Source organism: Streptomyces spinosus (assembly GCF_020400655.1).
Taxonomy (GTDB): Bacteria; Actinomycetota; Actinomycetes; order Streptomycetales; family Streptomycetaceae; genus Streptomyces; species Streptomyces argyrophylli.
Map to the genome: position 1 here is coordinate 1 of NZ_JAINRC010000003.1, position 228563 is coordinate 228563.

Below are 228563 nucleotides of genomic sequence, written 5' to 3' on the forward strand. Positions count from 1 at the left end.
GCGCTTTCCAGGTTCCCGCTCTCGCGTTTCCCTTTCCGGCGGTTCCGACTTTATCAGAAGTTTTCGGCCGGTCGAACCAGCCACTCATTTCTGAGTAATCGGGGGGTTTGCTTCTCGGAATGTCGCTCAGGACTCCCGAGGAAGCTCATAGATTCTATCGGCCGCCGGGGAGCTTGTCCAGCTCCGGGCAACTGTTTGAATCTACCTCCCCACTCCCTCCGTGTCAACGGCTCTTGCGGGGCGAAGAGGAGATTAGCAGCTCACAGGGGTCGAGCGCACATCCGCCGGCCGTCAGGCGGCCGTGGGGACCGAGGCGCTGCGGTCCATCGCTTCGAGATCACCGGTCTCACCCGCGCGCGCGGCGCGCCCGCCCAGCACGTAGACGTACGCCAAGAACGCCAGCTCGGCCGCGACCCCGATGCCGATGCGGCCCCAGGTCGGCAGGCCGGAAGGGGTGACGAAGCCTTCGATGGCCCCGGAGACGAACAGGACCAGGGCGAGGCCGATCGCCATGCCGACGGCGGCCCGTCCCTCCTCCGCGAGCGCGGCGCGCCGGGTGCGCGGGCCGGGGTCGACGACGGTCCAGCCGAGACGCAGGCCCGTGCCGGCGGCGACGAACACCGCGGTCAGTTCGAGCAGGCCGTGCGGGAGGACCAGGCCGAGGAAGGTGTCGAGGCGGCCGGCCGAGGACATGAGGCCGAAGCCGACCCCCAGGTTGAGCATGTTCTGGAAGAGGATCCACAGGACGGGCAGTCCCAGGAAGACGCCCAGGACCAGGCACATCGCCGCCGCCTGGGCGTTGTTCGTCCACACCTGGGCCGCGAAGGCGGCTGCCGGGTGGCTGGAGTAGTAGGTCTCGTACTCACCGCCGGGCCGGGTCAGCTCGCGCAGCTGGCCGGGGGCCGCGATGGACGACTGCACCTCGGGGTGGGTGCCGATCCACCAGCCCAGGAGAACCGCGACGGCGGTGGAGACCAGCGCTGTGGGCACCCACCAGTGCCGGGTGCGGTAGACGGCGGCCGGGAAGCCCCGGCCGAGGAAGCGCGTGACGTCACGCCATGAGGCGCGTCTGGTGCCGGCGACGGTGCCGCGGGCCCGTGCCACGAGCCGGCTGAGCCGTCCGGTCAGCTGCGGGTCCGGAGCACTGGACTGGATGAGGGACAGGTGGGTGGCGGTGCGCTGGTAGAGGACGACGAGTTCGTCTGCTTCCGCGCCGGTGAGCCGGCGCCGGCGGCCGAGCAGTGCGTCGAGCCGGTCCCATTCGGCTCGGTGTACGGAGACGAAGACGTCCAGGTCCATCGGGTCTGCGTGCTCCTCGGCTGATCGTCCACGGCTCGTCGTGGGTGCTCGTGCGTACGCGCGGGTGCTCGTACTTGCTGTCAGCTTGTCGTACTGCGGCGCGATGTGCCCTCAGCTTGGCAGACTTGCGGTGCTGGGGGCGGACCGGGGAAGGGCGGCGGGCATGAGTGAGCTGGTGACGGGCGAGGCGGTAGCGCTCGAACTGCGGCCCGCGAAGCTGCCGAGCAGGGCGCTGGCCGTGTTGCTGGACCTGGTCCTGGCGGTGGTCGCGTACGTCGTCGTGATGATGGTGCTGGCCGTGTCGACGGCTTCGCTGGACGAGGCCGCGCAGCTGGCGCTGTCGATCGCGACGTTCTTGCTGGTGCTGGTCGGCGGGCCGATAGCCGTCGAGACGCTCAGTCACGGGCGTTCGCTGGGGAAGCTGGCGTTCGGACTCCGGGTGGTGCGGGACGACGGTGGGCCGATCCGCTTCCGGCACGCGCTGGTGCGGGGCGCGATCGGGGTGGTGGAGATCCTGATGACCTTCGGCGTGGTGGCCTGTATCGCCTCGCTGGTCTCGGCGCGGGGGCGGCGGCTCGGGGACGTCTTCGCGGGCACCCTGGTCGTGCGGGAACGGATACCCGCCGCTCGGACCGGCTTTGTGCCGCCTCCGCCGCCGTGGCTCGCGGGGCGGTTCGCCGGGCTGGACCTGTCGGCGGTCCCGGACGGACTGTGGCTCGCCGTCCGGCAGTACCTGACCCGGATGCAGCAGCTCGATCCGCGGGTCTCGGCGGGCATGGCGCAGCGGCTCGCGGCCGACCTCGCGGAGCGGACCGGGACGCCGGTGCCGGGGGATCTGCCTCCCGCCGCCTTCCTGGCGGCCGTGGTGCACGAGCGGCAGTCCCGTGAGGCCCGGCAGGCGTTCGGCGGGGGCGGCGGCGTGCCGTCCGACGGCTTCGCTCCGCCGATGGCAGCACCCTCGGCGCAGCCGGTCGCGGCGCCCGCAGCCCAGCCGGTGACGGCGCCCGCTGCACCGTCGATGGCACACGGAAGCACACCTCAGCCGCCGCAGGCCCCGCTCGCCCCCGCGTCGGCGCCGCCGCGGGAGGAGTCGCCGGCCGCCGACCGGCCGGTCACGGGGTTCGCGCCACCGGCGTGACGCGGAGTGTGGTCCCGTCCTGCTCGCGGCCTCCGGACCGCCGGACGTACCGGGTTCAGTCGAATCGCGACGGCGGTGACTCCAGGTCTTCCAGTTCGATCCCGGGCGCGGCGAGGACGACGTCGCCGGCGATGTGGACGGTGTGCTGTTCACCGGTGTCCAGGGCCGTGACCTGGTACTCGTCCACGGTCAGGGGCCCGTTGTCGGTGGCGTGTGCTTCGCTGTTCACCAGAGCCCAGGACTGGTCCACGGTACGGGGGGCGAGGACGGGGTCGGTGAAGGCCACGAGGCGTACGCGGGTCGCGGCGGACGAGGGGGTGAGGCGCAGCAGCCGGGCGGTGGCGACGAGGAACGCGGGGGACGTGCCGGTGAAGGCGTGGGCGCGCACATTGCCTTCGGTGGCCTCGGTGCCGTTGGGGTCGGTGCGGACCCAGGTGACGCCGTCGAGGGCGGCGCCGCGCACCTGCCAGTCACCCGCGTGGAGTTCGAGGCGGAGGGGACGGCCGAGGTCGTCCAGGGCGAGGTCGACCGAGCCGCGGTGGTCGCCTGCGGGACCGGTCAGCCGGGAGACGTAGCGCCAGCCGGACGGGCCGGGGGCGCACTGGAAGTGTTCGTCCGCGAGGGGGGTGTGATCGTGCGGATCGTGGAGCGAATAACGGCCGCGGGGCATGGGGGTCCTGGGTCTTGACGGGCTGATCCGGCCGGCAGGCGTGGTCCGGGGGCGATGCGGCGAGGGGCGCCGGGACGTCCCGGCTCCCGGGAACCCGGTGCGCCCTCGGGCGCCAAAGGGACAGGCCCCCGGCACGGGGGTGCGGGGGCCTGCCTCGGTGGACCTGCTGCCGGGGAGGGTGCGTCGGTGCACCGGCGCACTCCCCCGGCGGGCCGGGCTACGGGATCGGTGGATCAGTAGCGGTAGTGGTCCGGCTTGTACGGGCCGTCGACCTCCACGCCGATGTACGCGGCCTGCTCCGGGCGCAGCTGGGTGAGCTTGACGCCGAGCGCGTCCAGGTGGAGGCGGGCGACCTTCTCGTCGAGGTGCTTGGGCAGCACGTAGACGCCGATCGGGTACGCGTCGGGCTTCGTGAACAGCTCGATCTGGGCCAGGGTCTGGTCCGCGAAGGAGTTGGACATCACGAACGACGGGTGGCCGGTGGCGTTGCCGAGGTTCAGCAGGCGGCCCTCGGACAGCACGATGATCTTCTTGCCGTCCGGGAAGGTCCAGGTGTGGACCTGCGGCTTGACCTCGTCCTTGACGATGCCGGGGACCTTGGCGAGGCCGGCCATGTCGATCTCGTTGTCGAAGTGACCGATGTTGCCGACGATGGCCTGGTGCTTCATCTTGGCCATGTCCGAGGCCATGATGATGTCCTTGTTGCCGGTCGTGGTGATGAAGATGTCGGCCTTGTCGACGACCTCGTCGAGGGTCGTGACCTGGTAGCCGTCCATCGCGGCCTGCAGGGCGCAGATCGGGTCGATCTCGGTGACGATCACGCGGGCGCCCTGGCCGCGCAGGGACTCGGCGCAGCCCTTGCCCACGTCGCCGTAGCCGCAGACGACGGCGGTCTTGCCGCCGATCAGGACGTCGGTGGCGCGGTTGATGCCGTCGATCAGGGAGTGGCGGCAGCCGTACTTGTTGTCGAACTTCGACTTGGTGACGGCGTCGTTGACGTTGATCGCCGGGAAGAGGAGGACGCCGTCGCGCTGCATCTCGTACAGGCGGTGGACACCGGTGGTGGTCTCCTCCGTGACGCCGCGGATCTCCGAGGCCAGCTGCGTCCACTTCTGGGGGTTCTCGCCCAGGGTGCGGTGCAGCAGCTGAAGGATGACGCGGTGCTCGTCGGACTCGGCGGTGTCGAGGGCGGGGACCTCACCGGCCTTCTCGTACTCGACGCCCTTGTGGACGAGCAGGGTGGCGTCGCCGCCGTCGTCCAGGATCATGTTGGGGCCGCCGGTGGGGCTGTCCGGCCAGGTCAGCGCCTGCTCGGTGCACCACCAGTACTCCTGAAGGGTCTCGCCCTTCCAGGCGAAGACCGGGACGCCCTGCGGGTTGTCCGGCGTGCCGTTCGGGCCGACGGCGATGGCGGCGGCGGCGTGGTCCTGGGTGGAGAAGATGTTGCAGGAGGCCCAGCGGACCTGGGCGCCGAGGGCGACCAGGGTCTCGATGAGCACGGCGGTCTGCACGGTCATGTGCAGCGAGCCGGTGACGCGGGCGCCGGCGAGCGGCTGGGCCTCGGCGTACTCCTTGCGGATCGCCATCAGGCCGGGCATCTCGTGCTCGGCGAGGGTGATCTCCTTGCGGCCGAACTCGGCCAGCGAGAGGTCGGCGACCTTGAAGTCCTGTCGGTTCTCGACAGTCGTCATTACGAGCTGCTCCTCGGGGTTGGGTCGAGGTGGGTACGGCTGGTCTGCGCGGCGGCGGACACAGGGGTGCCCGAGAAGAGGACACAGGCATGCCCGCGTACGCGCAGCGCAGTCCGTCGGAGGCCCTCTCTCCCTCGGTCGGTCCGCGTGGACCGCCCGACCGCCATCAGCAGCGACGTCTGGCTCCGTCCCAAGCTACACCGGTCGGCCCGGTCGGCCCCAGTCCGCCTGAGCATTCGACGGGTCGTGTGCGTGGCGTTCCCGTCGGCCGGTGCCGGTGGCGCAGGGGGTGCGCCGGGCGGTCGCGGTGGGCCTGGGACACGGGATGTTCAGGGACGACCGCTATTCTCCGCGCCGCGGACGGGCCGCGCGGAGAGGATCGGACATGGCGGGCAGAGGGCGGGGACTGGGGATCGCGGCGCTGGTGGTGGGGCTGCTGGGTGTGGTGCTGGCCGGGGGTGCCTTCGTCTACGGGCGCGGCGCGTACGGCACGGGCACGCAGCCCAGCCAGAGCATGGAGCCGACGTACCAGCGGGGCGACCGGATCATCTGGGAGCGGGTGGACGGGAGCGAGGTGCGGCGCGGTGACGTCGTGGTGTTCTCGATGCCGGGGCGCTACCGGGCCGAGGGCGTTTTCATGCAGCGGGTGATCGGGGTGGGCGGGGACCGTGTGGCGTGCTGCACGGCCGTGGGCTCCGAGGAACGGGTCACCGTGAACGGCAAGCCCGTGAAGGAGCCGTACGTCTACGAGGGTGACGCCGACGGGCTGCACAGGCCGTACGACGTGAAGGTGCCGCGGGGCCGGCTGTTCCTGATGGGTGACCACCGGTCCGACTCGGTGGACTCCCGCTTCTTCGCCGCCGATCACGGCGGGACCGTTCCGGTGGACGCCGTGCGCGGGCGGGTGACGGACGACCGTACGGGCCCGGTCCTGCTGGGGACGGCCCTGCTGGTCGGCGGTCTGCTGGTCCTCACCGGTGCCGGGCTGGGCGTCGCCGCCCTGGTGGTGCGGCGGCGTAAGGCGCCGACGGTGCCGCCGGCGCCCTGGCCCATGCGGCCGGTTCAGGGCTGAGCGCTTGCCGCGCTGCTCCTCAGTGGCCCGCGGGGTGCGGGGTCGGGCCGCCCGGGGTCGCCTGCGGGTCGGGGCCCTTGGCGGCCTCGGCCTCGCTGTAGATGTCCGGTTCCAGGTAGATGACGCGGGCTATGGGGACGGCGGCGCGGATGCGGGCCTCGGCGGCGTTGATGGCGTTCGCGACCTCGGTGGCCGTGTCGTCGTGCCGCACGGCGATCTTGGCGGCGATCAGCAGCTCCTCCGGGCCGAGGTGGAGGGTGCGCATGTGGATGATGCGGGGGACCGTGTCGCCGTCGACGATCGCGGCCTCGATCTTCTTGATGTCGTCGGCCCCGGCGGCCTCGCCGAGCAGCAGCGACTTGGTCTCGGCGGCAAGGACGAGGGCGATCAGGACGAGCAGGACACCGATGCAGAGGGTGCCGATGCCGTCCCAGACGCCGTCGCCGGTGAGCAGGGAGAGGCCGACGCCGCCGAGGGCGAGGACCAGGCCGATGAGTGCGCCGAAGTCCTCCAGCAGGACGACGGGCAGCTCGGGGGCCTTGGCGCGGCGGATGAACTCCTTCCAGGAGAGCGTGCCGCGCAGGCCGTTGGACTCCTTGATGGCGGTGCGGAAGGAGAAGCCCTCGGCGATGATCGCGAAGAGGAGCACGCCGACCGGCCAGTACCAGTGCTCCAGGTCGTGCGGGTGGCGGACCTTCTCGTAGCCCTCGTAGACGGCGAACATGCCGCCGATGGAGAAGAGGACGATCGAGACGAGGAAGGCGTAGATGAACCGCTCGCGGCCGTAGCCGAAGGGGTGCTGCGGGCTCGCCTGGCGCTGCGCCTTCTTCCCGCCGACGAGCAGCAGGAACTGGTTGCCGGAGTCGGCGAGCGAGTGGACGCCCTCGGCGAGCATCGAGGAGGAGCCGCTGAACGCGAACGCCACGAACTTCGATGCCGCGATGGCGAGATTGGCGCCGAGTGCCGCCACGATCGCCCTGGTACCGCCTGACGCGCTCATGTGGTCGCGTTGTCCCTTCGCCTCTGTCGTCCTGGTGCGTTCCGTCCGTCCGGACGAGTGCCCGGCTTTGCCCGGCCTTTGCCGGCGGATCATTCTTGCAGCCCGGCCGGGCACTGGTGCGACAGGTATCCACAACTGCGGTCATATGATCCACAGGCTGTCCACAGCCTTGGTCACACGATCACGGTGGCGCGGAAGACCGTGCCCGCGCCCGAGATCTCCGCCCGCTCGCCTGCCGGGACGAAGACCGACCGGCCGGGACCCAGCTCGTGCTCGCCCGCCCGGACGGTACCGGCCGTGCAGAGCAGGATCTGCGGGGTGTCCCGGGTGAGGTCGTGGGCGGCGCCGCCCTCGGGCAGGACGTACCGGGAGAGCCGGAACTCGTCGATCGGGGTCTCGTAGACCTCCTCGCCCTCCGAGGACGCCTCCGGGCGCAGCACGCCGGGGTCGCTCGGCTCGAAGCGGACGATCCGCAGGAGTTCGGGGACGTCGACGTGCTTGGGGGTCAGACCGCAGCGCAGGACGTTGTCGGAGTTGGCCATGATCTCGACACCGAGGCCGTTGAGGTAGGCGTGCGGGATGCCGGCGCCGAGGAACAGGGCCTCGCCGGGCTGGAGCCGGACGTGGTTGAGCAGCATGGCCGCGATGACGCCGGGGTCGCCCGGGTAGTGGTGGGCGATGTCGGCGTAGGGGGCGTAGGCGCCGCCGAGGCGGGTGCAGGCGGCGGTGGCCTCGGCGACCGTGTGGGCCATCTCCTCCGGGTCGGCGCCGAGGATCGCGGTGAGGACCTCGCGCAGGGCCGCTTCCGCGGGGTGGGCGTGCAGCAGGTCGACGTACGGCTTGAGGGAGTCGACGCCGAGCCCGTCGAGCAGCTCGGCGGCCCGGACCGGGTCGCGGAAGCCGCACAGGCCGTCGAACTCGGTGAGGGCGCAGATCAGTTCGGGCTTGTGGTTGGCGTCCTTGTAGTTGCGGTACGGGGCGTCGACCGGGACGCCGCGCCGCTCCTCGTCGGCGTATCCCTCCTTGGCCTGCTTCAGGTCGGGGTGCACCTGGAGGGACAGGGGCGCGCCGGCGGCGAGGATCTTGAGCAGGAACGGCAGGTGGGGGCCGAACTTCGCGACCGCGCGGGCGCCGAGTTCCCGCTCCGGGTCGGTGTCGATGACCTCGACCAGGGTGCCGCGCGCGGTGCGCGACGGGGCGCCCGGGTGCGCGCCCATCCACATCTCCGCCTGGGGCTCTCCGGTCGGCTCGACGCCGAGGAGGTGCGGTATGGCGGTGGGAGAACCCCAGGCGTAGGGGCGGATGGTGTTGTCGAGGCGGTCCATGTGTCTTCTCTGTCTCCGTACGTACGCGCTCGGCGGCGCCGACGGCCGTGCCGGTCGTGGCGCCGGGGTGGGCTCGGATCGTCCGGCCCGGAGCAGGATCAGGCGCCGGAAGCGAGCGCCAGGTAAACGGCGGCGAAATCCGTGACGGCGATCAGTTCCGCGAGGGTCTCCAGTTCCCCGCCCTCCTCGGGTTCGAGTTCACTGATCGCCGTGTCGTGGCCGAGGGCGACGTCACGGGCCGCGGGGGCGGCGGTGAGACCGCCGATCGGGCGGTCGCGGAGCAGCACCACGCGCGCGTGCAGCGCGGGGGGCTCCTCGACGCGGTCGCGGAAGAAGTCGTCCGGGTCGGCGCTGGCGGCGAGCGGGCCGGCCAGCAGGGCGCCGTGCGCGGCGAGCGCCTCGGGAAGTTCGGCGACCAGGGCGGGGCGGCCGGCGAGTTCGGCGAGCGCGGCGGCGAAGCGGCGGCCCGCCGGCCCGGCCGAGGTCCCTTCCGTCCACACCAGGGGCAGGGCGTCGGCGAGTTCGGCGGCGAGGGTCTTCGCCGGGTTGCTGTAGGTCGCGATGGCGGGGCCGCAGCGCTCAGCGATCTGGTCGAGGCGGTCGGCGACCTTTTCCAGGGCGTCCGGCGGTGCGGCGATCAGGCCGATCCGGTCGAGGAGCGCGAGCAGCGGGGTCAGCAGCGCCCAGAAGACGCCCGGGGAGGACGCGGCGAGCGGTTCCTCCTGGTCGTACGGCGCCGTCGCCATCGGTACGAACAGGCCGTGCGCGCCGGCGACCGCTTCGGCGAGCGGGGTGCCGGGCGGGGCCACGGCGACGACCGAGCAGCCGCGGCGGTAGGCCTGGTCGGCGAGGAGGGACAGGCTCGGTTCGGTGCCGTCCGGGGTGGCGATCAGCAGCAGGTCCACGGAGCCGGCCCAGCCGGGCAGTTCCCAGCGCAGGGCGCCCGCGGCCGGGGCGACGCCGGTGGGGGCGAGGCGGACGACGGGGCTGCCGGGGCCGGCCAGGCTGCCGAGGAGGTCGGCGGTGTGGGTGGCGGCGGCGCCGGGGCCCGCGATGAGGACCGCGCGGGGGCGGCCGTCGGGCTTGAGTTCGCCGACGCCGGCCTCGGTGGCGTGCCGGGCGGCGGTGCGGACGCGGGCGCCGGCCTCCGCCGCGCCGCGGAGCAGGCCCCGGTGGTCGGCCTCGGCGAGGCCCTCCGGGGTGTCGAGCAGCGATTCGTCCAGCATGGGCGGCAGCCTCCGATCGCCGGGATCCTGGGGTGCTACGAGGTGACGGGTCCCGTCACTCGGGGCGGCGGGCCTCGTCGACCAGCAGGACCGGGATGCCGTCGCGGACCGGGTACGCGAGGCCGCAGTCCTGGCCCGTGCAGATCAGCTCGGTGTCCTGCTCCTTCAGGGGGGCATGGCAGGCCGGGCAGGCGAGGATCTCCAGGAGGCCGGCTTCGAGCGGCATGGGCTGTCCCTTCAGAGGGCGTGTGGGTGTCTGTGCATATGCCTGGTCAGCGTACCGCTCATGGGCAGACCGCTCAGCCCCTGATGATCGCCAGTGCCTCGTCGCGGATCTTCGTCATGGTGGCCTCGTCCTTCGCCTCCGCGTTCAGGCGCAGGAGCGGCTCGGTGTTGGACGGGCGGACGTTGAACCACCAGTCGGCCGCGGCCACCGTGAGGCCGTCGAGGTCGTCGAGGGTGACGCCGGGGCGGCCCTCGTACGCGGTGCGGACGGCGGCGAGGCGGGCGGACTGGTCGGCGACCGTGGAGTTGATCTCGCCGGAGCCGGTGTATCGGTCGTACTGGGCGACCAGGGCGGACAGCGGGCCCTCCTGGCCGCCGAGGGCGGCGAGGACGTGCAGGGCGGCCAGCATGCCCGTGTCCGCGTTCCAGAAGTCCTTGAAGTAGTAGTGGGCGGAGTGCTCGCCACCGAAGATCGCGCCGCTGCGGGCCATCTCCGCCTTGATGAAGGAGTGGCCGACGCGGGTGCGCACGGGGGTGCCGCCGTTCTCCTTCACCACCTCCGGGACCGTGCGGGACGTGATCAGGTTGTGGATGACCGTGCCCTTGCCGCCGTTGCGGGCCAGTTCACGGGCGGCGACCAGCGCGGTGACCGCGGACGGGGAGACCGGGTCGCCGTGCTCGTCGACGACGAAGCAGCGGTCGGCGTCGCCGTCGAAGGCGATGCCGAGGTCGGCGCCCTCCACCGGGACCCGCTTCTGCAGGTCCACGAGGTTGGCCGGGTCGAGCGGGTTGGCCTCGTGGTTGGGGAAGGTGCCGTCCAGTTCGAAGTACATCGGGACGAGGGTCAGGGGCAGGCCGGCGAAGACCGACGGGACCGTGTGGCCGCCCATGCCGTTGCCGGCGTCGACCACGACCTTCAGGGGGCGGATGGCGGTGAGGTCGACCAGGGAGCGCAGGTGCGCCGCGTAGTCCTCCAACGTCTCGCGCGCGGAGAGGGTTCCCGGCCGGTCCACGGGGTCCGGGGCGCCCTCCGCCAGCCAGCGCTCGACGAGTTCGCGGATCTGCGCGAGGCCCGTGTCCTGGCCGACGGGGGCGGCGCCCGCGCGGCACAGCTTGATGCCGTTGTACTGGGCCGGGTTGTGGGAGGCCGTGAACATCGCTCCCGGCAGGTCCAGCGCGCCGGAGGCGTAGTACAGCTGGTCCGTTGAGCACAGGCCGATCTCGGTGACGTCCGCACCGCGGTCCGCCGCGCCGCGCGCGAAAGCGCGGGAGAGGCCGGGGGACGAGGGCCGCATGTCGTGGCCGACGACGAGGGCCGTGGCCGCCGTCACCTCGGCGAAGGCGGCGCCGAAGAGTGCGGCCAGTGCCTCGTCCCACTGGTCCGGGACCACTCCGCGCACGTCGTACGCCTTCACGATCTGCGACAGATCAGCAGTCACGGCCAACCCTCCTGAAGTCCTATGGGTGCCCACAAACTACCCGCCGGGGGCGGGGGCGCCCGCGCGGACACCGGCCGGACGCCCGGTGGACCCCCTTGCGTAACGCCCGGAGGACCGGGCCGTCACGCGGGGCGGGGGTGGCGTGGGGTGGCGTTCGGCCGTGGCGCACGGCGGGACCCCGGGCGTGGTCCGGAACGGTCCGATCGCCTCGCCCTCGTGCGGACTCGTCGGCTGTCGCGCTCAGTTGTCCGGGGAGCGCAGGACCCTCAGGTGGCCGCGGCGGGCGACCTCCATGGGGTCGGCGGCACGCGATCCGCCGCCGCCCGCCTCGGCCGCGCGTTCCTGCGGGCGGGCCGCCTCGCGGACGGCGTTGGCAAGGGCTTCCAGATCGTCCCCGCTGGGCCGCGCGGGCGCGGAGCCGTCGAGGAGCCGCACGACCTCCCAGCCGCGCGGGGCGGTGAGGCGCTCGGAGTGCTCGGCGCACAGGTCGTAGCAGTGGGGTTCGGCGTAGGTGGCGAGCGGGCCGAGGACCGCGGTCGAGTCGGCGTAGACGTACGTCAGCGTCGCGACGGCGGGTCGGCCGCAGGCGGTGCGCGAACAGCGACGTACAGGGCTCACGACGTTGGACGGTACCGCACTCTTGAGCGGGCCGCGACGACTCTCCACCAGGTCACTCCCCCGTGTCGTGTTGTGAAACGCCCCACACACCCCTTTGAGCGGACTTCGTTGACCTGCATGGACGCATGCCGGGCGGGTGTCGGACGGGATCGCGTCCGGTCAGGAGCCGGTACAAATCCCGTCAATTGCCTTGAGTTCGGCGGTCTCGGAGAGTTACGGAAACGAGCCAGACCTTGGCTGAAATGGTCATCCTGTGACACGCGCGGGCAAGGGCCGGTTGCCGCGCGGAGCCGGACGCGCGGAGGGCGCGGGGACTACCCTTCACCAGTGATGGACAACCGTGTACCGCCCCGTACCGCCGGCCCCGGGCCCCGTCGCCGTGATCGCCACGGGCGGGGCATGCGAGGGCCGATCGCACCGCCGCAGGTGCCGCTGGCGGCCAGCCGCGCCGAGGTGTTCGCGGACCTGGTGCAGGACTCCGTGGAGCGTCTCGAGCGGCGGTGGCCGCAACTGGCCGACATCGACTTCCTGGTGCTGGAGGTGCCGCGGCTGGAGGGGGGCGGGGACCAGCCGGCATGGACGGACGACGCCGTTCCGCTCGGCGGGGTCATCCCTTCGCGGGACGGGCGGCGGGCTCGGGTGGTCGTGTACCGGCGCCCGGTGGAGATCCGGACCAAGGGGCGGGACGAGCGGGCCGCGCTGGTGCACGAGGTGGTCGTGGAGCAGGTGGCCGAGCTGCTGGGGCTGACGCCGGAGACCGTGGACCCCCGGTACGGGGAGGACTAGGGGGCCTTCCCCGGTGCCGGGTGCCGGTGCCGGGCGGGGCGGGTTCGCGCGAAGGCGATCGGCCGCCCCGGCCCCTCACTTCTGCAGGATCGACAGGTCCTGCTCCGTTGCCGGTACCGACACCGTTCCGCGGTCGTCCGGGAGGGTCTGGACGGTGAAGGCGGGGACGCCCCCCTCGGTGGCCGCGAGGGTGCGGGAGGCGTAGACGGGGGCGCCGGAGACGGGTTCGACCGTGAGGGCGTACGTGCCCTTCAGGCCCGCCGGGACCGGGACGTCGACGTTCTGCGTGGTGCCGGACTTCAGCGTGTACGTCTTGCTCACCGGGGTCCCGCCCTCGCTGCCCGCCGACGCCGTCACCTTGACCGTGGCCGTGCCGGTGGGGGCCGTCAGGGCGAGCGTCGTGCCCTTCGCGCTGTTGTCGGCCGAGGTCGCGCGCGCGCCGACGGCGGCCGTGGCCGGGATGAACGCCGTCTCCTTGTTGCCGCCCTTGCCGCGCACCACCTGGAGCGCGGCGACGACCGGGACGCTCTGGTCGGTGGGGGTGAGGAACAGCGAGCCGGCCTCGCCGCGCGTGACGTCGCCGAGATCGACCGCCGTGGTCATCCCGGACTTGACGTGCAGGGTCTCGTGGCCGGCCGGGGTGATCAGGCCGCTGGGCGTGGCCAGACGGATCTTCAGGTCGGCGTCGTCGTCGCCGGGCGTGAAGGCGATCAGGCGGACGGCGGTGGCGTCCTTCGGGATGCCGGGCAGGACCTGGCTGCCGGCCGGGTCGCCGGCGGCGGCCAGCCAGTCGCCGCCCGCCTTGTCGTCCAGCGCCTGCACGGTCGCCCCGACCCGGCCGCTGCGCACGCTGACGTGCACGGTCAGGTCGGTCTGCCGCTCGTCGGTGAGCGTGGAGAGCAGGATCGGCTCGCTCGCGTGCGGCTTGACGGTGAGGTTCTCGCCCAGCGGGGACTTGACCTGGCCGTCCTTGCCGTACAGCTCGATGTCGACCACGGCGGCCGAGTCGTCGGGGTTGGTCAGGTGGACGTAGTCGGTGCGGCCGGTGGCCGTACTGGCGCCCGGGAACCAGAACTCGGTGTCCGCGCCGGTGCAGTTGACGCCCAGCAGGCCCCTGCCGGTGCCCGCGGCGACCTCGGTGGTCTCCTGGACGGTCCAGCCGGACGCGAACCCGCCGTCCGCGGTGCCGACGAACGCGGGCGTCTCGGCTCCGGAGGTCTCGCCGGTGGCCGGCGTGCCCGGCGCCTTCGGGGTGAGCACCGGCTCGTCGGCCTTCTTCCCGCCGCCCTTGCCCTTCCCGCCGCCGTCCGTGCCGTCGGCCGACTGCTCGACGGCCGCCTGGAGCCGGGCCTTGCCGCCGCTCCCGGCGCCCTTGGTGACCGGCGTGAACGAGGTGTACGCCGTGTCGGCGATGTCCGACATGCTCGGCGCCGGGCACAGCAGGCTGGTGCGCTCGACGGGCAGCCGGGCCGCCGCCCGGGGCTCGGCGGCGCCGGAGGCCGACGGCGGGTCGAACGCGGCGAAGGCGGTGACGGCGGCCAGCGCGGCCGTGCCGGCGATCAGGGACAGGGTGGTGCGGTTCACTGCTGGCTCCCGTCGGGGCGCTGGCTGCCGGTGCCGTGGGGGTGCTGGGCCGGGTCGTAACCCTGCCGGTCGGGGTCGTAGCCCTGCCGGCCGGCGTCGTAGCCCTGCTGGTCGGGGTCGTAACCCTGCCGGTCGGGGTCGTAACCCTGCCGGCCGTCGTACGCCGGGTCGTAGCCCTGCTGGTAGGCCGCCGGGTCGTACGGCATCTGGTCGGCGGTGCCGCTGTAGGCGTACGGGTCGTACGGGGGCGTCTGGTAGGGGTCGTGCTGGTACTGCTGCTGGTCGTAGCCGGTCGCGGTCCGGTACGGGTCCGCGCCGTACTCGGTGTACCCGGCGTTCTCGGCGTTGCCGTAGGCGGCCGGGTCCCCTTCCCAGTCCTGGCCCGGCCCGGCCGCGGGTACCCCCGTGTCGTACGCCTGCTGGTGCGGTACGGCGGCCGGGGGCTGCTCGGGCCAGGCGGGCGTGCCGGGCTGCTCCTCGGCTGCGGTCTCCTCCGCCTGGGCGCGCAGACGGCGGGCGCGACGGCCCTCACCGGCGGTGGCCTGGACGGGCAGGGGCTGCTCCTCGGGCAGGTCGTCGTCGACGTCGCGGCGGCGGCCGGGCAGGGCGAGGACGACGAGGACGACGGCGAGCGCGCCCTGTGCCCAGAGCCAGGCCGTGTGGCCGATCGGGGTGTCGTAGGTGACGTCCAGCCTGCCGCCGCCGGAGGGGAGCCGGAAACCCTGGGCCCAGCCGTCGACCGTGATCCGGGTGAGCGGCTTGCCGTCGAGGGTGGCCGTCCAGCCGTCGTCGGCGCTGTCGGCCAGGCGCAGGACGCGGCTGTCGGAGCCGGCGGGGATCGTCGTGTGGATCTCCACCGGTCCCGCGCTGACCGGCTGGGCCTTGCCCGAGCCGGAGGCGGGCACGATGGCCGCGCGGCCGACCTCCTGGTCGACGCGCCACAGGGCGCTGCCGTTCTGCTGGCTGAGCCGGGCCAGGCCGGGGGTGGCGTCGAGGACGCGGGTGATGTCGCGGGGGGCGCCCTTGTGGACGAGGACGTAGCGCACGGCGAAGCCGCCGAGTTCGTCGGCCTGGTCGGCGCCGGAGCCGGCGACGAGGTTGGCGACGGTCTTGTCCAGGCGGGCGTTGTCGCCGTCGGCGGCGGTGAGTTCGGCGTCGCCCATGCGGGCGCCGGAACCGCGGACCAGGGTGTAGCGCACGCGCGCGGTGGAGTCGCTGTCGAGGATCAGGGTGCGGGCCTGGTCGCCGCCGCTGGAGTCCTCGGCGACGAACGCCGGCACCTGGGCCGCGTCGCGGCGTTCCAGCGGGCCGTCGGCGCCGCGGATCATCCAGCCGGCGGCGACGAGCAGCGGGCCGGCGGCCGAGGCGAACGCGATCAGGGCGGCGACGGGCTGGCGCCAGCCGAAGCTCTGCTCGGCCACGCGCGCGCGTGCGCCGTCGGCACCGAGGGCGGCGGCGGCCAGCAGGGCGATGCCGTAGACGAGGGTGGCCGGTCCCGCCCAGGCGGACTTGTTGGACAGGACGGCGAAGACGAGGCCGGTCAGGGCGACGGCCCAGGCCGTGCGGATGCCGAGCTGCCGCTCGGAGCGCAGCAGGGCGGCGAGCGCGGCGAGCACGATGCCGATGAGCATCAGGCCGTGCACGGTGCCGGGGCCGCCGGGCGCGGCGCCGAGCAGGTCGAGCGCGGAGGCGGCCGAGGGGCCGTACTCCAGGCCGGCCTCCTGGAAGAAGCCGGTCGGCAGGAGGGTCAGCGACCAGGGGGCGAGCAGCAGCAGCGGGGTGCCGAGCTGGGCGAGGAAGCGCGGGCCGTGGGCGACGAGGTCACGGCGGCGCAGCACCAGCACGCCGAGGCCGAGCAGCAGGGCGATGGGCCAGACGATCGGGGTGAAGGCGGTGGTGACGGTCAGCAGCAGCGCGTACGCCCAGGTGGCGCGCCAGCTGCCGCGCGCGCCGGTGCGGCCGGCCAGGCCGCTGGCGGCGGTGCCCGCGCGGGCCATGAGCGGCAGCAGCACGGCGAGGACGGCGGTGCCGATGCGGCCGCCGGCCAGGGCGCCGGTGGTGGCGGGCAGGAAGGCGTAGGCGATGGCCGCCCAGGCGCGCAGCAGCCGGGAGGTGACCAGGGGGCGGGAGGCGAAGTAGGCGGTGATGCCGGCGAGCGGCACCGAGCAGACGAGCAGGACGGTGACGGTGAGTCCGGTGGAGCCGAACAGGATCGAGGCGAAGGTGGCGACGATCGCCAGATACGGGGGCGCGGACGGGCTGCCGCCGGCGCCGACCGGGTGCCAGGCGTCCAGGTAGCGGGACCACAGGTCGCCGGCGCCGGCCGGGACGGGCAGCAGGGCGCCGCCGGCGAGTGCGCCGCCGGCGAGCAGGGCGCGGCAGGCGGCGAGGGAGATGAGCAGCAGCGCGAGGAAGAGCACCGGGCCGGGTCTGCGGGCGATCCGCTTGAGCCGGGCGAACTGCTCGACCTCCAGGAACTCGGCGTCGTCGCCGCCGGGTCCGGACTCCACGGCGCCGCCGTGCCGGCCGGCCGAGGCGGTGTCGCCGTCGGTGCCGCTGGAGAAGTTGCCCGCGATCTGTTCCACGGTGGCCCGGACGGTGGCGCCGGGCGGCGGGAACAGCGGGCGCAGCTCGTCCTTGTCGATCCGGGCGGGGCCGCGGGCGCGCCGGGCGGCGATGATCCGCTCGGGGCGCAGCAGGGTGCTCAGCAGGCCGCGGATCTCGTCGACGGCCTGGCCGGGGACCTTGCCGACGAGGTAGGCGAGGGTGCGCAGGACGGTGCCGAGGACGAGCCGGAGCAGGACCCAGGGCAGCGCGGCCGTACGGGTGTTGACGAGCAGGGTGTAGACGGCGCCCGCCTTGTCGACCTTGTGCGGGGAGGCGGTGGTACGGCCGGCGCAGTCGACCGTGCGGCGCTCGCGGGAGGCGGCCTCGGCGTGGCGGACGACGGCGTCGGGGGCGACCAGGACGCGGTGGCCGGCCGTGTGGGCGCGCCAGCACAGGTCGACGTCGTCGCGCATGAGGGGCAGCCGGCGGTCGAAGCCGCCGAGCTGTTCGAAGACGTCGCGGCGGATGAGCATGCCGGCGGTGGAGACGGACAGCACCGCGCGGACGTGGTCGTGCTGGCCCTGGTCCTGCTCGCGGCGGTCCAGACCGGTCCAGCGGCGGCCGGAGTTGGCGATGGAGACGCCGACCTCCAGCAGCTGGCGGCGGTCGTACCAACCGCGCAGCTTGGGACCGACGACCGCGACGTCGTCGCGGCCGAGGTCGAGTTCGTTGTCGACGACCCTCAGCAGCTGGGCGAGGGCGTCGGGTTCGGGGGCGCAGTCGTCGTGCAGCAGCCACAGCCACTGGACGGGCTCGCCGTGCGGCAGGTCGGGCAGGTCGTAGGCGTCGTCGCGCCAGGTGCGCGTGACGGGGTCCCAGCCGCTGGGGCGCTTGAGGTACGGCAGGTCCTCCGGGGTGAGGAGGGGCGCGGTGCGGCTCGCCTCCTCCACGGCCTGGCCGAAGCCCGTACGGCGGGCCAGGTGCAGCACGTTGGCGTCGCCGAGGGCGTCGGTGAGCAGCCGGGCGGAGTCGTCCGCGCTGCCGGTGTCGGCGGCGACCGCGTACTGGACGGGGCGCTCCTGGCCGAGCAGTCCGGCGAGCGCGTCGGGCAGCCAGCGGGCGCCGTCGTGCGAGACGAGGACCGCGGTCACCACATGGCGCGGGAACTCGGGCGGGCGGGCTGGGTCGAACGCTGCTGTGGCGGTGCCGCTCTGGGCCGCCGTATGGCTGTGCACGGACACTGAGGTACGGGCCCCGGTTCGGTGGACTGCGGTGGACGCCTGTGCCTCCCCGTGCGTCGAGCGGATCGAGTGCGTCGAGGGGACAGCGGGGCGTCTCGGACGAGCGACCACACTATCGGCTGGGCATGACGACGGCCCGCCGCCTGTGGACAACCCACTGGCGACGGGCCGTTCGCGAGGTCGGCGGCCGGCCGTGCGGTCACACGGCGGCCTTCTTCAGCCGGCGGCGTTCGCGCTCGGACAGGCCGCCCCAGATGCCGAAGCGCTCGTCGTTGGCGAGGGCGTACTCGAGGCACTCGGAGCGGACCTCGCAGGCGAGGCAGACCTTCTTGGCCTCTCTGGTGGAGCCGCCCTTCTCGGGGAAGAAGGACTCGGGGTCGGTCTGGGCGCACAGCGCGCGCTCCTGCCAGCCGAGTTCCTCGTCCGCGTCGTCGACCAGCAGTTGCTGCACCAGCTCGGTCATGTGCGCCCCTCGTCTGTCTTTCGCGTCCCCGTGCGTAGCCGTTACCGATTTCGGCTGAACGACACGAGTGAAATTACAAGTGTGCTGCTCCGGGCGAGTCAAGCCGAGATCTGCTATTGGGTCCGTTATTCACTCTGCGGAACCAAGGCCGTGCGGAAAGTGTTCAAATCGGCATAAACCTTGACACACAGCAGGACCCCACGGGGCGGTCGCGACCCCGTACAGATCTCTGTACGAAGAAGGACGCCTCCGTGTTCGATCCCGTTCCGCATGGCTCGAGCGCTCGGATGTGCCCCATGTGTCCCGACCTCCCGGTGAGCAAACCTTTCACCTTTCAGATGAACCGGATGAGGTGAAACATGTCCCACATACCGGGCGTCGAGTTGACAGTGCGGGTGTGAACCGATGTCCTAGTGGGCATGCTCGCGAACTTGGCACCCACCTCGACCCGCACCGCCGGGTCCCTCGGTGCCGCCCGCGCGCGTTGTAGCTGTTGTTGCTGTTCCAGCTGTTGAGCCAAGCCGCTCCGGCTGCCCCCGGGCCCATCCCGGCCCGGTCGCGTCCCCGCGCCGCGTGATCCCTCATCCAGGGCACCCGCCCGCCCGTGACCCGGGCGGACCGTACGCGTCACCCAGCACCACGCCCGGCTCCCGCCCCCCACTCTTCACCGAGGACCACCGACCCCGATGAACAGCGACAACGACCTCCAGATCGCCGGCGACATCCTCGAAGTCCCGCACCTGCTCCAGCCGCCGCGCGAGCACCCGGCCACCGTCGCCGAGTTCGCGGGCCTGGCCCGCTCCATCGCCGCCGACCGCGCCCAGTGGGCGCACCTCGTCCGCTACGACGCCACCACCCGCTGGTACCACCGGCTGCGCACCGGCCCCGGTTACGAGGTCTGGCTGCTGTCCTGGGTCCCCGGACAGGGCAGCGGGCGGCACGGCCACGGGCGCTCGTCCGGTGTCCTCACCGTCCTGGAGGGCACCCTCACCGAGCGCACCGAACGCGGCACGCGCGCGCTCGCGGCGGGCGCGCAGCGGGTGTTCGCGCCGGGGTACGTCCACGAGGTCGTCAACGACGCGCTGGAACCGGCGGTCAGCCTGCACGTGTACTACCCCGGCCTGACCGAGATGCCCATGCACGCCTCCCCCCACTGCGAGGCGCACGGCGAGGCGCGTCCGGTGACTGCCTGACGCTTTGTCCGACCGGCCTGCGAGACTTGTCCGCATGCGCATTGTGGTTCTGGCAGGCGGCATCGGCGGTGCCCGTTTCCTGCGCGGTCTGAAGCGGGCCGTGCCGGACGCGGACGTCACGGTCATCGGCAACACCGGCGACGACATCCACCTCTTCGGTCTCAAGGTCTGCCCGGACCTGGACACGGTGATGTACACGCTGGGCGGCGGCATCAACGAGGAGCAGGGCTGGGGGCGGACGGACGAGACCTTCCACCTCAAGGAGGAGCTGGCGGCCTACGGCGTCGGCCCGGAATGGTTCGGGCTCGGCGACCGGGACTTCGCCACGCACATCGTGCGGACGCAGATGCTGAGCGCCGGCTATCCGCTGAGCGCGGTCACCGAGGCGCTGTGCGACCGCTGGAAGCCGGGCGTCCGGCTGATCCCGATGACCGACGACCGCGTCGAGACGCACGTGGCCGTCGAGCTGGACGGGGAGCGCAAGGCGATCCACTTCCAGGAGTACTGGGTCAGGCTGCGGGCCTCCGTCCCGGCCGAGGCGGTCGTCCCGGTCGGCGCCGAGCAGTCCAAGCCGGCCCCGGGTGTGCTGGAGGCCATCGCCGGGGCGGACGTGATCCTCTTCCCGCCGTCCAACCCGGTCGTGTCCATCGGCACGATCCTCGCCGTGCCCGGCATCCGCGAGGCCATCGCCGAGGCGGGCGTGCCCGTGGTCGGCCTGTCCCCGATCGTCGGGGACGCGCCCGTGCGCGGCATGGCCGACAAGGTGCTGGCCGCCGTCGGCGTGGAGTCCACGGCCGCCGCGGTCGCCGAGCACTACGGCTCCGGGCTGCTGGACGGCTGGCTGGTCGACACCGTCGACGCGGGCGCGGTCGAGCGGGTCGAGGCGGACGGCATCCGCTGCCGGGCCGTACCGCTGATGATGACCGACCTGGACGCGACCGCGCGGATGGCACGGGAGGCGCTGGCGCTGGCCGAGGAGGTGCGGGGGGCATGAGCGACACGGCGTCCGCCGGGGCCGGGAGCCCCGGGTACCGCGTCTGGGCCCTGTCCGGCATCCCCGAGGTGCAGCCGGGTGACGACCTCGCCAAGCTGATCGCCGCGACCGAGCCGGGGCTGGCCGACGGGGACGTGCTGATCGTCACCTCGAAGATCGTCTCCAAGGCCGAGGGCCGGATCGTGCGGGCGGCCGACCGGGAGGCCGCGATCGACGCCGAGACGGTCCGGGTCGTGGCCCGGCGCGGCCCGCTGCGCATCGTGGAGAACCGGCAGGGCCTGGTCATGGCCGCCGCCGGGGTCGACGCCTCGAACACCCCCGCCGGGACCGTGCTCCTGCTGCCCGAGGACCCGGACGCGTCCGCGCGCGCGATCCGGGCGGGCCTGCGCGCCGCCCTCGGGGTCGACGTCGGCGTCGTCGTCAGTGACACGTTCGGGCGACCTTGGCGCGCGGGGCTCACCGACGTCGCGATCGGCGCCGCCGGGGTGCGCGTGCTGGACGACCTGCGTGGGGGCGCGGACGCGCACGGCAACCCGCTGAGCGCGACCGTCGTCGCCACGGCGGACGAGCTGGCCGCCGCCGGTGACCTGGTCAAGGGCAAGGCGGCGGGCCTGCCGGTGGCCGTGGTGCGCGGGCTGCCGCATGCCGTGGCCGACGAGCACGGGGACGGGGCCAGGGCGCTGGTGCGCGGCGCGCGGGACGACATGTTCCGGCTCGGCACCTCCGAGGCCGTGCGGGAGGCCGTGACCCAGCGCCGTACCGTGCGGGCGTTCACCGACGAGCCGGTGGACCCCGGCGCGGTCCGGCGCGCGGTGGCCGCCGCCGTCACCGCGCCCGCCCCGCACCACACCACGCCGTGGCGGTTCGTGCTGCTGGAGTCGGAGGAGTCGCGGGTACGGCTGCTCGACGCGATGCGGGACGCCTGGATCGAGGACCTGCGCCGGGACGGCAAGGGCGAGGAGTCCATCGCGAAGCGGATCCGGCGCGGTGACGTGCTGCGCAACGCGCCGTACCTGGTCGTGCCGTGCCTCGTCATGGACGGCTCCCACGCCTACGGAGACGCCCGGCGGGACGCTGCCGAGCGGGAGATGTTCGTCGTCGCGATGGGCGCGGGCGTGCAGAACCTGCTGGTCGCGCTGGCCGGGGAGCGGCTGGGCTCGGCGTGGGTGTCGTCCACGATGTTCTGCCGGGACGTGGTGCGCGAGGTGCTCGGGCTGCCGGCGGACTGGGACCCGATGGGCGCGGTGGCGGTCGGCCACCCGGCGCAGGAGCCGAGACCGCGGCCGGCGCGGGAGCCGGGGGCGTTCGTGGCGGTGCGGTGAGTCCGGCGCGCAGACCGGTCCGCCCCGGTCCGCCCCGAGGCGGCCCCGTGGGCGCGCCGACCGCCTAGTCTCGTAGACGGCACCGCACCCCTTTGGACACAGAGGACCCCTTCGTGGCAGGACGTTTCCCCCAGCGGCCCACGCGTACGACCGTGCGCGGCGGGCACGTCGCCGTACCGGCGGGGGCCGCTGCCGGGATACCGCGGCAGGGTGCGGTGCCCGCGCGGGTACGGCGGTGGGTGCCGGACGGGCCGCTGGACCTCGGGCTGACCCTCGGGCCGCTGCGGCGCGGCCCCGCCGACCCGACCTTCCGGGCCACGGCCGACGGGTCCGTGTGGCGGGCCTGCCGTACGCCCGCCGGGCCGGGGACGCTGCGGGTGCGGGCGTACGGCGGTGAGGTGTTCGGTGAGGCGTGGGGGCCGGGTGCCGGGTGGCTGCTGGAGCAGTTGCCGGAGCTGCTCGGTGCCGGTGACGATCCCGGCGCGTTCGTGCCGCGGCACCGGGTGGTCGCGCTGGCGCGGCACCGGCGGCCGGGGCTGCGGCTGACCCGGACCGGTCTGGTGCTGGAGTCGCTGATCCCGTCCGTGCTGGAGCAGAAGGTCACCACCGACGAGGCGTACCGGGCGTGGCGGCTGCTCGTCCGCTGGTTCGGGGAGCCGGCGCCGGGTCCCGCGGGCGTCGGTGAACGGCCGATGTGGGTGATGCCGGCCCCGCGGACCTGGGCGCTGATCCCCTCCTGGGAGTGGCACCGGGCCGGGGTCGACGACAAGCGGGCGTCCACGATCCTGCGGGCCGTACGGGTCGCCGCGCGGCTGGAGCAGGCCGTGGGGATGCCGGCGGCCGAGGCCCGGGCGCGGCTGGAGGTCGTGCCGGGGGTGGGGCCGTGGACGTCGGCGGAAGTGGTGCAGCGCAGTCATGGGGCGGCGGACGCGGTGACCGTCGGGGACCTGCACCTGCCCGGGATCGTCGGGTGGGCGCTGGACGGGAACCGGGACGCCGACGACGCGGAGATGCTGCGCTTGCTCGAGCCGTACGCCGGGCAGCGGCACCGGGCGGCTCGGTTGATCCTGCTGAGCGGGCGTGTGCCGGCGCGGCGGAAGCCGAAGATGCCCCGGGTGGACATCGGGTTGCTGTGACCCGCGGTGCGTCGGGCCGGCGCCGGGCCGGGCGGCGGTTTCGCTTGCGCTTGCCTGTGCCGGGGGCTGCTGCCGGGCCTGGGGTCAGCTCACGGCGCCGGCCGGATGCCCGGAGCTGCCGCCGGCCGGGGGGTGTCGCTCACCGGCGCCGGCCGGGTGCCCGGAGCTGCCGCCGGCCAGGGGTCCGCTCACCGGCACTGGCCGGGTGCCGCTGCGCCCACCCGTGCCGCCCCAGCGGCACGACTGCCCGCAGCTGCGCGGGTGCGAGCGGCACTGTGGGGCCGACGGTGCCGCCGTTCCCGAGGGGCGCGGGGAACTGCGCGGGTGACCCACTACGGACCGCGGACGGCATCCGGTGGCGCGCCGGCTCCGGTCCCCTCTACTGGTCGGAAGAGAAACGCACCGCTCCCGCCGGGATACGGGCATCGCACCAGACCCGCGCGCCGTCCCGGAGTTCGTTGTCCGCGCCCACGACCGCGCCGTCGCCGATGACCGTCCCGGTGAGGACGGAGCGTTCGCCGACGCGGGCGCGGGTGCCGATGAGGGAGTCGGTGATGACGGCGCCGGGTTCGATGACGGCGCCCGGCAGGATCGTGGAGCCGAAGATCCGCGCGCCCTGCGCCACGAACGCGCCCTCGCCCACCACGGTGCCGCCGGCCAGCTTGGCGTCGGGCGCCACCGTGGCCGTCGGCAGTACGAGCCGGTCGCCGCAGCGGCCGGGGACCGCCGGGGACGGGGCCCGGCCCAGGACCAGGTCGGCCGAGCCGCGGACGAACGCGGCGGGGGTGCCGAGGTCCAGCCAGTACGTGGAGTCGACCATGCCCTGCAGATGCGCGCCGGCCGCCAGGAGGCCGGGGAAGGTCTCGCGTTCCACGGACACCGGCCGGCCCGCCGGGATGGTGTCGATGACCGAGCGGCGGAAGACGTACGCCCCCGCGTTGATCTGGTCGGTGACGATCTCCTCCGGCGTCTGCGGCTTCTCCAGGAAGGCCAGGACGCGGCCGGTCCCGTCGGTCGGCACGAGGCCGTAGGCGCGCGGGTCCGTCACCTGCGTCAGATGGAGCGAGACGTCGGCGCCCGTCGACTCGTGGGTGTCCACGAGGGCCCCGATGTCCAGCCCGGTCAGGATGTCCCCGTTGAAGATCAGCACCGGGTCGTCGGGACCGGAGTGCAGACGGGCGGCGACGTTGCGGATGGCTCCGCCCGTGCCGAGCGGCTCCTCCTCGGTCACGTACTCGATGTGCAGGCCCAGCGCGGAGCCGTCGCCGAAGTACGGCTCGAAGACCTCTGCCAGATAGCTGGTGGCGAGGACGATGTGCTCGACGCCCGCCGCCCGGGCGCGCGCCAGCTGGTGGGTGAGGAACGGCACCCCCGCGGCCGGGACCATCGGCTTCGGTGTGTACACCGTGAGCGGCCGCAGCCGGGTGCCTTTGCCGCCGACCAGGAGGATCGCTTCTGTCACCTGTCGTCTCTGCTTCCTGCCGGGACCGGCCGAACTACTCGTCACACTCGTTTCGGCCGGTCAGTGTATGCAGACCGTGCGACGACGCCCTCGATGGCCGCGCGGTGTCCCGCGAGATCGGCGTGCGGTTTCCCCCGGCCGCCCCCGCTCCGGCCGCTGCGGCCTCAGCGCCCCTGGTACCTCGCCGCGCTGGAGCGGGCCGTGCCGAGCTCGGCGTAGAGCCGCTTGCCGGGGCACTCCGTGGCGAACCCGTCGCGATGGCCGGAGATCACGTTCAGTCGTACGTTCTTCCCCTTGGGGTAGAGATTGCCACCGCCCGACGTGAGATATGTCCTCGCGTTCGGATCGACCCCGTAGAGCCCGAGCTTCCACGCGGTGAGCCGGGCGATGGCCGTCACCGCGGCGCTCGACGGCTTGGTCGCGCCGTAGCTGCCGATCACGGCGATGCCCGTGGTGCCGGTGTTGAAACCGAGGGTGTGCGCGCCGAGCACCGCCTTGGCGGCGCCCCCGGCCCGGCCCTCGTAGAGGGTTCCGCACTTGTCGACGAGGAAGTTGTAGCCGATGTCCCGCCAGCCCATGCTCTTGACGTGGTAGCGGTAGATACCGCGGATGACGGAGGGGGCCTGGGCGCAGGTGTACGCGTTGCCCGTGGCGGTGTGGTGGACGAAGGCCGCCTTGATCTTGTTGGTGTAGACGAACCCGCGCTCGCGCAGCGACTCGTCCGCGCCCCAGCCCCGGCGCGTGACGATCCGCGGGCGTGGCCCGATGTACGGCTTCCCCCGCACCGGCCCCTGGAGGCGGGTCAGCTCCTGCTCGGTGGCCGGCCGGTCCAGTTCCGGGATCGCGGTGGCGCCGAACGCGGTGATGTCCGCGTTGGCGGCCGACGCGGCCAGCGCGGCCTCCGTGTCCAGGGCGGTGCGGGGCGGGTCGTCGTCGCGCGGGGTCCGGGGCGGTCCTTCTCCGGTCCCCCCGCCGTCCCCCGCGGCCGGCCCGGTTCCCGGGTCCACCAGTTCCAGCCGCAGCCCCGGCGGCAGCGACGCGCCCGGCCTGCCGGCCCGCGTCCCGGAGGGGAGCCCGGTGCCGTCCCCGCCGCCCGGCCCCGCCGCCCGCACCCGCACCTCCACACCGTCGCAGTCCCCCACCCACAGCGGCGCCGTCGCCCCGCGCACCCGCCGGGAGGAGCCCTCCGCCGTACCGGGGTCGGCCCGGTGGTCGGCGTTGTGCGTCTCGACGTCCTGCCAGCCGGACCACCGCCCCGTCACGGTGGACCGGGTGCGTACCCGCACCCGTCCCCGCAGCTCGGTGTCCGGGTCGTCCCAGACCACGCCGAGCAGCGAGAACCGTTCGAGGCCGGCCCGGTACAGCCCCTGCTCCGGGGCCGCGCCGGCGACCCGCTCGCGGGAGAGCGGGAGAAGCGGCAGCGACCGCGTGCTGCCCGGGACCGCGGTCCGGTCCCGGTCGGTCGCGGGGGTCGCCGTGGCCGCGGCGGAAGCGGTCGCGGCGGTCGCGGGCGGGGCGGGAGCGAGCACCAGGGCCGTGACGAAGGCGAGGCCGAGCGAACGGACGGCGAGCGGGGAGGCGGCAGAGGAGGAGGTGAGGAATCCACGCATGGTCATGATCGTGGACATAGTCGTACATATCTGTCCATCCGTGAACTGACGGCCCGTCGGGAGGCGTTCCGCCGAACCGGTGGCCCCGCCGCCCGCCGCGCACCCCCGCCCGCGCGTACCCTGTCCCGGGTGAACGCCACCGATCGCACCCCTGCCGACCTGCTGACTTCCGCCCTCGCCGCGGATCCCGGCCGCCCGCTGGTGACCTTCTACGACGACGCCACGGGCGAGCGCGTCGAACTGTCCGTGGCCACCTTCGCCAACTGGGTGGCCAAGACCGCCAACCTCCTCCAGGGCGACCTCGCCGCCGGGCCCGGTGACCGGGTCGCGCTGCTGCTGCCCGCGCACTGGCAGACGGCGGTGTGGCTGCTGGCCTGCTCGTCGGTGGGCGCGGTCGCGGACGTCGCCGGGGACCCGGCGGCGGCCGACGTCGTCGTGAGCGGACCGGACTCGCTCGAGGCGGCGCGCGCCTGCACCGGCGAGCGAGTGGCGCTGGCGCTGCGGCCGTTGGGCGGACGCTTCCCGCAGACTCCGCCCGGGTTCATCGACTACGCCGTGGAAGTCCCGGGCCAGGGCGACCGGTTCGCCCCGTTCGCTCCGGTGGATCCGGAGGGGCCTGCGCTCATCGTCGCCGGGCGCGAGTCCAGCGGGGCGGAGGTCGTCGAGCGGGCCGCTTCCGAAGCGGAGGCGCTCGGGCTCACGGGCCCCGGGTCCCGGTTGCTGTCGGGGCTGCCGTACGACACCTGGGAGGGGCTGGCCGCGGGGCTGTTCTCGCCGCTGGCCGTCGGGGGGTCGGTGGTGCTGTGCCGGAACCTGGACCGGCTGGACGAGGAGGCGCTCGCCAAGCGGGTGGAGAGCGAGAGGGTGACCGCGGTAAGGCGCTAGACGTCACCCGAGTGGAGTAGCAAAGGGCGCCTCCGTCTCCCCCTCCCCGCCATCGTCGTAAGTGCAGGACGCGACGCTCGTACGCCATGAGGGGATGGCCCTACCGTGACCGACACCGCAGGCAAGCCCGTCGGTCCCGGGGCGGGGGCCTCCGCGACCGGGGACGGGCTGGTACGGCGCCGGCGGCGGTGGGGGCGGAACTCCGCGCTGGGGGCGGCCGTACTCCTCGTCGTGGCCGCCGGTGCCGGCTGGGCCGTCTACGCCAGGCTCAGCGCCAACATCACCGCCGACGAGGCCGCCGCGGCCGAACTGGCCCGGTACGAGCGGGAGCGCCCCACCGCGCTGGTGCGGGACGCGCAGAACATCCTGCTGATCGGGTCCGACACCCGGGCCGGGGACGGCAACGGCAAGTACGGGAAGGACGCCGGAACCGAGCGGTCGGACACCACGATCCTGCTGCACCTGGCCGCCGACCGGCACAGCGCCACCGCCGTCTCACTGCCCCGGGACCTGATGGTGGACATCCCTGCGTGCGGCCAGGAGGACGGAAGGCGCAGCGACCCGGTGTTCGCGATGTTCAACCACGCTTTCCAGGTGGGCGGTTCGGCGTGCACCATCCGGACCGTCGAGAAGCTGACCGGCATCCGGATCGACCACCACATGGTCCTGGACTTCGCCGGGTTCAAGGAGATGGTGGACGCCGTCGACGGCGTGGAGGTGTGCCTGAAGGAGCCCGTGGACGACAAGGCGGCGAAGCTGAAGCTGCCCGCGGGGAAGGTCAGGCTGGACGGGGAGCAGGCGCTCGGGTTCGTGCGCGCCCGCAAGTCGCTGGGGAACGGCAGCGACACCGAGCGCATGGAGCGGCAGCAGCGGTTCCTCGGCTCGCTCGTCAACAAGGTGCGCAGCAGTGACGTCCTGCTGAACCCGGTGAAGCTGTATCCGGTGCTGGACGCGGCGACCTCCTCGCTGACCACCGATCCGGAACTGGCGAGTCTGCGCGGTTTGTACCAGTTGGTCCGCGGGTTGCGTGACATCCCCGTCGCACGTGTCCAGTTCCTGACGGTGCCGAGGGAGTCGTACGTCTACGACGCCAACCGCGATCAGCTCGTGGAGCCGGAGGCCGAGGCGCTGTTCGCCCGGCTGCGGGCCGACCAGCCGGTGGTGGTGACGCAGGAGAACGCACAGGGAATTCCTGACCAGGACACGGGGTCGGGCGCGGCGGACGGCCCTTCGCCCGCCCCGACGTTCCGCGGGAGGACCGCCGCCGAACAGACCTGTGAGTGAGCCGCGCACCGGGGTGGTGAACCGTCGTTCGGAAAATCCGTTCAGAAAATGAGGGGGATTGCCCGGTTGTAGGCATGTCGAATTTGTCACCAGCGTCGCTCGACACTGAACTGGGCGGATAGTGTGAGCGATCCGGTGCACCTGGCCGCGAGGTCCGACGGGCTTAGTCGGGGTCATGCACTGTTTCACCGAGACCCGAGCGCCTTGCAGGGGGAAGGCGCCGCGTGGCCCCGACGGAGGATTCGGACAACCGTGGACGCGCAAGGCCGTGGGCGGGCGGAGAACATCGACCCCGCAGACCAGTGGGTACTCAATCCGAACACCGGCGAATACGAACTGCGACTGAGTCCTTCCGCAGCGCAGTCACCGGTTCCCGGACCGCGCAGACCGTCTCCCCCGGACGACGGTGACGCGCAGGGTGGCCGTGCGCGGCAGACGCCCGGCGAGACTCCGCAGACGCCCCGGACCCGCGGCACCAACGTGCCGGCCCCGCGCTCGGCCCGGCGCCGGGGCGCCGAGCCGGAGGCACCGCAGGGCAGGCGCGCCTCCCGGCGGCCGGTGAAGAAGAAGTCGACGGCGAAGAAGGTGCTGCTGTGGACCGGCGGGTCCATGGCCTTCGTGCTGGTCGCCGTGTCGGCCGCCGGCTACCTCTACATCAAGCACCTGAACGACAACATCACGTCCGTGTCCGACGACGGCGCCAGCACCGGCGGCTTCCGCAAGGACGAGGCGATCAACATCCTGCTGATCGGCACGGACAAGCGCACGGGCGCGGGCAACGAGGGCTACGGCGACTCGGGCAGCGTCGGGCACGCCGACACCACGATCCTGCTGCACGTCTCCAAGGACCGCTCCAACGCCACCGCGCTGAGCATCCCGCGCGACCTGATCGTGAACGTCCCGGACTGCCCGACCGAGCAGGAGGACGGCACCCAGAAGGTCATCCCGGGCTCGCAAGGCGTCCGCTTCAACACGAGCCTCGGCCAGGACGACCGTACGCCCAGCTGCACCATGCGCACGGTGACCGAGCTGACCGGGATCAAGCCGGACGACTTCATGGTCGCCGACTTCAACGCGGTCAAGACGCTGACCGAGGCGGTCGACGGTGTCGACGTCTGTCTGGCCAAGGACATCGACGACCCCAAGTCGCACCTGAAGCTGTCCAAGGGCACGCACAAGATCTCCGGCGAGCAGGCACTGGCGTTCGTGCGCACCCGGCACTCCGTCGGCTTCGGCGGCGACCTGAGCCGGATCGGGCTCCAGCAGCAGTTCCTGGGCGCGCTGATGCGCAAGCTGAAGGGCAACGACACGCTCACCAGCCCGACGAAGATGGTGAAGCTGGCGGAGGCGGGCACCAAGGCCCTCACCGTCGACGACAAGCTCAAGAGCATCGGCAAGCTCAAGGACCTGGGTCTGGAGCTGGGCAAGCTCAACCCAAAGAACCTGGCCTTCACCACGGTGCCCGTGGTGGACAACCCGGCGGAGAAGGTCCACGCCACGGTCGTGCTCAACGACGCGAAGGCCCCGGCGGTCTTCGACGCCATCCGGAACGACGTCTCCTTCACCGACGTGAAGAAGCAGGAGAAGGCGGCGAAGGACGCGCAGGCCGCCCGGCTCAAGGGCACCAAGGCGCCCGCCTCCGAGGTGCGGGTGCGCATCCTCAACGGCGGGGCGCAGGCCGGCAGCGCCCAGGCGGTGCTCAACTGGCTGCAGAACGACGAGGGCGTGACCAAGTCGGAGAACGCGGGCAACGCGCCTGACCAGTTGGCCAAAACCACGCTGGAGTACGCGCCCGACCAGGCGGCCCAGGCCCGCCGGCTGGCCGCGATCATGGGCCTGTCCGGTGCCGCGCTGAAGCCGGGCGAGAGCGTGACCAACTCCCAGGGGCTGCCGGCGATGACGCTGACCCTGGGCAAGGACTTCAAGGGGGCGGGGGTCTCCCTCACGGCGCCGACGAAGGCTCCGGACGTCGACAAGTCGACGGCAGACAAGGTGAAGTGCGCCGCGTAGGTAACCCTATGGGCCCGTCAAGCGTCTAACCGGACGCGGGACGGGCCCGTTGCTTGGCGCAAGGGTGGGGAGGGCAGGGAGTTTGGCGCAGAGCGAGGTGCGCGGGGAGGCTCCGGCGGTCGAGGACACGAAGTCGCTCGCGCCGAAGAACTCGGACACGCCGGCGCGTTCACGCCGGCACGGCGGCGGGCGCGGCGGCGGGCGGCGGGCGGGCGGGCCGAAGACCGCGCGGCGGCGCAGACGGCGCGTGCTGCGCTGGTCGGCCACCGTGCTGGCGGTGGTGATACTCGGCACGGCCGGTGCCGGATACCTCTACTACCAGCATCTCAACAGCAACATCCAGAAGGGCAAACGGGCCAACGGCGACGACTCCAAGGCCCACCGGACCCGCCCGAACGCGGCCGGCCAGACCCCGCTGAACATCCTGCTGATCGGCTCCGACAGCCGGAACTCCAAGGAGAACCTGAAGCTCGGCGGCAGCAAGGACCACGTCGGCGACCCGCCGCTCGGTGACGTACAGATGCTCATCCACCTCTCGGCGGACCGCAAGAGCGCCGCCATGGTGAGCATCCCGCGGGACACCCGGGTGGACATCCCCGAGTGCACGGACCCCAAGACCGACCACGTCTACCCGGCGACGAACGACATCATCAACGTCAGCCTGGCCCGCGGCGGGGCCGGCTGCACCCTGCTCACCTGGGAGAACCTCACCGGGGTCTACATCGACCACTGGATGACGATCGACTTCGCGGGCGTGGTGCGGATGGCGGACGCCATCGGGGGCGTCGAGGTGTGCGTGAAGCAGAACGTCTGGGACCACTCGACGCCCAGTCAGCGCGGCGGCTCCGGCCTGAAGCTGACCAAGGGCTCGCACAAGGTGAAGGGCGAGAAGGCGCTCCAGTGGCTGCGCACCCGGCACGCCTGGGGCAGCGACCTGATGCGGGCCCGCGCCCAGCACATGTACCTGAACTCGATGGTCCGCACGCTGAAGCAGCAGAACGTGTTCACCGACACCGGCCGGCTGATGGACCTGGCCGACGCGGCCACCAAGTCCCTCAAGGTCTCGGAGGAGATCGGCACCGTCAAGAAGCTGTACGACCTGGGCATGGAGATGAAGTCGGTCCCGACCGACCGCGTCACCAGCCTGACGATGCCCAACATCCCCGACCCACACGACCCGGACAACCACGTCGTACCCGACGCCGACAAGGCCGCCCAGGTGTGGCGGATGCTCCAGGACGACGTGCCGCTCGACAAGAACGGCGGGGAGTCCGGGCCGAAGAAGAACGCGGGTGAGGACGAGCCGGCCAGGAAGCCCTCGCTCGACCCGGGCCGGCTCGGGGTGCTGGTGCAGAACGCCACCCGTACCGGCACCGAGGCCCCGGTGCGGCAGCGCGCGTCGGCGATCGGCCAGGTGCTCGTGCAGAAGGGGTACACGCGGGCGCAGGCCGACACCTCGGGGAGCCTGGCCGAGGACAAGACGGTCGTGCGGTACCCGAGCGCGGACCTGGAGGGTGACGCCCAGGCAGTGGCCAAGGCGCTGGGCATCCCGATGAGCGCGGTCAAGAAGTCGACCGACGTGTCGGGGGTCACCGTCGTCGTCGGCGCGGACTGGCGCTCGGGCAGCGGCTACCCCAAGCAGTCCGCGCCGAAGGCGGGCGACCTGCCCGAGGGCACGGACGCCGTCAACGCCTCGGACAAGGGGGACTGCATGGACGTGTACGGCCCCTATCAGTGGTAGTCACGCCCGGGCACACGAAGGGCCCCTCCCCGCGCGGGGAGGGGCCCTTCGTGTGTGCGTCAGACGGTGGCGTCCACGACGGCGGGCCGCCGGGAGGCGATGACCCTCTTCGCCAGGGACTTCGGGCTGGTCAGGAAGCCCCAGCCCCACGACATGTGCATGGTGGCGAGGGCCACGGGGATCTGCAGCCGGGCCTTCAGGGGCAGCCCGCCGCCGGCCGGGAGGGAGCCCGCGACGATCGCGGCCAGGTAGCCGCCGGGGACGACGAAGCCCCACGGGGTCAGCGCGGCGCCGACGACCAGGCCGGCGGCTATCGCGCACACCGCCGTGGGCGGCGCCAGGTAGCGCAGGTTGATCGAGCCGGAGTGGTAGCGGGCGACGACGTGCCGCCAGCGGCCGTAGTCCTTGTACTGCTTGGCCAGCGCCCGCACCGACGGCCGCGGCCGGTACGACACCCTCAGCTCGGGCGAGAACCAGATGAGCCCGCCGGCCTCACGGATGCGGAAGTTCAGCTCCCAGTCCTGGGCGCGGATGAACTCCTCGTTGTAGCCGCCCTGCTGCTCCAGTGCCTCGCGGCGGAAGACGCCGAGGTAGACCGTCTCGGCGGGGCCGGCCTGGCCGCCGGTGTGGAACGCCGCGTTGCCGACGCCGATCTTCGAGGTCATCGCGGCGGCCACCGCGTGCTCCCAGTCGGTCTCGCCCTCGGCGTGCATGATGCCGCCGACGTTCTGCGCGCCGGTCTCCTCCAGGAGCCGCACGGCGGTCGCGATGTAGTTCGGCGAGAGCATGCCGTGGCCGTCGACGCGGACCACGATCGGGTGCCGGGAGGCCTTGATCGCCGCGTTCAGCGCCGCGGGCGTGCGGCCGGTGGGGTTCGGGACGGTGTGCACGCGCGGGTCTTCGGCGACCAGCTCGGCGGCGATCTCGTCCGTGCGGTCCGTGGACGGACCGAGGGCGATCACGACCTCCATCTCGCCGGCGTACTCCTGCGCGAGGATCGCTTGGACGGCCCCGCGCAGATGCCGCTCCTCGTTGAGGACGGGCATGATCACGGACACTGCGGGGAGCCGCACGTCGGGCTTGGCGTTCATAGGGGCCTCACGTTACCGCGAACGGGGGATACGGGTGCGCGCCGCCGGTCCTGCGGCGCGGGCTGGAGATCGTATCGGCCTACTGTGCTCACGGATCCCACGTACGGCCTCGTCCGGAGGTGTCCCCCTTGCCCAGCCCGCCCCGGTCCCCCTCCTCCACCCCCAGAAGCGTGGGAGGGGCTCCCAGCCCGCAGCGCCGCCCGCGGCCACCCCGCCGGGTGCCGCGCCCGCCCGAGCGGCGGGTACGGCCGGTCCGGCCGCCGCGGCGGCCCCGCTGGGCGATGCGGGCGGTCACCACGCTGTCGGTCGTGGTGCTCGCCTCCGCCGGGATCGGGCACGCGGTGGTCGCCAGCCTGGACGCGGGCATCGCCCGGGTCGACGCCTTCAAGGACATGAAGAACCGGCCCCGGGCCGGGCACGGCATGAACGTCCTGCTGGTCGGCACCGACGGCCGCGACAAGCTCAGCGAGGCGGACCGGCGGGCCTACCGGCTGGGCGGCGCCCCCTGCCACTGCACCGACACCATGATGATCGTGCACATCGCGGAGGACCGGGAGCGGGCCACCGTGGTGAGCCTGCCGCGCGACTCCTACGCCGAGACGCCCGCGCACGTCGACCAGAACACCGGGCAGCGGCACGGCCCGCACCCGGTCAGGCTCAACGCGGCCTACGCCGAGGGCGGCCCCCAGCTGACCATCCGCACGGTCGAGAGCATGACCCATGTGAAGATCGACCACTATCTGGAGGTCGACTTCACCAGCTTCATGAAGACCGTGGACGTGCTCGGCGGAGTCAAGGTGTGCACGCCGACACCGCTGAAGGACCGGTACACCGGACTCGACCTCGCGCCCGGCACCTACACCCTGCGGGGCGGGCAGGCGCTGCAGTACGTACGGGCCCGGCACGTGGACGGGGCCAGCGACCTGGGCCGGATGAAGCGGCAGCAGCGGTTCCTGGCCGCCCTGCTGGACAAGGCGACCTCCTCCGGGGTGCTGCTGAACCCGATGCGGTTCCGGGACGTGACCCGGGCGGTGCTCGGCTCGGTCCGCGCCGACGCGGGCTTCGGCACCGACGAACTGCTCGACCTGGGCCGCGCGATGCGGAACTTCTCGCCGTCCTCGTCGGAGTTCACCACCGTCCCGATCGGCCGGATGGACTACCCGGTCAAGGGCATCGGTTCGACCCTGAAGTGGGACCCGGCCAGGGCGGAGCAGCTGTTCGGGGCGCTGCGCGACGACAAGCCGCTCGCCGGGGAGCAGCCGCGCCGTGACCCGGCGCGCGCTCCGGTGCCGGTGGAGGTGTCCCCGGACACGATCCGGGTCCAGGTGGCGAACGGCAGCGGCACGGCGGGGCTGGCCAAGCGGGTCGACGCGGAGCTCGCGGCGACCGGCTTCGCCACCACCCACCGGCCGGTGACCGCGCCCGCCCGGGTGGCGCGCACGCTCGTCTTCTACGACCCCCGCTGGGACCGCTCCGCCCGTTCCCTGGCCGCGGCGCTGCCGGGCAGCGAGCTGCGGGCCGTGCCGGGCCAGGGACCGCTGCTGAAGGTGACGGCCGGGTCGGAGTTCACGCACGTGCGGAAGGTGCGGTTCGACGACCCGGCACAGCCGGAGCAGGGTGTCGTGCGGGGCAACGAGGTGACGTGCTGAGGCCGGCTCCCGCGTCCTGACCCGGTCCGCCCCCGGACCAGTCCCCCGGACCGGTTCGCGGATCAGTCCTCGAAGCCCTCCGCGGCGCGCTTCTCGCGCAGCTCCCTGATCGCCCGGCGGCGGGCCAGGCGGTGGGTGCGGCGGATCTGGGCCTCCTGGCAGCGGCGGCGGTCGCGGTCGGTCTCCGGTATCACCGGCGGCACCCGGCGCGGCTTGCCGTCGGCGTCGACGGCCGTGAAGACCAGGTAGGCGGAGCCCACCTGGGTGGCCGGGTCCGACTCGTTCCAGCGCTCGGCGAGGACCCGGACGCCGATCTCCATCGAGGTCCGGCCGGTCCAGTTCACCTGCGCCTTGACGTGGACCAGGTCGCCGACGCGGACCGGCTCGAGGAACACCATCTCGTCCATGGAGGCGGTGACGGCGGGGCCGCCGGAGTGCCGGCCGGCCACGGCGCCCGCCGCGTCGTCGACGAGCTTCATGATCACGCCACCGTGCACGGTCCCCAGCAGGTTGGTGTCGTTGTGGGTCATGATGTGGCTGAGGGTGGTGCGCGAGGCGGACGTGGGCTTGCCCGGGATATCCGGTTCCATCGCCGGATCCGTGTCCGTGGCCTGGTCTGTCATGCCCCCTACCTTATGCCGAAGCCTCATTCGCGGACTTTGTGTCGGGTTCGCAACAGCGGGGCCCTGATTTCCCCACATCCCTTGTCGAGCACATGGCCGGGCCCTGCACACTGGGGCGCATGAATGACTGGCCCGAGGGATGGTCCGACGACAACCGCGGCCCGCGCTACGGACGCGGCAGTGCCGGCGCACAGCCGGAGGGGGCCCGCGTGATGCGTCAGGTGCGGCGCGGCCCGGCGGTACCGCCCGGACCGCGCTCGGCGTACGGCGACCCGGGCCCGGCGGCGCCGCCGCACGGGGCCGGTGTGCCGCGACAGCCGTCGTACGTCGACGGCCAGGGGCACGAGGAGGGCGCCGGCTACGGCGACTACGACAGCGGCTACAACACCGGCCAGGTCTACGGCGGCTCCGGCGGCCGGGGCCCGGGCGGCACTGCGGGGGCGCCCACCCGGGCACCGCGCCCCGCGCCGAACTGGCGGCGCCGCATCAAGTGGACGGCGATCACCCTGGCGACCGTGCTGGTCGTCACCTCGATCGCGACCTACTTCTGGGCCGACTCCAAGCTGCGCCGCGAGGTCGACCTGTCGAAGGTCATCGACCGGCCCGACGGCGGCGACGGCACGAACTACCTGATCGTCGGCTCGGACAGCCGTGAGGGCATGTCCAAGGAGGACGAGAAGAAGCTGCACACGGGCGGCGCCGAGGGCAAGCGCACGGACTCGATGATGATCCTGCATGTCGGCGGCAACGGCGACACGCTGATCTCGCTGCCCCGTGACTCGGACGTGGTGGTCCCGTCGTACCAGGGCTCGACGTCCGGGAAGACCTACCCGGCGCAGGGACGGCACACGAAGCTGAACGCCACCTACGCCGAGGACGGGCCGACGCTGCTGGTCCGCACGATCGAGGCCAACACCGGTCTGCGCATCGACCACTACGTCGAGATCGGCTTCCAGGGCTTCGCCGGCATCGTGGACGCGGTGGGCGGCGTCGACATCACCATCGACAAGGGCTTCAAGGACAAGTGGTCGGGCGCCGACTTCAAGGCCGGCAAGCAGACCCTGAACGGCCAGCAGGCGCTCGCCTTCGTCCGTACCCGGCACGCGTTCGCCGCGTCCGACCTCCAGCGCACCAAGAACCAGCAGAAGTTCCTGGCCGCCCTGGCCCACCAGGTGGCGACCCCCTCGACGATCCTCAACCCGTTCAAGTTCTACCCGACCATGGGCGCGGGCCTGGACTCCCTGATCGTGGACAAGGACATGTCGCTGTGGGACCTGGGCTCGATGTTCTGGGCGATGAAGGGCGTCAGCGGCGGTGACGGCACCTCGATGAACATGCCGATCTCCGGCTCCGTGGGCGGCAACCTCGTCTGGGACAAGGCGAAGGTGAAGACCCTGGTCGACGAGCTGAACAACGGCGAGAAGGTCACCGTCTCGGGCAACTGAGGCCGTCACGCACCGGTTCGAGGGCACCCCGCGGGGTGCCCTCGGCCGTGCCGGGGTGGGCTCACATGCTGGCGCCCGCCATCGCCCGGCAGGTCTCCGCGCAGCGGCGACACGCCTCGGCGCAGCGCATCATCGTCTGGTCGTCCGGCATGGACATACACGCCTCGGCGCACATGTCACAGGCCCGCGCGCAGACGGCGCACATCTCGCCGGCCATGGGCGAGCGCCGCATCATCATGTCGGCGCACATGCGGGTCGTCTCGGAGCAGTCCATGAGCGCGCGCATGATCTGCATCTGCGCCTGGCCGCCCTGCTGCATGCAGGAGCTCATGGCCTCCTCGCACATGTTGTGGCAGTTCATGCAGGCGTCGATGCAGTCCTGCATCTGCTGCGTGAGGGCAGGCATTATTCCGGACTGGGACTGGGTCATGGCTCCTCCACGGAGGCAGGTGGGACCCGGGAGGGGTCCCGTGTGCTTCCGTACTACGCCGGGGAGCGGTGTCCCGCATGTCGGATCACGGCAGGTTGCGGGCCATGACGATGCGCTGGACCTGGTTCGTGCCCTCGTAAATCTGCGTGATCTTGGCGTCCCGCATCATGCGCTCCACCGGGTAATCACGGGTGTAGCCGTAGCCGCCGAGGAGCTGGACGGCGTCGGTGGTGACCTCCATGGCGACGTCGGAGGCGAAGCACTTGGCGGCGGCACCCAGGTAGGTGAGGTCGGCGTCGCCGCGCTCGGAGGCGGCGGCGGCCTGGTAGGTGAGCGCGCGTGCCGCCGAGATCTTCATGGACATGTCGGCGAGCATGAACTGGATGCCCTGGAAGTCGGCGATCGGCTTGCCGAACTGCTTGCGCTCCTGGACGTACCCCTTGGCGTAGTCGAGGGCGCCCTGAGCGCAGCCGAGGGCCTGGGCGGCGATGGTGATGCGGGTGTGGTCCAGGGTCTTCATGGCCGTCATGAAGCCGGTGCCCTCCTCGCCGATCATGCGGTCGGCGGGGATGCGGACGTTGTCGAAGTAGACCTCGCGGGTCGGGGAGCCCTTGATGCCGAGCTTCTTCTCCGGGGCGCCGAAGGAGACGCCCTCGTCCGACTTCTCCACGACGAAGGCGGAGATGCCCTTCGAGCGCTTCGAGGGGTCCGTCACGGCCATCACCGTGTAGTACTCGGAGACGCCCGCGTTGGTGATCCAGCGCTTCACGCCGTTGAGCACCCAGTGGTCGCCGTCGCGGACCGCCTTGGTCTTCATGCCGGCCGCGTCCGAGCCGGCCTCCGGCTCGGACAGGCAGTACGAGAACATGGCGTCGCCCTTGGCGAGCGGCGTCAGGTACTTCTTCTTCAGCTCCTCGCCGCCGGAGAGGATCACCGGGAGCGAGCCCAGCTTGTTCACGGCGGGGATGAGAGAGGAGGAGACGCAGGCGCGGGCCACTTCCTCGATCACGATGACCGTGGCGAGCGCGTCGGCGCCGGCGCCGCCGAACTCCTCGGGGACGTGCACGGCGTGCAGGTCGTTGGCCACCAGGGCGTCGAGGGCCTCCTGCGGGAAGCGGGCCTCCTCGTCCACCGCCGCGGCGTACGGCGCGATCTTCGCCTCGACCAGGGAACGGACGGCGTCCCGGAGCATGTCGTGCTCCTCGGACGGGCGGTACAGGTCGAAGTCAGCCGATCCGGCCACGGTCTCTCACGCTCCAAAGACGCAGTGATACTGACGCTAATTACCGTTAAGTAACTGAATTTTAGAGCCACCGTGTGACCCCGCCTACGTGAGCTTGGTGACAGCGGGGAAATTGCCCGCGGGGCGGCCCGACTATGCTCAGGCACCGCATGACCGAGCAGGACCGACGGACCGGAGCTGGAGCGCACCCCATGAGCCTGAAGATCACCGTGATCGGCACCGGCTACCTCGGCGCCACGCACGCCGCGGCCATGGCCGAACTGGGCTTCGAGGTGCTGGGCCTGGACGTCGTACCCGAGAAGATCGCCATGCTGGAGCGCGGCGAGACCCCGATGTACGAGCCGGGGCTCGAGGAGCTGCTGCGCCGCCACGTGGCCGGGATCGAGGGGTCCACCGGGCGGCTGCGGTTCACCACGGACTGGGCCGAGGTCGGCGCCTTCGGCGATGTGCACTTCGTGTGCGTGAACACCCCGCAGAAGCACGGCGAGTACGCCTGCGACATGAGCTACGTCGACTCCGCCGTGGCCTCCCTCGCCCCGCACCTGCGCGGCCCGGCCCTCGTCGTCGGCAAGTCGACCGTGCCGGTGGGCTCCGCCGACCGGCTGGCCGCCTACCTGGCCGAGCACGCCCCGGCGGGCGGCGACGCCGAGCTGGCCTGGAACCCGGAGTTCCTGCGCGAGGGCTTCGCCGTCCAGGACACCCTGCACCCGGACCGGATCGTCGTCGGCGTGCGCAGCGAGCGCGCGGAGAAGCTGCTGCGCGAGGTGTACGCCGGCCCGGTCGGCGAGGGCACCCCGTTCGTGGTCACCGACTTCCCGACCGCCGAACTGGTCAAGACGGCCGCGAACTCCTTCCTCGCGACCAAGATCTCGTTCATCAACGCGATGGCGGAGGTGTGCGAGGCCGCCGGCGGTGACGTGGCGAAGCTCGCGGAGGCCATCGGCCACGACGACCGGATCGGCCGCAAGTTCCTGCGCGCCGGCATCGGCTTCGGCGGTGGCTGCCTGCCCAAGGACATCCGGGCGTTCATGGCCCGGGCGGGTGAGCTGGGCGCCGACCAGGCGCTGACGTTCCTGCGCGAGATCGACTCCATCAACATGCGCCGGCGCGGCCAGATGGTGGAGATGACCCGGGAGGCGCTGGGCGGCGGGTCCTTCCTCGGCAAGCGGGTCGCGGTGCTCGGCGCCACCTTCAAGCCGGACTCGGACGACGTCCGCGACTCGCCCGCGCTGAACGTGGCCGGCCAGATCCACCTCCAGGGCGGCCAGGTGACCGTGTACGACCCGAAGGGCATGGAGAACGCCCGCAAGGTCTTCCCGACCCTGGGCTACGCCGGTTCCGCGCTGGAGGCCGCCCGGGGTGCCGACGTCGTCCTGCACCTGACCGAGTGGCGGGAGTTCCGCGAGCTGGACCCGGTGGCGCTCGGCGAGGCGGCGGCGGCCCGGGTGATCCTCGACGGCCGCAACACCCTCGACCCCGAGCTGTGGCGCCGGGCCGGCTGGACGTACCGCGCGATGGGCCGCCCCAAGGCGTAGGCGCCCTCCGGGCACAGGGCCCGCGCCGGGACCCGGGTGGCGACGCCGGTTCGGCCGAGGCTCAGTCGGCCGAACCGGCGTCTGTCCGCATTCTGCACCAAACCGTCGCCGTTCACGCGCCCTTCGCCCGGTACCGGCGCATCTTCGCGCGCGCCCCGCACACCCGCATCGAGCACCAGCGCCCGCGCCCGGCCGGGCTGCGGTCGTAGTACGCCCAGTGGCAGGTGTCGGCCTCGCACGCCTTGAGCCGGGCCCAGGTGCCCGCGACGAGCGCCTCGGCGACGGCGGCGGCGACCCGGGACAGCAGCGGCCCGGCGTCGGCCGGGGCGAGGCGGGCCGAGCCGTCGTGGTCGTCGACGGTGACATGCAGCGGGGCCCGGGCCAGCAGGGTGCCCAGCGGGGTCACCAGGCGGTGGGGCGGGTGCCCGGCGTGCGCGAGCAGCGCGGCCCGCAGCGACTCGCGCAGCTCCCGGGCCCCGGCCAGCCCGTCCTCCGTGATCCCGAGGCGGGCGCGGCCCTCCGGCGTGTCCAGCGCGTCCGTGCCCGCCTCGATGTCCAGGGTGTTCACCAGGGACTCGACCAGGGCCAGGCCGCCGGGGGCCGCCGATCTCTCGCTCATGCTTGTGACGTTACCCCCTATGGGGGAGCATGCAGTAACCGTTACTGGTTACCCGTCCTTACAGGTAACGCCCCGAGGAGGTAGTCATGGCTCTCGCCAAGCTCGACATCGTCGTCCTGGACTGTCCCGACCCGCACGCGCTGGCCGGTTTCTACGCCGGTGTGCTGGGCGGCACGGTGGAGGAGGACCCCGAGGACAGCGCGTGGGTGGACCTGAAGGTGCCCGGCGGGACGGCCCTGGCCTTCCAGCGGGCGCCGGGGTTCGTGCCGCCGGAGTGGCCCGCCGCGGACCGGTCGCAGCAGTTCCACCTGGACCTGGTGGTGGAGGACCTGGACGCGGCGGAGAAGGGCGTGCTGGAGCTGGGCGCCAAGCCGCTGGACACGGCGGACCGCGAGCGGACCTTCCGTGTCTACGCCGACCCCGCGGGGCACCCGTTCTGTCTCTGCGCCTGCTGACCCGTCCCGGAGGAGGATTCCATGGCGTCCGTGGCCCGTTTCCGCAACGTCGTTCTCGACTGCCCCGATCCGCACGCGCTGGCCGCCTTCTACGCGGCGGTCGCCGGAGGGACCCCACGGCCCGAGGACGACGACTGGGTCGTGCTCCAGGTGCCGGACGGGCCCCGCATCGCCTTCCAGCGGGCCGAGGGACACACCCCGCCGGAGTGGCCGCGCGCGGACCGCAACGGCCAGCAGCTCCACCTCGACTTCGACGCGGGGCCGACCTGGGCGGACCTCGACGCGGCGCACGAGCGGGTGCTGGCGCTCGGCGCCCGCCCGCTGGACCTGGAGGACCGCGAGACGAAGGACTACCAGGTGTACGCCGACCCGGCCGGGCATCCGTTCTGCCTGTGCCGGATCGACGAAGGGTCGTGACGTCCCGGGAAGGCCCGGCTCGGTGATCCGGGCCTTCGCCGGGCGCGCGTACCCCGGTCAGTTCCCGTCGCGCGTGCCGTCCAGCGACTCGATCGTGGCGAGGGACGGCGCGCGGGTGGCCTGGAGGTCCCGGGCGACGTCCTCCGCCGCGCCGAGCACGCGTACCGCGTTCTGCCAGGTCAGCTTGGCCAGGTCGGCCTTGGACCAGCCGCGGTCCAGCAGTTCGGCGAGCAGGTTCGGGTAGCCGGAGACGTCGTTCAGGCCGTCCGGGGTGAACGCGGTGCCGTCGTAGTCGCCGCCGATGCCCAGGTGGTCGATGCCGGCGACCTCGCGCATGTGGTCCAGGTGGTCGGCGACCGTGGACACCGTGGCGACCGGGCGCGGGTTGCGCTCCTCGAAGGCCCGGTGGATCTTCATCGCCTCGGGGCTGGTGTCCAGGTGGTGCAGACCGTGGGCGCGCAGGTTCTCGTCGGCGGCGGCCGTCCAGTCGACGGCGGCCTGGAGCACGAACTTGGGCACGAACGTCACCATCGCCACGCCGCCGTTGGCGGGCAGGCGTTCCAGGACGTCGTCGGGGATGTTGCGGGGGTGGTCGCACACCGCGCGCGAGGAGGAGTGGGAGAAGATCACCGGCGCGGACGTGGCGTCCAGCGCGTCCCGCATCGTCGTCGCCGCCACATGGGACAGGTCGACGAGCATGCCGAGGCGGTTCATCTCCGCCACGACCTCGCGGCCGAAGGCCGACAGCCCGCCCACCCGCGGCTCGTCGGTCGCGGAGTCGGCCCAGTCCACGTTGTCGTTGTGGGTGAGCGTCATGTAGCGCACGCCGAGCGCGTACAGACCGCGCAGGGTGCCCATCGAGTTGGCGATGGAGTGGCCGCCCTCGGCGCCCATGAGCGAGGCGATACGGCCCTGCCCGCGCGCCTCCTCCATGTCGGCGGCGGTCAGCGCGGGCGCCAGCTCGGCCGGGTAGCGGGCCAGCAGCTGCCGGACGCAGTCGATCTGCTCCAGCGTCGCCGCGACCGGGTCCGGCTGCTCGCACGGCACGTACACCGACCAGTACTGGGCGCCGACCCCGCCGGCGCGCAGCCGCGGCAGGTCGGTGTGCAGCCGCTCGCGCCGGTCACCGGCGATGTCCAGGGCGTCCAGGTCGTAGCCGGTCTGCTCGCGCAGCGCCCAGGGCAGGTCGTTGTGCCCGTCGACCACGGGGAACTCGCGCAGCAGCGCGTGTGCTTCGTCCAGGGCGGCCACGGCGGTCACTTCCCGAAGCCGAAGCCGCTGCCCGCGCCCTCGACCTTGGAGCGCAGCCGCTTGCCCTTCTCGGTGGCCTGGTCGTTGAGGTCCTGCTGGAAGTCGCGCATCCGGTGCAGCAGCTCCTCGTCGTGCGCGGCGAGGATGCGGGCGGCGAGGAGACCGGCGTTGCGGGCACCGGCGACGGAGACCGTGGCGACGGGGACACCGGCCGGCATCTGCACGATGGAGAGCAGGGAGTCCATGCCGTCCAGGTTCTTCAGCGGCACGGGCACGCCGATGACCGGCAGCGGGGTCACGGAGGCGAGCATGCCGGGCAGGTGGGCGGCGCCGCCCGCACCCGCGATGATCACCTTCAGGCCGCGGTCGGCGGCCTGCTCGCCGTACGTGATCATCTCGCGGGGCATGCGGTGCGCGGAGACGACGTCGACCTCGTAGGGGATCTCGAACTCGTCCAGGGCCTTGGCGGCGGCTTCCATGACGGGCCAGTCGGAGTCCGACCCCATGACGATGCCAACAACGGGGCTCATTCGGTGATGGTGCCTCTCAGGTAGCCGGCTGCGTGACGGGCGCGCTCCAGCACGTCGTCCAGGTCGTCGCCGTAGGTGTTGACGTGCCCGACCTTGCGGCCCGGCTTCACGTCCTTGCCGTACATGTGGATCTTGAGCTTGGGGTCGCGGGCCATGCAGTGCAAGTACGCGGAGTACATGTCCGGGAAGTCGCCGCCCAGGACGTTGACCATCACGGTCCACTCGGCGCGCGGGCGCGGGTCGCCCAGGGGCAGGTCGAGGACCGCGCGGACGTGGTTGGCGAACTGCGAGGTGATCGCGCCGTCCATGCTCCAGTGGCCGGAGTTGTGCGGGCGCATGGCCAGTTCGTTGACGAGGATGCGGCCGTCGCGGGTCTGGAACAGCTCGACGGCGAGGTGCCCGACGACGCCGAGTTCCTTGGCGATGGTCAGCGCCAGCCGCTCGGCGTGCAGCGCCAGGTCCTCGTCCAGGTCGGGCGCGGGGGCTATGACCGTGTCGCAGACGCCGTTGACCTGCTGCGACTCCACCACCGGGTAGGCGACGGCCTGGCCGTGCGGGGAGCGTACGACGTTGGCGGCCAGCTCGCGGACGTAGTCGACCTTCTCCTCGGCGAGGACGGGCACGCCGGCGCGGAACGGCTCGGCCGCCTGCTCGGCGTCGTCCACGACCCACACGCCCTTGCCGTCGTAGCCGCCGCGGACCGTCTTGAGGACGACCGGGAAGCCGTCGCCCTCCTCGGCGAACCGGACCACGTCCTCGGGGTCGCTCACGATCCGGTGCCGGGGGCACGGGATGCCGATCGCGTCGAGCTTCGCACGCATCACCCCCTTGTCCTGGGCGTGCACCAGTGCGTCGGGCCCGGGGCGCACGGGAATGCCGTCCGCCTCCAGGGCACGCAGGTGCTCGGTGGGCACGTGCTCGTGGTCGAAGGTGATCACGTCACAGCCGCGCGCGAACTCGCGGAGCGTGTCGAGGTCGCGATAGTCGCCGATGACGACATCGTTCACGACCTGCGCCGCGGAATCCTGAGGAGTGTCACTGAGGAGCTTGAACCTGATGCCCAGCGGGATGCCCGCCTCGTGCGTCATACGCGCGAGCTGACCCCCGCCGACCATGCCGACTACCGGGAACGTCACACCCCTAGCGTATCGGCCACGCGGCGGCTGCCGGATCGCCGCCCTCTCACGGACTCTTACCCGGGGCTTCCCCGCCTCTTGTCGACCTGTTTCCACAGCGTGGCCCGGTCCACGGGCAGCGGCGGGTCCGCCCGGCTAGCATGGCGGGGTTGAGGAAACCTACCGACGGGAGCTGCACAGCCATGGAACCTCGTTCCTCGGGGCTGCAACGGCTCGTCCGAGAGGTGGCCAAGTTCGGTGCCGTGGGCGGTGCCGGCGTCCTCGTCAATCTCGGCGTGTTCAACCTGGTCCGGCACGTCTCGGACCTGCCGGTGGTGCGGGCCAGCATCATCGCGACCGTCGTGGCCATCGTCTTCAACTACGTCGGCTTCCGTTACTGGACGTACCGGGACCGCGACAAGAGCGGGCGCACCAAGGAACTGACGCTGTTCCTGCTGTTCAGCGCGATCGGCCTGGTGATCGAGAACGGCGTGCTGTACCTGGCGACCTACGGCTTCGGCTGGGACAGCCCGCTGCAGAGCAACGTCTTCAAGTTCGTCGGCATCGGCGTCGCGACCCTCTTCCGGTTCTGGTCGTACCGCAGCTGGGTGTTCCGGGCGCTGCCCGCCCGGGAGACCGTGGCGAGCGCGGAACCGGTCCTGGGGCGGGAACCGGCGAAGCGGGCGCCCAAGCAGCGCGTGCCGTAGCCGCGCGGGCCGGCCGGGCGCAGTGCCTAGCGGACCGTCGGCTGGTCGTCGTCCAGGGCGCGCGCCGGGGGCGTGCGCGAGAGGAACAGGCCGAAGACCGGGGGCTGCGCCTGGAGCAGCTCGAGGCGTCCGCCGTCGGCCTCCGCGAGGTCACGGGCGACGGCGAGGCCGATCCCCGTGGAGTTCCGCCCGCTGATCGTGCGCTCGAAGATCCGCGCGCCGAGGTCGGCCGGCACGCCCGGCCCCTCGTCGGTGACCTCGATCACGGCCTGGTTGCCGGTGACCCGGGTGCGCAGGGCGACGGTGCCGCCGCCGTGCATCAGCGAGTTCTCGATCAGCGCGGCCAGCACCTGCGCGACCGCGCCCGGGGTGCCGACCGCCTGGAGGTGCCGCTTGCCGGAGCTGACGATGGCCCGGCCGACGCCGCGGTAGGCAGGCCGCCACTCGGCGAGCTGCTGCTGGATGACCTCGTCCAGGTCGAAGGTGACGGCGGAGCCGGTCCGCGGGTCCCGCGAGTTCGTCAGCAGCCGCTGCACGACGTCCGTGAGCCGCTCGACCTGCGTCAGCGCGATGGTCGCCTCCTCCTTCACCGTGTCCGGGTCGTCGGTGAGGGTGATCTCCTCCAGGCGCATGGACAGCGCGGTCAGCGGTGTACGGAGCTGGTGGGAGGCGTCGGCCGCGAGGCGCCGCTCGGCCGTCAGCATGCGCCCGATGCGCTCGGCGGAGGCGTCCAGCACATCGGCGACCCGGTCCAGCTCGGGGACGCCGTACCGCTTGTGCCGGGGGCGCGGGTCGCCGGAGCCGAGGCGTTCGGCGGTCTCGGCGAGGTCGGTCAGCGGGGAGGCGAGCCGGTTGGCCTGCCGTACGGCCAGCAGCACCGCCGCCACCACGGCGAGCAACGCGACCAGCCCGATGATCAGCAGGGTCCGGCCGACCTCGCGGGTCACCGCGGAGCGCGGCTCCTGCACGGTGACCGTCTCGCCCTCCTCGCCACGCTGGGTGGAGTGGATGGTGTCGCCCTCGGGCCTGTCGCCGATCTCGATGGGCGGCTTGCCGGGCATCCGGATGACCGCGTACTGGTCCTTGCTGACCGGGTTGCGCAGTACGTCCGCGTTGACGTTCTCCGCGGCGAGGATGCGGCTGTCCACGATGCTGGCCAGCCGCACCGCCTCGGACTCCACCCGTTCCTGGGCGCTGTTGCTGATCGTCCGTGTCTCGACGATCACCAGGGACACGCCGAAGACCGCGATCACCACGAGGACGACGGCGAGGGTGGACTGGATGAGACGTCGGCGCATGCTCCGTTACCTGGGGTGATCGCTGGGGCCCGGACTCAGCTCTTCTCGAACCGGAAGCCCACGCCACGCACCGTCGCGATGTACCGGGGGTTCGCCGCGTCGTCGCCCAGCTTCTTGCGCAGCCAGGAGATGTGCATGTCCAGGGTCTTGGTGGACGACCACCACGTGGTGTCCCAGACCTCGCGCATCAGCTGGTCCCGGGTCACCACCCGGCCCGCGTCCCGCACCAGCACCCGCAGCAGGTCGAACTCCTTGGCGGTCAGCTGGAGTTCCTCGTCGCCCATCCAGGCCCGGTGCGACTCGACGTCGATGCGCACCCCGTGCGTGGCCGGCGGCTGCTGCGGTTCGGCGGCGCCGCGCCGGAGCAGGGCCCGCACCCGGGCGAGCAGTTCGGCGAGCCGGAACGGCTTGGTGACGTAGTCGTCGGCGCCCGCGTCCAGACCGACGACGGTGTCCACCTCGTCGGCCCGCGCGGTCAGGATGAGGATCGGCACGGTGTGACCGTCGGAACGCAGCCGGCGGGCGACCTCCAGGCCGTCCATGCCGGGCAGGCCCAGGTCCAGCACGACCAGGTCCACGCCGCCCTGCATTCCGGCGTCGAGCGCGGCGGGTCCGTCCTCGCGCACCTCGACCTCGTAACCTTCCCGGCGCAGGGCGCGGGCCAGCGGCTCCGAGATGGACGCGTCGTCCTCGGCGAGCAGTACACGGGTCATGAGGTGATGGTAGACCGCCCGCGTGCGGTGCCGGGGTGTGATCGGCAGCCGGGCTTCTTACCTTCGCATGCTGCTGGTACGAACCATTGACCTGGGGATGCGATCGTAGGAGAGACCTTCGAATCAGGTTCCGTGGTTCCCGCGACACCTGTGATCCATATCTCAAGTCCTTCCATATCCGGCAGTGTCCTGCCGTATGGTGACCTGAACGCCTGTAGTACACCGGGGACCTTTGGCGCGGCATGTGACGCCGAGGGTCTTCTTTGTGTGCGGGCTGGCCGGTGCCAGCCTTGAAAGGAATGACCTCTGGCCGGGCTCCGGACGCAGCGACGCGTCGGGGGCGTGGATCCCGGTGGTCGCCGTCCGCCGCTCCGCGATCCGGGGCGGACTCCCCCTGGGCGTGGGGGTGGGCGCCCGACCCCGCCGGTGCCGGCCGACACCCCCACGGGCGGGCAACTCCCCACCTCTCGGCTCCGCCCGAGCCGGGGGGACCCCCACCGCGCGCCCCGACCAGCAAGGAACGACCATGGCGTCCAGCCTGACGAAGGACTCGGTCCGACCGGGCACCCCCGGTTCCGAGAAGACCTTCTTCGGCCACCCCCGCGGACTGGCCACTCTCTTCATGACCGAGATGTGGGAGCGCTTCTCCTACTACGGCATGAGGGCCCTTCTCCCGCTGTACCTGGTGGCCCCGGGTGGCCTGCACCTGAGCGCGGGCACGGCGACGGCCATCTACTCCGTGTACCTGTCGCTCGTGTACCTGCTCGCCCTGCCCGGCGGCTGGTTCGCCGACCGCGTCCTCGGCCCCCGCAAGACGGTCGCCGTCGCGGGCCTGGTCATCATGCTCGGTCACCTGTGCCTGGCGCTGCCCGCCGCCGCGAGCTTCTTCGTCGGCCTGGTCCTCGTCGCCATCGGCTCCGGCCTGCTGAAGGCCAACATCTCCACGATGGTCGGTCACCTCTACGACGGCCCGCAGGACCCGCGTCGGGACGGCGGCTTCACGCTCTTCTACATCGGCATCAACCTCGGCGCCTTCGTCGCCCCGCTGGTCATCGGCACCGTCGGCGAGAACGTCAACTGGCACCTGGGCTTCGCGCTGGCCGCGCTCGGCATGGCGCTGGGTCTCGCCCAGTACCTGCTCGGCGGCCGCCACCTGAACGCCAAGAGCAGCGAGGTCCCGACCCCGCTGACGCCCGCCGAGAAGGCGTCCACCCTGCGCAAGGGCCTGATCTGGCTGGCCATCGCCGCGGTCTTCTACGGCGTCGTCGGCGGCACCGGCCACTTCACCCTGAACTGGGCGCTGATCCCGCTCACCCTCATCGGCCTGATCGTGCCGATCCTGGTCATCTCCCGCATCCTGCGCGACAAGGACCTGGAGCCGGCCGAGCGTTCCAAGGTGTCCGCGTACATCTGGTTCTTCGTGGCCGCCGCCGTCTTCTGGATGATCTACGACCAGGGCGGCTCCACCCTCTCGCTGTTCGCCGAGAAGAGCGCCGACAACACCATCTTCGGCTGGGAGTTCCCGGTCTCCTGGTACCAGTCGGTCAACCCGGTCATGATCATGGCCCTCGCGCCGGTCTTCGCCTGGCTGTGGCTGTGGCTGAACAAGCGCGGCAAGGAGCCGAGCACGATCGTGAAGTTCTCCTCCGGCCTGGTGCTGGTCGGCGCGTCCTTCTTCGTCTTCCTCGCCCCGCTGTCGATCGCCGAGGGCGGTCACAAGGCCGCGGCGCTGTGGCTGGTCGCGATCTACTTCGCGCAGACCGTCGGTGAGCTGACGCTGTCGCCGGTGGGCCTGTCGGTGACGACGAAGATGGCGCCGAAGAAGTACGCCTCGCAGATGATGGGCGTCTGGTTCCTCGCGGTGACCGCGGGCGACTCCGTCACCGCCCTGCTGTCGAACCCGGCCGTCGGTGGCGTCAACCTCGACAAGATGGGCTTCGTCGCCCTGGAGGCCGTGCTCGCCGTGCTCGCGGGCGTCGCGGTGTGGATGTACCGCGGCAAGGTGAAGAAGATGATGGGCGACGTGCACTAGTCCACGGAAGCCTTGGCCGGGAGGGCCGCCACACCTGGGTGTGGCGGCCCTCCTCGTGTGCGGGGCCGCTGAATGCCCCGCGCCCCTCGGCGGGCTGTCGCGTCCCGCGCCCTGGGAGCACCGTGAAAACCGCGGCCCAGCGGGATCGCCGTGCCCGCGACCACGGCAAGGCTCTCAGGGCGCCGTGGGGGTCCAGGGTGGGGGAAGACGGCGGTCCTCACCGGGCCGCACGTCGTGGGCGCACCGATCGCCTCGACGGCGAGGAGGCCCGGGGACGGCGCGCCCAGGCGCCGGCGGCGGGCTCGCGGGTGCGGCGGTGGCCGACGAGGTGCCACCGGTGACGGGCTCGCGGGTGCGGCGGTGGCCAACGAGGTGCCACCGGTGACGGGCTCGCGGGTGCGGCGGTGGCCAACGAGGTGCCACCGGTGACGGGCTCGCGGGTGCCGGTGGGGTCGGGGGTCTCGTCCTTCGGGATGGCGGCGGAGCCGTCCGTCACCGCGACTCCTCGAACCCTACGGCGAGGGCGCGGCTCGCGGGCGAGGTGGCGCTCTTGTCGCCGACCCGCGTCTGACGGCGGTAGCCGACGAGGTGCCGCCGGCGGTAGCCGACGCCGAGGACGTCGGTGTGGGCCGCCGGCGCGGCCGTGAGCACGGCCGAGCCGGCCGGGGAAGACGCGTCACACGCCGGAGTCGTGGTGATCCGGCGTGCGCCGGGCGGTGCCGGAGGGAGGCGGGGACCCGGGTGGCCTCCGCCGTCGCTCAGGCGGGAGCGCCCAGCTCCGCCCAGACCGTCTTGCCCGGCGTGCCGGGAGCGCGGACCACGCCCCAGTCCAGGCACAGCCGCTGCACGATGAACATGCCGTGCCCGCCGGGCCGGCCGGCGCGGTGCGGGGTGCGCGGGGCCGGCTCGCCGGGGCCCCGGTCGGAGACCTCCAGCCGGATCACCTTGTTGTCGCAGGAGAGGAGCAGTTCGTCGGGGCCCTCGGCGTGCAGGCAGGCGTTGGTCACCAGCTCGGAGACCACGAGCAGCACGTCCTCGGCGGCGGCCCGCTGCTCGGCGCCGGCGGCGGGCAGCCAGCCCCACGCGTACAGCGCCTGGCGGGTGAAGTCGCGGGCGAGCGGGACGGCCCCGCTCTCGCCTTCCAGGCGCAGCCTGCGGACCTGCCGGCCCCGGGTTGGCTGAGTGCCGTCGGCCGGGCCCGGCGGCCCGGACGGCACGGACGGCGCGGCTGCCCCCGTGGCCGCGCCGACGGTCGACGCAGCCCCCTCGGACGCCCCGGAAGCGCCGCTGGGCTCCGGGCCGCGGTCGCCCGGCGAGTAAGGCCGGGTGGTGCTCATCAGCGCTTCACCTCACCGATTCACCAGTTCACGATTCAATAGTCCGGTCAATAGTCCGGCCGGTGGTCTCCGGCCGTTCAGTCCTGTCGGAGGCCTGGCCTCCGTCGGCACCCTGGGCGCCGTCCGGCCGGGAGGCGGTCCGCACGCCGTTCGTACGCCGTCCGCACGCCGCCCGGTGGTCGCCCGCACGCCGCCCGGACGGGAATCCACACCCGCCCGTCCGCCGGACGCACGCCCCGTCCGGGGCGTCCGCCCGCCTCCGGGAATCCGGTGACCGACGACCGGCCACCGGCGCCGGTGGCCGGCACCCGGCGGAACGCCTCCCGCTTTCTTCTGCCCACTCCTGCCCGACCGATCCGGCGGAACACCCCCCGTTTCGGGCAGGATGTGTGTAACTCCCACGGGAAGCCGCGACGGACCGGACCGGACACCGGGGCGCCGGCTCAGTCGGCACCGTCGGCCAGGGCCGCCTCCAGGGAGTCGTGGACGGTGAAGACCGCCTCGGCCCCGGTGATCTCGAACACGCGGGCGACCACCGGCAGCATCCCTGCCAGATGGACCCCGCCCCCGGCGGCCTCCGCCTTGAGGCGGGCGCCGAGCAGGACGTTCAGTCCTGTGGAGTCGCAGAACTCCAGGCGTGAACAGTCCACGACAAGCCGCGTGAAGCCCTTGTCCAAGAGGTCGTCGAGGGGCTCACGCAAAAGATCGGCGGTGTGGTGGTCGAGCTCACCCGCCGGTGTCACAACGGCGCTGGAGCCCTCTTCCCGCACCTCCACCAGAAGCCGGCCCGACTGTGCGCTGCCGACCGTCCCGTGGTCCATGCCGTCTCTCTCCCGAGGTCGTGGCTGCTGATGCCCTCGAACATTACGCCTTCCATGCGCACTCCGACACCCGAACATCCGCACAGAAACGGACATATAGCCACAGAATGCACTTGCGACTCGCTCGGTGCAGCGGGTAGGGCTAGTAAGGACCCACCTACCTACACGCCGGCTTCGGAGGCGCCGCACACCGCAGTGCACGTACTGGCTTCGGCAGCCATATGCCGAGAACGATGGAGGACACCCATGTCACCCCGGCTCGACGCATCGCCTACCCCGACCGCGACGTCGACACCCCCACCGGAACAACTGGATCATCCCATCGACCCCCTCGATCCCTTCGAGGGACTCCCGGAGATCCCCCCATACGACGAGATCGCCCCGGTCGACGCGCGGGCCCTGTCCAAGACCCTCTTCGAGCGCCTGGAGTCGCTTCAGGAGGGGACGCACGAGCACGCGTACGTCCGCAACACCCTCGTCGAGCTCAACCTCGCGCTCGTCAAGTTCGCCGCCTCCCGCTTCCGCTCCCGCAGCGAACCGATGGAGGACATCATCCAGGTCGGCACCATCGGCCTGATCAAGGCGATCGACCGTTTCGAACTCTCCCGCGGCGTCGAGTTCCCCACCTTCGCGATGCCGACCATCATCGGCGAGATCAAGCGGTTCTTCCGTGACACCTCGTGGTCCGTGCGCGTCCCGCGCCGGCTCCAGGAGCTGCGGCTCGACCTGGCCAAGGCCGGCGACGAGCTGGCGCAGCAGCTGGACCGCGCCCCCACGGTCGCGGAACTGGCCGAGCGGCTCGGCATCTCCAGGGACGAGGTCGTCGAGGGCATGGCCGCCTCGAACGCCTACACCGCCTCGTCGCTGGACGCCCAGCCTGAGGAGGACGAGTCCGAGGGCGCGCTCGCGGACCGCATCGGGTACGAGGACCACGGCCTCGAAGGCATCGAGTACATCGAGTCGCTCAAGCCCCTGATCGCCGAACTCGCGCCCCGGGACCGGAAGATCCTCTCCCTGCGGTTCGTGGCGAACATGACCCAGTCGGAGATCGGCGAGGAACTCGGCATCTCCCAGATGCACGTGTCCCGGCTGCTGTCGCGCACGCTGGTACGGCTGCGCAAGGGGCTGACGCTGGAGGAGTGACCCTCCGCCCGCGACTTCCCCGCACTGCGGTGAGCGGCCCGGCCGGAACGCCGGGCCGCTCCGCCGTCCCCGTCGCGCACTCCACCGCTGTGCCGGGTGCCCGGCGGCCCAACCGTTATGCGGTTCCGCACAGAAACCTCTTTCCGCGACCGCCACCGTCCACCACTATGGGTCCCCAAACTGGCTGGTATGTCAGCGGCCTTCTCGGGACGGAGGGTGTTGCATGGCTGAGGGGGGCCACGCCACGGCGGGGGACCACGACCACGCGCCGGACGCGCGGCTGACCGAACTGCTGCGCTCCCCCACGCCCACGGCCTACCCGGCGTTGCAGGAGCTGCGCCGCCGGCACCACCCGGCGGTCCTCGCCTACGCCCGGCTGTGCGCGGCGAGCGAGTCCGCGGCCCGCCGGCTGGCGGCGGAGACGTTCACCACGGCGGCCCGCGAGACGGCCCGGGGTGTCGAACCGCCCGTCCCCCTGCGCCACCGGCTGCTGCTGCTCACCGTGCGGCTGGCGGCCGACTGGGCGCGCGACGAACGCTCCGCCGGTGTCGACCCGGCTCTGCTGCTGGTGCTGACCACGGCCGGCCAACCCGAGGGCCCGACCCCGCCCCTGCTCCCGGCCTTCCGGTCACTGCCGTCCCGCGCCCAGGGACTGCTCTGGTACGGCGTCCTCGAAGCGGAACCCGAGGAGCGCACCGCCGCCTTCCTCGGCCTCGGCCGGACGGACGTCTCCCACGACACCCCGCGGGCCCTCGCCGCCCTGGCCCAGGCCTGTCTGCGGCACCGGCTGGCCGCCTCCGACGACCCGCGCTGCGCGGACTTCCGGCGGCTGATCGAGGAGGCGGCACGGCCGGACGCCCCGCGCCGCAGCGCCGACCTGGACACCCACATGGCGCGCTGCCCGCACTGTACGGCCGCGTTCGAGGAACTGCGGGCCGTGCGGGACGCGCCCCGGCAGACCCTGGCCGAGGGTCTGCTGCCGTGGCGCGGAACGGCGTACCTGCGCGGGGACGAGCACCCCGCACCCGCCGCCGTGCCCACGGCCGCCGGCACGGCGGGCCGGCCGCCCCGGAGCCGCGTCCTGCTGGGCTCGGCGGCCCTGGGCGTGGCGTTGACCCCGCTGCTGGTCTTCCTGTTCGTCCCCGCGCACACCCCCGACCGCCGCCCGTCGGCGACGACCCCCGCCCCCTCCTCGGTGACGGTGACGGCGACGGTCTCGCTCCCCCCGTCGCACCCCGCTTCCCCGTCCCCGTCCCCCACGTCCGCGCCCGCGTCCTCCTCCCCGGCGTCGCACCGCCCGACGTCGGCGCCGCCCCGCCGCGAGACCCCGAGCCCGACGCCCCCGCCCGCCCCGCCGGGCGCCTTCTCCGCCCAGGTGGTCAACCTCGTCACGGGCCGTTGCCTGGACATCCGTGACGGCGACCTGGCGAAGGGCACCGACGTCGTCACGGCCCCCTGCGGCTCCTCGGCGACCCAGCGCTGGAGCGTCGACGCCTCCCTGGGCGTGCTCCGCTCGGCGGCCGACGACGACTTCTGCCTGGACAGCCGGGGCTCGGTCGACCGGGGCGTGGGCATCTGGGAGTGCGACTCGGTCCACGGCCGCAACGGCGAGAACCTCCGCTTCACCGTCGACCCCGACGGCACGATCCGCCCGGCCATCGCCCTCGAGACGGCGGTGACCCCGGCCGACGACGACGGCGTGACCCTGCGCCCCCTGTCCGGCAGCCGCGGACAGCGGTGGCGGGCGGGGGCGCGATGAGTGTGGCGGAGTCGGGCGGCAGAGCCTTGCTGGGCCTGCGCCACTCACCGGCTCCGGCTGGCGATCAGCGCGGTGCGGGTCCATGCGATGAGCTGCCGCACGATCGCCGTGGCACGAGCGCTGTGCGCCGGCAGGAACGGGAGTACGACCAGCGCCGGCGTACAGGCGAGGGTGGCGACGAGCAGCGGAACGATCGCGCAGAGGACGACGAGGACACGCTGCATCCAGCGGCTGCCCGCGACGACGGCGGTCCAGGATGGTGTCATGGTTCGACGGCTCCAATCCGTGGGAGGGACTCTCCGGGACACCACCGTGCAGAAGCGTGCACCCGTTGCGGCAGACGCACGGGTTGCCGATGCCAGGTCAACACGAGGGGGATCTCAGTGACGGAGTCGCTGCCTGCGACCAGGGGTTCGGGGAGCCTGGAGCGGGGCGAGGTCCCCGAGGTCTCCGCACTCGGCAACGAGTTGACGACGCTCTTCAACACGCTCGGGATGTCCCAGAGCGCGTACGCGGTCCGCGTCTCGCTCGACAAGTCGGTGGTGTCACGATCGCTCCGCGGCCGACGAGTGGCCACGCAGGACTTCATCGACCGGCTGGTCCGCGAGGTCGAATCATTGCGGGGCACCCCTGTTCAGCCCGAGGTCCGCTCGAATCTGCGCGCACTGCGCCTTGCGGCCCTGCGCGTGTGCGACCCGGCGGTGTACGAACTGGAGTCGCTGCGGGCCGAGATGGAGAAGACGCGACGCGAGGCCGAGCTCCTGACCAGACACCAAGAGGCGCTGCACGACCTGCTGGAGAAGAAGGAGCAGCAGATCGCACGGCTGCACGCCGAATTGAAGCAGGTGCGCCAGGACTGGTTCGCCGGCCGGCCCAGCGCCGCCGGCGCGGATGTGGAGGCGGCGCCTGCCGAGCCCGTCGCGGACAACGAAGGCCTGGTTCACGAGGTGGCCCGGCTCCGGGCCGAACTGGCAGAGGTGATCACCGCCCGCGCCGACGCCGAACGCCGATGCGCCGCCCTGGAGACCCAGGTCAGGGATATGGAGGAGGAACTGGCCGCGCGCTCCGGGGAGGGCGGCGGTGTCGCGCTCCCCTTGGAGGTCCTGCAGGACCAACTGACGGCGCACTGGGAAACGGGCCGTACCAGGGAAGCGGCCCGTGACCTCACCGAGGCAGCCCTGACCCGGCCCGTGGACGAGCTCTCCGACCTGGTCGCCTGGCTGGACCACCGGGGCGACCGACTGCACGGCGACCACGTCGTGCGTGAGGTGGCCCGCGTCCGCAGCGTCGAGGACGTGGCCGCTTTCGGCAAGCGCACACTGGACCGGCAGTGGACACCGTCCTTCGCCCACCATGCCGCCAAGAGGGCCGGGCTCCTCGCCGCCGAGGCGTGTCTGGTCATGACGCCGCAGGACATCGCGGTACTCCACACCCTGTGGCCGGACCAGTGGGATCCGGGAACGGACCAGATCCTGAAGCTGCGTCCGACAGGGCCGCACAGTGTCCTCGCCGCTCTGCTGGCGTCCCCGCGCGGCCTGGACGACATGGCTCAGGTCATGGCGCGCATCCCGGCCGATGAGAAGGCCGCGGTCAGGAACCTTCGCCCAGCGGCGTTCGGCAATTCCGGCGAACACACGCTGACGCTCCTGCTTGTGGCGCCGCAGTCCGAGTGGCGTGAGCTGCATTCCCTGCTCATCACCGATTTCGCGAGAAGGCTCGACACGGATCACGTGTGGCTGGCCGTGCACGACGCCCGGCTGGGACGGATGTCCGGCGAGCACTGGCGGTCCCTGACCCGCACCCTCCTGGACAGCATGACCCTGGAGCAGTTCTCGCGTGTCTTCACCGGTGTCTGCAAGGCGCACCAGGACTTCCTCACGCCCCAGGGCCTGGGCCGCACTCCCCTGTACGTGATGCTTCGGGAGATCAGCGACCGCGGGCTGCTCCCCGACTTCGCCAAGACAGCCGGGAGCAGGCCTGCCCTCCTGCCCGAGCGACGGAAGGAACGCGCGCTGGCGCGCAGTGCGTTGATCGCCTGGCGCACGGTCCAGGACTGACGGCGCTCACACCACCCGCACCCCGCGCCGCCACACGCCGCTGACCAGCGGTACGCCCGGGCGGTAGGCCAGGTGTACGTGGCTGGGGGCGTCCAGGAGGGTCAGGTCGGCGTAGGCGCCGGGGGTGAGCCGGCCGATGTCCGTGCGGCGCAGGGCCGCCGCGCCGCCCGCCGTGGCCGACCAGACCGCCTCGTCGGGGGTCATCCGCATGTCGCGGACGGCCAGGGCGATGCAGAAGGGGAGGGAGGAGGTGAAGGACGAGCCGGGGTTGCAGTCGGTGGAGAGGGCGACCGTCACGCCCGCGTCGAGCAGACGGCGGGCGTCCGGCCACTCGGCCCGGGTGGAGAACTCGGCGCCGGGGAGCAGCGTGGCGACCGTCGAGCTGTTGGCCAGGGCGTCGACGTCCGCGTCCGTGAGGTGGGTGCAGTGGTCGGCGCTGGCCGCGTCCAGTTCCACGGCGAGCTGGACGCCGGGGCCGTGGGAGAGCTGGTTGGCGTGGATGCGCGGGTGCAGTCCCCTGGCCTTGCCGGCCGTGAGGATCGCGCGGGCCTGGTCGCCGTCGAAGGCGCCCTTCTCGCAGAAGACGTCGATCCAGCGGGCGTGCGGCGCGCACGCGTCCAGCATCTCGCCGGTGACCAGGGCGACGTAGGCCGCCGGGTCGTCGGCGTAGTCCGGGGAGACGATGTGCGCGCCGAGGTACGTCACCTCGTCGGTGTGCCGTGCCGCGAGGCGCAGGGCGCGGGACTCGTCCTCGACGGTGAGGCCGTAGCCCGACTTGGTCTCGAAGGTGGTGGTGCCCTGGCGGAGGGCCTCTCCGAGATAACGGGTGAGGTTCGCCTCCAGTTCCGCGTCGCTCGCGGCCCGGGTGGCCGCGACCGTGGTCCGGATGCCGCCTGCCGTGTAGGAGCGGCCGGACATGCGGGCGTTGAACTCCTGCGTCCGGTCGCCCGCGAAGACCAGGTGGGAGTGGGAGTCCACGAAGCCCGGCAGCACCGCCCGGCCGCCCGCGTCGAGCCGGTTGTCAGTGGCGGGTGCTTTGCTGGATTCACCGGTCCACGCGATGCGGTCGCCGTCGATGACGACGGCCGCGTCCTGGACCAGACCGAGGGGGGACCCCCGTCCGAGGGAGGGGTCGTTGGTGACCAGCGTGGCGATGTTGGTGATGACGGTGCTGCTGCTCATGGTGTCGTCCTCGTGGGGGTCGGCGTGGCTCAGCCGCGCAGGGCTTCGACGGCGGCGGCCAGCGCCTGCGGCACATGGGGTACGAGCGTGTGCACGCCGTCGCGTACGACGTGCCGGCCGCCCACGACCGTGTGCCGTACGTCCGCCGCGCCCGCCGCGAATACGGCCGTCTCGGCGCCCAGTCTGGGCAGCGTCCCGGCCGTCCTGACCGAGTCCAGCGCGATCGTCGTCAGGTCGGCGAGCGCGCCCGGCTCGATGGTGCCGGCGTCGTCCCAGCCGAGGGCGGCGTGGCCGTCGGCGGTGGCGGCCCGCAGCAGGGCGGCGGCCGTCCAGTGGCCCCGGGTGCGGCTGCGCAGCCGCTCGTCGAGCTCCATGGCGCGTGCCTCTTCGAGCAGGTCGATGACGGCGTGGCTGTCGGAGCCGAGGGAGAGCGGGGAGCCGGCCCGCTGGAGGGCGACGGCCGGGCCGATGCCGTCGGCCAGGTCCCGCTCGGTCGTCGGGCACATGCAGGTGCCGGTGCCCGAGTCGCCGAGCAGGGCGATGTCCTCGTCGGTGACGTGGGTGTTGTGCACTCCGGTGGTGCGCGGCCCGAGGACGCCGTGGTCGGCGAGGAGCCGGGTGGGCGTGCGGCCGTGGGCGGCGAGGCAGGCGTCGTTCTCGGCGGTCTGCTCCGACAGGTGCACGTGCAGCGGGGCCCGCCGCTCCCCGGCCCAGCGTGCCACGGTCGCCAGCTGCCCGGCGGGCACGGCCCGTACGGAGTGGATCGCCGCCCCGATCCGCGCGTGGTCCCGTTCCTTGAGAACTGAACAGCGTTCGGCCCAGGCCTCCGCGCTGCCGTCGGAGAAGCGCAGCTGGTGGGCGGTGGGCGGCTCGCCGAAGCCGGAGGAGAGGTAGCAGGTGTCGAGGAGGGTGATGCGGACGCCGGCCTCGGCGGCGGCGGCGATCAGCGCCTCCCCCATGGCGTTGGGGTCGGCGTAGGCGGTGCCGCCGGGGGCGTGGTGCACGTAGTGGAACTCGCCGACGCAGGTGATGCCGGCGAGGGCCATCTCGGCGTACACGGCGCGGGCCAGGGCGTGGTAGGTCTCCGGGGTCAGCCGGTCGGCGACGGAGTACATCACCTCGCGCCAGGTCCAGAAGGTCCCGGAGCCGACCTGGACGGTGCCGCGCAGCGCCCGGTGGAAGGCGTGGCTGTGGGCGTTGGCGAGGCCGGGCAGGGTGAGCCCGCGCAGCACCTCGGCGCCGGGCGGCGGAGTGGGCGTCCCGGTGCGGACGGCACCGATCCGGCCGTCCGTCACCTCCACCGTGACTCCCGGCTCGACGTAGGTGCCGAGCCAGGCGTGCTCCAGCCAGTAGGTCCCCTTGGTCACCTGCGGACCAGTCCTTCCAGTACGTCGGCGAGTGCGCGCACCCCGGCCACGCAGTCGTCCTCGGCGGCGGACTCGGCCGGGGAGTGCGAGACACCGGTGGGGTTGCGCACGAACAGCATGGCGGTCGGGACGCTCCCGGAGAGGATTCCGGCGTCGTGTCCCGCACCGGTCCCGAGCACGGGCACCTTCAGGCCGGTGTCCTTGCCCAGGATGCGGCCGAGTTCGTCTCGCAGGGCGTGGTCGAACTCCACGACCGGGGTGAAGGACTCCCGGACGACGTCGAGGTCGATGCCGTGGGCGTCGGCGTACTCCCGGGCCGCCTTCTCGATGCCGCCCACCACCGTGTCCAGGGTGTCCTGGTCGGCGGCGCGGGAGTCGAGCCAGCCGCGCACGAGGGACGGGATCGCGTTCACCCCGTTGGGCTCGACGGCGATCTTCCCGAAGGTGGCGACGGCACCGGCGAGTTCGGCCTCGCGGCGGGCGGCGAGCACGGTCTCGGCGTACGACAGCATGGGGTCGCGGCGGTCCACGAGCCGGGTGGTGCCGGCGTGGTTGGCCTCGCCCCGGAAGTCGAACCGCCACCGCCCGTGCGGCCAGATGGCACTGGCGATGCCGACCCGGTCGCCGGACAGGTCCAGCGCGCGGCCCTGTTCGACGTGCAGTTCCACGAAGGCGCCGATCCGGGCCAGCCGCCCGGGGTCGGGCCCGATGGCGTCCGGGTCGTACCCGGCCGCCTCCATGGCCCGGGGCAGGCTGACCCCGTCCCCGTCGGTGAGCCGGTGGGCCTGCTCCACGGTGAGCTGCCCGGCGGTGAGGCGGGAGCCGACGCAGGCGAGCCCGAACCGAGCGCCCTCCTCGTCCCCGAAGTTGACGACGGCGAGCGGTCTGGCGAACTCCACGCCCCTGCCGCGCAGTTCGTCCAGGGCGGCGAAGGAGGACACGACCCCGAGGGGGCCGTCGAAGGCCCCGCCGTCCGGCACGGAGTCCAGGTGCGACCCGGTGACGACGGCGTCACCGGCGGCCGGGTCCCCCAGCCAGGCCCACTGGTTCCCGTTCCGGTCGACCTCGTAGGCGAGCCCGCGGTCCTCGGCCTGCTGCCGGAACCAGGCCCGGCACTCGGCGTCCGCCCCGGTCCAGGCGTAGCGCCGGTAACCGCCGGAGCCGGGGTGCCGGCCGACGGGGAGCAGCTCGCGCCACATCTCCTGGAAGGAGGTCCCGGGCCGGGGGCCGCCGTCGTGCCGGGCGGGAGGGTCGCCGTGCCCGGCCTCGCCGGCCGTCACGCCTCGTCACCCTCACGCATGGGCACCCGGACCCCCCGCTCGGCCGCGACCGACTCCGCGCTGTCGTACCCGGCGTCCACGTGCCGGATGACGCCCATCCCGGGGTCGTTGGTGAGGACGCGCCGGATCTTCTCGCCGCCGAGCTTCGTGCCGTCGGCCACGGTGACCTGACCGGCGTGGATGGACCGCCCCATGCCCACGCCGCCACCGTGGTGGATGGACACCCAGGAGGCGCCCGAGGCCACGTTGACCATCGCGTTCAGCAGCGGCCAGTCGGCGATCGCGTCGGACCCGTCGAGCATGGCCTCGGTCTCCCGGTACGGCGAGGCGACGGAGCCGCAGTCGAGGTGGTCGCGGCCGATGGCCAGCGGCGCGGCCAGCTCACCGCTCGCGACCATGTCGTTGAACCGCTCGCCGGCCTTGTCGCGCTCGCCGTAGCCGAGCCAGCAGATGCGGGCGGGCAGGCCCTGGAAGTGGACGCGCTCGCCGGCCATCTTGATCCAGCGGGCGAGGGACTCGTTCTCGGGGAAGAGCTCCAGGATCGCCTTGTCGGTCTTGGCGATGTCGGCCGGGTCGCCGGACAGGGCCGCCCAGCGGAAGGGGCCCTTGCCCTCGCAGAACAGGGGGCGGATGTAGGCGGGGACGAAGCCGGGGAAGGCGAACGCCCGGTCGTAGCCCGCGAGCTGTGCCTCGCCGCGGATGGAGTTGCCGTAGTCGAAGACCTCGGCACCGGCGTCCATGAAGCCGACCATGGCCTCCACGTGCCGCGCCATGGACTCACGGGCGCGGGTGGTGAAGCCGGCCGGGTCCTTGGCCGCCTCGTCGGCCATGTCCTCGAAGGCCACGCCCACCGGGAGGTACGACAGCGGGTCGTGGGCGGAGGTCTGGTCGGTGACGATGTCGACGGGGGCGTTCATCGCGAGGAGCTGCGGGACCAGTTCGGCCGCGTTGCCGAGGACGCCGATGGACAGCGGACGACGGGCGTCGCGCGCCTCGGTGGCCAGCTGGAGCGCGTGGTCGAGGGAGTCGGCCCTGACGTCCAGGTAGCGGTGCTCGATGCGGCGCTCGATGGCGCGCGGGTCGCAGTCGATGCAGATCGCGACGCCGTCGTTCATGGTGACGGCGAGCGGCTGGGCGCCGCCCATGCCGCCGAGGCCGGCGGTCAGGGTGATGGTGCCGGCCAGGGTGCCGCCGAACTTCTTGGCGGCGACGGCGGCGAAGGTCTCGTAGGTGCCCTGGAGGATGCCCTGGGTGCCGATGTAGATCCAGGAGCCGGCGGTCATCTGGCCGTACATGGTCAGGCCGAGGGCCTCCAGGCGGCGGAACTCCTCCCAGTTGGCCCAGTCGCCGACCAGGTTGGAGTTGGCGATGAGGACGCGCGGGGCCCACTCGTGGGTCTGCATCACGCCGACCGGCCGGCCGGACTGCACCAGCATGGTCTCGTCCTGCTTGAGGGTCCTCAGGGTGCGGACCATGGCGTCGAAGGAGCGCCAGTCACGGGCGGCCTTGCCGGTGCCGCCGTAGACGACGAGCTTGTCGGGGTGCTCGGCGACCTCGGGGTCGAGGTTGTTCTGCAGCATGCGCAGGGCGGCTTCCTGCTGCCATCCCAGGGCGCTCAGTTCCGTGCCGCGCGGTGCTCGTACGGGGCGGGGTCCCGACATCGTCTGCCTCCTCCTGTGCCTACGTCTATTCACATCCTGTAGGCCTGAATAGAGCTAGTCAATACATCGGGACGGCCCCGTCCGCGCGCGGCGGGTGTTTGGCTGGAAGCACCGGTAGCCGGGAACAGGACGGAGAAGCCGTGGCGGAGATCGAGACGGTCGGGGACGTCGGGAGCGAGGCGCGGGGGCGGGCGGTCCGCCGGGACCGGGCCGTGCGGGCCGCCGTCGAGCGGGGACTGCTGGGGCCGGACGCGGCCGTGGTGGGCCTGCTGGACGTCCTCGGCATCCGGGAGTCGGCGGCGGCGCTGCGGGCGGCGTTCGACGCGGTCGTGCCGCCCGGCACACCCGTGCTGCACGCCTTCGCGGTGAAGGCGACCCCGCTGGTGCCGGTGGTGCGGCTGCTGCACGAGGCGGGCATCGGCGCGGAGGTGGCGAGCCCCGGCGAGCTGGCGCTGGCCCGCGCCGCCGGGGTGCCGCCCGACCGGACGGTGCTGGACTCGCCGGCCAAGACCCCGGCCGAGCTGCGCGAGGCGCTGGCCCTGGGCATCGCGGTGAACGCGGACAACGCGCAGGAGCTGGACCGGCTCGACGCCCTCGTGCGCGCCGCTCCCACCCGGTCCCCGCTCGGGCTCCGGGTCAACCCGCAGATCGGCGGCGGCACCATCGGGTCGACGTCCACGGCGACGCGGACCTCGAAGTTCGGGGTGGCGCTCAGGGACGAGGGGGCGCGCAACTGGGTCGTCCGGGCGTACGCGGAGCGGCCGTGGCTGACCCGGCTGCACGCGCACACCGGCTCGCAGGGCATCCCGCTGCCGCTGCTGGCACGGGGCGCGGCGGAGGTGTACGCGCTCGCGGAGGAGATCAACGCGGTCGCCGGACGGCGGCAGGTCGGCACGATCGACATCGGCGGCGGCCTGCCGGTGAACCTCGCGTCGGAGGAGACGGCGCCGTCGTACGCCGACTACGCGCGGCTGCTGGCCGAGCGGGTGCCGGGGCTGTTCGACGGGCGGTACGGGCTGGTGACCGAGTTCGGGCGGTCGCTGCTGGCCAAGTACGGGACGGTGGTCGCCCGGGTGGAGTACGCCAAGACCGCGGGCGGACGGCGGATCGCGGTGACGCACGCGGGCGTGCAAGTGGCGACGAGGACGGTGTACGTGCCGGAAGCGTGGCCGCTGCGGATCGCCGCGTACGACGCCGGGGGACGGCCGAAGACGGGGCCGGAGGTGGTGCAGGACGTGGCCGGGCCGGCCTGCTTCTCGGGCGACCTGCTCGCCGAGGGGCGCGCGCTGCCGCCGCTGGAGCAGGGCGACTACGCGGCGGCGCTGGACACGGGCGCGTACTACTTCGCCCACCACTACGCGTACAACTCCCTCGCCCGGCCCGGCGTCTACGGCTACGCGCCGGACGGCGAGGGGGGCGTCTGCTTCGCTACGGTACGGGAACCGCAGACCGTCGCGGAGGTGGTGGCGGAGTCGGGAGGGGCGCACGCGTCCGCGCTGACCGGCCTCCCGGGCGCCACCGGCGCACGTCCCTCGCCCGGGTGATCAACTCCGGCGCGGCGCAGGGCAGTTGACCCACACTAGTACGCCCGAGGCATGTTCCAACGGAAAATGCCAAAGGCCTCACCTCTCGCACACACGTTGCGTAGTGTCGGCGTCACTCAACCGGAGTCCCAGGCGGGAGGGGAGCCACGGTGCCCGGAATCGACGAGTGCTTGCTGGAAGCGATGCGGTTGCCCGGTGCCCGGGGAGCCGCGCTGGTGGACTGGACGAGCGGACTGGCCCTCGGCACGGTCGGGGAGGCGCCCGGCGGCGACCACGAGACGACCGCCGCCGAGGCCGCCGAACTCGCCCGGATGGCCGCCGAGCACGGCACCTTCGCGGCGGGCGGCGACGACCTGCCACCCGTGGAGGACGTGATCATCAGCAACGGGGACAGCTACCACCTGCTGCGCTTCGTGGACACATCCTTCGACAGCAGCGTGTTCCTGCACCTGTGGCTCGGCCGCGAGGAGGGCAACCTCGCGCTCGCCCGGATCCGGCTCGGTGAGATGGCCGCCCGGCTGGTGCTGGGATGACCGTGGTCAGCACCCCGCAGCCGGCCCTCCCGGTCCGGGACAAGGGGGCCGGGCGCGCCCTGTCCCCCATGCTCACCCGGCTCGCCGAGGAGCGGGCCACCGGCGTCCTGGTCCGCGAGCACGGCGTCCTGCACCTCGCCGAGGGCCGGGTGGTGCACGCCGAGAGCCCTCTCGCCCCCGGTCTCGACGTGCTCCTCACGGCCCACGGCACCCTCGCGGCCGCCGCCTGGCAGCAGGCGGCGGCACGGACCGCGGGCCCCCTGCACGCGGCCGAACTCCTGCTGCGCTCGGGCGTGCTGCCCACCGGCGCGCTGGAGCTGTGCCACCTGGACGCGGTGTACGACGCCGGGTACTTCGCACTGGCGCCCAGCAGCACGCCGGGACGGTTCCGGTACGACTCCGCGCCCCGGCTCGGCCCGCTGCCCTCGGTGCCGGTGGTCGCGCTGGAACGCGAGACGCTGCGCCGCCGGCTGCTGCTGCACCGGCTGTGGCCCGACCCGGCCGCCGACACCGCCCCGCTGATCCGCGCGGACCCGGCCACCGGCCGCACCCCGGCGGACCCGGCCGGTCCGGCGGGGCCCGTCACGCCGGGCCGCCGGGCCGCCCGAGTCGCCCCCGCCACGCCGGTGACACCCCGGCAGCGGGCCGTGCTGGACCGCGTGGACGGGATGCGCACGGCCGCCGACATCGCCCGGAACCTGGGCCGGCAGGCGTTCCACACGCTGGTCGACGTGCGCCGGCTGACGGCCGCCGGGCAGATCGCACCCGCGCCCGCGGCCCCCGCCCCGCCACCACCGCCGCCCTACCAGGTCACCACCGACCCCGACATCGCGCTGCTGAAGAGGCTCAGGGATGCGCTGGAGGCGCTTTGAACGGCAACGCCCCGCCGAGAGGAGAGACCTGATGGTGGCCGAAGAGGACCTGCGGACCGTCCTGGAGGAGCTGCTGCGGCTGCGCACCCGGGTACCGCAGCTCACCGGCGCCCTCGCGGCCGGCGTCGACGGCCTCGTCGTCGCCCACGACACCCCCGGGGTCGACCCGGAGGGCCTGGCCGCGCTCACCGCCGCCGCGCTCGGCGTCGCCGTGCGGGTCGCCGACGCCACCGGGCACGGCGGCTTCCGGGAGCTGCTGGTGCGCGGCGAGCGCGGCTACATCGCCACCTACGCGGCCGGCCGCACCGCCGTCCTGACCCTGCTCGCGCAGGACCGGGTCAACGTCGGCCGGCTGCACCTGGAGGGGCGCCGGGCCGGCGCCCGCATCGGGGAGCTGCTGGACGCCGCCGAGGCCGTACGCCCGCTCCCGAGGACCACCCCCGCACGGACCCGCACTCCCCGCGCGCCCCGCACCACGGCCGCCGAGGCGCGCACCGCAACCGACAGCTGAGAGGACCACCATGGCCAACACCGAGACCGCACTGAAGGAAGCCCTCACCTCCATAGAGGGGGCGACCGGTGTCGCGCTCGTCGACTACACCAGCGGGATGGCGCTGGGCACGATGGGCGGCAGCAAGAGCTTCGACCTGAACGTGGCCGCCGCCGGCAACACCGACGTCATCCGCGCCAAGATGCGCACGATGGAGATGCTCGGCCTCAAGGCCGGCATCGAGGACATCCTGATCACCCTGACCGACCAGTACCACCTGATCCGCCTGCTCAGCAGCCGCGGCGGCAACGGGCTGTTCCTGTACCTGGTCCTCGACTCCAGCCGGGCCAACCTGGCGATGGCCCGGCACCAGCTGAAACGGATCGAGGCGGAGCTGGAGGTCTGACGACCTCTCAGACCAGTGCGGCGGTACGGCGGCGGGCCCCGCCCGGGGCCGCGTCGCCGGCCGCGACGCCCGTACCGCGCAGGCCCTTGACGGCCTTGCCCGCGGGGCGCCCGCCGCGCCGGTCGAGCCAGTCGACGCGCACCCACAGCAGCGTCTCCCGGGTCCGCTCCAGCCGGCCGAGCCACGCGGCCTTCAGCCGCAGCCCGGCGCCGAGCCCGGCCAGCAGCATGCCGCCGGCCGCGGGCACGGCGAAGGCGGAACCGAGCGCTACCGCCCAGCCCAGCAGCAGCCACCAGCGGTGGCCCCGGCGCCAGACGCGCACGGTCACCGCCCGGTCCTGCAGCACGTCGTACTTGCCCGCGCGGGCCGTCCCGCGGGCGAGGGCGGCGTACCGGCCCCGCCGGACGAGCGCCACGACGGCCGCGCCGATCAGGAACAGCGCCGCCCCGGCCAGCACGCCGATGCGCCGCCCGGTCACTCCCTCCGGCACGACCCCGATCCCCGCGGCGACCACTCCGAGCCACCACAGCGGTGCGGCCCCGGCCCGTACGACGACGGCCACCCGAGCCAGTCCCTGTCCTCCGCGCGCCACGTCAGCCTCCCGTGTCACGTGTCCACAGCGCATGTGTCCCGTCGGAAGCTAATAGCAGAACCTGAGACGAATCTGAGAGTGGCGGGACCCGGTCATTCCACGAACAGGCCGTGGGCCGCCGCCTTCGCGTCGAACTCCTCCAGGCGGGCCTGCGCGTCCGGCAGGTCGTCGCAGAGCGCCTCCAGCAGCACCCGGCCGAGCAGCATCGGCGCGCAGGCGGTGTCGAAGGCGAGCCCGGTGCCGACGGCGGCGGGCAGCAGCAGGTCGGAGTGCTTGGCGACCGGCGCGAACGCGGAGTCGGCGACGGTGACCACGGTCAGGCCGGCTTCCTTGGCGTAGGCGAGGGTGTCCACGACCTCGCGCGGGTGCCGGGGCAGCGCGAAGCACAGCAGGGCGGTGGCGCCCGCGCGGACGGCGGCGTCGATACGGTCGTGGATCATCGTGCCGCCCTCGTGGAGCAGCCGGACGTCCGGGTGCACCTTGGCCGCGAAGTAGGCGAAGCCGTACGCCTGGGAGGCGGCCGCGCGCAGCCCGAGCACCGGCAGCGGACGGGAGGCGGCGAGGATCCGGCCGGCGCGCTGCACCGGGCGGGGGTCGGCGAGCAGCTCGGCGAGGTGCCTCAGGTTCTCGATCTCGGCCTCGACGGCCTGCTGGTACTCGTTGTAGGCGGAGACCTCGGCGGCCGGTTCGGCCGGGACGACCTCGCGCAGGTGCTTGCGCAGGGCGGGGTAGCCGTCGAAACCGAGGGCGACCGCGAACCGGGTCACCGACGGCTGGCTGACCCCGGCCAGTTCGGCCAGTTCCACGCTGGACAGGAAGGGCACGTCGGCGGCCCGCCGCACCATGCTGTGCGCGATGCGGCGCTGGGTCGGCGTGAGCCGGTGGCCCTCGAAGAGCGCCTGCAATCGGTTGGCAGGGCTGTCGGTCCCGCTCATCACGTACTCCCCCTCCGGATTCCTCGACGCCCCGGGAGAGTACAGCGCCGAGGCGTCGGCGAACACGGGTCTGCTATTCAGTCACTGTGTCACTGCATACTGTTATACAGCCCCATGTCCGGCGCCGCCGTACGCGCCGGTCGCGCGCCGGTCGCGCGCCGGGACTCGGTGGGCGCGGTGGCCTCGGTGGGCAGCCCGAACCTGGACCGGGGGCTAACCCCAGTGCCGTCCGGCCCGCCGATCCCTACGCTGACCGGCATGAGCACACTCGATCCCGGGGACGCCGGGCTCCGGGCGGACCCGAACCTCCGGAAGGACCTGGACGCGACCGTCCGCGCCCGCAGGGAACTGGGCGACGACTACGACTCCGCGTTGGTGGAGTCCTTCCTGGAGAAGGTGGAGCAGCGGATCGACGACGTGGTGGACCGCCGGGTGCGACGGCAGCTGGCCGAGCGGCAGATGGCCACGGCCCGCGAGACCCGGCGGCCGAAACCGGCCGACTCCTGGGGCGAGCGTTACGGCTTCGCCCTGATCACGCTGGTCCTCGCGATCCCGCTGTCCGCCATCGCGGGTGCGCTCGCCGGCCTGTCCGGGATGGTGGTCACCTGGCTCGGCATCGTCGGCGTCAACGCGGTCCAGGCCGTACGCCTCAACCCGGACCTGCTCCCCGGCCGGCCCGGCCCGCCCGAGGCGTGACACTGACCCGACACGGGGCGACGGCCCTGCGGGGGCGGGTGACCGACAGAGGGCAGGTGAACGGCGCACGGCGAGTGCCCAGCACCGGCCGACCGCCCGCCGGCGGACCAGTGAGTAGGCCGGTGAGCGGCGCGGGGGCGACACCCGGCACCGGCCGTCCGCCCCGCGGCGGGGTTACGCCTGGCGGGTCGGCAGGACCATGATCTGGCGGAGGTTGACGTGCCGGGGGCGGCTGGTGGCGTAGGCGACGACGTCGGCCACCTCCGCCGCGGTCAGTCCCCCGATCGCCCCGAACAACTCGTCCAGCTGCCCCGACAGCTCCGCGCTGGCGACGTGCGACGCCAGCTCGGTCTCCGTCAGTCCCGGCTCGATGTTGGTGACGCGGACGTCGCGCGGGCCCAGTTCGCCGCGCAGGCTCTGCGACAGGTAGGTGACGGCCGCCTTGGTCGCCCCGTACACCGCGTAGTTCGGGAAGGTCACGTGCGCGCCGATGGAGGAGATGTTCACCAGGTCGGCGGTGCGCCCCTCGGCCGCGGCGGCCAGCAGGTCGGCGGTGAAGGCGCGGATGATCCGCAGCACACCGGTGACGTTAGTGTCCAGCATCCGCTGCCACTCGTCCAGCCGGCCCTCCTCGACGGGGTTCGGCAGCATGACACCGGCGTTGTTGACGACGAGGTCGACGGCGCCGAACGCCTCGTGGACCCGGTCCCGGGCGGCGGCCACGGACGCGTCGTCGGTGACGTCGGCGGCGACCGCGAGGGCCTGGCCGCCCTGCGCCCGGATCTTCTCCACCAGCGCGTCCAGCCGGTCCGCGCGCCGGGCGAGCAGCGCCACCCCGGCCCCCTCGGCGGCCAGGTGCAGGGCGACGGCCTCGCCGATGCCGCTGGCGGCTCCGGTGACCACGGCGGTGCGGCCGGACAGGTTCTCGTACGACATGGGTGCTCCCTCGTGGATCGCCGGCCGGGGCTGCTCCCCGGCGGCAGGCACCACTGTCGTCGCGTCCGGCGGTCCTACCCAGGGATGCGCTTTTCCTGGGTATGCCAGTACCAGGAACGAAGACCGCCTCTCCCCTACGATCGGGTCATGGACGGGGACTGGACCGAAGCAGAGGTGGGCGACTTCCTGCGCTCGCGCCGCGCCCGCATCAGGCCGGAGGACGTCGGGCTGCCCGCGCACGGGCGGCGCCGGGTGCCGGGCCTGCGCCGCGAGGAGGTGGCCCAGCTCGCGGGTGTGAGCGTCGACTACTACGTCCGGCTGGAGCAGGGCCGGGGCACCAGCGTCAGCGACGCCGTGCTGGACGCGGTCGCGCGGGTGCTGCGCCTGGACGAGACGGAGCACGCGTACCTGCGCACGGTGGCGCGTCCTCACCGGCAGCGGCGGAAGCCGGCCGGTGCGTCCCGCGTGCGGCCCGGCCTGCGGATCCTCCTCGACGGCATGGATCGCAGCCCGGCGTTCGTGCTGGGCCGCCGCATGGACGTGCTCGCCTGGAACGCGCTCGGCGACGCGGTGGGCGGCTTCGGCCGTCTGGCACCGGCCGAACGGAACATCCCCCGGCTGGTCTTCCTCGACCCGGCCTCCCGCGAGCTGTACCCGGAATGGGCGGCGGTGGCCGCGCAGACGGTGGCCCAGTTGCGGCTGCTGGCCGGCCGGTACGCCGACGACCCCGGACTGTGCGCGCTGGTCGGCGAACTGACCCTGAAGAGCGAGGACTTCCGCCGGCTGTGGACGGACCACGAGGTCCGCGAGTGCGCGTTCGGCGTGAAGAAGGTGCGGCATCCGGTCGCGGGTCTGCTGACCCTGCCGTACGAGACGCTGACGGTGCCGGCGGACCCGGAGCAGACGATCGTGGTGTACACGCCGGAGCCGGGCTCGGAGACGGCGGAGCGGCTGGCCATGCTGGGGAGCTGGAACGCGGCGCCGGCCACGGCCGGCGAGTGAGGAACCACGACGGCGGGCGGTCCCGTCCGCGGGAACGGCGCCGGTCGAGGCGCGGGAAAAGGGTGCGCGGGGACCGCCGCACCCCCGTTTCCGGGGGGCGGGACGACGGCGGTCCCCGCGAGGGACGCGGGCCGGGTCAGGGCCGGGCCTACGCGTCCGTGGCGTCCATGGAGGTCCGGGAGCCGCTCCGGAGGTCCTTGGCGCCGTTCGGCGTCGGCCTGGGCGGGGAGCCGCTCCCACCCCTGCCGACACCCCCTACTCTTCCGGACCCGTGTTAAGCGGGTGCTGCGCGCACATGACGCCCTCGTACCACTTCCGCGAACCCGGGCCCCCGCCGAAGCGGGCTACCTGGTGCCGCCCTTGGCCAGGAAGGCCAGCAGGTCCTGCCGGCTGACGACGCCGGTCGGCTTGCCCTCGACCAGCACGATCGCGGCGTCCGCCGAGCCCAGCACCTGCATCAGGTCGCCGACCGGCTCGCCGGAGCCGACCTGCGGCAGCGGGGCGCACATGTGCTTCTCCAGCGGGTCCTCCAGCGAGGCCCGCTTGCTGAACAGGGCGTCGAGCAGCTCCCGTTCCACGACGGAGCCGACGACCTCGGCGGCCATCACGTCCGGGTGGCCGGCGCCCGGCTTGACGACGGGCATCTGCGACACGCCGTACTCGCGCAGCACCTCGATGGCCTGGCCGACGGTCTCCTCCGGGTGCATGTGCACCAGGGACGGGATGGAGCCGCCCGCCTTGTCGCTCAGGACGTCACCGACACGGGCGCTCGGGCCCTCGTCCTCCAGGAAGCCGTAGTCGGCCATCCACTCGTCGTTGAAGATCTTGCTGAGGTAGCCGCGGCCGCTGTCGGGCAGCAGCACGACCACGACGTCGTCCGGGCCGAGCCGCTCGGCGACCTTCAGCGCGGCCACGACGGCCATGCCGCAGGAGCCGCCCACCAGCAGGCCCTCCTCCTTGGCCAGCCGGCGGGTCATCTGGAAGGAGTCCTTGTCGGAGACGGCGACGATCTCGTCCGCGACGCTGCGGTCGTAGGCGGTCGGCCAGAAGTCCTCACCGACGCCCTCGACCAGGTACGGCCGCCCGGAGCCGCCCGAGTACACGGAGCCCTCGGGGTCGGCGCCGATGACCTTGACCGCGCCCTGGCTGGCCTCCTTCAGGTAGCGGCCGGTGCCGGAGATGGTGCCGCCGGTGCCGACGCCCGCCACGAAGTGGGTGATCCTCCCCTCGGTCTGCTCCCACAGCTCGGGACCGGTCGAGTGATAGTGCGAGAGCGGGTTGTTGGGGTTGGAGTACTGGTCGGGCTTCCAGGCGCCGGGCGTCTCGCGCACCAGCCGGTCGGAGACGTTGTAGTACGAGTCCGGGTGCTCCGGAGCCACGGCGGTCGGGCACACGACCACCTCGGCGCCGTACGCGCGCAGCACGTTGATCTTGTCGGTGCTCACCTTGTCCGGGCACACGAAGATGCACTTGTAGCCCTTCTGCTGGGCCACGATGGCGAGTCCCACGCCGGTGTTGCCACTGGTCGGCTCGACGATCGTGCCGCCCGGCTTCAGCTCCCCGCTCTCCTCCGCGGCCTCGATCATGCGCAGGGCGATGCGGTCCTTCACGGAACCGCCCGGGTTGAAGTACTCCACCTTGGCCAGGACGGTCGCCTGGATGCCCTTGGTCACGTTGTTGAGCCGCACCAGCGGGGTGTCGCCGACGAGGCTGATCATCGAGTCGTGGTATCGCACCGTTGTCTCCGGTCGCTGCAAAAGAACTGTTCGTAGTGGTGCCGCCAGCCTAAGGCCAGCGGTGCGGCGGGCGCGGTCGTTCACTCCCCGTCGAGATTGGCGCACGGTCCGTACGGGGCAAGGAGTGGGTACGGCTACGAGGAGGTGGCGGCGACGCATGACGAGGATGTCGAGGGCACGGGTGGCCCGGCGTATCGCGGCCGGGGCGGCGTACGGCGGGGGCGGGGCCGGGCTGATCGGCGCGGCCGTCGTCGGTCTGGTGCTGGCGGAGGTGCGGCTGGCGCGGCGCCATGTGGGCAACGGCGGGGCGGGGCGGGTGCCGGTGGCCGACGGCGTCTACGGTCACGCCTACGACACCCCCGGCGAACCACCGCTGCGGCTGACCATGCTGGGCGACTCGACGGCGGCGGGGCAGGGCGTGCACCGGGCGGGCCAGACCCCGGGGGCGCTGCTGGCGTCCGGGCTGGCGGCGGTGGCGGAGCGCCCGGTGGAGCTGCGGACCGTGGCGGTGCCGGGTGCCCGGTCCGACGACCTGGACCGCCAGGTCGCGCTGGTGCTGTCCGCGCCCTGTCCCGTCCCGGACATCTGCGTGATCATGGTCGGCGCGAACGACGTGACCCACCGGATGCACCCGACCCGCTCGGTACGGCACCTGTCGACGGCGGTACGACGGCTGCGCACGGCCGGCGCCGAGGTGGTGGTCGGCACCTGCCCCGACCTGGGCACGATCGAGCCGGTGCAGCAGCCGCTGCGCTGGCTGGCCCGGCGGGCGTCCCGGCAGCTGGCGGCGGCCCAGACGATCGGCGTGGTGGAGCAGGGCGGGCGCACGGTCTCGCTGGGCGATCTGCTCGGGCCCGAGTTCGAGGCGAACCCGCGGGAGCTGTTCGGGCCGGACAACTACCACCCGTCGGCCGAGGGCTACGCGACCGCGGCCATGGCCGTCCTGCCCACGGTGTGCGCGGCGCTGGGCCTGTGGCCGGAGGAGGAGCGGCCGGACGTGTCGCGCCGCGAGGGTTTCCTGCCGGTGGCCCGCGCGGCGGCCGAGGCCGCGTCGGAGGCCGGCACCGAGGTGACGGCGGCCATGCCGACGGGACCGCGGGGACCGTGGGCGTTGCTCAAGCGCAGGCGCCGGCGGCGGGTACCCGAGGCGGAGCCGGCGAGCCGGCCCCTCTGACCGCCGGCGTCCGGGCCCGGCCAGAGAGCAAAGCAAGCGCTTAGACAATTGCGGTCAGTGTCACACCGCGACACCGGTGACCTGGCCCGTACGTACGGGTAACTTCCCACCTGCCCTGCCCGAAAAAATCCGCCACTGGAGCCGTGATGCCCGAAGCCGTGATCGTCTCGACCGCCCGCTCCCCCATCGGCCGCGCGAACAAGGGCTCCCTGAAGGACCTGCGCCCCGACGACCTCACCGCCACGATCATCCAGGCGGCGCTCGCCAAGGTCCCCGAGCTGGACCCCGAGGACATCGACGACCTGATGCTCGGCTGCGGCCTCCCCGGCGGCGAGCAGGGCCACAACCTCGGCCGGATCGTCGCCGTGCAGATGGGCATGGACCACCTGCCGGGCTGCACGGTCACCCGCTACTGCTCCTCCTCCCTGCAGACCTCCCGCATGGCGCTGCACGCCATCAAGGCCGGCGAGGGCGACGTCTTCATCTCGGCCGGTGTCGAGACGGTCTCGCGCTACCGCAAGGGCAGCTCCGACGGCCTGCCGGACACGCACAACCCGCTGTTCGCCGAGGCCGAGGCCCGCACCGAGTCCGTCGCCCAGCAGGAGGGCACGACCTGGCACGACCCGCGCGAGGACGGCCTGCTGCCCGACCCCTACATCGCGATGGGCCAGACCGCCGAGAACCTGGCCCGCTGGAAGGGCGTCACCCGCCAGGAGATGGACGAGTTCGGCGTCCGCTCGCAGAACCTCGCCGAGGAGGCCATCAAGAACGGCTTCTGGGAGCGCGAGATCACCCCGGTGACCCTCCCCGACGGCACGGTGGTCAGCAAGGACGACGGCCCGCGCGCCGGCGTCACCCTGGAGGCCGTCCAGGGCCTGAAGCCGGTCTTCCGCCCGGACGGACTCGTCACGGCCGGCAACTGCTGCCCGCTGAACGACGGCGCCGCCGCGCTCGTCATCATGTCCGACACCAAGGCCCGCGAGCTGGGCCTGACCCCGCTCGCCCGGATCGTGTCCACCGGTGTCTCCGGCCTCTCCCCGGAGATCATGGGCCTCGGCCCGGTGGAGGCGAGCAAGCAGGCCCTGCGGCGCGCCGGCCTGACCATCGACGACATCGACCTGGTCGAGATCAACGAGGCCTTCGCCGCCCAGGTCATCCCGTCGTACCGGGACCTCGGCATCGACATCGACAAGCTGAACGTCAACGGCGGTGCCATCGCCGTGGGCCACCCGTTCGGCATGACCGGCGCCCGCATCACCGGCACGCTCATCAACTCGCTGCAGTGGCACGACAAGCAGTTCGGCCTGGAGACGATGTGCGTCGGCGGCGGCCAGGGCATGGCGATGGTCATCGAGCGCCTGAGCTGACACACCGTCCGTGGCGGGCCGCGCACGTCACGTCACACAGGGGCCCGGAACCCGGGAAACACCACGGTTCCGGGCCTTTCCGTGATCCAATCTCCCCCAGGATGTGACCTATGTCGCCCACCCGGCACATCACTGCTGGTCAGCGCGGGCCGGCGTGACGCACGACACAGCCACGAATGCAAAGTCCTGTCCGTTTCGTGACGTTACGCACTGACAGCTGGTTAGTCCGCCCTTCAAGCTGATGTAGGAAGTCGGGGGTCGACTTTGAACCGGGAGTATGTCAGTGAGCGCCATGCCGATCGCCCTGCTGCTCACCACGGCAGCCACCGGCGCCGTGGGTGTCGCCGTCCTGCGCACCGTGCTGAAGCTGCGCCGCCAGCTCACCGATCTGGCGGCACAGCTCGCCGACGGCCAGGCGGCCACGACACGCGCCCTCCTGCCGAACGCCCGTACCGCCGCCGACGCCGACCGGATACGGGCGGCCGTGGCCGAGGCGCTGGCCGAGGAGCGGGAGCGCGAGCTGGCCGAGGCGCGCGCCTTCTGGGCGGCGCAGGAGGCCCGTGACGCCTCCGAGTCGCCCTCGCTGTACGGCCTGCCCGACGCCGACGTGTTCCTGCCCCGCCAGGCGGACTTCGCGGGCCTGGAGCCGCTGGAGCCGGTGGCCGAGCCGGGCGCCGACGCCGACGAGTTCGCCGGGGACTCCCCGGAGCTGGCCGCGGCCCGCCGCCGGCACCCCTCGCACCCGGACTTCGTCCCCGTGCAGTCGCCGGCCCTCAACGACCACGAGCGCACCGTCACCACGCTGGAGGAGCTGGCGGCCGAACGCGTCGAACTCTCCGACGTCCGCCCCGGCCCGCTCGGCACGCTCGACGTCTACGTCTTCGCCGACGGCACCACCCTGTGCATGACCCCGGGCCACCGGGAGACGGCGGAACGCCTGGCGAGGGCCCTGGAGTCCGGCGAGGCCCCGTACCTCCTGGGCGGCTCGGGCATCTCCGGCGCGTACGCGCTGACGTTCGCGTGCGGCGAGGAGACGGTGTACATCCTGGCCGACAGGGTCATCGCCTCCCTCTGACGGGCGACGCCGGACCCCGCGTCAGACGCTCCGCCCGCTCCCGCGTCAGACCCCCGCCCGCTGCCGCGCCTCCTCCACCAGCCGCACGGCCTCGGCGACCTCGTCCTCGGTGCGCACCACGACCGCGAGGTCGTGCGCGGCCACCAGGATCTGGTCCGCCGCGGCGAACATCCCCGCGTCCGGCATCTCCCGGGGCTCGCCTCCCGGCTCCTCCACCAGCTGGGCCCGCCGGGAGAGCTCGCGGGCCAGGGCCAACGCCTCCGCCGCGGCGCTGCGTTGGAGCCGGCTCTGCGGTGCCGCCCGCAACCGGTCGGCGAAGTGATCCACTGCTTGGGTCAAGGGCGTCGTATCAACCACCCGCCGAGCGTAACGCCCCGCACTGTTGCCAATACGCGAACGCTCAGGCACGGTGACCTGAAGGACCGGCTTACATCCCCTTTGTGTTCGGAGGCGCCGATGTCCCACGTCTTCTCCGAGGAGACCCACCGCAACCTGCTCGCCCGCATCCCGCACTGCACCGGTCGCGAAGTCTCCGACTGGCTGCGCACCGTCGAAGAAGGCCCGGCACTCTTCCGCTTCGAGGAGAAGGTCAGCTGGCTCCGGCACGAGTACGACCTCGCGTACGGCCACGCGAAGGCGATCGTGCACGAGTACGACCTGAGGAGGGCGGCGCGCAAGCTGCTCTGAACGGCACAGGGCCCCGGGCGGATCGCCCGGGGCCCTGCCGATGAGCCGTGCCGGCGTCAGTCGTTGCTGCTGAAGATCGCCACCAGTCGCAGCATCTCCACGTAGATCCACACCAGGGTCAGGGTGAGGCCGAACGCGGCGAGCCAGGCTTCGTTGCGCGGGGCGCCGTAGGCGATGCCGTCCTCGATCTGCTTGAAGTCGAGGGTCAGGAAGAACGCGCCGAGCACGATCGCGATGATCCCGACGAGCGCGCCGAGCGGGCCGAAGCTGCGCAGTCCGCCGTCATCGGCGACCCCGAAGGCGACGAGGAGCAGGTTGACCGCCATGACCACCAGGAACGCCATCGCGATGGCGAGGCCGACGCGGGCGTACCGCGCGGTGACGCGGATCCAGCCGGCCTTGTAGATCAGCAGGGTCGCGCCCGAGACGGCCATGGTGCCGAGCACGGCCTGGAAGGGCGCGCCGCTCCAGCGGCTGTTGTACATCTCGCTGATGACGCCGAGGAAGACGCCCTCGAAGGCGGCGTACCCGAGGATCAGCGCGGGTGACGGGGTGCGCTTGAAGCTCTGCACCATCGCCAGGACGAAGGCGATCAGCGCGGAGCCGACGGCCAGGCCGTAGCTGGTGCCCGAGACGGGCAGCAGGGCCCAGGCGAGGGCGGCACCGACGGCGACCGTGCCGAGCGTGACGGCCGAGCGGACGACGACGTCGTCCATGGTCATCCGGTCGGTGGTGGCCGGGGCCTGGGGCGGGGCGCCGACGCCCTGCTGTGCGTAGGGGTTCTGCGCGTACGGGTTCTGCGCGTACGGGTTGCCCTGGGCGTACCCGGCCTGCGGTGCGGTGTTGAAGCCGGCGTAGCCGTTGTCGCGGCTGAACCCCCGTCGCGAGAAGACCGGGTTGCTGCTCCTCATTTCACTCCTCCATGGCTGCCGAGCGCAGCCTTGGCTCAAGAGTAATGGATTGGCAAAGGATCGACCATGATACTTGAGGAGGATCTTTCCCCTGCTGTGCTGCGCAACACGCTACGCGGGCGACTGATTCCCGGCCATGGACGGACGGCTAACCGAGCGGAAACCCTGTGTACGCCTCGGCCAGGTCGGTCCCGGCCGCCCGGGAGGAGGCGATCCGCTCCAGCCGGGCCAGCTGGAGGCGGGCGTCGAAGCCGGTGGCGTCCGGGGCGCGGTGCAGCAGGGTCGTCATGTCGTAGGAGAACCGCTCGGCCTGCCAGATCCGGCGCAGACAGGTCGCGGAGTAGGCGTCGAGGAGCTCGGGGGAGCCGGTCCGCCGCTCGTGGGCGAGGGCCCGGGCGAGGGTGACGACGTCGCCGACGGCGAGGTTCAGCCCCTTGGCGCCGGTCGGCGGCACGATGTGGGCGGCGTCGCCGGCGAGGAAGAGCCGCCCGTGCCGCATCGGCTCGTGCACGAAGGAGCGCATGGGGGTGACCGACTTCTGGGTGACGGGCCCGCGCTCGAGCCGCCAGCCGTCGTCCGTCTCGAGCCGCCGCTCCAGTTCGTCCCAGACCGCCTCGTCGCTCCACGCCCCGGCCTCCGTGCCCGCGGGGACCTGGAGGTAGAGCCGGGAGACGGCCGGCGACCGCATGGACAGCAGGGCGAAACCGCGCTCGTGACGGGCGTAGACGAGTTCGTCGTGCGAGGGCGCGACGTCGGCGAGGATGCCGAGCCAGGCGTAGGGGTACGACCGCTCGAACACCCGGGAGACCCCGGCCGGGAAGGCGCTGCGGGCCACGCCCCGGAAACCGTCGCAGCCGACGACGTAGTCGCACTCCAGCACGTCCTCGCGCCCCTGGTGCCGGAAGGCGACCCGCGGCCGGTCGCTCTGCGCGCCCTCCACGGCCAGCGCCTCGGCCTCGAACAGCAGCGGCCCGCCCTCCTCCAGCCGGAGCGCGATGAGGTCCTTGCAGACCTCGGTCTGGGCGTAGACGGTCACGGACCGCCCGCCGGTGAGCGCGGGGAAGTCGACGCGGTGCCGGCGCCTGTCGAACCGCAGCTCGATCCCGTCGTGCCGCAGGCCCTCCCGGTCCATCCGGTCCCCGGCCCCGGCGGCGCGCAGCACGTCGACCGTCCCCTGCTCCAGGATCCCGGCCCGCTGCCGCTGTTCGACGTAGTCCCGGTCCCGCCCCTCCAGGACGACGGACTCGATCCCGGCACGGTGCAACAGCCGCGCGAGCAGCAGCCCGGCGGGCCCGGCCCCGATGATCCCGACGGTGGTGCGCATCGGTCGTCTCCCTGGTCTCCCGCCGCCCATCGGGCGTTCGCCTGGTGAAATTTCTTTCACTACATCCGGGCGTGAGTCTCCGGCCGCACGGGTCCCGATGTCAACGGTCGTGCGGCGGTCGAGTGGTGAGAGGACGGTTCCGAAGGGGAAACCGACGGCGGAAGGTGCCCGGAGCCGGACTTGAACCGGCACGCCCGCGAAGGGGCAGCGAGGTTTAAGCTCGCCGTGTCTGCATTCCACCATCCGGGCAGGCCATGGGCTCCGCTTGCGAGGTTCGAGCCTATCGGGAGCCATCCCCCGAACAGTGGGCGGGTGGACCGATGTTGTCTTATTTTATTGAGGTCTGAGGGTGCATCAGCCCGCGGAACGCGCCATCCGCACTTGCCAGTAGCGTGTCGTGACGGCTGTACACGCGTACGCGAAATGACGGAATTTCACCGTCCGAACGAGGGTGTTCCACCTGTTCTCGACACGGCTCCCGACAACGCCCCCGACACGGACGGCGTCAGGGTCCCCTGTCCTCCCCAGGTATGACGGCGGGCCGCCGCGTGCGACCCCAGTCGCCCTCCGGAACCGGAACAGCGACTGACTACACGCGCGTTTCGCACCGAGACGATGGAGCGGTCCCCAGGAACACACGTCGTCCCGACAGGAGCGCCCTCCCGTGACCACCACACCCACCGCCGGCCGGACCACCGCCGTGGCCGCACGCGCCACGGAGCTGTCGAAGATCTACGGGCAGGGTGAGACCCGGGTGGTCGCCCTGGACCGGGTCTCCGTCGACTTCCGGGCCGCCGAGTTCACCGCGATCATGGGGCCGTCGGGCTCCGGCAAGTCCACGCTGATGCACTGTGTGGCCGGGCTGGACACCTTCTCCTCCGGGTCCGTCCGGATCGGGGACACCGAGCTGGGGTCCCTGAAGGACAAGCAGCTCACCAGGTTGCGCCGGGACAAGATCGGCTTCATCTTCCAGGCGTTCAACCTGCTGCCGACGCTGACCGCCCTGGAGAACATCACCCTCCCGATGGACATCGCCGGGCGGAAGCCGGACAAGGCGTGGCTGGACCGGGTCATCGAGATGGTCGGGCTGTCCGGGCGGCTCGCCCACCGGCCCTCCCAGCTGTCCGGCGGCCAGCAGCAGCGCGTCGCCGTCGCCCGTGCCCTCGCCTCCCGGCCCGAGATCATCTTCGGGGACGAGCCGACCGGGAACCTGGACTCGCGCTCCGGCGCCGAGGTCCTCGGTTTCCTGCGCAACTCCGTGCGCGAACTGGGCCAGACCGTCGTCATGGTCACCCACGACCCGGTGGCCGCCGCCTACGCCGACCGCGTGATCTTCCTGGCCGACGGCCGGATCGTCGACGAGATGCACGACCCCACGGCCGACTCCGTCCTCGACCTGATGAAGCAGTTCGACGCGAAGGGCCGTACCAGCTGATGTTCCGCACCGCCCTGCGCAACGTCCTCGCACACAAGGCCCGGCTCCTGATGACCGTGCTCGCCGTCATGCTCGGCGTGGCCTTCGTCTCCGGGACGCTGGTCTTCACCAACACCATCTCCGACGCCTACCAGAAGAGCTCCGCCAAGGGCTTCGACCAGGTCGACGTCGCCGTACGGCCCGAGTACCAGGACTCCGAGGGCGACCGGGTCGGCAGGATGCCCGAGCTGAACCGGGCCCTGCTCGACAAGGCCGCCGCGGTCCCGGGGGCCGCCTCCGCCACCGGTGTCGTCACCGGCTTCACCGCCGTCGCCGACAAGCACGGCAAGCTCGTCGGCGGCGACTGGCAGTCCGCGGGCGGCAACTACTGGGGCCCCGAGGACCCCCGTTATCCGCTGGTCATCGGCCATGCCCCGCGCGGCAGGGACGAGGTGCTGATCGACTCGGCGACCGCGAAGCGGGCCGGCTACCGGGTCGGCGACACCGTGCGGCTCTCCGTCGACGGCCCGGTGCTCACGCCCACCGTCAGCGGCATCTTCACCACCGACGACGGCAACGTCGCCGCGGGCGGCAGCCTCACCCTGTTCGACACGGCGACCGCGCAGAGCCTGTTCGGCAAGAAGGGCACGTACGACGAGATCGACGTGCGGGCCGCGCCCGGCACCAGCCAGGCGGAGCTCAAGGCCCGGCTCGACAGGGCCCTGCCCGCGAAGCTGGTGCGGACCACCACCGGCCGGCAGCTCGCCGACGACCAGGCGGAGGCCATCTCCTCCTCCATGAGCAGCCTGAAGCAGGGCCTGCTGGTGTTCGCCGGCATCGCGCTGTTCGTCGGCACGTTCATCATCGCCAACACCTTCACCATGCTGGTCGCCCAGCGCACCCGGGAGCTCGCCCTGCTGCGGGCGGTCGGCGCCTCCCGCCGCCAGGTCACCCGCTCGGTCCTCATCGAGGCGTTCGCCGTCGGCGCGGTCGCCGGTGTGACCGGTCTGGCCGCCGGTGTCGGCATCGGCGCGGGCCTGCGCTCCCTGCTCGGCTCCTTCGGCGCGAGCATGCCCGACGGTCCGCTGGTGATCAGCCCCGGCACGGTGGGCACCGCCCTCGCCGTCGGCGTCCTCATCACCATGCTGGCCGCGTGGCTGCCCGGCCGCCGGGCCGCGAAGATCCCGCCGGTGGCGGCGATGAGCAGCGTGCACGCCAAGGCCACCGCCAGGTCGCTGGTGCTGCGCAACACGCTGGGCTCGCTGTTCGCGGCGGCCGGCATCGCGGTGGTCCTCGCCGGCACGAGGATGAACGCGGACACCGGCCAGGGCGCGATGGGCATCGGCGCGGTCCTGCTCATCATCGGCGTGTTCATCCTGACGCCGCTCCTGTCCCGCCCGCTGATCGCCGCCGCCGCGCCGGTGCTGCGCGTCTTCGGGGTGTCGGGCAAGCTGGCCCGGCAGAACTCGGTGCGCAACCCGCGCCGTACCGCGGCCACCGCCTCCGCGCTGATGATCGGCCTGACGCTGATCACCGGCATGACGGTGATGGCGGGCAGCCTCCAGACGTCCATCGACAAGATGGCCTCCTCCGCGATCCGCGCCGACTACGTCGTCTCGATGGCCAACCGCGGTCCGCTCTCCCCCGGGGTGGAGAAGAAGCTCGCCTCCGCCGACGGGGTCACCGAGAGCAGCCCGCTGCGCAACGGCGAGTCCCGCATCGACGGCGAGACCGAGTTCCTGACCGGCGTCAACGGCGCGTCGATCGGCAAGCTGACGGACCTGAAGGTGACCGACGGCTCGTTCGCCGTGGGCGGCACGCGGGTCGTCGTGGACGAGGACCGCGCCAAGCACTTCGGCTGGAAGGCCGGTTCCCGCTTCACCGCGCACTTCGAGGACGGCAAGGCCCGGCGGCTGACGGTCGCGGGGGTCTACGAGGGCAACGACATGCTCAACGGGATCATCCTCGACAACACGGTCCTCACCCCCCATCTGTCCGACCCGGCCGACATGCAGGTCATGGTGAAGACGGCGGACGGGGCGTCCGACGCGGCCAAGGACGGGCTGGAGAAGGCCCTCGGCTCCAACCCGGCGATCAAGGTCCAGGACAAGCAGGACATCTCCGACGAGATCGCGCAGATGTTCACGCTGATGCTGAACATGGTCTACGGCCTGCTCGGCATGGCGGTGATCGTCGCGGTGCTCGGCGTCGTCAACACGCTGGCCATGTCCGTCTTCGAGCGGGCCCAGGAGATCGGGATGCTCCGCGCGATCGGCCTGGACCGCAGGGCGGTCAAGCGGATGGTCCGCCTGGAATCCCTGGTGATCTCCCTGTTCGGCGGGGTGCTGGGCATCGGTCTGGGCGTGTTCTTCGGCTGGGCGGCGGGTGAGCTGCTGGGCACGAAGATGCCGACGTACGAACTGGTGCTGCCGTGGGGCCGGATGGCGGTGTTCCTGCTGCTGGCGGGCGTGGTCGGCGTCCTGGCCGCGCTGTGGCCGGCCCGGCGCGCGGCCCGGCTGAACATGCTGACCGCCATCAAGGCCGAGTAGGCGGTCGTACGACGGCACAAGGGGGCCCCGCGGGACGGGGCCCCCTTGTGCCGCACCGCTGCCGGGGGTGTCGCCGTACCCCTGTCAGCCGTGCCAGGTGCGGGCCCGCAGGGGCAGTCCGGAGGCGCCGGACTCGGGAGTGCGGATCGCGAGGACCTGGTTGACGCCGATGCGGTTGCGTTCGAAGGCGAGCGCGGAGGCGGCCATGTACAGCTGCCAGACGCGGGCGCGGCCGGCGCCGGTGAGGCGGACGGCCCGGTCCCAGTCGGCCTCCAGGTTGGCGACCCACCGGCGCAGGGTGCGGGCGTAGTGCTCGCGGATGGACTCCACGTCCCGGACCTCGAACCCGGCCCGCTCCAGCTGGGTCACGGTGGTGCCGACGGGGGCCAGTTCGCCGTCGGGGAAGACGTAGGCGTCGATGAACTCGTCCACCTCGTACGCCGACTCGTCCCGCTGCGGGCGGCGGGCGATCTGGTGGTTGAGCAGCCGGCCGCCGGGCTTGAGCAGGGCGTACAGCTGGCGGGCGTACTCCAGGTACTTCTCGGCGCCGACGTGCTCGGCCATGCCGATGGAGGAGATCGCGTCGAAGGGGCCGTCCACGACGTCCCGGTAGTCCTGGACCCTGATCTCCACCCGGTCGGTCAGCCCCTCGTCGGCGACGCGCTTGCGGGCGTACGCCGCCTGCTCCTGGGAGAGCGTGACGCCGACGACGCTCACACCGTGCTCGCGGGCCGCGTGGATGGCCATGGAGCCCCAGCCGCAGCCGACGTCCAGCAGCCGCTGACCCTCCTTCAGGCCGAGCTTGGCGCAGACCAGTTCGAGCTTGTCGCGCTGGGCGGACTCCAGGGTTCCGGCATCTTCCCAGTAGGCGCAGGAGTACACCATGGAGGGGCCGAGGACGATCTCGTAGAAGTCGTTGCCGACGTCGTAGTGGTGGCTGATGGCCCGCTTGTCGGTGCGGCGGGTGTGCAGGTTCCGGCGGGGCCGGCGGACCTCCTCGCGCGGCGGCGCGGGCGGGATCGGCGGGCCCGCCAGTTTCAGCAGCTCCCGGACGGCGGCGCGGACGTCGGGGTCGCGCAGCGCCTGGACGAGGCCGCGGGCGTCCTCCCCGCGCTCCCAGACGAGGCCCGCCATGGCGTCGAGCACGGTGTACAGGTCGCCCTCGATCTCCAGGTCGCCGGAGACCCAGGCGCGGGCGAGCCCCAGCTCGCCCGGTTTGAACAGCATGCGGCGCAGGGCGCGGCGGTTGCGCACGACGAGTGCCGGCGCGTCGGGCGGACCCGCCTGCGACCCGTCCCAGGCCCTCAGGCGTACCGGGAGCGGGGCTCCCAGCATCTGCTCGGCAAGACTTCTCAGCCGCGACGCGGCGTCGGCCATGACGCACACCTCCAAGACGACGATCCCGGATGCCGGATACCACGTAAACACCGCAAGGGCCTCGGCGCAGTCCCGCAAAGGAGTTACGACTGGGCAAAACGGTTGTAGAAACCATGCAGATGGGTGCCCGGAAACGCCGGAAGACCTCCCGCACCACGGATGGCAGGAGGTCTTCCGGATCGGTCACCGACAGGAGGACCTGTCGGTGACCGGACTGTCTTTCGGTGACCCGAGGGCCGTTCGTGACCCGGGGATCTGTCGTTGACCGGAGGTCAGGAGGCCTTGGCCTTCTCCTCGGTCTTGCTCGCGGCGGCGACCGGCGCCGGCTTGGCGGCCTCGTAGAACTCCTCGCGCGGGTTCTCCATGGCGCCGAGGGAGACGACCTCGCGCTTGAGGAACATGCCGAGCGTCCAGTCGGCGAAGACGCGGATCTTGCGGTTCCAGGTCGGCATCGCAAGACCGTGGTAGCCACGGTGCATGTACCAGGCGAGGCGGCCCTTGACCTTGATCTTCATCTTGCCCATGACGATCATGGCCACGCCCTTGTGCAGGCCGAGACCGGCGACCGCGCCCTTGTTGGCGTGCTCGTACTCCTTCTGCGGGAAGCCCCGCATGCCGGAGACCACGTTGTCGCCGAGGACCTTGGCCTGACGCAGCGCGTGCTGGGCGTTCGGCGGGCACCAGGCGTTCTCCACGCCGGCCTTGCGGGCGGCGATGTCCGGCACCTGGGCGTTGTCGCCGGCGGCCCAGATGTAGTCCGTGCCCTTGACCTGGAGGGTGGGCTCGCAGTCGACGTGACCGCGCGGGCCGAGCGGCAGACCGAAGCGGGACAGGGCCGGGTTGGGCTTGACGCCGGCCGTCCACACGATGGTGTTGGAGTCGACCTCCAGGCCGTTCTTCAGCACCACGTGGCCGTCGACGCAGGAGTCCATGGAGGTGGAGAGGTAGATCTCCACGCCCCGGCTCTCCAGGTGCTCCTTGCCGTACTGGCCGAGCTTGGGGCCGACCTCGGGAAGGATCTTGTCGGCGGCGTCGACGAGGATGAAGCGCATGTCCTCGCGGGACACGTTCTTGTAGTACTTGGCCGCGTCCCGGGCCATGTCCTCGACCTCGCCGATGGTCTCCGCTCCCGCGAAGCCACCGCCGATGAAGACGAAGGTGAGCGCCTTGCGGCGGATCTCCTCGTCGGTCGTGGAGTCGGCCTTGTCCAGCTGCTCCAGGACGTGGTTGCGCAGGCCGATGGACTCCTCGATGCCCTTCATGCCGATGCCCTGCTCGGCGAGGCCGGGGATCGGGAAGGTGCGGGAGACCGCGCCCATGGCAATGACCAGGTAGTCGAAGGGCAGCTCGTACGCCTCGCCCACCAGCGGGGCGATCGTGGCGACCTTGCGGTCCTGGTCGATGGTGGTGACCCGACCGGTGAGGACCTCCGCCTTCGGCAGCACGCGTCGCAGCGGGACGACGACGTGGCGAGGGGAGATGCTGCCGGCGGCGGCTTCGGGGAGGAAGGGCTGGTAGGTCATGTACGACCGGGGGTCGACGACCGTGACGGTCGCCTCGCCGTAGCGCATCTTCTTGAGGATGCGCCGAGCTGCGTACAGGCCTACGTACCCACCGCCTACTACGAGGATCCTGGGACGCTCCGTGGTGCTCATGGCATCGAGTATCCACCCGCCCCAGGGGGGTCGCTCGTGCGCCCCTTCACAAGGTCTGACGGGGCCTGTGTTAAACTCCGCGGCTCGCGTGACGCGGACCACGGGGCCGCAGGGGAACCGCAGGGCGCTTCGCCCCGTTGTCAAGGCCGCGTGAGCTGCCTCTCCGGCGCGGCGAGGTGGCCGTGAGGGCACCGTGACACCCCCGGAACACCCCCTTCCGAGCCCCTCTCGCACCCGCCATCTGAACATGTTCAAACAGCCCCCGGACCCCCGAAAGGGCCAATGGGCCCCTCTTCAGGGCCCAACGGGAGGGAATTCCTTGTGAAGAACTTCACGAAGCTTTCCGCCGGGGTACGACCAGGGGCCCCTCAAGGGGGCCCCGGGCACCGCTCAAACGTTATCCAACCTGCTCAGCAGGTGGCTACCGCCCGGTAACAAAAGAGAGCCACGCCACGCGTCACGACCAGGCGATGCCGTCGAGGATCGCCCGCAAACGCGGCTCCCCGAGCGGCCACGTGTACACGGAAATGCGTACACTCATCTCATGACTGAGAACTCCGTGAACGTACGGGAAGCCCGCGCACACCTCGCCGATCACATCAACCGGGCCGAGGAAGGCATTCCGACCGTCATCACGCGCAACGGCGCTGCGGTGGCGGCCGTGGTGCCGATCGCGGACTTCGAGGCGCTGGAGGAAGCGGCCGACGTGATGTTGGCGCGCGAAGCCGAGGCAGTCCTGGCCGAGGGCGGCAAGACCGTGACGATGGCAGAACTCCTGGCGGACCTGTTCACCGAGCAGGGCGGCGAGGCGGCGTGAAGTACGCCTTCCGGTTCACCACGGCGGCACAGCGGCAGCTCCGGGCCATCAGCCGGCCCGACGCCATGCGCATCCTGACCGCGCTGACCGCACTCGGCGAAGACCCGTACCGCGAGGACGCCGACGTCAAGAAGCTCACCGGGCCGTCCGGGCTCTACCGGCTCCGGGTCGGCAGCTACCGGGTCGCCTACCAGCTCAACGATGGTGAACTCGTCATCCTCGTCGTCAAGGTGGGCGACCGGCGAAACGTCTGCCGCAACCGCAACTTGTAGGCGATCAGGTCAAGGACCAGGCGATGCCGTCGAGGATGTCGTGTTCGCTCACCACGACCTCCTCGGCGCCCGTCCGCTCCATGAGCGCGAGCAGGACGAGGGCGCCCGCGCCGATGACGTCGACCCGGCCCGGGTGCAGGGACGGGATCGCGGCGCGCTCGGCGTGCGTGGAGCGCAGCAGCCGTTCGGTGATCTCGCGCACCCGGTCCCGGGAGACCCGGGAGTGGTGGATGCGCGTGGAGTCGTACGCGGGCAGCTCCTGGGCGATGGCGGACACCGTGGTGACGGACCCGGCCAGGCCCACCAGGGTGTGCGCGTCGCGCAGCGGGACCGACTGCTCGGCGAGGTCCAGCGCGGCCTCGATGTCGGCCCGCATGGCGGCGATCTCCTCCTCGGTGGGCGGGTCGCTCACCTCGCCGCCGTGCACCAGGTGCCGCTCCGTCATGCGCACGCAGCCGACGTCCACCGACCGGGCGGCGCGCACGTGGTCGTCGCCGACGACGAACTCGGTGGAACCGCCGCCGATGTCCACGACCAGGTAGGGCCGGATGAGGTCGCCGCGGCCGGTGAGCTCCTTCGTGGCACCCGTGAAGGAGAACTCGGCCTCCTGGTCACCGGTGATGACCTCCGGCTCGACCCCGAGGATGTCCAGCACACCGCGCACGAACTCCTCGCGGTTCTCGGCATCGCGGGAGGCGGAGGTGGCGACGAAGCGCAGGCGCTCGGCACCGTGCTCCTTGATGACCTCCGCGTACTCGCGGCAGGCGGCGAAGGTGCGCTCCAGCGCCTCGGGCGCGAGCCGGCCGGTGCGGTCGACCCCCTGGCCGAGCCGCACGATCGTCATCCGGCGGTCCAGGTCGGTCAGTTCGCCCGTCGCCGGGTCGGCGTCCGCGACCAGCAGACGGATGGAGTTGGTACCGCAGTCGATGGCGGCCACGCGGGTCACTTCTCGTCCCCCTCGCTGTCGTCGCGCTCGTCCGTCCCGGCGCTGCCGGGCGTCACGCACGCGCCCTTGCGCCACCACTCCGGCAGCATCGCCAGGGCCTCGTCGCCGAGCGGGTTCACACCGGGGCCGGCGGCCAGCGAGTGGGCGACGAGGACGTGCAGGCACTTCACCCGGTCCGGCATGCCGCCCGCGCTCGGGAAGCCCTGGAGGACCTCGATCTCGTCCCGGCGGCGGACGTAGTCCTCGTGCGCGGCCCGGTACGCGGCGGCCAGCTCGGGGTCACGGCCCAGCCGCTCGGTCATCTCCTTCATCACGCCGTTCGCCTCCAGCGTGCCGATGGCGGAGGACGCCTTCGGGCACGTCAGGTAGTACAGCGTCGGGAAGGGCGTGCCGTCGGGCAGGCGCGGTGCCGTCTCCACGACGTCCGGCTGACCGCACGGGCAGCGGTGCGCGATGGCCCTGAGGCCGCGCGGCGGGCGGCCCAGCTGCTGCTTGAAGGCCTCTACGTCCGCGTCGGTGGGCTCGGTGCGCGGAGTGGGCGGCGGAGGGGTTTCCATGACTGCTTTCAGGGTGGGTTCGTGTCGGTTGCCGGACCGGACGGGCCGGTCACTGGTCGGAGGCGTCGGCCTTGTCGACGCCTTCCCAGACGTTGGTGTACCAGGGCCGGCGGGCGGCCCCGAGGTCCGCGCGGGACTGCCTGGCGGCGCCCGGGTCGACGACCACGTACCCGGTCTCGCCGGGCATCACGTAGTGCAGCCGGCGGCGGATCTGCTGCTCGGCGTAGGCGTCGTCCTGCCAGCGCGCCTTCAGGTCGCGCAGCTGCTCGACGCGTTCACGGGCCTGCTCCCGCTGCCGCTCGAGGTCGGCGATCTGCTCGCGCTGGGAGACATACTGCCGCATCGGGTAGGCGAGGGCGACGATCATCGTGCACAGCACGAGCGCCAGCAGGGCCGCGCGGCCGGTGAGCCGGGAGCGGCGGGCCTGCCGCTTGGTCTGGGAACGGTAGACCCGGGCCGCGGTCTGCTCGCCGAGCAGCCGCAGCCTGGTCGCGGTGGAGAAACGGTCCCGGTCCCTCACGGCCATCTGGCTCTCCGCCTCCCCTTCCACACGCGCGTACGTCCCCGGACACGGTACGGGACCGGGCACGGGGACGTACGTACGACTGGCTAAGCCTTACGCCAGGATGGGTCAGCCCTTGGAGATCCCGCCGCGGAAACGCGGGAACGCGCTGCGGCCCGCGTACACCGCCGCGTCGTCGAGGATCTCCTCGATGCGCAGCAGCTGGTTGTACTTGGCGACGCGCTCGGAGCGGGCCGGGGCACCGGTCTTGATCTGGCCGCAGTTGGTGGCGACGGCCAGGTCGGCGATGGTGACGTCCTCGGTCTCGCCGGAGCGGTGCGACATCATGCACTTGAAGCCGTTGCGCTGGGCCAGCTCGACGGCGTCCAGGGTCTCGGTCAGCGAGCCGATCTGGTTGACCTTGACCAGCAGGGCGTTGGCGGCGCCCTCCTCGATGCCGCGGGCGAGGCGCTCGGGGTTGGTGACGAACAGGTCGTCGCCGACCAGCTGGACCTTGTCGCCGAGCTTGTCGGTGATGACCTTCCAGCCGGCCCAGTCGTCCTCGAACAGCGGGTCCTCGATGGAGACGAGCGGGTAGGCCGCCACGAGCTCCTCGTAGTACTCCGTCATCTCGGCGGCGGAGCGCTCCTTGCCCTCGAAGAGGTACTTGCCGTCCTTGTAGAACTCGGAGGCGGCCACGTCGAGCGCGAGGGTGATCTGCTGGCCGGCGATGTAGCCGGCCTCCTTGATGGCCTCCAGGATGAGGTCGAGGGCCTCACGGTTGGAGCCGAGGTTCGGGGCGAAGCCGCCCTCGTCGCCGAGGCCGGTGGACAGGCCCTTGCTCTTCAGGACCTTCTTCAGGGTGTGGTAGACCTCGGTGCCCCAGCGCAGGGCCTCGGAGAAGGACTCCGCGCCGATCGGGGCGATCATGAACTCCTGGATGTCCACGTTGGAGTCGGCGTGCGAGCCGCCGTTCAGGATGTTCATCATCGGCACCGGCAGCAGGTGCGCGTTCGGGCCGCCCAGGTAGCGGAAGAGGGGGAGGTCGCTGGCCTCGGAGGCGGCGTGCGCGACGGCGAGCGAGACGCCGAGGATGGCGTTGGCGCCGAGGGAGCCCTTGTTGTCGGTGGCGTCCAGGTCGAACATGGCCTGGTCGATCAGGCGCTGCTCGGTGGCGTCGTAGCCGACCAGCTCCGGACCGATCTGCTCGATCACGGCGAGGACGGCCTTCTCGACGCCCTTGCCCTGGTAGCGGTTCGGGTCGCCGTCGCGGAGCTCGATGGCCTCGAAGGCGCCGGTCGAGGCGCCGGACGGGACGGCGGCACGACCCGTGCTGCCGTCGTCGAGGCCGACCTCGACCTCGACCGTGGGGTTGCCTCGGGAGTCCAGGATTTCCCGGGCTACGACGACGTCGATGGACGGCACGAGCATCTCCTTCTTGGATGTGACGCTGGAAGTGCGGGGCGGTGTGCCTTACGGCTGTGCCTTGCGACTAGAGCCTAACCGTCCCAGGGGCGTCGGCCGGCGACCGACCGCCCCGTGGACAAGCCGACGGTACCTTTTGTTTCTAGCCGAAACAAAGGGTTCCGGTGCCGCGGACGCAAAAAGCCCCGCCCCGGTGCGTACGGGGGAACACGCACCGGGGCGGGGAGCCCGTGGGGACGGGGGTACGGCCCACCAGGGGCCTTCGGCGCGGCCCGCGCGAAGGCGCGGGCCCCGGGCCGGGGACGGGGTCTTACTTCAGGTGCAGCTGCTGACCCGGGTAGATCAGGTTGGCGTCCTCGACGATGTCCTTGTTCAGCTCGAACAGCTTCTGCCAGCCGCCCCGCACGTGCTGCTTGGCGGCGATGGAGCTGAGGGTGTCACCGGTGACGACCTTGTACTCGCCGTCGCCCTTCTTGACCTTCTTGCCGGTCGGGGTGGTGACGGTCTTGCTCTGGCCCTTGCTCGCGCTCGCGGCCGGACGCTCGGCGGAGCGGGAGGCGGCCTGCTCGCCGGTGGAGCGGGTGGAGGTGGAGCCGCCCGAGCCGGTCGAGGTGCTCGAACCGGTGGAGGTGTTCGAACCGGTGGAGGTGCTCGGGGTGGAGGTGCTCGGGGCGGAGCCGTTGTACGGGGTGCCGGACAGGCCCGTGCCGCAGACCGGCCAGGCGCCCTTGCCCTGAGCGGCGAGGACCTTCTCGGCGACGGCGATCTGCTGCGCCTTGCTCGCCTTGTCGGCGGTGCCGGCGTACTGCGTGCCGCCGTACGCGGCCCAGGTGGAGGCGGAGAACTGCAGACCGCCGTAGTAGCCGTTGCCGGTGTTGATGGACCAGTTGCCGCCGGACTCGCACTGGGCGACCGCGTCCCACTGGGAGGCGGTGGCGGCGGAGGCGTTGCCGGCCGCCATCAGCGGAGCGGCGACGGCGGCACCGGTGACACCGGCGAGCGCGACGGCGCGGACGGCCTTGGACGGACGACGGTGCTTGCCCTTGCTGGAAAACAGCATGGATCGATCCCCTCACCGACGCCTGCGAGGTGAGCTGTCGGGTTCGGGCCGGTTGAGTTGCCCGGCCGCGCTCCGCTCACGCGGAGGCGGCTTCACCCCGAGCCGGTTCCGGCATCAACTGCCGGGCCCGGCACCTACCTTGGGTCCCCCGCTCCTGCCTACGGCGCTTGACGCGACGACTGTTCCCGGGCGACCGCTGGCAGGATTCGGCGTTGCGGCTGCCGGGGCTCGTGGTGACGAGCGATCACGACCGTAGACACGCGATCCGCGGAATTTCAAAGACGATCAGGGCTTCTGAGACTCATCCCACACTTTCGCCAAATCGGACATTAGGGCGCTAAGCGGGACGTCAACTCCCCCTACTTCCCGCCCGATTCGCCCCCGACTTCCAGGGTCTGACCGGCACTGATGTGATTCGGGTCGGACCCGATGGCCTTCTTGTTGCCGTCGTACAGCGCGTGCCATCCGCCGTCGACGTCAAGGGAGTCGGCGATGGAGGCGAGGGTGTCACCCTGACGGACGGTGTACGTGTCCGCCCCGCGGGAGGCGTGCCGACCGGCGGATGCGGCGTTCTGACCGTTTGTCACGCTTTCGTCCGCGCCGCTCTCGTCCGCGCTCGCACCCCGGTGGCGTCCGCCGCCGAGGGACCCGGTGTCTACCAGGCTCCAGGAACCGGCCGCCTGCTGCGGGTCGTTCGCCACGCCGGCGTCCGGGGTGACGGTAGGCGTGCTGCCGGTTCCCTGCGGGCTTCCGGTGTCCGGCGCGGTGGACTTGTCGGACTTGGGAGTGTTGGTCCCCGGCGAACCGGTGGCCGCATCGGCACCCTTGTCCGGCTTGACGCTCGGCGTGGTGGCGGTCTCCTCCGAGGAGGAACCGGCCCCGGAGCCGGAGTTGGCGCCGGAGTCCGCGTCGGCGGAGGGTGACGAATCCGGCAGACCGGACGAGTCTGAGCTGTCGGAGCTGTCGGAGGAACCGGATGTACCCGAGTTGCCCGCCGATCCGGACGTTTTACCCGAACCGCCCGCTTTACCCGAACCGCCCGAGCCGCCGACGCCCGTGTCGACGTGCGTCGAACCCGCGTCCTCGGTGAGACCGGACAGCAGGGCGCAGGTGGCCCAGGGCGTGGTGCCCTTGTCGGCGAGGATCTTCTCGGCGACGGCGATCTGCTGGTTGCGGCTCGCCTGGTCGGGGCTGGCCGCGTACTGGCCGCCGCCGTAGGCGTTCCAGTCGTCCTGCGAGATCTGCAGGCCGCCGTAGTACCCGTTGCCGGTGTCCGCGCTCCAGGAGCCGCCGCTCTCGCACTCGGCCACCTTGTCCCACGTGGTGCCGTCGGCCGCGTTGGCACTCGCCGCGCCGAGCAGCGGGATGGCGATGGCGGAGCCGGTCACTCCGGCCGCGACGAGGAGAGCCGGGGCCTGGCGGGGGCGACGGTGTCGGCCGTTCCCGGAGAGCATGCAGAAGCCTTTCGAGCGACAGCAGGACCGGCGCGGCGGAAGGAGCCGGTCGCCGCGCTGATGGGTGAACGTATCGGCAGACGATCACTTGTCACAAGTTCATGCCGCACAGATCACGTGAAGATCACATAGTTGAACGTCTGTCATGTTGCCTTGAAGAGGCTGTGCGCAGTCCTGCCGGACCGGGTCGGACGGCGCGCCCAGAAGGCGCGGAGCGCTTGAAAGGCGCGGAGCGCTCAGGAGGCGGGCGTGAACTCCACCGGCAGGGTGCGCAGGCCGCGCATGATGAGCCCGCCGCGCCAGCGCAGCTCGGCCGGGTCCGCGGCCAGCCGCAGGTCGGGCAGGCGGGTGAGCAGGGTGGCGAGCGCGGTCTGGCCCTCCAGGCGGGCGAGCGGCGCACCGAGGCAGTAGTGGATGCCGTGGCCGTACCCGAGGTGCTGGTTGTCGCGGCGGGCGAGGTCCAGCACGTCCGGGTCGGCGAACCGCTCCGGGTCCCGGTCGGCGGCGGCGAGGACCACGAGCACCGGGTCGCCCGGCGCGATCCGCTGTCCGCCGATGGTGAGCGGCTCGGTGGCGAAGCGCCAGGTGGCCAGCTCCACCGGGCCGTCGTAGCGCAGCAGCTCCTCCACGCCGGTCGCCAGCAGGTCCGTCTCTCCGCGCGCCAGGGACTCCTGCAGCCATCGGCGCTGCCCGGGGTGGGTGAGCAGGGCGTAGGTGCCGTTGCCGATGAGGTTGACCGTCGTCTCGAAGCCGGCGAACAGGAGGATGAAGGCCATGGCGGCGGCCTCGTTCTCGGTGAGGTGCTCGCCGTGGTCGGAGGCGCGGATGAGGCCCGAGATCAGGTCCTCGCCGGGCTGGGGCTCGGCGGGCAGCGCCTCGCGCTTCTTGTGGATGAGCTCGGCGAGGTAGCCGCGCATCTTCTTCACCGACCGGGCGACGCCTCCCCGGGGGCCTCCGCCGTGCCGGATCATCATGCCCGCCCAGTCCCGGAAGTCGTCCTGGTCCTCACGCGGGACGCCGAGCAGGTCGCAGATGGCGTAGATGGGCAGCGGGAAGGCGAACTCGTGGATGAGGTCGGCGGAGCCGCTCCGCGCGAACCGGTCGATGAGGTGGTCGGTCAGCTCCTGCACCCGGGGCGCGAACTCGGCGACCCGGCGGGGCGTGAAGGCCTTGCTGACCAGCCGGCGCAGCCGGGTGTGGTCCGGCGGGTCGATGTTCAGCAGATGCGTCATCAGCTCGGCCTTGCGCTCGCCGGGGATACCGGTCTTGCCCTTGGCGTGCGCGGGCTCGTCGTGATGCGCCGGGTTCTTGCTGAGCCGCTGGTCGGCCAGGGCCTGCCGGGCATCGGCGTACCGGGTGACCAGCCAGGCCTCGACCCCGCTCGGCAACCGCGTCCGGTGCACGGGTGCGTGCTCGCGCAGCCAGGCGTAGGCGGGATAGGGGTCGGTGGCGAACTCCCAGCTGAACAGGGCGGGGGCCGGCCCGCCCGGGTGGGAGGACGGCTCGGCGGGTCGGGAGGACGGCTCGGCGGGACAGGGCTGGTCGGTCACCCCTCGACCGTATCCGGCTCGCTGGGGGTGTCGGACGGGGTGGGGGCCTGGTGGGTCGGGGCGGGCTGGGGGCCGGAGTGCCGGCTGTACCGGACGGGCGGGCCCCGGGGACAGCACGGCGCCGGTGCTGGGCGGGCAGGCCGGCCTCCGGGACAGCGCGGCGCCGGTGCCAGGCCGGCAGGCGCTCGGCAGCCCATGACCAGCCCCGGCACACCGGCCGCCGCCCCCGGAGCCGTGCTGTCCCGGGTGCCGGGCAGGCCGGTCTCCGGGACAGCGCGGCGCCGCCGTTAGGCCGGCAGGCCCTCGGCGGCTCGTATCGCGTCCCGGTAGGCCCGGGCCGCCGCGCGCAGTGCCGCCTCCGGGTCGGTGCCCGCCGCCTCGGCGCGGGCGGCCAGCGCCAGCAGCTCGTAGCCGATGCCGTCCCCCTGCGGCAGCGGGACGTCGAGGCCGGCCGTGCGGGTGCGGGAGGCGAGCTTGGCGGCGAGGGCCAGGCCGGGCTGGCCGAGCGGGACGCCGTCCGTGACCGACTCGCGCCGCTTCTCCTCGGCCTTGGTGCGCAGCCAGTGCTCCTTGACGTCCTCCGGGGTCTCGGCCTGCTCGTCGCCGAAGACGTGCGGGTGCCGGTGGACGAGCTTGGCGACGATGCCGCCGGCCACGTCGTCGACGGAGAACGGCGCGTCCGGGTCCTCCTCGGCGATGCGGGAGTGGAAGACGACCTGGAGGAGGACGTCGCCCAGCTCCTCGCGCAGTTCCGCGCGGTCGCCGGCCTCGATCGCCTCGACCAGTTCGTAGGCCTCCTCGATGCCGTACTTCGCCAGGCCCTCGTGGGTCTGCCGGGAGGACCACGGGCACTCGGCGCGGATGCGGTCCATGACCTGCACGAGGTCCAGCAGGCGGGCGCCCGGCAGGTCGTAGGAGGCGGGGAGCAGCTCCAGCTCCGGCATGGCGATCCGGCCGGAGCTCGCCAGCCGGGCGAGGCCGTCGGTGAGGGCGGGCTCTCCCTCCCCCGTGGCCACGACCACCACCGTCCGGCCGCCGGCACACGCGTCGACCAGCTCCTGGGCGGTGGGGGACGCCTCCGCCACGGTTATCCCGGCCTCGCGCAGGTACGGCAGCTGCGGATGGGCGCCGTCCGCGCACAGCACGGCGTCGGCGGTCCGCAGGGCCTGCCAGGCGGGCCAGGACAGCAGACCGGGGGCGACGCGGTGGCTGGTGGTGAGCAGGACGATGCGGCCGGGGGCGGCTCCCCCACGGGCCTCGGGGCTGGTTTCGTTCACGATCCGAACGTAACCCACCGGGCGAGGGAGCGGATCGGGTTGTCCACAGGCCCCCCGCGATCATGTGACCGTATGACCGGACGCGTCGCCGCGCCGGTCGGCGGCCCGCCTACGCCGTCACCGGCTCCCCGCCCGCCGTCGTGACCTCCCGTACCCACGGCGTCCCGGCGTCCACGCGGCTGCTCTTCTGCACGTCCCAGGAGCCGTAGCGCGGGTTGAGGTCGACGTGGAGCTCCTCCGACGCCTTGGACAGGGCCTTCCAGAAGGCGGGCTGACTGGTGTCGGTGCCGAGCCGCGCGGCCAGCTTCTGCGCCTCCAGCTGCAGGCGCAGGTTGTCGTCGAGGCGGGCCGGGGCGATGCCGTACTTCTGCAACCAGGCCGTCTCCAGGCCCTTGCCGCCGCCGGCCTGTCGCTCCAGATCACCGCGCATCTGCTGGATCTCCTTGCGGGTGACGCCGATGCCCGCGTCCCGCGCGGCGCGGTGCAGCACCCGGTCGAGCACCATGTTGTGCAGGGTGTCGCGGGTCAGGCTGCTGGTGGAGGAGACGACCTGCTGGTACTGCGCCTCGTCCGGCACCGCGGCGCGCTGCGCCCGGCGGACCTCGTTGACCCGGCCCTCCAGCTGGGCGACGGTGATCCGCTGCCCGCCGACTACGGCCGCGGCACCCGGGTGCGCGTCGCTTCCGCAGGCGGTCAGCAGGGGTGCCGCGGCGGCGGTCACGGCGGTGAGGACGAGCGCGGTGCGGCGGCGGTGCAAGGGGACCTCCCAGGGAGATTGTGCGGCGGTGCACAAAGTCTTGCGGTGATCGATGGTAGGCAGTGGGCAGGCTGCGGCCAACCCATTCGACCAACGATTCACGCGCGCTTCGGGCACCGCCGCGCCGCTCCCCGAGGGGCCGTCAGGCCGGCCGGGTCAGCCGACGATGGCCACGGGCGCGTCCCAGGCGTCCCGGTCGACGGTCAGCGTGACCCCGCCGTGCGCCTCCTTGCTGTTCACCATGTACTGGTGGCCGCGGCTGTGGCTCGTGTACTGGGTCGCGCCCCACGGCCAGTCCGCGGTGGTCGTGTTCTGCTTGTCCCACAGCGCGTACCAGAGGTTGCCCGGCAGGTCCGTCCTGTCCTTGGCGGTGGCGACGGCCTTGGCGCTGGAGCTGGTGAAGCCGTAGTAGCCGCCGCGGTAGGTCTTGGACCGCAGCGTCTTCATGAACGAGCGGACGTACGTGAGCACGGCGTCGTTGCACGTCTTGTTCTGGACGTCGTACGGCTCCATGTCGAGGTACACGGGGCTGCCCGCCTTCATGCCGAGCGCCGACGCCTTGGCGACCGCGTCCTTGGCGTCGGTCACGCCGAGGGACGCCGCGGTCGCGGCGGACAGCTTCTCGGGGCTGGAGCCGGTCTGGCAGGGCGGCTGGGCGCCGACGTAGATCGGGATGAGCTTCCAGCCGAGGGAGTTGACCGACTTCACCCAGGAGGCGGTGAGGTTGGGCTGGGCGCAGCCGCGGTTCTTGCCGCCCACGTAGACGGCGGCGGCGCCGTAGAAGCCGGTGTGCCAGGCCTTCATGGCCGACAGCGAGGGGGCGGTGCAGGTGTCGAACGCCCGGCCCGTGAAGGTCTTCTGGGCCGGCCAGGTGGTGGCGGCCATGGAGGTCTGGGCGGCGATCCCGGCCCCCGTGACGACGGCCGCGCCGGCCACCGCCCAGGTGAGGTACCTGCGCTTCTTCGACTGCCGATGACCGGCCATGAACCCCACCCCTGCTCGTCGCACGGCGCGTCGACGCGCGTGCGTGCCTGGCGAAAACGAAGCGAAACGTATCGGGCGCCGGCTCTGACGCCGGGAAACGCAAGCCCTTCGTGTGCCCAAGATCTTCTCAGAACACGGCGACGTCTCCGCGCGGCTACCCGCGTACCTGCCCCAGCCACTGCAGGGTCCGCCGGATCTCGGCGGCCAGCGGATGGCCGGGGCCGTGCAGCCGCTCGACGTCCAGGACGAGCCGCGCGAGGGTGTCGTGGGCGGCCGGCCGGTCGCCGAGGGCGAGCAGCAGATGGCCGATGCGGCGGCGCACCTCGTGGGCGAGCTGCGGGTCACCGGAGACGTACTGGTTCTCGTAGTACGGCAGCAGCGCGCGGTACTCGGCGAGCGCCGCCGCCGGTTCGCCCAGTTGCTCCAGGCACTGCGCGGCCTCGTAGCGGTAGCGCAGCGACTGCGGGTCGGCCTGGCCGGCCTCGGCGGCGCGTTCGTCGGCGAGCCGGCGCAGTTCGGGCAGCGCGCGCCGGTACTGGCCGTCGTCCATGAGCGTGGCCGCGTACTGCTTGCGCAGGGTGCGCACGACCGGTGAGTGCTCGCCGTGCTGCTCGGCGGCGGCCGGCAGGATCGCGCCCAGGATGTCGACGGCCTGTGTGATGCGGCCCTCGCCCAGCAGCCGCTTGACATCGTCCACGGCGGCGGCGACATCGGGCTTCTCGGCCACCGGCGGCGCCGGTGCGAGGGGCGCGGGCTGGGGCGCGGGGGTCCGTGCGCGGTCCGGCCAGGGGGCGTGCGGGCGCAGGAACGGGCGCGTGGGGTCCAGGGGCGCTCCGGTGGGCGTCCCGCGCGCGGGCAGGAGCAGCGCCAGGGCCTCGTACACCTCCTGCGCGGACGCCGGCCGGTGCTGCGGGTCCTTGGCGAGCAGCCGCAGCACCAGCCTCTCGAGCGCCTCGGGGACCTCGGGGCGGATCCGGCGCACGGGCAGCGGCGGCTCGTACAGGTGCCGGTGCAGCACGCCCAGGGCGGTGGAGCCCGCGAACGGCACCTCGCCGCTGAGCAGTTCGTGCATCAGCACGCCGAGCGCGTACAGGTCGGTGTACGGGCCGACCGCGCCGCCCATCGCCTGCTCGGGCGCCATGTAGGCGGGCGAGCCGATCGGGGAGCCGGTGTGCGTCAGGCGCGTGGTGTCGGTGTCCATCACCGAGGCGACGCCCAGGTCGAGGACGGTGACCGTGCCGTCCTGCTTCACCATCACGTTGCGCGGCTTGAGGTCGCGGTGCACGATCGGCACGGCGTGCACGGCGCTCAGCACGGCGCACAGCTGCGCGGCCACCGCGACCGTCCACTGCCACGGGTACGGGTCGTGCTCGGCGAGGTGGTCGGAGAGGTCGGCGCCGTCGACGTACTGCATGACGAGGAACAGCTCATCGCCCTCGCTGCCCGCGTCGTGCACCGTCACCAGGCCGGGGTGGTCCACCTGCGCGGTCACCCGGCACTCGCGCACGAAGCGGCGGCGCAGCTCGTCCGCCTCCTGGCCCGCCACCTTGTCCGGGCGCAGCAGCTTCACCGCCACACGCCGGTCGAGCCGGCGGTCGTACGCCGTCCAGACCTGGCCCATGCCGCCCTGCCCTATGAGCGTGGACAGTTCGTACCGGCCGGCGACCATGCGTCCCGTCGTCACGGTCACCGTCCGCCCTCGCCGTGGCCCTCGTGTCCGTCGTGCCGGCGCAGGTAGTCGCTGAGTTCGTCCAGCTCGGCGCGTACCTGGTCGATGCGGGCGGGCGCGGGGCGCCGGGGCGGCGCGGGGGCCGGGGGCACGGCCCCGGTGTGCGGCGGCCCGGGTGCCGGGGTGTGCGGCTGGGGCACCGGCGTGTGGTGCGCGGGCGGTACGGGGTGCTGCGGGGCCGGCACGGGCGCGGTGTACGGCGGCGCCGCGTGCCCGAAGCCGTAGGGTCCGGGCGCGGGCGGGGCGTGGGTGGTGGCGTGCGCAGGGGGGAACCCGGCGAACCGCTGCCGCTGGTGCAGCCGGATGTCCACGACCAGGTAGTACGCGGCGGACGCCACGCCGAGGAGGATGAGCAGGCCCAGGGCGACGTCGCTGCGCCAGTCCTGCTCCGGCAGTTCACCGACCACCACGAACCCGGTGATGGCCAGCGGCAGGCTCAGCCAGGCCGACAGCCAGTCGTACCAGCGGCCCCGCACGAAGGCCAGCCGGAACAACGGCAGGCACGACAGCAGTCCGCAGGTGAGGGCCCCGGCCGCCGCGAACATCACGCGCAGGGATATGACCTGTCCCGCGCTGCGGGGAGGCGGCACCGCGCCGTGGCCGTACATGACTGCTCCTGGACCGAGTGGGACCGATGGGACGGACACCGACGGGGACGGTGTCCCGGTCGGAGTCCGAGCGTATAGGCCGACACGGACAACGGGTCCCGGGTTGTACCGAACCGTTGTCGCACTGATCACTTCACGTGGTCCGGTCGCTCCACGGGGTTCGGCCGGGCCGCGTTCCGTGACCGGGTTCAGCCGGGCGCGACCGTGCCGTCCGTCAGGCCGTCGTACATCCCGCGCACCAGCTGTTCCCCGAGCCGGCTCGCCTGCCTGAGCGCCCGCTCGAACTCGTCCAGCGCGCGGAACCGGTCGCCGTAGCGCCGCTGTTCCTCCAGCGGGAGCCGGGGCAGCTGGAGCCGGCGCACGTCCAGCCGGGTCGCCGTGGAGGCGTAGCTGCTGGCCTGCCGGTTGTTGGCCGTGCCCCGCAGGAACCCGGCGAGGAACCACGGGTCGAGGGCCGACCGGTCCGGGCGCAGCAGCACGAGGTTGCGCCCCAGGACCGCGCCCCCGGTCGCCTCGTCGACCACGCGCGCCACCGATCCGCCGCCGACCACCGGTACGACGACGTCCCCCGGCTCGGTCAGTACGGCCTCCTCCTCGCTCTCCGGGAGCGTCCCCGAAGGCGCCGTCCCGGCGAGCACGTCATGGTCGGTGAGCACCGGCACGCGCGCGTGGCCGCCGTTCCCGCCGGTGCGCAGCACCAGCGCGCCCCCGCGCGCGAGTTCACCGACCGTGGTCAGCGGCCAGCGGGCGGCCGGCGCCGGGTCGGCCGGGGGCGGGGTGAGGTCGGTGGTCAGGCGCAGGGTGGCGCCCAGGCGCTCCCGCACCCGGGTGAGCTGCTCCGCGCCGTCGGCCACCGCGGCCGGCGGCAGATGGCGGGCGGGGGCCAGGTCCACGTCGTCGTCCAGGAGGTCGATGACCGGCACCGAACGGGCGAGCCCCGGCCGCTCCGCGAGCCGCCCCGCGCGCGTGAAGGCACCCCAGGCGTCCGTCACGGCCTCCCGCACCGCTTCCCAGTCCGGACCGCCCCGCCCCTCCCCGGCGAACCTCCCGGTGTCCACGAGCAGCACCTCCGGCGTCGCCGGCGCCCGGTCGGGCCGGCGCAGCACCCACAGGTGCAGCGGGATGTTGTACGGCGGTGCCGCCCCGACCGGCAGCGCGACCACGGCCCGCAGCGCGCCCCGGCGCAGCAGATCGGCGCGGATCCGGCGCCCGGAACGGCGGGACGCGGCGGCCGGCGGCATGAGCAGCACGGCGGTGCCGCCGTCGGTCAGCCGGGCCAGCGCGTGCTGCACCCAGGCCAGTTCGGACTCGGTGCGGGCCGGGAAGCCGTACTCCCAGCGGGGGTCGTAGGCGAGTTCGTCGTGGCCCCAGTTGCGCTCGTTGAACGGCGGATGGCACAGGACGACGTCGGCGCGCAGTCCGGGGTGCGCGTCGGCGCGCAGGGTGTCACCGGCGGCGGCGCGCACGGTGGCCCGGCTGTGCAGCGCGAGCCGCAGCGCGCTGATCGCGGCCAGTTCCGGGGCGCTGTCCTGGGCGTACAGCTCCTGGCCGGGCCGGCCGGCCACGGCGCGCAGCAGGGCGCCGGTGCCGCAGGCCGGGTCGAGGACGGTGCGGGCCGGGCCGGCGAGGTCGGCCATGAGACCGGCGAGTTCGGCCGGGGTGAGCGTGTACTGCCGGGGGTTGGCGTCCAGGTGCCGGCCCAGCAGGAACTCGAACGCCTGCCGGGCCCCCATCTCGGCGGCTAGTTCGGCGGCACCCCGCAGGAGGGGGGCGGAGAGGAGGAGTTGGGGGCCGGTGGGGGTGCGGAGGGCCGAGGCGGCTGGAGCCGCCGGGGCCGTTGAGGCGGTGGGGGTTTCTGTGGCTGCTGGGGCGGCTGGGGCGGCTGGGGCGGCTGGGGCGGTGTGAACGGCCCGCGCGGGGCGCGTGACGGACTGGGCGTCCACGGGCTGAGGCGTCTGTGAAGCGTTCACAGGAGATGGCGTCGGCGAGGCGTTCACGGCCGGGGGCCGGAGACCCGAGTTCACACGGTCGGCCTCGGCGCCGGCGTTCACGCCGTCGGCGTCACCGCCCGTGTTCACACCGTCGGCGTCACGACTGGCGTTCACACCCAGGGCGCCGCCACCGGCGTTCACGCCCCCGGCACCGCCCGCACCTGCCCCGGCTCCTGCCCCAGCCGCGCCCCGTGCCGGGCGTCCCACCGGTCCCACAGGTCCCCCGAGACGCGGGATCAGCACCTGGTCCAGCGCCCCGGACAGGATCGCGGCCAGCCGTGCGTCGGAACCCGCGCTCGCGTCGAGCCAGACGGTGGGCCGCTCGTGGATCAGCAGCAGCACACACCCGGTCCGCACCAGGGCCGGCAGCGGTCCTTCCGGGTGCCCGGCGAGTTGCTGCCATACGCGTTCGCGCAACGGCACCTCGGCGAGTTTCCCCTGCTTGCGCAGCCACGCCTCGACCTCGGCGAGCGCGAAGGACGGGCTGGTCTCGGTGCCGCCCACCGGTTTCGGGAAGTCGGCGTGCCGACGGCGCCAGTTGCTGACGGCGGCGCGGCCCACCCCGGCCAGCCGCGCGATACCAGCGGCGGTCACCTCTGTCGCGTTGTCCTGCACCGGCCCCGCTCCCCTCGTCCCGTGTGAGCACCGAGCATACCGACGTACACAAGGGATACCGGTTCACGACGTGTACTCCAATTGACCTGTGAACCGTGTTGACTCGGTTCACAGGCTCTGGTCTTATTGACCCAGCGAACGAGCGACCACCGGAGGGGGAGGTCGCAACGTCTGGGGAGGGGTTCGCCATGGGGATGAAGGCCAAGGTCGCGCTCGGTGCCGTCGTGGGGATCGTCGTCATCGGTGCCGTGTCCGCCAACGCCGGCAGCGACGGCAAGGACGGTGGTTCCGGCGGCGGGCACAAGGGGTCCTCGGCGTCGGCCGAGCACAGGTCCGGTGCCGGGAAGGGCTCTGGGGGAGCCGGCAAGTCCGGCGCGAAGCCCGAGAAGAAGAAGGCCGCCTTCGGGGGCGACGGCGAGTACCGGGTCGGCACCGACGTGAAGCCGGGGACGTACCGCACGACCGGCAACGACGACGGCATGTGCTACTGGGAGCGTGCCAAGGACGCCTCCGGCGAACTGGACTCCCTGCTCGCCAACGACAACGTCAGCGGGACCAGTTACGTGACCGTCAAGGCCACCGACAAGCTGTTCAAGTCCAGCGGCTGCGAGGACTGGGAGGCCGTGGACCCTAGGGCGAAGGGCACGCCCGCCTCCTCGATGGACGGCGACGGGGGCATGTTCAAGGTCGGTACGGACATCGCGCCGGGCACCTACCGGTCCACCGGCAACGGCGACGACTCCTGCTACTGGGAGCGTACGAAGGACGCCGACCACGGGCTGGACTCGATCATCGCGAACAACAACGTCACCGGTACGGCCGTCGTCACCATCAGCCCGTCGGACGCCTACTTCAAGACGAACGACTGCGGCACCTGGAAGAAGGCCTGACCCGTCCGCCCACCCGCGTCTCACCACCCCCCACTTCTCACCATCCGCTTCTCACCACCCGCTACTCACCACCTACTTCTCTCAGCGAGGAAACCGTCATGCGTCGTACCGCACTCGCCGCCCTCTGTCTCGCCGCCGCGGCCACGGCGGGACTCACCACCGGCTGCCAGCCGGGGCAGGACTCGGCGGACAGCAAGCCGAAGGGCCCGTTCGCCGGGCTGAGCGGCGGTCAGATCGCCGACCGCGCGCTGAAGGCCACCACGGGCGCCTCGTCCGTGCGGCTGAAGGGCCGGGTCAGCGACGACGAGAGCAAGGGCGTCATCGACATCGACATGGCGATCGACCACGAGGGCCGGTGCGCCGGCACGATGCGCATGAGCGGGCAGGGCAAGGCCGACCTGATCAAGACGGGCAGCACCGTCTACATGAAGTACGACGAGGCGTTCCTGCGCGCCCAGAGCGAGGGCGAGTCCAAGGAGGACACGCAGGCGGCCGTGGACATGCTGGCCGGGAAGTGGACCAAGATGGCCGTGAAGGGCCAGGACGCCAAGGACATCGCGAGCTTCTGCGACCTGGACTCGGTCCTCGGCGACATCAGCGGCGGCGGCACGGCGGGCACCACCCGCGGGAAGACGACGCAGGTCGACGGCACGCCCGCGATCACCCTGCACGAGAAGGACGGCAAGGAGCGCTACACGGCGTACGTGGCGACCGAGGGCAAGCCGTACCTGCTGCGGGTCGACAGCGTGTCCGGCGGGAAGGAGCCCGAGCACCTGTCGTTCGCCGACTACGGCAAGCCGGTGCCCGCGCGGAAGCCCACCGGCGAGATCGTCGACCTGGACGCGCTGTAGGAGCCGACGCGCCGGAACGGCCGGGGCCGGTGGCCGGTGCCGGTGGGCGGGGCCCGGAGGGGGGTCACAGCGGGTGGCGCATCCACACGTTGGGCTCGGTGTAGACGGCGTACCCGTGTTCCGGTTCGCAGCGGACCGGGACCAGTGCGCCGGGCACCTCGACGTCGCCCGCCGTGTCGAAGGGCAGCCCGGTCCAGCGGCGCCACTCCTCCAGCGAGCCGGTCACGGTCATGGAGGCCGGGGCGATGGAGTCGATGGTGGCGCCGGCCCGGGCGTGCACGCGCAGCCAGGGGTCCGCGGGCAGCCCGTCGGGGCGGACCCGGTGGGCGTACTCGGCGATCGGGGTGCGCGGTTCGCGGTGCTTGGCGTTGGGGCGGACGGGGGCGACGACCTCACGGAAGCCGCGGACGCGGGCGTTGTCGCGCATCGCCGAGAGCATGACGGACGACAGGCCCCGGCCCTGGGCGTGCGGGGCGATGGTGACCGCGATGGCGCTGACGGTGTCCGGGCGGGTGCCGTGGCGCAGGTCGGCGAAGGCCCACACCAGGACCTGGTCCCAGCCCCGGGCCGGCAGGGTGTGCCGGCCGTCCAGGCCGAGGGCGAAGGGCACGCTGTAGGCGTGGGCGACGACCTGGCCGTCCGCGTCCTCGGCGAACAGGGTGTACTCCGGCAGTTCGGTGGGGATGCGGCCGTAGTGGGCGTTGCCCACCAGGTCGTGGGTGACGAACTCCGGCCAGGTGTCGGCCATGCCGAGCACCGCCCCGAGCCGGTCGGGCCGCTCGGCGAGGCTGCTCACCTTGATGTCCATGACGGTCACGGTAGGCGGTGCCTGCCCGCGCGGGACAGCGAATTGCCCGGCGGCGGGACGGCGGTGGGGCAGGTGCCCGCGCGGGTCAGCGGGCCCGGAAGCGCTCGGGTGCCTTGGTGGGGTTGCCGCCGGTGGGGAGCTTCTGGCCGGGGCAGCCGGCCAGGACCTTCCTCATCGCGCTCCGCTCGGCGGCGGTGACCCACAGGCCGTACTTCTTCTTGACCGCGACCTGGGCGGCGACATAGGCGCACCGGTAGGACTTGTGCGGCGGCAGCCAGGTGGCCGCGTCGCCGTCGCCCTTGCCGCGGTTGGTGCTCGCGTCGACCGCGATGAGGTTCAGGGGGTCGTTGGCCAGCGCTATGCGCTTGCTCGGGTCCCAGTACTTGGCGCCCTTCTGCCAGGCGTCGGAGAGGGCGACGACGTGGTCGATGTCGACCTGGCTGCGACCGCGCCGGTAGGTGACGTCCTTGCCCGAGTAGGGGTCGGGGTCCAGCAGCCCGTAGGAGACCCTGCAACTGCCGCCGGTGAACCGCACCTTCTTCAGGTCGCGTTTGAGGATGTCGTCGCGGGTGTCGCAGGAGTTGGAGTCGGTGTCCGCCCAGGCGGTGCCGAACCGCTCCCTGGAGTAACCGGTCTTCGGCGCACGCCCCTTGACGGTCAGCGAGTCGACGGCGGCCAGGGCCGCGCCCCCGGTTCCGCCTTTCGCGGGCCCGGAGGCCCCCTCGGTCTGCTCGGCCCTGCAGCCGGTCACGGCGACCAGCACCGCCACGGCGATGGCCGCTCCGCCCCTCGGACGCGTCACGGTGCGTCTCCCTCCCTCACCCTGGCCCGCGCCGCGGGCGCGGGCGGATCGTTCCGCTCATCACCGTAACTTCCCGCTGCCGCCCGTCAGATGCCGGCGCAGGAGGGCTCGTCGGGAAGCACACCGGGTGCGAGGGGGAGAAGCTGACGGGCCGTTGCCGTCCGCGCGCTCCCGGCCGGGCTCGACCTCGTCACCGGCGTCAGGGTCCGACGGCCCTCGCGTGCCCGGGCGGAGCCCAGAGAGGAGCCACGAGAACAGCCGGCCCCGGAGCCCCCGTACCGTCGTCGTGACCGGCACCGGTGCCGGCCGCCACCGCGCGCGTTCGCCGAGGAGGGCGCCCGGGACCGTCGTACGGGCCGCGCCGGAGCGGTACGGCCGGATCGACGCGCTCGTCGGCGACGCGGCCGTCGTCACCGCGGACTTGGCGCGCGGCTACGCGCCGACCCGGACGTCCGTACCGGTGGCGTACGCGCGGCAGCCGTCGGCGGCACGCACGGACGTGATCAGGCCCTGCCGCTCACAGTGGCGCAGGGCGCGCGGTGCCCTCCCGGTGGCCTCCGCCGGCTCACCGATCCGCACGCGCGCCCCGTCCCCCGTACTCCCGCCGTCATCCCAGGACGGAGGTGAGGAACTCGCCGACCCAGGCCAGCAGTTCGCGGCCGACCAGCGGCTTGCCGCCCACCTTCGCGGTCTTCGGGCGCGGGACCAGCACCTGGTGGGCGGTGGACTTGATGACCGTGCCCGGGTAGAGCCGCTTGAGCCGCAGCTCCTGCGACTCGCGCAGTTCCACCGGCGCGAAGCGGATGTTGGTGCCCTGGAGGACGACCTCGCCGACGCCGCACGCGCGCGCGAGCATGCGCAGCCCGGCGACCAGCAGCAGGTTCTCCACCGGCTCGGGCAGCTTGCCGTAGCGGTCGGTGAGTTCCTCGCGGACGGCCTTGATGTCCTGCTCGGAGTTGGCCGAGGCGATCGAACGGTACGCCTGGAGGCGCAGCCGCTCGCCGGGCGCGTAGTCGTGCGGGACGTGCGCGTCGACCGGCAGCTCGATCTTGACCTCGAGCGGGGCCTCCTCCTCGATCCCGCCCGTCTCCAGCTGGCGCCGGTAGTCCGCGACGGCCTCGCCGACCATGCGGACGTACAGGTCGAAGCCGACGCCCGCGATGTGCCCGGACTGCTCGCCGCCGAGCAGGTTGCCGGCGCCTCGGATCTCCAGGTCCTTCATCGCGACGTACATGCCGGCGCCCATCTCGGTGTGCTGGGCGATGGTGGCCAGGCGCTCGTGCGCGGTCTCCGTCAGCGGCTTCTCCGGCGGGTACAGGAAGTACGCGTAGCCGCGCTCGCGGCCCCGGCCGACGCGGCCGCGCAGCTGGTGCAGCTGGGACAGGCCGAAGGTGTCGCCGCGCTCCACGATCAGCGTGTTGGCGTTGGAGATGTCGATGCCGGACTCGACGATCGTGGTCGAGACGAGGACGTCGAACTTCTTCTCCCAGAAGTCGACGACCACCTGCTCCAGCGCGGACTCCGACATCTGGCCGTGGGCGGTCGCGATGCGGGCCTCGGGGACGATGTCGCGGAGTCTGGCGGCGGCGCGGTCGATGGACTCGACGCGGTTGTGGATGTAGAAGACCTGGCCCTCGCGCAGCAGTTCGCGGCGGATGGCGGCGCCGATCTGCTTCTCCTCGTAGGGCCCGACGAAAGTGAGCACCGGGTGGCGCTCCTCCGGGGGCGTGGTGATCGTGGACATCTCGCGGATGCCGGTGACCGCCATCTCCAGGGTGCGCGGGATCGGGGTGGCGGACATGGTCAGCACGTCGACGTTGGCGCGGAGCTTCTTCAGCTGCTCCTTGTGCTCGACGCCGAAGCGCTGCTCCTCGTCGACGATGACCAGGCCCAGGTCCTTGAACTTGGTCTCCGAGGAGAACAGGCGGTGGGTGCCGATGACGACGTCCACGGAGCCGTCCTTCAGCCCTTCCAGGACGGCCTTGGCCTCGGTGTCGGTCTGGAAGCGGGACAGCGCCCGCACGTTGACCGGGAACTGTCCGTACCGCTCGGAGAACGTGCCGAAGTGCTGCTGCACCAGCAGGGTCGTGGGGACGAGGACGGCGACCTGCTTGCCGTCCTGTACGGCCTTGAAGGCGGCCCGGACCGCGATCTCGGTCTTGCCGTAGCCGACGTCGCCGCAGACCAGACGGTCCATGGGGACCGACTTCTCCATGTCCTCCTTGACCTCGGCGATGGTGGTGAGCTGGTCCGGGGTCTCCGCGTACGGGAAGGCGTCCTCCAGCTCGCGCTGCCAGGGGGTGTCGGCGCCGAAGGCGTGGCCGGGGGCGGCCATGCGGGCGCTGTAGAGCTTGATCAGGTCGGCGGCGATCTCCTTGACGGCCTTCTTCGCGCGCGCCTTGGTCTTCGTCCAGTCGGCGCCGCCGAGGCGGTGCAGGGTGGGTGCCTCGCCGCCGACGTACTTGGTGATCTGCTCCAGCTGGTCGGTCGGGATGTACAGCCGGTCGCCGGGCTGGCCGCGCTTGGCGGGCGCGTACTCCACGACCAGGTACTCGCGGGTGGCGCCCTGGACGGTGCGCTGCACCATCTCGATGTAGCGGCCCACGCCGTGCTGCTCGTGGACGATGTAGTCGCCCGGCTCCAGGGTGAGCGGGTCGATGGTCTTGCGGCGGCGGGCCGGCATCCGGGCGCCGTCGCGGGTGGCGGTGCGCTGCCCGGACAGGTCGGTCTCGGTGAGCACGGCGAGTTCGAGCCCCGGGTCCACGAAGCCGTACTCGATCGAGCCGCAGGAGACGTGCACCACGGAGGGGCTGAGCTCGCCGAGGTCGTTGTCGAGGCGGGCGGCGATGCCCTCGCCGCCGAGCACCTCCACCGTGCGGGCGGCCGGGCCGTGGCCCTCGGTGACGAACACCGCGCGCCAGCCGTCGGCGAGCCAGCCCTTGGTGTCGGCGAGGGCCCGCGCGGTGTCGCCGCGGTAGGTCTCGGGGGCGTGCATGCCGAGCTTGAGGGTGTCCGCGTCCAGTTCCTCGTCGGCGGCGAACGGGGACACCGACCACCACATCATGTCCAGCTCGCGCGCGCGGTCGCGGACGTCGGCGATGGACCACAGGGAGGCCGCGCCGACGTCGATCGGGGCCTCGCCGCCGCCGGCGGTGGCCGCCCAGGACGCCTGGAGGAACTCCTGGCTGGTGGCGACGAGGTCGGCGGCGCGGGTGCGGACCCGCTCCGGGTCGCAGACGACGGCCATGGCGCCCTCGGGCAGGACGTCGAGCAGCAGCTCCATGTCGTCCACGAGGACCGGGGCCAGGGACTCCATGCCCTCGACCGCGATGCCCTCGGCGATCTTGTTCAGGAGTTCGCCGAGTTCCGGGTGCTCCTCGGCGAGGGCACGCGCGCGTGCGCGGACGTCGTCGGTGAGCAGCAGCTCGCGGCAGGGGGGCGCCCACAGGCCGTGCTCGGCGACTTCCAGGGAGCGCTGGTCGGCGACCTTGAAGTAGCGGATCTCCTCGATGTCGTCGCCCCAGAACTCGATGCGCAGGGGGTGTTCCTCGGTGGGCGGGAAGACGTCCAGGATGCCGCCGCGCACGGCGAACTCGCCGCGCTTCTCGACCAGCTCCACGCGCGCGTAGGCGGCGGCCGCGAGGGCTTCGACGACGTCGTTCAGGTCGGCGCTCTGGCCGGTCCGCAGCGCCACCGGTTCCAGGTCGCCGAGGCCCTTGACCTGCGGCTGGAGCACGGAGCGCACGGGGGCCACGACGACGGAGACCGGGCCGGTCTCGGGGTCGTCGGGGCGGGGGTGGGCGAGGCGGCGCAGGACGGCGAGGCGGCGGCCGACGGTGTCGCTGCGCGGGCTGAGCCGCTCGTGCGGGAGGGTCTCCCAGGAGGGGTACTCCACGACGCCCTGTTCGGGCAGCAGGGAGCGCAGGGCGGCGGCGAGGTCCTCGGCCTCCCGGCCGGTCGCGGTGACCGCCAGCACCGGGCGGCCGGCCTCGCGGGCCAGGGCGGCGATGGCGAAGGGCCGGGCGGCCGGGGGGCCGACCAGGTCGACGTGCGGGCGGTTGCCGTCCGCCGCCGCCCTGATCGCTTCCGCGAGGGCGGGGTCCTTGACTACGGCGTCGAGCAGACCGTGCAGGCTCATGGAGGGGCTTTCCGTCCAGGGGGTCGGCAACACGAAGGGCCCGACTCGTGCGACGGGCCGGGGCTGTCCAGCGTACGACGGTGTGGGCGAGGGTGCGGGGGGCTGTGGACAACGGCGGGCGTGCGGACAGCGCGGAAACCCGGTGCCGGGAAGTCCCCCAGGACTCCCCGGCACCGGGTCCGCCCGCCGCAACCCCCGTGTGCGGTGGCCGTCGGCCCAGCCCGTCCGGCTGGTGCGCTACTCGGTCGCGATGGCGTTCAGGACGTTCATGCGGCCCGCGCGGAACGCCGGGATCAGCGCGGCGAACAGGCCCACGAAGGCCGAGCCGACGAAGACGCCGGTGATCGTCGGCCAGGGGATCTCCAGGACGTTCAGGCCCTCCAGGGCGAGGAGCTTCTGGGCGGTCGCGCCCCAGCCCATGCCGAGCCCGAGGCCGAGCAGGGCGCCGAAGACGGCGATCACCACGGACTCCAGGCGGATCATGCGGCGCAGCTGGCGGCGGGAGAGACCGATGGCCCGCATGAGGCCGATCTCCCGGGTCCGCTCGACCACCGACAGGGCCAGGGTGTTCACCACACCGAGGACCGCGACGATGATCGCGAGGGCCAGCAGGCCGTAGATCATGTTCAGCAGCTGGCCGATCTGGTCCTTCAGCGCCTTCTTGTAGTCGGTCTGGTCGCGCACGGTCAGCGCCGGGTCGTCGCGCAGTGCCGACTTCAGCGCCTTGTAGGCGGCGGCTTCCTGCCCGTCCTTGGCGGTGGCGAACATCAGCTGGTCGAGGGGCATGCGGTCGGCCGGGACGTACCTGGCGGCGGTGGCGATGGAGACGTACATCGCGCCCTTGTCGACGACGACCTCGTCGCTGGTGATCGCGCGGACCGTCAGCTTCGCCGTGCGGCCGCCCTCGAAGTGGACGGCGACCGTGGAGCCGAGCTTGATGCCGTGGTCCTTGGCGAAGCCCTCGAAGACGGACATCGAGTCGGGCTTGTAGGCGTCGGCGAGGTCGCCGGCGACGGTCTTGGTGCGCAGGTCCTGCACGTAGGTCGCGTCGGCCGCGTTGATGGTCTCCTTCTTGGCGACCCGGCCGTCCGGCGTGGTCAGGGACGCGTCCAGGAGCTTGTACTCGGTGACCCGCTCCAGGCCGGGCGTGTCCTTGATCTTCTGCACCATCTGGGGCTTGATCAGGTTGTACTCCTGCTCGCCCTGGATGATGAAGTCGGTGCCCACGGTCTTGTCCAGCTGGTCGGTGGCCGAGGCCACCATGGAGGAGCCGACCACCGACAGGCAGGCGACCAGGGCGAGGCCGATCATCAGGGCGGCGCCGGTGGCGCCGGTGCGGCGCGGGTTGCGCAGCGCGTTGCGTTCGGCCATGCGGCCCACGGGTCCGAAGACCCGCAGGATGACGGCGCCGAGGACGCGGACCAGTCCGGCGGCGAGCAGCGGGCCGATGACGACGAAGCCGATGAGCGTGGCCACCACGCCCAGACCCAGCCAGCCCGAGCCGGTCTTGGCCTGGTCGGCGGTGGCGGCGGTGTACAGGCACCAGCCGCCGGCGCCGGTCAGGAGCAGACCGGTCACGGCCCGGACGGCACCGGCCCTGGCGTCGGCCGGGGCGCCCGCGTCGCGCAGGGCGGCCATCGGGGAGACCTTGCCGGCGCGCCGGGCGGGCAGGTAGGCGGCGAGGACGGTGACGACCACGCCGAGGAGCAGGCCGATCGCGGGGGTGGTCCAGGCGACGGTGAGGTCGTCGGTGGACAGTTTCATGCCGATCCGGCCCATGAGTTCCATCAGGCCGATCGCGATGCCGACGCCCGCGCCGACGCCGAGCACCGAGCCGAGGACGCCGAGCAGCAGCGCTTCGAGCAGCACGGAGCGGTTGACCTGCTTGCGGGAGGAGCCGATGGCGCGCAGCAGGCCGATCTCGCGGGTGCGCTGGGCGACCAGCATGGAGAAGGTGTTGATGATCAGGAAGATGCCGACGAGGAAGGCGATCCCGGCGAAGCCGAGCATCGCGTACTTCATGACGTTCAGGAAGCTCTGGACGTCCTTCTGGTTGGCGTCGGCGACCTCCTTGGCGGTCTGCACCTTGTAGCCGTGCCCGAGGACGGCGGTGACGTTCTTCTTCAGCTGCGCGTCGGTGACGCCCTTGGCGGCCATGACGTTGACGTCGGTGTAGACGCCGGTGCGGCCGAGGAGGGCCTGCTGGGCGGTCTTCGTGTCCAGGTAGAAGATCGCCGCGCCGGGGTTGGTGACCTTGAAGGCGGCGATGCCGGACACGCGCGCGTGGTGCGTGCCGACGGCCGTGATCACGCCGATCTCGTCGCCGAGCTTGAGGTGGTGCTTGCCGGCGGTGTCGGCGTCGACCATCACCTGGTCCGGGCCCTTGGGCGCGGCACCGGAGGTGATCTCCATGGTGCGGGCGTCGTTGCCGTTCCAGCTGCCGACGATGGTGGGCGCGCCGCTGGTGGGCGACAGCTTGTCCTTGTCGGCGTCGATGACGGTGACCGCGGTGGAGAACACCGTGCCCTCGGCGGACCGGACGCCCCGGGCCCCGCGGACCTCGCCGACCACGGAGGCGGGCAGCACGGGCGGCTTGCCGGTGCGGGAGGTGGTCTCCCCGGTGTCGGAGGAGCCCTCGGCGCTGACCTGGACGTCGGAGGACGTGGCCTGGAAGAGCTTGTCGAAGGTGGTGTTCATGGTGTCGGTGAACACGAGCGTGCCGCACACGAACGCCACCGACAGCAGGACCGCGATCGCCGACAGCGCCATGCGGCCCTTGTGCGCGAGGAAGTTGCGCATCGAGGTCTTCAGCACGGTCATGACGTGCGCCCCCGGGCGTCGAAGTCCTTCATGCGGTCCAGGACCTGTTCGGCCGTCGGCTGGTACATCTCGTCGACGATCCGGCCGTCGGCGAGGTAGAGCACGCGGTCGGCGTAGGAGGCGGCCACGGGGTCGTGGGTGACCATGACGATGGTCTGGCCGAGTTCGTCCACCGAGCGGCGCAGGAAGCCCAGGACTTCGGCTCCCGCGCGCGAGTCGAGGTTCCCGGTCGGCTCGTCCCCGAAGATGATCTCCGGGCGGGCGGCGAGCGCGCGGGCCACGGCGACGCGCTGCTGCTGGCCGCCGGAGAGCTGGGTGGGCCGGTGCTTGAGGCGCCCGGCGAGCCCGACGGTCTCCACCACGCGGTCCAGCCAGGCCCGGTCGGGCTTGCGGCCGGCGATGTCCATGGGCAGCGTGATGTTCTCGATCGCGTTCAGCGTCGGCAGCAGGTTGAACGCCTGGAAGATGAAGCCGATCCGGTCCCGGCGCAGCTGGGTAAGCTTCTTGTCCTTCAGGCCGGTGATCTCGGTCTCGTCGAGGTGGATCTGACCGCTCGTCACGGTGTCCAGGCCGGCCAGGCAGTGCATCAGGGTGGACTTGCCGGACCCGGAGGGGCCCATGATCGCGGTGAACTGACCGCGGGCGATGTCCACGTCGACGTGGTCCAGGGCGACGACACGGGTCTCGCCCGACCCGTACGCCTTCACGACCTGCCGCGCCCGCGCGGCAACGGCCGTACGCCCTCCAGTGCCCCCGTGCCTGGGAATGGTCACAGCCGATGTCACGGTATGTCTCCTATGTCGGTTGACAGGTCGTGGTCGATGCCCCGGTGTTCCGGGCGTCGTCCTGGATTGACGTCGATGAGTCTCGCGGTCGGCGCGGGTGTCGCGCGCTGGTGCGGGGCCCCGTCTTTCCCGGGGGTAATCCCCACCCCCGCGGGTGCGGTCCGCCGCCCCCCAGCGGCGTAAAGCCAGGTTAAGGAACACCCCCGGCCGGTCTCGTCCTCCGCCGGGACGAACCCTCCCCGAGCCGTAGTACGGAGGAACCCCTAGGGGTCCTCCACCGCCGGGTGGAGCCGTTCTCGGGGTCGCCTCCACCCTTCGGTGCGCACCGCCTCCACCCTTCCGCCGCGTCAGGGTCGAGCGCCGCCCGCCATGGGAGGCTGTCGTCCCGGTGGTATGTGCAGGGGACACGGGGCAGCGTCCGACAGGACACACGGGAGGGGTGTGCGGTGGGAAGTACGACACCGGCGATACGCGGCGGAGCCGGCCGGCGCCAGGACACGCGGCGGCGCGGCGCGGTGGTCGCCGCGCTCATGCTGGCGATGGCACTGGCCGCGCTCGACTCCACCGTCGTCTCCACGGCCGTACCGCAGATCGTCGGCGACCTCGGCGGGTTCTCCGTCTTCTCGTGGCTGTTCTCCGGCTATCTGCTGGCCGTCACCGTGACGCTGCCCGTGTACGGCAAGCTGTCCGACACCTTCGGCCGCAAGCCGGTGCTGGTGGTGGGCGCGGCCGTGTTCCTGCTCGGCTCGCTGCTGTGCGCGGCGGCCTGGAACATGGGGGCGCTGATCGCGTTCCGGATCGTGCAGGGCCTGGGCGGCGGGGCGTTGCAGGGCACGGTGCAGACGCTGGCCGCCGACCTGTACCCGCTGGCGGAGCGCCCGAAGATCCAGTCCAGGCTCTCCACGGTGTGGGCGGTCTCCGCGGTCGCCGGCCCCGGGCTCGGCGGGGTGCTCGCCGCCTACGCCGACTGGCGCTGGATCTTCCTGGTGAACCTGCCGATCGGCGCCGCCGCCCTGTGGCTGATCGTCCGTCACCTGCACGAGCCGGAGCGGGCGGAGGCGCGCCCCGCGCGCGTGGACTGGGCCGGGGCGCTCGCGGTGTTCGCGTGCGGCGGGGTGCTGCTGACCGCGCTGGTGCAGGGCGGGGTGGCGTGGCCGTGGCTGTCGGCGCCGTCGCTGGCCCTTGCCGGCACGGGCCTCGCGCTGGTCGCCGTGGTGGTGTGGGTGGAGCGGCGGGCCGCTGCGCCCATCATCCCGGGCTGGGTGTGGCGGCGCCGGACGATCGCGGCCGTCAACCTGGCGCTGGGCGCGCTGGGGCTGCTGATGGTGGCGCCGAGCGTGTTCCTGCCGACGTACGCGCAGTCGGTGCTCGGGCTCGCGCCGGTGGCCGCCGGGTTCGTGCTGTCGGTGTGGACGCTGAGCTGGCCGGTGTCGGCGGCGCTCAGCCAGCACGTGTACCGGCGGATCGGCTTCCGGGACACCGCGCTGCTTGGCATCGGCCTGGCGGCGCTGATCCTGTTCGCGTTCCCGTTCCTGCCCTATCCGGGGTCGTGGTGGCAGCCGGCGCTGCTGATGCTGCTGCTGGGCGGAGCGCTGGGGCTCTTCCAGCTGCCGCTGATCGTCGGGGTGCAGTCGACCGTGGGCTGGTCGGAGCGGGGCACCACGACGGCGTCGGTGCTGTTCTGCCGGCAGACCGGCCAGACCCTGGGCGCGTCCCTGTTCGGCGCCGTCGCCAACGGCGTGCTGGCCGCGCGGCTCGGCGGAGCCGGCGACCTGGACTCCGTCACGCGCGCGCTGGACGACGGTACGGCTGCCGAGGCGACCCGGCGGGCCATCGCCGGCGCGGTCCACGCGGTCTACCTCGGCGCGGCGGTCGCGGCGGCCCTCGCCTTCGTGGTGCTGCTGGTGGTGGCGCCCCGCCGGTTCCCCGTGCTCGAGGACTGAACCCGGGCGGGTCAACGCGGGTAGAACCCCAGATGGCACCCGTTGTCCCGGGGAAAGCGCATACCGACCGGCCAGTTTGGTGAAAACGCCGCGCGGCCCGCGACGCGCGAGTAGCGTGCGTGGCTCAGCTCCCCCACCTCCCTGCGGTCCGCCGCCACGGACCCGAGCCACGCAAGGAGCCCCGGGATGTCCCACGACCCGCCGCACCCCTCGTACTCACCGCGTCCGCCCGAGCCGTCGTACCCGGCGCCGCCGACCTACCCCTGGCAGCCGCCCGCGCCGCCCGAACCGGCGCGTCCGGTCCGCCGGGCGCCGCGCGCGCCCCTCGGCCGCCACAGCGACCTGCGCCTGCTGCGCAGCGCCTACCGCTGGCAGCGGCGCACCGCCACGCTCACCGCGCTGGGCTACTTCACGCTGTTCCTGGTCCTGTCCGCGTACGCGCCCGGCGTCATGACCCGCACGGTCGCCGACGGCATCCCCGCCGGGCTGGTGCTCGCCCTGCTGCAACTCCCCGTCACCTGGCTGGCGATCGCCCTGTACGAGCACACCGCGCGCCGGTACGTCGACCCGCTCGCCGACCGCATCCGCAGGCACGCCGAACTCGACGCGCGGCGCGGAGCGGCCCGGTGACGGCCGCCGCCGGTGCGGCGTCCACCGGCTTCAGCGACTCCGCGCAGACCATGTCGCTGGTGGCCTTCTCCACCGCCGCCACCGTGACCCTGCTGCTGTGCGTGATGACCGGCCCCGACCGCGACGACCTGGACGAGTTCTACACCGGTTACGGCTCCCTGTCCCCGCTGCGCAACGGCCTCGCCATCGCCGGCGACTACATCTCCGCCGCCACCGTCCTCGGCACCGGCGGGGTGATCGCCCTGTGCGGCTACGACGGAGTCGTCCTCGCCCTCAGCACGGCCCTGTCGCTGATGCTGCTGATGTTCCTGCTGGCCGAACCCCTGCGCAACGCGGGCCGGTTCACCATGGGCGACGCCCTCGCCCGCCGGCTGCCGGGGCGCTGCGTACGGATCACGGCCTGCGCGGTGACCATCGCCGCGCTGCTGCCGCTGATGCTCGTCCAACTGGCCGGAACCGGACAGCTGATGGCCTTCATCCTCGGCTTCACCAACGAGTCCCTGAAGACCGGATGCGTCGTCGGCCTCGGCCTGCTCATGATCGCCTACGCGGCGATCGGCGGCATGAAGGGCACCGCGCTCATCCAGATCCTGAAGATCGTGCTGCTGGTCGGCTCGGGCGCCGTACTCGCCCTCCTGGTCCTGCGCCGCTTCGACTGGGACCCGGGCGCCCTGTTCACCGCCGCCGCACGGCAGAGCGGCGCCGGGCCGGACTTCCTGCGCTCCGGGCTGGAGTTCGGCACCAGCCCCAGGGGCCGCGTCGACATGATCGCCTCACAGCTGACCGTCGTCCTCGGCGGCGCCTGCCTGCCGCACATCACCATGCGCATGTACACCGCCTCCAGCGCCCGCCAGGTGCGCCGCTCGATGTCCTGGGCGGTCAGCCTGGTCGCCCTGTTCGTCGTCGTCATCACGGTGGTCGGGTTCGGCGCCACGGCCCTGCTCGGGCGTGAGGCGATCGCCACGGCCGACCCGCAGGGCAACACGGCGTACCTGATGGGCTCGCGCGCGGTGTTCGGCGCCGACGTGTCGACGGCGGAGAGCCTGCTGTTCACCCTGGTCACCACCGCGCTCTTCCTGACCCTGCTCGCCTCCGTGGCCGGGATGATCCTCGCCTGCGCCAACTCCCTCGCGCACGACGTGTTCGCCGCCCGGGTGCAGGAGATGCCGGCCCGCCGCGAGATGACCCTGGCCCGCGTCTCGGCGCTCGCCACGGGGGTGCCGACGATCCTGCTCGCCACCCTGGTGCAGCACCACAGCCTGCAACCCCTGGTCACGCTCTCCTTCTGCCTGGGCGCCTCCGCCCTCGCCCCCGCCCTGGTCTACGGCCTCTTCTGGCGCCGCTACACCCGCGGCGGGCTGCTGGGCACGCTGATCGGGGGCTCGCTGACCGTGCTGCTGCTCATGCCGGGCACCAACCTCGTCTCCGGATCGCCCGTCTCGGCCTTCCCCGGCGCCGACTTCAACTGGTTCCCGTTCACCACCACCGGCATCGTCTCCATCCCGGCCGGCTTCTTCTTCGGCTGGCTCGGCACGGTGCTGTCGGGCCGCGCGAAGGCGGAGCTGCAACGGCACCAGTACGAGGCGGTGGAGGGCTGGATCCTGGCGGGCGCGGTACGCAAGGGAAGGTGACGACGGCGGCCGGCGCCCTCGCGCGCGCCGGCCCGCGGCTACTCCAGGACCACCCTGCCGGTCAGCGAGACCAGGGTCTCGCGCACGGAGTCCATGTGCGCCTGCATCTCGTCCCACAGCTCGCCGTGCTCGCGCAGTACCCGTTCCGTCTCCCCGGCGATGCGCTCCTCCTGAGCGCGCGCCTCGGCGATGATCTGCGCCGCGCGCGCGCTCGCCTCCTCCGGGGAACGGCGCTCGTACTCCTCGGCCTCCGCGAGGGCACGCTCGGCCTCGGCCAGCTCGGCCTCGGCCCGGCTCGTCCGTTCGGCGTACCCGGCGTCCAGCTCCGCCATCCGGTCGGCCTCCTCCCGCTCGGCCCGGGCCCAGCGCGCGGCGAGCTTCTGGGACTGCTCGGCGAGCATGCCGTCGGTGCGCCGGCGCGCCTCGCGCAACTCCGCGAGCGCCTCCATGCGCCCCGACTTCACCGCGCGCCGGGCACCCACGCGCATGCCCTCGGCCTCGGCCTCCACGGCGAGGAGCCACTGACGGGCGCGTTCGTCGGCCTCCGCGCGGACCGCGTCCGCCGCCTCCCGCGCCTCCCGCAGGACGCGCTCGGCGTCCGCCTCGGCCCGCGCGACCTCCTCCGCGGCCTCGCGCCGGGTGCGTTCCAGCAGGTCCGCCGCCTCGTCGAGCACGCACTGGTAGAGCTTGCGGGCACCCTCGCCGAGCGACTCGTACGTCTGCGGCGGGAGCTCGGCGACGGTCTCGCGCAGCAGCGCGGCCTCCGCCCCCATGTCCTTGGCGAGCACGGTCAGCCGGGCGGCGCGCTCCCAGGCGGCGTCCCGGTCCTCGGACAGCGCTTCCAGGAACGCCTCGACCTGGTCGGGACGGTAACCACGCCCCCGGACGGTCGCGAAGCCGTGCGGTGGCATCGATGCGCTGCTCACCCTGGGGACCCCTCTCCACCGGACCTGCACGACAGGATGATTTCGTGCATATCTTTATGGATGGGAAGTAACGGTTCATAACGCGACACTCCGCACAACCGTCTCGCCACCGCCCCGAACGGCCCCCTCACGGACACGCGTCGGCGCCCGCACCGACAACGCGTCGGGCCCCGCACGCGCGCGTGCGGGGCCCGAATCACACCCGGCGACCGGGCCACGGCCGGGCTACAACAGCCCGTCCCACATCTGCTCCAGCAGCACCGACCACCAGCTCTCCGGCGAACCGAGCGCCGCCGGGTCGAGCGCCGCCAGCTGCGCCTGGAAGTCCACGGTCCAGCGGCCCGCCTGCTCCTGGTTCAGCCCGTACCTGAGGCGCCACATCCGGCCCAGCAGCGCAAGGCACCGGGTGAACTCCGGCAGCCCGGTGTTCACGAACTGCGGCGGCACCGGCGCACCGCCCGGCCCCGCCTCCACCGGCACGGCCACGATGTTCGCCGTCCCGTACTGCACACAGACCGCCTTGCCGAAGTCCGTGCCCATCACGAGGTACGACCCCGCGTCCGCCGCCGGCCGCACCCCGCGCTCCGCCGCCAGCTCCGCCAGCGTCGGCACCGGCCGGCCCGGCTGCGCCTGCGCCCAGAAGAACGGGCCCATGTCCAGCGGCAGCCCCGCCACGACCAGGGTGTGCGCCACGATCGGCGGCACACCCTGCCGGGACACCGCCTGCTGCTCGAACCGGAAGACGCCCGGGCCGAACGCCCCGGCCAGCTCCTGCGCGATCCCCTCCGGGGGCACCGGCGGCGCGGCCTGCACCGGCGGCAGCGGCGCCCGCACCGGCGCGGGCCGCGCGGGACCGTCCGCCACCTGGTGCAACTCGCCCTGGTGCGCCAGCAACTGCCGCATGCCCTGCTGCCGGCTCGCGTGGTCCGTGCCGTACGGCGCGATGCTCGCGATCCTCGCCTGCGGCCACTGCTCCCGGATCATCCGCGCGCAGTACGCCCCCGGCAGCTCGCACGACTCCAGCTCCGTGTGCAGCTCCAGCACCTGGTCCGGCGGCACGTTCATGGCCCGCAGCTCGTGGAAGATCTGCCACTCCGGGTGCGGCGTCCCCGGCGCCGAACGCCGGATCAACTGCTGCTCGGACCCGTCCTGCGCGCGGTAGCGCAGCACGGCCTGATAACCGGGACCGACCGTCGGCTGCCCCTGCTGCGGATACCCGTACGCCGGCGCCTGCCCGGGCAGGGGACCACCCGGCGGCGGCACGGCACCCGCGGGCATGGGTGGCTGCCCGACGGGAGCGGTGGGAGGCATACCGGGGGCGCCCGGGGCGCCGCCGGGGGGCGGGGGCGGCGGCTGGGCGCCGGGGGGCATGGCGGAGGCGCCCGGCGCCGGAGGGACACCCGTGGCGCCGGGCGGCGTGGGCATACCCGGGGCGCCCGGCGTGCCGGGGACGCCGGGTACGGGCGGCGGGGGCACACCCGGCCCGGCCACCGGCGGAGCGGCCAGGACCGTCTCCGCGTGGTGCACGGCACCGTGAGCGGAGGGGGTTGCGGGGGCGCCCGGCGGCTGCGGGAAGCCGGGGGCCCCCGGACGGCCCGGGGCGGCCTGGGGCTGAGGGGCGCCGGGTGCGCCGGGCGCTCCCGGCACGTTCGGCGCGCCGCCCGGGGCGTCGTGCGTGCCGGGGGCACCCGGAGCCGCAGGGGTGCCGGGCGAACCCGGCCCGCCCTGCCCACCCGGCGCACCGGAAGGCTGCGGCGCCCCCGGGGCCGGAGACGAACCCGGACCGCCCGCAGCCACAGGTCCGCCGGGCGGGTTCGGCATGCCGGGGGCACCCGGCGCACCCGGAGACCGCGGTGCCGGTCCGTTCAGTCGGCTCGGGTCGGCCAGGACCGTGGCCGCATGGTGCGCATCGCCCGGCGGCCGCGTCCCGCCCGCGTTGCCCTCTCCGTCCCGCGCCTCGGGGCCCTCCGGCCCGACCGCCGACACGAGCCGCGTCGGCACGTACCCGCCCGCCGGCGGGGGCGGCGTCGCCGCGCCCCCCGGACGCGCGCCCGGCGTACCCGGGGCGCCCGGCGGCGGAGGCGGCGCGCCCACCCCACCACGCCCCTTCTTCGGCGGCGCCGCCTTGCTCGTCGCGGCGTCCGCGATCTCCCCCGCGTTCGGCGCGAGCCGCCGCTCGGGCCCACCCGGGGCCGCCGGAGGCTGCGGCGCGTGCGGCGCACCGCCCGGCGCCGGCGGATAGCCGTACCCCGCAGCGCCGGACGTCTGCGGGTAGCCGTACACCGGGGCACCCGGCGGACCGGCCGGCGCGGGGGGCGGCGGCAGAGTGCCCTGCGCCGGCGAATAGGGCGGTACGCCCGCCGGGGGCGTGCCCTGCGCCGGCGGAACGTGCGGATGACCGTACGCCGGCGTGCCCGGCGGCGGGGCCACGCTTCCCTCGCCGACGCCCGGCGCACCCGGCGGGACATCGGCCCCCGGCGCGCCACCCTGCGCACCCGGCAGGTCGAGCGCCGGCGCGACCGCCGTCGCGGGCAGCCGGCTGCCACCCGACATCAGCGCGGTCGGCGCGTCCGGCGCCACCGCCGGCGGACGCGGCGCCTCGTCCGCGTCGCCCAGCGGCGGCGCGAACACCGTCGCGGGCAGCGGCACCGAACGGTCGTCCTCACCGGGCCCGGCGTTCGTGTCGGTACCGGCCCACGGCGTGGCCCCCACGGGCACGTCCGCTCCCCTGGCCACCCCGGCCTGCGTCACGGCCGGTCCGGTCACACCGGACGAAGCCACCGCACCCGGCGCCGTACCACCGGCCGTACCCCCGTCAGGAGCCGGAGCGGCAGCCGGAGCCGGCCCGCGGCCGGCGGACCCCTGCCCGGCCTGACCCGGCGCGTCCGCCCCCTCCGCGCGCCGCTCCCCCAGCCCCAGCTTGTCCGCCGCCTCCTGCAACCACTCCGGAGGCGTCAGCAGGAACGACGTCTGGTTCAGGTCCAGCCGCGCGGGCGCGGGCGCCGGCACCGCGTCCCCCGGCTCCTCCGCACGGCCGTACTCCTCCTCGTACCGGCGGATCACCTCACCCACCGGCAGCGCGGGCCACAGCGTCGCCTCCCCGCTGTCCCGGGCGATGACCAGCCGCTGGCCACCCGCGTCCGAACGCGGACCCTCCGCCCGGTCCTCGCCCCACACCACGAACCCCAGCTCGAACTCCCGCACCCGCACCTCACGGTGCTGGTACGCGGGCACGTCGCCGTTGATCCACTCCTCGGCGCGCTCCTGCGCCTGCGCGTACGTCACCATCGCTCGCCGCTCACTCCCCCACCGGGCCGGACGACGCCGAGCCGGAAGCCACCGGCACGACACGGGCGAAACCGCCGTCCACCATCAGACGGGCCACCGTCTCCAACTCCGGCGGACTGCCCGCCAGGCGGGACAGGAACGCGTCGAAGTCGTCACCGCACGACAGCAGCAGCCGCTCCACCCGCTCCTCCGGCGACCACGACGGATCCACGTCCCGCACGTCGTCGTACGCGCAGAACCACACCGAACCGACCCGCTCGCCCTTCACCTTCACCGCGAGCAGCCCGCCCTGCACGAAGGTCACCCCGAGGTAGTCCTTCGTCAGATGGTCACGCAGACACTTGTTCACGTACACCAGGTCATTGACCGCGGCCTCGTCCCGCACCGTGAAGAACGGCTGGTCCAGCAGCAGCCCCAGCCCGGCGTCCAGCGCCGTGCCGACCGGCGCGCAACCACCCGCCGCCTTCAGGAACGAGCGGTACGCGCCCGGCAGCCGGTAGCCGAGGTCCTCCTCGACGCCCTGCACCTGCGCCTCCGTCACCGCCACCCCCGACTTCGGCAGCCCGAAGTGCGCCGGCCGCGACTCCTGCAACGGCCGCGTACCGCGCTTGCCGTGGTCCACCGGCGCCGTCGCCACCCCACCGTGGTGCCGCAACAGCGCCTTCACCTCGACCGGCACCAACTCCAGCCGCCGCGTACCCGCCACGTGATGCCACGTCCAGCCGTGCGGCGTCGCCACATCCGGCACCATGTCCCACAACTCGTGCCCCGCCGCCGCCAGCGCCGCGTTCGCCGACACGTAGTCCGTCAGCCGCAACTCGTCGACCCCGAACCCCACCGGCGGCTCGGCGATCTCCACCGCCACGCGCGCGTACGGCGAGAAATCCGGGTAACCCCGCTCGTCGACCCGTACCCCTCTCGGGTGACGCGCCGCACGGACCGGATCCGGAAAGTGCACGACCTGCCCGGCGTAGGCCGCGTTCGGCGGCGCGGCTTGTCCACCGGCCTGGCCGCTGGGCGGCACACCCAGCCCGAGCCGACCTGTCGTCATGGCGGTTGCCCCCTGCGGCGTTCTCTCTGGCCTGAACGGCGGTGTCGATCGCGGATGGCGACAGCCTATGCGGTACGCCAACCCCGGTCACCGGCCCACCGCGACCCCGCCCCGGCCCCCGCCCGCCCCACCGGCACACCCGCCCCGCCGCCTTCGTGACCACCCGTCACCCCACCGTCACAGCCCGCCCGGACACGGGCGTGTCGCACCGCCCCAGCTTCCACACCAGCCACGGCATTTGGCACCCTGTGTCCTTCGGGGGGACGCCCGGGGAGGGAAGAACGATCATGAACGCTCTACAGACCGGAGGTACCGACGTGCGGGCCGGCGACCCTCGCATCGACTGGAGCGGCACCGACACACCCCCCGCCCCCACCCTCCACCACCGCCGCGACGGCATCCTCCCCACCGTCGCCGCCGCCCTCTCCGTCCGCGGCGCCACCCTCACCGGCACCGCCGCCCGCAGCGACCAGCCCCCGGCCCTGCACCCCCTCGTCCAGGACTTCCTCGACACCCTCACCAGCGACCAACGCGACCGCTTCACCGGCCGCTGCGCCGAAACCATCCTCATCTCACGGCACATCGCCGCCGCCGACGCCACCCGCAGCAAACGCGCCGCCCGCAGACCCATGACCAACGGCGAAGCCCGCAAAGCCCTCAAACACGCCAAACTCACCGCCCGCCGCATACGCGAGGACGGCGACCCCCTCCACGGCAGCTTCGCCGCCCCCTGCCGCGCCTGCACCGCCCTCAGCGCCCACTTCGGCGTCCGCATCGTCGACCCCACCGCCACCGCCGACTGACCCCCGGCGACCACCAGCACCACCGGAACCACCAGCACGCACGACGATCGAAGGGCAGATGCACCCCGACCGCACCTCGACCACGCGCTTCCCCGTACCCGTCGACGCCGCCCTGCGCGCCGCCGGCTGGCAACCCGGACGCTGGGACATAAAGCAGGCCGAGTTCTGGGCCGACGCCCTGCGCGAACACACCTCACCCGCCGGACACCGGCACACCGTGTTCCCCGCCGCCGTCGAAGCCTGGGCCGAATTCGGCGGCCTGAGCATCACACCCACCGGCCCCGGCCGCCAGATCGCCCCCGCCGGCCTCCGCGTCGACCCCCTCCACGGCCTCCACCACGCCCGCACCCTCGGCGACCTCGGCCGCGCCCTCGGCACCGAACTCAGCCCCCTCGGCGAGGAGACCGACAACGCCGCCCTCCTCGCCATCGACGCCGAAGGCCGCGTCTACACCATCGACCACACCGGCGACTGGTACCTCGGCCCGGACATCGACCACGCCCTCGCCACCCTCATCACCGGCATCCAACCGGTCCGCCTCACAGCCGGCTGACCCCCGGCACCCACGCGCCACCCCGCCGGCACCGGCCCCGGCGACCCGCCACCTCGCCGGCTACGCCGGGATCACCGCCGACACCCGGAAACCCCCCGCGTCCGTCGGACCCGACACGAACACCCCGCCCAGCGCCACGACCCGCTCCCGCATCCCCACCAGGCCGTTCCCACCCGACGGCAACCCCGCCGCCGACGCCGACGCCGGCTCCGGCGGCGGCTCGTTCTCCACCTGCATCGCGATCTCCGACACCCGGTGCGCCAACCGCACGTGCGTCTTCGCACCCGCCGCGTGCTTGTGGACGTTCGTCAACGCCTCCTGCACCACCCGGTACGCCGTCTGCTCGACCTCCGCCGCATACGGCCGCACCTCCCCCTCGACCGACAGATCCACCACCATCCCCGCGGCGGCCGACTGACCGATCAACTCATCAAGCTCCGACAGAGACGGCCCCTCCGCCGCCCCCTCCACCTCGGCCACCCGGGACGCCGCCGCCGCGGCCGCCTCCCCCACCACCGCCAACGGCGCCGACGCCGCACGCCGGCCCGCGCCCTCCCCCGCCCGCAACACCCCCAGCATCTCCCGCAGCTCGGTCAACGCCTGCCGCCCCATGTCCCCCACCAGCGCCGCGTTGCGCACCGCCTTCTCCGGGTCCTTCCGGGCCACCGCCTGCAACGCCGCCGCATGCACCACCATCAGACTCACCCGGTGCGCGACCACGTCATGCATCTCCCGGGCGATCCGCGTCCGCTCCTCGTTACGCGCCCACTCGGCCCGCTCCTCCGCCCGCTCCGCGAGCAACTGCAGCTCCCGCTCCAGACTGTCCGCCCGCTCCCGCAGACTCTCCATCAACCGCCGCCGCGCCCCCACGTACAGCCCCAGCAGCACCGGCGGAGCCGTCAGCCCCAACGCCGTCGTCACCGCCGCGAACGGCACGAACCAGTCACCCAGCGTCAGGTCCCCGCGCGACATGTCCTGCCGCACCCGCACGAACGTCACCACCGCCGTCCCCAGCAGCGACATCCCCGACAACACCCCGATGACCCGCCGCGGCAGCTCACACGCGGCCAGCGTGTACAGACCGACCACGCCCATCAGGAAACCCATCTGCGCCGGCGTGATCGCTATCGCCACCAGCACCACCGCGATCGGCCACTTACGGCGCACCAACAGCACCGAACCGGCGACCAGACCGAACACGATCCCCACGGACGCCGGGATCCCCGCGTCCCGCGCGAACGGAATCCCCTCCGCCGCGCACTCCAGGGCGGACACCAGCGCGAGGCCCCCGTCGAACACCGCGCTGCGCCGCCTCACCCACCACCAAGGGCCGGTCAACGCCCTCGCGTGGTCTTCCCCCGTCGTGGTCATGGCTCCAGCCTACGGGCGACGGCCACGGCATTTCCGGTGACTTTCGCCTACCGCCACACGCCACCCTCCGTGACCGAACGACCTCGAAACCACCCCCTATCCCTCGAACTGGTGAACCTCCGCCGTTCGACCCCGGAACCCGGCATTCCGTCCGGACGGTATGCGTATGGCACATTCACCGGGCACATACGCCGACTTCGAGACCCTGCGAGAGCAGGCGATCACCCTCCGTCGCGCCGGCCGCAGCCTCCGCCAGATCCGGGACGAGCTGAAGATCTACAACAACGACATCCTCAACCAACTGGTGAAGGGCGAACCACCGCCGGAGTGGACGAGGCGCCCGAGGGCGAAGGACGACCTTCGCGAGAGGGCGCGGGAGCTACGGCTCCAGGGCTGGACGTACGACCGGATCGAGGCGGAACTGGGCTGCTCACGAAGCTCCGTGTCGCTGTGGGTGCGGGATCTGCCGCGGCCGGAGCGCCGACGAACCCCCGAGGAGGCGGCCGCCATCGCCCGTAAGGGCTGGGAGGAGAAGCTGCGCATCCGGGACGAGGAGCGGCGGCGGACGAAGGAAGAGGCCAAGCGGTCGATCGGCGAGCTGTCGACGCGCGAGCTGTTCCTGGTGGGCGTGGGCCTCTACTGGGCCGAAGGCGGCAAGGACAAGCCGTACGACCGCCGGGAGAACGTCACCTTCGTGAACAGCGACCCCGGAATGATCGAGGTCTTCCTGGCGTGGCTCGACCTGCTCCAAGTGGAGCGGGATCGCCTGCGGTTCACCGTGATGATCCACGAGAACGCCGATGTGGGCGGAGCCGAGCGCTACTGGGCCGACCTGGTCGGCGCAGACCACTCCATGTTCAACAAGACGGCGATCAAAAAGCACAACCCGAAAACGGTGCGCAAGAACACCGGCGCCGACTACCGCGGCTGCCTCGTGGTCAAAGTCCTGAAAGGCGCCGACTTGTACCGTCGCATCGAGGGCTACTGGTACGGCATAGTGGAGGCCGTGCGCGAAGCCGATCAACCAAATCGGACATAGCGCACGAACTATCCCGGATCGTCTAAAGGCAGGACAAACGGTTTTGGTCCGTTGAATGAGGGTTCGAATCCTTCTCCGGGAGCTCACAGCACACAAGACCCAGGTTCGGGCCCTGACACCACCGTCAGGGCCCGCACTCATGTCCCCCTCAACCCACCCCGGTATCCTGCGGCTGTCACCCCCACCCACCCACAGCCGAAGGGCAACCCCGTGAGCGCCATCCGCCCGGCCGCCGTCGTCGTTCTCGCAGCGGGTGAGGGCACCCGTATGAGGTCGGCCACACCCAAGGTCCTGCACGACATCTGCGGCCGTTCCCTGGTCGGACACGTGCTGGCCGCCGCCCGTGAGCTGGACCCGCAGCACCTCGTCGTCGTCGTGGGCCACGCCCGTGAGCAGGTCGGCGCGCACCTCGCCGAGATCGACCCGGCCACCAGGACCGCCGTGCAGGCGGAGCAGAACGGGACCGGGCACGCCGTGCGGATGGGTCTGGAGGAGCTGGGCGGGTCCGTCGACGGGACCGTCGTGGTCGTGTGCGGGGACACCCCGCTGCTCACCGCGGACACGCTCCGGCGGCTCACCGAGACGCACCACGCGGACGGCAACGCCGTGACCGTGCTGACGGCCGAGGTGCCGGACGCGACCGGGTACGGCCGGATCGTGCGGGACGGGGCGACGGGTGCCGTCACGGCGATCGTGGAGCACAAGGACGCGTCCGAGGCGCAGCGGGCGATCCGGGAGATCAACAGCGGTGTGTTCGCGTTCGACGGGCAGCTGCTGGCGGACGCGCTGAAGAAGGTGCGGACGGACAACAGTCAGGGTGAGGAGTACCTCACGGACGTGCTGGGGATCCTGCGGGAGGCCGGGCACCGGGTGGGGGCGTCGGTGGCGGCAGACCACCGTGAGATCGCCGGGATCAACAACCGGGTGCAGCTCGCTCAGGCGCGGCGGATCCTGAACGACCGTCTGCTGGAGCGGGCGATGCTGGAGGGGGTCACGATCGTCGATCCGGCGACGACGTGGGTCGATGTGACGGTGGCCTTCGAGCGGGACGCGGTGGTGCATCCGGGGACGCAGCTGACGGGGTCGACGCGGCTGGGTGAGGGTGCCGAGGTGGGGCCGAACAGCCGGCTGAAGGACACCGAGGTGGGTCCGGGGGCGCGGGTGGACAACACGGTGTCGGACGGGGCGGTCGTGGGTGCGGGGGCGTCCGTGGGGCCGTACGCGTATCTGCGGCCGGGGACCCGGCTGGGCGCGAAGGGCAAGATCGGGACGTACGTCGAGACGAAGAACGCGTCGATCGGGGAGGGCACGAAGGTGCCGCACCTGTCGTACGTGGGGGACGCGCGGATCGGTGACTACACGAACATCGGCGCGGCGAGCGTGTTCGTGAACTATGACGGTCAGGACAAGCATCACACCACGGTGGGGTCGCACTGCCGGACGGGTGCGGACAACATGTTTGTGGCTCCTGTCACGGTCGGGGACGGTGCCTACACCGCGGCCGGGTCGGTGATCACGAAGGATGTGCCGCCCGGTTCGCTGGCCGTGGCCCGTGGTCAGCAGCGGAATATCGAGGGTTGGGTGGCCCGGAAGCGTCCGGGGAGCGCGGCGGCGAAGGCGGCCGAGGCGTCGTCCGGGCAGGGTGGGAACGAGGACTGACCGGAAACGCGTGCGCCAATCACGGCGTACCGTGATAAGTGCACATCCGCACGTGTGCATCCTGCACCCTTACCAGCTGATACGGCCTCTCACGCCCAGCCGAGAGGTCGCCGAGCAGCCGGCTGGCTGAGACAACCTCTGAGGAGACTGTGCTGTGACCGGGATCAAGACGACCGGCGAGAAGAAGATGATGTTCTTCTCCGGCCGCGCCCACCCCGAGCTTGCCGAGGAGGTCGCCCAGCAGCTGGGTGTCGGGGTCGTCCCGACGAAGGCCTTCGACTTCGCGAATGGCGAGATCTATGTCCGTTACCAGGAGTCGGCTCGTGGTGCGGACTGTTTCCTGATCCAGAGCCACACGGCTCCGATCAACAAGTGGATCATGGAGCAGCTCATCATGATCGACGCGCTGAAGCGTGCTTCGGCGCGGTCGATCACCGTGATCGTGCCGTTCTACGGTTACGCGCGGCAGGACAAGAAGCACCGGGGTCGTGAACCGATCTCGGCGCGTCTGATCGCGGATCTGATGAAGACGGCGGGTGCGGACCGCATCCTGACCGTGGATCTGCACACGGATCAGATCCAGGGTTTCTTCGACGGTCCGGTGGACCACTTGTTCGCGCTGCCGCTGCTGGCGGACTACGTGGGTGCGAAGGTGGACCGGGAGAAGCTGACGGTGGTGTCGCCGGACGCGGGCCGGGTGCGGGTGGCGGACCGGTGGTGTGACCGGCTCGGTGCGCCGCTGGCGATCGTGCACAAGCGGCGTGACAAGGACGTGGCGAACCAGGTGACCGTCCACGAGGTCGTGGGTGAGGTCAAGGGTCGTGTGTGCGTCCTGGTGGATGACATGATCGACACGGGTGGCACGATCTGCGCGGCCGCCGACGCGTTGTTCGCGCACGGTGCGGAGGATGTCATCGTGACGGCGACGCACGGTGTGCTGTCGGGTCCGGCGGCCGATCGGCTGAAGAACTCGCAGGTGAGTGAGTTCGTGTTCACGAACACGCTGCCGACGCCGGGTGAGCTGGCGGCGGATCTGGACAAGATCACGGTGCTGTCGATCGCGCCGACGATCGCGAGCGCGGTGCGTGAGGTGTTCGAGGACGGCTCGGTGACCAGCCTCTTCGACGAGCAGTGAGGTTTCTGCACTCACGTCCGCGTCTCCTTGCGCGCTCCCTCGGGCGCCCGTAGGTGATCGTTTTGGGTACGGCCTCCCCCTCCGAGTAGACTGCTGCAGTTGCTCGGCGAGGGAGGCCGTACTCGTGTACGGCGGTCCGTTATCGACGCGCTCTTCGTAGCAGGCCGTTCGTGGCCGGGTGACCACGTCCGTTCCGAGTTCCTACGAGGAGTGATCCATATGTCCGAGGTCAAGCTCAGCGCCGAGACCCGCACCGAGTTCGGCAAGGGTGCGGCCCGTCGCATCCGCCGTGACAACAAGGTGCCGGTCGTTCTGTACGGGCACGGCTCCGAGCCGCTGCACCTGACCCTGCCGGGCCACGACCTGCTGCTGGCGCTGCGTACGCCGAACGTCCTGATCTCCCTGGACATCGACGGCAAGGCCAACGAGCTGGCGATCCCGAAGGCCGTGCAGCGCGACCCGCTGAAGGGCTTCCTGGAGCACGTCGACCTGCTGCTGGTCAAGCGCGGCGAGAAGGTCACGGTCGAGATCCCGGTGCACGTCGAGGGCGAGCTGGCCCCGGGCGGCAACCTGCTGGAGCACGTCCTGGACGCGCTGCCGGTCGAGGCCGAGGCCACGCACATCCCGGAGCAGGTCACCGTCTCCGTCGAGGGTCTGGCGGCCGGTGCCTCCATCCACGCCAAGGACATCGCGCTGCCGAACGGCGTGTCCCTGTCCGTGGACGAGGACGCCGTGGTGATCCAGGTCCTGCAGGCCCAGGCCGAGGAGACCGAGGGCGAGGGCGCCGAGGGCGAGGAGGCGGCCGAGGCCTGATCCTCGCCGCCGTCATCATCGGTCCGGCCGCCGCCTCCCTCGCCGGGGGCGGCGGCCGGCGCGTATCAAGGAGACATGGACGTGACCACCGCCGCCAGTGATCCCTGGCTGATCGTCGGGCTCGGCAATCCCGGGCCGGAGTACGCCATGAACCGGCACAACGTCGGTTTCATGGTGGCCGACCTGCTCGCGGAGCGGATCGGGGGGAAGTTCAAGCGGGCGGGCAAGGCACAGGCACAGGTGCTGGAGGGGCGGATCGGTCCGGCGGGGCCGGGGAGCCGTCGGGTGGTGCTGGCGAAGCCGATGTCGTACATGAACCTGTCCGGTGGTCCGGTGAACGCGCTGCGGGACTTCTACAAGGTTCCGGTGGGGAACATCGTCGCGGTCCATGACGAGCTGGACATCGACTACGCGACGCTGCGGCTGAAGCTGGGCGGCGGTGACAACGGGCACAACGGTCTGAAGTCGATGACGAAGGCGATGGGGCCGGACTACCACCGGGTGCGGTGCGGGATCGGCCGGCCGCCGGGGCGGATGCAGGTGGCGGACTTCGTGCTGAAGGACTTCTCGTCGGCGGAGCGCAAGGAGCTGGACTGGTTCGTGGACCGTGCGGCGGACGCGGTGGAGTGTCTGGTGACGGAGGGGCTGGAGCGGGCGCAGAGCGCGTACAACTCCTGACTTGTCCGGGCTTGGCCCTCCGGGGAGTTGACCGGCCGTAGGGATATGGCCAATGATCCCGGCCATGCCTGCCTCAGCCAGTACCGCTCGCCAGGCGTCCGGGTCCGCGTTGCGGTTCGGGCGGGTGGCGGCGATGGGTGCGCTCGCCGCGCTGATCGTGTTCGCCGGGGTGCGGGGGTCCTGGGGGACCGCCCAGCACGTGATGCTGGCGAAGGGGCGTGAGTCCGGCACGGTGACGGTGGCGCGGTGTGCCGACGACATCTGTACGGGGCCGTTCACGCCCACGTCGGCGGGGGCGCGGCCACGCGCGCGCGTGGAGATCGAGAAGTCGGTGACGGTGCGCACGGGGGCGACGTACGCCGTGGTGCTGAAGCCCGGTACCGCGCAGGCGGTGCGGTCGGGTCCGGCGGGCATCCTGTACGCGTGGCTGCCGTTGGGCGGGGCGCTGCTGCTGGCCTCGGTGGTGGTGGCGGGCGGGATGCGGCTGGCCCGGATGGCGTGGGTGCTGGGGTTGTCCGGTGTGGTGCTGCTGACGGCCGCGTTCGTGGCGTTGCAGTGAGAGTGCGCGGGAAAAGGGGGTGCCCCCGGGGTCGTACGACCTCGGGGGCACCCTTTTTTTTCCGGCGGGTCAGCCGGTGTTGCGCAGGCCCGCCGCCACGCCGTTGACGGTCAGGAGCAGGGCGCGGGAGAGCAGCGGGTCGGGGTCGGTGCCGGCCGCGACGGCGTCGCGCTGCCGCTTGAGCAGGGCGACCTGGAGGTAGGAGATGGGGTCCAGGTAGGCGTCGCGGATGGCGAAGGTCTGCTTGAGGACCGGCTGGGCGTCCAGGAGTTCCTGCTCGCCGGTGATCCGCAGGACCTCGCGGACGGTCAGCTCGTGTTCGGCCTTGATGGTGTCGAAGACGTGCTTGAGCTCGTCGGGGACGAGGGTGTCGACGTAGTGCTGGGCGATCCGCAGGTCCGTCTTGGCGAGGGTCATCTCGACGTTGGAGATGAAGTTGCGGAAGAAGTGCCACTGTTCGTGCATCTCGCCGAGCACGCTGTCCAGACCGGTTTCCCGCAGCGCCTTGAGGCCGGAGCCGACGCCGAACCAGCCGGGCACGATCTGCCGGGACTGGGTCCAGCCGAACACCCACGGGATGGCGCGCAGGCCGTCGAGCGAGACGCCCGAGCCGGGGCGGCGGGAGGGCCGCGAGCCCAGGTGCAGCTCGGCGAGCTGGTCGACGGGCGTGGAGGCGAGGAAGTACGTCGGCAGGTCGGGGTCCTCGACCAGGCGGCGGTAGGCGGCGTGGGCGGCGTCGGAGACGACGTCCATGGCCGCGTCCCAGCGGGCGAGGGCCTCGTCGGACTGGCGGGGTGCGGTGTGCAGGGCGGAGGCCTGGAGGGTGGCCGCGACGGTCAGTTCCAGGTTCTCCCGGGCGAGGGAGGGGATGAGGTACTTGTCGGAGATGACCTCGCCCTGTTCGGTCACCTTGATCTCGCCCTCCAGGGTGCCCCAGGGCTGGGCGAGGATGGCGTCGTGGGAGGGGCCGCCGCCGCGGCCGACGGTGCCGCCGCGGCCGTGGAAGAGGCGCAGGCGTACGCCGTAGCGGTGGGCGACGTCGCGCAGCCGGCGCTGGGCGCGGTGGATCTCCCACTGGCTGGTGGTGATGCCGCCGAACTTGGAGGAGTCGGAGTAGCCGAGCATGACCTCCTGGACGTCGCCGCGCAGCGCGACCAGGCGCCGGTAGGACGGGTCGGAGAGCATGTCCTCCAGGATGGTGTCGGCGGCCTTCAGCTCGTCGGTGGTCTCCAGGAGGGGCACGATGCCGATCTTCGCCCAGCCGGCGTGCAGGTCGAGCAGGCCGGCCTCGCGGGCGAGGACGGCGGCGGCGAAGACGTCGTCGGCGCCCTGGCACATGGAGATGATGTAGGACTCGACGACCTCGGGGCCGAAGACCTCCAGGGCGCGCTTGACGGTCTGGAAGACGCCGAGGGTCTTCTGCCCGGCGGCGTCGACGGGGGCCGGGGTGGGGGCGAGCGGCCTTCTGGAGCGCAGTTCCTTGGCGAGGAGCTTGGCCCGGTACTCGCGGGGCATGTCGGCGTAGCACCAGGACTCCTCGCCGAGCCGGTCGAAGAGCTGGCCGAGGGCGTGGTGGTGGGCGTCGGCGTGTTCGCGGACGTCCATGGTGGCGAGCTGGAGGCCGAAGGCGGCGAGGGTGCGGATGGTGCGGGCGAGGCGGCCGTCGGCGAACAGGCCGCCGCGGTGCTCGCGCAGGGAGACCTGGATGACGCGCAGGTCCTTCAGCAGCTCGGCGGTGCCGAGGTAGTCGCGGCCTTCCTCGTGCGGGGTGCCCTTGGCGAGGCGCTGCTTGGTGTTCTCCAGCTTCTGCCGGATGCAGGTGGCCTTGAGCCGGTAGGGCTCCTCGGCGTTGAGGCGCTTGTAGCGGGGGCTGATCTCGGGGAGCAGGTCCAGGTCGGTCTTGAGGGAGTCGAGGAGTTCCTCGGTGGCGCCGGTGTAGCGGATGGAGTTGGAGAGCAGTCCGCGCAGCTCGTCGATCGTGTCCAGGGCGTCGTTGATGCCGTGTTCGTGCTGGAGGATGAGGACGTCCCAGGTGACCTGGGGGGTGACGTTGGGGTTGCCGTCGCGGTCGCCGCCGATCCAGGTGCCGAAGGTGAGGGGGCGGGTGTCGTCGGGGAGCTTGACTCCGACGCGCTCCAGTTCGGCGGTCAGGTCCTCCAGGACGTCTCCGACGGCGTCGGCGTGCAGCTCGTCCAGGTAGTAGATGGCGTTGCGGGCCTCGTCGGCGGGTTCGGGGCGTACGACGCGCAGCTCGTCGGTCTGCCAGACGAGGTCGATGTTCTCGGCGAGGCGGACGTCGTGGCGGCGGCGGTCGGATTCGAGGACCGGGGTGTCCAGGAGCGCGGCGATGCGCCGGAGCTTGTTGAGGACGGAGCGGCGCGCGGCCTCGGTGGGGTGGGCGGTGAAGACCGGGCGGACGTTGAGGTTCTGGACGGTCTGCCGCAGGTGCTCGGGGTCGGCGTCCTTGAGCCGGTCGGCCGTGCGGGCGAGCAGACCGCCCTCGGCGGCGCGCCGGGCGCGCAGTTCACGGCCGCGGTGCACCTGTTCGGTGATGTTGGCGAGGTGGAAGTAGGTGGAGAAGGCGCGGACCAGCTTGGCCGCGGTCTCCAGTTCGGTGCCGCGCAGCAGCTCGGCGGCGGCGTCACCGTCTTCGCGGGTGAGGCGGCGGACCTTCTCGACCAGTTCCAGGAGTTCGGGGCCTTCCTGCCGGACGAGGGTCTCTCCCAGGAGATCACCCAGCCGGCGGATGTCGGCGCGCAGCTCGCTGCTGGTCGTGGTGGTCTGGTCGTCGGCACTGCTCACAGGTGCGGCTCCTTGCAGTGTTGAAGCTCGTCTGGGAGGGAACCCGGCCGGCTGCCACACACGGCGGGTGCCGCATACGGGCCGGAGGGTCCGGGAAGGAAACTTCAGCGGACCGCGCTGTCCGACCGAGTCCAAGGATAGGTGGCCATGTGGACGCGCAGGGTCTGGGGCTCTTGCCGCCGCGCGACACGCTGCCATACTTACGACGCCGTAGGTTACGGAACCGTAGGGAAGCACCGCAGGGTCCCGCACGGTCCCGGGTACCCGGCATCTGCCTCGACCATCGACCCCACAGGGGACGCGCATGACCTCAAGTTCCGATGTGATCGAAGAAGCCCGTAAGGCCACCGACACACCCCCTCCCTCCGCCACGCTGGGCGGCGAGCAGAAGCGTTCGATCGAGCAGATCACGCTGCTCCTGTTCATCACCGTGCCGTTCCTGGCGCTGGTGGCGGCCGTGCCGCTGGCCTGGGGCTGGGGGGTGAGCTGGCTCGACATGGGCCTGCTGGTCTTCTTCTACTTCCTGGGGTGCCACGGCATCACGATCGGTTTCCACCGGTACTTCACCCACGGTTCGTTCAAGGCGAAGCGGCCGCTGCGGATCGCGCTCGCGATCATGGGTTCGCTGGCGGTCGAGGGGCCGCTGGTGCGCTGGGTGGCCGATCACCGCAAGCATCACAAGTTCTCCGACGCGGAGGGCGATCCGCACTCTCCGTGGCGGTTCGGCGAGACGGTGCCGGCGCTGATGAAGGGCCTGTGGTGGGCGCACATCGGCTGGATGTTCGACGAGGAGCAGACCCCGCAGGACAAGTACGCGCCGGATCTGATCAAGGACCCGGCGATCCGGGCGGTCTCCCGGCTGTTCGTCCTGTGGACGGCCGTGTCGCTGCTGCTGCCGCCGCTGATCGGCGGTCTGGTGACGATGTCCTGGTGGGGCGCGTTCACCGCGTTCTTCTGGGGTTCACTCGTCCGGGTGGCGCTGCTGCACCACGTGACCTGGTCGATCAATTCCATCTGCCACGCGGTCGGCAAGCGGCCGTTCCGGTCGCGGGACCGTTCGGGCAACGTGTGGTGGCTGGCGGTGCTGTCCTGCGGCGAGTCCTGGCACAACCTGCACCACGCCGACCCGACGTCGGCGCGGCACGGCGTGATGCGCGGGCAGATCGACTCCTCGGCCCGGTTCATCCGGTTCTTCGAGCTGCTCGGCTGGGCGTACGACGTGCGCTGGCCGTCACGCTCGCGTATCGATTCGCGCCGTAACACCGGGGAAGGCGGCTCCCGGCGCGGGAGGGAGACGGCCGAGGCGGCATGATTGACGCCGTGGCGACCGACTCCAGCAGTACCTCAGGCACCGACAAGCAGCGGCGGACCCGCCGGACGCGTATGACCGGTGCCGAGCGCCGCCAGCAGTTGCTGGAGATCGGTCGCACCCTCTTCGCCGCCAAGGGTTTCGAGGGCACGTCGGTGGAGGAGATCGCGGCGAAGGCCGGGGTGTCCAAGCCGGTGGTGTACGAGCACTTCGGCGGCAAGGAGGGGCTGTACGCGGTGGTCGTGGACCGCGAGATGCGGCGCCTGCTGGACATGGTCACCAGTTCGCTGACGGCCGGCCACCCGCGTGAGCTGTGCGAGCAGGCGGCGTTCGCGCTCCTGGACTACATCGAGGAGTACACGGACGGTTTCCGCATCCTGGTCCGCGACTCCCCGATCCCCCAGTCGACGGGTTCCTTCGCGTCCCTGATCTCGGACATCGCCACCCAGGTGGAGGACATCCTGGGCCGGGAGTTCAAATCGCGCGGCTTCGACCCCAAGCTCGCCCCGCTGTACGCCCAGGCGCTGGTCGGCATGGTCGCGCTGACCGGCCAGTGGTGGCTGGACGTGCGCCGTCCGAAGAAGGCCGAGGTGGCGGCCCATCTGGTGAATCTGGCGTGGCACGGCCTGGACGGGCTGGAGCAGAAGCCGCGGCTGATCGGTCACCGCAAGAGCTGAGCACCCTTTCTCCTTGGCCGCGCTCAGCCCTCCTTCACGGCCACGGCGAACAGCCGGCGGAAGGGCAGCACCGTGCCGTACGGCGCGCTCGGGTAGGCCTCCCGCAGCAGGTCCCGGTACTCGGCGACGAACGCGTCGCGCGCCTCGGGGTCGTCGGCGAGGGCGGTCAGCGCGGGCCGCAGGCCGGTGCCCTTCACCCAGTCCAGGACCGGGTCGTCGCCCTTGAGGACGTGGAGGTACGTCGTCTGCCAGACGTCGGCCGCGCAGCCCAGGCGGGTGAGGCGGTCCAGGTAGGTGCCGGGGGTGTGCACGGAGCCGGTGCGGCGCAGGACGCCGGCGAGGCGGTCGTGCCAGCGGGGCGTGCCGGCGAGGTCGCGCATGAGGGCGTGCAGCGGGGCGTCGATGTTGTCCGGGACCTGGAAGGCGAGGCTGCCGCCGGGGCGCAGTGCGGCGATCCAGTCGGGGAAGCGGTCGGCGTGGCCCGGCACCCACTGGAGGGTGGCGTTGGAGACGATCAGGTCGTAGGGCTCCGCGGGCGTCCAGGTCCGCACGTCGGCGTGGGCGAAGTCGAGCCGGCCGCCCCCGGGCGTGGGCCCCTCGTGGTCGACGTGGGCCTTGTCGAGCATCTCCGGCGAGTTGTCGTAGCCGGTGATGCGGGCGGTGGGCCAGCGGTCGGCGAGCAGGGCGGTGACGTTGCCGGGGCCGCAGCCGAGGTCGGCGATGCGGGGTGCGTCGCCGGGCAGGTCCGGGACGCGGGCGAGGAGGTCGGCGAAGGGCCGGGCCCGGTGCCCGGCGTGGCGGAGGTACTGGGCGGGGTCCCAGCTCGGCGTCGTCATGGCACCACTTTCCCCGCCAGCTTCTCTCGATGTCAAGAGACTCGACATCAAGAGACTTCACATCGACACAACCACTACACTGATCTCCATGGAGGACGAGGTCGATCGGCTGGTCGCAGCGTGGCGCCGGGAGCGCCCGGACCTCGACGTGGAGCCGCTGGAAGTGCTCAGCCGGGTGAGCCGACTCGCCCGGCACCTCGACCGCGCCCGCCGGCTCGCCTTCGCCGAGCACCAGCTGGAGCCGTGGGAGTTCGACGTGCTGACCGCGCTGCGGCGCGCGGGCACGCCGTACCAGCTCTCGCCCGGCCAACTGCTCACCCAGACCCTGGTCACCTCGGGCACGATGACCAACCGCATCGACCGGCTGGCGAAGAAGGGCCTGGTCGAGCGGCTGCCCGACCCCAGTGACCGGCGAGGTGTGCTGGTCCGGCTGACCGACGAGGGCCGCGACCGCGCGGACCAGGCGCTGGCGGGCCTGCTGGAGCAGGAGCGGGCGATCCTCGCCGAGCTGTCCCGCGCCCAGCGCGCCGAACTGGCCGGCCTGCTACGCCAGCTGACCGCTCCGTTCGACAACATCCCCGGTTAGGTCCGCCGGGCCCACCCCGGCCCGCCGGGCCAGCGCGACGGCGGCCAGCGTGGAGTGGACGCCCAGCTTTCCGAGGACGTTCTGCATGTGGGTGCGGACGGTGTGCGGGGAGAGGAACAGCCGCTCGGCGACGGCCTTGCGGCCGAGACCCGCGACCATACAGCGCAGCACCTCCCGCTCGCGCGGGGTGAGGGACTCCACCAGCCGCTCGCTCTCGGTGCGGTGCTTGCGCGCCGCCGTCAGCTCCTTCAGCACACCGGTGAGCAGCGCGGGCGGCAGATGCGTCTCGTCGCGCAGCACACCCCGGATCACCGTCAGCAGCCGGGACAGCGAGCAGTCCTTGGCGACCCAGCCGGACGCCCCGGCCTGGAGGGCGAGGGCGGCGCGGCGCGGGTCGTCCTTCTCGGCGAGGACGACGATCCGTACGGCGGGGTGGGCGGCCCGGACCCCGGTGACGAGCGAGATCCCGTCGACCAGGCCCTCCTCGTCGCCCTCCTGCACCGGTACGGCCGGGCGGGCGCCGGGCAGCCGGCCGCCCAGGTCGGCGTCGACCAGCAGGACGTCGTAGCGCCGGCCCTCGCCGGCCGCGCGCTCCAGGCAGCGCAGCGCGGCCGGGCCGCTGCCGGCGGCGAAGACGTCGACGTCGGGCTCGGCGGCCAGGGCGGCGGCGAGCGACTCGGCGAAGATGCGGTGGTCGTCCACGACCAGCACTCGGATGCGAACCACGTAACCCCCTTCCCCAGGCTCCGTGTGGAGCAGGGGATACCCAAGGTCCGGAAAGCTCCGGAATTGGTTGGCCCGGACAGCCCGGAAAGGATCCGGAGAACGACGACCGGCGCGGGTACGACACCCGTGGACGGGGACGCGCGCCGCACGGCCGCCGCCGTTGCGGACACTGCTACCCCCACCGCGGGCGCCGTACCCGCCTGTCTCGCCCCCTGAGCGGCACCGGCCCCCACCGATGCTGCTCCACAGATTACGGATGGCCGCACGCAGCGGAAGCCGAATCGCAGAACTGACCGTCCGGCGCGTTTATGGTGTGCCGCATGTTTCGTATTGAGGCGGGAGTCGACAAAGAGCGACGTGATCTGCTCCGCGCACGGCTGCGGGAGACCAACACGGCGGCGTCCCCGGTCCTGGCCGCGCTGCGCGGCACGCCCGGCGAACGCGAGACGCCCCTCCACCTGTGGGCACTGGACACCGCGGGCGGCCTGGCGGGCGGCCTGGTCGGCCACACCTGGACGACCTGGCTGCACGTCACCTACCTCTGGGTGGACGCCGCACACCGCGGCGCGGGTCTCGGCACCCGCCTGCTGGCGGAGGCGGAACGCATCGCCGCGACCGACCGCGGCTGCACGGCGTCCCGCCTGGAGACCTGGGACTTCCAGGCCCCGGACTTCTACCGGAAGCAGGGCTACGAGGTGGTGTGCGTGATCCCCGACTACCCGCCGGGGATCACGGAGTACACACTGACGAAGCGACTGGGCTGACGGGGGCTCACTCCACCGCTGCGGGCGGGGGCGGAGGCGGAGGCGGATAGGGCGGTCGGGACGGAACCCGGGGGCCGGGCGGGCCTGACGGCGCCGGCGGAGGCGGCTGAGGTTCCATCGAGCGCCGGGGGCGGGGTGCCGCGGACCGGGGAGTCAGGGGCGGAGCCGGGGCCGGCGGGGGCGGGGCGGCAGTTCCTCGCCCCCGCGCACCGGGCCGCCCGCTCGCAGCCGCTCGACGGTCCGCTGGGCCCGGCGGCGGGCCCGGGGGTCGTCGTCGCGCCGGAAGAGCAGCCGCACGCTGAGCGGGGTGCGATACCCGAACGCGAGACCGGCGCCGCGCGACTGCTCCGTGGCGATCAGCCGGTAGCCGAGCGCGTGCGCGATCTCCTCGGCCCGAGCCTCCACGGCCACCGGGCCCCGGATCTCGACCTGCCCCCGGCCGTCGAAGCGTGAGCGGATCTCGTCGTCCTCCATCAGCGGTCCCCGTAGGGCGGCTGCCATGTACGGCCTCCCCCGTCTCGTGCACCGCCGGGCACGGCGGTGACAGGCATGCACCTTACTGGTCATGCCGAATCCGAGGCGGAGGAGGGCACTTCGCCTTCGGGAGGACGGGGCCGGCGATGACGCCGGCCCCGTACCCGGTGACCGCGTACGGGGCCGGTCGGTAAGACGGGCGTCAGCTCAGCCGGCGGGCGCCCGCCGAGGGGACCGCTTCGAAGACGCGGGGAGCCTTGAAGTCCGCTGCGGCGAAGGCCTCTTCGACCGCCTTGGTCAGGGTGTCGACGTCGGCCGCCTCCGCCAGGACGATCGCCGAGCCGCCGAAGCCGCCGCCGGTCATGCGGGCGCCCAGGGCGCCGGCGGCGAGGGCCGTGTCGACGACCAGGTCCAGCTCCGGGCAGGAGATGCGGAAGTCGTCGCGCAGGGAGGCGTGGCCCTCGGTGAGGACCGGGCCGATGGCGCGGGTGTCGCCGGCGTGCAGCAGGGAGACGGTGCGTTCGACCCGCTCGTCCTCCGTGACGACGTGACGGACCAGGCGGACGATCTCCTCCTCGTCGCCGAGGCGGGCGAGGGCGGCGTCCAGGCCGTCGTAGGGGATGTCCCGCAGGGCGTCGACGCCGAGCAGGGCCGCGCCCTTCTCGCAGCCGGCCCGGCGCTTGCCGTACTCGCCACCGCTGTGGGCGTGCTTGACCTGGGTGTCGACCACCAGCAGGCGCAGGCCCCCGGCCACGAGGTCGAAGGGGATCTGCTGCTGGGACAGGTCACGGGTGTCCAGGAACAGCGCGTGGCCCTGCTCGCAGCAGGCCGACGCCGTCTGGTCCATGATCCCGGTCGGCGCGCCGACGTAGACGTTCTCGGCGCGCTGGCACAGGCGGGCCAGCCGCCAGCGCTGCAGGCCCAGGTCGTACAGGTCGTTCAGCGCGAGGGCGATCACGACCTCCAGCGCGGCCGACGAGGACAGGCCCGCGCCCGTCGGGACCGTGGAGGACAGGTGGATGTCGGCGCCGGTCACCTCGTGACCGGCCTCGCGCAGCGCCCACACCACACCCGCCGGGTACGCCGTCCACGCCTGGTCGGTCCCCGGGGCGAGGTCGTCCAGCCGCAGTTCCACGACCCCGCCCTCGACGTCCTGCGAGTGCAGGCGCAGGACGCCGTCGTCGCGGCGGGAGACCGCGGCGACCGCCTGGTGCGGCAGCGCGAACGGCATGACGAAGCCGTCGTTGTAGTCGGTGTGCTCACCGATCAGGTTGACCCGGCCGGGCGCCGCCCACACGCCCTCCGGTCCGGCCCCGTACAGCTCGGCGAAGCGCTCCGCGACCTGCTCTGCACCCACTAGTGCTCCTTCGAGATGCTCTGCGCGAACTCCCACGCGTCCGCGACGATGCCCGCGAGGTCCGCGCGGGTCGGGTTCCAGCCCAGTTTCTCGCGGGCGGTTTCCGCGGAGGCGACCAGGACGGCCGGGTCGCCGCCCCGGCGCGGGGCCACCACCTCGGGGATCGGGTGGCCGGTGACCTCGCGGACGGTCTCGATGACCTGGCGGACGGAGAAGCCGTTGCCGTTGCCGAGGTTGCAGATCAGGTGCTCGCCCGGGGTGGCGGCGCGGACGGCCAGCAGGTGGGCCTCGGCCAGGTCGGCGACGTGGATGTAGTCGCGGACGCAGGTGCCGTCGGGGGTCGGGTAGTCGTCGCCGTAGACCGAGATCGCGTCGCGGCGGCCCTGGGCGACCTGGAGGACCAGCGGGATCAGGTGCGACTCGGGGTCGTGCCGCTCGCCGTACGCGCCGTACGCGCCCGCCACGTTGAAGTAGCGCAGGGAGACCGCCGCCAGGCCGTGCGCGTGCGCCTCGCCGGTGATCATGTGGTCGACGGCGAGCTTGGAGGCGCCGTAGGGGCTGGTGGGCCGCGTCGGCGCGGTCTCCGGGATCGGGGTCTGCTCCGGCTCGCCGTAGGTGGCGGCGGTGGAGGAGAAGACCAGCTTGCGGACGCCGGCCTCGCGCATCGCGGCGAGCAGGGCCATGCTGCCGCCGACGTTGTTGTCCCAGTACTTCTCCGGCTTCACCACCGACTCGCCGACCTGCGAGAACGCGGCGAAGTGCAGCACGCCGTCGAAGGACGGGTCGAGCCACTTGGCGGCGTCGCGGATGTCGCCCTCGACGAAGGCCGCGCCGGCCGGGACGCCCGCGCGGAAGCCGGTGGAGAGGTTGTCGACGACGGTGACCTCGTGGCCGGCCTCCAGCAGGTGCTGGGCCACGACACTGCCGACGTATCCCGCGCCACCCGTCACCAGGTACTTCATGAACTCGCTACCTCTCGCAGTCGCTCGGCCGCGCGCTCCGGCGGCACGTCGTTGATGAACACACTCATGCCGGACTCGGAACCCGCGAGGAACTTCAGCTTGCCGGAAGTACGGCGGATGGTGAAAAGCTCGAGGTGGAGCGCGAAGTCGTCGCGCGTGACACCGTCGAACTCCTCCAGCGCGCCGAACGGGGCCTGGTGCCAGGCCGAGATGTACGGCGTCGGAGGCTCACCCTCGCCGAAGATCCGGTCGAAGCGCCTCAAGAGTTCCAGATAGACCTGGGGGAACTCTGTGCGGGCGGCCTCGTCCAGTGCGAGCAGGTCGGGCACGCGGCGCCTGGGGTACAGGTGGACCTCGTACGGCCAGTGCGCCGCGTACGGCACGAAGGCCGCCCAGTGTTCACCCTCGAGGACGACCCGTTCGCCGGCGAGTTCCCGTTCCAGGACCGCGTCGAAGAGGTTCTCGCCGCCGGTGGCCTCCTTGTGGGCGGCGAGAGAGCGGAGCATCAGCGCGGTGCGCGGGGTGGTGAAGGGGTAGGCGTAGATCTGCCCGTGGGGGTGCCCGAGGGTCACGCCGATCTCGGCACCGCGGTTCTCGAAGCAGAACACCTGCTCGACGGAGGGCAGATGCGACAGCTCCGACGTGCGGTCCGTCCACGCGTCCAGCACCAGCCGTGCCTGCTCGACGCCGAGGTCCGCGAAGGAGGCGTCGTGGTCGGAGGTGAAGCAGACGACCTCGCAGCGGCCGGAGTCGCCGGCGAGGGAGGGGAACCGGTTCTCGAAGACGACGACGTCGTAGGAGGAGTCCGGGATCTCGCTGAGCCGGTCGCCGCGGGTGGGGCACAGCGGGCACTCGTCGGCGGGCGGGTGGTAGGTGCGGCCCTGGCGGTGCGAGGCCACGGCGACCGAGTCGCCGAGCAGCGGGTCGCGGCGGATCTCGGACGTGGTGACCGTACGGTCCAGCGGGCGCCGGTCGACCGCGTCACGCACGGTGTCGTCCCGCAGGTCGTAGTAGATCAGCTCACGACCGTCGGCCAGCCGGGTCGAGGTCTTCTTCACGCCGGACTCCTTGTTCGGGCCCTACGGGTGTGTCCGCACCCAATCACTCAACACAAACAAACATAACAGACCACAACTCCACAACACCTCGGTCGATCACAATCAAACAAAGAACACCAGTCGAAGTGTTCAAATATCGAACACGGCGGCGTAGGTTCCGCTCTGGATCAGTTCGCGCAACGAAGCGAGTTCTCATGCAAACCCCCACATACGCCCCCACCTACCTGGCGGCGGAGCTACGGCTCCCCACCAACTGGCTGGACTACACGATCCTGGCGATCTACTTCGTCGTCGTCCTGGGCATCGGCTTCGCGGCCCGCCGCTCGGTCAAGACGAGCCTCGACTTCTTCCTCTCCGGACGCTCGCTGCCCGCCTGGATCACCGGCCTCGCCTTCATCTCGGCGAACCTGGCGGCCACCGAGATCCTCGGCATGGCCGCCAACAGCGCCCAGTACGGCGCCTACACCGTCCACTGGTACTGGATCGGCGCCATCCCCGCCATGGTCTTCCTCGGCCTGGTGATGATGCCCTTCTACTACGGCAGCAAGGTCCGCTCGGTCCCCGAGTTCCTGCTGCTGCGCTTCGACCGGGGCGCCCACCTGCTCGCGTCGATCCTGTTCGCGTTCGCCGCCATCCTGATCGCGGGCGTCAACCTCTACGCCCTCTCGATCGTCGTCGAGGCCCTGCTCGGCTGGCCGCAGTGGGTCGCCATCGTCGTCGCCGGCGCGTTCGTCCTCGCGTACATCACCCTGGGCGGCCTGTCCTCGGCGATCTACAACGAGGTCCTCCAGTTCTTCGTGATCCTGGCCGCGCTCATCCCGATCACGATCCTCGGCCTGAAGAAGGTCGGCGGCTGGGGCGGCCTGACCGACAAGCTGACCGCGACCCACGGAGCCGACTTCACCACCGCGTGGGGCGGCACCGGCATCGGGCACGCCAACCCGCTCGGCGCGAACTGGCTGACCATCGTCCTCGGCCTCGGTTTCGTGCTCTCCTTCGGCTACTGGACCACCAACTTCGCCGAGGTGCAGCGCGCCCTGTCGGCGAAGAACCTCTCGGCGGGTCAGCGCACGCCGCTCATCGCGGCCTACCCCAAGATCTTCATCGTCTTCCTGGTGATGATCCCGGGCCTGGTCGCCGCCGCGATCGTGCCGAAGTTCGGCACCGCCGGCTCCGGCTACCAGTACAACGACGCGATCCCCTTCCTGATGCAGGAACTGCTGCCCAACGGTGTCCTCGGCATCGCCGTCACCGGTCTGCTGGCGGCCTTCATGGCGGGCATGGCGGCCAACGTGTCGTCCTTCAACACGGTGTTCACCAACGACATCTGGGCGAAGTACGTGGTGCGGGGGCGCGAGGACGGCTACTACGTCCGCTTCGGCCGGCTGATCACCGCGATCGGCGTCTGCGCCTCCGTCGGCACGGCGTTCCTGGCGTCCTCGTTCTCGAACATCATGAGCTACCTGCAGACGCTGTTCTCCTTCTTCAACGTGCCGATGTTCGTCGTCTTCATCGTCGGCATGTTCTGGAAGCGGGCGTCCGCGAAGTCCGGGTTCTGGGGCCTGCTCGCCGGCACCGTCACCGCGATGGTCAACTACTTCGTCCTCTACAAGAAGGACATCATCTCCCTCCCGACCGACCAGGGCGCCAACTTCGTCTCCGCCATCGCGGGCTTCGTCGCCGGCGCCGTGGTGATGGTCGCGGTGTCCCTGTTCACCAGGCCGAAGCCGGTAGAGGAGTTGCAGGGCCTGGTCTACGGCACCCGCCCCCAGACTCCGTCCGGGGGCACCCCCACCCCCGGCATGTCCGAAGCGCCCGCCGAGGGCGACGACGCGTGGTACCGCAAGCCGGCCCTGCTGGGCTGGGGCGCGGTCGCGCTGGCCGCCGTCTGCTACATCCCGTTCTCGTTCTGACGCGGGAGGATCGAGGAACCATGACCGAGCACCCTGACCACCCCGAGCAGGCTCGTCGCCCGCTGCACTACACCGATCGGGACGTCCAGCGGGAGGTCTCCGAGCTGGAGACCAAGTCGGCGACCGCAGCGCGCATCTTCGACCTGCGGCGCATCATCGGCGGACTCTTCGTGGTCTACGGCGTCATCGTCACGATCACCGGGATCACCGACTCGCAGGCCGCGATCGACAAGGCCGAGGGCGTGAACATCAATCTGTGGACCGGGATCGGCATGCTGCTCCTGGGCGTCTTCTTCCTGGCCTGGCTGAAGCTGCGGCCCACTCCCCCGCCGCTTCCTCCGGAGGGTCTGCCGGAAGAGAAGGAGTAGGTCCGGGGCCGACAGGCCGTGTCCCGACTGCGGGCGCGCGGGGGCTGGTCGCGCAGTTCCCCGCGCCCCTTCCCCGCGCCCCTTCGGGCCGCTGCCCCCAGCGCTGGGCGCCTAGTCGGCGGACGCGTCCCGCAGGGGGCCCGCGCGGTCCAGCAGGCCCGTCCGGGCCGCCAGGGCCGCTGCCTCCAGGCGGGAGCCCACGCCCAGTTTCATCAGCACCCGCTGGACGTGCGTACGCGCCGTGCTCGGTGCGATGCCCATGCCCGCCGCGATCCGCCGCGTGTCCTCCCCGTCGGCCACCCGCACCAGCACCTCCACCTCCCGCGGCGTCAGCATCTCCAGCAACCGCTGGGCCTCGTCATCGGGCTGCGCGGCCGGGTTCAGCAGCTCGCCGAAGGCCCCCTGGAGCAGTTGCGGAGCCACCGCCGCCTCCCCGGCCCGGGCCTTCATGATGGCCCGCTCGACGCCCTCGATCCGCTCGTCGTGCCGCACGTACCCCGACGCTCCCGCGGCGAAGGCCGCCGCGATGCCGCGCGGTGACGGCACCGGGCCCAGCACCAGCACCGCCACCTGCGGACGCTCCCGCTTGATCTTGACCACCGGGTCGAAGATCCCCGGCTCGGCCGGTGCCGCCGTGCCCAGCAGGCACACCTCGGGCGCCCGCGCGATCACGAGGTCCGCCGCGCCCGCGGCCGGCGCCGCCGCGGCGAGCACCCGGTGCCCGCGCAGCTTCAGCGCGGACGCCAGCGCCTCCGCGAGCAGCCGATGGTCGTCCACGACCATGAGCCGCACTCCCATAGAGCAACCCCCCAGTCCCCCCGGCACCCCCGCCCTTCATGCCCCCGGAAGCTACACGCTTGTTCGACGTCGCGCTGCCCCTCTTCATGAGAAGTGCCCCGGATCGATGAAATCCGGGGCACTTCTCGGCAAGTCACTCATTCGGGTGAGGCCGGCGGATCAGCCGTCCGTGCCGAACGCCATCACGAGGTACTCCTTGCTGTACGACGACATGTCCCGCTCCTTGGCGAACACGGCGGACATGTACAGCCGACCCTTGCCGAAGCGGAGCTCGGCGTACTCCGGCAGCAGGTTGACCTCGGAGTCCCGCACGCTCTTGGTGGACGGGTTCTCCAGCAGCCTGGTCATCTTGAACGAGCCGCCGTCGATGCTGACGACCTGGCCGCCCTTGTTGTACGGCGGCGCGTTGTAGGCGATCAGGTTGCCGCCGTCCATGCGCAGCGGGGAGAGCGTGTAACCGTCGCCGGCCTCGGCGCGCTGGCCGGTCGGCTTGCCGGTCCTGAGGTCGAAGGCGACGATCTCGTTGGTCCGGGTGTACTCGCCCTTGCCGTCGTGCGCCTCGGTCATCAGGTACAGCCTGCCGTTGCCCGCCACGATCTGCCGGCAGTCCTCGACGCGGGTGGTGCCGTCGCAGCGGCCCCCGTAGGTGTCGCCGGGCGCCGGGATGCGGGCGAGCAGCTTGCCGGTCCTGTCGTCGATGGAGAAGTAGTCCGAGACACCGCTGCCGTCGCCCGCGCTCTGCCCGACGTCGGCCGCGACCACCAGCGGGTCCGTGGACACCACGGAGGCGTACGCGACACCGTCCGGCATCCTGTACTCGGAGATCACCTTGCCGCTGACCGGGTCGATGGTCTGGATGCTGAGCTGCGGGTCGTCGTACGCGCCGCACTTGCGCACCGCGACCAGCCGGGTGCCGCCGCCGTACCCCTCGTCGTGGCAGGTGTCGTCGGGCTTCGGCTGCCACAGCGATTTGCCGGACTCGATGTCGAACGCGGCGCCGCCGTCGGTGCCGCCGACCGCGACGGTGTGCTGAGCGACCGTCACATTGGCGAAGGTGACCGGGTAGTCACCGGACTTGACCGACTTCGTCCACAGCTTCTTCCCCGCGGTGAGGTCGATCGCGGCGACCTGGCTGCACCCCGCGGAGGAGCCCTTCTCCGGCATCTTCGGCTGGAAGGCGATCGCCGTCCGGCCTTCCTCGTCGACGTGCTTGCTGGCCGCGCAGACCGGGCCGGGCAGCTTGACCGTCCACAGCTCGGTGCCCTTCACCGGGTCGTAGCCGGTGATCTTCGCGATGCCGCTCTTGGCGTACACCGTGTCCGTCAGCCACGAGCCCGCGGTGCTGACCGTGTCGTCCGCCTTGGGCAGCGGCACCCCGAAGAGCAGCCGGGCGGACGGGTCGGCGGGCACCTTCTCCTTGCCGCCACCGCCGCCGGTGCCCCCGGAGCCCTTGTCGTCCGGGCCGCCGGTGCCGCCGCCGGAGGACGCGGTGCCGTGCTTGCCGTCGTGCCCGGAGGATGTGGCGTACCAGATGCCGCCGCCGATGATCAGCGCGATGGCGACGACCGCCGCGACGACGATGAACAGCACGGCGTTGTTCCGCCCGCCGCCCGCTTCCGGCCGGGGCGCCATCGGCACGGTCGGCGGCTGCCCCTGGCCGGGATAGCCGTAACCCGGCTGCACGCCCTGCGCGGGCTGCATGGGCTGCGTGGGCTGGGCGTACGGGTTGTGCGGCTGGGCTCCGTAGCCGGGGAACTGCGGCGCGGTGGGGGCCGGGGGCTGCTGCGCGTAGGGGTTCTGCTGCGCACCGGGGTAGCCGTAACCGGGCTGCGGCGGCTGCGGGGGCGGGGCCTGCGGATACCCGTACCCCGGCTGCGGCTGCTGCGGGGGCTGGGGAGGCTGGGCCGGCGGCTGCGGGGGCTGGGCCGGCGGCTGGTTCGGGGGCGGCTGGTTCGGGGGCGGCTGGGGCGGCTGGGTCATGGCGCGGGTACCTCGGTGACGCTCGGAAGGCCGTACGGCGGGCGGGACTCGGGAAGGACGGGCCGCGGCCGGCGCGGGGGCCGGCCGGGACGACGCGCCGGGCTCAGTTGCCGAAGGCCATCATGAGCTTCTCCTTCGAGTCGTCGTCGCCGGACAGCCGGCCCGAGGAGATGAAGAACCGCCCGTCGACCCAGTCGACGACGCCGTCGTAGAACGTGTCCTCGGCGTCGGCGGCGCCCTGCGGGTTCCGCAGGAGCCCGGTCGTCCTGTGGGAGGAGCCGGTGACCGGCACCGACACCACCTGGCCGCCCGCGTCGTACGACGGCCGCACATAGGCGATGAGCTTGCCGCCCTCGACCTTCACCGGTGCCATCGGCCGGTCCACCGGGGACTTCACCCGCCACTTCGCCTTGCCGTCGGAGAGGCTGATCGCGACGATCTCGTTGGCGCTGACGGTGGAGTCGGTGGGCAGGTAGAGCATGCCGGCGTCGACCGCGACGCCCTGGCAGCCCTGCAACTCGCGTTCGAGGACGGCCCAGCCGCAGCGGGGGGCGAACTTCTCGTTCACCTTCACCTCGGAACGGAACTTGCCGTCCGCGGTCAACGTGGAGATGTTCCAGGCCTTCTTGTCCCGGTTGGTCAGGTAGACCACGAGCGGGTCGACCGAGTAGGTGCGGGTCACCTCCCAGCCCTTCTTGAGCGACTGGGTCCAGCGCACCTTGCCCGTGGCCGGGTCGAGCTCCTGGATCTCCTCGTGCTCCCTGGCGGTGCCGGCGCCGCAGGAGGCCACCTGGACCAGCCGGTTGGTGCCGCCCGCGAAGGCGGCCGGGAAGCAGGCCGCGCCGTACTTCTTCTTGTCGTACAGCTTCTTGCCGCTGTCGATGTCGTACGCGGTGCCCGACTGCGAACGGCCCACCATCAGCGTCTTGCCGCTGACCGTCAGTTCGACGCTGAGCGCGCTGTCGAACAGCCCGCCGTCGGCGACCTCGGTGCTCCACCCCTTGGCGCCGGTGCGCAGGTCGAGCTGCTGGAGCTGGTTGCACTTGGCGCGGTCGCCGCCGCCGTTCATGTACGCCACGACGATCTTGTCGTCGGCCGACTTCTGCGGGGTGACCGCGCAGATCTTCTGCGGGAGGGCGAGCGGCCCCCAGGCGGTGCCGCCGTCGCCGGTGCGGAACGCGAAGACCTGCTTGTAGGCCGCCTTCACCGCCGTGTCGCCGGTGATCCACATGCCGGGCGCGTCGGCGCCGGAGGCCGGGGCGTCGGGCGCCGGCTTGTACCAGAGCACCTTCGCCTCGCCGGGCCGGCGGCCCTCGTTGAGGTTCTCCGGGTCCGCGCCGCCGGACGTGGTCGGCGAGGCGGTGGCGGAGTCCTTGGGGTCGTCGCTCTGCCGGGCGACCGGCTTCTTCTTGCCGCCGCCGTCGCCGTCGCCGGTGACCGCGAACACCGTGCCGCCGATGACGAGCAGCGCGGCGACCGCGGACCCGGTGATCAGCGCGGTCTTCTTCCGGGAGGCCCGCTTGCCGCCGAAGGGCCCGCCGGGCGCGGCGCCGGGCATGCCCGGGTACGGCGGCTGGGGCGGGTGGCCGTAGCCGGGCTGCGGGGCGCCGTACGGGCCGGGCTGCTGCGGGTAGTTGTAGGGACCGGGGGCGGCGCCGTACGGGCCCGGCTGCGGGGGCTGCTGCGGATAGCCGTAGCCCGGCGGAGGCTGCGGGGGTTGCTGCGGAGGACCGGCGGGCGGCTGCGGCGCGCCGAAACCGCCCTGCGCCGGCGGCGTCTGGGGAGCGGGCCCGAAGCCACCCTGCGCCGGCGGCGTCTGGGGAGCGGGCCCGAAGCCACCCTGCGCCGGCGGCGTCTGGGGAGCGGCCCCGAAGCCACCCTGTGCCGGCGGCGTCTGCGGGGGCGGGCCGAAGCCGCCGGTCTGCGCAGGCCGGTCCCCCGGCGGCTGGTCCTGCGGCGGCCGGTCGCCCGGCGGCTGGTCCTGCGGCGGCCGGTCGCCCGGCGGCTGGTCCTGCGGCGGGCCGAACGCGCCGTGCGGCGGCTGGTCGGGCGGCTGAGTCATCAGCGCTCTTCCCCCTCGTTCACTGATTTTTAGCCACGCCCTGAGGTTCGTGACGGACTCAAGGTCGTTCTCAGACTGTTCTCAGACGGCTCTTTCTATCACCAGGTACAGACAGCACACGGGGCCGTGTCCTCCCCTGTTCCCAAGGGACGACCGGCCCGTGATGCCGTCGTTACGCGCCTTCACGCCCCCTTCACGCGGCGCACGCGCCCCCTGCGTGAGCAGGGGTCGGGGATCAGGCGTCCTCCGCCAGTTCCAGCCAGCGCAGCTCCAGTTCCTCGCGTTCCCCGGCGAGGTCCCGCAACTGGGCGTCGAGTTCGGCGACCTTCGCGAAGTCGGTGGCGTTGTCGGCGATCTGGGTGTGCAGCCTGGACTCCTTCTCGGAGATCCGGTCCAACTGGCGTTCGATCTTCTGGAGTTCCTTCTTCGCGGCGCGCTGGTCGGCCGCGCTCCTCTCCTGCGTGACCGGCTTGGGCGCCGCGGCGGCGGTCTGCGCGGCGACCGCCTCCTCCATCCGCTGCCGCCGCTCCAGGTACTCGTCGATGCCGCGCGGCAGCATCCGCAGCGTGCCGTCGCCGAGCAGGGCGAACACCCGGTCCGTCGTCCGCTCCACGAAGAACCGGTCGTGGGAGATGACGATCATCGAGCCGGGCCAGCCGTCGAGGACGTCCTCCAGCTGGGTGAGCGTCTCGATGTCGAGGTCGTTGGTGGGCTCGTCCAGGAAGAGCACGTTGGGCTCGTCCATGAGCAGCCGCAGCAGTTGCAGGCGCCGCCGCTCGCCGCCGGAGAGGTCCCCGACCGGCGTCCACTGCTTCTCCTTGCCGAACCCGAACGTCTCGCACAGCTGCCCGGCCGTCATCTCGCGGCCCTTGCCGAGGTCGACGCGCTCCCGGACCCGCTGCACGGCCTCCAGCACCCGCCACGTCGGGTCCAGTTCGGCGACCTCCTGGGAGAGGTAGGCGAGCTTGACGGTCTTCCCGACGGCGATGCGGCCGCCGGCGGGCTGCTCCTCGCCCTCGGTCCGCGCGGCCTCGGCCATGGCGCGCAGCAGCGAGGTCTTGCCGGCGCCGTTGACCCCGACGAGGCCGATCCGGTCGCCCGGGCCGAGCTGCCAGGTGACGTGCTTGAGCAGCACCTTCGGCCCGGCCTGCACGGTGACGTCCTCCAGGTCGAAGACGGTCCTGCCGAGCCGGGAGGAGGCGAACTTCATCAGCTCGCTGCTGTCCCGGGGCGGCGGCACGTCCGCGATCAGCTCGTTGGCGGCCTCCACGCGGAAGCGCGGCTTGGAGGTGCGGGCGGGTGCGCCCCGCCGCAGCCACGCCAGCTCCTTGCGGATCAGGTTCTGCCGCTTGGCCTCCTCGGTCGCGGCGATCCGCTCGCGCTCGGCACGGGCGAAGACGTAGTCGGAGTAGCCGCCCTCGTACTCGTACACGTCACCGCGCTGCACGTCCCACATGCGCGTGCACACCTGGTCGAGGAACCACCGGTCGTGCGTCACGCACACCAGCGCCGAGCGCCGGTTCTGCAGGTGCCGGGCGAGCCAGGCGATGCCCTCGACGTCGAGGTGGTTGGTGGGCTCGTCCAGGACGAGCAGGTCCTGCTCCTCGATGAGCAGCTTGGCCAGCGCGATCCGGCGCCGCTCGCCACCGGACAGCGGGCCGATGACGGTGTCCAGCCCCTTCGGGAAGCCCGGCAGGTCCAGCCCGCCGAACAGCCCGGTCAGGACGTCCCTGACCTTGGCGTTGCCGGCCCACTCGTGGTCGGCCATGTCGCCGATGACCTCGTGACGCACGGTGGCCGCGGGGTCGAGGGAGTCGTGCTGGGTGAGCACGCCGATCCGCAGTCCGCCGGAGTGCGTGACCCGCCCGGTGTCGGCCTCCTCCAGCTTGGCGAGCATCCGGATGAGGGTGGTCTTGCCGTCGCCGTTGCGTCCGACGACCCCGATCCGGTCCCCTTCCTGCACACCGAGCGAGACACCGTCCAGCAGGGCACGGGTGCCGTACACCTTGCTGACGTTCTCGACATTGACCAGGTTGACGGCCATTTCACTCCTGTGCGCGGGGCTGTGACGGTGTGCGGCTCCGCCGCGTGGGTCAGCCTTCTAGCGTAGGGCCTGCGGGGGTGAGGGCGGGGCGCGAGGGGGTTGTCACTCTTTGTGATGACGTGATCGGTGCAGGGTCGCTACGGTGGGAAGGCAGGCCGCAGGATCCCGTCCATGGGAGGAACCATGACCGCCGAGCCCGCAGAGCACCGCCGTCAGTGGCCGGTGCCACCCCTGGACGGCTACACCGTGGACGACCTGTTCACGCTGCCGGATCTCCCGCCGCACACCGAGCTGATCGACGGGAGCCTGGTGTTCGTGAGCCCCCAGCGCTACTTCCACTTCGCCGCGATCCACCTGCTGGCGAATGGGCTGCGCAGCACCGTGCCGTCCGACTTGAAGGTCGTGTGCGAGATGACGGTGGTATTGGACCGGCGTAACGGTCCGGAGCCGGACATCTCCGTGGTCCGCGCCGAGGCCGTCACCGGCCCGCGCCAGACCCGGTTCGAAGCGGCCGACGTCCTGCTCGCCGTCGAGGTGATCTCACCGGACTCCGAGGCCCGCGACCGCGACACCAAACCGCACAAGTACGCCGCAGCCGGCATTCCCCATTTCTGGCTGGTCGACATGGCGGGCCAGGATGACCACCCTGTCGTCCAGGTGTACGAACGCGGCGAGGCCACCGGTACCTACGCGTTGACAGGCATTTACCACGACCACGTCAAGGTGAGCGTCCCCTACGACATTCTCATCGACCTGACCACCTTCAACGAGTACTGAACCTGCTCAGAGCACCGTCGCCCCCGCCACCGGCCCCGCCGCCACCCGCACCGACCTGCACGTGCCCGACGCCCGCAGGGCCTCGGCCACCTTCTCCGCCGACCCGGCGTCCGGCGCGAGGAAAGCAGTCGTAGGCCCGGAACCGGAGACCAGCGCGGCCAGCGCACCCGCCCCGCGCCCCGCCGCCAGCGTGTCGGCCAGCTCGGGGAAGAGGGACAGCGCGGCCGGCTGGAGATCGTTGGAGACGGACGCGGCCAGCGCCTCGGCGTCCCCCTTCGCCAGCGCCGCCACCAGCTCCGCCGAGGCCACCGGCTCCGGGATCTCCCGCCCCTCGGCCAGCCGGTCGAACTCACGGAACACCGCCGGCGTCGACAGGCCCCGCTCCGCCATCGCGAAGACCCAGTGGAAGGTGCCGCCCGCCTCCAGGGCGGTCAGCCGCTCACCCCGCCCCACCCCGAGCGCCACGCCGCCGACCAGGCTGAACGGCACGTCACTGCCCAGCTCGGCGCAGATCGCGAGCAGCTCGGCGCGCGAGGCACCCGTGCCCCACAGCCGGTCGCAGGCGAGCAGCGCGCCCGCGCCGTCCGCGCTGCCACCCGCCATGCCACCGGCGACCGGGATGTCCTTGGCGATGTGGACGTGGACGTTCGGTTCGATCCCCCGGCGCGCGGCGAGCGCGATCGCGGCGCGCGCGGCGAGGTTGGTGCGGTCCAGCGGGACCTGGGCGGCGTCCGGACCCTCGCAGGTGATCCGGAGCTCGTCCGCGGGGGTCACGGTGACCTCGTCGTACAGCCCGACGGCGAGGAAGACGTTGGCGAGGTCGTGGAAGCCGTCGGGACGGGCGGCGCCGACCGCGAGCTGGACGTTGACCTTGGCCGGGACCCGGACCGTGACGCTCACGCGCCCGCCTCCTTGTGTTCGGCGATCCGCGCGAACTCCTCCACCGTCAGCGACTCGCCGCGCGCCTGCGGCGAGACCCCGGCCGCGACCAGGGCCGCCTCGGCCGCCGCCGCGGACCCGGCCCAGCCGGCGAGCGCGGCCCGCAGGGTCTTGCGGCGCTGGGCGAAGGCCGCGTCGACGACGGCGAAGACCTCGGCCTTGGAGGCGGTGGTCTTGATCGGCTCGGGCCGCCGCACCAGGGACACCAGCCCGCTGTCGACGTTCGGCGCGGGCCAGAAGACGTTGCGCCCGATGGCCCCGGCCCGCTTGACGTCGGCGTACCAGTTGGCCTTCACGGACGGCACGCCGTACACCTTGTTGCCGGGTGCGGCGGCGAGCCGGTCGGCGACCTCGGACTGCACCATCACCAGCGTCCGCTCGATGCTCGGGAAGGTGTCGAGCATGTGCAGCAGCACGGGGACGGCGACGTTGTAGGGCAGGTTCGCCACCAGGGCCGTCGGCGCCGGGCCGGGCAGCTCGGTGACGTGCATGGCGTCGGAGTGGACCAGCGCGAAGCGGTCGGCGCGGTCCGGCATGCGCGCGGCGATGGTGGCGGGGAGCGCGGCGGCGAGGACGTCGTCGATCTCCACGGCGGTGACGCGGTCGGCGGTCTCCAGCAGCGCGAGGGTGAGCGAGCCGAGTCCCGGGCCGACCTCGACGACCACGTCGTCGGGGCGCACCTCGGCGGTACGGACGATACGGCGGACCGTGTTGGCGTCGATCACGAAGTTCTGGCCGCGCTGCTTGGTGGGACGGACACCGAGCGCCGCCGCGAGTTCGCGGATGTCGGCGGGACCGAGGAGGGAGTCGGGGGTGGGGCTGCTCACGGGACAAGGGTACGGGGCCGTACCGGGCCGGGTTGCCAGGTGCCGGACCTATCCCCGCAGCCTCACCCCGCAGTGCGGCCACGGGCTCGCCCCCCGCCGGATGTACAGCTTCTTCGCCCGGTACGTCTGCTCCTCCACCGAGGCGTCCTGGGGACGGCCCTTGCCGCCGAGGCCCTGCCAGGTGCGGGTGTCGAACTGGTACAGCCCGCCGTACGTCCCGGAGGGGTCGACCGCGTCGGGCCTGCCGCCGGACTCGCAGGCGGCGAGCGCCCGCCAGTTCAGGCGGTCGGCGTCGCCCACGGACGGCGGCCGGGGTTTGGTGCCCACCTTGATCACCTGCGTGCGCGGCGCGCGCACCACCTCCGACCTCTCGGGCCGCGGTTTCTGCCGTACGCCGTTGACGGTGCGCACGTGATAGGTCGTGCGGCGCAGTCCGGGCTGCCCGGGCCGCGCGACGACCTCGGTGCCCAGGAAGACCGTGGGGTCCGCGGTCCGCTCGACGGCGAACGGGATCTGCTCCTCGTGGATCTCCCGGGTGCTGCTCACCCGCAGCACGGTCACCGTCTGCCCGTCGCGCGGGAAGCTGTCCGGCGGGACGGAGGTGGTGTCCTGGCCGCGCAGCGTGATCCCGGCCTCCTCGACCGCTTCGCGGACGGTGGCCGCGTTGGTGCGGACGGTGCGGGTCCGGCCGTCCGCGAGGACCGTGACCGCGCGTTCGGTGCGCACGTCGAGCGCGAGCCCCGCGCGCCCGATGGGCCGTGAGCGCGAAGTCGACAGGTACGCGCCCTCGGCGCGCACCCCCAGCTCGTCCAGCGCGCCCTCCACCGTGCGCGCCGTCGTCCACACCTCGCGCCGGCGGCCGTCCAGGGTGAGCCGCACCGGGCGCCCGTACCGCACCGCGACCGCGTCGCCGCTGGCGAGCGCCGTGCCGGGGGCGGGCGCGATCATGTCGTGCGTCCCCACGCGTACGCCCTCCTCGGTGAGCAGTTCGCTCACGTCGTCGGCGAACGTGTGCAGGCTGCGCTGTCTGCCGTCGACGCTCAGCTCGACCGCCTTGTCGTTGGCGACGAAGGCGGTGGTGCCGCCGGCCAGGAAGGCCACGACCAGCGCCTGCGGCAGCAGGCGGCGCACGGTGGAGTCCGGGCGGTCGCCGTACCGGGTCCGGCGCCGGCGCGGGACCCGCCCGCCGGTCTCCTCGGCCTCCTCGGACACCCCGGCCGCGGGGGCGGGCGTCTGCCGGGGCAGCGGCGGTGCCGGCTCGGTGACGAAGTACGCCTCGGCCTCGTAGGCGGGCCGGTAGGTGTCCTCATGGATGCCGTACGGCAGCGTCTCCGCGGTATGGACGGAGGCGTCAGGGCCGTAGGGGTCGTACGTCTCGTACGGCGACGTGCTCACGCCGACACGCTCCAGGGGCCAGGGGGTCCGGATCGGGCCCCCAGAACCTAGCGGAGCGTCGGTCACTCTCCAAAGCGACGCGACTACGGACAGTCGCGACTCGAACGGGTGGTCCGTGCCCCGGACGGGCGGCCGGCCCGGACGGCCGGCCCCGGAACGGACGCTCAGTAGCCGAAGGCGCGGGCCGTGTTCGCGGCGAGGGCCGTCGCGAGCGCGTCCTCGTCGACCCCGCGCACGGCGGCCATCGCGCGGACCGTGACCGGAACGAGATACGGCGCGTTGGGCCGTCCGCGGTACGGCGCCGGGGTGAGGAAGGGCGCGTCGGTCTCCACGAGGACCAGCTCCGCCGGGGCGACGGCGAGGGCGTCGCGCAGATTCTGGGCGTTCTTGAAGGTGACGTTGCCGGCGAAGGACATGAAGTAGCCCTCGCGGGCGCAGATCCGGGCCATCTCGGCGTCGCCGGAGTAGCAGTGGAAGACGGTGCGCTCGGGTGCGCCCTCCTCCTTCAGGATCCTGAGGACGTCGGCGTGGGCGTCGCGGTCGTGGATGACGAGCGCCTTGCCGTGCCGCTTGGCGATCTCGATGTGGGCGCGGAAGGAGCGCTCCTGGGCGGCCTTGCCCTCGGGGCCGGTGCGGAAGTGGTCCAGGCCGGTCTCGCCGACGCCCTTCACCTGCGGCAGCCCGGCCAGCCGGTCGATCTCGGCGAGGGCCTCGTCCAGCGCCGCGTCGCCGCCGGGCTCCCGGGCGCCCTGCCGCGACCACCCGTCCGGATCGCCGTGGACGATGCGCGGGGCCTCGTTGGGGTGGAGGGCGACGGTGGCGTGGACGTTCTCGTACGCCGCCGCCGTCTCGGCGGCCCACTGTGAGCCCTTGAGGTCGCAGCCGACCTGGACGACCGTCGTGACGCCCACCGAGGCGGCTTTCGCGAGGCCCTCCTCGACCGTGCCGGACTGCATGTCGAGGTGGGTGTGGGAGTCCGCGACGGGCACCGCCAAGGGCTGGGGCAGCGGCGGTGCCGCGTTCTTGTCGGCGTCCTTGGGGCTGTGACCGGCGTTCGAAGGCATGTTCCGATCCTACGGAAAGGGGCATGCCGCCGAACGGCCGGCGATCCGCTCAGCCCGCCTTGCGCTGGAACGGGTGCAGCAGGTCGGACAGGTGCCAGTGGTGCGGCGTGCCGGCCGGGACGGCCGGTGCGGCCGGCCCGGACACCTGCGGCGACTCGACCGGGCCCGCCTGCGGCACCCGGTGGTGCTGCCGCCCGGCCGTGCCGCGCACCGCGGAGACCTGGCCCGCGCGCATGATCCGTACGACGTGGCCGTCGCAGTTGTGGCAGGACGGCCGGCTCAGCGGCGACGGCACGACCTGGCCGTCGGCCACGTACAGCACGAACTCCTCCCCCTGGGCGTTCGTGTGGTGCTCTATCTCGTACGACTGCTCCCAGCCGTGCCCGCAGCGCATGCAGGCGAACGAGTACGACTCGTGAACGACGGCTGTGGCTGTGGCGCGGAGGCCGGTCCGCCCTGCTATGTCACTCATGCCAGCTCCCTGTCGGACGGGTGCGTCCCTCTGGACGGGTGCGTCCCTTCGACCAGTGGACGCCTCCACCGGCGCGGGCGCAGCAGGGCTGTCGAGTGTTGGAGGCGATTTGGACATCGCTTGCCGAACAGTCGCGAATGAGACGGCTGTGCTTTGCCTTCGACGCCGGCCTTTTGCCCCCTCATGGGGCGCGTGGCGGCGCTCGGCGGGGCGTGGGGGCCCGCGCGACGGCCCGCCTCACCCCGTGGCGCGCTTGGCCGCCACCACCGCGTCGAACACGACCCTCTTCGGCAGTCCCGCCTCCGCCGCCACCGCCGCGATGGCCTCCTTGCGGCGCTCGCCGGCCTCCTCCCGGACCCGTACCCGGCGCACCAGCTCCTCGGCGCCGAGTTCCTCGGGCCCGGTCTCGGGCGCGCCCTCGACCACCACGGTGATCTCGCCGCGCACGCCTTCCGCCGCCCACCGCGCCAGCTCGGCGAGCGGACCGCGCCGTACCTCCTCGTACGTCTTGGTCAGCTCCCGGCACACGGCGGCCCGCCGGTCGGCGCCGAAGACCTCGGCCATGGCGGCGAGGGTGTCGTCGAGCCGGTGCGGGGCCTCGAAGTAGACGAGGGTGCGCCGCTCGCCGGCGACCTCGCGCAGCCGGGACAGCCGTTCCCCGGCCTTGCGGGGCAGGAAGCCCTCGAAGCAGAAGCGGTCGACGGGCAGCCCGGACAGGGCGAGCGCGGTGAGCACGGCGGACGGCCCCGGCACGGCGGTGACCCGGACGTCCTGCGCGACGGCGGCGGCGACCAGCCGGTAGCCGGGGTCGGAGACGGAGGGCATCCCGGCGTCGGTCACCAGCAGCACGCGCGCGCCGCCGAGCAGCTCCTGGACCAGTTCCGGGGTGCGGGCCGACTCGTTGCCCTCGAAGTAGGACACCACGCGGCCCTTCGGCGTGACGCCCAGCGCCTGGGTGAGCCGGCGCAGCCGCCGGGTGTCCTCGGCGGCGACCACGTCGGCGCCGGCCAGCTCCTCGGCGAGCCGGGGCGGCGCGTCCGCGATGTCGCCGATGGGGGTACCTGCCAGGACAAGGGTTCCAGTCACCCCCCCATCCTCCCAGGGAATCCCGGGCCGCCTGCCCGGGATGCGCGGGCCGTCGCCGGGGGCGGCGGGCGGGACGGAGCCGACCGTGTCCCGACCGGTACCGCACATGCACGGGACTCGCACAGGACGTTTCCCTACGATGGCGCGGTGACCACTACCGCGTCCTCCATGGACCTCCGGCAGGACCAGGCACCGCACGACCGCCGGCCGTCCTGGCAGCGTCGGCTGCGCCGATTCGGGTACGCGCCGGCCACGGACGCGCCCTCGGGCGACGTACGCGACCGGCTGGTGCCGCCGTACGCCGAGCCGAGCCCCCGGCTGTGGCGGACGCTCGGCGTGCCGCCGCTCCTGGCCGAGCGGCTCGCGCGGTGGTCGGGCTGGGGCGGGCCGCTGCTGGTGACGCTGATGGCGGGCGTCATGCGGTTCTGGCACCTGGGCAGCCCGCGGGCGGTGATATTCGACGAGACGTACTACGCCAAGGACGCGTGGGCGCTCGTCCACCGCGGTTTCGAGGTCAGCTGGGACCGGTACGGCAAGAACGCCAACGACATGGTGCTCCAGCAGCACGGGCACCTGGCGATCCCGACGGACCCGGCGTACGTGGTGCACCCGCCGGTCGGCAAGTACGTCATCGGGCTGGGCGAGCTGGTCTTCGGGTTCGACCCGTTCGGCTGGCGGTTCATGACGGCGCTGCTGGGCACGCTCTCCGTCCTGCTGCTGTGCCGGATCGGCCGCCGGATGTTCCGCTCGACGTTCCTGGGCTGTCTGGCGGGCGCGCTGATGGCCGTGGACGGCCTGCACTTCGTGATGAGCCGGACCTCGCTGCTCGACGGCGTGCTGATGTTCTTCGTGGTGGCCGCGTTCGGCTGCCTGGTCGTCGACCGGGACCGGGCCAGGGAGCGGCTGGCCGCCGCGCTGCCGGCCGGACCGGACGGGCGGGTGCGGCCCGACGAGCGGGTCGCCGACGCCTTCCGCTTCGGGTGGCGCCCGTGGCGCTGGACGGCCGGGGTGATGCTGGGCCTGGCCGTGGGCACCAAGTGGAACGGGCTGTACGTCCTGGCCGCGTTCTGCGTGATGACACTCCTGTGGGACGCCGGCACCCGCAAGGTGGCGGGCGCGCGCCGCCCGTACCTCGCCGTCCTGAAGTACGACACCGGTGCCGCCTTCCTGGCGACGGTCCCGGTGGCGCTGGTGGTCTACCTGGCCTCCTGGACAGGCTGGATCCTCTCCCCGGCCGACGGCACGGGCGGCTACTACCGCAACTGGGCGGCCACCGACGGCAGGGGCGGCACCTGGTCCTTCCTGCCGGACTGGCTGCGCAGCCTGTGGCACTACGAGCACGAGGTGTACAACTTCCACGTCCACCTGGACCAGCCGCACACGTACCAGTCCAACCCGTGGAGCTGGATCGTGCTGGGCCGCCCGGTGTCGTACTTCTACGAGTCCCCCTCCCCCGGCGCCGACGGCTGCCCGGTGGACGCCGGCCAGAAGTGCGCCCGGGAGGTGCTGGCGATCGGCACGCCGCTGCTGTGGTGGGCGGCCTGCTTCGCGATCCTCTACGTGCTGTGGCGCTGGGCGTTCCGGCGTGACTGGCGGGCCGGCGCCATCGCCTGCGGCATCGCGGCGGGGTACCTGCCCTGGTTCCACTACCAGGAGCGGACGATCTTCCTCTTCTACGCGGTCGTCTTCCTGCCGTTCCTGTGCCTGGCGGTGGCGATGATGATCGGGGCGATCGTCGGCCCGCGGGGTTCGACGGACACCCGCCGCGTGATCGGCGCCTCGGCGGCGGGCGTCCTGGTCCTGCTGATCGCCTGGAACTTCGTCTACTTCTGGCCCCTCTACACCGGCCAGGCCATTCCGATCGACTCGTGGCGGTCGCGGATGTGGCTGGACACCTGGGTCTGAGTCACGGTTTCGACAACTCCCGTCGCGGGGGGAGCGCAACCGCTTACAGTGCCCCCACGACCTGTTTTGAACATGTTCAACAGGCTGAACGGGAGGGGAAGCGCACCATGCGCAACGGGGTCAAGGCTGCCGTCATCGGCGGCGTGTGCGTCACGCTGCTCGGCGGCGCCGGGTACGGGCTGTTCAATGTCGCGTCCGCACTGAACGGTGACGACGGCCCGGGAGGCTCGGCGGCCGTGCGGACGGGTCCGCCCAGCGGCTCCGAGGTGAAGGAGACGACCGGCGCGTTCTTCACCGCCTGGGAGAAGGGCGACGCGGCGGCCGCCGCGTCGTACACGAACTTCCCGGAGGCGGCCCAGGAGCTGCTGTCGGCCTACGGCGGCGACGCGCACATCGGCAAGGTGCGGATCACGCCCGGCCGGGCCACCGGTGACACGGTGCCGTTCACGGTGCGGGCCACGGTGTCGTACGCCGGCGCCTCCCGGCCGCTCGCCTACCACAGTGAGCTGACCGTCGTACGCGGCCGGACCTCGCACCGCGCGCTGGTCGACTGGCAGCCCTCCGTCGTCCACCCGCGGCTGCGCAAGGGCGACACGCTCACCACCGGCGACTCGGCCGCCCCCGAGATCGAGGCCGTGGACCGGGACGGCAAGGTGCTCACCCGGGTGACGTACCCGTCCCTCGGCCCGATCCTGGACGAGTTGCGCCGGCGGTACGGCGACAGGACCGGCGGCCGGCCCGGGGTGGAGCTCGTGATCCGCCACCAGGCGGCGGCGGACGGCAGCCAGGTCGCGGACACCCCGCTGCTCACCCTGGCCAAGGGCAGGCCCGGCAGGCTCCCCACGACGCTCAGCGCGAGCGTCCAGGCGGCGGCCGAGAAGGCCGTGCTGAAGTACCCCGACTCCTCCGTCGCGGCCGTCAAGCCGAGCACCGGCGAGATACTCGCCGTCGCCAACAACCGCGACGACGGCTTCGACGCGGCCCTCCTCGGCGAACGCGCCCCCGGCTCCACCATGAAGATCATCAGCGCGGCGACCCTCATCGACAACGGCCTGACCACCGCGAACGGACCGGCGCCCTGCCCGCCGTCGGCCGTCTGGCAGAGCCAGACCTTCCAGAACCTCAAGGGCATGACGCCGGACGGGCACGCCACCCTCGCCGACAGCTTCGCCCGCTCCTGCAACACGGCGTTCGTGAAGTTCGCGGACGAGGTGAAGGTCGACTCCCTCACCCGCGAGGCCGAGGACCGCTTCGGACTCGGGCGCAACAACTGGCAGGTCGGCGTGCCCACGTTCGACGGCCGGGTGCCGGCCGCCGGCGGGCCGGACACCGCGGCGGGCCTGATCGGCCAGGGCCAGGTCCAGATGAGCCCGCTGAACATGGCGTCCGTGACGGCCACCGCGAAGACCGGCACCTTCCGCCAGCCCCTGATCGTGCCGCTGCGGCTGGACGGCCGGAAGCCGGCCCGCGCGCGCGGGCTGTCGCCGGCCACGGCCCAGCAGTTGCGCGCCATGATGAACCGCACCGCGCGCAGCGGCACCGCGGCCGGCGTGATGGCCGGGATGAGAGGTGACGTCGGCGCGAAGACCGGCTCGGCGGAGGTCGACGGGGAGGCGCGGTCGGACAGCTGGTTCGCCGGTTACCGCGACGACGTCGCCGCGGCGGCCATGGTCCAGGACGGCGGGCACGGCATCGACGCCGCCGGGCCGATTGTCGCAAGCGTGCTACGGAACGCGGGCTGACGTCACCCGGGATGACGGGGACTTTAAGGTGATTGCCGTCGTTGGGGAACATGAGGGCCGCGGGGACCCTGGGAAAGGCGCGGAGGAACTGAGGCTGTGGGCAAGAGAAGGCGCGTCGCCGAGCGACGGAAGACCCGGCCCGCCGTGCTCGGCGGGATGATCGCCGTGGTGGTCGGCGGTGCCGGGCTCGGCGTCTACGCGCTGTACGACGGCGGTGCCGCGGCCGACGAGCGGTCCGCCGCCACGGCCGGCCACCGGACCGTCCCGACCGGCCCGCTCACCGCCACCGAGATCCGCACGGCCTCCACCCGCTTCCTGACGGCCTGGCAGCAGGGCGAGGCGAACCGGGCGGCAAAGGCCACGGACGATCCCGCCGCCGCCGGGAAGGCGCTCACCGGCTTCACCAAGGACGCCCACCTGAAGGACGTCACGCTCACGCCGGGGACGGCCAAGGGCGCCGAGGTGCCGTTCTCCGTGAAGGCCACGGTGGCCTACCGGGGCCTGAGCAAGCCGTTCGCCTACGGCAGTTCGCTCACCGTCGTGCGCGGGGCGAGCGACGGCAGGCCGCTGGTCGACTGGCACGCGGCCGTGGTCCACCCGGAGCTGCGGGACGGCGACACGCTGGTGACCGGCGCGTCCGGCACCCCGCCGGTCAAGGCGCTGGACCGCGACGGCGGCGAGATCACGACCGCCAGGTTCCCGTCCCTCGGCACGGTCCTGGACGGGCTGCGGGAGAAGTACGGCAAGACGGCGGGCGGCACGGCGGGCGTCGAGCTGCGCGTGGTACGCGGCAAGGCCGCCAAGGAGGCCAAGCTCTCCGACAAGACGCTGGTCGAGCTGAGCAAGGGCACCCCGGGCACGGTGCGGACGACGCTCAGCCCCACTCTCCAGGCCGCCGCCGAGCAGCAGGTCGAGGGGCGCGCGCGTGCCTCGGTGGTCGCGCTGCGGCCCTCGACCGGCGAGATCCTCGCGGTCGCCAACGGCGGCCACGGCTTCAACACCGCCTTCCAAGGCTCCCTCGCGCCCGGCTCCACGATGAAGGTCATCACGTCGTCGCTGCTGATCGACAAGGGCCTGGCCTCCGCGGACAAGAAGCACCCCTGTCCGAAGACGGTCACCTACGGCGGCTGGAAGTTCCACAACGACGACGACTTCGAGATCAAGGGCGGCACGTTCAAGGCGAGCTTCGCCCGGTCCTGCAACACCGCCTTCATCAGCCAGGCGAAGAAGCTGAAGAACGACGACCTGACCAAGCAGGCCCAGCAGGTCTTCGGGCTGTCCATGAACAACTGGGCGATCGGTGTGCCCACCTTCGACGGCTCGGTGCCGGTGCAGTCGGCGGCGCAGATGGCGGCCTCGCTGATCGGCCAGGGCGGGGTGCGCATGAACCCGCTGAACATGGCCTCCGTGGCGGCCACCGTGAAGTCGGGCAGCTTCCACCAGCCGTACCTGGTGCCGCCGTCCGTGGACCACCGCACGCTGGCCACCGCCTCGCGCACCCTGTCGCCGAAGACGCTGTCCCAGCTGCGCGAGCTGATGCGGTACACGGCCGCCTACGGCACGGCCGCCGAGGCGATGGCGGGGCTCGGCCCGGACTACGGCGCGAAGACCGGCTCGGCGGAGGTGGACGGGCAGAAGAAGCCGAACGGCTGGTTCACCGCCTACCGGGGCGACCTGGCCGCCGCCGGTGTGGTCCAGGCGGGCGGGCACGGCGGTGACACGGCCGGCCCGATCGTGGCGAAGCTGCTGAAGCTCGGGAGCTGACCGGCTCCGCCCGGCCGCGGTCAGCTCCGTACGGGCTCGACGGTGTAGGTGCGGCGCAGGAACCGCACCAGCGTCTTCGACTCGAACTGCACGACCTCGACCCCGTCGTCGGTGTGGAACTCGACGACCGCCTGGACGCGTCCGCAGGGCCACACCCGGACGTGGCCGCTCTCGGCCGGCGCCCGCAGTCCCCGTTCGAGGAGCGCGCGGGAGAAGGTCCACTCGTGCGGTCCGGGGAGCCCGACCCGGACGGAGCGGGGATCGGCGTCGGGGTCGTACCGCAGGACGACGGGTACGGCCCCGGGCTCTTCCTCGTCCGTGACGATATGAGCGCGCGCGTACTGTTCGACCACAGACATCGGACCGCCCTCTCACGCACCGTGACGTATGCGAAAGCCCTGCATCCGCTTTCCCTCAAGAGTCGCACATTTTCCCGTCCGCGCCTCGTGAGAGAGGAGACTCCGTCTCTCTTGCAAAGCATTCGCAACAAGGGCCTAAAATCGTACGGTGCATGTACCTGACGGATTCATCGACGCCCCGACCTCCGCGGTCACCGCAGTGGTCGCCGCCGGCGCCCTCGCCGTGAGCCTGCGCGGCGCCCGCCGCGAACTCGACGAGCGGACGGCCCCGCTGGCCGGCCTGGTGGCGGCGTTCATCTTCGCCGTGCAGATGCTCAACTTCCCGGTCGCCGCCGGGACCAGCGGTCACCTCCTCGGCGGCGCCCTGGCCGCGATACTCGTCGGCCCCTACACGGCCGTCCTGTGCGTGTCGGTCGTGCTGCTGATGCAGGGCGTGCTGTTCGCCGACGGCGGGCTGACCGCGCTCGGCGTGAACATCACCGACATGGCGATCGTCACGACCGTCGTCTCCTACGCCGTCTTCCGCGGCCTGCTCGCCGTGCTGCCCCGCAAGCGGCGCTCGGTGACGGTGGCCTCCTTCGTCGCCGCGCTGGTGTCCGTGCCGGCCGCGGCGGTCGCCTTCACGCTGATCTACGCGGTCGGCGGCACCACCGACGTCTCCATCGGCAAGGTCGCCACCGCGATGATCGGCGTCCACGTGCTGATCGGCATCGGCGAGGCGGTCATCACCGCGCTGACGGTCGGCGCGGTCGTCGCCGTACGCCCGGACCTGGTGTACGGCGCGCGGGGTCTGCGGCAGCGGCTCCGGCTGCGGGTGAACGGCGAACTGGTGGACGCGCCCGCCCCCACGGCGCCCGTGGCGGCGCGCACCTCGCGGCGTACGCTGTGGATCACCGGGCTCGTCACCTCCCTGGTCCTCGCCGGCTTCGTCAGCTTCTACGCCTCCGCGAACCCCGACGGCCTGGAGAAGGTCGCGCACGACAAGGGGATCGACAAGAAGGCGAAGGAGCACACCACGGCCGGCTCGCCGCTCGCCGACTACGGCGTGAAGGACATCTCCGACGCCCGGCTGTCCGGCGGCCTCGCGGGCGTGATCGGTGTCGGCGTCACGGTCGTCGCGGGCAGCGCGGTGTTCTGGGCACTGCGCAGGCGGCGCACCGACGACGTGTCCCCCGCGAGCACCGGCGTCTGACGTGGGAGCGGGACACGCACACCGGCTCTACCGGCACGGGCACTCGCCCGTGCACGGCCTGCCGCCGCACACCAAGCTGGCCGCCGCGTTGCTGTTCGTGGTGGTCGTCGTGTCGACCCCGCGCGAGGCGATGTGGGCGTTCGCGGTGTACGCCGTGCTGCTCGCGGCCGTCGCGCACCGGGCGCGCGTGCCCGCCCGTTTCCTGCTCGGGCGGCTGCTGATCGAGGTGCCGTTCGTCGCGTTCGCCGTGCTCATGCCGTTCGTGGCGGAGGGCGAGCGGGTGCACGTGCTCGGGCTCTCGCTCAGCGTGAACGGGCTGTGGGGCGCCTGGAACGTGCTCGCCAAGGGCACCCTCGGCGTCGCCGCGTCCGTGCTGCTGGCGGCCACCACCGAACTGCGCGAGCTGCTGCTCGGGCTGCAACGGCTGAAGCTGCCGCCGCTGCTGGTGCAGATCGCCTCCTTCATGATCCGCTACGGCGACGTCATCACCGACGAGATGCGCCGGATGCGGATCGCCCGTGAGTCGCGCGGCTTCGAGGCGAAGGGCGTGCGGCACTGGGGTGTGCTCGCCAAGTCCGCCGGCGCGCTGTTCATCCGCTCCTACGAGCGCGGGGAGCGCGTGCACCTCGCCATGGTGAGCCGGGGGTACGCCGGTTCCATGCCGGTCATCGACGAGGTGACCGCGTCCGGCGCGCAGTGGCGGCACGCGCTCAGCCTGCCCTGCGCCGCCCTCGTCGTCTGCCTGCTGGGATGGATGCTGTGATGGTTCCTGTGACTGCTTCCCTGGAGGTCTCCGGCCTCGCCTTCGCCTACCCCGACGGACACCAGGCCCTGTTCGGCGTGGACTTCTCGATCGCGCGCGGCGAGCGGGTCGCGCTCCTCGGCCCGAACGGCGCGGGCAAGACGACCCTGGTGCTGCACCTCAACGGCATCCTGGGCGGCGGCACCGGCACGGTGACCGTGGCCGGGCTCCCGGTGTCCAAGCAGCACATGGCCGCGATCCGGCAGAAGGTCGGCATCGTCTTCCAGGACCCGGACGACCAGCTGTTCATGCCGACCGTGCGCGAGGACGTGGCGTTCGGCCCGGCCGCCGCCGGGATCAGGGGGGCGGCGCTGGAGGAGCGGGTGCACACCGCGCTGGAACGGGTCGGCATGCGGGAGTTCGCCGACCGGCCGCCGCACCACCTGTCCTTCGGGCAGCGCCGCCGGGTAGCGGTGGCCACCGTGCTCGCCATGGAGCCGGAGATCCTGGTCCTGGACGAGCCGTCCTCCAACCTGGACCCGGCCTCGCGCCGCGAACTCGCCGACATCCTGCGCTCCCTGGACGTCACGGTCCTCATGGTGACGCACGACCTGCCCTACGCCCTGGAGCTGTGCCCGCGCTCCCTCGTCCTCAGCGAGGGTGTGATCGCGGCGGACGGCCCGACCGGCGCGCTGCTCTCCGACGAGGAGCTGATGCGGGCGCACCGGCTGGAGCTGCCGTTCGGCTTCGACCCGAGGTCCGTGACCACGGGCGCGTGACGCACGAGGACCCGGCGGGCGACGCACACGACGCACGGCAACATCGACGTAACGATTCCGTTGGGGTGGTCCCACCGAGGAATCGCAGGCTCGTACGCCGTGTTGCACCCACTGTCGCAGGAGACATCCGGGCGGAAGGGGCGGCGGGCGTGGACGTGGACGTGAACGGCACTGTGGCCGAGGGCTTCGAGCCGGTCAGGGAGGCGTTCGCCGCGAACTTCGCGCTGCTCGGCGAGCGCGGAGCGGCCGTCGCCGTCTACCGGGACGGACACCGGGTCGTGGACCTGTGGGCCGGCACCCGGGACGTGGACGGCACGGCTCCCTGGCAGCGCGGGACCGCGCAGATCGTGCGCTCCGCCACCAAGGGCGTCGCCGCCGCCGCGCTGCTGCTCCTGCACCAGCGCGGCGAACTGGACCTGGACGCCCCCGTCGGCGCGTACTGGCCGGAGTACAAGGCGGCCGGCAAGGAGCACACACGGGTACGGGACCTGCTCGGGCACCGCGCGGGCGTGCCCGTGCTGGACCGCCCGCTGACCCCCGCCGAGGCCGCCGACCCCGAGCTGGGCGCCGCCGCCGTCGCCGCGCAGGCGCCGGTGTGGGAGCCGGGCACGGCCCACGGCTACCACGCCCAGACCTTCAGCTGGCTCACCGGCGAACTGCTCCGCCGGATCACCGGCCGGCCGGCCGGCGACTGGATCGCGGACGAGATCGCCGGGCCGGCGGGCGCCGACCTGTGGCTCGGCCTGCCGGAATCGGAGCACGCGCGCGTGGGCCGCGTCGGCCCGGTGGACGCACCCGAGACCGCCGGCGGGCTGAAGACGCGCCCCAAGCGGGCGGTGGCCGAGGCCTACGCCGACCCGGACTCCCTGACCCGCCGGGCGTTCGCCGCGATCACCCCGTTCCCCGACGAGAACGACCCCGGCTACCGCGCCGCCGCCCTGCCCGCCTCCAACGGCATCGCCACGGCCGACGGGCTGGCCCGCTTCTACGCCTCGCTCATCGGCGCGGTCGACGGCGGGACCCGGCTGTTCACCCCGCGGACCATGGAACTGGCGCGGGCGGAGGAGGCCGCCGGACCGGACCGGGTGCTGGTGGTGAACACCCGCTTCGGCCTCGGCCACATGCTGCACGGTGCCGCGTCCCCGCTGCTCACCCCCGGTTCCTTCGGCCATCCCGGACGCGGCGGCGCGCTCGGTTTCGCCGACCCGGACACCGGCATCGCCTTCGGCTACGTCACCAACGGCTTCCGGCAGAGCGTGACGGCGGACCCGAGGGCGCAGGCGCTGGTGCGAGCGGTCCGCACGGCGCTCGCCTGAGCTACGCGCACCCTCGGCGCACGCCGAGCGCGTGTCACACGTGGATCGGGTGCGAGGTCCGTCCGGACGCCTGATCGATCTCCTCGTGTGCCTTGGTCAGCAGGTGCATGGCCAGTTCGTTGAGGGCGCGGGCACCGGCGATCTCCTCGCCGACCCGGGGCTGGTTCGCGTCGACGTCGTGCCGGCTGGCCCGGCCGTGGGCCCGTACCTCGGAGCCGTCGGGCAGGCGCACCAGGGCCGCCGCACGCGTGTGCTGATCGTCCTCCATGAACTCCATCTCGATGTGCCATCCCACAGCGGTGTGCATCATGACGAACACCTCCGAAAGCCGCTGCTTCCAGGGTGCGTCACGGCAACCGGCCCGTCATGTCGGCACGTGCGTCGCGCTAACCGGCCCGCAGCATCAGCCCGATCCCCACGACCACCAGGCCCGCCGCCGCGATCCTGGGCGCCCCGAAGCGCTCCTTGAAGAACAGCGCGCCGATGGCGGCTCCGACGATGATGGACGACTCGCGCAGGGCGGCGACGGGGGCGAGCGCGGCCCGCGTCTGGGCCCACAGCACCAGTCCGTACGCGGCGACGGACAGGGCGGCGCCGAGGAGGCCGAGGGCGGCGTACGGCCGCAGGAGCCGGACCGTGCCGGCACGCGCGCGTGCGTACAGGAACGCCGGCAGCACCGCCCCCTGCACGGCCATCAGCCAGGCGATGTAGCCGAGGGACGTGCCCGAGGCCCGTACGCCCAGGCCGTCGATGACGGTGTACGCGGCGATGGTCAGGCCGGTCGCGAGGGCCGCGCCGATCGCCGCCCAGTCGGGCCGCCTCCCGCGCAGTCCCCACAGCCCGACCCCGCCGAGTCCCAGGCAGGACACGGCGATGCCCGAGGCCGCCCAGGCACCGGGCACCTCGTGCGCGAAGACGGGGGCGAGCACGGTGACCACGAGCGGGGCGCTGCCGCGCGCGATGGGGTACGCCTGCCCGAAGTCGCCCAGCCGGAACGACGTCATCAGCAGTGCGTAGTAGGCGATGTGCACGGCGGCCGAGGCGAACAGGTACGGCCAGGCGGGGCCCGCCGGGAACGCCGTGAACGGTGCCGCCGCGAGCCCGATCAGGAGTCCGCCGCCGGAGATCAGGGCGAAGCCGACGAGCTTGTCGGTGACGCGGTGCGCGATGGCGTTCCAGCTGGCGTGGGTGACGGCGGCGAGCAGCACGGCCGTCGCGACCAGCGGTGTCACGCGTGCCGCTCGCGCACGTCCACCACCGTGGCGCCCGCGTGGGCGACGAGTTCCTCCGGCCCGATCGGGAAGACGGTGTACGGCGTGCCGGCCGCCGCCCAGACCACTTCGTGCGCGAGCAGCGAACGGTCGGCGAGGACCCGCGTGCGGGTGCGGTGTCCGAAGGGCGGCACCCCGCCGATGGCGTACCCGGTGGTCTCGCGCACGAGCCCGGCGTCGGCCCGGGTGACCTTCCCGGCCCCGAGCTCCTGGCGCAGTCGCTCCACGTCCACGCGCGAGGCCCCGTCCACGAGCACCAGCACGGGCACCCCGTCGGCGGCGAAGACCAGTGACTTGCAGATCCGGCTCAGCTCGCACCCGATGGCGGCGGCGGCCTCGGCGGCGGTCCGGGTCGCCTCGGGGAAGCTGCGGACCCGGGGCAGCAGCTCCCCCAGTCCCGACTCCTCCACGGCGGCGGCGAAACGAGGATGGGCGGTCGTCGTCATGGGCGCACGCTAGCGGGAAAGCCGGTGAGGGTGCAGCCCCGTCCCCACGGGCACCCTCACCGGCGGCTTCGTGTCAGCAGCGGTACGTCAGGCGCGTACCAGCTCCTTCTCCTCCTCGGGGTCGGCGTGGGCGCGCAGGCCCTCGCCCTCCACGTCCACGTTGGGCAGCGCGCGGTCCAGCCACTTCGGCAGCCACCAGGCCCGCTTGCCGAGCAGGGCGAGGACCGCCGGGACGATGGCCATCCGGACGAGGAACGCGTCGAAGAAGACGGCGATGGCGAGGCCGAAGCCGATCATCTTGACCATCGACTCGCTGGAGCCGATGAAGCCGGAGAAGACGGCGATCATGATGACGGCGGCGGCGGTCACGACCCGGGCGCCGTGCCTGAAGCCCGTCACCACCGCCTGGCTGGGCTTCTCGCCGTGGACGTACGCCTCGCGCATGCGGGTCACGAGGAACACCTCGTAGTCCATCGCGAGGCCGAAGACGACGCCCACCATGAAGATCGGCATCATCGACATGACCGGGCCGGTCTCCTCGACGTTCATCAGGCCCGACAGCCAGCCCCACTGGAAGACCGCGACCACGGCGCCGAGGGCCGCCATCACGCTGAGCAGGAAGCCGAGCGCCGCCTTCAGCGGGACCAGGACCGAGCGGAAGACCACGATCAGCAGGAGGAAGGCCAGGCCGACCACGAGCGCCAGGTACGGCAGGAGCGCGTCGTTCAGTTTCTGCGACACGTCGATGTTCATCGCCGTCGAGCCGGTGACCAGGACCTTGGAGTCGGTCTCGCGGGCGATGTCCGCGCCCTTGTCGCGGATGGCGTGCACCAGGTCCTCGGTGGTGGTCGAGGACGGCTTGGAGTCGGGGACGACCGTGATCGTCGCGGTGTCGCCGGCCTTGTTGGGTGTGGCCGGGGTGACGGTGACGACGTCCTTCAGGCCCTTGATCTCATGGCCGACCTCGCTGAACACGGCCTTGGGGTGGGCGCTGTCCTTGGCGTCGACGACGATCATCAGCGGGCCGTTGAAGCCGGGCCCGAAGCCCTCGGAGAGGAGGTCGTAGGCGCGGCGCTGGGTGGTGGAGACCGGCTGGGAGCCGTCGTCGGGCAGGCCCAGTTCCAGGGATGCGGCCGGGATCGCCGCCGCGCCGAGGCCGAGCACGCCGAGCAGCAGCACGGTGACCGGGCGGCGCACGACGAAGCTGGCCCAGCGGGTGCCCATGTTGGGGCGGCCCGGCTTCTTCGGCGTGCGGCCGCCGCCGAGCAGCCTGCTCTTCTGGCCGGCCGGCCTGATCCTGCGGCCGGCGTAGCCGAGCAGTGCCGGGATCATGGTCAGCGCGATGAGGACGGCGACGGCGACCGTGCCCGCCGCGGCGACGCCCATCTTCGTCAGCATCGGGATGTTGACGACGGACAGGCCGACCAGCGCGATGACGACGGTGAGGCCGGCGAAGACGACCGCGGAGCCCGCCGTGCCGACGGCACGCCCGGCCGCGTCCTCGCGCTCGCGGCCCTCGGCGAGTTCGGCGCGGTAGCGGGAGACGATGAAGAGGGCGTAGTCGATGCCGACGGCGAGGCCGATCATCGAGGCGAGGGTGGAGGTGGTGGAGCCGAGGTCCAGGGCGCTGGCGAGCGCGGTGATCGCGGAGACGCCGATGCCGACCCCGATGATGGCGGTGAGCAGCGGGAACCCGGCCGCGAGCAGCGAGCCGAAGGTGATGACCAGGACGACCGCGGCGACCGCGATGCCGATGATCTCGCTGGAGCCGGTCTCGGGGGCCGCGCTCAGCGCGTCACCGCCGATCTCGACGGTGAGGCCCGCGTCCCGCGCGTCCTGGGCCGCGTGCTTCAGCGCGTCCTTGGAGGAGTCCTCCAGCTCCATGCCGGAGACCTCGTACTTCACCGAGGCGTAGGCGATGGTGCCGTTCCCGCTGACGGCGTGCCCGGTGTAGGGGTCGGCGACGGAGGCGACCTCGGAGCCGCTGCGCAGCTCCTTGACGGTCTTCTCGACGGTCGCCTTGTTGACGGCGTCCGTCATCTTCTCGCCCTTCGGGGCCTTGAAGACGACCCGGGCGGTGGCGCCGTCGGCGCTCATCCCGGGGAAGCGCTGTTCCAGCAGGTCGAAGGCCTTCTGGGCCTCAGTACCGGGGATGGAGAAGGACGTGTTGCCGGCGGCCGGCGCGGAGGCGGCGCCCACCCCGGCGAGGGTGAGCAGCGCGACCCATATGAGGGCGACGAAGTGCCGTCGCCGGAAGGCGAGGCGGCCGAGTTTGTAGAGGAACGTGGCCACGGAGGCGTACTCCCGGTCAGGTCGTTGGGTTCAGCTGGGCAGGGGTGATCAGCCCGACGACGTGAGCGGTGACGTCAGGTGGTGGGCTTGCTGGGGAAGAGCGTCAGCTCGCGGTGACGCCGAAGGCGGGGAGGACCACGGCGTCGATGTACGAGAGGAGGAAGTCCTGTGTCGGCGGCTGCTCGTCGATCATGGTGCGGGCGGCGAACGCGCCGATCATCATGTGCATCACGAATCCGAGCGCGGGGTTGTCCGCGCGGACCTCGCCCCGGTCGACCGCCCGTTGCAGGACGCGGCGGAACTCCGCCATCTCCGGCTCCACGAGGTGCTCGCGGAACGCCTTGAGCAGATCCGGGTTGCCGTGCACCGCCATGGCCAGGCCCCGCATCAGCGCGGAGCTCTGTTCCATCTCGCAGTCGTCCGCACGCCGGGTGAGCGCGTGCAGATCGCCTCTGAGGGAGCCGGTGTCGACGTCGCCGGTCCGGCCCGGCTTGCTGTGCCGCACGGCCTTGGCCACCAGCTCGGCCTTGCCGCCCCACTGGCGGTAGAGCGTGGCCTTGCTGGACCGGGTGCGGGCGGCCACGGCGTCCATGGTGAGGGCGTCGTAGCCGACCTCGCGGAGCAGGTCGAGCACGGCCTCGTACAGCTCGGCCTCGCGCTCGGGCGTGATCCGGCTGCGACGTGTCGCCGCGATGGCTTCGGTCATGCCCGTCACCTTCCCGCTCCGGAGCTTCTTCCTCGTACATCCATGAAGATACCCCCTGTACCAGCGAAACGAAACCGTTTCGTACGTGCGGTGGGTCACGAAGGTGAAGGGCCTGTAAGGAACGGGACGGCGCGGACCCCACGAGTTGCCCGCACCCTATGACCGGAAAAGCATGGGATGGTGAGCTATCTGCGCCTTCCCCACCTCAGCGGTGACCTGCTGTGCTTCGTCGCCGAGGACGACCTCTGGCTGGCCCCCCTCGACACCCCGGGCCGCGCCTGGCGGCTCACCGCGGACCGCACCAAGACCGGCCACCCGCGCTTCTCGCCCGACGGCCGCCGGATCGCCTACACGACCTGGCGCAGCCTCGCCCCCGAGATCCACCTCGTCGACGTCGTCGGCGGACCCGGACGCCAGCTGACGTACTGGGGCAGCACCGACACCCAGGTCTGCGGCTGGACCCCGGACGGCGACATCCTGGCCGTCGCCTCCCACGGCCAGCCCTTCTCCCACTTCACCTGGGCCTACAAGGTGCCCGCCGACGGCGACCCGGGCGGGCGGCTGCCCTGGGGACCGGTCGCCGACATCCAGTGCGCCGACCTCGCCGGCGAGCACAGGACCCTGCTGCTCACCGGGACCCCGCCGCACGAACCGGCCTCCTGGAAGCGCTACCGCGGCGGCGCCACGGGCCGGCTGTGGCTGCACGGACAGCGCCTGCTGCCGGACCTCGAAGGCCATCTGGCCTGCCCCATGTTCGTCGCCGGCCGGATCGCCTTCCTCTCCGACCACGAGGGCGTCGGCAACCTCTACTCCTGCGCCTACGACGGCACCGACCTGCGCCGGCACACCGACCACGACGCCTTCTACGCCCGGCACGCCGCCGGCGACGGCGACCGGGTGGTCTACCAGTGCGCCGGCGACCTGTGGCTGGTGGACGACTTCTCACCGGGCGGCATGCCGCGCAAGCTCGACGTCCGGCTCGCCGGACCGCGCACCGGCCGCCGCCGCTACCAGGTGCCGGCCGCACAGAACATCGACGGCATCTCCGTGGACGAGACCGGCCGGGCCAGCGCGGTCGTCGTCCGCGGCAGCCTGTACTGGCTCACCCACCGCGACGGCCCGGCCCGTACGATCACCGACACGCCCGGTGTCCGGGTACGGCTGCCGGAGATGCTGGGCTCCACCGGGCAGATCGCCTACGTCACCGACGCCGAGGGCGAGGACGCCGTCGAGATCGCCCATCTGCCCCGCGCCACCGGCGACCGCCCGCCCCGGCGGCTGGCCTCCGGCGCGCTGGGCCGGGTCCTGGAGATGGCCTGCGACCCCGAGGGCGAACGCCTGGCCGTGGCCTCCCACGACGGGCGGCTGCTGCTGATCGACGTGCCGGAGGACGGGGCGGCGGAACCCGGGCAGGGCGCACCGCGGCCGCAGGACGGCGAGGAGGAGACCGGGGCGGCAACCGGCATCACCGAGCTGATCCGGTCCCTCAACGGCCCGGTCCGCGACCTCGCCTTCTCCCCCGACGGCTCCTGGCTCACCTGGTCGCACCCCGGCATCGGCCGCACCCTGCGCCAGATCAAGCTGGCCCGCATCAAGGACCGGCTGATCGTGGACGTGACGAACGGCCGCTTCGAGGACGAGAACCCGGTCTTCACCCGCGACGGCCGCTACCTCGCCTTCCTCTCCTGGCGCGGCTTCGACCCGGTCTACGACGTGCACACCGGCGACCTGTCCTTCCCGCTCGGCTGCCGCCCGTACCTGGTCCCCCTCTCCTCGGCGACCCCCTCCCCGTTCGCCCTGAACCCCGAGGGCCGCCCGGCCGCCGGCGGACTCGATCCGCTGGAGGACGAGGAGACCGGCGAGGCCGGCACGGTGACGGTCGAGGCGGAGGGGCTGGCGAACCGGGTCACCCCGTTCCCGGTCATCGCCTCCAAGTACTCCGGGCTCCACCCGGTCGCGGGCGGCGGCCTGGTCTGGCTGCGCTGGCCGATCTCCGGCGCGCTCGGCGAGACCTTCGTCAACCCGGCCGACATCAGCGGACGCCCGACCCTGGAGTACTTCAACATCGCCAAGGCGAAGAAGTCCGAGCTGGTCGACCACCTGGACTGGTTCACCGTGAGCGGCGACGGCACCCGGCTGGTCGTCGTGGACGAGGGCGACCTGCGGGCGGTGCCCTCGACCGAGGTCGGCGACGCGGACTCGACCGTCTGGATCGACGTGCGCCGCATCCTGCACCAGGCCGACCCGCCCGCCGAGTGGCGCCAGGCCTACGACGAGGCGGGCCGGCTCATCCGCGCCTACTTCTGGGAGCCGGGCATGTGCGGCATCGACTGGTCCGCGGTGCTCGAACAGTACCGTCCGCTGGTCGAACGGGTCGCCTCCCCCGACGAGTTCGCCGACCTGCTGCGCGAGGTCCTCGGCGAGCTGGGCACCTCGCACGCCTACGTCACCGCCGCCCGCCGCAACGAGGGCCCGCCGCACTACCAGCGCTGGCAGGGCCTCCTCGGCGCCAACTTCGTCCGCCGGGACGGACGCTGGGTGGTCAAGCGCATCCTCGCCGGCGACTCCTCCGACTCCAAGGCCCGCTCCCCGCTGGCCGGCACGGGCATCCGCGAGGGCGCCGTCCTGACCCACGTCGAGGGCCGCCCGGTCGACCCGGTGACGGGCCCGTACCCGCTGCTGGCCGGCTCGGGCGGAACGACCGTGGAGCTGACGTTCACCCCGTCCGAGGACGAGACCGGGCACGCCCGCCGGGTCGCGGTCGTCCCGCTCGTCGACGAACGGCCGCTGCGCTACCAGGACTGGGTGGCCAAACGCCGGGAGGTCGTCCGCGAGTTGAGCGGCGGCAGGTGCGGCTACCTGCACATCCCCGACATGGGCGGCTCCGGCTGGGCCCAGTTCAACCGCGACCTGCGCATGGAGGTGTCCCGGCCGGCGCTCATCGTCGACGTGCGCGGCAACGCGGGCGGGCACATCAGCGAACTCGTCGTCGAGAAGCTGACCCGGACCATCGTGGGCTGGGACCTGACCCGGGACGCGCAACCGGTGTCGTACGCCTCGAACGCCCCGCGCGGGCCCGTCGTCGCCCTCGCCGACGAGGCGACCTCCTCCGACGGCGACATGATCACCGCCGCCTTCAAGCTGCTGAAGCTCGGTCCGGTCGTCGGCCAGCGCACCTGGGGCGGAGTGGTCGGCATGACCGGCCGGCACCGGCTCGGCGACGGCACGGTCATCACCGTGCCGATGAACGCGGCCTGGTTCGACGCCTACGGCTGGTCCGTGGAGAACCACGGCGTCGCCCCCGACCTGGAGATCCCGCGCACCCCGCTGGACTGGGCGGAGGGCCGCCACGCCCAGCTCGCCGACGCGGTGGAACTCGCCCTGGAACTCCTGGAGTCCAACCCGGCGGCGGTCCCCCCGACCTACGACGACGTCCCGGACAGGTCCCGCCCGAAGCTGCCCCCGAGGACGACGTCCTGACCTGCCCGGAACCGACGCGGGGTGCCCTCCCGGAAGAAGGGCACCCCTCGTCAACCGGCCGAGGCCGTCAGCAGCGGTCAGGCGTCGTAGTCCCGGTCGATCCGGTCCTCCATCTGCCGCTCCGTGTCCTCGATGTCACGGTGGTTGTGGCTGCCGCGCTCCGAGGGCTGCTGGCCCTGGCGGCCCTGCTGCTGGCCCTGGCGGCCCTGCTGCGGACCGCGCTGGCCGGCCTTCTCGCGGCCCTGGTCCATCTTCTCCTTGGCCTGGCGCGACTTCTCCTGGAACTGGTCCTTCATACCCATGTGGGTTCACTCCCGTGATGAGTGGGGGTCCGGCCCCGTCGGTGGGGCCTCGACCAGATTCACACGGGCGAACACACCTTGCATGTCGATCAGTTACGGTGCGTAGCGCGAGCCGCCTCGTCAGCCGCCCCACCTGCGCCGACGAGTCCGGAACGCATGCCCTTCAGACGGGGCGCGAACCGCTTCATCTCCCGCTGCCCGACCGTCCCGATGAGCGCCGGCAGGTATCCGCGCACCCCCTGCATGCCGCGCAGCCACCACTGCCCGTACACGTGCGCCGAGCGCCGCTCGATCCCCTCCACGAGCCGGTCCACGGCCGGACCGAGCGGATAGGTCTTGTTGGACGGCCACGGCAGCCGCTGCCGCAGCTCCCGCATCACGTCGTCCTGGTCGGCCCCGCGCACCATGTCGGTGTCGGTCCACGACAGGTACCCGACGCCCACCCGGACGCCCTGGTAGCCCACCTCGGCGCGCAGGCTGTGCGCGTACGCCTCCACGCCCGACTTGGACGCGCAGTACGCCGTCATCATCGGCGCGGGAGTGATCGCGGCGAGCGAGGCGATCTGGAGCAGGTAGCCGCGGCTCTCCACGAGCACCGGCAGGAACGCCCGCGCGGTCACCGCCGAGCCGATGAGGTTCACCTCGATCACCCGCCGCCATGCCTGCGGATCGGAGTCGGCGAACGGACCGCCCGTCGCCACACCGGCGTTGGCGACCACGATGTCGACCTTCCCGAACCGCGCCTTCACCTCCTCGGCGACCCGGCTCATCGTCTCGTGGTCGGTGACGTCGGCGTACCAGTGGGCGCTGTCGCTGTGCAGCCGCCCGGAGACCTCCTTCAGCGCCTCCTCCTCCAGCCCGACCAGCGCCACCTTCGCGCCGCGCGCGGACAGTTTGCGCGCCAGCAGCTCACCGACGCCGCGCGCCGCTCCCGTGACGACCGCGACCTGCCCTTCGAGGCTGACCCTGCTCATGCGCCCTCCTTGATCCGCGCGGGGGTGGAACCGTCCTCGGGGACAACCCCCGTGACATAGGTGCCGACGAGCTCCCGGATGCGGCCGGTCACCGGCTCCGGGGCCTCGATCGGGGTCATGTGGCCGACACCGGGCAGCTCGGTGAGGCCGACGCAGTGCGGCAGCGCGGCGACCAGCGACCGGGCGTGCGCCGCAGGTGTGAGCCGGTCGGACGCGCCGTGCAGCACGGCGGTGGGCACGCTCAACCGCCGTACGCCGTGGTCGAGATCGAGCCCGGCGAGGACGGCCGACCACGCGTGTCGCGCGGTGCGCGGGCAGGCGTGCACGATCCGCGCGCACGCCTCCACCATGTGCGGGGCCGAACCCGCGCCCATCGTGGCGTACTTGAGGACGCTCCGCGCGAGCGGTGTGACCGGCCCGAGCGGCGCGCGGGAACCGAGGACGCGCCCGGTGAGCCAGGTACGCACGCGCCCGGCGGGCAACGGCACCACGCGCGACTGGGCGACCAGCCCCGAACTCCCCGTGCTGCACAGCAGGACGGCGGCGGCGTGTTCCCGGAAGCGCGGGCGCCCGGCCGCCGCCATGACCGTCATGCCGCCCATGGAGTGACCGGCGACGAGCGCCTTCTCCCCGCGCGCCAGCGTCTCCCCGAGCACCGCTTCGAGATCGTCCGCCAGCGCCTCGGTGGTACACGCGGGGCTCGCGGGACTGCGCCCGTGCCCCCTCTGGTCGTAGGCGATCACCCGGTGGTCGGCGGCCAGGTCCCGTATCTGGGCCGCCCAGAACGCCGTCGAGCAGGTCCAGCCGTGGGCGAGGACGACCGGCGGCGCGTCCTCGGGGCCGTGCACCTCGACGTGCAGCCGCGCGCCGTCGGCGGAGACGGCGGTGAAGGTACGGGCCGGGGCGGGCGGGGCGTAGGGGCCGGAGGTGACGTGGGCGCTCCGGCTCATGCGGCGGCCCCGCTCGTGCGGCCGGCCGGCCCGGCGCCGGAGACCGGCGCGGGTTTGCGCAGCACCTCGTACTCCGCCAGGTCCACCCGCCGGGTGGCGCGCCGGAACTCGGTCGTCGTGCCGGGCCAGATGGTGGTGTTGCGGCCGCTCGCGTCCAGGTACCAGCTGGTGCAGCCGCCGGTGCTCCACACGGTCCGCTTCATGCGCTCCTGCACCCTGTCGTTCCAGGCGTCGACGGCGGCGGGCCGCGCGTCGAGGGCGGTACGGCCGCCCAGGACGTCGAGCTGGCGCAGGTAGTCGGCCATGTAGCTGAGCTGGGACTCGATCATGAGGATCATGGAGGAGTTCCCGAGGCCGGTGTTGGGCCCGATGATCGACATCCAGTTCGGGAACCCGGCCGCCGAGGCACCGCGCAGCGCCCGCATGCCGTTCTTCCAGGACTCCGCGAGCGTGATGCCCTCCGCGCCGACCACGCGCTCGGCGATGGGCATGTCCGTGACGTGGAAGCCGGTGCTGAAGATGATCACGTCGACCTCGGCCTCGGTGCCGTCGGCCGCCACCGCCGTGGACCCGCGGATCTCGCTCAGCCCGCCCACGACGTCCACGTTCGGCCTGGCCAGCGCCGGGTAGTACGCGCTGGACAGCAGGATGCGCTTGCAGCCGATGCGGTAGTCCGGGGTGAGCCTGGCGCGCAGCTCCGGGTCCTTGATCGCGCGGGCCATGTTCCGCTTGGCGAGCTGCTCGACGAGGCCGAGTTCGTCCGGGCGCTTGGTGAACGCCTGCACCTGCAGCTCCCGGATGCCCCACAGCAGTCCGCGCCGGACCTGGGCGGTCACGGGCAGCCGGCGGTGCAGCCAGCGCTCGGCGCCGCTGATGGCGCGGTCGACGCGGGGCAGCACCCAGGGCGGGGTGCGCTGGAAGAGGGTGAGCCGGCCGACCTGCGGCTGGATGGCGGGGACGATCTGGATGGCGGAGGCTCCGGTGCCGATCACGGCGACCCGCTTGCCGCGCAGGTCGTAGTCGTGGTCCCAGCGGGCGGAGTGGAACACCTTGCCCGGGAAGGAGTCGAGACCGGGGACGTCGGGGATCTTCGGGTCGGACAGCGGCCCGGTGGCGGAGACGACCACGTCGGCGGTCAGCGTGCCGCGCGTGGTCTCGATCGTCCACCGCAGGTTCTCGTCGTCCCAGGTCATCAGCTTCACCTCGGAGCCGAGGCGGAGGTGCGGGCGCAGCCCGAAGAGGTCGGTGACGTGCTCCAGATAGGCGCGGATGTGCCGCTGTCCGGAGAAGGTGCGCGGCCAGTCCGGGTGGGGCGCGAAGGAGAAGGAGTAGAGGTGCGAGGGCACGTCACAGGCGCAGCCGGGGTAGCTGTTGTCCCGCCAGGTGCCGCCGACGCTGTCGGCCCGCTCCAGGACGACGAAGTCGGTGATTCCCTCGCGGCGAAGCCGCACGGCGGCCCCCAGCCCGCCGAACCCGGACCCGATCACCGCCACCCGTACATGCTCGTGCTCGGCCATCCCGAAGCCTCCACGCATCGCCTAGGAACTCCGCCAGTGAACACTGGCGCAATGGGACTGTAGAGCAGCCGCCTACCGAGCGGTAGGGGGTGGCCGAAGGAAAGTTACCGGCAGTACGCCATAGGCTGCGGTCGTGGCAGAGGACGCGGAACACCCCACGGTCAGGCGCGAGTACCGCATGGAGGAGCTGGCCCGGCGCGCCGGCATCACCGTGCGCACCCTGCGCTTCTACCGCGAACGCAAGCTGATCGGGCCACCCCGCCGCGAGGGCCGCATCGCCTGGTACGACGACCACCACCTGGCCCGGCTGCGCACCATCGCGGCACTCCTGGAACGCGGCCACACCCTGAACGGCATCGCCGAACTCGCGGACGCCCTGGACCAGGGCCGCGACGTCGCCGACCTGCTCGGCGTCGGCGCCCCCACCGAGGAGGAGCCCGTCCGCCTCACCCCCGAGGAACTCGCCGCCCGCTTCGAGGGCGAGGTCACCCCCGAGAACCTGGCCGCCGCCCTGGACCTGGGCTACCTCGGCACCGACGGCGACGAGATCGTCCACATCAGCCGGCGTCTGCTGGACGTCTCCTCCGCGCTGGTCCGCGAGGGCATCCCGCTCGCCGAGGTGCTGGCGGCCGGCGCCCGCGTCCGCGAGCACGCCGACGCCCTGGCCGAACTCTTCGCCGACCTGATCCTGCGCCACGGCCCCGAGGAGGACCTGCGCCGGCTGCGCCCGCTGGCCCGCAGCGTGGTCGAGGCGGAACTCTCCCTGGCGCTGGACCGCCGGCTGAACAAGCCGGACTGACCGGGCGGGCCCGGCGTGATCCGAACGCCGGGCCCTAGAGGTCGAAGACGACCGTCACCGGCGCGTGGTCCGACCAGCGCTCCTCGTGGCTGGCCGCTCGCTCCACCACCGCCTTGACCGCACGCCGGGCCAGCCCGGGCGTCGCCACGGCGAGGTCGATGCGCCAGCCCGAATCGTTGTCGAAAGCCCGTCCCCGGTACGACCACCAGGTGTACGGGCCCTGCGCGTCCGGGTGCAGGGCGCGGACGACGTCGACGTAGCCGCCGTCCTCGGGGGCGAAGACGCGGTCGAGCCAGTCCCGCTCCTCGGGCAGGAAGCCGGAGTTCTTGGTGTTGCCGCGCCAGTTCTTCAGGTCGGCCTGGCGGTGGGCGATGTTCCAGTCGCCGCAGACGAGGACCTCGCGCCCGTCGGCGGCGGCCCGTTCGCGCAGCTCCTTCAGATGGGCCAGGAACTCGCCCATGAAGCGGACCTTCTCGTCCTGCCGCTCGGTGCCGACCTCGCCGGAGGGCAGATAGAGGGAGGCGACGGTGACGCCGGGCAGCTCCGCCTCGACGTAGCGCCCGCTGCCGTCGAACTCGGCGGAGCCGAAGCCGACCCGGACCCGGTCGGGCTCGCGCCGGGTGTAGAGGGAGACGCCCGCGCGGCCCTTGGCGGCGGCCGGGGCGTGCACGACGTGCCAGCCGTCGGGCCGGCCGGCCTCCTCGGGCAGCTGGTGCGGCTCGGCCCGCACCTCCTGGAGGCAGACGACGTCCGCGTCCGTCCCGGCGAGCCATTCCACGAAGCCCTTCTTCGCGGCGGCCCGCAGCCCGTTCACGTTCACCGAGGTCACAGTCAGCACCCGGGCACGATACCGGCACACTGGACCGGGTCCACAAAATCCGGGACCACCCGCCGACTGCATAGAAGTACGATGCCCAGCATGAATATCCGCCGCGTTCGCTTCGATCACCCCGACGCCGTGAAGCTCAACGGCGAGGTCCAGGCCGAGTACCACCAGCGCTACGGCGACGGGGGCGACGCCACCGCCCTGGACGCCGCCGACTTCGACCCGCCCCGGGGTGTGTACCTGATCGCCTACGACGAGCGCGACCGCCCCGTGGCCACCGGCGGCTGGCGCAGCCAGGACCGCAACGAGGAGGGCAACGAGGACGGCGACGCGGAACTGAAGCGGATGTACGTCGTGGCGCAGATGCGCGGCCGGGGCCTGGCCCGCCGCATGCTCGCGGCCCTGGAGGAGGACGCCCGCATGGCCGGCCGGGTCCGCATGGTCCTGGAGACGGGCACCAAGCAGCCGGAGGCCGTCGCCCTGTACACCTCCAGCGGCTACGAGCCGTGCGCCAAGTTCGGCTACTACCGGCATCACGAGGAGAGCCTCTGCTACGCCAAGCGGCTCTGACCGGGAGCGGTCGAAGTCGCCGCCCAGGCGGCGACGCCGCTGCCGCACGGCCGGGAACGACGAAGATCCCGACCGGTCGTGATGACCGACGGGATCTTCGTCGTGCAGTGGACCTGAGGGGATTTGAACCCCTGGCCCCCTCGATGCGAACGAGGTGCGCTACCGGACTGCGCCACAGGCCCTTGCAACGAGTGAAACTTTAGCATCCCGATCGGGGTGCTTGGAAATCCGCTCCCTGACTGGTCAGGACGGGGGTTTCCGGGGTGACCGGGGTCACTCGTTGGCCGCGCGCGGACGGTCGTCGTCCTCGTAGGGGTCGTACTGGTCGAACAGCGGCGTGCGTCCGCGTTCCCGGGCCCGGCGGGCGGCGGCCGCGGCGGAGGCCCCGCCGCGCGAGCGGGTCCGGGGGTGGGGGCGGCCGTCCGGCGCCTCGTCCCCCTTCTTCTGCCCGGGCACCGCCTCCGGATCGCGCGCCTCGCTCCCGGGCGCGTGGCCCGTCTCCTGCTCCGGCACGACCGCGCTGGAGCGCGCCGAGCTCCAGGTGTCGGGCGCGCCGAGATCCACGTCGGATGTCGCGCGCGGTGCGACGGGCGCGGTCACGTAGGTGGGCAGCGGTACCGGCACCGGGTCCCAGCTGTCCCCGTGACCGGGCCTGCGCTGCCGCTCGCGCTGCTGGTCGACCCACTCGGCGTGGTCGGTCTGCTCGACGAGGGCGCGCCGGTCGGCGGCGAGCGTGGACAGTCCGGTGCCGGTCTCGGCGGCCTGAGCCTCCTCCGGTTTCTCGGCGGCCGGTCCCGCTTCCAGGGGCGCGCGCCGGCGGGGCTGGCGCGCGCGCAGGCGCTGGGCGGCGGCCTCGGCACGGCGCCGGTCCATCTGGTAGGCGAACCGGCGGCGCTCCTGCGTGCGCAGATAGGCGATGTACGCGCTGAGGAGCACGGCGGGAGCGCCGGGTACCCAGAGGAAGGCGAGGCCCCCGACGGCGGCGACGATCGCGCCGAGGGTGAAGGCGAGGAAGAGCACCACGGTGGTGCGCCGTCGGCGCGCGAGCACCTTGGTGCGCCGGGCGCGTGCCGCGGCCGACTGCGCCGAGGGCGCGCTCCGTGCTGCCGGCTCACGCTGCTGGGCCGGCGGGGTCGCCGGAGCGGGGGCGGGCCGGGACGCCGGGACGGAGGCGTGGTCGCTCGGCGCCTCGGTGCCGCCGGGCGCCTCGGAGTCGGCCTCGACGGCCACCTGACGGCGGGTCGGAGGCACGGCGAAGGCCCGGACGTCCACCGAGTCGGTGACGGCGTCCGGATCGACGGCGTCCGGCTCCCCCTCCTGGGCGGAGCGCGCCCGCAGGTCCCTGGCGTACCGGCGCTCCATACCCGCCCGTCCGGACAGCAGCCGGATGGCGGTGCTGAAGCGTTCCGTCGGACGGGCCTCGTTCAGCTCGTCCTGCCTACGGAGCCACATCGGCACCAAGTAGGCGGCCCAGGCCCCGACAATGACTGCGTAGATGAGGCCGCTGCTGCTCACGGTCACACCGTAGAGGGGTTTGTGTGAGGCCATCCGCCAATTGGGCCGGTGTGTCGCACGATCTGGCTCATATTTCCAGCATTTTTTGCGACGCTTGCGATCAGAGGACCGCCGCGGCCGGGAATTCGGCGCCCCGAGACGGTCAACTGCCGATCATTTTCGAACACATATTCAATTCACGGACTCTCGGTGCGCTGGCTCCCTCGCGACCGCGCCCGCTTCCACCGCGTGAGCAACCCGTCGGGCACCTCTTCCGCGGTGAGCGCGAAGACGAGATGGTCGCGCCAGGCGCCGTCGATGTGCAGATAACGCGGCCGGAGCCCCTCCTCGCGGAATCCGAGTTTCTCCACGACCCGCCGGCTCGGCCGGTTCTCCGGGCGAATGCAGACCTCGACGCGGTGCAGGCCGACGGTGCGGAAACAGTGGTCCACCACGAGCGCGACGGCCGTCGGCATCACCCCGCGCCCGGCCACCGCCTCGTCCACCCAGTAGCCGACGTGCCCCGAGCACATCGACCCCCAGGTGATCCCGGCGACCGTCAACTGCCCGACCAGCTGCCCCTGGTACTCGATGACGAACGGCAGCATGCGGCCCGCGTTCGCCTCGGAGCGCAGATGCCGGACCATCTGGCGGTAGGTCGGCCGGTGCGCGATCGGCCCGCTCGGCGTGGGCGGCGGGATGGTCGCCTCCCACGGGCGCAGCCAGTCGCGGTTGCGCCGGTTCACCTCGCGCCAGACCCGCTGGTCGCGCAGCTTTATCGGCCGGAGGACGACATCGCCGTCCGCCAGCACGACGGGCCAGGAAGGGCTGTTCAGCTCGCACCCCCCGTACCACCGGGTCTCGGGTGGTCACCGCCGCGGATCTGGTCGACGGCGTGGACCAGCAGGGGCTCCAGCACGGCGAGCCCGTCGCGCACCCCGCCGGTCGACCCGGGCAGGTTGACGATCAGCGTGCGCCCGGCCACTCCGGCCAGGCCCCGGGACAGCGCCGCGGTCGGCACCTTGTCCCGCCCGTACGCGCGGATGGCCTCCGCAATGCCCGGCACCTCGTACGCGATCACCGCGCGGGTCGCCTCGGGGGTGCGGTCGGTGGGCGACAGGCCGGTGCCGCCGGTGGTGACGACGACGTCGTACCCGGAGGCGACGGCCGCGCGCAGGGCCGCTTCCACCGGAGCCCCGTCGGGCACCACCCGCGGCCCGTCCACGGCGAACCCGAGGTCCCGCAGGCCCTTCACGATCAGCGGGCCGCCCCTGTCCTCGTAGACACCGGCGGCGGCCCGGTTGGAGGCGGTGACGACCAGCGCGGCGTACGGCGCGCGCAGAGCGCCCCCGGTGCCGTCGTCGAAAGTCATGCCCGGCTCCAGTCGCCCGACTTGCCGCCCGTTTTCTCCTCCACCCGTACGTCCGTGATGACCGCCCCCTTGTCGACCGCCTTGACCATGTCGATCACGGTGAGCGCGGCGACCGTCACCGCGGTGAGGGCCTCCATCTCGACGCCCGTGCGGTCCGTGGTCTTCACGGTGGCCCGGATCTCCACGGCGTCGTCCGCGACCGACAGGTCCAGTGTCACACCGGACACCGACAACGGGTGGCACAGGGGGATCAGATCCGGGGTGCGCTTGGCGCCCATGATCCCGGCGATCCGCGCGGTGGCCAGGGCGTCCCCCTTGGGCACGCCCTCCCCGCGCAGCAGCTCGACCACGCGCGGTGCGACGAGGACCCGGCCGCTGGCGCGGGCGGTGCGCGCGGTCACGTCCTTCCCGGACACGTCGACCATACGGGCCGCGCCCGCCTCGTCGATGTGCGTCAGTCGGTCCTGCACAGGGGTTCCGGGGGTCTCCCCCCGGGAAGGCTGGGTCATGGCTGTGGCACTCCCGGTCCGGGCCCGGCGCGGTGCGGCGCGCGGGCCTGCTGTGCGCGACACGGTACCGCCAACCAGCCGGGCTCAGCCGAGCAGGACCACCTCGACCTCGCTGCCGGGCTCCACGGACTCCATGTCCTCGGGCACCACGATCAGCGCGTCGGCCTGCGCCAGCGCGGCGATCAGATGGGAACCGGCGCCGCCCACGGGGGTCACCTCGCCGTCGGCGTAGGCGCCGCGCAGGAACTGGCGGCGGCCCTTGGGCGAGCGCAGCGCCCCGTCGGCCTTGAGCACGGCCCGCGCGCGGGGCCGGTGGAGGTCCGTGAGGCCCATCAGCGCGCGGATGGCGGGCCGGACGAACAGCTCGAAGGAGACGTACGACGACACCGGGTTGCCGGGCAGTGCCAGCAGCGGGGTGTGGTCGGGGCCGATGGAACCGAAGCCCTGGGGCTTGCCGGGCTGCATGGCGAGCTTCCGGAACTCCACACCGCCGCCCGCCTCGTCCGCGTCCGCGGCGTACGCCAGAGCCTCCTTGACGACGTCGTACGCCCCGACGCTCACCCCGCCCGTGGTCACCAGCAGGTCGGCGCGGATGAGCTGGTCCTCGATGGTGGAGCGCAGGGTCTCGGCGTCGTCGGCGACGGCGCCCACCCGGTAGGCGATGGCGCCCGCGTCCCGGGCGGCGGCGGTGAGGGCGAAGCTGTTGGAGTCGTAGATCTGCCCGCCGGCCAGCTGCTCGCCGGGCTGGACGAGTTCGCTGCCGGTGGACACCACGACCACGCGCGGGCGGGGGCGCACGCGCACCGTGCCGCGGCCGATCGCGGCGAGGAGCGCGATCTGCGGCGGGCCGAGGATCGTCCCGGCCTCCAGGGCGAGGTCCCCGGCCTTCACGTCGCTGCCCTTGGCCCGCACGTGCGCGCGTGCCTCGGCGGGGCGGTACACGTGCACGTGCCCCTCGGCGCCCTCGGGGGCCGTGCTGCGTGCCCGCATGCCGCTGACCGGGCCCTCGCCGAGCCCGCCGTCGGTCCACTCGACGGGGACGACGGCCTCGGCCCCGGGCGGCAGCGGCGCGCCGGTCATGATGCGCGCGGCCTGTCCGGGACCGACCCGCACCGGGTCGGCCGCGCCGGCCGCGACGTCCCCGACGACCTCCAGGACGGCCGGGAACTCCTCCCCGGCGCCCGCCACGTCCGCGACCCGCACCGCGTACCCGTCCATGGAGCTGTTGTCGAACGGCGGCAGGGACACCGGCACCGTGACGTCGTCGACCAGGACGCAGCCCTGGGCGTCGAGCAGTTGCAGCTCGATGGGTTCGAGGGCGTGGACGGTCGAGAGGATGTCCTCAAGGTGCTCGTCCACCGACCACAGGTCGTCCGGGCCGGCGGGGCGGGTCGCGGCGCTGCTCAAGACTGCTGCATCTCCTCGGCTACGTAACTGCGGAGCCAGGTCCGGAAGTCCGGGCCCAGGTCCTCACGTTCGCACGCGAGTCTGACAATGGCACGCAGGTAGTCGCCACGGTCACCGGTGTCATAGCGGCGGCCCTGGAAGACGACCCCGTGCACCGGGCCGCCGACCTTCTCGTCCTGGGCGAGCTGCTGGAGGGCGTCGGTGAGCTGGATCTCGCCGCCCCGGCCGGGCTCGGTCTTGCGCAGTATGCCGAACACGTGCGGGTCGAGGACGTAGCGTCCGATGATCGCGTAGTTCGACGGGGCGTCCGCCGGGTCCGGCTTCTCGACCAGTCCGGTCACCTTGACCACATCACCGTCGGCGGTGGCCTCCACGGCCGCGCAGCCGTAGAGGTGGATCTGCTCGGGCGCGACCTCCATCAGGGCGACGACACTGCCGCCGTGCCGCTCCTGGACCTCGATCATGCGCGCGAGCAGCGGGTCCCGGGGATCGATCAGGTCGTCACCGAGGAGGACGGCGAAGGGCTCGTGGCCGACGTGCGGGGCGGCGCACAGCACGGCGTGCCCGAGGCCCCTGGGGTCGCCCTGGCGCACGTAGTGCATGGTGGCCAGGTCGCTGGACTCCTGCACCTTGGCGAGCCGTTCGGCGTCGCCCTTCTTCTCCAGTGCCGATTCCAGCTCGTAGTTGCGGTCGAAGTGGTCCTCGAGCGGACGCTTGTTGCGCCCGGTGATCATGAGGACGTCGTCGAGCCCCGCCGACACGGCCTCCTCGACCACGTACTGGATCGCCGGCTTGTCTACGACCGGCAGCATCTCCTTGGGAGTGGCTTTGGTAGCCGGCAGGAACCGGGTGCCGAGGCCGGCTGCGGGAATGACAGCCTTGCTGATCCTGGGGTGGGACTGAGTCATGCCCGCAACCATATCCGGTGCCTTTGTGGGGATTCTGTGGCTCAGGTTGCTTGACCCTTATATGACCTGCATTAAGAAGGGCGCGAGGACGACCAGTGGAACACGACGGACGTACGGGCGAGCCTGACAAGCGCGCGTTTCGGCGAGAGTTCCTCGAGGTGAGGAACAGGTTGACGGTGGATGACGTCCGCGTGGCGGGCCGCGCGCTGGCGGAGCGCGCCCTGGAACTGCCCGAGCTGGCGCGTGGCCGCACGGTGGCGGCGTACGTCTCGGTGGGCGGCGAACCCGGCACGCTGGACCTGATGGACGCCCTGCGCGCGCGGGGCGTGCGCGTCCTGCTCCCCGTGCTCCTGCCCGACAACGACCTGGACTGGGGCGAGTACGGCGGCCCGGACTCCCTCGCCCGGGTCCAACACGGCGGCAGGATGGCTCTTTTCGAGCCCTCCGGTCCGCGTCTGGGCCCGGACGCCGTGGCGGACGCGGACGTGGTCCTGCTGCCCGGGCTCGCGGTGGACGCGCGCGGGATGCGCCTTGGGCGGGGCGGAGGGTCGTACGACCGGGTGCTGGCCCGGCTGGAGCGCACGGGCGCGCGCCCCCTGCTCGTGGTCCTGCTCTACGACCCGGAGGTCGTCGCGCGCGTGCCGGCGGAGGCGCACGACAAGCCGGTGCACGCGGTGGTGACCCCGTCGGGAGTGCGCCGCTTCCCTGAGGGCTGACCCGCCCTTCGAACGGCAACGGCCCTCCACGCGCGCGTGGAGGGCCGTTGCGTGCTCGGTGCCGGTGGTCAGGGCTTGAGGACCAGGGTGTCGCTCGTGCTCTTGTCCACCGCTTCGCCGGAGAACGACCAGGGCAGCAGCTCGCCCTTGGCCCACTTGCCCGTCTGGTCCGTGTAGTGCGCGCTGAAGGCGTGCCCGGAGGCGCCGGTCAGGTTGATCCACTTGGACTTGTCGAGGTCGGCGAGGTTGACGACCATCCGCATGGACGGCACCCAGACCACGTTGTAGCCGCCGGCGGCGTTCCAGCCGGTCGCGTTCACCGTCGCCTCACCGCCGCTGAGCTTCCAGGGGCCGCGGTTGAGGAGGTACTGCAGGGCCTTGGGGCCCTCGGTGCCGAGCGTCTGGTTCTTCAGGAACAGCCGGTGCAGACGGCCCCAGCTCCAGGTGTCGATGTCCTTGCCGAGCTTGGCGGTCAGCTCCCAGCGGGCGTCGATCATGGCGCGGGCGAAGAGCTGGTCGCGGTTCTTTGCGGCGGGGCGGGTGCCCGACCTGGGCGTCTTCCACCAGTCGCTGTCCGGCTTGTCCATCAGGGTGCGCACGACCTCGAACCAGCGGTCGCCGCCGTCCGGCTGCGCCTGGTCGGCGTCGCGCTGGCCGCACTCGCGCACCTTGGTGTCGTCGTCGACCGGGCCGGTGCTGTCGATCTTGTCGACCCACAGGCACTGGCCCTTGACGCGCAGCTCCTTGGGGAGCTTGTTGCCGAAGGCGAGCTTGAGGATGTTGCGCCAGACGGCGTTGAAGTAGGCGGCCGCCGCGGAGTCGGCGTCCTGGGTGTAGTCCCAGCCCTCCAGCAGCTTCTGCGCCTGGCGGACGTCCGCGTCCTTCAGGTTGATCTTCAGCAGCTTGGGCACCAGGAGCTTGGCGATCTCGCTGCTGTTGTCCAGCTGCATCTGCCGCATGTCGTCGGTGGAGATCTTGCCGCCGTCCTTGATCTTGGACTCGATCAGGTCGGCGATGCGCTGGCTGCGGGTGCCGTAGCCCCAGTCGGTGGTGAGGGTGTACGGGTACCTGTCCGGGTCGACCACGGCCTGGTTGGCGGTGACGATGTAGCCGCGCTTCGGGTCGTACTCGTAGGGCAGTTCGTCCTGCTTGACGAAGCCCTTCCAGCGGTACTTCGAGTCCCAGCCGGGCACCGGGACGGCGCCGGAGTCCTTGGCGGTGCGGGCGGGGATCCTGCCGGGCAGCGTGTAGCCGATGTGGTCGTCCGTGCTGGCGTAGATCAGGTTCTGCGAGGGCACGTCGAACAGGGCCGCCGCCGCGCGGAAGTCGTTCCAGTCCCCGGCCCGGTCGAGGGCGAAGACGGCGTCCATGGTGGTGCCCGGGTCGAGCGCGGTCCACCGCAGGGCGATGCCGTAGCCGTCGCCGCGGTCGGGCGCGGCGGCGTTCACGGTGGCCCTCTTGCCGACCTGGACGAGTTCGTCGTCACGGTCGGACAGCAGCGGCATCCCGTCCTGGGTCTGCCGGACGACGATCGTCTTGGCCGCGCCCCCGGCGACCTTGATGGTCTCCTGGCGGGTCTTGAACGGCCGGACCTTGCCGTCGTACAGGTAGCCGTTCGCGCTGACCTTCTCCAGGTAGAGGTCGGTGACGTCGACCCCGGAGTTGGTCAGGCCCCAGGCGATCTTCCCGTTGTGTCCGATGATCACACCGGGCATGCCCGCGAACGTGTAGCCGGTGACGTCGTACTGGCACTTGCCGGAGACGGTGCGGCAGTGCAGGCCCATCTGGTACCAGACGGACGGCAGGGATGCCGACAGGTGCGGGTCGTTGGCGAGCAGCGGCTTGCCGGTGATGGTGTACTTCCCGGCGACCACCCAGGAGTTGGAGCCGATGCCCTGGCCGTTCACGCCGACGGCCGTGGGCAGGTCGTCCAGGACGCCGTAGAGGCCGTCCAGCTGGCTCGTGAGGGACGAACCCGTCCCGGCCGAGGCGGAGGAGCCGGTCGTACCGGTCGTGCCCGTCGTGCCGGTCGTGCCGGTCCCCGTCGTGCCGGTTGTCCCCGTCGTGCCGGTCGTACCGGTCGTCCCGGCCGCGCCCGTCGTGCCCGTGCTTCCGGCGGAGCCGCTGGCGCCGCTCTGCTGGAAGGCCTGGGTCACCGCGTCGTACTGGCCCTCCTGGACGATCGGCTTGTTGCGGCCGTAGGGGTACGCCGGGTACAGGTCCTGGATCTGCTGCGGGCCGAGGCGGCTGGTCATGAGGGCGCGGTCGATCTCGTCCTGCATGTTGCCGCGCAGGTCCCAGGCCATCGCCTTCAGCCAGGAGACGGAGTCGACCGGGGTCCACTTCTCCGGCTTGTAGTCGTTGGCGAAGCCCAGGGCCGCGTACTCCAGGGAGATGTCCTTGCCGTCCTTGCCCTGGAGGTAGGCGTTGACCCCCTTGGCGTAGGCCTGAAGGTACTTCTTGGCGGCGGCCGACAGCTTGGTGTCGTACTCCTGCCGGGCGATCCGGTCCCAGCCGAGGGTGCGCAGGAACTCGTCGTTCTTGACCTGGCTCTTGCCGAACATCTCCGACAGGCGCCCAGAGGTCATGTGCCGGCGCACGTCCATCTCGTAGAACCGGTCCTGCGCCTGGACGTAGCCCTGCGCCATGAACAGGTCCTCGTCCGAGGACGCGTAGATCTGCGGAATGCCGTAGCCGTCCCGCTTGACGTCGACCGGCCCGGACAGGCCGTCGAGCTTGATCGATCCGGTGGTCTGCGGGAAGGAGGCGCGGACGGTGCTGATCGACCAGTACGCCCCGTAGGCGATGCCTCCGATGATGGCCAGGACCAGCACCAGCACGATGAGTCGGGCTTTGCGCCCCTTCTTCCTGCCGGACTTGACGGACGTGGCACCCGCTGCGGCGGTGTCACCCGTGGTGGCGGTGGTGTTGGGGGGCATCGCTGTCCTTGCTGTCCTAACGCGAGCGGCAGGTCGGGCTGTGACTTTGAATGAGCGCTGGAGCAACCATAGGCGCAGGGCCCCGTCCCGCTTGACGCGGAGTCGGGAACGAGCGCGTACGAGCGTTCGATCTTGCCTCGCGAACGTCAAGAAATCGTCAAGAGTTAGGTAAGGTAACGAAGTAACCGGAGATCCGTGGGCCCGATCTCGGAGGAGGAACGCCCCCTGACTGTTCACCACCTCAACCAGCTCCTGCTCGTCTGCTCCGTCGTCCTGCTCGTCGCCGTCGCGGCCGTCCGGGTCTCCTCCCGCAGCGGGCTCCCCAGCCTGCTCGTGTACCTGGGGATCGGCGTCCTCATCGGCCAGGACGGCATCGGTCACATCCACTTCAACAGCGCCGCGATGACCCAGGTCATGGGGTACGCGGCCCTGGTCGTGATCCTCGCCGAGGGCGGTCTGGGCACGAAGTGGAAGGAGATCCGGCCCGTCCTGCCGTCCGCCTCCGTCCTCGCGACCGTGGGCGTCGCGATCAGCGTGGGCGTCACCGCCGCGGGCGCGCACTACCTGGTCGGGCTGGAGTGGCGGCAGGCGTTCATCATCGGGGCGGTGGTGTCGTCGACGGACGCGGCGGCGGTCTTCTCGGTCCTGCGGAAGATCCCCCTCCCCGCGCGCGTGACGGGCACGCTGGAGGCCGAGTCCGGGTTCAACGACGCCCCGGTGGTCATCCTGGTCGTCGCCTTCTGCACGGCCGGCCCGGTCGAGCACTGGTACCTGCTGCTCGGCGAGATAGTCCTGGAACTGGCCATCGGCGCGGCGCTGGGCCTCGCGGTGGGCTGGTTCGGCTCCTGGGGGCTCAGGCACGTCGCGCTGCCCGCCTCCGGTCTCTACCCGATCGCCGTGATGGCCATCGCCGTCACGGCGTACGCGGCCGGCGCCCTGGCGCACGGCAGCGGCTTCCTCGCCGTCTACCTGGCCTCCATGATCCTCGGCAACGCCCGGCTCCCCCACTGGCCCGCCACCCGCGGCTTCGCCGAGGGGCTCGGCTGGATCGCCCAGATCGGCATGTTCGTCGTGCTCGGCCTGCTGGTCACCCCGCACGAACTGGGCGACGACATCGTGCCCGCGCTGGTCATCGGGCTGGTGCTGACCATGGTGGCCCGCCCGCTGAGCGTGGTGGTCAGCCTGGCGCCGTTCCGGGTGCCGCGGCCTGAGCGGATCCTGATGTCGTGGGCCGGGCTGCGCGGCGCCGTGCCCATCATCCTGGCGACCATCCCCATGGTGAACGGCGTCGCCGGCAGCCGCCGCATCTTCAACATCGTCTTCGTCCTGGTCGTCGTCTACACCCTGGTCCAGGGGCCGACCCTGCCCTGGCTGGCCCGCACGCTCCGGCTCGGGGAGCAGGGCGAGGCCGCCGACCTCGGCATCGAGTCGGCGCCCCTGGAACGGCTCCGGGGACACCTGCTGTCCGTGACCGTCCCCGAGGGCTCCCGGATGCACGGCGTGGAGGTCAGCGAGCTGCGGCTGCCGCCCGGCGCGGCCGTCACCCTCGTCGTGCGCGAGGGGAAGTCGTTCGTGCCGCTGCCCTCGACCGTGCTGCGGCGCGGCGACGAACTGCTGGTCGTCGCCACCGACCCGGTCCGCGACGCGGCGGAACGGCGGCTGCGCGCGGTCGCCCGCGGCGGCAAGCTGGCGGACTGGCTGGGCACGGCCGGCGAGCGCGGATGACCCCGCGGCAATCACAGGCAGTCCCTGCGACCGTGCTCTCTTTCACAGGGGCACGAGCCATGATCCCTGTAGTATGAAGGCACCCTGATCGAACCAACTCTGCCTGATGCAGAGCTGGCGCGACCGTATGGCGGCCGGAACACCCTCCGCGGAGGCACCGGTATCTACCGCAGTTCCGCGCAAGAGGACAGCTCTCGGCGCCCCCCGCACGGGCGCGCTACCAGGCGGAAGAAAGGCACGGGCCGTGGAGTCCACGGTCACCACGCGGCCGGCGGAGAACCAGCCGGCGTCGCCCCGCCCCGGATACGGACAGCTGCTGCGCACCCGCGGCGCCTGGACGTTCCTGCTCCCCGGTTTCGCCGCGCGCCAGCCGTTCGCGATGCTCACCCTGTCGATCGTGCTGCTCGTCCAGCACACCACCGGCTCGTACGGCGCCGCGGGTGCCGCCGCGGCGGCCACCGGCGTCTCCATGGCGCTGTTCGCGCCGTACAGCGGCCGCCTCGCCGACCGCTACGGCCAGCGGGCCGTGCTGATCCCCGGCGTCCTGGTGCACACGCTGTCCGGCCTGTCGCTGACCGCGCTCGCACTGGCGCACGCGCCCCTGTGGGCGCTGTTCCTGGCCGCCGTCCCGACCGGCGCCTCCGTCCCGCAGGTCGGCCCGATGGTGCGGGCGCGCTGGGGCGTGAAGCTCCAGGGCTCGCCCCTGATGACCACGGCGGCGGCGTTCGAGTCGGTCACGGACGAGCTGACCTTCGTCGTCGGCCCCCTGCTGGCGACCGCGCTGTGCACGGCCGTGACACCGGCCGCGGGCCTGGTCACGGAGGCCGGGCTCACCCTCGTCGGCGGCCTGCTGTTCGCCGCGCGGAAGAGCACGCAGCCGCCGGTGTCCCGGGAGAGCGGGCACGCGCGCGTGCGGCACGCCTCCGCCCTGCGCGTCCCGGGCGTGCGCGTGCTGGTCGTCACCTTCCTCGGCATCGGCTCGGTCTTCGGCGGCATGCAGGTGTCGCTCGCGGCCTTCACCGAGTCGATCGGCGAACCCGGCCTGAACGGCGTGCTGTACGGCGTCTTCGCCGCAGGGAACATGCTCTCCGGCGTGGTCTGCGGTGCGGTCGCCTGGAAGGCGGCCCCCCAGAAGCGTCTGGTGCTCGGTTACACGGCGCTCGCGGTGGCGGCGTCCGCCCTGTGGACGGCGCACTCGGTGCCGCTGCTCGCCGCGCTCGGCCTGCTGGTCGGCATGTGCATCGCCCCGTCCCTGATCACCGGCTACACACTGGTCGACGGCCTGGTCCCGGCCGGCGCCCGGACCGAGGCCTTCACCTGGCTGACCGGCGCCGTCGCGCTCGGCCAGGCCGCCGCCGTCACGGTCGCGGGACAGCTGGAGGACCGGCTGTGGGACGGCGCCGGGTTCCTGGTGCCGATGGGCGGCACCGTGCTCGCCCTGGCGATCCTGGTGACGCTGCGCTCGCGGCTGGCCGCACGGCACGGGAACCGCACGGTCGCGCGTGGCGTCGGTCACCGCGTGCCGGTCACGGTGGACTGATCCCCGGGAATACGTCACTATGGACCGTCGTTAGCACTCATTGAGTGAGAGTGCCAGGAGGAAGACAGTGCCGACCTACCAGTACCAGTGCACCGAGTGCGGCGAGGGCCTCGAGGCGGTGCAGAAGTTCACCGACGACGCCCTGACCGTGTGCCCCAACTGCAACGGCCGCCTGAAGAAGGTGTTCTCCGCGGTCGGCATCGTCTTCAAGGGCTCGGGCTTCTACCGCAACGACTCCCGCGGCTCCACGTCGAGCAGCAGCCCGGCGTCGAAGCCGGCCGGCTCGTCGTCCGACGCGAAGGCGTCCTCCTCGACGTCCACGTCCTCTTCGACGTCCGCCTCCTCTTCGGGCTCCGGCTCCGCCAGCAGCTCCGCCGCCTGACACCTCTCGTCCGGACCCCGCCGTCACACGACGGCGGGGTCTTCGGCCTTCCCCGACGCCGCCTCCCCCCGTGCTCCCGCGGCCCGCTACTGTGCTGGTCATGGCCAAAGCAGAGATCGGCGTCATCGGCGGTTCGGGTTTCTACTCCTTCCTGGACGACGTCACCGAGGTCCAGGTGGACACCCCCTACGGGTCGCCCAGCGACTCGCTCTTCCTCGGCGAGGTCGCCGGCCGGAAGGTCGCCTTCCTGCCCCGGCACGGCCGCGGCCACCATCTGCCTCCGCACCGCATCAACTACCGCGCCAACCTGTGGGCCCTGCGCTCGGTCGGCGTACGGCAGGTGCTCGGTCCGTGCGCGGTGGGCGGCCTGCGTCCCGAGTACGGGCCGGGCACCCTGCTCGTGCCCGACCAGTTCGTGGACCGTACGAAGTCCCGCGCACAGACGTACTTCGACGGGCTGCCGCTGCCGGACGGCACCGTGCCGAACGTCGTGCACGTGTCCATGGCCGACCCGTACTGCCCCACCGGGCGTGCCGCGGCGCTGAAGGCCGCCCGGGGCCGGGACTGGGAACCGGTGGACGGCGGCACCCTGGTCGTGGTCGAGGGCCCGCGCTTCTCGACGCGCGCCGAATCGCTGTGGCACCAGGCCCAGGGCTGGTCGGTGGTGGGCATGACCGGCCACCCCGAGGCGGCGCTCGCCCGGGAAATGGAGCTGTGCTACACCTCGCTGACCCTGGTCACCGATCTCGACGCGGGCGCCGAGACCGGCGAGGGCGTCTCGCACGAGGAGGTCCTGCGCGTGTTCGCGGCCAACGTGGACCGACTGCGCGGCGTGCTCTTCGACGCGGTGGCGGCCCTGCCGGAGACCGGGCAGCGGGACTGCCTGTGCGTGAACGCGCTCGGCGGGATGGACCCGGGATTCGCTTTGCCGTAGGGCGGGGGGCTGGGGCCGGGCGGGGCGGGGCTCGATTCGGATCGCTCGGTTTGGATCGCTCGGATCGCTCGGTTTGGATCGCTCGGCTCGCTCGGCTCGGCTCGGCTGCCGAGTGCGGCCCGGTGGCCGAGTGCGGACCGGTGACCGAGTACGACTCCGTGGCCGAGTACGACCGGTGACCGAGTACGGCCCCGTGGCCGAGTACGACCGGTGATCAGGCGGAACTTCTCGTTCGGGTGGGCGAGTTATCCACAGTCCGCCCGTGATCCACGGGCCCCGGCGGGATCCGGCGCGAGGCGTCATCGTGGCATGGCAAGCCGAACTCCTCGTCGCAGGCGGTGACTCCCATGCCCTCGCTCCCGCGCCATCACCCACCCACGCCTCCGCCCTCTCCCACCGGTTCCTCGTTCCCGCCCCCACCTCCCCAACCGCCCTCACCGTCCCCTCCGCGGCCACGGCCGCCGGGGACCGAGGCACCTCCGACCCGTGCGGTGCCCCCGTTCGATCCGGTGCGGGTGCGCGGCGGGCGGTACCGGCTGCACCGGCTGCTAGGCCATCGCGGGCCGGCGGTCGCGGCCGGGCTCGCGGTGACGGCGGTGGCGCTCGTGGCCGCGGGGCCCCGCTCCGAGGGCGCCGGGGCGGAACCGCGCGGCGCCGAGCGGGCCCACGGCCGCCCCGTGGCCGGGCCCGCACGGCCCCGCCCGCCGGCCGAGCTGGTGACGGCGCCGGTCCGGATCGCCGACGCCGCCACGGTGCGCCTGCTGCACCCCGGTGACCGTGTCGACGTGATCGCCGCGGAGGACGCGTCGGCCGGGGCCGGCGTACGGGTGCTGGCGCGCGGTGCGCGGGTGACGGAGGTCCCGGAACCGCCGGCCGCGGCGGCCGGGAGCGGAGCGCTGGTCGTGCTGTCGGTGCCACGGCCCACGGCGGCCCGGCTGGTCGGCGCGAGCGCCACCGCGCGCCTGGCGGTGACGCTGTGCTGAACCGGCTCGTACGCCTTCTGCGTACCGTGGCCGGCCTGACGGCAAGGGTCTCGCTCCGGTTACGGCAGTGGACACGACGACCGCCCCGTGCCGTAGGTTGCGGAGCGTTTCGTTCCACACCCTGTGCACGCGAGGAGAGTCCCCTAGGTGAGCGCGAAGAAGGAACCGAGCGTCTGGCAGGGCTTCAAGGCCTTCCTGATGCGCGGCAACGTCGTCGATCTGGCGGTCGCGGTGGTCATCGGCGCGGCCTTCACGAACATCGTCAACTCGATCGTGAAGGGGATCATCAACCCGGTGGTCGGGGCGATCGGCACGCAGAGCCTCGACAACTACAGCTCCTGTCTGAAGGACCCCTGCCGGGTGAGCGCGGACGGCACGGTCAAGAGCGGCGTGCCGATCATGTGGGGCTCCGTCCTCGGGGCCACGCTCAGCTTCGTGATCACCGCGGCGGTGGTGTACTTCCTGATGGTCCTGCCCATGTCCAAGTACCTGGCCCGGCAGGCGGCCAAGAAGGCGGCCCGGGAGGGCACGAAGGAAGTGGTCGACGTGACCGAGCTGGAGGTGCTCAAGGAGATCCGCGACGCGCTGGTCGCGCAGCGCGGGGCCGGGCACGGCGAGCGCTGACGGCGCCGCCCGCGGACCGCTCAGAGGTGGTGGGGCGGCTTCTCGTCCAGGAAACGCCTCAGGTCGGCGGCGCTGTCGCCGTCCGGGCGCTCGCCCCACCCGCGGTCGGTGTCGTCCGAGGACTGCTGGTCCAGCGGGTCGTCGAAGACCAGCGCGGGCTTCGGGTCGCGCGGCTCGGGTTCACGCGGCTCGGGTTCACGCGGCTCGGATGCACGCGGCTCGGGTTCACGGGCGGTGGTCATGCTCCCAGGGTACGGCGCCGGCCGGGGCCCCCGGCCTGGTGTTTTCGCCGGACCGGGACCCCCTTCCCCGCTTGTGAAAGCCTTCACAAGATTTCACGCCCGTTTTCTGCTGTGCTGGGAACCATGACATCGAGTCCCCCTGCCACGCCCGCGCCCTCGGGCGCGCCGAAGCCCTCCGGCCCCCTGCGGCGGCTCACCGCCCGCGAGCGCGGCGAGGCGCACCGCGTCGCCTCCTCGCTGGAGCTCTTCTTCGATCTGTGCTTCGTCGTGGCGGTCGCGCAGGCGGGCGTGCAGCTGGTGCACGCCGTGGCGGCGGGCCACGCGGGCGAGGGGATCCTCAACTACGCGATGCTGTTCTTCGCCATCTGGTGGGCGTGGATGAACTTCAGCTGGTTCGCCTCGGCGTACGACAACGACGACGCCCTCTACCGGGTGGTCACCCTGGTGCAGATCGCCGGCGTCCTGGTGCTGGCCGCCGGTATCTCCCGGGCGTCCGCACAGCACGACTTCCTGCTGGTCTGGCTCGGCTACGTGATCATGCGGCTGGCGATGGTGTGGCAGTGGCTGAGGGCCGCGAGATCGGCGCCGGGCGCGGAACGGACCATGGCGCTCCGGTACGCGTGCGGCGTGCTGCTGTGCCAGATCGGCTGGTTCGGACTGGTGGTCCTGCCGGAGCCGGGCCGGCCCTGGGTGTTCCCGGTGATGGTGGTCGCGGAACTGTGCGTGCCGGTCTACGCCGAGAGGGCCCAGAACACCTCCTGGCACCCGCACCACATCGCCGAGCGGTACGGCCTGTTCACGATCATCGTGCTCGGCGAGACGATCGCCGCGGCCACGGTGGCGGTGAAGTCGGCGGCGGACGAGCACAACGCGCTGGGCGAGCTGCTGCCCATCGCGGCGGGCGGACTGCTGATCGTCTTCTCCGCTTGGTGGATCTACTTCGTGGTGCCGATCCACGGCCATCTGCGCTCCAGCCGGCATGCGTTCGTCTGGGGCTACGGCCACTACCTGGTCTTCGCCTCGGCGGCGGCGATCGGCGCGGGCCTGGAGGTCGCCGTGGAACAGGCGGTCGGCAAGGCGCACATCTCCACGCTGTCCGCCGCGGCCGCCGTCACCCTGCCGACGGCGCTGTACCTGCTGACCGTGTGGGCGCTGCACGCCCGGCACTTCAAGGCGGGCCTCACCCAGCAGCTGGTGCTGCCGGTCACGGCTCTGCTGGTGATCTGCTGCACCTTCCTGGGCGAGTGGGCGGTGCTCGCCGCGGGGCTGGTGTCCGCGGCCTCGGTGGCGGCCGGGTTGATCCTGACGGCGCGCGGGGCCGGCCGGGAGCGCTCGGCGCGCGCCACCGCCGCCGCGGCCGGCTGACCTTCCGGGCGGCGCCTCGCACTGGGCCAGACTGACGTCCATGACAGCTGACGCATTGACGGACGTCGCCGGGCTGCGCGTGGGACACGCCACCCGGACCGGCGACGGGTGGCTCACCGGCACGACGGTCGTCCTCGCCCCCGTGGGTGGCGCGGTCGCGGCCGTGGACGTGCGCGGCGGCGGCCCCGGCACCAAGGAGACCGACGCGCTCGACCCGCGCACCGTGGTGCGGAAGATCGACGCCGTCGTGCTGACCGGAGGCAGCGCGTACGGGCTCGACGCGGCCTCCGGGGTGATGGCCTGGCTGGAGGAGCGGGAGCGGGGCGTGCGGGTGGGGCCGGACCCGGCGCATGTCGTGCCGGTGGTGCCCGCCGCGTGCCTCTTCGACCTGGGGCGCGGCGGGGACTTCCGGGCCCGTCCGGACGCGGGGACGGGACGCTCGGCGGTGGAGGCCGCGGCGGCCGGTGTGCCGGGGGCCCGGGTGGCGCAGGGCTGCGTCGGGGCGGGCACGGGCGCCGTCGCCGGACGGCTCAAGGGCGGCGTGGGCACCGCGAGCACGGTGCTCGACTCGGGGATCACGGTGGGGGCGCTGGTGGTGGTGAACGCCGCGGGATCGGTGCTGGACCCGGAAACGGGGGTGCTGTACGGGGAGTTGCTCCAGGGACGGGTGGAGTATCCGCGGGAGCGGGTGCACGAGGCCGCGTGCCGGCGCCTGGACGAGGCCGCCGCCGGGAACGGACCGGCGCCGCTCAACACGACGCTGGCGGTGGTCGCGACGGACGCGGACCTCTCCAAGGCGCAGGCGCAGAAGCTGGCGGGCACGGCGCACGACGGGATCGCGCGGGCCGTACGGCCGGTGCACCTCCTGCACGACGGGGACACGGTGTTCGCGCTGGCGACCGGCACGCACCCGCTGGACACGCACCCCCTGGCGCTCAACGGCATCCTCGCCGCCGGCGCGGACGTGGTGATGCGCGCCATCGTCCGGGCCGTGCGCGCCGCCGAGTCGGTCCACGGACCGGGCGGAGTGTGGCCGTCGTACGGGGAGTTGTACGGGAAGGGGTAACGGTACGGCCCCGGGGGCGGGGTGGATTGTCGCGGTTCTGTCACGTGATGGCGTTCGAAGGGAGCGGAGGGAACCTTCCCCGGCGTCGGCGCCCTCTTTCTCCACGCACTGGAACGGATCACGCACATCACACGAACTGGGAGCAGCCCGTGACAACGCCGGACATTGCAGCGCGGCGCGCACTCGGGGCCTGTGCCGCCCTGATGGTCGGCGCCCTCACCCTGACCGCCTGCGGCGGCAGCGCCAACGCGGACAACGGCGACGGCAAGGGGGGCAAGGACTCCCCGAAGACGTCGACGGCGAAGATAGCGATCTCGGCCAAGGACGGTTCGACGGGGGCGTCCATCAACGCGACCGGGGTGAAGGTCAGCGACGGCAAGCTGACCGACGTGAAAATGACCGTGGCGGGGTCGGGACAGACCGTGCCGGGGGCGATATCGGACGACGGCCGCAGCTGGAAGCCCAAGGAGCGGCTGGAACGCGGGACGAAGTACCAGATATCGGCGACCGCGAAGGACGCCGCGGGGCGCACGGCGGCGGCCAACTCCGTCTTCACCACCGTCACCACGGCGAACAGCTTCATCGGCACCTACACGCCGGACGACGGCACGACGGTCGGGGTGGGCATGCCGGTGTCGTTCACCTTCGACAAGTCGATCACCGACAAGAAGGCCGTGCAGTCACACATCACGGTCAACACCACCAGCGGCCAGCAGGTGGTCGGGCACTGGTTCGGTGACCGGCGGCTCGACTTCCGGCCGCAGGAGTACTGGAAGGCCGGCTCCAAGGTCACGATGGACATCGACCTGGACGGCGTCCAGGGCGCCCAGGGCGTCTACGGGGTGCAGAAGAAGACCGTCTCCTTCACCATCGGCCGGTCGCAGGTCTCCACGGTCGACGTCCGCACGCAGACCATGACGGTCGTACGGGACGGCCGGACCGTCAAGACGGTGCCGATCTCGGCGGGCAGCCCGCAGCACACCACGTACAACGGACAGATGGTGATCTCCGAGAAGTTCACGCAGACCCGGATGAACGGCTCGACGGTCGGCTTCGGCGGGGAGTACGACATACCGGACGTGCCGCACGCGATGCGGCTGACGTCGTCCGGGACGTTCATCCACGGCAACTACTGGTACAACAAGGGCAACCCGCCGTTCGGGCGGGAGGGCACCAGCCACGGCTGCGTCGGCCTCGCGGACGTGCAGGGGGCGCAGGGTGCCACGTCGGCCAAGTGGTTCTACGACAACTCGCTCGTCGGTGACGTGGTGATCGTGAAGAACTCCCCCGACACCACGGTCGCCCCGGACAACGGCCTCAACGGCTGGAACATGGCGTGGAACGCCTGGACCGCGGGAAGTGCCGTCTGAGCGGCGGGTTTTGACAGGACGACGGGCCGCACGGGAACTTTTCGCGCGGCCCGCGCGTTTTCCCGGCGTACGTTTTCTCGGTTCCCGGACACGATGTCCGACCGAGGGGCTACGGTATGCACCCACAAGGTGACATGCAGCAACGCCGGGAGAAGCCTTGAGCGTTCCGTACGAGACGGCAGCGTACGAACCAGCCGAGTCGCCCGAGTCTCCTGAGGAGCATCTCGCGCGGCTCCTCGGCCGTGCCCTGAACTCCTTCGAGCTGCCCGACGAGGTGATAAGGCAACTCGACTGCGCGCTGGCGCACGACAGTTCGCTGCACTCCGCGTACCACAGCGCGGGGCTGCACCGGGAGACGTACCGGCACACCTGGCTGCTCGCCGACGGCTCGGCGGTCACGCTGTGGGAGCTGGTGCGCAACCCGACGCCGGGCAGCGCCCCGGAGCACGAGGTGTACATCGACGAGGAGGAGGTGCAGACCGCCACCGCACGGCTCGGTCTGCCCCCGGACACGCGGGACTTCGAGCTGCCCGCGCTGATGCGGCTGTGGGCCGCGCCCGAGCCCCGGCACATGTTCGCCTCCGACGACTCCGCGGACCACGCGCGCCGGCTGCTGCGCCGCGCTGAGAACCCGGACCGGCCCGACGAGCGGACGGCGGCACTGCTGGCGACGGCGACCGCCCACGAGATCACCCAGGCGTTCGGCAGGCCGGGGCGGGCCGGACGGACCGGGCTGAGTTACGCGCTGTACGAGCACGCCTTCCTGCTGCCGGACGGTACCGAGATCTCCCTGTGGGAGGTGGAGCACACGGCGACGCCCGACGGACGGCACATGTGCGAGGTCTACCTGTCGGAGGACGCCGCCCGGGACGCCATGGAGCGGCGCGCCGCGCGGCAGGGCTGAGGGTCAGCCGTTGGCGAGGTGCCGTACCAGGCCCGCGAACGCGTCCTGTTCGGCGGGGGTCAGCTCGACGGACTCCCGGGAGGGGCCGACCCGTGTCTGACCCGGCAGGGCCGGGAGCGGCGCGGTGGAGCGCCGGACGACGGTCCGGCGGCCGGCACGGCGCAGCAGACGCACCAGAACGACGGCCCAGACGACGGCCGCCGCGCCGAGGACGGCCACGCCGATCAACTGGAGAGTCGTTGCGTGCTCAGGCATGCCTCCCAGTACACACCACGGTCCGGGACTTTGGTCCCGGACCGTGACGTATCTCGCAGGTGCCGTGAACAACTCACAGCGAACCAAAGGGACAAGGAGAGCAGGAGGGGTGCGGCGCCGTGGACGGCGGTGCGGCGCTCAGGCCGCTATCGCCTGCTTGGTCTCCTTCGGAGCGGTGGCCGCCGGCGTGGCGGGATCGGCGGCCGTCGCCCCGGGGGCCGGCTTGCGCAGCCCCTTCAGGAGGACCACCAGGGCCGTGGTGACGCAGACGCCGGCCGCGATGGCCACCAGGTACAGGAACGGGTTGCCGATCAGCGGGACCACGAAGACGCCGCCGTGCGGGGCGCGCAGGGTGGCGCCGAAGGCCATCGACAGAGCGCCGGTGAGCGCACCGCCCACCATGGAGGACGGGATGACCCGCAGCGGGTCCGCCGCCGCGAACGGGATCGCGCCCTCGGAGATGAAGGACGCGCCCAGCACCCAGGCGGCCTTGCCGTTCTCCCGCTCGGTCTGCGTGAACAGCCTGCCGCGCACGGTGGTCGCCAGGGCCATCGCCAGCGGCGGGACCATGCCGGCCGCCATCACCGCGGCCATGATCTTCATGGCGGAGTCGCTGGGGTCGGCCACGGCGATGCCGGCGGTGGCGAAGGTGTAGGCGACCTTGTTGACCGGGCCGCCCAGGTCGAAGCACATCATCAGGCCGAGCAGGGCGCCCAGCAGGACGGCGTTGGTGCCGGTGAGCCCGCCCAGCCAGTCGGTCAGGCCCTTCTGCGCGGAGGCGATGGGCTTGCCGATCACGACGAACATCAGGAACCCGACGATCGCCGAGGAGATCAGCGGGATCACCACCACCGGCATGATGCCGCGCAACGCCGCCGGGATGTTCACCTTCTGGATCGCCATCACCACGCCACCGGCGATCAGACCGGCCGCCAGGCCGCCGAGGAAGCCGGCGTTGATGTCGAGCGCGATGGCGCCGCCGACGAAGCCGGGCACGAGACCCGGCCGGTCGGCCATGCCGTAGGCGATGTAACCGGCCAGCACCGGGACGAGGAAGTTGAAGGCCACGCCGCCGATCTGGAACAGCAGCGCCCCCCAGCTGCCCGACTGCGTCCACACGAAGTGGTCCATGACCGAGGGGGCCTTGTTGACCTGCCAGCCGCCGATTGCGAAGCCCAGGGCGATGAGGAGACCGCCCGCGGCGACGAACGGGACCATGTAGCTGACGCCGGACATCAGCCACTTGCGGAGCTTGGTGCCGTAGCCCTCGGTGGAGTCGCCCGCGCGCTCGACCGGCGTACCGGACCCGGCGTGCGCGGGGGCGCTCACCTCGCCGCGCGCCGCCTTGCCGCGGACCTCCGCGAGGAGTTCGGCGGGGCGGTTGATGCCCGCCTTCACGCCGACGTCCACGGTCGGCTTGCCCGCGAAGCGGTCCTTGTCGCGCACCGGGACGTCGTGCGCGAAGATCACGCCGTCCGCCGCCGCGATCACCGCCGGGTCCAGCCGGGCGAAGCCGGCCGAGCCCTGCGTCTCGACGACCACCTCGAAGCCCGCCTCGCGGCCTGCCTTCTCCAGGGACTCGGCCGCCATGTAGGTGTGGGCGATGCCGGTCGGGCAGGAGGTGACGGCGACGACACGGAAGGGACGTTCACCGGAGCCGGCGGGCTCCGCGGCGGGTGGTGCGGTGTCCGCGGCGGGGGTGCCCGCCGGGTTCGCGCCCCCGGTGTTCGCGTCCGCGTCCGTGGTGGGTGCCGTCCTGGCCGCTGCGGCGCCGGTGGAGGCCGCCACCGGGGCCGCAGCGGTGTCTTCGGGGGTGTCCTCGGCGCTCCCGGCCGAGGGTGCCTCGTCGCCCCGGATCAGCGCCGCCGCCGTCTCCGGGTCGCCCGCCGACCGCAGCGCGGAGGTGAACTCGGCGTTCATCAGCTGGCGGGCGAGGGAGGAGAGGATCGTCAGGTGGGCGTCGTCGGCGCCGGCGGGCGCCGCGATCAGGAAGATCAGGTCGGCCGGGCCGTCCGCGGCGCCGAAGTCGATGCCGGCGGCGCTGCGGCCGAACGCGAGAGTCGGTTCGGTGACGTGGGCGCTACGGCAGTGCGGGATGCCGATACCGCCGTCCAGGCCGGTGGGCATCTGGGCCTCCCGGGCGGCCACGTCGGCGAGGAAGCCCTCCAGGTCGGTCACCCGGCCCTGGCTCACCATGCGCTCGGCGAGGGCACGGGCCGCCGCTTCCTTGGTGTCGGCGGACAGGTCGAGATCGACCAGGTCCGCGGTGATCATGTCGCTCATCGCGGGCTCCTCTGCTCGCGTATCGCCCGGGGAGAAGGGTGGGCGGAGGTGGGGACGGGGGTGTTGCGGGGGGCGGTGGGGCGGACGGGGACCGACGGGACACCGCGACGGGGTGAGCGGGACGGGGCCGTCGTACCGGGTGCGGGGGGCCGCGCGGGGGGAGCGGTGCGGCGGTACGGGGCCGGTGGAGGACTCCACCCGCGGTGGCGGGCGGGGACGGACGGGGGCCGGGCCGTGGACACCGGCCCGGTGGCGGATGCGGCGCCCGGCACCGCGGCCGACCGGACCCGGCCGTACCCGGCGGACGTATCTCGGACCGCCGGAGCGGGTGTAACGGGGGCGGACGTACCCGGACCGGGCGTGACGCGGGCGGCCTGCCTGTGCGCCGGGGTACGCAGACCGTGAACCACCGGGGCGGCCGTGGCGCGCGTCCGCGGGGCGGTCATGACGCGGGCTCCCTCAGTTCGCGGTCCACGGGGACGTCGGTGGTGACGGTCACCGCCGCCGGGTCCAGGTCGGCCGGGGTCGGCATCACGCTGCCGGGCAGTTGGACGGCGGCGGCGCCGTGGGCGACGGCGGAGGCCAGGGCGTCGGGGCCGGTGCCGCCGGCGATGAGGAAACCGGCCAGGGACGCGTCACCGGCGCCGACGTTGCTGCGGACCGCGGACACGCGTGCGCTGCCGAACCAGGCACCGGTGTCCGACACCAGCAGCTGACCGTCGGCGCCCAGGCTCGCCAGCACGACGCGGGCGCCCATCGAGCGCACCTCCTCCGCCGCCTTGAGCGCGTCGCCCACGGTCGTCAGGGGGCGGCCGACGGCTTGGGCCAGCTCCTCGGCGTTCGGCTTGACCACGTCGGGCCGCGCGCGCAGGGCCTCCAGCAGCGCACGCCCCGAGGTGTCCAGCGCGATCCGGGCGCCCCCGGCGTGCGCCCGCGTGACGACATCGGCGTACCAGGAAGGCGCGAGCCCCCGGGGCAGGCTGCCGCAGCAGGCGATCCAGTCGGCGTCGCGGGACTGCGACCGGACGGTGTCCAGGAGGAGTTCCTGCTCGGACCCCGACAGCTCCGGGCCCGGCGCGTTGATCTTCGTGAGGACGCCGTCGGCCTCCGCGAGCGCGATGTTGGAACGGGTGTCCCCGACGACCGGGACCGGCGCCACCTCGATGCCCTGCGCGTGGAGCAGTTCGGCGACGAGCGCTCCCGGCGCGCCACCCAGGGGCAGTACCGCGACCGTGCGCCGGCCGGCGGCGGCGACCGCGCGCGAGACGTTCACGCCCTTGCCACCGGGGTCCATGCGTTCGGTCTCGGCGCGGATGACCTCGCCGCGCTTGAGGGCCTGGACCTCGTAGGTGCGGTCGAGGGACGGGTTGGGGGTGACGGTGAGGATCATGCGCGCACTACTTCCGTGCCGCCGCGCTCGATCGCGGCGGTGTCTTCGGGGCTCAGCCCGCTGTCGGTGATCAGCAGGTCCACGTCGCTCAGGTCGCCGAACCGGGCGAAGTGCTCCTGGCCGTGCTTGGTGGAGTCGGCCAGCAGCACGACGCGCCGGGCGGCGGCGACGGCGGCCCGCTTGACCGCGGCCTCGGCGAGGTCGGGCGTGGTCAGTCCGTGCTCGGCGGAGAAGCCGTTGGCGGCGACGAACAGCACGTCGGCGCGGATCTCGCCGTACGCGCGGAGCGCCCACGCGTCCACGGCGGCGCGCGTGCGGTGCCGTACGCGCCCCCCGATCAGATGGAGCTGGATGCCCGGGTGGTCGGCGAGCCGGGCGGCGATCGGCAGGGAGTGGGTGACGACGGTGAGCCGGGCCTCCAGCGGGATGGCGGCGGCGACGCGGGCCACCGTCGTACCGGCGTCGAGGATCATCGTGCCCTCGGCCGGCAGCTCGGACAGGGCGGCCTTGGCGATGCGGTCCTTCTCGTCGGCTGCGGTGGTCTCGCGCTCGGCGAGGTCCGGCTCGAAGTCGAGGCGTCCGGCCGGGATGGCGCCGCCGTGCACCCGGCGGAGCAGACCGGCCCGGTCGAGGGCCTTCAGATCGCGGCGGATCGTCTCCGCGGTGACCTGGAACTCCTCGGCCAGCGACAGCACGTCCACCCGGCCGCCGTCACGGGCGAGCCGGAGGATCTCCTGCTGCCGTTCCGGTGCGTACATGTCCGTCGCCTCCGCCTCAAGGTCCGATCGATGTCCGGTCGCTTCCGGGTCATGCCCGAACGTGTGGTTTCACTGGGAGGCTACGCCCGGATTTCCGGAAAGTAAACAGATTCGGGCCCAGTCCGGGCATGATCGGACGACCGGACGGTCGCGGACCGCTTCGGACGGCCCGGGACGCCTCGGGACGGCTCGGGACGGCTCGGGGCAGCGGAAAGGCCCGGTACCGAAGCGGTACCGGGCCCCTCGTCCTGCCTGGTCAGTGCGCCAGCGCGGGTTCCCCCTCCACGGCCGGCGCCTGCCCGGCCCCGCCCTCGACGTGCTGGGCCGGACGCTTCGGCAGGGCGGACATCAGCAGGAAGATCACTCCCATGATCCCGGCGACCCACCACAGGGCGTGCTGGAAGGCGTGCGTGAACGCCGGGCCGACCTGGGCCGGCGTCAGCCGGTCGCCGATCTGCCCGAAGAAGACCACCGACACCAGCCCCAGCCCCAGCGCGTTGCCCATCTGCTGCACGGTGTTGATCAGTCCGGAGGCGGAACCCGCGTGCTCGCGCGGCACCTCCGAGAGGACCGCGTCGGTCAGCGGGGCGACGATCAGACCCATGCCGGCGCCCATCACGACCAGCGGCAGGGCCATCTGCCAGGAGGCGATGGCGGGACCGTAGTGGCGGGCCTCCCCCAGGTACAGCAGCACGCCCGCGCCCATCACCAGCGCGCCGGCCTGGAGCACCTTCCGCCCGAACCGCGGGACCAGTTGCTGCACCGACAGGCCGGCCGCCGTGGACACGGCGATGGAGAACGGAACGCCGGTCAGCCCGGCCCGCAGCGGGCTCCAGCCCAGGCCGATCTGCATGTACAGCGTCCAGACCAGGAAGAAGATGCCGAGCGCGACCCCGAAGACGGTCTGTACGGCGATGCCCGCGGCGAAGCTCTTCACCCGGAAGAGGGACAGTTCGACGAGCGGGGAACCGTCCCTGGCGGCCTTCCGTTTCTCGTACGACACCAGCGCCGCGAAGACGGCGAGCGCGCCGGCCATGCAGAGGTGTCCCCACAGCGGCCAGCCCAGTTCGCGTCCCCGGGTGAGCGGATAGAGCAGCATCAGCAGGCCCAGCGTGACCAGGGTGACGCCGACGAGATCCAGCTTCAGCGCCTTGGGGGCCCTGGACTCGGTGATGAAACGGCGGCCCAGCAGCCAGGCCAGGACGCCGACAGGGAGGTTGATGAGGAAGATGGGCCGCCATTCGAGGCCGAACAGGTTCCACTCCGTCAGCAGCGCGCCGAGCAGCGGGCCGGAGACCGCGCCGAGGCCGACGATCGCGCCGAACAGACCGAAGACCTTGCCGCGTTCGTGGGCCGGGAAGGTGGCGTGCACGATCGACAGCACCTGCGGCACCATCAGCGCCGCCATGCCGCCCTGGAGGATGCGGGAGGCGACCAGCATCTCCGGGTTGGCGGCGAAGCCGCACAGGGCCGAGGCGAGCGTGAAGCCGCCGATACCGATCAGGAAGAGCCGCTTGCGGCCGTGGATGTCGCCGAGCCGCCCGCCGGTGATCAGACCTGCGGCGAAGGCCAGGGCGTAGCCGGCGGTTATCCACTGGATCTGACTGACCGAAGCCCCCGCGCTGCGCTGGATGGACGGGATGGCGATGTTGACGATCGTCACGTCCACCAGGTCCATGAAGGCCGCGGTCATGACGATGGCCAGGGCGAACCAGCGGCCGCGGTCGGCGGCCGGTGAGCGCAGTTCTCCGCGCCCCTGTGCGGTGGTGCTGTCGTTCGGGGTCATGGAGCGACCGTAGGACCGCTTTAGGACAGATCATGTCCTAGTTCTCCGGCATGCTCGGACGCATGACGACCGACACTCCGGCCCGGCTGCTGCAGCTCCTGTCGCTCCTTCAGACGCCCCGCGAGTGGCCCGGCGGTGAGCTGGCCGAGCGGCTCGGGGTGTCGCGGCGCACCGTGCGCCGGGACGTCGACCGGCTGCGGGAGCTGGGCTATCCGGTGCAGGCGACGAAGGGCGCGGACGGCGGGTACCGCCTGGTGGCGGGCAAGGCGATGCCGCCGCTGGTGCTGGACGACGAGGAGGCCGTCGCCATCGCGGTGGGGCTGCGGGCCGGCGCCGGGCACGCCGTGGAAGGGGTGGACGAGGCGTCCGTACGGGCCCTGGCCAAGCTGGAACAGGTACTGCCCTCCCGGCTGCGGCACCGGGTGTCCACGCTCCAGGCCGCGACCACCGCGCTGACCCACGGGGACGGGCCGAGCATCGCCCCGGAGACGCTGACCGTGATGGCGTCGACGGTGGCCGGATGGGAGCGGCTGCGGTTCGCCTACCGCGACAAGGACGGCAGCGCCTCGAGGCGGCTGACCGAGCCGCACCGGCTGGTGTCCACGGGCCGGCGCTGGTACCTGGTCGCGTACGACCTCGACCGGGTGGACTGGCGCACCTTCCGGGTCGACCGGGTGAGCGAGCCGTTCGCGACCGGGGTCCGGTTCGCGCCCCGGGAGTTGCCGATGGGCAGCGCCGCCGAGTTCCTGCGGCAGTCGCTCCACGGGCGGCAGGAGACGTACGCGTTCGAGGTGCGGTTCGCCGCGCCGGCGGACCGGGTGTCCGGGCGCCTGCCGGCGTGGCTCGGGGTGCCCGAGGACGACGGCGCGGGCGGCTGCGTCCTGCGGGGCACCACCGGCGACCCGCTGGAGTGGCTCGCGGTGCGGCTGGTGATGGCCGGCTGCGAGTTCGCGGTGCGCGGGCCCGGGGAACTGGTGGAGTGTGTGCGGGAACTGGGGGGCCGGCTGAGCCGGGCGGCCGGCGCCGACGGGAGGGCGTAGGCCGTCCCGCCTCGGTGCGGGGCCTCACTGGTGCCGGGCAGCCGCGGGTCCGCCGGCTCTACCGGTCCCGCCGGAGTCTGTCATCCCGTCCCGCCCGGACCGCCGCTTTCGCCCCAGTCGAAGGACCGGAGGGCGCGCAGGTTGTCGAGGGCCAGGGCCGCCGGACCGTCCGGGCCGGTGGGCGGGGTCGTCGTGGCGGCCCAGGACTCCACGGCCACGCGCACGGCGGCACCGGCCACGGCCGCGGCGAAACGGAGGTGCGGGGTGAGCGGGGCCGGTCCGCCCGCCGCCTCGGCCCGCCTCACCAGGACCTGCGCCAGCGCTTCCTCCGACATCTGGCACACCTCCGCCCACACCTTGCGCAGGGCCGGGCTGGTGTCGGCGAGGCGGACCAGGGTGCGCAGCCATTCCCAGGAGGCGGCCGAGACGCCGAGGCCGGGGGTGAGGGTGTGGCGGACGGCGTGCTCCAGCGCCTCGGGGAGGGTCAGGTGCGCCGGTGCCGCACGGACCGCCTCGGTCCAGCGCTGGGCGCCGGCCGCGTAGAGGGGGGCCACCGCTTCTTCCTTGGTGGCGAAATAGCGGTAGAAGGTGCGCGGTGCGATGCCCGCGGCCTGGGCGATGTCCTCGGCACGGGTGGCCCGCAGGCCGCGCTGGACGAAGAGGGCCGCCGCCGCCCGGGCGATCTCCATCCGGGTCTCGGCCTTCCGGCGCTCGGTGAGGGACACCGGTACGGGAGCGGAAAACGGCTGGTGGGCGGGGCCGGGGGTGGTGCTCATCCGGGCAGGCTATGCCGGTGTGGCAGAATCTGCCATCCGGCGGTCCACCCCGGGGTTCAGGTACGGGGTGGGCCGTCTTCCAGCAGGTCGGGCCGGGTGGGGGCCCGGCACGCCCAGTGGCCGCCTGAGCCCGCGGCCTCCCCTCGACCCGCGCCCCCTCGCAAAAAGAAGAAGCCGGACTCCGGCGCCCGGGGGGGTGGGCACCGAAGTCCGGCTCGGGAAGGTCCCGGCGCCGGGGGGGGATCGCGACGGGACACGTGGCTCACGTGGGCCGGCCGCGTGGGGTCGGCCGGGGCTGTGCGGTGGGGTGGGGAGTGCGGTTCCCGGGGCCCGCTCCTGGGCCCGGAAGGGTTGTTCCCTCGGGCCCAGCGGTTGAAGCGAGGCGACAGCGCCATGTTTGCGCCGTCTTTCGCCACCGGGCGTACGCCCCGTGCGCCCCCTGCGTCACGCAGCAGCGTCGAACCCGGTCTGGCGGGCCAGCTTCTTCAGCTCCAGCAGCGCGTGCTTCTCGATCTGCCGGATCCGCTCACGGGTGAGTCCGTGCTCCTTGCCGACCTCGGTCAGGGTGCGCTCGCGGCCGTCCTCGATGCCGTACCGCATCTTGATGATGGAGGCCGTGCGCTGGTCCAGGCGGCCGATCAGGTCGTCCAGCTCCTCGCTGCGCAACAGGGTCATGACGGACTGCTCGGGGGAGACCGCCGAGGTGTCCTCCAGCAGGTCGCCGAACTGGGTCTCGCCCTCGTCGTCCACCGACATGTTCAGCGACACCGGGTCGCGGGACCAGTCGAGGACGTCGGTGACGCGCTCCGGCGTCGAGCCCAGCTCCGCGGCGATCTCGGCGGGCTCGGGCTCGCGGCCGTGCTCGCGGTTGAACTCGCGCTGCACGCGGCGGATGCGGCCCAGCTCCTCCACCAGGTGGACGGGGAGCCGGATCGTGCGGGACTGGTCGGCGATGGAGCGGGTGATGGCCTGCCGGATCCACCAGGTGGCGTACGTCGAGAACTTGAAGCCCTTGCGGTAGTCGAACTTCTCGACGGCGCGCACCAGGCCGGCGTTGCCCTCCTGGATCAGGTCGAGCAGCGGCAGACCGCTGCGCGGGTAGCGCCGGGCGACCGCGACGACCAGACGGAGGTTGGAGCGGATGAAGACGTCCTTGGCCCGCTCGCCGGCGGCGACCAGGGCTTCGAGCTCCTCGCGGGTGGCGTCCGTCTTGGACTCCTCCTCGCCGTCGAGGACCTGCCGCGCGAACACACCCGCCTCGATGGTCTGGGACAGCTCGACCTCCTTGGCGGCGTCGAGCAGCGGTGTACGCGCGATCTCGTCGAGGTACATGCCGACCAGGTCGCGGTCTGCGATCTCGCCGCCATGAGCGCGAACACTGCTTGCCGAGTCGGCCGTCTCGCCGGTGGCGGACTGACGACGGGCGACGGCACGGGTTGCCATGCGTGCTCCCTTGCGATGGTGGGCTGGCGGGTGGTCCTGGCGAACGCTCGGCACTGACGGGGGAGTCTCCTGGACTCGCTCACTCGCTCTCGCTCCGAGACTCTCTCCGAGTGCCCTGCATCCGATGGAAACAACGACTGGAATCCGGACAGAATTCCCAACCCGCCCCCCAAGTTTTCTGATCATGCAGTACCCTGTCCGCCACGCTGGGAGGCAAGATGCCGTCGGAACCTACTGAGGCGCAGGTCAGACCGGGAGTCGAGGCGGACCTCGAAGCCCTCACGGCGATCTACAACCACTACGTGCGTGAGACGGCCATCACGTTCGATACCGCGATCTTCACTCCGGAAGAGCGCCGCCCTTGGCTGCTCTCCCACCCGGAAGACGGCCCGCACCGGCTGGTGGTTGCCACGGACGCGGAGTCACAGCAGATTCTGGGGTACGCCACATCCAGCCCTTACCGGCCGAAGCCGGCGTACGCGACGTCCGTGGAGACCTCCGTGTACGTGGCGCCGGACTCCGCACGAGGGGGCACCGGCGGCCGCCGCGGGATCGGCACGCTGCTCTACCGCGCCCTCTTCGACGCCCTGGCGGGGCAGGACGTGCACCGCGCCTACGCGGGCATCGCCCAGCCGAACGAGGCCTCCACGCGGCTCCACGAGCGTTTCGGCTTCACGCACGTGGGAACGTACCGCGAGGTGGGGCGCAAGTTCGGCCGCTACTGGGACGTCGCCTGGTACGAGAAGCCTCTGTAGTCCGCCCGGACCGTCACGGCCGCACGACCCGGCCGGACTCCTCACCTCATCCGAACTGCACCGAACGCTTGGCCATTCCCATCCAGAACCCGTCGATGACGGACTTCTGCGCGTCCAGCTCGCCGCCCGCCTCCGCCGCGCCCATGGTCACGAACAGCGGGGCGAAGTGCTCGGTGCGCGGGTGGGCGTAGCGGCCGGCCGGGGCCTTGTCCAGGAAGTCGAGCAGCGCGTCCCAGTCGCGGCTCTCCAGGGCCCGCCGCCCCCAGTCGTCGAACTCGGAGGACCAGCTCGGCACGCCCCGGCCGGCGTACCGCAGGGCGGCGAGGTTGTGGGTGAAGAAGCCGGAGCCCACGATCAGCACGCCCTCGTCGCGCAGGGGGGCGAGCTTGCGGCCGATGTCCATCAGGCGCACGGGGTCGAGGGTGGGCAGGGAGATCTGCAGGACGGGAATGTCGGCGTCCGGGAACATCTCGACGAGGGGGACGTACGCGCCGTGGTCCAGGCCCCGGTCGGGGATGTCCTGGACGGGGATGCCGGGGGCGCGCAGCAGCTTGCGGACGGACTCGGCGAGCGCGGGGGCGCCGGGAGCGGCGTACCGGACCCGGTAGTAGTGCTCGGGGAAGCCCCAGAAGTCGTAGACGAGCGGCACGGTCTCGACCGCGCCGAGGGCGAGCGGGGCCTCCTCCCAGTGCGCGGAGACCATGAGGATCGCCTTGGGCCGGGGCAGGGAGGCGGACCAGGCGGCGAGCTGGCCGGGCCAGACGGGGTCGTCGGCGAGCGGCGGGGCACCGTGGCTGAGGTACAGGGCGGGCATGCGCTCCTGGGCGGTGGCGGACATCGCGGCGGCTCCCGGTGATCCAGTTGCTTTAAGTCTCAAGTTCTCACGGAAACTCTACGCCCGACTTGTTCAAGTTTCAAGGAGCTGCCTCGTACAGTGGGGGATATGAACACGGCACCGGACCCCGCCGCCGCGCGGCACCGCTGGCTCACCGACGAGGAACAGCGCATCTGGCGGGCCTACCTGCACGCCACCACCCTGCTGGAGGACCACCTCGACCGGCAGCTCCAGCGCGACGCGGGGATGCCGCACATCTACTACGGCCTCCTCGTCAGCCTCGCCGAGGCGCCGCGCCGCCGGCTGCGGATGACCGAGCTGGCGATGAAGGCCAAGATCACCCGCTCCCGGCTGTCGCACGCCATCGCGCGGCTGGAGAAGAACGGCTGGGTACGCCGTGAGGACTGCCCCAGCGACAAGCGCGGCCAGTTCGCCGTCCTCACCGACGCGGGCCACGAGGTGCTGCGGCGCACCGCGCCCGGCCACGTCAGCGCCGTACGACAGGCCCTGTTCGACCGGCTGAGCCCGGAACAGCAGAAGGCCCTCGGCGAGATCATGGAGATCGTCGCCGAGGGCCTCCAGCCCAACGAAGCGGGTGCGGACCTGCCCTGGCTGCGTTAGGGCCTCTCGTTCGGATCATGCCGGGCTCGCGGGCCTGATCCGAACGAGCGATCCTTAGGCGGGCCGGGCCGTACGGCCGGTCAGTGGGCCACCACCGGCACCGGGAGCTCGTCCTCGGCGCCCTCGCCCGAGGCCATCGGGACGGAACCGGGACGGCCGGCGTTGACGAAGGTGAACGCGATCAGGGCGGCGACCGCCAGGATGCCGACGGCGAACCAGATCGCGGTGCTGTACCCGTGCACCTGGCCCTGCAGCGCCACCAGCTGCTGCTGCGGCCTGGAGGCGGCACCGGCGATGTGGTCCTTGATGTACGAGGTGGTCGCCGACGCGGCGATGGTGTTCAGCAGGGCGGTGCCGATCGCGCCGCCCACCTGCTGCGAGGTGTTGACCATCGCGGAGGCCACACCGGCGTCCCGGGGCTCGACGCCCTGGGTCGCCAGGGACATCGCCGGCATGAACGCCGTACCCATGCCGAGGCCGAGCAGCACCATCGCGGGCAGCAGCAGGGCGGCGTAGGAGGAGTCGATCTCCAGCTGGGTCAGCAGGAGCATGCCGATCGCCGCGACCAGGAAGCCCGGGCCCATCAGCAGGCGGGCCGGGACGCGGGTCATCAGCCGGGTGCCGATCTGGGTGGAGCCGGTGATCATGCCGGCCACCATCGGCAGGAAGGCGAAGCCGGTCTTGACCGGCGAGTAGCCCTTCACGACCTGGAGGTAGTAGGTCAGGAAGAGGAACAGGCCGAACATGCCGATGATCGCGAGGCCGAGGGAGAGGTAGATCCCGCCGCGGTTGCGGTCCGTCACCACGCGCAGCGGCAGCAGCGGGGCCTTGACCCGGGACTCCACGACCGCGAACGCGACCAGCAGCACCACGGACGCGACGAACATCGACACGGTCACCGCGTCGCCCCAGCCGTCGGACTCGGCGCGGGTGAAGCCGTAGACGAGCGCGACCAGGCCGAGGGTGGACAGCAGGACGCCCGGGATGTCGAGCGGGTTGCGGTTGCGGCCGCCCTCCGGCTCACGGATGACGAAGTAGGCGCCGGCCGCGGCCACCACGGCGAACGGGACGTTCACGAAGAAGGTCCAGCGCCAGTCCAGGTACTCGGTGAGGAAACCGCCGAGGATCAGGCCGACGGCACCGCCACCGCCCGCGATGGCGCCGTAGATGCCGAACGCCTTGGCGCGCTCCTTGGCGTCGGTGAACATCACCGCGAGCAGGGACAGCGCGGCCGGGGCGAGCAGCGCGCCGAAGACGCCCTGGAGGGCGCGGGCGCCGAACATCATCGAGCCGGTGGTGGCGGCACCGCCGAGCGCGGAGGCGGCGGCGAAACCGGCGAGGCCGAGCACGAAGGCGCGCTTGCGGCCCCACAGGTCGGCGATCCGGCCGCCGAAGAGCAGCAGGCCGCCGAAGGCGAGGGCGTAGGCCGTGACGACCCACTGCCGGTTGCCGTCGGATATGCCGAGGTCGGTCTGGGCGGAGGGAAGGGCGATGTTCACGATGGTGGCGTCGAGGACGACCATCAGCTGGGCGAGCGCGATGAACACGAGCGCCTTCCAGCGGTTGGCGTCACCGCTCGCAGCGGCGGCGCCGGGAGCCTTGAGGGCTGCTTCGGACATGGAGATACCCACTTCGGGACTTCGTGACGGAGAAGACCGGACCTTCGTGAGGGAGAGAACCGGAACTTCGTGAAGGAGGAGGTGACGAAAGGTGTGACGGAAAAATGATGAGAAAACGGAGTACGACGGAAAGATGAAGGGGACGCGCTTCGGAAGGAGGACGGGCGGAAGGCGGACCGGCCGTTCCACGGAGGGTGGACCGGGTGCGGGAGCCGAACTGATCGGTCAGTCGTCGGTCAGCAGTCGCGCAGCTCCCTGATGTTCACGGCCCGGCCCGGCAGGGCGGAGCGGGCCGGGGCCCGCAGACCGTCGAGGAACAGCTGCAGATGGCGGTGGACGAAGCGGTCGCCGCGCATGCAGTCCGTCCCGGCCGGGGGCCGGCTCAGCTGGGCCACGACGATCATCAGATCGCCGACGCCGACGTCCGCCCGGAGCTGCCCGGCCGCCTTGGCCCGGCCCATGACCTCCTCGACCAGCTGCTCGACGCGCTCGCGGGAGGCCTCCAGGTCGGGGTGGTGCTGGTCGAAGGTGCTGGACACCATGGGGCACAGCGCACTGATCCGCTCGTCGGCGGCGGTGTGCACGAAGCGCTCCAGGGCGGCGAAGGCGTCCCCGGTCTCCGCGAGGGCCCGCTCGGCCGCCTCGGCCGTGCGGTCCATGACGGAGCAGACGACCTCGCGGACGAGGGCGTCACGGTCGGGGAAGTTGCGGTACACCGTGGCGTTGCCGACGCCGGCCCGGCGGGCGATCTCGTCCAGCGGCACGTCCGGACCGTGCTCGACGAACATCTCCCGGGCGGCGGTGATGATCCGCTCCCGGTTGCGCAGGGCGTCGGCGCGCGGCCGGGGCGCCTTGCGCGCGGAGGGGGCGGTCGTGGCGGGCACGGTGTACTCCTCGGGTCGGTCGGGATGCTGCGTGATGGGTGCGCCGTGTGGCGCGTGAGGTGAGTCGGCGGCGGCCGCTCGACGGTGAGCGTTCCGCGCCCGGTGTGATCCGGGGAGCCGGTCCCCGTTTCCGTCGGACACAGGGCTAAACGGGGAAACCATCCCCGGTTATTTCCCGACCGCCGAAAGAAGTGATGTGACCTGAGACACAATCACCACCCGCCGGGATTCACCCCTCCGCCGCCCCGCTTTCCCACGGTCGGTCCCCTCCAGCGCGCGCCCCCCGACCCGCAGACACAGGGTGAGCGCAAGGGTGCAGCCGGAGACCGGCGGCTGCCGTGGCGCGAAAGGTCCCTGCATGCAGCCGCAGCCGCAGCCCCGCCCCCGCCGCCGCATACGCCGGCGCCGGGTTGCCGCCCTGTCGATGGTGACCGCACTGACCCTCGCGGTCAGCACCTCGGCCGGGACCGGCAGCCTCACGGCGCCCGCCTCCGCCGCCGGGCCCGACAACCTGGCCCGCAACTCCGCGCTCATCCCCTGCATGATCCGTGGCGGTCTGGACGTGCAGATGACCGAGGGCCTGCCCACCCCGTCCGGCTACTCCCGCGCCACCGGCACCGTCCGCGCCCTGACCCTGATGGTGGACTTCCCCGACGCGCCCGGACCGGGCAGCGCGATGGACCGCTTCCACGAGTTCTTCCCGCAGACCCAGGAGTGGTTCCGCACCGCGTCGTACGGCCGTCTCGACTACCGCCCCGAAACCCCCGTCGCCACCTGGCTGCGCATGCCGAAGACCTTCCAGGCGTACGGCATAGAACGCGGCGCGCCCTTCGACCCCGGCTACCGGAACCTGGTCCAGGACATCGTGGCCACCGCCGACCCGGCCGTGGACTTCCGCGACTACGACCTGCTCAACGTGCTCATCACCCCGAACGCCGGCCCCTCCGCCCTGGACACCGTGCTGTCCGTGACCTTCGCGGGGAACGACGACGCCCCGGTCGCCGACGGCGTGCGCATATCCAACGCCTCCTTCGTCTACTCCCGCCAGGACGACGGCTCCGGCTCCTACTCCCGCACCGGCTACCGGGTGCTGCCGCACGAGAACGGTCACATCTTCGGCCTGCCCGACCTGTACACCCAGGAGGGCGGGGGCGCGGTCGGGCACTGGGACATCATGAGCGAGGACTGGGGCGCCAACAACGACCTGCTCGGCTGGCACAAGTGGAAGCTGGGCTGGCTGGACGGCGGCCAGGTCGCCTGCGCGGCGGCCCGGGGCGGCACCGAGTACACCCTGACCCCGCTGTACAGGACGGGCGGCGGAAAGCTCATCCTGGTGCCGGTCACCGCGGGCAGCACCTACGCGCTGGAGGTACGCGCGCAGGGCGGCAACGACGAGGCGGTGTGCCGCCCGGGAGTGCTCATCTACAAGGTCGACGGCGCCGTCGACACCGGCCGCGGCCCGGTCACCGTCTACGACAGCCACCGCCAGAGCGGCGGCTGCACCCGCAGCCCCAACGTCCACGCCGAACTCTCCGACGCGCCGTTCGGCCCGGGAGAGACGTTCAAGGACCCCCGCCACGGCATCACCGTCCAGGTCCTGAGCGCGGACGAGGAAGGCGACTACCGGATACGGATCACGAGGGGGGCGGGGGCGGGGGTCGGGGCGTGAGGGGGCGGCCGGGGGGTGATCGACGGATCCCGGGCGGGCCGCGAACCGCCTGACACGGGGCGGGCACGGGACCGGCTCACGGCCGGCCGGGAGAGGTTTACCGTAGGCGTGCCCCGATGGGACGCCGTACCGGAGAGACGATGCCCGCGATGACCGCAGTGGATGCCGATGCCCCCGCCGGAGCCGGCACGCCGGCGGAGGCGGTCGGACCGCTGCTGCGGGGCGTCACGGTGCTACGGCGGCTCACCGAGGCGGGCGGCACGCTGAGCCCGAGCGCGCTGGAACGGGCCACCGGCCTCGCCCGCTCCACGGTGGACCGGATCACCGGCACCCTCGGCCGCATGGGCTACGTCCGCCTCGACGGCCGGGACGTCGTCCTCACCCCCCGCGTGATGGAGCTGGGCAACGCCTACCTGGCCGCCCTGCGCCTGCCCGCCCTGCTCGACGCGCGCGCCGACACCCTCGCCGACGAACTGGACGAGTCGGTGTCGCTCGCGGTCGCCGACCTCGACGGCGTCCGCTTCATCCACCAGGCCACCCGCCGCCGCGCGCTGTCCGTGAGCTTCCGCATCGGCGACCTGCTGCCGGCCGAACGGACCGCGCCGGGCGCGCTGTTCGCGACCGAGTGGACGGAGGCGGACTGGACCCGCTGGCGGGAACGCCGGGCGCAGGACGCACGGGACGCGTCCTTCCCCGCGGTACCGCCGAGAGCGGACCCCACGGCCGCCCCCTGTTCCCCGCCCCCCTCCCCGGACTCCTTCGCGCAGCGGGTGGAGCGGGCGCGCCGGGACGGCTGGGCCGTCGACGACCAGCTGATCGAGCCGGGCCTGGTCGCGGTGTCCGTACCGGTACGGGACCCCGGCACCGGCCGAGTGGCCTGCGTGGCGAGCGTGGTCAGCCACACCAGCCGGCACTCCGCGGCGGACCTGCGCACCAGCCTGCTGCCCCGGCTGCGTACGGCGGTGACGGCGATGGAGACGGACCTGCGCACCGCGCCCGCACCGGAGCCCGGTCCGGCGCCGGCCGGCCTGGCGACCTGGACCACGGCGTCCAAGCACGAACTCGGCCGGGACTTCGTGGAGTCGCTGGCCCGGGGCCTGACGGTACTGACGGCGTTCGGCGAGGGCCGCGCGGCGCCGTCCCTCACGGAGGTGGCCCGCGCGACCGGGCTGTCCCGGGCCACCGCACGCCGGGCGCTGCTCACCCACGAGCACCTGGGCCTGGTGGCCGCACACCCCGACCGCACGTACACCCTCACCCCGCGCGTCCTGGACCTCGGCTTCCCGGCCCTGTCCCGGACGACACTGCCCCGCCTGGCCGAACCGCACCTGCGGGCCCTGGCGGACACGGCAGGGGAACCGACGGCACTGGCGGTGCTGACGAGCGACGGCAAGGAGATCCAGTACACGGCCGGAGCGGGCACGAGCCGGGTCCTGACCGTACAGATCAGCGTGGGCACACGACTGCCGGCGACCGCGACCTCCCTGGGCCGCGTCCTCCTGGCGGACACCACCGCCCCCCTGTCCCCCACGCTCACCGAGGTCCGCTCCCAGGGGTACGCCCTGGTCGACGAGGAGCTGGAATCGGGCCTGCGGTCCATCGCCGTACCGGTACGGGACCGCGCGGGCCGCACGGTGGCCGCCCTGAACGTCTCCACCCACGCGGCCCGCCGCACCCTGCGGGACGTCGTCGCCGACCTCCTGCCCGCCCTGCACGCGACGGCGGCCCACATCCAGCAGGACCTCCACACCGCATCCCGCTTCACCCACGTCCCCCCGTCCTGATCCGGTACTCTGTGGACCAAGCGCCCACCAGGACGCCCACCCACGCCTTCGTAGCTCAGGGGATAGAGCACCGCTCTCCTAAAGCGGGTGTCGCAGGTTCGAATCCTGCCGGGGGCACAAGGGAAAAGGCCCCGGACCGATCATGGTCCGGGGCCTTTGACATCCACTTCTGACATCAACGCTGGTGGTCACTGACGACCGGGACGCCGCCTGAGCAGGCGGTCCATGTGGCTCATGGCCTCGCGCTGGGTGTCCTGCACGACGTGCGTGTAGACGTCCATGGTGATGCTGATCTGAGAGTGGCCAAGGATCTCCATCACGACGCGGGGCGCGACCCCGGCCGCCGTAAGAAGGGTGGCAGTGCCGTGCCGGGCGTCGTGGAGCCGGATGACGCGGAGGCCGGCGGACTGGGCGACGCGGGTGAAGGAGCGGTAGACGTTCCGCGGCTCGACCGGTCGGCCGGTCCGGGTGGTGAAGACGTACGCGGACTCCTGCCACTTCTCCCCCGCCTTGGCGCGGGCAGCCGCCTGCCGCATGCGGTGCCAGCGCAGGGGTGCGATGCAGAGAGCGGGCAGCGGGACGGCACGGCGACGGCGGCTCTTGGGGTCGTCGTCGTACAACACGCCCCGGCGGCGCTGCGTCTGCTGCCGGACGTAGAGAACCCGGTTGTCCAGGTCGATGTCCGACCAGCGAAGGCCGACGATCTCGCCCCGGCGGAGACCCATGGCGATGGCGAGCACGAAGGCCGCGTAGAGCGGGTCTTTGCGAGCGGCGGCGAGGAAGTCGAGGGTTTCGTCCAGAGTCCAGGGGCTCAGCTCCCGCTCCTTGATCCGGGGCGGCTCGACGAGCTTCGCGACGTTGCGCGTGATCAGTTCCTCTCGGCAGGCCGAGGACAACGCCGACCGCAGTACGCGGTGAGCCTCCTTGGCCGTGGCTGCGGTCGCCTCGTTCTCCAGGCGGACGAGGAAGCGGCGCACGTCGGCGACGCCCAGCGATTCGAGCCGCTTCGCTCCGAGAAGCGGCACCAGGTAGAGCCGGACGTGCGCCTCGTACTTGTCGTACGTGCTCAGCTTCCGCCGGGGCTTGATGACGTTGTCCAGCCAGTACGGCAGCCACTCGGAGAGCTTGGCCGAACGGGTCGGCACGGGCACGCCCTGGTCGACCTTGTCGAGCAGTTCCCGGCGCTTGGCGTCGCACTCGGCCCAGGTCTTGCCGTAGGCGAACTTACGGGCGCGGGTGCCGTCCGGCTGCAGCACGTAGACCGCGCACTGGAAGCGGCCGTCCTTGCGCTTGGTGATGGTGCCGGCGCCGTTCGGGTTGCGCTTGCGCTGCTGGGCCATCAGGCGGCCGCCTCCAGTTCGTTGGTGATGTACTCGCGGACGGCCCGCGCCGGGATGCGACGGCACCGGCCGATGGTGATCGAGGGAAGACGCCGGGAGCGGATGAGGTCGTAGACCGTGGAACGGCCGACCTTCAGCCGCTCCATCACGTCCGGCACCGTCAACAGCTCGTCGTCACGCATAAGTCGGCTCTCCTTCCGTTCCTGGGGAGGGTTCGAGGGATGCGGCAAGCCAGGCTTCGGCGTCGGACAGGCCGGTGCCGGCGAAGACCCAGTGGGCGAGGACGTACGTCGTCTCGGTCTCCGGGCCGTTGGCTGCTGCGGCTTGTGCTCGGCGCCATTCGGCGCGTGCGTCGCGGAGGGCGCCGAGGGTCGTGGAGTAGCGGCGGGACTTGGTGGAGAAGTGGCCGCGGAAGCCGAGCATGTGGGCCCAGGCGCGCAGGCGGAGGTGTTCCAGGTCCTTGCGTGCGCCGAGGGTCCAGGCGGTTCGGATGAGGCGGCGGGCGTGGTCGCTGATGTCGAGCTGGGCGAGTTCGGCGGCGAACTTCAGCGGGCGGTCGAGGGCGCCCGTCGCGGTCTCGGCGCCCTTGGTGGCGTACTTGGCGATGTACGCCGCTACGGCCCGCTCGGTCAGCTCCTGACCGCCGTTGAAGTCGGCGGAACGGATGGTGCGGACATCGTGCTGTCGGCCGAAGGCGAAGGTGTGGGCGCGGCCGTCGATGACCGGGCCGTCGACGTGGACCTTGCCTGCGGCGGCCTCGATGGCGTCGGTGAGGAGTTCGGCCGTTGCCCAGGCCGGGGGCGGGGTGTCTCCGCCGCCGGGGCCGTCGAGGCGGATGACCGCGTGGAAGTGGACGGCTCCGCGCTTCTGGTACTCGGCGACCTTGGCGAAGGACACGCGCGCGTGCTCGCGGAACCGGCGCTGGGACAAGCCCGCCCGCTTGGCGACCTCACGGCGCAGGTAGACGGAGAAGCGTCGCCAGAGCTGCCCGGCATGGGCGTTCCAGAGGACGGCCGCCTCGTAGTCGTAGGTGTCCGGGTCGAGCGGGGTACCAAGGGCGTCGTCGTCCTGGTCGTGGTGAGTGCCGCAGCGGCAGGGGCGGCCGTCGCTGCGGCGGTTGTGGACCGGGCCGAAGCCGGGGGCGGTGAAGGTGGCGAAGATGCGGGGGTGACCGGCGACGTGTTCCGGGATGCCCTTGCCGCCGCGCAGTCCGGCGGTGATCAGGTGGAACGTGTCGCGGCGGTAGACCTCGGCGCAGGCGGGGCATCGGGTGGTGCGGCGGTTGTTGCAGCGGACGAGGAGTTGGCCGGCGGGGAGGGTGGTCGAGTCGAGGTGGTGGAGGACGCGGCCGATCTCGCCGGTGGTGGTGTCGATGTCGTACTCGGTGCGGTGGCCGTCGAGCCGGATCGGGTTGGTGCAGCCGCCGAGCCCGGAGAGCTGCCGGAGGATACCGGGCAGGGTGCCGCCGTCGGCCAGCCTTGCTAGTTCCGGGAGCGGGGGCGGGGTGGTGCGGGTGAAGATGGCGGTCTCCTTCTGACTGGATCGGTCAGGAGTGATGGCCCGGGGCGGCCGGATGCTTGGCCGTGTCGTGGCCGCCCCGGGTGCGGTCGGCTTGTCAGCGCCGGTGCTGGCCGCGGAGCAGGGAGCGCAGGACTACGGCGGCGACGGCCACGGAAATGGCCGTGATGGCGACGGCCGCCAGGAGCGCGGTGAGGACGACGCCACCGACGAGCACCGCCACGACCGTCTTCTGATCGATGGGGAGCGACGGCAGGCCGCGACGGACCGGCGCCGGGTCGGTCGGGGCATGGGTGTGAGCAGGCGGCGGGGTGGGGCTGTCCGGGTACTTGGGCAGGAACACGGTTGACCTTCCTTATCTACTCGTCTAGTCATGTAAGCCGTTTACGACGCTCACTCCGGAGCGCGTGCCGGACTCGATGGCGGGGGCGAGGAAGGTGTGCGAGAGCCAGAAGCCGAACAGGGTGATCAGGACGACGATCCAGGTGCGGACGCCGAGGAACTTGATCGCTGCCCAGGCAAAGAAGCCGAGGACGAGGACGAGCGGCAGGCTGACGGTCACGGTGGTCCGGGTCCTTTCAGCGGACGGGGCAGCGGTGGGTGCGGGCGGCCAGTTCGGCGGCGGCGCGGCTGTCGTAGTCGGCGGAGAAGCCGCATCGCGGTGCGGTGCAGGCGGCGGTGTGCTTCTCGCGGCCCCGGTTGTCGTAGGCGGTGCCACCTGGACGGGGCCGATGCGGGTGACGTTGCGGAAATTGCGACTGGCGGACACGCGGTCTCCTCTCAGAGGTGGGCGGCGATGGCTTCGGCCATGGGGGCCGGGACGCCGAGGCGGGCGCGGAGGGTCGGGGTGTCGATGGGGGTGCCGGTACGGGCGTGGTGCTCGGCAGCGACCTTGCGGGCGTGGGCGACCAGGGCGGAGGGAACGGGCACGGCCGGGTGCTGCGGTGGTGCCTCGATGGCGGGTTGGGCGAGCGGTTCGGGCGCGGCTTCGGGCTCGTCCTCCGGTTCGGGGTCCGTCTTGGGCTTGGTGTGAGCGAGGAGGGTTCCGCCGAGGAAGGCGAGGGCGGGCCAGCCCGCGACGAGGATGCGCAGCCAGGCCGGGACGTTGGCGAGGTCGAGGAGGCCGGCGGTAGCCACGTTCGCGCCGAGGGAGGCGGCGAGGGCGATGACGAACCAGCACCAGGCCGCCGCTTTACCGTCGCCGGAGCGCAGTCGACGCCAGGCGGCGACGAGCAGCAGGTCCACAGAGACGGGGTAAGCCCACGCCTTCCAGCCGTCTTGTCCGGCCGCCACGGCGACGTCGTGCAGATGGGCGAAGGACAGCGCGGCGGCGATGAGCGCTTGGACGAGCACCGCGTCGACGCGGGCCAGGTGGGCGCGCATGATGCGGCTCCTTCCGGAGTCGGGCGGGGAAAGGTCAGTCGGTTACCGGGTGGGGCAGGACGACCGGTGCCGCGCTCTCGACCGGACGTACAGGTACGTCGGGGCGGAAGGGCTTCAGCGCGGGGAGGTCGGGCACGAGGTTGGCCGACCTGCGGCAGGTCTCTGCGGCGTCGCCCAGGGAGAGGTACGGCGTACGGATGCGGGACCAGCCGCCGGAGGTGTCACCCGCCACGGCCAGGCCGGGCCGTTCGGGAGCGATGGAGCAGGCGGCCATGACCGCTTCGGGGGCGATGTCACCGAGCGCCATCTTGGCCGAGGCTTCATCGTTGACGCGGTGGCAGACACGGCCGGTGAGCTGGGCGCGAAGCATGGTGGCGCCCTTGCCGAGTTCGGCGCCGAAGCGCTGCCCGCACACCTCCAGGTACATGCCGGCGGCGCGGCCGAGCTGGGCGAGGCGGATGAGGTGGGTGACCATCTCGTCGCGCCGTTCCTCGTCCTTCTTGGTGGCGACCATGAAGAGTTCGGCCACCTCGTCCACGAACAGCACTACCGGCACTGGGCGTTCGTGCTCAGGCAGGCCCCAGATGTCGGAGGTGATTTCCTCGTCCGGGGTGCCGGGGGTGATGCCCTGCCGGGCCTTGATCAGGTCGTACCGGTCCTCCATTTCCTTGACCAGCACCGGCAGCAGCTCGGCCGCCTGTTCCGGGTCGGTCGCGAGTGCGGAGAGCCGGGGCGCGAAGGGAGCCAGCTCGACACCCCGCTTGCAGTCGATCCCGACGAGGGCGACCGGCTGAGGAGCGAGTCCGGCGATGAGGTGGCGCAAGTACATGGACTTGCCGGACAGCGTGGCGCCGAGGGTGAGCTGATGAGGAATGGTGCGGTAGTCGCGTATGAACGGCGTGGCGTCCTCTCGCAGTGCGACCGGCACCTTCAGGAAGCCGCCCGCGGCGTTGCGCGGCATTCGCACCCGCCGTAAGACGTCGTAGCCGACGAACCGCAGTTCGACGACTCCCGGCTTGACGGTGGTGACGTACACGGCGTGAACGCCCCAGGCATGCCGCAGCCGTTCGGCGGAGGCGGCGAAGTCGGCGGGTTCCTGGCCCGGTGCCAGGCGGAGGCGTATCCGCAACCCGGTCGTGGTGGGCCGGATGAGGCCCCGGCGCGGCGGTACAGGCCGTACCTCGCGCTGTGTCATGGCCTTCACGGCAAGCACCCGCAGCCGGGAGGGAGCCACGGTCAGGCCGCACGCCTCCATGACCGAGCCATACGAGCTGAGCAGCCGGACCGTGGACACCGGCAGGCCGACCGCGGACCAGTACGCCGCCGGGTGCTTGGCCCGGGCGTAGGCGGCCCCGCCGCCGAGCGCGGCGACAGGACCACCCACTTCCAGAAGCGTCGTCAGGTCGGACATCAGGCAGCGGCCCCGGTGGCGGCCGGGAAGGCAGCGGGGGTGACGGCGGCGGCGCGGTAGGCGATGCCGTGGCGCTGCTGGCCGTTGAAGACGGACTCCCACGGCCGGGCGACCAGGCCCGGCAGCGAGACCGGCGCCCCCAGGGTCAGCCCCTCGGAGATGCCGCCCTCCGGAACGGTGACCTTGATCAGCGACGACTCGTCGTCCTCGATGTAGACGACGCCGATGGTCATCAGCGCCTCACCGCTGTTGGCGTCCTTGGCGATCTCGCCGGTCTGCCGGTCGCGGACCTTCGGCTCGGGGGCCTCGGTGAGGAGGATCGTCGCCCCGGAGGTCTCCACACGGATGGTGCGCAAGGCGGGCTCCTATCTACTCGTCTATACAAGATGGATCCTGCGAACCCCTTGATCGGGTTCGCAGGATCACCTTGCCACACAACTCGCCCACTCGTCTATACGAGTAAGCGTGTTGGGGTGTACGAGTTCAGAGGAGCGGCCTACGCCCGATGTCAGACCCACCCGCCAGAATCCACCCATGTTGATAGCGACCAACGGCCGTGGCTACGAGCTGAAGCGCCCCACGAAGCCAGCAGTAGGAACCATGCTCGCCAACCTGAGACGCAACGAGTACTTGATCCTCGAGCGCCGGGACGAGGAACGGGAGGGCGACTGGTACATCCAGGTCTGGTTCCGCGACAACAACACCTACCAGCTGGAATACCGCAACGGTGTCCCATCGGAGCACTACCAGACTCGAACGGTGTCGCAGGAGAAGGTGTTGCAGGCTCTCCTCGACTGGATGCTCGACAAGCCCGGCTGGCGGGAGGGCTTCATGTGGACCAACATCGGCCACATGTTCGCACTGGCTGCCGACGGCGAGGACGAGCCGACCGCTTAGAGCCGTGCCGTCGCCCACCTGATCACGTCGCCGGAAGCTGGTACGAGAGGACGTAGGCGTCCGCCGCCATGACCGTGTCGCAGACCTCGACGGCGCGTCCCTCGGTGTCGAAGGCGGTCCGGATGAGGTGGATGACCGGTACGCCGGCGGCGAGTCGGAGCGTCTTGACCTCGGCGGGCGAGGGCATCCGGGCGCGGATCTCTTCCTCGAAGTGGTCGAGGCGGTGGCCCAGCTCTTCGAGGCGGGCGTAGATGCCGCCGGGGCCGGGGTTGGGTTCGGCGATGGGAGTTCCGCGGGCGATGTCGAGCGGGAGGTAGGAGGTTGCGAACTCGACGGGGCGCCCGTCAAGGAGGTACCGGCGTCGGCGAGCCAGCACGCGCCGCACCGAGCCCAGACGGGCGGAGACGTCCTGGCTGGCCTTCTCCTCCTTGACCTCCAGACTGTCCACCTGGGGATGACTGCCGGCCGCGTCGGCCTCCACGATGAACGCGGACTTGCCCTGTTCCCTGTGCCGCCGGGCGAAGCGATCCGAGGCGAGCCGTCGCACGGGCGGTCGTGGCCGTACGAAGACTCCCCTGCCGTGCTCGGCGTGCACCAGGCCTTCACCCTGGAGGATGGAGAAGGCGTTGCGGACCGTCATCCGGGAAACCCCGAAGTGGTCGACAAGGTCGGCTTCGGAGGGCAGTTTCTCGCCCTCGCGGAATCGCCCACGGTCGATGGCCTCGCGCAGCTGGTCGGCGATCTGCCGGAAGACCGCACGATCGCTCGTGGGGTCGAGATCACCGAGGAGGCCCGAAGAAAGAGGGCTCACGTGAGTACTCCTTTAGGTATCTAGACGAGTGGGCGAGTGTTGTTGCTACGGTGGAGAGCCTAGTCAGCCGAGAGGGCCGAGGAACGTGAGCACTGAAAGCCCGCACTCCGTGAGCGTCGCCGGGGTCGTCGTGGACGACCAAGGCCGGGCCCTCCTGATCCAGCGCCGGGACAACGGCCACTGGGAGCCGCCGGGCGGTGTCCTCGAACGCGACGAGACCATCCCGGAAGCCCTCCAGCGCGAAGTCCTCGAAGAGACCGGCATCAAGATCGCCCTTCCGGCGACCCTGACCGGCGTCTACAAGAACATGAAGGGCCTGATCGTCTCGCTGGTCTTCCGCTGTGAAGCGGCCGACGGTGCGCCCACCACCGGTGACGAGACCCGCGCGCTGCGCTGGGTCACCCGCGAAGAGGTCACCGAGCTTGCCGACGAGGCGTACGCGGTCCGCGTCCTGGACGCACTCGACGCGACGACCCCGCCGGCCATCCGCGCCCACGACGGCGTGAAACTCGTCTAGCCCGAACCCGCTGCACATGGCGGCCTACCAGCATGGAGGAACTTGTATGCACGAGTATACGAGTACAGCTCGGGTCTGGGGACTGAGTTGCCCAGGATTCCCCGAAGAAGTGAGCCGGGCCCGCCGCTGGACACGCGACATCCTGCGCGGCTCCCCCTTAGCCGAAGACGCCGAACTGATCGTGAGCGAGCTGAGCGCGAACGCGATCCTCCACACGGCCAGCGGCCGGGAGTACGGCAGCTTCCACCTGGCGGTAGCGGTCTCGGCTCAGGTGGTGGCGGTGTCCGTCACCGACGACGGCGGCACGGCAACGGCCCCGAAGGTCGAGCACCAGGACCAGGACGCCGAGCACGGGCGGGGACTGGGCATGGTCAGCGTGATCGCCCA

At 72.4% G+C, this 228563-nt stretch carries 204 protein-coding genes, 4 tRNA genes, 1 pseudogene and 1 riboswitch (1 of these 210 running past the window's edge); of the genes and pseudogenes, 87 read left to right on the forward strand and 122 right to left on the reverse strand.

Translation table 11 applies throughout. The features are described 5' to 3' along the window. Nucleotides 1-291: 291 nt before the first annotated feature. Nucleotides 292-1299 (reverse strand): stage II sporulation protein M, encoded by a 1008-nt coding sequence (locus LG395_RS06905; protein WP_225808805.1) that lies wholly within the window; start codon nucleotides 1297-1299, stop codon nucleotides 292-294. 163 nt (nucleotides 1300-1462) lie between these two features. Between LG395_RS06905 and LG395_RS06910 the strand changes: the two genes are divergently transcribed. Further along, nucleotides 1463-2437 carry an RDD family protein gene (locus tag LG395_RS06910; protein WP_225808806.1) on the forward strand — a complete coding sequence of 325 codons (975 nt, stop codon included), beginning with the start codon at nucleotides 1463-1465 and terminating at the stop codon, nucleotides 2435-2437. Between the two features lie 55 nt (nucleotides 2438-2492). Here the strand turns inward: LG395_RS06910 and LG395_RS06915 are convergent, their stop codons facing one another. Both LG395_RS06915 and ahcY read right to left on the reverse strand, forming a co-directional pair. Further along, nucleotides 2493-3107, reverse strand: a complete 615-nt coding sequence (locus tag LG395_RS06915) for a hypothetical protein (RefSeq protein ID WP_225808807.1) — start codon at nucleotides 3105-3107, stop codon at nucleotides 2493-2495. A gap of 233 nt (nucleotides 3108-3340) precedes the next feature. Continuing rightward, on the reverse strand, nucleotides 3341-4798 hold the full coding sequence (gene ahcY / locus LG395_RS06920; RefSeq protein WP_225808808.1) for an adenosylhomocysteinase: 1458 nt from the start codon (nucleotides 4796-4798) through the stop codon (nucleotides 3341-3343). Between the two features lie 514 nt (nucleotides 4799-5312). On the opposite strand from ahcY, the gene lepB reads away from it, so the two are divergent. Continuing rightward, nucleotides 5313-5870 carry a signal peptidase I gene (gene lepB / locus LG395_RS06925; protein WP_263982276.1) on the forward strand — a complete coding sequence of 186 codons (558 nt, stop codon included), beginning with the start codon at nucleotides 5313-5315 and terminating at the stop codon, nucleotides 5868-5870. A 19-nt stretch (nucleotides 5871-5889) separates the two neighbouring features. On the opposite strand, the gene LG395_RS06930 is transcribed toward lepB, so the two are convergent. The 6 genes from LG395_RS06930 to LG395_RS06955 form a co-directional block, all read right to left on the reverse strand. Next, a complete protein-coding gene (locus tag LG395_RS06930) occupies nucleotides 5890-6870 on the reverse strand; it encodes a cation diffusion facilitator family transporter (RefSeq protein WP_225808810.1) in 981 nt (326 codons plus the stop codon). A 173-nt stretch (nucleotides 6871-7043) separates the two neighbouring features. Beyond that, complete coding sequence (gene manA / locus LG395_RS06935; protein ID WP_225808811.1) at nucleotides 7044-8195, reverse strand: mannose-6-phosphate isomerase, class I; 1152 nt, start codon at nucleotides 8193-8195, stop codon at nucleotides 7044-7046. A gap of 98 nt (nucleotides 8196-8293) precedes the next feature. Next, nucleotides 8294-9421, reverse strand: a complete 1128-nt coding sequence (locus LG395_RS06940; RefSeq protein ID WP_225808812.1) for an SIS domain-containing protein — start codon at nucleotides 9419-9421, stop codon at nucleotides 8294-8296. 55 nt (nucleotides 9422-9476) lie between these two features. Next, a complete protein-coding gene (locus LG395_RS06945) occupies nucleotides 9477-9647 on the reverse strand; it encodes a Trm112 family protein (RefSeq protein ID WP_014673093.1) in 171 nt (56 codons plus the stop codon). Nucleotides 9648-9720: 73 nt separating this feature from the next. Next, complete coding sequence (locus LG395_RS06950) at nucleotides 9721-11085, reverse strand: phosphomannomutase/phosphoglucomutase (protein WP_171155680.1); 1365 nt, start codon at nucleotides 11083-11085, stop codon at nucleotides 9721-9723. A 240-nt stretch (nucleotides 11086-11325) separates the two neighbouring features. Then, the gene (locus LG395_RS06955) at nucleotides 11326-11751 is read right to left on the reverse strand and encodes a DUF3499 domain-containing protein (protein WP_030658212.1); all 426 of its coding nucleotides are present in this window, start codon (nucleotides 11749-11751) and stop codon (nucleotides 11326-11328) included. A gap of 351 nt (nucleotides 11752-12102) precedes the next feature. Between LG395_RS06955 and LG395_RS06960 the strand changes: the two genes are divergently transcribed. Continuing rightward, on the forward strand, nucleotides 12103-12489 hold the full coding sequence (locus LG395_RS06960) for a metallopeptidase family protein (protein WP_171155678.1): 387 nt from the start codon (nucleotides 12103-12105) through the stop codon (nucleotides 12487-12489). A gap of 75 nt (nucleotides 12490-12564) precedes the next feature. Here LG395_RS06960 and LG395_RS06965 read toward each other — a convergent pair whose 3' ends face one another. The 3 genes from LG395_RS06965 to LG395_RS06975 form a co-directional block, all read right to left on the reverse strand. After that, nucleotides 12565-14073 carry a DUF5719 family protein gene (locus LG395_RS06965; protein WP_171155676.1) on the reverse strand — a complete coding sequence of 503 codons (1509 nt, stop codon included), beginning with the start codon at nucleotides 14071-14073 and terminating at the stop codon, nucleotides 12565-12567. After that, the gene (locus tag LG395_RS06970) at nucleotides 14070-17861 is read right to left on the reverse strand and encodes a glycosyltransferase (protein WP_372463209.1); all 3792 of its coding nucleotides are present in this window, start codon (nucleotides 17859-17861) and stop codon (nucleotides 14070-14072) included. The genes LG395_RS06965 and LG395_RS06970 overlap by 4 nt, the downstream gene beginning before the upstream one ends. 199 nt (nucleotides 17862-18060) lie before the next feature. Next, nucleotides 18061-18324, reverse strand: a complete 264-nt coding sequence (locus LG395_RS06975; RefSeq protein ID WP_003975777.1) for a WhiB family transcriptional regulator — start codon at nucleotides 18322-18324, stop codon at nucleotides 18061-18063. Nucleotides 18325-19010: 686 nt separating this feature from the next. Here LG395_RS06975 and LG395_RS06980 point away from each other — a divergent pair. From LG395_RS06980 to LG395_RS06995, 4 genes are all read left to right on the forward strand, one after another. Next, a complete protein-coding gene (locus tag LG395_RS06980; RefSeq protein ID WP_225808814.1) occupies nucleotides 19011-19517 on the forward strand; it encodes a cysteine dioxygenase in 507 nt (168 codons plus the stop codon). A 34-nt stretch (nucleotides 19518-19551) separates the two neighbouring features. Next, complete coding sequence (gene cofD / locus LG395_RS06985; RefSeq protein WP_225808815.1) at nucleotides 19552-20511, forward strand: 2-phospho-L-lactate transferase; 960 nt, start codon at nucleotides 19552-19554, stop codon at nucleotides 20509-20511. Next, nucleotides 20508-21833: a coenzyme F420-0:L-glutamate ligase gene (locus tag LG395_RS06990; RefSeq protein WP_171155669.1), complete on the forward strand. Its 1326-nt coding sequence runs from the start codon at nucleotides 20508-20510 to the stop codon at nucleotides 21831-21833. Before cofD ends, LG395_RS06990 begins: the two co-directional genes overlap by 4 nt. Nucleotides 21834-21946: 113 nt before the next feature. Continuing rightward, nucleotides 21947-22969, forward strand: a complete 1023-nt coding sequence (locus LG395_RS06995; protein WP_171155668.1) for a DNA-3-methyladenine glycosylase family protein — start codon at nucleotides 21947-21949, stop codon at nucleotides 22967-22969. A gap of 379 nt (nucleotides 22970-23348) precedes the next feature. On the opposite strand, the gene manB is transcribed toward LG395_RS06995, so the two are convergent. Both manB and LG395_RS07005 read right to left on the reverse strand, forming a co-directional pair. Beyond that, entirely contained in the window at nucleotides 23349-24431 is a 1083-nt protein-coding gene (gene manB, locus LG395_RS07000; protein WP_171155666.1) for a mannose-1-phosphate guanylyltransferase, read from the reverse strand. A 164-nt stretch (nucleotides 24432-24595) separates the two neighbouring features. Then, nucleotides 24596-26059, reverse strand: coding sequence for a peptidoglycan recognition protein family protein (locus LG395_RS07005; protein WP_372463210.1), 1464 nt, complete (start codon nucleotides 26057-26059; stop codon nucleotides 24596-24598). A gap of 111 nt (nucleotides 26060-26170) precedes the next feature. On the opposite strand from LG395_RS07005, the gene LG395_RS07010 reads away from it, so the two are divergent. The 4 genes from LG395_RS07010 to LG395_RS07025 all read left to right on the forward strand — a co-directional run bounded on the left by LG395_RS07010 (nucleotide 26171) and on the right by LG395_RS07025 (nucleotide 31961). Further along, nucleotides 26171-26926, forward strand: coding sequence for a TIGR03089 family protein (locus tag LG395_RS07010; protein ID WP_225808816.1), 756 nt, complete (start codon nucleotides 26171-26173; stop codon nucleotides 26924-26926). A 105-nt stretch (nucleotides 26927-27031) separates the two neighbouring features. Next, nucleotides 27032-28210 (forward strand): LCP family protein, encoded by a 1179-nt coding sequence (locus LG395_RS07015; protein WP_225808817.1) that lies wholly within the window; start codon nucleotides 27032-27034, stop codon nucleotides 28208-28210. Between the two features lie 252 nt (nucleotides 28211-28462). Further along, nucleotides 28463-30220, forward strand: coding sequence for an LCP family glycopolymer transferase (locus tag LG395_RS07020; RefSeq protein WP_225808818.1), 1758 nt, complete (start codon nucleotides 28463-28465; stop codon nucleotides 30218-30220). 82 nt (nucleotides 30221-30302) lie between these two features. Beyond that, nucleotides 30303-31961, forward strand: a complete 1659-nt coding sequence (locus LG395_RS07025) for an LCP family protein (protein WP_225808819.1) — start codon at nucleotides 30303-30305, stop codon at nucleotides 31959-31961. Nucleotides 31962-32020: 59 nt separating this feature from the next. On the opposite strand, the gene LG395_RS07030 is transcribed toward LG395_RS07025, so the two are convergent. Then, nucleotides 32021-33052 carry a glycosyltransferase family 2 protein gene (locus LG395_RS07030; RefSeq protein ID WP_171155657.1) on the reverse strand — a complete coding sequence of 344 codons (1032 nt, stop codon included), beginning with the start codon at nucleotides 33050-33052 and terminating at the stop codon, nucleotides 32021-32023. A gap of 128 nt (nucleotides 33053-33180) precedes the next feature. Here LG395_RS07030 and LG395_RS07035 point away from each other — a divergent pair, with 128 nt between their 5' ends. Continuing rightward, nucleotides 33181-34701, forward strand: a complete 1521-nt coding sequence (locus LG395_RS07035; RefSeq protein ID WP_443743008.1) for an LCP family protein — start codon at nucleotides 33181-33183, stop codon at nucleotides 34699-34701. A gap of 62 nt (nucleotides 34702-34763) precedes the next feature. Here the strand turns inward: LG395_RS07035 and LG395_RS07040 are convergent, their stop codons facing one another. Further along, nucleotides 34764-35324 (reverse strand): acyl-CoA thioesterase, encoded by a 561-nt coding sequence (locus tag LG395_RS07040; RefSeq protein ID WP_225808820.1) that lies wholly within the window; start codon nucleotides 35322-35324, stop codon nucleotides 34764-34766. 119 nt (nucleotides 35325-35443) lie between these two features. Between LG395_RS07040 and LG395_RS07045 the strand changes: the two genes are divergently transcribed. After that, nucleotides 35444-36769 (forward strand): LCP family protein, encoded by a 1326-nt coding sequence (locus tag LG395_RS07045; RefSeq protein WP_171155654.1) that lies wholly within the window; start codon nucleotides 35444-35446, stop codon nucleotides 36767-36769. A 61-nt stretch (nucleotides 36770-36830) separates the two neighbouring features. On the opposite strand, the gene LG395_RS07050 is transcribed toward LG395_RS07045, so the two are convergent. Continuing rightward, on the reverse strand, nucleotides 36831-37199 hold the full coding sequence (locus LG395_RS07050) for a four-helix bundle copper-binding protein (protein WP_225808821.1): 369 nt from the start codon (nucleotides 37197-37199) through the stop codon (nucleotides 36831-36833). A gap of 85 nt (nucleotides 37200-37284) precedes the next feature. Continuing rightward, a complete protein-coding gene (locus LG395_RS07055) occupies nucleotides 37285-38442 on the reverse strand; it encodes an acyl-CoA dehydrogenase (protein WP_268744300.1) in 1158 nt (385 codons plus the stop codon). 191 nt (nucleotides 38443-38633) lie between these two features. Between LG395_RS07055 and LG395_RS07060 the strand changes: the two genes are divergently transcribed. Continuing rightward, nucleotides 38634-39977: a UDP-glucose dehydrogenase family protein gene (locus tag LG395_RS07060; protein WP_171155650.1), complete on the forward strand. Its 1344-nt coding sequence runs from the start codon at nucleotides 38634-38636 to the stop codon at nucleotides 39975-39977. A gap of 112 nt (nucleotides 39978-40089) precedes the next feature. Here LG395_RS07060 and LG395_RS07065 read toward each other — a convergent pair whose 3' ends face one another. Then, a complete protein-coding gene (locus LG395_RS07065; protein WP_225808822.1) occupies nucleotides 40090-40596 on the reverse strand; it encodes a CGNR zinc finger domain-containing protein in 507 nt (168 codons plus the stop codon). An 86-nt stretch (nucleotides 40597-40682) separates the two neighbouring features. Here LG395_RS07065 and LG395_RS07070 point away from each other — a divergent pair, with 86 nt between their 5' ends. Then, nucleotides 40683-41051, forward strand: a complete 369-nt coding sequence (locus LG395_RS07070; RefSeq protein WP_171155647.1) for a VOC family protein — start codon at nucleotides 40683-40685, stop codon at nucleotides 41049-41051. 21 nt (nucleotides 41052-41072) lie between these two features. After that, complete coding sequence (locus tag LG395_RS07075; protein ID WP_171155645.1) at nucleotides 41073-41468, forward strand: VOC family protein; 396 nt, start codon at nucleotides 41073-41075, stop codon at nucleotides 41466-41468. 57 nt (nucleotides 41469-41525) lie between these two features. On the opposite strand, the gene LG395_RS07080 is transcribed toward LG395_RS07075, so the two are convergent. Genes LG395_RS07080 through LG395_RS07090 form a run of 3 tightly spaced genes read right to left on the reverse strand, consistent with a single transcriptional unit; the run spans nucleotide 41526 to nucleotide 44385 of the window. Further along, complete coding sequence (locus LG395_RS07080; protein ID WP_171159972.1) at nucleotides 41526-42719, reverse strand: dipeptidase; 1194 nt, start codon at nucleotides 42717-42719, stop codon at nucleotides 41526-41528. 5 nt (nucleotides 42720-42724) lie between these two features. Next, nucleotides 42725-43249, reverse strand: a complete 525-nt coding sequence (gene purE / locus LG395_RS07085; RefSeq protein WP_171155643.1) for a 5-(carboxyamino)imidazole ribonucleotide mutase — start codon at nucleotides 43247-43249, stop codon at nucleotides 42725-42727. Further along, nucleotides 43246-44385 carry a 5-(carboxyamino)imidazole ribonucleotide synthase gene (locus tag LG395_RS07090; RefSeq protein WP_225808823.1) on the reverse strand — a complete coding sequence of 380 codons (1140 nt, stop codon included), beginning with the start codon at nucleotides 44383-44385 and terminating at the stop codon, nucleotides 43246-43248. Before LG395_RS07090 ends, purE begins: the two co-directional genes overlap by 4 nt. Nucleotides 44386-44567: 182 nt before the next feature. Between LG395_RS07090 and LG395_RS07095 the strand changes: the two genes are divergently transcribed. Then, nucleotides 44568-45071 (forward strand): GtrA family protein, encoded by a 504-nt coding sequence (locus LG395_RS07095; protein WP_171155639.1) that lies wholly within the window; start codon nucleotides 44568-44570, stop codon nucleotides 45069-45071. A gap of 26 nt (nucleotides 45072-45097) precedes the next feature. Here the strand turns inward: LG395_RS07095 and LG395_RS07100 are convergent, their stop codons facing one another. Continuing rightward, nucleotides 45098-46369 carry a sensor histidine kinase gene (locus LG395_RS07100; protein WP_171155638.1) on the reverse strand — a complete coding sequence of 424 codons (1272 nt, stop codon included), beginning with the start codon at nucleotides 46367-46369 and terminating at the stop codon, nucleotides 45098-45100. A 35-nt stretch (nucleotides 46370-46404) separates the two neighbouring features. Continuing rightward, nucleotides 46405-47082, reverse strand: coding sequence for a response regulator transcription factor (locus LG395_RS07105; protein WP_100571005.1), 678 nt, complete (start codon nucleotides 47080-47082; stop codon nucleotides 46405-46407). A gap of 526 nt (nucleotides 47083-47608) precedes the next feature. Between LG395_RS07105 and LG395_RS07110 the strand changes: the two genes are divergently transcribed. Then, complete coding sequence (locus tag LG395_RS07110; protein WP_171155636.1) at nucleotides 47609-49114, forward strand: peptide MFS transporter; 1506 nt, start codon at nucleotides 47609-47611, stop codon at nucleotides 49112-49114. Nucleotides 49115-49606: 492 nt separating this feature from the next. Here the strand turns inward: LG395_RS07110 and LG395_RS07115 are convergent, their stop codons facing one another. The 3 genes from LG395_RS07115 to LG395_RS07125 form a co-directional block, all read right to left on the reverse strand. After that, nucleotides 49607-49765, reverse strand: a complete 159-nt coding sequence (locus LG395_RS07115) for a hypothetical protein (protein ID WP_225808824.1) — start codon at nucleotides 49763-49765, stop codon at nucleotides 49607-49609. Between the two features lie 107 nt (nucleotides 49766-49872). Beyond that, nucleotides 49873-50451, reverse strand: a complete 579-nt coding sequence (locus LG395_RS07120) for an ATP-binding protein (protein ID WP_171155632.1) — start codon at nucleotides 50449-50451, stop codon at nucleotides 49873-49875. A gap of 443 nt (nucleotides 50452-50894) precedes the next feature. Further along, on the reverse strand, nucleotides 50895-51272 hold the full coding sequence (locus LG395_RS07125; RefSeq protein ID WP_171155630.1) for an STAS domain-containing protein: 378 nt from the start codon (nucleotides 51270-51272) through the stop codon (nucleotides 50895-50897). A 246-nt stretch (nucleotides 51273-51518) separates the two neighbouring features. On the opposite strand from LG395_RS07125, the gene LG395_RS07130 reads away from it, so the two are divergent. Both LG395_RS07130 and LG395_RS07135 read left to right on the forward strand, forming a co-directional pair. Beyond that, nucleotides 51519-52415: an RNA polymerase sigma factor SigF gene (locus LG395_RS07130; RefSeq protein ID WP_225808825.1), complete on the forward strand. Its 897-nt coding sequence runs from the start codon at nucleotides 51519-51521 to the stop codon at nucleotides 52413-52415. 223 nt (nucleotides 52416-52638) lie between these two features. After that, nucleotides 52639-54174, forward strand: coding sequence for an RICIN domain-containing protein (locus LG395_RS07135; RefSeq protein WP_225808826.1), 1536 nt, complete (start codon nucleotides 52639-52641; stop codon nucleotides 54172-54174). A 44-nt stretch (nucleotides 54175-54218) separates the two neighbouring features. Here the strand turns inward: LG395_RS07135 and LG395_RS07140 are convergent, their stop codons facing one another. Further along, nucleotides 54219-54440 (reverse strand): hypothetical protein, encoded by a 222-nt coding sequence (locus LG395_RS07140; RefSeq protein WP_225808827.1) that lies wholly within the window; start codon nucleotides 54438-54440, stop codon nucleotides 54219-54221. Between the two features lie 117 nt (nucleotides 54441-54557). On the opposite strand from LG395_RS07140, the gene LG395_RS07145 reads away from it, so the two are divergent. Then, a complete protein-coding gene (locus LG395_RS07145; RefSeq protein ID WP_225808828.1) occupies nucleotides 54558-56231 on the forward strand; it encodes a hypothetical protein in 1674 nt (557 codons plus the stop codon). A gap of 6 nt (nucleotides 56232-56237) precedes the next feature. Here the strand turns inward: LG395_RS07145 and hutI are convergent, their stop codons facing one another. From hutI to hutU, 4 genes are read right to left on the reverse strand one after another with little or no spacing between them, the layout of a single operon-like run. Next, the gene (hutI, locus tag LG395_RS07150) at nucleotides 56238-57413 is read right to left on the reverse strand and encodes an imidazolonepropionase (protein WP_225808829.1); all 1176 of its coding nucleotides are present in this window, start codon (nucleotides 57411-57413) and stop codon (nucleotides 56238-56240) included. 29 nt (nucleotides 57414-57442) lie between these two features. Further along, complete coding sequence (locus LG395_RS07155) at nucleotides 57443-58780, reverse strand: formimidoylglutamate deiminase (RefSeq protein WP_171155619.1); 1338 nt, start codon at nucleotides 58778-58780, stop codon at nucleotides 57443-57445. Continuing rightward, nucleotides 58777-60060 carry an allantoate amidohydrolase gene (locus tag LG395_RS07160; RefSeq protein WP_372463211.1) on the reverse strand — a complete coding sequence of 428 codons (1284 nt, stop codon included), beginning with the start codon at nucleotides 60058-60060 and terminating at the stop codon, nucleotides 58777-58779. Before LG395_RS07160 ends, LG395_RS07155 begins: the two co-directional genes overlap by 4 nt. Beyond that, nucleotides 60057-61721 (reverse strand): urocanate hydratase, encoded by a 1665-nt coding sequence (gene hutU / locus LG395_RS07165; protein WP_171155617.1) that lies wholly within the window; start codon nucleotides 61719-61721, stop codon nucleotides 60057-60059. The genes LG395_RS07160 and hutU overlap by 4 nt, the downstream gene beginning before the upstream one ends. On the opposite strand from hutU, the gene LG395_RS07170 reads away from it, so the two are divergent. From LG395_RS07170 to LG395_RS07190, 5 genes are all read left to right on the forward strand, one after another. Further along, nucleotides 61694-63265 carry a type III PLP-dependent enzyme domain-containing protein gene (locus tag LG395_RS07170; RefSeq protein WP_372463212.1) on the forward strand — a complete coding sequence of 524 codons (1572 nt, stop codon included), beginning with the start codon at nucleotides 61694-61696 and terminating at the stop codon, nucleotides 63263-63265. The two genes, hutU and LG395_RS07170, sit on opposite strands and share 28 nt — an antisense overlap. A 149-nt stretch (nucleotides 63266-63414) precedes the next feature. After that, nucleotides 63415-63798, forward strand: coding sequence for a hypothetical protein (locus LG395_RS07175; protein ID WP_171155613.1), 384 nt, complete (start codon nucleotides 63415-63417; stop codon nucleotides 63796-63798). After that, nucleotides 63795-64670 carry a transcriptional regulator gene (locus LG395_RS07180; protein WP_225808831.1) on the forward strand — a complete coding sequence of 292 codons (876 nt, stop codon included), beginning with the start codon at nucleotides 63795-63797 and terminating at the stop codon, nucleotides 64668-64670. The genes LG395_RS07175 and LG395_RS07180 overlap by 4 nt, the downstream gene beginning before the upstream one ends. Nucleotides 64671-64701: 31 nt before the next feature. After that, a complete protein-coding gene (locus LG395_RS07185; RefSeq protein WP_171155610.1) occupies nucleotides 64702-65181 on the forward strand; it encodes a roadblock/LC7 domain-containing protein in 480 nt (159 codons plus the stop codon). 10 nt (nucleotides 65182-65191) lie between these two features. Continuing rightward, nucleotides 65192-65566 carry a roadblock/LC7 domain-containing protein gene (locus tag LG395_RS07190; RefSeq protein WP_171155608.1) on the forward strand — a complete coding sequence of 125 codons (375 nt, stop codon included), beginning with the start codon at nucleotides 65192-65194 and terminating at the stop codon, nucleotides 65564-65566. 7 nt (nucleotides 65567-65573) lie between these two features. Here LG395_RS07190 and LG395_RS07195 read toward each other — a convergent pair whose 3' ends face one another. Both LG395_RS07195 and LG395_RS07200 read right to left on the reverse strand, forming a co-directional pair. Beyond that, on the reverse strand, nucleotides 65574-66158 hold the full coding sequence (locus LG395_RS07195; RefSeq protein WP_225808832.1) for a hypothetical protein: 585 nt from the start codon (nucleotides 66156-66158) through the stop codon (nucleotides 65574-65576). Nucleotides 66159-66250: 92 nt separating this feature from the next. Then, entirely contained in the window at nucleotides 66251-67093 is an 843-nt protein-coding gene (locus LG395_RS07200; protein ID WP_171155604.1) for a MurR/RpiR family transcriptional regulator, read from the reverse strand. A gap of 258 nt (nucleotides 67094-67351) precedes the next feature. On the opposite strand from LG395_RS07200, the gene LG395_RS07205 reads away from it, so the two are divergent. Beyond that, a complete protein-coding gene (locus tag LG395_RS07205; RefSeq protein WP_225808833.1) occupies nucleotides 67352-67789 on the forward strand; it encodes a hypothetical protein in 438 nt (145 codons plus the stop codon). A 174-nt stretch (nucleotides 67790-67963) separates the two neighbouring features. Here the strand turns inward: LG395_RS07205 and LG395_RS07210 are convergent, their stop codons facing one another. After that, a complete protein-coding gene (locus LG395_RS07210) occupies nucleotides 67964-68725 on the reverse strand; it encodes an SDR family oxidoreductase (protein WP_171155600.1) in 762 nt (253 codons plus the stop codon). 147 nt (nucleotides 68726-68872) lie between these two features. Between LG395_RS07210 and LG395_RS07215 the strand changes: the two genes are divergently transcribed. Next, nucleotides 68873-69727 (forward strand): helix-turn-helix transcriptional regulator, encoded by an 855-nt coding sequence (locus LG395_RS07215; protein ID WP_171155598.1) that lies wholly within the window; start codon nucleotides 68873-68875, stop codon nucleotides 69725-69727. Between the two features lie 344 nt (nucleotides 69728-70071). Here LG395_RS07215 and LG395_RS07220 read toward each other — a convergent pair whose 3' ends face one another. Then, on the reverse strand, nucleotides 70072-71463 hold the full coding sequence (locus LG395_RS07220) for a cystathionine beta-synthase (protein ID WP_171155597.1): 1392 nt from the start codon (nucleotides 71461-71463) through the stop codon (nucleotides 70072-70074). 157 nt (nucleotides 71464-71620) lie between these two features. On the opposite strand from LG395_RS07220, the gene LG395_RS07225 reads away from it, so the two are divergent. The 3 genes from LG395_RS07225 to LG395_RS07235 all read left to right on the forward strand — a co-directional run bounded on the left by LG395_RS07225 (nucleotide 71621) and on the right by LG395_RS07235 (nucleotide 75079). Beyond that, nucleotides 71621-72637 (forward strand): SGNH/GDSL hydrolase family protein, encoded by a 1017-nt coding sequence (locus tag LG395_RS07225; RefSeq protein ID WP_171155595.1) that lies wholly within the window; start codon nucleotides 71621-71623, stop codon nucleotides 72635-72637. A 146-nt stretch (nucleotides 72638-72783) separates the two neighbouring features. Then, nucleotides 72784-74004 (forward strand): acetyl-CoA C-acetyltransferase, encoded by a 1221-nt coding sequence (locus LG395_RS07230; protein WP_171155593.1) that lies wholly within the window; start codon nucleotides 72784-72786, stop codon nucleotides 74002-74004. Nucleotides 74005-74296: 292 nt separating this feature from the next. Beyond that, nucleotides 74297-75079 (forward strand): hypothetical protein, encoded by a 783-nt coding sequence (locus LG395_RS07235; RefSeq protein WP_171159969.1) that lies wholly within the window; start codon nucleotides 74297-74299, stop codon nucleotides 75077-75079. A 45-nt stretch (nucleotides 75080-75124) separates the two neighbouring features. Here LG395_RS07235 and LG395_RS07240 read toward each other — a convergent pair whose 3' ends face one another. Beyond that, nucleotides 75125-75436 carry a hypothetical protein gene (locus tag LG395_RS07240; RefSeq protein WP_171155591.1) on the reverse strand — a complete coding sequence of 104 codons (312 nt, stop codon included), beginning with the start codon at nucleotides 75434-75436 and terminating at the stop codon, nucleotides 75125-75127. 99 nt (nucleotides 75437-75535) lie between these two features. On the opposite strand from LG395_RS07240, the gene LG395_RS07245 reads away from it, so the two are divergent. Beyond that, nucleotides 75536-75766, forward strand: a complete 231-nt coding sequence (locus LG395_RS07245; RefSeq protein ID WP_030653267.1) for a DUF4287 domain-containing protein — start codon at nucleotides 75536-75538, stop codon at nucleotides 75764-75766. Nucleotides 75767-75822: 56 nt separating this feature from the next. On the opposite strand, the gene LG395_RS07250 is transcribed toward LG395_RS07245, so the two are convergent. From LG395_RS07250 to LG395_RS07260, 3 genes are all read right to left on the reverse strand, one after another. Continuing rightward, nucleotides 75823-76677, reverse strand: coding sequence for a Bax inhibitor-1/YccA family protein (locus LG395_RS07250; protein WP_171155589.1), 855 nt, complete (start codon nucleotides 76675-76677; stop codon nucleotides 75823-75825). Between the two features lie 148 nt (nucleotides 76678-76825). Continuing rightward, nucleotides 76826-78001 carry a 4-hydroxybenzoate 3-monooxygenase gene (locus LG395_RS07255; RefSeq protein WP_225808834.1) on the reverse strand — a complete coding sequence of 392 codons (1176 nt, stop codon included), beginning with the start codon at nucleotides 77999-78001 and terminating at the stop codon, nucleotides 76826-76828. Nucleotides 78002-78166: 165 nt separating this feature from the next. Continuing rightward, nucleotides 78167-78250 (reverse strand) — tRNA-Leu (locus LG395_RS07260). A gap of 415 nt (nucleotides 78251-78665) precedes the next feature. Between LG395_RS07260 and LG395_RS07265 the strand changes: the two genes are divergently transcribed. Both LG395_RS07265 and LG395_RS07270 read left to right on the forward strand, forming a co-directional pair. After that, nucleotides 78666-79436 (forward strand): ABC transporter ATP-binding protein, encoded by a 771-nt coding sequence (locus tag LG395_RS07265; protein WP_171155570.1) that lies wholly within the window; start codon nucleotides 78666-78668, stop codon nucleotides 79434-79436. Beyond that, a complete protein-coding gene (locus LG395_RS07270) occupies nucleotides 79436-81964 on the forward strand; it encodes an ABC transporter permease (protein ID WP_225808835.1) in 2529 nt (842 codons plus the stop codon). Before LG395_RS07265 ends, LG395_RS07270 begins: the two co-directional genes overlap by 1 nt. Before the next feature lie 84 nt (nucleotides 81965-82048). Here the strand turns inward: LG395_RS07270 and LG395_RS07275 are convergent, their stop codons facing one another. After that, a complete protein-coding gene (locus LG395_RS07275) occupies nucleotides 82049-83341 on the reverse strand; it encodes a class I SAM-dependent methyltransferase (protein WP_225808836.1) in 1293 nt (430 codons plus the stop codon). A gap of 272 nt (nucleotides 83342-83613) precedes the next feature. Beyond that, complete coding sequence (locus LG395_RS07280) at nucleotides 83614-84996, reverse strand: NAD(P)/FAD-dependent oxidoreductase (protein ID WP_103809950.1); 1383 nt, start codon at nucleotides 84994-84996, stop codon at nucleotides 83614-83616. 544 nt (nucleotides 84997-85540) lie between these two features. Here LG395_RS07280 and LG395_RS07285 point away from each other — a divergent pair. Both LG395_RS07285 and LG395_RS07290 read left to right on the forward strand, forming a co-directional pair. Continuing rightward, nucleotides 85541-85813 (forward strand): type II toxin-antitoxin system prevent-host-death family antitoxin, encoded by a 273-nt coding sequence (locus LG395_RS07285; protein ID WP_225808837.1) that lies wholly within the window; start codon nucleotides 85541-85543, stop codon nucleotides 85811-85813. Next, entirely contained in the window at nucleotides 85810-86085 is a 276-nt protein-coding gene (locus LG395_RS07290; RefSeq protein WP_225808838.1) for a type II toxin-antitoxin system RelE family toxin, read from the forward strand. Before LG395_RS07285 ends, LG395_RS07290 begins: the two co-directional genes overlap by 4 nt. Nucleotides 86086-86089: 4 nt before the next feature. On the opposite strand, the gene LG395_RS07295 is transcribed toward LG395_RS07290, so the two are convergent. The 13 genes from LG395_RS07295 to LG395_RS07355 all read right to left on the reverse strand — a co-directional run bounded on the left by LG395_RS07295 (nucleotide 86090) and on the right by LG395_RS07355 (nucleotide 101540). Continuing rightward, a complete protein-coding gene (locus LG395_RS07295; protein WP_225808839.1) occupies nucleotides 86090-87031 on the reverse strand; it encodes a Ppx/GppA phosphatase family protein in 942 nt (313 codons plus the stop codon). Beyond that, entirely contained in the window at nucleotides 87028-87588 is a 561-nt protein-coding gene (locus LG395_RS07300; RefSeq protein ID WP_171155558.1) for a DUF501 domain-containing protein, read from the reverse strand. Before LG395_RS07300 ends, LG395_RS07295 begins: the two co-directional genes overlap by 4 nt. A 49-nt stretch (nucleotides 87589-87637) precedes the next feature. After that, a complete protein-coding gene (locus LG395_RS07305) occupies nucleotides 87638-88114 on the reverse strand; it encodes an FtsB family cell division protein (protein ID WP_171155557.1) in 477 nt (158 codons plus the stop codon). A gap of 105 nt (nucleotides 88115-88219) precedes the next feature. Then, complete coding sequence (eno, locus tag LG395_RS07310; RefSeq protein WP_225808840.1) at nucleotides 88220-89521, reverse strand: phosphopyruvate hydratase; 1302 nt, start codon at nucleotides 89519-89521, stop codon at nucleotides 88220-88222. A gap of 304 nt (nucleotides 89522-89825) precedes the next feature. After that, the gene (locus LG395_RS07315; RefSeq protein ID WP_225808841.1) at nucleotides 89826-90575 is read right to left on the reverse strand and encodes a LysM peptidoglycan-binding domain-containing protein; all 750 of its coding nucleotides are present in this window, start codon (nucleotides 90573-90575) and stop codon (nucleotides 89826-89828) included. 4 nt (nucleotides 90576-90579) lie between these two features. Beyond that, nucleotides 90580-90751, reverse strand: a riboswitch (cyclic di-AMP (ydaO/yuaA leader). 183 nt (nucleotides 90752-90934) lie between these two features. Next, entirely contained in the window at nucleotides 90935-92029 is a 1095-nt protein-coding gene (locus LG395_RS07320) for a LysM peptidoglycan-binding domain-containing protein (protein WP_225808842.1), read from the reverse strand. A 236-nt stretch (nucleotides 92030-92265) separates the two neighbouring features. Further along, nucleotides 92266-93579: a cytochrome P450 family protein gene (locus tag LG395_RS07325; protein ID WP_225808843.1), complete on the reverse strand. Its 1314-nt coding sequence runs from the start codon at nucleotides 93577-93579 to the stop codon at nucleotides 92266-92268. A 287-nt stretch (nucleotides 93580-93866) separates the two neighbouring features. Further along, nucleotides 93867-94856 carry a nucleoside triphosphate pyrophosphohydrolase gene (locus LG395_RS07330; RefSeq protein WP_225808844.1) on the reverse strand — a complete coding sequence of 330 codons (990 nt, stop codon included), beginning with the start codon at nucleotides 94854-94856 and terminating at the stop codon, nucleotides 93867-93869. A 109-nt stretch (nucleotides 94857-94965) separates the two neighbouring features. Next, on the reverse strand, nucleotides 94966-95613 hold the full coding sequence (locus LG395_RS07335) for a SurA N-terminal domain-containing protein (protein ID WP_225808845.1): 648 nt from the start codon (nucleotides 95611-95613) through the stop codon (nucleotides 94966-94968). A gap of 156 nt (nucleotides 95614-95769) precedes the next feature. Beyond that, complete coding sequence (locus tag LG395_RS07340) at nucleotides 95770-96597, reverse strand: glycoside hydrolase domain-containing protein (RefSeq protein WP_171155545.1); 828 nt, start codon at nucleotides 96595-96597, stop codon at nucleotides 95770-95772. 154 nt (nucleotides 96598-96751) lie between these two features. Beyond that, nucleotides 96752-98266: a serine/threonine-protein kinase gene (locus LG395_RS07345; RefSeq protein ID WP_171159964.1), complete on the reverse strand. Its 1515-nt coding sequence runs from the start codon at nucleotides 98264-98266 to the stop codon at nucleotides 96752-96754. Between the two features lie 17 nt (nucleotides 98267-98283). After that, nucleotides 98284-98934, reverse strand: coding sequence for a hypothetical protein (locus LG395_RS07350; protein WP_171155544.1), 651 nt, complete (start codon nucleotides 98932-98934; stop codon nucleotides 98284-98286). Nucleotides 98935-99122: 188 nt separating this feature from the next. Then, nucleotides 99123-101540 (reverse strand): N-6 DNA methylase, encoded by a 2418-nt coding sequence (locus LG395_RS07355; protein WP_225808846.1) that lies wholly within the window; start codon nucleotides 101538-101540, stop codon nucleotides 99123-99125. A gap of 188 nt (nucleotides 101541-101728) precedes the next feature. Here LG395_RS07355 and LG395_RS07360 point away from each other — a divergent pair, with 188 nt between their 5' ends. Both LG395_RS07360 and LG395_RS07365 read left to right on the forward strand, forming a co-directional pair. After that, nucleotides 101729-102430 carry an Rv1352/Rv1906c domain-containing protein gene (locus tag LG395_RS07360; RefSeq protein WP_225808847.1) on the forward strand — a complete coding sequence of 234 codons (702 nt, stop codon included), beginning with the start codon at nucleotides 101729-101731 and terminating at the stop codon, nucleotides 102428-102430. A 98-nt stretch (nucleotides 102431-102528) separates the two neighbouring features. Then, complete coding sequence (locus LG395_RS07365) at nucleotides 102529-103281, forward strand: hypothetical protein (protein ID WP_225808848.1); 753 nt, start codon at nucleotides 102529-102531, stop codon at nucleotides 103279-103281. A gap of 64 nt (nucleotides 103282-103345) precedes the next feature. Here LG395_RS07365 and LG395_RS07370 read toward each other — a convergent pair whose 3' ends face one another. From LG395_RS07370 to LG395_RS07395, 6 genes are all read right to left on the reverse strand, one after another. Further along, a complete protein-coding gene (locus LG395_RS07370) occupies nucleotides 103346-104089 on the reverse strand; it encodes a GNAT family N-acetyltransferase (protein ID WP_225808849.1) in 744 nt (247 codons plus the stop codon). An 85-nt stretch (nucleotides 104090-104174) separates the two neighbouring features. Beyond that, nucleotides 104175-104891 (reverse strand): HNH endonuclease family protein, encoded by a 717-nt coding sequence (locus tag LG395_RS07375; RefSeq protein ID WP_225808850.1) that lies wholly within the window; start codon nucleotides 104889-104891, stop codon nucleotides 104175-104177. 432 nt (nucleotides 104892-105323) lie between these two features. Then, nucleotides 105324-105470, reverse strand: coding sequence for a MerR family DNA-binding transcriptional regulator (locus LG395_RS07380; RefSeq protein WP_372463213.1), 147 nt, complete (start codon nucleotides 105468-105470; stop codon nucleotides 105324-105326). Nucleotides 105471-105498: 28 nt separating this feature from the next. Continuing rightward, complete coding sequence (mfd, locus tag LG395_RS07385; RefSeq protein WP_225808851.1) at nucleotides 105499-109029, reverse strand: transcription-repair coupling factor; 3531 nt, start codon at nucleotides 109027-109029, stop codon at nucleotides 105499-105501. A gap of 237 nt (nucleotides 109030-109266) precedes the next feature. Further along, a complete protein-coding gene (locus LG395_RS07390; protein ID WP_225808852.1) occupies nucleotides 109267-111849 on the reverse strand; it encodes an ABC transporter permease in 2583 nt (860 codons plus the stop codon). Next, a complete protein-coding gene (locus tag LG395_RS07395) occupies nucleotides 111846-112634 on the reverse strand; it encodes an ABC transporter ATP-binding protein (RefSeq protein ID WP_171155529.1) in 789 nt (262 codons plus the stop codon). Before LG395_RS07395 ends, LG395_RS07390 begins: the two co-directional genes overlap by 4 nt. Nucleotides 112635-113080: 446 nt before the next feature. Here LG395_RS07395 and LG395_RS07400 point away from each other — a divergent pair, with 446 nt between their 5' ends. The 3 genes from LG395_RS07400 (at nucleotide 113081) to LG395_RS07410 (ending at nucleotide 116838) form a co-directional block, all read left to right on the forward strand. Then, a complete protein-coding gene (locus LG395_RS07400) occupies nucleotides 113081-114577 on the forward strand; it encodes an MFS transporter (RefSeq protein WP_225808853.1) in 1497 nt (498 codons plus the stop codon). Nucleotides 114578-114763: 186 nt separating this feature from the next. Further along, the gene (locus LG395_RS07405; RefSeq protein WP_225808854.1) at nucleotides 114764-115207 is read left to right on the forward strand and encodes a DUF485 domain-containing protein; all 444 of its coding nucleotides are present in this window, start codon (nucleotides 114764-114766) and stop codon (nucleotides 115205-115207) included. A 50-nt stretch (nucleotides 115208-115257) separates the two neighbouring features. Further along, entirely contained in the window at nucleotides 115258-116838 is a 1581-nt protein-coding gene (locus LG395_RS07410) for a sodium/solute symporter (RefSeq protein WP_171159963.1), read from the forward strand. Between the two features lie 38 nt (nucleotides 116839-116876). Here the strand turns inward: LG395_RS07410 and LG395_RS07415 are convergent, their stop codons facing one another. The 3 genes from LG395_RS07415 to LG395_RS07425 all read right to left on the reverse strand — a co-directional run bounded on the left by LG395_RS07415 (nucleotide 116877) and on the right by LG395_RS07425 (nucleotide 122103). Next, nucleotides 116877-117764, reverse strand: a complete 888-nt coding sequence (locus LG395_RS07415; RefSeq protein WP_225808855.1) for a DivIVA domain-containing protein — start codon at nucleotides 117762-117764, stop codon at nucleotides 116877-116879. A 225-nt stretch (nucleotides 117765-117989) separates the two neighbouring features. Then, complete coding sequence (locus LG395_RS07420) at nucleotides 117990-121052, reverse strand: SUKH-4 family immunity protein (protein ID WP_225808856.1); 3063 nt, start codon at nucleotides 121050-121052, stop codon at nucleotides 117990-117992. A gap of 10 nt (nucleotides 121053-121062) precedes the next feature. Then, a complete protein-coding gene (locus tag LG395_RS07425; protein ID WP_225808857.1) occupies nucleotides 121063-122103 on the reverse strand; it encodes an SMI1/KNR4 family protein in 1041 nt (346 codons plus the stop codon). 287 nt (nucleotides 122104-122390) lie between these two features. On the opposite strand from LG395_RS07425, the gene LG395_RS07430 reads away from it, so the two are divergent. Both LG395_RS07430 and LG395_RS07435 read left to right on the forward strand, forming a co-directional pair. Further along, a complete protein-coding gene (locus LG395_RS07430) occupies nucleotides 122391-122906 on the forward strand; it encodes a YwqJ-related putative deaminase (protein WP_171155520.1) in 516 nt (171 codons plus the stop codon). Nucleotides 122907-122964: 58 nt separating this feature from the next. After that, entirely contained in the window at nucleotides 122965-123459 is a 495-nt protein-coding gene (locus tag LG395_RS07435; RefSeq protein WP_171155519.1) for an SUKH-3 domain-containing protein, read from the forward strand. 60 nt (nucleotides 123460-123519) lie between these two features. On the opposite strand, the gene LG395_RS07440 is transcribed toward LG395_RS07435, so the two are convergent. Beyond that, nucleotides 123520-124830, reverse strand: a complete 1311-nt coding sequence (locus LG395_RS07440; protein ID WP_225808858.1) for a sensor histidine kinase — start codon at nucleotides 124828-124830, stop codon at nucleotides 123520-123522. A 166-nt stretch (nucleotides 124831-124996) separates the two neighbouring features. Here LG395_RS07440 and LG395_RS07445 point away from each other — a divergent pair, with 166 nt between their 5' ends. The 7 genes from LG395_RS07445 to LG395_RS07475 all read left to right on the forward strand — a co-directional run bounded on the left by LG395_RS07445 (nucleotide 124997) and on the right by LG395_RS07475 (nucleotide 130713). Further along, nucleotides 124997-125869, forward strand: a complete 873-nt coding sequence (locus LG395_RS07445) for a terminase gpP N-terminus-related DNA-binding protein (RefSeq protein ID WP_225808859.1) — start codon at nucleotides 124997-124999, stop codon at nucleotides 125867-125869. An 11-nt stretch (nucleotides 125870-125880) separates the two neighbouring features. Next, nucleotides 125881-125951: transfer RNA gene (locus LG395_RS07450), tRNA-Gln, on the forward strand. Nucleotides 125952-126079: 128 nt separating this feature from the next. Beyond that, nucleotides 126080-127528: a bifunctional UDP-N-acetylglucosamine diphosphorylase/glucosamine-1-phosphate N-acetyltransferase GlmU gene (gene glmU / locus LG395_RS07455; RefSeq protein ID WP_225808860.1), complete on the forward strand. Its 1449-nt coding sequence runs from the start codon at nucleotides 126080-126082 to the stop codon at nucleotides 127526-127528. 154 nt (nucleotides 127529-127682) lie between these two features. Then, nucleotides 127683-128663 carry a ribose-phosphate diphosphokinase gene (locus LG395_RS07460; protein WP_171155511.1) on the forward strand — a complete coding sequence of 327 codons (981 nt, stop codon included), beginning with the start codon at nucleotides 127683-127685 and terminating at the stop codon, nucleotides 128661-128663. Between the two features lie 219 nt (nucleotides 128664-128882). Further along, on the forward strand, nucleotides 128883-129476 hold the full coding sequence (locus LG395_RS07465) for a 50S ribosomal protein L25/general stress protein Ctc (RefSeq protein ID WP_171155509.1): 594 nt from the start codon (nucleotides 128883-128885) through the stop codon (nucleotides 129474-129476). Nucleotides 129477-129551: 75 nt separating this feature from the next. Next, nucleotides 129552-130154: an aminoacyl-tRNA hydrolase gene (pth, locus tag LG395_RS07470; RefSeq protein WP_171155507.1), complete on the forward strand. Its 603-nt coding sequence runs from the start codon at nucleotides 129552-129554 to the stop codon at nucleotides 130152-130154. Between the two features lie 52 nt (nucleotides 130155-130206). Further along, entirely contained in the window at nucleotides 130207-130713 is a 507-nt protein-coding gene (locus tag LG395_RS07475; protein WP_171155505.1) for a hypothetical protein, read from the forward strand. A gap of 69 nt (nucleotides 130714-130782) precedes the next feature. Here the strand turns inward: LG395_RS07475 and ppc are convergent, their stop codons facing one another. Continuing rightward, nucleotides 130783-133515: a phosphoenolpyruvate carboxylase gene (ppc, locus tag LG395_RS07480; protein ID WP_171155503.1), complete on the reverse strand. Its 2733-nt coding sequence runs from the start codon at nucleotides 133513-133515 to the stop codon at nucleotides 130783-130785. A 304-nt stretch (nucleotides 133516-133819) separates the two neighbouring features. On the opposite strand from ppc, the gene LG395_RS07485 reads away from it, so the two are divergent. Together LG395_RS07485 and LG395_RS07490 are read left to right on the forward strand one after the other, a co-directional pair. Beyond that, nucleotides 133820-134827 carry an acyl-CoA desaturase gene (locus LG395_RS07485; protein ID WP_171155501.1) on the forward strand — a complete coding sequence of 336 codons (1008 nt, stop codon included), beginning with the start codon at nucleotides 133820-133822 and terminating at the stop codon, nucleotides 134825-134827. Then, nucleotides 134824-135501, forward strand: a complete 678-nt coding sequence (locus LG395_RS07490; RefSeq protein ID WP_171155500.1) for a TetR/AcrR family transcriptional regulator — start codon at nucleotides 134824-134826, stop codon at nucleotides 135499-135501. Before LG395_RS07485 ends, LG395_RS07490 begins: the two co-directional genes overlap by 4 nt. Before the next feature lie 23 nt (nucleotides 135502-135524). Here LG395_RS07490 and LG395_RS07495 read toward each other — a convergent pair whose 3' ends face one another. Beyond that, nucleotides 135525-136337 (reverse strand): trans-aconitate 2-methyltransferase, encoded by an 813-nt coding sequence (locus LG395_RS07495; RefSeq protein WP_225808861.1) that lies wholly within the window; start codon nucleotides 136335-136337, stop codon nucleotides 135525-135527. 88 nt (nucleotides 136338-136425) lie between these two features. Between LG395_RS07495 and tamR the strand changes: the two genes are divergently transcribed. Then, nucleotides 136426-136923 carry a MarR family transcriptional regulator TamR gene (gene tamR, locus LG395_RS07500; RefSeq protein WP_014673201.1) on the forward strand — a complete coding sequence of 166 codons (498 nt, stop codon included), beginning with the start codon at nucleotides 136426-136428 and terminating at the stop codon, nucleotides 136921-136923. On the opposite strand, the gene LG395_RS07505 is transcribed toward tamR, so the two are convergent. After that, nucleotides 136882-137649 (reverse strand): LuxR C-terminal-related transcriptional regulator, encoded by a 768-nt coding sequence (locus LG395_RS07505; protein WP_225808862.1) that lies wholly within the window; start codon nucleotides 137647-137649, stop codon nucleotides 136882-136884. The genes tamR and LG395_RS07505 overlap by 42 nt on opposite strands. Before the next feature lie 308 nt (nucleotides 137650-137957). Between LG395_RS07505 and LG395_RS07510 the strand changes: the two genes are divergently transcribed. Continuing rightward, a complete protein-coding gene (locus LG395_RS07510) occupies nucleotides 137958-138413 on the forward strand; it encodes a GNAT family N-acetyltransferase (protein WP_225808863.1) in 456 nt (151 codons plus the stop codon). A 153-nt stretch (nucleotides 138414-138566) separates the two neighbouring features. Here the strand turns inward: LG395_RS07510 and LG395_RS07515 are convergent, their stop codons facing one another. The 4 genes from LG395_RS07515 to galT form a co-directional block, all read right to left on the reverse strand. Then, nucleotides 138567-138914 (reverse strand): hypothetical protein, encoded by a 348-nt coding sequence (locus LG395_RS07515; protein ID WP_225808864.1) that lies wholly within the window; start codon nucleotides 138912-138914, stop codon nucleotides 138567-138569. 175 nt (nucleotides 138915-139089) lie between these two features. Next, nucleotides 139090-140244: a galactokinase gene (galK, locus tag LG395_RS07520; RefSeq protein WP_171155492.1), complete on the reverse strand. Its 1155-nt coding sequence runs from the start codon at nucleotides 140242-140244 to the stop codon at nucleotides 139090-139092. Then, entirely contained in the window at nucleotides 140244-141206 is a 963-nt protein-coding gene (galE, locus tag LG395_RS07525; protein ID WP_225808865.1) for a UDP-glucose 4-epimerase GalE, read from the reverse strand. The genes galK and galE overlap by 1 nt, the downstream gene beginning before the upstream one ends. Next, complete coding sequence (gene galT / locus LG395_RS07530; RefSeq protein WP_171155488.1) at nucleotides 141203-142264, reverse strand: galactose-1-phosphate uridylyltransferase; 1062 nt, start codon at nucleotides 142262-142264, stop codon at nucleotides 141203-141205. Before galT ends, galE begins: the two co-directional genes overlap by 4 nt. A 194-nt stretch (nucleotides 142265-142458) precedes the next feature. Here galT and LG395_RS07535 point away from each other — a divergent pair, with 194 nt between their 5' ends. Both LG395_RS07535 and LG395_RS07540 read left to right on the forward strand, forming a co-directional pair. Then, nucleotides 142459-144177 (forward strand): sodium:solute symporter family protein, encoded by a 1719-nt coding sequence (locus LG395_RS07535; protein ID WP_225808866.1) that lies wholly within the window; start codon nucleotides 142459-142461, stop codon nucleotides 144175-144177. 20 nt (nucleotides 144178-144197) lie between these two features. Beyond that, a complete protein-coding gene (locus LG395_RS07540; protein ID WP_225808867.1) occupies nucleotides 144198-144545 on the forward strand; it encodes a hypothetical protein in 348 nt (115 codons plus the stop codon). A 111-nt stretch (nucleotides 144546-144656) separates the two neighbouring features. Here the strand turns inward: LG395_RS07540 and LG395_RS07545 are convergent, their stop codons facing one another. The 4 genes from LG395_RS07545 to LG395_RS07560 form a co-directional block, all read right to left on the reverse strand. Continuing rightward, nucleotides 144657-145343 carry a helix-turn-helix transcriptional regulator gene (locus LG395_RS07545; protein WP_225808868.1) on the reverse strand — a complete coding sequence of 229 codons (687 nt, stop codon included), beginning with the start codon at nucleotides 145341-145343 and terminating at the stop codon, nucleotides 144657-144659. A gap of 159 nt (nucleotides 145344-145502) precedes the next feature. Next, nucleotides 145503-147323 carry an outer membrane protein assembly factor BamB family protein gene (locus LG395_RS07550; RefSeq protein WP_225808869.1) on the reverse strand — a complete coding sequence of 607 codons (1821 nt, stop codon included), beginning with the start codon at nucleotides 147321-147323 and terminating at the stop codon, nucleotides 145503-145505. Between the two features lie 103 nt (nucleotides 147324-147426). Continuing rightward, complete coding sequence (locus LG395_RS07555) at nucleotides 147427-149385, reverse strand: outer membrane protein assembly factor BamB family protein (RefSeq protein ID WP_225808870.1); 1959 nt, start codon at nucleotides 149383-149385, stop codon at nucleotides 147427-147429. 235 nt (nucleotides 149386-149620) lie between these two features. Continuing rightward, complete coding sequence (locus LG395_RS07560) at nucleotides 149621-151429, reverse strand: ABC-F family ATP-binding cassette domain-containing protein (protein ID WP_225808871.1); 1809 nt, start codon at nucleotides 151427-151429, stop codon at nucleotides 149621-149623. Nucleotides 151430-151612: 183 nt separating this feature from the next. Here LG395_RS07560 and LG395_RS07565 point away from each other — a divergent pair, with 183 nt between their 5' ends. Then, entirely contained in the window at nucleotides 151613-152206 is a 594-nt protein-coding gene (locus tag LG395_RS07565) for a Uma2 family endonuclease (RefSeq protein WP_014673215.1), read from the forward strand. A 6-nt stretch (nucleotides 152207-152212) separates the two neighbouring features. Here the strand turns inward: LG395_RS07565 and LG395_RS07570 are convergent, their stop codons facing one another. From LG395_RS07570 to rsmI, 6 genes are all read right to left on the reverse strand, one after another. Next, nucleotides 152213-153106, reverse strand: coding sequence for a 4-(cytidine 5'-diphospho)-2-C-methyl-D-erythritol kinase (locus tag LG395_RS07570; RefSeq protein ID WP_225808872.1), 894 nt, complete (start codon nucleotides 153104-153106; stop codon nucleotides 152213-152215). Continuing rightward, entirely contained in the window at nucleotides 153103-153972 is an 870-nt protein-coding gene (gene rsmA, locus LG395_RS07575; RefSeq protein WP_225808873.1) for a 16S rRNA (adenine(1518)-N(6)/adenine(1519)-N(6))-dimethyltransferase RsmA, read from the reverse strand. The genes LG395_RS07570 and rsmA overlap by 4 nt, the downstream gene beginning before the upstream one ends. A 48-nt stretch (nucleotides 153973-154020) precedes the next feature. After that, nucleotides 154021-155367 (reverse strand): resuscitation-promoting factor, encoded by a 1347-nt coding sequence (locus tag LG395_RS07580; RefSeq protein WP_225808874.1) that lies wholly within the window; start codon nucleotides 155365-155367, stop codon nucleotides 154021-154023. A 164-nt stretch (nucleotides 155368-155531) separates the two neighbouring features. Then, nucleotides 155532-156431, reverse strand: a complete 900-nt coding sequence (locus tag LG395_RS07585) for a TatD family hydrolase (RefSeq protein ID WP_225808875.1) — start codon at nucleotides 156429-156431, stop codon at nucleotides 155532-155534. A gap of 49 nt (nucleotides 156432-156480) precedes the next feature. Next, nucleotides 156481-156903 carry a hypothetical protein gene (locus tag LG395_RS07590; protein ID WP_171155467.1) on the reverse strand — a complete coding sequence of 141 codons (423 nt, stop codon included), beginning with the start codon at nucleotides 156901-156903 and terminating at the stop codon, nucleotides 156481-156483. Nucleotides 156904-157140: 237 nt separating this feature from the next. Further along, complete coding sequence (gene rsmI / locus LG395_RS07595) at nucleotides 157141-157989, reverse strand: 16S rRNA (cytidine(1402)-2'-O)-methyltransferase (protein ID WP_225808876.1); 849 nt, start codon at nucleotides 157987-157989, stop codon at nucleotides 157141-157143. 147 nt (nucleotides 157990-158136) lie between these two features. On the opposite strand from rsmI, the gene LG395_RS07600 reads away from it, so the two are divergent. The 3 genes from LG395_RS07600 to LG395_RS07610 all read left to right on the forward strand — a co-directional run bounded on the left by LG395_RS07600 (nucleotide 158137) and on the right by LG395_RS07610 (nucleotide 163400). Next, the gene (locus tag LG395_RS07600; protein WP_225808877.1) at nucleotides 158137-159894 is read left to right on the forward strand and encodes a dolichyl-phosphate-mannose--protein mannosyltransferase; all 1758 of its coding nucleotides are present in this window, start codon (nucleotides 158137-158139) and stop codon (nucleotides 159892-159894) included. Nucleotides 159895-160001: 107 nt separating this feature from the next. Continuing rightward, nucleotides 160002-161636 carry a penicillin-binding transpeptidase domain-containing protein gene (locus LG395_RS07605; RefSeq protein ID WP_225808878.1) on the forward strand — a complete coding sequence of 545 codons (1635 nt, stop codon included), beginning with the start codon at nucleotides 160002-160004 and terminating at the stop codon, nucleotides 161634-161636. Nucleotides 161637-161732: 96 nt separating this feature from the next. Next, on the forward strand, nucleotides 161733-163400 hold the full coding sequence (locus LG395_RS07610) for a penicillin-binding transpeptidase domain-containing protein (protein WP_225808879.1): 1668 nt from the start codon (nucleotides 161733-161735) through the stop codon (nucleotides 163398-163400). A gap of 20 nt (nucleotides 163401-163420) precedes the next feature. Here LG395_RS07610 and LG395_RS07615 read toward each other — a convergent pair whose 3' ends face one another. After that, nucleotides 163421-163759 carry an SsgA family sporulation/cell division regulator gene (locus LG395_RS07615; RefSeq protein ID WP_171155450.1) on the reverse strand — a complete coding sequence of 113 codons (339 nt, stop codon included), beginning with the start codon at nucleotides 163757-163759 and terminating at the stop codon, nucleotides 163421-163423. 148 nt (nucleotides 163760-163907) lie between these two features. On the opposite strand from LG395_RS07615, the gene LG395_RS07620 reads away from it, so the two are divergent. From LG395_RS07620 to LG395_RS07635, 4 genes are all read left to right on the forward strand, one after another. Beyond that, nucleotides 163908-164951: an energy-coupling factor ABC transporter permease gene (locus LG395_RS07620; RefSeq protein ID WP_171155448.1), complete on the forward strand. Its 1044-nt coding sequence runs from the start codon at nucleotides 163908-163910 to the stop codon at nucleotides 164949-164951. Between the two features lies 1 nt (nucleotide 164952). Then, nucleotides 164953-165714: a cobalt ECF transporter T component CbiQ gene (cbiQ, locus tag LG395_RS07625; RefSeq protein WP_171155447.1), complete on the forward strand. Its 762-nt coding sequence runs from the start codon at nucleotides 164953-164955 to the stop codon at nucleotides 165712-165714. Continuing rightward, the gene (locus LG395_RS07630) at nucleotides 165714-166472 is read left to right on the forward strand and encodes an energy-coupling factor ABC transporter ATP-binding protein (protein ID WP_225808880.1); all 759 of its coding nucleotides are present in this window, start codon (nucleotides 165714-165716) and stop codon (nucleotides 166470-166472) included. Before cbiQ ends, LG395_RS07630 begins: the two co-directional genes overlap by 1 nt. A gap of 155 nt (nucleotides 166473-166627) precedes the next feature. Continuing rightward, complete coding sequence (locus LG395_RS07635; protein WP_225809040.1) at nucleotides 166628-167788, forward strand: serine hydrolase domain-containing protein; 1161 nt, start codon at nucleotides 166628-166630, stop codon at nucleotides 167786-167788. 34 nt (nucleotides 167789-167822) lie between these two features. On the opposite strand, the gene LG395_RS07640 is transcribed toward LG395_RS07635, so the two are convergent. The 5 genes from LG395_RS07640 to LG395_RS07660 form a co-directional block, all read right to left on the reverse strand. Further along, nucleotides 167823-168098, reverse strand: a complete 276-nt coding sequence (locus LG395_RS07640) for a DUF1876 domain-containing protein (protein WP_171155443.1) — start codon at nucleotides 168096-168098, stop codon at nucleotides 167823-167825. Between the two features lie 76 nt (nucleotides 168099-168174). Further along, entirely contained in the window at nucleotides 168175-169020 is an 846-nt protein-coding gene (locus LG395_RS07645) for an EamA family transporter (RefSeq protein WP_225808881.1), read from the reverse strand. Then, nucleotides 169017-169505, reverse strand: coding sequence for a YbaK/EbsC family protein (locus LG395_RS07650; protein ID WP_171155439.1), 489 nt, complete (start codon nucleotides 169503-169505; stop codon nucleotides 169017-169019). The genes LG395_RS07645 and LG395_RS07650 overlap by 4 nt, the downstream gene beginning before the upstream one ends. Nucleotides 169506-169592: 87 nt before the next feature. Further along, nucleotides 169593-171797, reverse strand: coding sequence for an MMPL family transporter (locus tag LG395_RS07655; protein ID WP_225808882.1), 2205 nt, complete (start codon nucleotides 171795-171797; stop codon nucleotides 169593-169595). 103 nt (nucleotides 171798-171900) lie between these two features. After that, nucleotides 171901-172503 (reverse strand): TetR/AcrR family transcriptional regulator, encoded by a 603-nt coding sequence (locus LG395_RS07660; RefSeq protein WP_171155435.1) that lies wholly within the window; start codon nucleotides 172501-172503, stop codon nucleotides 171901-171903. Nucleotides 172504-172683: 180 nt separating this feature from the next. On the opposite strand from LG395_RS07660, the gene LG395_RS07665 reads away from it, so the two are divergent. Further along, on the forward strand, nucleotides 172684-175983 hold the full coding sequence (locus LG395_RS07665) for a S41 family peptidase (protein ID WP_171155433.1): 3300 nt from the start codon (nucleotides 172684-172686) through the stop codon (nucleotides 175981-175983). Nucleotides 175984-176060: 77 nt separating this feature from the next. Here the strand turns inward: LG395_RS07665 and LG395_RS07670 are convergent, their stop codons facing one another. The 4 genes from LG395_RS07670 to LG395_RS07685 form a co-directional block, all read right to left on the reverse strand. Then, complete coding sequence (locus LG395_RS07670; protein ID WP_171155431.1) at nucleotides 176061-176285, reverse strand: hypothetical protein; 225 nt, start codon at nucleotides 176283-176285, stop codon at nucleotides 176061-176063. A gap of 89 nt (nucleotides 176286-176374) precedes the next feature. Next, a complete protein-coding gene (locus LG395_RS07675) occupies nucleotides 176375-177259 on the reverse strand; it encodes an SDR family oxidoreductase (RefSeq protein ID WP_171155429.1) in 885 nt (294 codons plus the stop codon). Then, a complete protein-coding gene (locus tag LG395_RS07680) occupies nucleotides 177256-178209 on the reverse strand; it encodes an alpha/beta fold hydrolase (protein WP_225808883.1) in 954 nt (317 codons plus the stop codon). The genes LG395_RS07675 and LG395_RS07680 overlap by 4 nt, the downstream gene beginning before the upstream one ends. Then, complete coding sequence (locus tag LG395_RS07685) at nucleotides 178206-179726, reverse strand: flavin-containing monooxygenase (protein WP_225808884.1); 1521 nt, start codon at nucleotides 179724-179726, stop codon at nucleotides 178206-178208. Before LG395_RS07685 ends, LG395_RS07680 begins: the two co-directional genes overlap by 4 nt. A 178-nt stretch (nucleotides 179727-179904) precedes the next feature. Between LG395_RS07685 and LG395_RS07690 the strand changes: the two genes are divergently transcribed. Further along, on the forward strand, nucleotides 179905-180525 hold the full coding sequence (locus tag LG395_RS07690) for a MerR family transcriptional regulator (protein WP_225809041.1): 621 nt from the start codon (nucleotides 179905-179907) through the stop codon (nucleotides 180523-180525). A 34-nt stretch (nucleotides 180526-180559) separates the two neighbouring features. Here LG395_RS07690 and LG395_RS07695 read toward each other — a convergent pair whose 3' ends face one another. Further along, nucleotides 180560-181363, reverse strand: a complete 804-nt coding sequence (locus LG395_RS07695) for an exodeoxyribonuclease III (protein WP_171155424.1) — start codon at nucleotides 181361-181363, stop codon at nucleotides 180560-180562. Between the two features lie 81 nt (nucleotides 181364-181444). Here LG395_RS07695 and LG395_RS07700 point away from each other — a divergent pair, with 81 nt between their 5' ends. Continuing rightward, nucleotides 181445-181921: a GNAT family N-acetyltransferase gene (locus tag LG395_RS07700; protein WP_225808885.1), complete on the forward strand. Its 477-nt coding sequence runs from the start codon at nucleotides 181445-181447 to the stop codon at nucleotides 181919-181921. 108 nt (nucleotides 181922-182029) lie between these two features. On the opposite strand, the gene LG395_RS07705 is transcribed toward LG395_RS07700, so the two are convergent. From LG395_RS07705 to galU, 7 genes are all read right to left on the reverse strand, one after another. Continuing rightward, nucleotides 182030-182103: transfer RNA gene (locus tag LG395_RS07705), tRNA-Ala, on the reverse strand. Nucleotides 182104-182194: 91 nt separating this feature from the next. Further along, nucleotides 182195-183436, reverse strand: coding sequence for a divisome protein SepX/GlpR (gene sepX, locus LG395_RS07710; RefSeq protein WP_225808886.1), 1242 nt, complete (start codon nucleotides 183434-183436; stop codon nucleotides 182195-182197). A gap of 176 nt (nucleotides 183437-183612) precedes the next feature. Continuing rightward, complete coding sequence (locus tag LG395_RS07715; protein ID WP_225808887.1) at nucleotides 183613-184227, reverse strand: GNAT family N-acetyltransferase; 615 nt, start codon at nucleotides 184225-184227, stop codon at nucleotides 183613-183615. A gap of 20 nt (nucleotides 184228-184247) precedes the next feature. Beyond that, nucleotides 184248-184787, reverse strand: coding sequence for a MogA/MoaB family molybdenum cofactor biosynthesis protein (locus LG395_RS07720; protein ID WP_171155418.1), 540 nt, complete (start codon nucleotides 184785-184787; stop codon nucleotides 184248-184250). Beyond that, on the reverse strand, nucleotides 184784-185296 hold the full coding sequence (gene moaC / locus LG395_RS07725; protein ID WP_225808888.1) for a cyclic pyranopterin monophosphate synthase MoaC: 513 nt from the start codon (nucleotides 185294-185296) through the stop codon (nucleotides 184784-184786). Before moaC ends, LG395_RS07720 begins: the two co-directional genes overlap by 4 nt. Before the next feature lie 84 nt (nucleotides 185297-185380). Then, complete coding sequence (gene glp, locus LG395_RS07730; RefSeq protein WP_225808889.1) at nucleotides 185381-186703, reverse strand: molybdotransferase-like divisome protein Glp; 1323 nt, start codon at nucleotides 186701-186703, stop codon at nucleotides 185381-185383. After that, on the reverse strand, nucleotides 186700-187611 hold the full coding sequence (galU, locus tag LG395_RS07735; protein ID WP_171155415.1) for a UTP--glucose-1-phosphate uridylyltransferase GalU: 912 nt from the start codon (nucleotides 187609-187611) through the stop codon (nucleotides 186700-186702). The genes glp and galU overlap by 4 nt, the downstream gene beginning before the upstream one ends. Before the next feature lie 95 nt (nucleotides 187612-187706). Between galU and LG395_RS07740 the strand changes: the two genes are divergently transcribed. Further along, entirely contained in the window at nucleotides 187707-188327 is a 621-nt protein-coding gene (locus LG395_RS07740; protein WP_225808890.1) for a 5-formyltetrahydrofolate cyclo-ligase, read from the forward strand. Nucleotides 188328-188395: 68 nt separating this feature from the next. Here LG395_RS07740 and LG395_RS07745 read toward each other — a convergent pair whose 3' ends face one another. Next, on the reverse strand, nucleotides 188396-191266 hold the full coding sequence (locus LG395_RS07745) for a penicillin acylase family protein (protein ID WP_225808891.1): 2871 nt from the start codon (nucleotides 191264-191266) through the stop codon (nucleotides 188396-188398). Nucleotides 191267-191461: 195 nt separating this feature from the next. On the opposite strand from LG395_RS07745, the gene LG395_RS07750 reads away from it, so the two are divergent. From LG395_RS07750 to mscL, 6 genes are all read left to right on the forward strand, one after another. Then, nucleotides 191462-192991 (forward strand): potassium/proton antiporter, encoded by a 1530-nt coding sequence (locus LG395_RS07750; RefSeq protein WP_171155409.1) that lies wholly within the window; start codon nucleotides 191462-191464, stop codon nucleotides 192989-192991. A 244-nt stretch (nucleotides 192992-193235) separates the two neighbouring features. After that, nucleotides 193236-194531, forward strand: coding sequence for an MFS transporter (locus LG395_RS07755; RefSeq protein WP_171155407.1), 1296 nt, complete (start codon nucleotides 193236-193238; stop codon nucleotides 194529-194531). Between the two features lie 67 nt (nucleotides 194532-194598). Then, a complete protein-coding gene (locus LG395_RS07760; RefSeq protein WP_171155405.1) occupies nucleotides 194599-194913 on the forward strand; it encodes an FmdB family zinc ribbon protein in 315 nt (104 codons plus the stop codon). Nucleotides 194914-195013: 100 nt separating this feature from the next. Further along, on the forward strand, nucleotides 195014-195847 hold the full coding sequence (locus LG395_RS07765; RefSeq protein ID WP_171155403.1) for an S-methyl-5'-thioadenosine phosphorylase: 834 nt from the start codon (nucleotides 195014-195016) through the stop codon (nucleotides 195845-195847). Nucleotides 195848-196338: 491 nt separating this feature from the next. Then, on the forward strand, nucleotides 196339-196830 hold the full coding sequence (locus LG395_RS07770) for a hypothetical protein (RefSeq protein WP_308071222.1): 492 nt from the start codon (nucleotides 196339-196341) through the stop codon (nucleotides 196828-196830). Nucleotides 196831-196977: 147 nt separating this feature from the next. Further along, nucleotides 196978-197454 (forward strand): large conductance mechanosensitive channel protein MscL, encoded by a 477-nt coding sequence (mscL, locus tag LG395_RS07775; RefSeq protein ID WP_171155402.1) that lies wholly within the window; start codon nucleotides 196978-196980, stop codon nucleotides 197452-197454. Nucleotides 197455-197474: 20 nt separating this feature from the next. Here mscL and LG395_RS07780 read toward each other — a convergent pair whose 3' ends face one another. Beyond that, nucleotides 197475-197696, reverse strand: a complete 222-nt coding sequence (locus LG395_RS07780; protein WP_225808892.1) for a hypothetical protein — start codon at nucleotides 197694-197696, stop codon at nucleotides 197475-197477. A 123-nt stretch (nucleotides 197697-197819) separates the two neighbouring features. On the opposite strand from LG395_RS07780, the gene LG395_RS07785 reads away from it, so the two are divergent. The 4 genes from LG395_RS07785 to LG395_RS07800 all read left to right on the forward strand — a co-directional run bounded on the left by LG395_RS07785 (nucleotide 197820) and on the right by LG395_RS07800 (nucleotide 202401). After that, entirely contained in the window at nucleotides 197820-199061 is a 1242-nt protein-coding gene (locus tag LG395_RS07785; protein ID WP_225808893.1) for a low temperature requirement protein A, read from the forward strand. 40 nt (nucleotides 199062-199101) lie between these two features. Next, complete coding sequence (locus tag LG395_RS07790; protein ID WP_225808894.1) at nucleotides 199102-200127, forward strand: P1 family peptidase; 1026 nt, start codon at nucleotides 199102-199104, stop codon at nucleotides 200125-200127. A gap of 149 nt (nucleotides 200128-200276) precedes the next feature. Continuing rightward, nucleotides 200277-201497, forward strand: a complete 1221-nt coding sequence (locus tag LG395_RS07795) for a L,D-transpeptidase (RefSeq protein WP_225808895.1) — start codon at nucleotides 200277-200279, stop codon at nucleotides 201495-201497. 157 nt (nucleotides 201498-201654) lie between these two features. Beyond that, nucleotides 201655-202401: a DUF6227 family protein gene (locus tag LG395_RS07800; RefSeq protein WP_225808896.1), complete on the forward strand. Its 747-nt coding sequence runs from the start codon at nucleotides 201655-201657 to the stop codon at nucleotides 202399-202401. Between the two features lie 3 nt (nucleotides 202402-202404). On the opposite strand, the gene LG395_RS07805 is transcribed toward LG395_RS07800, so the two are convergent. The 5 genes from LG395_RS07805 to LG395_RS07825 form a co-directional block, all read right to left on the reverse strand. Next, the gene (locus tag LG395_RS07805) at nucleotides 202405-202656 is read right to left on the reverse strand and encodes a hypothetical protein (protein ID WP_171155390.1); all 252 of its coding nucleotides are present in this window, start codon (nucleotides 202654-202656) and stop codon (nucleotides 202405-202407) included. Nucleotides 202657-202794: 138 nt separating this feature from the next. After that, nucleotides 202795-204939 carry a PTS fructose transporter subunit IIABC gene (locus LG395_RS07810; protein WP_225808897.1) on the reverse strand — a complete coding sequence of 715 codons (2145 nt, stop codon included), beginning with the start codon at nucleotides 204937-204939 and terminating at the stop codon, nucleotides 202795-202797. 442 nt (nucleotides 204940-205381) lie between these two features. Further along, a complete protein-coding gene (pfkB, locus tag LG395_RS07815; protein ID WP_171155386.1) occupies nucleotides 205382-206329 on the reverse strand; it encodes a 1-phosphofructokinase in 948 nt (315 codons plus the stop codon). After that, complete coding sequence (locus tag LG395_RS07820; RefSeq protein WP_171155385.1) at nucleotides 206326-207087, reverse strand: DeoR/GlpR family DNA-binding transcription regulator; 762 nt, start codon at nucleotides 207085-207087, stop codon at nucleotides 206326-206328. The genes pfkB and LG395_RS07820 overlap by 4 nt, the downstream gene beginning before the upstream one ends. Nucleotides 207088-207343: 256 nt before the next feature. Next, nucleotides 207344-208873: an MFS transporter gene (locus tag LG395_RS07825; protein WP_171155383.1), complete on the reverse strand. Its 1530-nt coding sequence runs from the start codon at nucleotides 208871-208873 to the stop codon at nucleotides 207344-207346. A 62-nt stretch (nucleotides 208874-208935) separates the two neighbouring features. On the opposite strand from LG395_RS07825, the gene LG395_RS07830 reads away from it, so the two are divergent. Then, entirely contained in the window at nucleotides 208936-209913 is a 978-nt protein-coding gene (locus LG395_RS07830) for a helix-turn-helix transcriptional regulator (RefSeq protein WP_225808898.1), read from the forward strand. Nucleotides 209914-209993: 80 nt separating this feature from the next. Here LG395_RS07830 and LG395_RS07835 read toward each other — a convergent pair whose 3' ends face one another. Further along, nucleotides 209994-210689, reverse strand: a complete 696-nt coding sequence (locus LG395_RS07835) for a TetR/AcrR family transcriptional regulator (RefSeq protein ID WP_372463214.1) — start codon at nucleotides 210687-210689, stop codon at nucleotides 209994-209996. A gap of 444 nt (nucleotides 210690-211133) precedes the next feature. Beyond that, on the reverse strand, nucleotides 211134-212132 hold the full coding sequence (locus LG395_RS07840) for a sigma-70 family RNA polymerase sigma factor (RefSeq protein ID WP_171155379.1): 999 nt from the start codon (nucleotides 212130-212132) through the stop codon (nucleotides 211134-211136). A 218-nt stretch (nucleotides 212133-212350) separates the two neighbouring features. Here LG395_RS07840 and LG395_RS07845 point away from each other — a divergent pair, with 218 nt between their 5' ends. Then, nucleotides 212351-212887 carry a GNAT family N-acetyltransferase gene (locus LG395_RS07845; protein WP_171155378.1) on the forward strand — a complete coding sequence of 179 codons (537 nt, stop codon included), beginning with the start codon at nucleotides 212351-212353 and terminating at the stop codon, nucleotides 212885-212887. A gap of 46 nt (nucleotides 212888-212933) precedes the next feature. On the opposite strand, the gene LG395_RS07850 is transcribed toward LG395_RS07845, so the two are convergent. Beyond that, complete coding sequence (locus LG395_RS07850) at nucleotides 212934-213725, reverse strand: dioxygenase family protein (protein ID WP_171155375.1); 792 nt, start codon at nucleotides 213723-213725, stop codon at nucleotides 212934-212936. A 105-nt stretch (nucleotides 213726-213830) separates the two neighbouring features. On the opposite strand from LG395_RS07850, the gene LG395_RS07855 reads away from it, so the two are divergent. Next, entirely contained in the window at nucleotides 213831-214343 is a 513-nt protein-coding gene (locus LG395_RS07855) for a MarR family winged helix-turn-helix transcriptional regulator (protein WP_225808899.1), read from the forward strand. 80 nt (nucleotides 214344-214423) lie between these two features. Here LG395_RS07855 and LG395_RS07860 read toward each other — a convergent pair whose 3' ends face one another. Both LG395_RS07860 and LG395_RS07865 read right to left on the reverse strand, forming a co-directional pair. After that, nucleotides 214424-215962 carry an MFS transporter gene (locus tag LG395_RS07860; RefSeq protein WP_171155371.1) on the reverse strand — a complete coding sequence of 513 codons (1539 nt, stop codon included), beginning with the start codon at nucleotides 215960-215962 and terminating at the stop codon, nucleotides 214424-214426. Between the two features lie 236 nt (nucleotides 215963-216198). Continuing rightward, the gene (locus LG395_RS07865; RefSeq protein ID WP_171155369.1) at nucleotides 216199-216846 is read right to left on the reverse strand and encodes a TetR/AcrR family transcriptional regulator; all 648 of its coding nucleotides are present in this window, start codon (nucleotides 216844-216846) and stop codon (nucleotides 216199-216201) included. Nucleotides 216847-217204: 358 nt separating this feature from the next. Here LG395_RS07865 and LG395_RS07870 point away from each other — a divergent pair, with 358 nt between their 5' ends. The 3 genes from LG395_RS07870 to LG395_RS07880 all read left to right on the forward strand — a co-directional run bounded on the left by LG395_RS07870 (nucleotide 217205) and on the right by LG395_RS07880 (nucleotide 220416). Next, on the forward strand, nucleotides 217205-218515 hold the full coding sequence (locus LG395_RS07870) for a M6 family metalloprotease domain-containing protein (RefSeq protein WP_225808900.1): 1311 nt from the start codon (nucleotides 217205-217207) through the stop codon (nucleotides 218513-218515). 140 nt (nucleotides 218516-218655) lie between these two features. After that, nucleotides 218656-220299: an IclR family transcriptional regulator domain-containing protein gene (locus tag LG395_RS07875; RefSeq protein WP_225809044.1), complete on the forward strand. Its 1644-nt coding sequence runs from the start codon at nucleotides 218656-218658 to the stop codon at nucleotides 220297-220299. A 44-nt stretch (nucleotides 220300-220343) separates the two neighbouring features. After that, nucleotides 220344-220416, forward strand: a tRNA-Arg gene (locus LG395_RS07880). Between the two features lie 71 nt (nucleotides 220417-220487). On the opposite strand, the gene LG395_RS07885 is transcribed toward LG395_RS07880, so the two are convergent. The 9 genes and pseudogenes from LG395_RS07885 to LG395_RS07925 all read right to left on the reverse strand — a co-directional run bounded on the left by LG395_RS07885 (nucleotide 220488) and on the right by LG395_RS07925 (nucleotide 226307). Then, on the reverse strand, nucleotides 220488-221639 hold the full coding sequence (locus LG395_RS07885) for a tyrosine-type recombinase/integrase (protein WP_225808901.1): 1152 nt from the start codon (nucleotides 221637-221639) through the stop codon (nucleotides 220488-220490). Beyond that, nucleotides 221639-221821 carry a helix-turn-helix domain-containing protein gene (locus tag LG395_RS07890; protein WP_030642747.1) on the reverse strand — a complete coding sequence of 61 codons (183 nt, stop codon included), beginning with the start codon at nucleotides 221819-221821 and terminating at the stop codon, nucleotides 221639-221641. The genes LG395_RS07885 and LG395_RS07890 overlap by 1 nt, the downstream gene beginning before the upstream one ends. Continuing rightward, entirely contained in the window at nucleotides 221814-223115 is a 1302-nt protein-coding gene (locus tag LG395_RS07895; protein ID WP_225809045.1) for a replication initiator, read from the reverse strand. Before LG395_RS07895 ends, LG395_RS07890 begins: the two co-directional genes overlap by 8 nt. A gap of 139 nt (nucleotides 223116-223254) precedes the next feature. Continuing rightward, nucleotides 223255-223500, reverse strand: coding sequence for a SpdD protein (locus LG395_RS07900; protein ID WP_225808902.1), 246 nt, complete (start codon nucleotides 223498-223500; stop codon nucleotides 223255-223257). A 24-nt stretch (nucleotides 223501-223524) separates the two neighbouring features. After that, entirely contained in the window at nucleotides 223525-223719 is a 195-nt protein-coding gene (locus tag LG395_RS07905; protein WP_225808903.1) for a hypothetical protein, read from the reverse strand. Between the two features lie 16 nt (nucleotides 223720-223735). Next, nucleotides 223736-223926 (reverse strand): annotated as a pseudogene (locus tag LG395_RS07910) (mobile element transfer protein). Nucleotides 223927-223937: 11 nt separating this feature from the next. Then, entirely contained in the window at nucleotides 223938-224540 is a 603-nt protein-coding gene (locus tag LG395_RS07915) for a DUF2637 domain-containing protein (RefSeq protein ID WP_225808904.1), read from the reverse strand. Nucleotides 224541-224574: 34 nt separating this feature from the next. Next, the gene (locus LG395_RS07920) at nucleotides 224575-225951 is read right to left on the reverse strand and encodes an FtsK/SpoIIIE domain-containing protein (RefSeq protein WP_225808905.1); all 1377 of its coding nucleotides are present in this window, start codon (nucleotides 225949-225951) and stop codon (nucleotides 224575-224577) included. Further along, nucleotides 225951-226307 carry an SCO3933 family regulatory protein gene (locus LG395_RS07925; RefSeq protein ID WP_225808906.1) on the reverse strand — a complete coding sequence of 119 codons (357 nt, stop codon included), beginning with the start codon at nucleotides 226305-226307 and terminating at the stop codon, nucleotides 225951-225953. The genes LG395_RS07920 and LG395_RS07925 overlap by 1 nt, the downstream gene beginning before the upstream one ends. Before the next feature lie 178 nt (nucleotides 226308-226485). Between LG395_RS07925 and LG395_RS07930 the strand changes: the two genes are divergently transcribed. Next, on the forward strand, nucleotides 226486-226848 hold the full coding sequence (locus LG395_RS07930; protein ID WP_225808907.1) for a hypothetical protein: 363 nt from the start codon (nucleotides 226486-226488) through the stop codon (nucleotides 226846-226848). A gap of 22 nt (nucleotides 226849-226870) precedes the next feature. Here LG395_RS07930 and LG395_RS07935 read toward each other — a convergent pair whose 3' ends face one another. Next, the gene (locus LG395_RS07935) at nucleotides 226871-227659 is read right to left on the reverse strand and encodes a GntR family transcriptional regulator (protein WP_059252478.1); all 789 of its coding nucleotides are present in this window, start codon (nucleotides 227657-227659) and stop codon (nucleotides 226871-226873) included. A 109-nt stretch (nucleotides 227660-227768) separates the two neighbouring features. Between LG395_RS07935 and LG395_RS07940 the strand changes: the two genes are divergently transcribed. Both LG395_RS07940 and LG395_RS07945 read left to right on the forward strand, forming a co-directional pair. Then, a complete protein-coding gene (locus LG395_RS07940) occupies nucleotides 227769-228176 on the forward strand; it encodes an NUDIX hydrolase (RefSeq protein ID WP_225809046.1) in 408 nt (135 codons plus the stop codon). Between the two features lie 46 nt (nucleotides 228177-228222). Beyond that, nucleotides 228223-228563, forward strand: the 5' portion of a protein-coding gene (locus tag LG395_RS07945) for an ATP-binding protein (RefSeq protein ID WP_225808908.1). Its footprint extends 88 nt past the window's final position; the window shows 341 of its 429 coding nt (coding positions 1-341); the start codon lies at nucleotides 228223-228225; the stop codon falls past the right edge of the window.

Bases quoted from the DNA above. Each gene is read 5' to 3' on its own strand.
- LG395_RS06905 (WP_225808805.1), bottom strand. From the start codon at position 1,299: ATGGACCTGGACGTCTTCGTCTCCGTACACCGAGCCGAATGGGACCGG.
- LG395_RS06910 (WP_225808806.1), top strand. From the start codon at position 1,463: ATGAGTGAGCTGGTGACGGGCGAGGCGGTAGCGCTCGAACTGCGGCCC.
- LG395_RS06915 (WP_225808807.1), bottom strand. From the start codon at position 3,107: ATGCCCCGCGGCCGTTATTCGCTCCACGATCCGCACGATCACACCCCC.
- ahcY (WP_225808808.1), bottom strand. From the start codon at position 4,798: ATGACGACTGTCGAGAACCGACAGGACTTCAAGGTCGCCGACCTCTCG.
- lepB (WP_263982276.1), top strand. From the start codon at position 5,313: ATGGAGCCGACGTACCAGCGGGGCGACCGGATCATCTGGGAGCGGGTG.
- LG395_RS06930 (WP_225808810.1), bottom strand. From the start codon at position 6,870: ATGAGCGCGTCAGGCGGTACCAGGGCGATCGTGGCGGCACTCGGCGCC.
- manA (WP_225808811.1), bottom strand. From the start codon at position 8,195: ATGGACCGCCTCGACAACACCATCCGCCCCTACGCCTGGGGTTCTCCC.
- LG395_RS06940 (WP_225808812.1), bottom strand. From the start codon at position 9,421: ATGCTGGACGAATCGCTGCTCGACACCCCGGAGGGCCTCGCCGAGGCC.
- LG395_RS06945 (WP_014673093.1), bottom strand. From the start codon at position 9,647: ATGCCGCTCGAAGCCGGCCTCCTGGAGATCCTCGCCTGCCCGGCCTGC.
- LG395_RS06960 (WP_171155678.1), top strand. From the start codon at position 12,103: ATGCGAGGGCCGATCGCACCGCCGCAGGTGCCGCTGGCGGCCAGCCGC.
- LG395_RS06975 (WP_003975777.1), bottom strand. From the start codon at position 18,324: ATGACCGAGCTGGTGCAGCAACTGCTGGTCGACGACGCGGACGAGGAA.
- LG395_RS06980 (WP_225808814.1), top strand. From the start codon at position 19,011: ATGAACAGCGACAACGACCTCCAGATCGCCGGCGACATCCTCGAAGTC.
- cofD (WP_225808815.1), top strand. From the start codon at position 19,552: ATGCGCATTGTGGTTCTGGCAGGCGGCATCGGCGGTGCCCGTTTCCTG.
- LG395_RS06990 (WP_171155669.1), top strand. From the start codon at position 20,508: ATGAGCGACACGGCGTCCGCCGGGGCCGGGAGCCCCGGGTACCGCGTC.
- LG395_RS07005 (WP_372463210.1), bottom strand. From the start codon at position 26,059: ATGTCCACGATCATGACCATGCGTGGATTCCTCACCTCCTCCTCTGCC.
- LG395_RS07030 (WP_171155657.1), bottom strand. From the start codon at position 33,052: ATGAACGCCAAGCCCGACGTGCGGCTCCCCGCAGTGTCCGTGATCATG.
- LG395_RS07040 (WP_225808820.1), bottom strand. From the start codon at position 35,324: ATGACAGACCAGGCCACGGACACGGATCCGGCGATGGAACCGGATATC.
- LG395_RS07045 (WP_171155654.1), top strand. From the start codon at position 35,444: ATGAATGACTGGCCCGAGGGATGGTCCGACGACAACCGCGGCCCGCGC.
- LG395_RS07050 (WP_225808821.1), bottom strand. From the start codon at position 37,199: ATGACCCAGTCCCAGTCCGGAATAATGCCTGCCCTCACGCAGCAGATG.
- LG395_RS07060 (WP_171155650.1), top strand. From the start codon at position 38,634: ATGAGCCTGAAGATCACCGTGATCGGCACCGGCTACCTCGGCGCCACG.
- LG395_RS07065 (WP_225808822.1), bottom strand. From the start codon at position 40,596: ATGAGCGAGAGATCGGCGGCCCCCGGCGGCCTGGCCCTGGTCGAGTCC.
- LG395_RS07070 (WP_171155647.1), top strand. From the start codon at position 40,683: ATGGCTCTCGCCAAGCTCGACATCGTCGTCCTGGACTGTCCCGACCCG.
- LG395_RS07075 (WP_171155645.1), top strand. From the start codon at position 41,073: ATGGCGTCCGTGGCCCGTTTCCGCAACGTCGTTCTCGACTGCCCCGAT.
- purE (WP_171155643.1), bottom strand. From the start codon at position 43,249: ATGAGCCCCGTTGTTGGCATCGTCATGGGGTCGGACTCCGACTGGCCC.
- LG395_RS07095 (WP_171155639.1), top strand. From the start codon at position 44,568: ATGGAACCTCGTTCCTCGGGGCTGCAACGGCTCGTCCGAGAGGTGGCC.
- LG395_RS07100 (WP_171155638.1), bottom strand. From the start codon at position 46,369: ATGCGCCGACGTCTCATCCAGTCCACCCTCGCCGTCGTCCTCGTGGTG.
- LG395_RS07105 (WP_100571005.1), bottom strand. From the start codon at position 47,082: ATGACCCGTGTACTGCTCGCCGAGGACGACGCGTCCATCTCGGAGCCG.
- LG395_RS07110 (WP_171155636.1), top strand. From the start codon at position 47,609: ATGGCGTCCAGCCTGACGAAGGACTCGGTCCGACCGGGCACCCCCGGT.
- LG395_RS07120 (WP_171155632.1), bottom strand. From the start codon at position 50,451: ATGAGCACCACCCGGCCTTACTCGCCGGGCGACCGCGGCCCGGAGCCC.
- LG395_RS07125 (WP_171155630.1), bottom strand. From the start codon at position 51,272: ATGGACCACGGGACGGTCGGCAGCGCACAGTCGGGCCGGCTTCTGGTG.
- LG395_RS07130 (WP_225808825.1), top strand. From the start codon at position 51,519: ATGTCACCCCGGCTCGACGCATCGCCTACCCCGACCGCGACGTCGACA.
- LG395_RS07135 (WP_225808826.1), top strand. From the start codon at position 52,639: ATGGCTGAGGGGGGCCACGCCACGGCGGGGGACCACGACCACGCGCCG.
- LG395_RS07140 (WP_225808827.1), bottom strand. From the start codon at position 54,440: ATGACACCATCCTGGACCGCCGTCGTCGCGGGCAGCCGCTGGATGCAG.
- hutI (WP_225808829.1), bottom strand. From the start codon at position 57,413: ATGAGCAGCAGCACCGTCATCACCAACATCGCCACGCTGGTCACCAAC.
- hutU (WP_171155617.1), bottom strand. From the start codon at position 61,721: ATGTCGGGACCCCGCCCCGTACGAGCACCGCGCGGCACGGAACTGAGC.
- LG395_RS07180 (WP_225808831.1), top strand. From the start codon at position 63,795: ATGACCGTGGTCAGCACCCCGCAGCCGGCCCTCCCGGTCCGGGACAAG.
- LG395_RS07185 (WP_171155610.1), top strand. From the start codon at position 64,702: ATGGTGGCCGAAGAGGACCTGCGGACCGTCCTGGAGGAGCTGCTGCGG.
- LG395_RS07190 (WP_171155608.1), top strand. From the start codon at position 65,192: ATGGCCAACACCGAGACCGCACTGAAGGAAGCCCTCACCTCCATAGAG.
- LG395_RS07200 (WP_171155604.1), bottom strand. From the start codon at position 67,093: ATGAGCGGGACCGACAGCCCTGCCAACCGATTGCAGGCGCTCTTCGAG.
- LG395_RS07205 (WP_225808833.1), top strand. From the start codon at position 67,352: ATGAGCACACTCGATCCCGGGGACGCCGGGCTCCGGGCGGACCCGAAC.
- LG395_RS07210 (WP_171155600.1), bottom strand. From the start codon at position 68,725: ATGTCGTACGAGAACCTGTCCGGCCGCACCGCCGTGGTCACCGGAGCC.
- LG395_RS07215 (WP_171155598.1), top strand. From the start codon at position 68,873: ATGGACGGGGACTGGACCGAAGCAGAGGTGGGCGACTTCCTGCGCTCG.
- LG395_RS07225 (WP_171155595.1), top strand. From the start codon at position 71,621: ATGACGAGGATGTCGAGGGCACGGGTGGCCCGGCGTATCGCGGCCGGG.
- LG395_RS07230 (WP_171155593.1), top strand. From the start codon at position 72,784: ATGCCCGAAGCCGTGATCGTCTCGACCGCCCGCTCCCCCATCGGCCGC.
- LG395_RS07235 (WP_171159969.1), top strand. From the start codon at position 74,297: ATGCCGATCGCCCTGCTGCTCACCACGGCAGCCACCGGCGCCGTGGGT.
- LG395_RS07245 (WP_030653267.1), top strand. From the start codon at position 75,536: ATGTCCCACGTCTTCTCCGAGGAGACCCACCGCAACCTGCTCGCCCGC.
- LG395_RS07250 (WP_171155589.1), bottom strand. From the start codon at position 76,677: ATGAGGAGCAGCAACCCGGTCTTCTCGCGACGGGGGTTCAGCCGCGAC.
- LG395_RS07255 (WP_225808834.1), bottom strand. From the start codon at position 78,001: ATGCGCACCACCGTCGGGATCATCGGGGCCGGGCCCGCCGGGCTGCTG.
- LG395_RS07270 (WP_225808835.1), top strand. From the start codon at position 79,436: ATGTTCCGCACCGCCCTGCGCAACGTCCTCGCACACAAGGCCCGGCTC.
- LG395_RS07275 (WP_225808836.1), bottom strand. From the start codon at position 83,341: ATGGCCGACGCCGCGTCGCGGCTGAGAAGTCTTGCCGAGCAGATGCTG.
- LG395_RS07280 (WP_103809950.1), bottom strand. From the start codon at position 84,996: ATGAGCACCACGGAGCGTCCCAGGATCCTCGTAGTAGGCGGTGGGTAC.
- LG395_RS07285 (WP_225808837.1), top strand. From the start codon at position 85,541: ATGACTGAGAACTCCGTGAACGTACGGGAAGCCCGCGCACACCTCGCC.
- LG395_RS07300 (WP_171155558.1), bottom strand. From the start codon at position 87,588: ATGGAAACCCCTCCGCCGCCCACTCCGCGCACCGAGCCCACCGACGCG.
- LG395_RS07305 (WP_171155557.1), bottom strand. From the start codon at position 88,114: ATGGCCGTGAGGGACCGGGACCGTTTCTCCACCGCGACCAGGCTGCGG.
- eno (WP_225808840.1), bottom strand. From the start codon at position 89,521: ATGCTCGTGCCGTCCATCGACGTCGTCGTAGCCCGGGAAATCCTGGAC.
- LG395_RS07315 (WP_225808841.1), bottom strand. From the start codon at position 90,575: ATGCTGTTTTCCAGCAAGGGCAAGCACCGTCGTCCGTCCAAGGCCGTC.
- LG395_RS07320 (WP_225808842.1), bottom strand. From the start codon at position 92,029: ATGCTCTCCGGGAACGGCCGACACCGTCGCCCCCGCCAGGCCCCGGCT.
- LG395_RS07340 (WP_171155545.1), bottom strand. From the start codon at position 96,597: ATGGCCGGTCATCGGCAGTCGAAGAAGCGCAGGTACCTCACCTGGGCG.
- LG395_RS07345 (WP_171159964.1), bottom strand. From the start codon at position 98,266: ATGGTCGCCGGCCGGTACGAACTGTCCACGCTCATAGGGCAGGGCGGC.
- LG395_RS07350 (WP_171155544.1), bottom strand. From the start codon at position 98,934: ATGTACGGCCACGGCGCGGTGCCGCCTCCCCGCAGCGCGGGACAGGTC.
- LG395_RS07360 (WP_225808847.1), top strand. From the start codon at position 101,729: ATGGGGATGAAGGCCAAGGTCGCGCTCGGTGCCGTCGTGGGGATCGTC.
- LG395_RS07365 (WP_225808848.1), top strand. From the start codon at position 102,529: ATGCGTCGTACCGCACTCGCCGCCCTCTGTCTCGCCGCCGCGGCCACG.
- LG395_RS07370 (WP_225808849.1), bottom strand. From the start codon at position 104,089: ATGGACATCAAGGTGAGCAGCCTCGCCGAGCGGCCCGACCGGCTCGGG.
- mfd (WP_225808851.1), bottom strand. From the start codon at position 109,029: ATGAGCCTGCACGGTCTGCTCGACGCCGTAGTCAAGGACCCCGCCCTC.
- LG395_RS07390 (WP_225808852.1), bottom strand. From the start codon at position 111,849: ATGACCGTGCTGAAGACCTCGATGCGCAACTTCCTCGCGCACAAGGGC.
- LG395_RS07405 (WP_225808854.1), top strand. From the start codon at position 114,764: ATGTCCCACGACCCGCCGCACCCCTCGTACTCACCGCGTCCGCCCGAG.
- LG395_RS07410 (WP_171159963.1), top strand. From the start codon at position 115,258: ATGTCGCTGGTGGCCTTCTCCACCGCCGCCACCGTGACCCTGCTGCTG.
- LG395_RS07420 (WP_225808856.1), bottom strand. From the start codon at position 121,052: ATGGTGACGTACGCGCAGGCGCAGGAGCGCGCCGAGGAGTGGATCAAC.
- LG395_RS07425 (WP_225808857.1), bottom strand. From the start codon at position 122,103: ATGACGACAGGTCGGCTCGGGCTGGGTGTGCCGCCCAGCGGCCAGGCC.
- LG395_RS07430 (WP_171155520.1), top strand. From the start codon at position 122,391: ATGAACGCTCTACAGACCGGAGGTACCGACGTGCGGGCCGGCGACCCT.
- LG395_RS07435 (WP_171155519.1), top strand. From the start codon at position 122,965: ATGCACCCCGACCGCACCTCGACCACGCGCTTCCCCGTACCCGTCGAC.
- LG395_RS07440 (WP_225808858.1), bottom strand. From the start codon at position 124,830: ATGACCACGACGGGGGAAGACCACGCGAGGGCGTTGACCGGCCCTTGG.
- LG395_RS07445 (WP_225808859.1), top strand. From the start codon at position 124,997: ATGGCACATTCACCGGGCACATACGCCGACTTCGAGACCCTGCGAGAG.
- LG395_RS07465 (WP_171155509.1), top strand. From the start codon at position 128,883: ATGTCCGAGGTCAAGCTCAGCGCCGAGACCCGCACCGAGTTCGGCAAG.
- pth (WP_171155507.1), top strand. From the start codon at position 129,552: ATGGACGTGACCACCGCCGCCAGTGATCCCTGGCTGATCGTCGGGCTC.
- LG395_RS07475 (WP_171155505.1), top strand. From the start codon at position 130,207: ATGATCCCGGCCATGCCTGCCTCAGCCAGTACCGCTCGCCAGGCGTCC.
- LG395_RS07485 (WP_171155501.1), top strand. From the start codon at position 133,820: ATGACCTCAAGTTCCGATGTGATCGAAGAAGCCCGTAAGGCCACCGAC.
- LG395_RS07490 (WP_171155500.1), top strand. From the start codon at position 134,824: ATGATTGACGCCGTGGCGACCGACTCCAGCAGTACCTCAGGCACCGAC.
- LG395_RS07495 (WP_225808861.1), bottom strand. From the start codon at position 136,337: ATGACGACGCCGAGCTGGGACCCCGCCCAGTACCTCCGCCACGCCGGG.
- tamR (WP_014673201.1), top strand. From the start codon at position 136,426: ATGGAGGACGAGGTCGATCGGCTGGTCGCAGCGTGGCGCCGGGAGCGC.
- LG395_RS07510 (WP_225808863.1), top strand. From the start codon at position 137,958: ATGGTGTGCCGCATGTTTCGTATTGAGGCGGGAGTCGACAAAGAGCGA.
- LG395_RS07515 (WP_225808864.1), bottom strand. From the start codon at position 138,914: ATGGCAGCCGCCCTACGGGGACCGCTGATGGAGGACGACGAGATCCGC.
- galE (WP_225808865.1), bottom strand. From the start codon at position 141,206: ATGAAGTACCTGGTGACGGGTGGCGCGGGATACGTCGGCAGTGTCGTG.
- LG395_RS07535 (WP_225808866.1), top strand. From the start codon at position 142,459: ATGCAAACCCCCACATACGCCCCCACCTACCTGGCGGCGGAGCTACGG.
- LG395_RS07540 (WP_225808867.1), top strand. From the start codon at position 144,198: ATGACCGAGCACCCTGACCACCCCGAGCAGGCTCGTCGCCCGCTGCAC.
- LG395_RS07545 (WP_225808868.1), bottom strand. From the start codon at position 145,343: ATGGGAGTGCGGCTCATGGTCGTGGACGACCATCGGCTGCTCGCGGAG.
- LG395_RS07550 (WP_225808869.1), bottom strand. From the start codon at position 147,323: ATGACCCAGCCGCCCCAGCCGCCCCCGAACCAGCCGCCCCCGAACCAG.
- LG395_RS07555 (WP_225808870.1), bottom strand. From the start codon at position 149,385: ATGACTCAGCCGCCCGACCAGCCGCCGCACGGCGCGTTCGGCCCGCCG.
- LG395_RS07560 (WP_225808871.1), bottom strand. From the start codon at position 151,429: ATGGCCGTCAACCTGGTCAATGTCGAGAACGTCAGCAAGGTGTACGGC.
- LG395_RS07565 (WP_014673215.1), top strand. From the start codon at position 151,613: ATGACCGCCGAGCCCGCAGAGCACCGCCGTCAGTGGCCGGTGCCACCC.
- LG395_RS07585 (WP_225808875.1), bottom strand. From the start codon at position 156,431: ATGCCTTCGAACGCCGGTCACAGCCCCAAGGACGCCGACAAGAACGCG.
- LG395_RS07590 (WP_171155467.1), bottom strand. From the start codon at position 156,903: ATGAGTGACATAGCAGGGCGGACCGGCCTCCGCGCCACAGCCACAGCC.
- LG395_RS07605 (WP_225808878.1), top strand. From the start codon at position 160,002: ATGCGCAACGGGGTCAAGGCTGCCGTCATCGGCGGCGTGTGCGTCACG.
- LG395_RS07615 (WP_171155450.1), bottom strand. From the start codon at position 163,759: ATGTCTGTGGTCGAACAGTACGCGCGCGCTCATATCGTCACGGACGAG.
- LG395_RS07630 (WP_225808880.1), top strand. From the start codon at position 165,714: ATGGTTCCTGTGACTGCTTCCCTGGAGGTCTCCGGCCTCGCCTTCGCC.
- LG395_RS07640 (WP_171155443.1), bottom strand. From the start codon at position 168,098: ATGATGCACACCGCTGTGGGATGGCACATCGAGATGGAGTTCATGGAG.
- LG395_RS07650 (WP_171155439.1), bottom strand. From the start codon at position 169,505: ATGACGACGACCGCCCATCCTCGTTTCGCCGCCGCCGTGGAGGAGTCG.
- LG395_RS07660 (WP_171155435.1), bottom strand. From the start codon at position 172,503: ATGACCGAAGCCATCGCGGCGACACGTCGCAGCCGGATCACGCCCGAG.
- LG395_RS07670 (WP_171155431.1), bottom strand. From the start codon at position 176,285: ATGGGTATGAAGGACCAGTTCCAGGAGAAGTCGCGCCAGGCCAAGGAG.
- LG395_RS07675 (WP_171155429.1), bottom strand. From the start codon at position 177,259: ATGAGCAGGGTCAGCCTCGAAGGGCAGGTCGCGGTCGTCACGGGAGCG.
- LG395_RS07680 (WP_225808883.1), bottom strand. From the start codon at position 178,209: ATGAGCCGGAGCGCCCACGTCACCTCCGGCCCCTACGCCCCGCCCGCC.
- LG395_RS07685 (WP_225808884.1), bottom strand. From the start codon at position 179,726: ATGGCCGAGCACGAGCATGTACGGGTGGCGGTGATCGGGTCCGGGTTC.
- LG395_RS07690 (WP_225809041.1), top strand. From the start codon at position 179,905: ATGGAGGAGCTGGCCCGGCGCGCCGGCATCACCGTGCGCACCCTGCGC.
- LG395_RS07700 (WP_225808885.1), top strand. From the start codon at position 181,445: ATGAATATCCGCCGCGTTCGCTTCGATCACCCCGACGCCGTGAAGCTC.
- LG395_RS07720 (WP_171155418.1), bottom strand. From the start codon at position 184,787: ATGACTTTCGACGACGGCACCGGGGGCGCTCTGCGCGCGCCGTACGCC.
- moaC (WP_225808888.1), bottom strand. From the start codon at position 185,296: ATGACCCAGCCTTCCCGGGGGGAGACCCCCGGAACCCCTGTGCAGGAC.
- galU (WP_171155415.1), bottom strand. From the start codon at position 187,611: ATGACTCAGTCCCACCCCAGGATCAGCAAGGCTGTCATTCCCGCAGCC.
- LG395_RS07745 (WP_225808891.1), bottom strand. From the start codon at position 191,266: ATGCCCCCCAACACCACCGCCACCACGGGTGACACCGCCGCAGCGGGT.
- LG395_RS07765 (WP_171155403.1), top strand. From the start codon at position 195,014: ATGGCCAAAGCAGAGATCGGCGTCATCGGCGGTTCGGGTTTCTACTCC.
- LG395_RS07780 (WP_225808892.1), bottom strand. From the start codon at position 197,696: ATGACCACCGCCCGTGAACCCGAGCCGCGTGCATCCGAGCCGCGTGAA.
- LG395_RS07785 (WP_225808893.1), top strand. From the start codon at position 197,820: ATGACATCGAGTCCCCCTGCCACGCCCGCGCCCTCGGGCGCGCCGAAG.
- LG395_RS07790 (WP_225808894.1), top strand. From the start codon at position 199,102: ATGACAGCTGACGCATTGACGGACGTCGCCGGGCTGCGCGTGGGACAC.
- LG395_RS07805 (WP_171155390.1), bottom strand. From the start codon at position 202,656: ATGCCTGAGCACGCAACGACTCTCCAGTTGATCGGCGTGGCCGTCCTC.
- LG395_RS07810 (WP_225808897.1), bottom strand. From the start codon at position 204,939: ATGAGCGACATGATCACCGCGGACCTGGTCGATCTCGACCTGTCCGCC.
- pfkB (WP_171155386.1), bottom strand. From the start codon at position 206,329: ATGATCCTCACCGTCACCCCCAACCCGTCCCTCGACCGCACCTACGAG.
- LG395_RS07820 (WP_171155385.1), bottom strand. From the start codon at position 207,087: ATGTACGCACCGGAACGGCAGCAGGAGATCCTCCGGCTCGCCCGTGAC.
- LG395_RS07825 (WP_171155383.1), bottom strand. From the start codon at position 208,873: ATGACCCCGAACGACAGCACCACCGCACAGGGGCGCGGAGAACTGCGC.
- LG395_RS07830 (WP_225808898.1), top strand. From the start codon at position 208,936: ATGACGACCGACACTCCGGCCCGGCTGCTGCAGCTCCTGTCGCTCCTT.
- LG395_RS07835 (WP_372463214.1), bottom strand. From the start codon at position 210,689: ATGAGCACCACCCCCGGCCCCGCCCACCAGCCGTTTTCCGCTCCCGTA.
- LG395_RS07840 (WP_171155379.1), bottom strand. From the start codon at position 212,132: ATGGCAACCCGTGCCGTCGCCCGTCGTCAGTCCGCCACCGGCGAGACG.
- LG395_RS07845 (WP_171155378.1), top strand. From the start codon at position 212,351: ATGCCGTCGGAACCTACTGAGGCGCAGGTCAGACCGGGAGTCGAGGCG.
- LG395_RS07850 (WP_171155375.1), bottom strand. From the start codon at position 213,725: ATGTCCGCCACCGCCCAGGAGCGCATGCCCGCCCTGTACCTCAGCCAC.
- LG395_RS07855 (WP_225808899.1), top strand. From the start codon at position 213,831: ATGAACACGGCACCGGACCCCGCCGCCGCGCGGCACCGCTGGCTCACC.
- LG395_RS07860 (WP_171155371.1), bottom strand. From the start codon at position 215,962: ATGTCCGAAGCAGCCCTCAAGGCTCCCGGCGCCGCCGCTGCGAGCGGT.
- LG395_RS07870 (WP_225808900.1), top strand. From the start codon at position 217,205: ATGCAGCCGCAGCCGCAGCCCCGCCCCCGCCGCCGCATACGCCGGCGC.
- LG395_RS07875 (WP_225809044.1), top strand. From the start codon at position 218,656: ATGCCCGCGATGACCGCAGTGGATGCCGATGCCCCCGCCGGAGCCGGC.
- LG395_RS07885 (WP_225808901.1), bottom strand. From the start codon at position 221,639: ATGGCCCAGCAGCGCAAGCGCAACCCGAACGGCGCCGGCACCATCACC.
- LG395_RS07890 (WP_030642747.1), bottom strand. From the start codon at position 221,821: ATGCGTGACGACGAGCTGTTGACGGTGCCGGACGTGATGGAGCGGCTG.
- LG395_RS07915 (WP_225808904.1), bottom strand. From the start codon at position 224,540: ATGCGCGCCCACCTGGCCCGCGTCGACGCGGTGCTCGTCCAAGCGCTC.
- LG395_RS07920 (WP_225808905.1), bottom strand. From the start codon at position 225,951: ATGTCCGACCTGACGACGCTTCTGGAAGTGGGTGGTCCTGTCGCCGCG.
- LG395_RS07930 (WP_225808907.1), top strand. From the start codon at position 226,486: ATGTTGATAGCGACCAACGGCCGTGGCTACGAGCTGAAGCGCCCCACG.